Origin of the sequence: Pontibacillus salipaludis (genome assembly GCF_014642405.1) — a bacterium.
In the GTDB taxonomy this organism is placed as follows: domain Bacteria; phylum Bacillota; class Bacilli; order Bacillales; family BH030062; genus Pontibacillus; species Pontibacillus salipaludis.
On the sequence record NZ_BMIN01000003.1, the window covers coordinates 115,344 to 321,351 of the forward strand.

At 39.9% G+C, this 206,008-nt stretch carries 224 protein-coding genes, 7 tRNA genes, 1 other RNA gene, 2 pseudogenes, 2 riboswitches and 1 other annotated feature (1 of these 237 running past the window's edge); of the genes and pseudogenes, 185 read left to right on the top strand and 49 right to left on the bottom strand.

Going from position 1 to position 206,008, the window contains the following annotated elements; genetic code table 11:
• The 5 genes in view from ruvB to yajC are tightly spaced (at most 37 nt apart) and all read left to right on the top strand, a layout consistent with a single transcriptional unit that may run on beyond the window.
• On the top strand, nt 1-812 hold the 3' portion of the coding sequence (gene ruvB, locus IEW76_RS04505) for a Holliday junction branch migration DNA helicase RuvB (RefSeq protein WP_188651330.1). Its footprint begins 193 nt before the window's first position; the window shows 812 of its 1,005 coding nt (coding positions 194-1,005); its start codon lies beyond the left edge, outside the window; its stop codon occupies nt 810-812.
• The gene (locus IEW76_RS04510; RefSeq protein ID WP_188651332.1) at nt 805-1,005 is read left to right on the top strand and encodes a DUF2905 domain-containing protein; all 201 of its coding nucleotides are present in this window, start codon (nt 805-807) and stop codon (nt 1,003-1,005) included. Before ruvB ends, IEW76_RS04510 begins: the two co-directional genes overlap by 8 nt.
• A gap of 21 nt (nt 1,006-1,026) precedes the next feature.
• On the top strand, nt 1,027-2,052 hold the full coding sequence (gene queA / locus IEW76_RS04515) for a tRNA preQ1(34) S-adenosylmethionine ribosyltransferase-isomerase QueA (RefSeq protein ID WP_188651334.1): 1,026 nt from the start codon (nt 1,027-1,029) through the stop codon (nt 2,050-2,052).
• 21 nt (nt 2,053-2,073) lie between these two features.
• Complete coding sequence (gene tgt, locus IEW76_RS04520) at nt 2,074-3,213, top strand: tRNA guanosine(34) transglycosylase Tgt (protein ID WP_036785533.1); 1,140 nt, start codon at nt 2,074-2,076, stop codon at nt 3,211-3,213.
• 37 nt (nt 3,214-3,250) lie between these two features.
• Nucleotides 3,251-3,520 (top strand): preprotein translocase subunit YajC, encoded by a 270-nt coding sequence (gene yajC / locus IEW76_RS04525; protein WP_036785536.1) that lies wholly within the window; start codon nt 3,251-3,253, stop codon nt 3,518-3,520.
• 42 nt (nt 3,521-3,562) lie between these two features.
• Here the strand turns inward: yajC and IEW76_RS04530 are convergent, their stop codons facing one another.
• A complete protein-coding gene (locus IEW76_RS04530) occupies nt 3,563-3,940 on the bottom strand; it encodes a TIGR04086 family membrane protein (protein ID WP_188651335.1) in 378 nt (125 codons plus the stop codon).
• A 128-nt stretch (nt 3,941-4,068) separates the two neighbouring features.
• On the opposite strand from IEW76_RS04530, the gene IEW76_RS04535 reads away from it, so the two are divergent.
• From IEW76_RS04535 to IEW76_RS04550, 4 genes are all read left to right on the top strand, one after another.
• Nucleotides 4,069-5,373, top strand: a complete 1,305-nt coding sequence (locus tag IEW76_RS04535; protein WP_188651336.1) for an ArsB/NhaD family transporter — start codon at nt 4,069-4,071, stop codon at nt 5,371-5,373.
• A gap of 66 nt (nt 5,374-5,439) precedes the next feature.
• Nucleotides 5,440-6,108: a DUF421 domain-containing protein gene (locus tag IEW76_RS04540; protein ID WP_229721120.1), complete on the top strand. Its 669-nt coding sequence runs from the start codon at nt 5,440-5,442 to the stop codon at nt 6,106-6,108.
• A gap of 67 nt (nt 6,109-6,175) precedes the next feature.
• Nucleotides 6,176-6,859 (top strand): class I SAM-dependent methyltransferase, encoded by a 684-nt coding sequence (locus IEW76_RS04545; RefSeq protein WP_188651337.1) that lies wholly within the window; start codon nt 6,176-6,178, stop codon nt 6,857-6,859.
• A gap of 505 nt (nt 6,860-7,364) precedes the next feature.
• The gene (locus tag IEW76_RS04550) at nt 7,365-8,219 is read left to right on the top strand and encodes a C40 family peptidase (RefSeq protein ID WP_188651338.1); all 855 of its coding nucleotides are present in this window, start codon (nt 7,365-7,367) and stop codon (nt 8,217-8,219) included.
• Between the two features lie 94 nt (nt 8,220-8,313).
• On the opposite strand, the gene spoVB is transcribed toward IEW76_RS04550, so the two are convergent.
• Nucleotides 8,314-9,864, bottom strand: coding sequence for a stage V sporulation protein B (gene spoVB / locus IEW76_RS04555; RefSeq protein WP_188651339.1), 1,551 nt, complete (start codon nt 9,862-9,864; stop codon nt 8,314-8,316).
• Between the two features lie 143 nt (nt 9,865-10,007).
• Here spoVB and IEW76_RS04560 point away from each other — a divergent pair, with 143 nt between their 5' ends.
• The 7 genes from IEW76_RS04560 to dtd all read left to right on the top strand — a co-directional run bounded on the left by IEW76_RS04560 (nt 10,008) and on the right by dtd (nt 19,854).
• On the top strand, nt 10,008-10,325 hold the full coding sequence (locus IEW76_RS04560; RefSeq protein WP_188651340.1) for a post-transcriptional regulator: 318 nt from the start codon (nt 10,008-10,010) through the stop codon (nt 10,323-10,325).
• A gap of 196 nt (nt 10,326-10,521) precedes the next feature.
• The gene (gene secD / locus IEW76_RS04565) at nt 10,522-12,879 is read left to right on the top strand and encodes a protein translocase subunit SecD (protein ID WP_188651341.1); all 2,358 of its coding nucleotides are present in this window, start codon (nt 10,522-10,524) and stop codon (nt 12,877-12,879) included.
• A gap of 488 nt (nt 12,880-13,367) precedes the next feature.
• Nucleotides 13,368-13,691 (top strand): LapA family protein, encoded by a 324-nt coding sequence (locus IEW76_RS04570; protein ID WP_036785560.1) that lies wholly within the window; start codon nt 13,368-13,370, stop codon nt 13,689-13,691.
• A 420-nt stretch (nt 13,692-14,111) separates the two neighbouring features.
• Complete coding sequence (recJ, locus tag IEW76_RS04575) at nt 14,112-16,463, top strand: single-stranded-DNA-specific exonuclease RecJ (RefSeq protein WP_188651342.1); 2,352 nt, start codon at nt 14,112-14,114, stop codon at nt 16,461-16,463.
• Nucleotides 16,463-16,975, top strand: a complete 513-nt coding sequence (locus IEW76_RS04580; protein WP_036785567.1) for an adenine phosphoribosyltransferase — start codon at nt 16,463-16,465, stop codon at nt 16,973-16,975. The genes recJ and IEW76_RS04580 overlap by 1 nt, the downstream gene beginning before the upstream one ends.
• 210 nt (nt 16,976-17,185) lie before the next feature.
• On the top strand, nt 17,186-19,396 hold the full coding sequence (locus IEW76_RS04585) for a RelA/SpoT family protein (protein WP_188651344.1): 2,211 nt from the start codon (nt 17,186-17,188) through the stop codon (nt 19,394-19,396).
• A gap of 11 nt (nt 19,397-19,407) precedes the next feature.
• Nucleotides 19,408-19,854 (top strand): D-aminoacyl-tRNA deacylase, encoded by a 447-nt coding sequence (dtd, locus tag IEW76_RS04590; protein WP_188651346.1) that lies wholly within the window; start codon nt 19,408-19,410, stop codon nt 19,852-19,854.
• 127 nt (nt 19,855-19,981) lie between these two features.
• Here the strand turns inward: dtd and IEW76_RS04595 are convergent, their stop codons facing one another.
• Nucleotides 19,982-21,499: an N-acetylmuramoyl-L-alanine amidase family protein gene (locus IEW76_RS04595; protein ID WP_188651348.1), complete on the bottom strand. Its 1,518-nt coding sequence runs from the start codon at nt 21,497-21,499 to the stop codon at nt 19,982-19,984.
• Between the two features lie 141 nt (nt 21,500-21,640).
• On the opposite strand from IEW76_RS04595, the gene IEW76_RS04600 reads away from it, so the two are divergent.
• From IEW76_RS04600 to IEW76_RS04620, 5 genes are all read left to right on the top strand, one after another.
• Nucleotides 21,641-21,817 (top strand): helix-turn-helix domain-containing protein, encoded by a 177-nt coding sequence (locus IEW76_RS04600; RefSeq protein ID WP_036785579.1) that lies wholly within the window; start codon nt 21,641-21,643, stop codon nt 21,815-21,817.
• Nucleotides 21,818-21,955: 138 nt separating this feature from the next.
• Nucleotides 21,956-22,185, top strand: a binding site (T-box leader).
• A 103-nt stretch (nt 22,186-22,288) separates the two neighbouring features.
• Nucleotides 22,289-23,572 carry a histidine--tRNA ligase gene (gene hisS / locus IEW76_RS04605; RefSeq protein ID WP_188651351.1) on the top strand — a complete coding sequence of 428 codons (1,284 nt, stop codon included), beginning with the start codon at nt 22,289-22,291 and terminating at the stop codon, nt 23,570-23,572.
• The gene (aspS, locus tag IEW76_RS04610; RefSeq protein WP_188651353.1) at nt 23,569-25,362 is read left to right on the top strand and encodes an aspartate--tRNA ligase; all 1,794 of its coding nucleotides are present in this window, start codon (nt 23,569-23,571) and stop codon (nt 25,360-25,362) included. Before hisS ends, aspS begins: the two co-directional genes overlap by 4 nt.
• Before the next feature lie 81 nt (nt 25,363-25,443).
• Nucleotides 25,444-25,635: non-coding RNA, 6S RNA (gene ssrS / locus IEW76_RS04615), on the top strand.
• Nucleotides 25,636-25,775: 140 nt separating this feature from the next.
• A complete protein-coding gene (locus IEW76_RS04620; protein ID WP_188651356.1) occupies nt 25,776-26,531 on the top strand; it encodes a tRNA threonylcarbamoyladenosine dehydratase in 756 nt (251 codons plus the stop codon).
• A 33-nt stretch (nt 26,532-26,564) separates the two neighbouring features.
• On the opposite strand, the gene IEW76_RS04625 is transcribed toward IEW76_RS04620, so the two are convergent.
• Both IEW76_RS04625 and IEW76_RS04630 read right to left on the bottom strand, forming a co-directional pair.
• Nucleotides 26,565-27,284: an RsfA family transcriptional regulator gene (locus IEW76_RS04625; RefSeq protein ID WP_188651357.1), complete on the bottom strand. Its 720-nt coding sequence runs from the start codon at nt 27,282-27,284 to the stop codon at nt 26,565-26,567.
• 112 nt (nt 27,285-27,396) lie between these two features.
• A complete protein-coding gene (locus tag IEW76_RS04630) occupies nt 27,397-28,674 on the bottom strand; it encodes a replication-associated recombination protein A (protein WP_188651360.1) in 1,278 nt (425 codons plus the stop codon).
• A 285-nt stretch (nt 28,675-28,959) separates the two neighbouring features.
• Here IEW76_RS04630 and IEW76_RS04635 point away from each other — a divergent pair, with 285 nt between their 5' ends.
• The 18 genes from IEW76_RS04635 to IEW76_RS04720 all read left to right on the top strand — a co-directional run bounded on the left by IEW76_RS04635 (nt 28,960) and on the right by IEW76_RS04720 (nt 48,038).
• Nucleotides 28,960-29,703 carry a YczE/YyaS/YitT family protein gene (locus IEW76_RS04635; RefSeq protein WP_229721121.1) on the top strand — a complete coding sequence of 248 codons (744 nt, stop codon included), beginning with the start codon at nt 28,960-28,962 and terminating at the stop codon, nt 29,701-29,703.
• Nucleotides 29,636-30,055: a cysteine metabolism transcriptional regulator CymR gene (cymR, locus tag IEW76_RS04640; protein ID WP_188651362.1), complete on the top strand. Its 420-nt coding sequence runs from the start codon at nt 29,636-29,638 to the stop codon at nt 30,053-30,055. The genes IEW76_RS04635 and cymR overlap by 68 nt, the downstream gene beginning before the upstream one ends.
• A 21-nt stretch (nt 30,056-30,076) precedes the next feature.
• Complete coding sequence (locus IEW76_RS04645) at nt 30,077-31,222, top strand: cysteine desulfurase family protein (protein ID WP_188651364.1); 1,146 nt, start codon at nt 30,077-30,079, stop codon at nt 31,220-31,222.
• A gap of 13 nt (nt 31,223-31,235) precedes the next feature.
• Nucleotides 31,236-32,348 carry a tRNA 2-thiouridine(34) synthase MnmA gene (gene mnmA / locus IEW76_RS04650; RefSeq protein WP_188651366.1) on the top strand — a complete coding sequence of 371 codons (1,113 nt, stop codon included), beginning with the start codon at nt 31,236-31,238 and terminating at the stop codon, nt 32,346-32,348.
• A gap of 257 nt (nt 32,349-32,605) precedes the next feature.
• Nucleotides 32,606-33,277 (top strand): tetratricopeptide repeat protein, encoded by a 672-nt coding sequence (locus IEW76_RS04655; RefSeq protein ID WP_188651368.1) that lies wholly within the window; start codon nt 32,606-32,608, stop codon nt 33,275-33,277.
• Nucleotides 33,278-33,292: 15 nt separating this feature from the next.
• A complete protein-coding gene (gene recD2 / locus IEW76_RS04660) occupies nt 33,293-35,629 on the top strand; it encodes an SF1B family DNA helicase RecD2 (RefSeq protein WP_308422041.1) in 2,337 nt (778 codons plus the stop codon).
• Nucleotides 35,630-35,774: 145 nt separating this feature from the next.
• The gene (locus tag IEW76_RS04665; protein ID WP_036785611.1) at nt 35,775-35,963 is read left to right on the top strand and encodes a YrzR-like zinc ribbon domain; all 189 of its coding nucleotides are present in this window, start codon (nt 35,775-35,777) and stop codon (nt 35,961-35,963) included.
• Between the two features lie 24 nt (nt 35,964-35,987).
• The gene (locus IEW76_RS04670) at nt 35,988-36,143 is read left to right on the top strand and encodes a DUF3918 family protein (RefSeq protein ID WP_188651370.1); all 156 of its coding nucleotides are present in this window, start codon (nt 35,988-35,990) and stop codon (nt 36,141-36,143) included.
• Nucleotides 36,144-36,713: 570 nt separating this feature from the next.
• The gene (locus tag IEW76_RS04675; protein WP_188651373.1) at nt 36,714-37,781 is read left to right on the top strand and encodes an AI-2E family transporter; all 1,068 of its coding nucleotides are present in this window, start codon (nt 36,714-36,716) and stop codon (nt 37,779-37,781) included.
• 380 nt (nt 37,782-38,161) lie between these two features.
• A complete protein-coding gene (alaS, locus tag IEW76_RS04680; protein WP_188651374.1) occupies nt 38,162-40,807 on the top strand; it encodes an alanine--tRNA ligase in 2,646 nt (881 codons plus the stop codon).
• Nucleotides 40,808-40,897: 90 nt separating this feature from the next.
• A complete protein-coding gene (locus tag IEW76_RS04685) occupies nt 40,898-41,164 on the top strand; it encodes an IreB family regulatory phosphoprotein (protein WP_036785619.1) in 267 nt (88 codons plus the stop codon).
• A gap of 1 nt (nt 41,165) precedes the next feature.
• A complete protein-coding gene (gene ruvX, locus IEW76_RS04690; RefSeq protein ID WP_188651375.1) occupies nt 41,166-41,585 on the top strand; it encodes a Holliday junction resolvase RuvX in 420 nt (139 codons plus the stop codon).
• 9 nt (nt 41,586-41,594) lie between these two features.
• Complete coding sequence (locus IEW76_RS04695; protein ID WP_188651377.1) at nt 41,595-41,879, top strand: DUF1292 domain-containing protein; 285 nt, start codon at nt 41,595-41,597, stop codon at nt 41,877-41,879.
• A 505-nt stretch (nt 41,880-42,384) separates the two neighbouring features.
• Complete coding sequence (gene mltG / locus IEW76_RS04700; RefSeq protein ID WP_188651379.1) at nt 42,385-43,503, top strand: endolytic transglycosylase MltG; 1,119 nt, start codon at nt 42,385-42,387, stop codon at nt 43,501-43,503.
• Nucleotides 43,504-43,623: 120 nt separating this feature from the next.
• Entirely contained in the window at nt 43,624-44,262 is a 639-nt protein-coding gene (locus IEW76_RS04705; protein ID WP_188651381.1) for an O-methyltransferase, read from the top strand.
• A 147-nt stretch (nt 44,263-44,409) separates the two neighbouring features.
• Nucleotides 44,410-45,042, top strand: coding sequence for a uridine kinase (udk, locus tag IEW76_RS04710; RefSeq protein WP_188651383.1), 633 nt, complete (start codon nt 44,410-44,412; stop codon nt 45,040-45,042).
• A gap of 185 nt (nt 45,043-45,227) precedes the next feature.
• The gene (gene greA / locus IEW76_RS04715) at nt 45,228-45,704 is read left to right on the top strand and encodes a transcription elongation factor GreA (RefSeq protein WP_188651385.1); all 477 of its coding nucleotides are present in this window, start codon (nt 45,228-45,230) and stop codon (nt 45,702-45,704) included.
• Between the two features lie 621 nt (nt 45,705-46,325).
• The gene (locus IEW76_RS04720) at nt 46,326-48,038 is read left to right on the top strand and encodes a peptidoglycan D,D-transpeptidase FtsI family protein (protein WP_188651387.1); all 1,713 of its coding nucleotides are present in this window, start codon (nt 46,326-46,328) and stop codon (nt 48,036-48,038) included.
• A gap of 7 nt (nt 48,039-48,045) precedes the next feature.
• Here IEW76_RS04720 and IEW76_RS04725 read toward each other — a convergent pair whose 3' ends face one another.
• Complete coding sequence (locus IEW76_RS04725) at nt 48,046-48,288, bottom strand: hypothetical protein (protein WP_188651389.1); 243 nt, start codon at nt 48,286-48,288, stop codon at nt 48,046-48,048.
• A gap of 171 nt (nt 48,289-48,459) precedes the next feature.
• On the opposite strand from IEW76_RS04725, the gene IEW76_RS04730 reads away from it, so the two are divergent.
• The 3 genes from IEW76_RS04730 (at nt 48,460) to IEW76_RS04740 (ending at nt 50,286) form a co-directional block, all read left to right on the top strand.
• Entirely contained in the window at nt 48,460-49,233 is a 774-nt protein-coding gene (locus IEW76_RS04730) for a YrrS family protein (RefSeq protein WP_188651391.1), read from the top strand.
• Nucleotides 49,234-49,288: 55 nt separating this feature from the next.
• The gene (gene mtnN, locus IEW76_RS04735) at nt 49,289-49,981 is read left to right on the top strand and encodes a 5'-methylthioadenosine/S-adenosylhomocysteine nucleosidase (RefSeq protein ID WP_188651393.1); all 693 of its coding nucleotides are present in this window, start codon (nt 49,289-49,291) and stop codon (nt 49,979-49,981) included.
• Nucleotides 49,982-50,052: 71 nt separating this feature from the next.
• Nucleotides 50,053-50,286, top strand: coding sequence for a YrhC family protein (locus tag IEW76_RS04740; RefSeq protein WP_188651395.1), 234 nt, complete (start codon nt 50,053-50,055; stop codon nt 50,284-50,286).
• Nucleotides 50,287-50,552: 266 nt separating this feature from the next.
• Here IEW76_RS04740 and sigK read toward each other — a convergent pair whose 3' ends face one another.
• The 8 genes from sigK to IEW76_RS04780 all read right to left on the bottom strand — a co-directional run bounded on the left by sigK (nt 50,553) and on the right by IEW76_RS04780 (nt 57,100).
• A complete protein-coding gene (gene sigK, locus IEW76_RS04745; RefSeq protein ID WP_188651397.1) occupies nt 50,553-51,272 on the bottom strand; it encodes an RNA polymerase sporulation sigma factor SigK in 720 nt (239 codons plus the stop codon).
• A gap of 209 nt (nt 51,273-51,481) precedes the next feature.
• The gene (gene mnhG, locus IEW76_RS04750) at nt 51,482-51,850 is read right to left on the bottom strand and encodes a monovalent cation/H(+) antiporter subunit G (RefSeq protein WP_188651399.1); all 369 of its coding nucleotides are present in this window, start codon (nt 51,848-51,850) and stop codon (nt 51,482-51,484) included.
• Complete coding sequence (locus tag IEW76_RS04755) at nt 51,831-52,124, bottom strand: Na(+)/H(+) antiporter subunit F1 (protein ID WP_188651701.1); 294 nt, start codon at nt 52,122-52,124, stop codon at nt 51,831-51,833. Before IEW76_RS04755 ends, mnhG begins: the two co-directional genes overlap by 20 nt.
• Nucleotides 52,125-52,140: 16 nt before the next feature.
• The gene (locus IEW76_RS04760) at nt 52,141-52,617 is read right to left on the bottom strand and encodes a Na+/H+ antiporter subunit E (RefSeq protein ID WP_188651401.1); all 477 of its coding nucleotides are present in this window, start codon (nt 52,615-52,617) and stop codon (nt 52,141-52,143) included.
• 6 nt (nt 52,618-52,623) lie between these two features.
• The gene (locus IEW76_RS04765; RefSeq protein WP_188651403.1) at nt 52,624-54,105 is read right to left on the bottom strand and encodes a Na+/H+ antiporter subunit D; all 1,482 of its coding nucleotides are present in this window, start codon (nt 54,103-54,105) and stop codon (nt 52,624-52,626) included.
• The gene (locus tag IEW76_RS04770; RefSeq protein WP_188651405.1) at nt 54,098-54,436 is read right to left on the bottom strand and encodes a Na(+)/H(+) antiporter subunit C; all 339 of its coding nucleotides are present in this window, start codon (nt 54,434-54,436) and stop codon (nt 54,098-54,100) included. Before IEW76_RS04770 ends, IEW76_RS04765 begins: the two co-directional genes overlap by 8 nt.
• Nucleotide 54,437: 1 nt before the next feature.
• Nucleotides 54,438-56,771 (bottom strand): Na+/H+ antiporter subunit A, encoded by a 2,334-nt coding sequence (locus IEW76_RS04775; protein ID WP_188651407.1) that lies wholly within the window; start codon nt 56,769-56,771, stop codon nt 54,438-54,440.
• Nucleotides 56,772-56,959: 188 nt separating this feature from the next.
• Nucleotides 56,960-57,100 (bottom strand): sporulation histidine kinase inhibitor Sda, encoded by a 141-nt coding sequence (locus IEW76_RS04780; protein WP_084599643.1) that lies wholly within the window; start codon nt 57,098-57,100, stop codon nt 56,960-56,962.
• 421 nt (nt 57,101-57,521) lie between these two features.
• Here IEW76_RS04780 and IEW76_RS04785 point away from each other — a divergent pair, with 421 nt between their 5' ends.
• From IEW76_RS04785 to IEW76_RS04820, 8 genes are read left to right on the top strand one after another with little or no spacing between them, the layout of a single operon-like run.
• Nucleotides 57,522-58,052, top strand: a complete 531-nt coding sequence (locus IEW76_RS04785; RefSeq protein WP_188651409.1) for a YqeG family HAD IIIA-type phosphatase — start codon at nt 57,522-57,524, stop codon at nt 58,050-58,052.
• Nucleotides 58,040-59,140 (top strand): ribosome biogenesis GTPase YqeH, encoded by a 1,101-nt coding sequence (yqeH, locus tag IEW76_RS04790; protein WP_188651411.1) that lies wholly within the window; start codon nt 58,040-58,042, stop codon nt 59,138-59,140. Before IEW76_RS04785 ends, yqeH begins: the two co-directional genes overlap by 13 nt.
• Before the next feature lie 18 nt (nt 59,141-59,158).
• Nucleotides 59,159-60,007, top strand: a complete 849-nt coding sequence (gene aroE / locus IEW76_RS04795; RefSeq protein WP_188651413.1) for a shikimate dehydrogenase — start codon at nt 59,159-59,161, stop codon at nt 60,005-60,007.
• On the top strand, nt 60,001-60,291 hold the full coding sequence (gene yhbY, locus IEW76_RS04800; RefSeq protein ID WP_188651415.1) for a ribosome assembly RNA-binding protein YhbY: 291 nt from the start codon (nt 60,001-60,003) through the stop codon (nt 60,289-60,291). Before aroE ends, yhbY begins: the two co-directional genes overlap by 7 nt.
• 14 nt (nt 60,292-60,305) lie before the next feature.
• Nucleotides 60,306-60,875 (top strand): nicotinate-nucleotide adenylyltransferase, encoded by a 570-nt coding sequence (locus IEW76_RS04805; protein ID WP_188651417.1) that lies wholly within the window; start codon nt 60,306-60,308, stop codon nt 60,873-60,875.
• The gene (gene yqeK / locus IEW76_RS04810) at nt 60,862-61,443 is read left to right on the top strand and encodes a bis(5'-nucleosyl)-tetraphosphatase (symmetrical) YqeK (protein ID WP_188651419.1); all 582 of its coding nucleotides are present in this window, start codon (nt 60,862-60,864) and stop codon (nt 61,441-61,443) included. The genes IEW76_RS04805 and yqeK overlap by 14 nt, the downstream gene beginning before the upstream one ends.
• Before the next feature lie 3 nt (nt 61,444-61,446).
• The gene (gene rsfS, locus IEW76_RS04815; protein WP_188651421.1) at nt 61,447-61,815 is read left to right on the top strand and encodes a ribosome silencing factor; all 369 of its coding nucleotides are present in this window, start codon (nt 61,447-61,449) and stop codon (nt 61,813-61,815) included.
• A 1-nt stretch (nt 61,816) separates the two neighbouring features.
• Nucleotides 61,817-62,560, top strand: a complete 744-nt coding sequence (locus tag IEW76_RS04820) for a class I SAM-dependent DNA methyltransferase (RefSeq protein ID WP_188651423.1) — start codon at nt 61,817-61,819, stop codon at nt 62,558-62,560.
• Between the two features lie 77 nt (nt 62,561-62,637).
• Here IEW76_RS04820 and comER read toward each other — a convergent pair whose 3' ends face one another.
• On the bottom strand, nt 62,638-63,459 hold the full coding sequence (comER, locus tag IEW76_RS04825; protein ID WP_188651425.1) for a late competence protein ComER: 822 nt from the start codon (nt 63,457-63,459) through the stop codon (nt 62,638-62,640).
• A gap of 82 nt (nt 63,460-63,541) precedes the next feature.
• Here comER and IEW76_RS04830 point away from each other — a divergent pair, with 82 nt between their 5' ends.
• From IEW76_RS04830 to IEW76_RS04840, 3 genes are all read left to right on the top strand, one after another.
• The gene (locus IEW76_RS04830; protein WP_188651427.1) at nt 63,542-64,120 is read left to right on the top strand and encodes a helix-hairpin-helix domain-containing protein; all 579 of its coding nucleotides are present in this window, start codon (nt 63,542-63,544) and stop codon (nt 64,118-64,120) included.
• A gap of 66 nt (nt 64,121-64,186) precedes the next feature.
• Nucleotides 64,187-64,765 carry a ComE operon protein 2 gene (locus tag IEW76_RS04835; RefSeq protein ID WP_188651430.1) on the top strand — a complete coding sequence of 193 codons (579 nt, stop codon included), beginning with the start codon at nt 64,187-64,189 and terminating at the stop codon, nt 64,763-64,765.
• A gap of 15 nt (nt 64,766-64,780) precedes the next feature.
• Nucleotides 64,781-67,006, top strand: coding sequence for a DNA internalization-related competence protein ComEC/Rec2 (locus IEW76_RS04840; RefSeq protein WP_188651432.1), 2,226 nt, complete (start codon nt 64,781-64,783; stop codon nt 67,004-67,006).
• 95 nt (nt 67,007-67,101) lie between these two features.
• Here the strand turns inward: IEW76_RS04840 and IEW76_RS04845 are convergent, their stop codons facing one another.
• Entirely contained in the window at nt 67,102-67,236 is a 135-nt protein-coding gene (locus tag IEW76_RS04845; RefSeq protein WP_036785709.1) for a YqzM family protein, read from the bottom strand.
• Nucleotides 67,237-67,577: 341 nt separating this feature from the next.
• On the opposite strand from IEW76_RS04845, the gene holA reads away from it, so the two are divergent.
• Nucleotides 67,578-68,615, top strand: a complete 1,038-nt coding sequence (gene holA, locus IEW76_RS04850; protein ID WP_188651434.1) for a DNA polymerase III subunit delta — start codon at nt 67,578-67,580, stop codon at nt 68,613-68,615.
• A gap of 704 nt (nt 68,616-69,319) precedes the next feature.
• Here the strand turns inward: holA and rpsT are convergent.
• Entirely contained in the window at nt 69,320-69,586 is a 267-nt protein-coding gene (rpsT, locus tag IEW76_RS04855; protein ID WP_036785716.1) for a 30S ribosomal protein S20, read from the bottom strand.
• Nucleotides 69,587-69,761: 175 nt separating this feature from the next.
• Here rpsT and gpr point away from each other — a divergent pair, with 175 nt between their 5' ends.
• The 13 genes from gpr (at nt 69,762) to deoC (ending at nt 85,060) form a co-directional block, all read left to right on the top strand.
• Nucleotides 69,762-70,865 carry a GPR endopeptidase gene (gpr, locus tag IEW76_RS04860; RefSeq protein WP_188651436.1) on the top strand — a complete coding sequence of 368 codons (1,104 nt, stop codon included), beginning with the start codon at nt 69,762-69,764 and terminating at the stop codon, nt 70,863-70,865.
• 176 nt (nt 70,866-71,041) lie between these two features.
• Nucleotides 71,042-72,115, top strand: coding sequence for a stage II sporulation protein P (gene spoIIP / locus IEW76_RS04865; RefSeq protein WP_229721122.1), 1,074 nt, complete (start codon nt 71,042-71,044; stop codon nt 72,113-72,115).
• A gap of 14 nt (nt 72,116-72,129) precedes the next feature.
• Nucleotides 72,130-72,486: a DUF3679 domain-containing protein gene (locus tag IEW76_RS04870; RefSeq protein WP_188651440.1), complete on the top strand. Its 357-nt coding sequence runs from the start codon at nt 72,130-72,132 to the stop codon at nt 72,484-72,486.
• 487 nt (nt 72,487-72,973) lie between these two features.
• Nucleotides 72,974-74,797, top strand: a complete 1,824-nt coding sequence (gene lepA, locus IEW76_RS04875) for a translation elongation factor 4 (protein ID WP_373285945.1) — start codon at nt 72,974-72,976, stop codon at nt 74,795-74,797.
• Nucleotides 74,798-74,958: 161 nt separating this feature from the next.
• Nucleotides 74,959-76,107, top strand: a complete 1,149-nt coding sequence (gene hemW, locus IEW76_RS04880; protein ID WP_188651444.1) for a radical SAM family heme chaperone HemW — start codon at nt 74,959-74,961, stop codon at nt 76,105-76,107.
• 87 nt (nt 76,108-76,194) lie between these two features.
• A complete protein-coding gene (gene hrcA / locus IEW76_RS04885; RefSeq protein ID WP_188651446.1) occupies nt 76,195-77,238 on the top strand; it encodes a heat-inducible transcriptional repressor HrcA in 1,044 nt (347 codons plus the stop codon).
• A 123-nt stretch (nt 77,239-77,361) separates the two neighbouring features.
• Complete coding sequence (grpE, locus tag IEW76_RS04890; RefSeq protein ID WP_308422049.1) at nt 77,362-77,943, top strand: nucleotide exchange factor GrpE; 582 nt, start codon at nt 77,362-77,364, stop codon at nt 77,941-77,943.
• A gap of 38 nt (nt 77,944-77,981) precedes the next feature.
• Nucleotides 77,982-79,808 carry a molecular chaperone DnaK gene (gene dnaK, locus IEW76_RS04895; RefSeq protein ID WP_036785737.1) on the top strand — a complete coding sequence of 609 codons (1,827 nt, stop codon included), beginning with the start codon at nt 77,982-77,984 and terminating at the stop codon, nt 79,806-79,808.
• A 187-nt stretch (nt 79,809-79,995) separates the two neighbouring features.
• Nucleotides 79,996-81,120, top strand: coding sequence for a molecular chaperone DnaJ (gene dnaJ, locus IEW76_RS04900; protein WP_188651450.1), 1,125 nt, complete (start codon nt 79,996-79,998; stop codon nt 81,118-81,120).
• A gap of 29 nt (nt 81,121-81,149) precedes the next feature.
• Nucleotides 81,150-82,088, top strand: coding sequence for a 50S ribosomal protein L11 methyltransferase (prmA, locus tag IEW76_RS04905; protein WP_188651451.1), 939 nt, complete (start codon nt 81,150-81,152; stop codon nt 82,086-82,088).
• A gap of 18 nt (nt 82,089-82,106) precedes the next feature.
• On the top strand, nt 82,107-82,859 hold the full coding sequence (locus IEW76_RS04910) for a 16S rRNA (uracil(1498)-N(3))-methyltransferase (protein WP_188651453.1): 753 nt from the start codon (nt 82,107-82,109) through the stop codon (nt 82,857-82,859).
• Nucleotides 82,860-82,863: 4 nt separating this feature from the next.
• Nucleotides 82,864-84,225, top strand: a complete 1,362-nt coding sequence (mtaB, locus tag IEW76_RS04915) for a tRNA (N(6)-L-threonylcarbamoyladenosine(37)-C(2))-methylthiotransferase MtaB (RefSeq protein WP_188651455.1) — start codon at nt 82,864-82,866, stop codon at nt 84,223-84,225.
• A 163-nt stretch (nt 84,226-84,388) separates the two neighbouring features.
• Complete coding sequence (deoC, locus tag IEW76_RS04920; RefSeq protein WP_188651457.1) at nt 84,389-85,060, top strand: deoxyribose-phosphate aldolase; 672 nt, start codon at nt 84,389-84,391, stop codon at nt 85,058-85,060.
• 734 nt (nt 85,061-85,794) lie between these two features.
• Here the strand turns inward: deoC and IEW76_RS04925 are convergent.
• Nucleotides 85,795-86,724, bottom strand: a complete 930-nt coding sequence (locus IEW76_RS04925) for a Na/Pi symporter (protein WP_188651459.1) — start codon at nt 86,722-86,724, stop codon at nt 85,795-85,797.
• Between the two features lie 390 nt (nt 86,725-87,114).
• On the opposite strand from IEW76_RS04925, the gene rpsU reads away from it, so the two are divergent.
• From rpsU to IEW76_RS05040, 23 genes are all read left to right on the top strand, one after another.
• Nucleotides 87,115-87,288 (top strand): 30S ribosomal protein S21, encoded by a 174-nt coding sequence (gene rpsU, locus IEW76_RS04930; protein WP_036785757.1) that lies wholly within the window; start codon nt 87,115-87,117, stop codon nt 87,286-87,288.
• A gap of 15 nt (nt 87,289-87,303) precedes the next feature.
• Nucleotides 87,304-87,750, top strand: a complete 447-nt coding sequence (locus IEW76_RS04935) for a GatB/YqeY domain-containing protein (RefSeq protein WP_188651461.1) — start codon at nt 87,304-87,306, stop codon at nt 87,748-87,750.
• Nucleotides 87,751-87,897: 147 nt separating this feature from the next.
• Nucleotides 87,898-89,232, top strand: coding sequence for an NfeD family protein (locus IEW76_RS04940; RefSeq protein WP_188651463.1), 1,335 nt, complete (start codon nt 87,898-87,900; stop codon nt 89,230-89,232).
• A gap of 12 nt (nt 89,233-89,244) precedes the next feature.
• Complete coding sequence (floA, locus tag IEW76_RS04945) at nt 89,245-90,234, top strand: flotillin-like protein FloA (RefSeq protein ID WP_036785767.1); 990 nt, start codon at nt 89,245-89,247, stop codon at nt 90,232-90,234.
• Nucleotides 90,235-90,268: 34 nt separating this feature from the next.
• On the top strand, nt 90,269-90,808 hold the full coding sequence (locus tag IEW76_RS04950) for a YqfB family membrane protein (RefSeq protein WP_188651465.1): 540 nt from the start codon (nt 90,269-90,271) through the stop codon (nt 90,806-90,808).
• A gap of 80 nt (nt 90,809-90,888) precedes the next feature.
• Complete coding sequence (gene yqfC, locus IEW76_RS04955; protein WP_188651467.1) at nt 90,889-91,176, top strand: sporulation protein YqfC; 288 nt, start codon at nt 90,889-90,891, stop codon at nt 91,174-91,176.
• A 16-nt stretch (nt 91,177-91,192) separates the two neighbouring features.
• On the top strand, nt 91,193-92,380 hold the full coding sequence (yqfD, locus tag IEW76_RS04960; protein WP_188651468.1) for a sporulation protein YqfD: 1,188 nt from the start codon (nt 91,193-91,195) through the stop codon (nt 92,378-92,380).
• A gap of 3 nt (nt 92,381-92,383) precedes the next feature.
• Nucleotides 92,384-93,343: a PhoH family protein gene (locus tag IEW76_RS04965; protein WP_188651469.1), complete on the top strand. Its 960-nt coding sequence runs from the start codon at nt 92,384-92,386 to the stop codon at nt 93,341-93,343.
• 60 nt (nt 93,344-93,403) lie between these two features.
• Nucleotides 93,404-95,548 carry an HD family phosphohydrolase gene (locus IEW76_RS04970; RefSeq protein ID WP_229721123.1) on the top strand — a complete coding sequence of 715 codons (2,145 nt, stop codon included), beginning with the start codon at nt 93,404-93,406 and terminating at the stop codon, nt 95,546-95,548.
• Nucleotides 95,549-95,550: 2 nt separating this feature from the next.
• Complete coding sequence (gene ybeY, locus IEW76_RS04975; protein WP_188651470.1) at nt 95,551-96,018, top strand: rRNA maturation RNase YbeY; 468 nt, start codon at nt 95,551-95,553, stop codon at nt 96,016-96,018.
• Nucleotides 95,993-96,364, top strand: coding sequence for a diacylglycerol kinase family protein (locus IEW76_RS04980; protein WP_188651471.1), 372 nt, complete (start codon nt 95,993-95,995; stop codon nt 96,362-96,364). The genes ybeY and IEW76_RS04980 overlap by 26 nt, the downstream gene beginning before the upstream one ends.
• 807 nt (nt 96,365-97,171) lie before the next feature.
• Nucleotides 97,172-98,074: a GTPase Era gene (gene era, locus IEW76_RS04985; RefSeq protein WP_188651472.1), complete on the top strand. Its 903-nt coding sequence runs from the start codon at nt 97,172-97,174 to the stop codon at nt 98,072-98,074.
• Nucleotides 98,075-98,169: 95 nt separating this feature from the next.
• Nucleotides 98,170-98,316 (top strand): YqzL family protein, encoded by a 147-nt coding sequence (locus IEW76_RS04990; RefSeq protein WP_188651473.1) that lies wholly within the window; start codon nt 98,170-98,172, stop codon nt 98,314-98,316.
• 26 nt (nt 98,317-98,342) lie between these two features.
• Nucleotides 98,343-99,086 (top strand): DNA repair protein RecO, encoded by a 744-nt coding sequence (gene recO / locus IEW76_RS04995; protein ID WP_308422042.1) that lies wholly within the window; start codon nt 98,343-98,345, stop codon nt 99,084-99,086.
• A gap of 261 nt (nt 99,087-99,347) precedes the next feature.
• Nucleotides 99,348-99,977, top strand: coding sequence for a transcriptional regulator CcpN (gene ccpN, locus IEW76_RS05000; RefSeq protein ID WP_188651477.1), 630 nt, complete (start codon nt 99,348-99,350; stop codon nt 99,975-99,977).
• 19 nt (nt 99,978-99,996) lie between these two features.
• Entirely contained in the window at nt 99,997-100,803 is an 807-nt protein-coding gene (locus IEW76_RS05005) for a pyruvate, water dikinase regulatory protein (RefSeq protein WP_188651479.1), read from the top strand.
• 503 nt (nt 100,804-101,306) lie between these two features.
• Nucleotides 101,307-103,130: a DNA primase gene (gene dnaG / locus IEW76_RS05010; protein ID WP_188651481.1), complete on the top strand. Its 1,824-nt coding sequence runs from the start codon at nt 101,307-101,309 to the stop codon at nt 103,128-103,130.
• A 36-nt stretch (nt 103,131-103,166) separates the two neighbouring features.
• Nucleotides 103,167-104,291, top strand: coding sequence for an RNA polymerase sigma factor RpoD (gene rpoD, locus IEW76_RS05015; protein ID WP_188651484.1), 1,125 nt, complete (start codon nt 103,167-103,169; stop codon nt 104,289-104,291).
• A gap of 101 nt (nt 104,292-104,392) precedes the next feature.
• Nucleotides 104,393-104,929 carry a hypothetical protein gene (locus IEW76_RS05020; RefSeq protein WP_188651486.1) on the top strand — a complete coding sequence of 179 codons (537 nt, stop codon included), beginning with the start codon at nt 104,393-104,395 and terminating at the stop codon, nt 104,927-104,929.
• 101 nt (nt 104,930-105,030) lie between these two features.
• A complete protein-coding gene (gene cccA, locus IEW76_RS05025; RefSeq protein ID WP_188651488.1) occupies nt 105,031-105,414 on the top strand; it encodes a cytochrome c550 in 384 nt (127 codons plus the stop codon).
• Nucleotides 105,415-106,237: 823 nt separating this feature from the next.
• Nucleotides 106,238-106,948 (top strand): tRNA (adenine(22)-N(1))-methyltransferase, encoded by a 711-nt coding sequence (locus tag IEW76_RS05030; RefSeq protein ID WP_188651490.1) that lies wholly within the window; start codon nt 106,238-106,240, stop codon nt 106,946-106,948.
• Nucleotides 106,941-108,062 carry a Nif3-like dinuclear metal center hexameric protein gene (locus IEW76_RS05035; RefSeq protein ID WP_188651492.1) on the top strand — a complete coding sequence of 374 codons (1,122 nt, stop codon included), beginning with the start codon at nt 106,941-106,943 and terminating at the stop codon, nt 108,060-108,062. Before IEW76_RS05030 ends, IEW76_RS05035 begins: the two co-directional genes overlap by 8 nt.
• Before the next feature lie 17 nt (nt 108,063-108,079).
• A complete protein-coding gene (locus IEW76_RS05040; protein WP_188651494.1) occupies nt 108,080-108,577 on the top strand; it encodes a carboxymuconolactone decarboxylase family protein in 498 nt (165 codons plus the stop codon).
• A gap of 37 nt (nt 108,578-108,614) precedes the next feature.
• On the opposite strand, the gene IEW76_RS05045 is transcribed toward IEW76_RS05040, so the two are convergent.
• Nucleotides 108,615-109,562 carry a 4-hydroxy-3-methylbut-2-enyl diphosphate reductase gene (locus tag IEW76_RS05045; RefSeq protein ID WP_188651496.1) on the bottom strand — a complete coding sequence of 316 codons (948 nt, stop codon included), beginning with the start codon at nt 109,560-109,562 and terminating at the stop codon, nt 108,615-108,617.
• 206 nt (nt 109,563-109,768) lie between these two features.
• Here IEW76_RS05045 and IEW76_RS05050 point away from each other — a divergent pair, with 206 nt between their 5' ends.
• Nucleotides 109,769-111,097, top strand: a complete 1,329-nt coding sequence (locus IEW76_RS05050; RefSeq protein ID WP_188651498.1) for a DEAD/DEAH box helicase — start codon at nt 109,769-109,771, stop codon at nt 111,095-111,097.
• Nucleotides 111,098-111,323: 226 nt separating this feature from the next.
• Here the strand turns inward: IEW76_RS05050 and IEW76_RS05055 are convergent, their stop codons facing one another.
• Both IEW76_RS05055 and IEW76_RS05060 read right to left on the bottom strand, forming a co-directional pair.
• Nucleotides 111,324-112,223 carry a deoxyribonuclease IV gene (locus IEW76_RS05055; RefSeq protein ID WP_188651500.1) on the bottom strand — a complete coding sequence of 300 codons (900 nt, stop codon included), beginning with the start codon at nt 112,221-112,223 and terminating at the stop codon, nt 111,324-111,326.
• Nucleotides 112,224-112,343: 120 nt separating this feature from the next.
• Nucleotides 112,344-112,616, bottom strand: coding sequence for a DUF2624 domain-containing protein (locus tag IEW76_RS05060; protein WP_229721135.1), 273 nt, complete (start codon nt 112,614-112,616; stop codon nt 112,344-112,346).
• A 197-nt stretch (nt 112,617-112,813) separates the two neighbouring features.
• Here IEW76_RS05060 and IEW76_RS05065 point away from each other — a divergent pair, with 197 nt between their 5' ends.
• Together IEW76_RS05065 and IEW76_RS05070 are read left to right on the top strand one after the other, a co-directional pair.
• Nucleotides 112,814-113,521, top strand: a complete 708-nt coding sequence (locus tag IEW76_RS05065) for a transglycosylase SLT domain-containing protein (protein WP_229721124.1) — start codon at nt 112,814-112,816, stop codon at nt 113,519-113,521.
• A 192-nt stretch (nt 113,522-113,713) separates the two neighbouring features.
• Nucleotides 113,714-114,181 (top strand): DUF4190 domain-containing protein, encoded by a 468-nt coding sequence (locus IEW76_RS05070; protein WP_188651504.1) that lies wholly within the window; start codon nt 113,714-113,716, stop codon nt 114,179-114,181.
• 37 nt (nt 114,182-114,218) lie between these two features.
• On the opposite strand, the gene ispG is transcribed toward IEW76_RS05070, so the two are convergent.
• Nucleotides 114,219-115,331, bottom strand: coding sequence for a flavodoxin-dependent (E)-4-hydroxy-3-methylbut-2-enyl-diphosphate synthase (gene ispG / locus IEW76_RS05075; RefSeq protein WP_036785833.1), 1,113 nt, complete (start codon nt 115,329-115,331; stop codon nt 114,219-114,221).
• A 101-nt stretch (nt 115,332-115,432) separates the two neighbouring features.
• Nucleotides 115,433-115,819 carry a protein YqfZ gene (gene yqfZ / locus IEW76_RS05080; RefSeq protein ID WP_188651506.1) on the bottom strand — a complete coding sequence of 129 codons (387 nt, stop codon included), beginning with the start codon at nt 115,817-115,819 and terminating at the stop codon, nt 115,433-115,435.
• Between the two features lie 127 nt (nt 115,820-115,946).
• Here yqfZ and IEW76_RS05085 point away from each other — a divergent pair, with 127 nt between their 5' ends.
• Both IEW76_RS05085 and IEW76_RS05090 read left to right on the top strand, forming a co-directional pair.
• Nucleotides 115,947-116,573 carry an NfeD family protein gene (locus tag IEW76_RS05085; RefSeq protein ID WP_229721125.1) on the top strand — a complete coding sequence of 209 codons (627 nt, stop codon included), beginning with the start codon at nt 115,947-115,949 and terminating at the stop codon, nt 116,571-116,573.
• Between the two features lie 357 nt (nt 116,574-116,930).
• On the top strand, nt 116,931-118,421 hold the full coding sequence (locus IEW76_RS05090; RefSeq protein WP_188651508.1) for a methyl-accepting chemotaxis protein: 1,491 nt from the start codon (nt 116,931-116,933) through the stop codon (nt 118,419-118,421).
• A 32-nt stretch (nt 118,422-118,453) separates the two neighbouring features.
• Here IEW76_RS05090 and IEW76_RS05095 read toward each other — a convergent pair whose 3' ends face one another.
• Nucleotides 118,454-118,933 carry a DUF1189 family protein gene (locus IEW76_RS05095; protein ID WP_188651511.1) on the bottom strand — a complete coding sequence of 160 codons (480 nt, stop codon included), beginning with the start codon at nt 118,931-118,933 and terminating at the stop codon, nt 118,454-118,456.
• Nucleotides 118,934-119,161: 228 nt separating this feature from the next.
• Here IEW76_RS05095 and IEW76_RS05100 point away from each other — a divergent pair, with 228 nt between their 5' ends.
• The 17 genes from IEW76_RS05100 (at nt 119,162) to IEW76_RS05180 (ending at nt 132,345) form a co-directional block, all read left to right on the top strand.
• A complete protein-coding gene (locus tag IEW76_RS05100; RefSeq protein WP_188651513.1) occupies nt 119,162-120,817 on the top strand; it encodes a Na/Pi cotransporter family protein in 1,656 nt (551 codons plus the stop codon).
• A gap of 205 nt (nt 120,818-121,022) precedes the next feature.
• Nucleotides 121,023-121,181: a hypothetical protein gene (locus tag IEW76_RS05105; protein WP_188651515.1), complete on the top strand. Its 159-nt coding sequence runs from the start codon at nt 121,023-121,025 to the stop codon at nt 121,179-121,181.
• 190 nt (nt 121,182-121,371) lie between these two features.
• Nucleotides 121,372-121,446 (top strand) — tRNA-Asn (locus tag IEW76_RS05110).
• A 2-nt stretch (nt 121,447-121,448) separates the two neighbouring features.
• Nucleotides 121,449-121,525 (top strand) — tRNA-Met (locus tag IEW76_RS05115).
• Between the two features lie 86 nt (nt 121,526-121,611).
• Nucleotides 121,612-121,687: transfer RNA gene (locus IEW76_RS05120), tRNA-His, on the top strand.
• A 7-nt stretch (nt 121,688-121,694) separates the two neighbouring features.
• Nucleotides 121,695-121,771: transfer RNA gene (locus tag IEW76_RS05125), tRNA-Ile, on the top strand.
• Between the two features lie 21 nt (nt 121,772-121,792).
• A tRNA-Ser gene (locus IEW76_RS05130) sits at nt 121,793-121,885 on the top strand.
• 107 nt (nt 121,886-121,992) lie between these two features.
• Nucleotides 121,993-122,068: transfer RNA gene (locus IEW76_RS05135), tRNA-Phe, on the top strand.
• A 251-nt stretch (nt 122,069-122,319) separates the two neighbouring features.
• Entirely contained in the window at nt 122,320-122,931 is a 612-nt protein-coding gene (locus IEW76_RS05140; RefSeq protein WP_188651517.1) for a superoxide dismutase, read from the top strand.
• Between the two features lie 191 nt (nt 122,932-123,122).
• The gene (locus IEW76_RS05145) at nt 123,123-124,397 is read left to right on the top strand and encodes an MFS transporter (RefSeq protein WP_188651519.1); all 1,275 of its coding nucleotides are present in this window, start codon (nt 123,123-123,125) and stop codon (nt 124,395-124,397) included.
• A gap of 80 nt (nt 124,398-124,477) precedes the next feature.
• Complete coding sequence (locus tag IEW76_RS05150) at nt 124,478-126,661, top strand: peptidoglycan D,D-transpeptidase FtsI family protein (protein WP_188651521.1); 2,184 nt, start codon at nt 124,478-124,480, stop codon at nt 126,659-126,661.
• A gap of 255 nt (nt 126,662-126,916) precedes the next feature.
• On the top strand, nt 126,917-127,915 hold the full coding sequence (locus tag IEW76_RS05155) for a PstS family phosphate ABC transporter substrate-binding protein (protein ID WP_188651523.1): 999 nt from the start codon (nt 126,917-126,919) through the stop codon (nt 127,913-127,915).
• A gap of 105 nt (nt 127,916-128,020) precedes the next feature.
• Entirely contained in the window at nt 128,021-128,965 is a 945-nt protein-coding gene (pstC, locus tag IEW76_RS05160) for a phosphate ABC transporter permease subunit PstC (protein ID WP_188651525.1), read from the top strand.
• Nucleotide 128,966: 1 nt separating this feature from the next.
• Nucleotides 128,967-129,845 carry a phosphate ABC transporter permease PstA gene (gene pstA / locus IEW76_RS05165; protein ID WP_188651527.1) on the top strand — a complete coding sequence of 293 codons (879 nt, stop codon included), beginning with the start codon at nt 128,967-128,969 and terminating at the stop codon, nt 129,843-129,845.
• A gap of 43 nt (nt 129,846-129,888) precedes the next feature.
• Entirely contained in the window at nt 129,889-130,656 is a 768-nt protein-coding gene (gene pstB / locus IEW76_RS05170) for a phosphate ABC transporter ATP-binding protein PstB (protein ID WP_188651529.1), read from the top strand.
• A 39-nt stretch (nt 130,657-130,695) separates the two neighbouring features.
• Entirely contained in the window at nt 130,696-131,352 is a 657-nt protein-coding gene (gene phoU / locus IEW76_RS05175; protein WP_188651531.1) for a phosphate signaling complex protein PhoU, read from the top strand.
• A gap of 201 nt (nt 131,353-131,553) precedes the next feature.
• Entirely contained in the window at nt 131,554-132,345 is a 792-nt protein-coding gene (locus IEW76_RS05180) for a DUF817 domain-containing protein (RefSeq protein WP_188651533.1), read from the top strand.
• Nucleotides 132,346-132,809: 464 nt separating this feature from the next.
• On the opposite strand, the gene IEW76_RS20780 is transcribed toward IEW76_RS05180, so the two are convergent.
• Complete coding sequence (locus IEW76_RS20780) at nt 132,810-133,301, bottom strand: endolytic transglycosylase MltG (RefSeq protein ID WP_229721126.1); 492 nt, start codon at nt 133,299-133,301, stop codon at nt 132,810-132,812.
• Nucleotides 133,298-133,687, bottom strand: coding sequence for a hypothetical protein (locus IEW76_RS05190; RefSeq protein ID WP_188651535.1), 390 nt, complete (start codon nt 133,685-133,687; stop codon nt 133,298-133,300). Before IEW76_RS05190 ends, IEW76_RS20780 begins: the two co-directional genes overlap by 4 nt.
• A 253-nt stretch (nt 133,688-133,940) precedes the next feature.
• Between IEW76_RS05190 and rpmG the strand changes: the two genes are divergently transcribed.
• The 5 genes from rpmG (at nt 133,941) to IEW76_RS05215 (ending at nt 138,069) form a co-directional block, all read left to right on the top strand.
• Nucleotides 133,941-134,090, top strand: coding sequence for a 50S ribosomal protein L33 (gene rpmG / locus IEW76_RS05195; RefSeq protein ID WP_036782142.1), 150 nt, complete (start codon nt 133,941-133,943; stop codon nt 134,088-134,090).
• Nucleotides 134,091-134,560: 470 nt separating this feature from the next.
• On the top strand, nt 134,561-135,121 hold the full coding sequence (locus IEW76_RS05200; RefSeq protein ID WP_188651537.1) for a 5-formyltetrahydrofolate cyclo-ligase: 561 nt from the start codon (nt 134,561-134,563) through the stop codon (nt 135,119-135,121).
• 120 nt (nt 135,122-135,241) lie between these two features.
• Nucleotides 135,242-136,204, top strand: coding sequence for an L-lactate dehydrogenase (locus IEW76_RS05205; RefSeq protein ID WP_188651539.1), 963 nt, complete (start codon nt 135,242-135,244; stop codon nt 136,202-136,204).
• Nucleotides 136,205-136,257: 53 nt separating this feature from the next.
• Nucleotides 136,258-136,446: a protein YqgO gene (gene yqgO, locus IEW76_RS05210; protein WP_188651541.1), complete on the top strand. Its 189-nt coding sequence runs from the start codon at nt 136,258-136,260 to the stop codon at nt 136,444-136,446.
• A gap of 87 nt (nt 136,447-136,533) precedes the next feature.
• Complete coding sequence (locus tag IEW76_RS05215) at nt 136,534-138,069, top strand: rhomboid family intramembrane serine protease (protein ID WP_188651543.1); 1,536 nt, start codon at nt 136,534-136,536, stop codon at nt 138,067-138,069.
• On the opposite strand, the gene IEW76_RS05220 is transcribed toward IEW76_RS05215, so the two are convergent.
• Nucleotides 138,033-138,920 carry a hypothetical protein gene (locus IEW76_RS05220; protein WP_188651545.1) on the bottom strand — a complete coding sequence of 296 codons (888 nt, stop codon included), beginning with the start codon at nt 138,918-138,920 and terminating at the stop codon, nt 138,033-138,035. The two genes, IEW76_RS05215 and IEW76_RS05220, sit on opposite strands and share 37 nt — an antisense overlap.
• A 91-nt stretch (nt 138,921-139,011) precedes the next feature.
• Between IEW76_RS05220 and IEW76_RS05225 the strand changes: the two genes are divergently transcribed.
• The 8 genes from IEW76_RS05225 (at nt 139,012) to IEW76_RS05260 (ending at nt 147,994) form a co-directional block, all read left to right on the top strand.
• On the top strand, nt 139,012-140,055 hold the full coding sequence (locus IEW76_RS05225; protein ID WP_188651546.1) for a M42 family metallopeptidase: 1,044 nt from the start codon (nt 139,012-139,014) through the stop codon (nt 140,053-140,055).
• Nucleotides 140,056-140,122: 67 nt separating this feature from the next.
• The gene (locus IEW76_RS05230; RefSeq protein ID WP_188651547.1) at nt 140,123-141,577 is read left to right on the top strand and encodes a spore germination protein; all 1,455 of its coding nucleotides are present in this window, start codon (nt 140,123-140,125) and stop codon (nt 141,575-141,577) included.
• 89 nt (nt 141,578-141,666) lie between these two features.
• The gene (locus tag IEW76_RS05235; RefSeq protein WP_373285948.1) at nt 141,667-141,876 is read left to right on the top strand and encodes a YqgQ family protein; all 210 of its coding nucleotides are present in this window, start codon (nt 141,667-141,669) and stop codon (nt 141,874-141,876) included.
• 5 nt (nt 141,877-141,881) lie between these two features.
• Nucleotides 141,882-142,841 (top strand): ROK family glucokinase, encoded by a 960-nt coding sequence (locus IEW76_RS05240; protein ID WP_188651548.1) that lies wholly within the window; start codon nt 141,882-141,884, stop codon nt 142,839-142,841.
• Nucleotides 142,842-143,172: 331 nt separating this feature from the next.
• On the top strand, nt 143,173-145,035 hold the full coding sequence (locus tag IEW76_RS05245; protein ID WP_188651549.1) for an LTA synthase family protein: 1,863 nt from the start codon (nt 143,173-143,175) through the stop codon (nt 145,033-145,035).
• A gap of 239 nt (nt 145,036-145,274) precedes the next feature.
• Complete coding sequence (locus tag IEW76_RS05250) at nt 145,275-146,162, top strand: M14 family metallopeptidase (RefSeq protein ID WP_188651550.1); 888 nt, start codon at nt 145,275-145,277, stop codon at nt 146,160-146,162.
• Nucleotides 146,163-146,502: 340 nt separating this feature from the next.
• A complete protein-coding gene (locus IEW76_RS05255; RefSeq protein WP_229721127.1) occupies nt 146,503-147,201 on the top strand; it encodes an ABC transporter ATP-binding protein in 699 nt (232 codons plus the stop codon).
• 19 nt (nt 147,202-147,220) lie between these two features.
• Nucleotides 147,221-147,994 carry an ABC transporter permease gene (locus tag IEW76_RS05260; RefSeq protein WP_188651551.1) on the top strand — a complete coding sequence of 258 codons (774 nt, stop codon included), beginning with the start codon at nt 147,221-147,223 and terminating at the stop codon, nt 147,992-147,994.
• 45 nt (nt 147,995-148,039) lie between these two features.
• On the opposite strand, the gene IEW76_RS05265 is transcribed toward IEW76_RS05260, so the two are convergent.
• Nucleotides 148,040-148,222: a DUF2759 domain-containing protein gene (locus IEW76_RS05265; RefSeq protein WP_036782120.1), complete on the bottom strand. Its 183-nt coding sequence runs from the start codon at nt 148,220-148,222 to the stop codon at nt 148,040-148,042.
• Between the two features lie 165 nt (nt 148,223-148,387).
• On the opposite strand from IEW76_RS05265, the gene IEW76_RS05270 reads away from it, so the two are divergent.
• A complete protein-coding gene (locus IEW76_RS05270; protein WP_188651553.1) occupies nt 148,388-149,011 on the top strand; it encodes an MBL fold metallo-hydrolase in 624 nt (207 codons plus the stop codon).
• A 36-nt stretch (nt 149,012-149,047) separates the two neighbouring features.
• On the opposite strand, the gene IEW76_RS05275 is transcribed toward IEW76_RS05270, so the two are convergent.
• Nucleotides 149,048-149,290, bottom strand: coding sequence for a DUF2626 domain-containing protein (locus tag IEW76_RS05275; protein ID WP_036782116.1), 243 nt, complete (start codon nt 149,288-149,290; stop codon nt 149,048-149,050).
• A 92-nt stretch (nt 149,291-149,382) separates the two neighbouring features.
• Entirely contained in the window at nt 149,383-150,072 is a 690-nt protein-coding gene (locus tag IEW76_RS05280) for a helix-turn-helix transcriptional regulator (protein WP_188651554.1), read from the bottom strand.
• 193 nt (nt 150,073-150,265) lie between these two features.
• Here IEW76_RS05280 and IEW76_RS05285 point away from each other — a divergent pair, with 193 nt between their 5' ends.
• Nucleotides 150,266-150,652, top strand: a complete 387-nt coding sequence (locus IEW76_RS05285; RefSeq protein ID WP_188651557.1) for a Spx/MgsR family RNA polymerase-binding regulatory protein — start codon at nt 150,266-150,268, stop codon at nt 150,650-150,652.
• Between the two features lie 41 nt (nt 150,653-150,693).
• On the opposite strand, the gene IEW76_RS05290 is transcribed toward IEW76_RS05285, so the two are convergent.
• The 12 genes from IEW76_RS05290 to IEW76_RS05345 all read right to left on the bottom strand — a co-directional run bounded on the left by IEW76_RS05290 (nt 150,694) and on the right by IEW76_RS05345 (nt 159,008).
• Nucleotides 150,694-150,765: transfer RNA gene (locus tag IEW76_RS05290), tRNA-Gln, on the bottom strand.
• Nucleotides 150,766-151,060: 295 nt separating this feature from the next.
• Nucleotides 151,061-151,630, bottom strand: a complete 570-nt coding sequence (locus IEW76_RS05295) for a ComGF family competence protein (protein WP_188651559.1) — start codon at nt 151,628-151,630, stop codon at nt 151,061-151,063.
• A complete protein-coding gene (locus IEW76_RS05300; RefSeq protein ID WP_188651561.1) occupies nt 151,590-151,931 on the bottom strand; it encodes a hypothetical protein in 342 nt (113 codons plus the stop codon). Before IEW76_RS05300 ends, IEW76_RS05295 begins: the two co-directional genes overlap by 41 nt.
• Nucleotides 151,915-152,385 carry a competence type IV pilus minor pilin ComGD gene (gene comGD, locus IEW76_RS05305; RefSeq protein ID WP_188651563.1) on the bottom strand — a complete coding sequence of 157 codons (471 nt, stop codon included), beginning with the start codon at nt 152,383-152,385 and terminating at the stop codon, nt 151,915-151,917. Before comGD ends, IEW76_RS05300 begins: the two co-directional genes overlap by 17 nt.
• Nucleotides 152,348-152,653, bottom strand: coding sequence for a competence type IV pilus major pilin ComGC (comGC, locus tag IEW76_RS05310; protein WP_188651565.1), 306 nt, complete (start codon nt 152,651-152,653; stop codon nt 152,348-152,350). The genes comGD and comGC overlap by 38 nt, the downstream gene beginning before the upstream one ends.
• A 14-nt stretch (nt 152,654-152,667) precedes the next feature.
• Entirely contained in the window at nt 152,668-153,735 is a 1,068-nt protein-coding gene (gene comGB, locus IEW76_RS05315) for a competence type IV pilus assembly protein ComGB (protein ID WP_188651566.1), read from the bottom strand.
• Nucleotides 153,713-154,003 (bottom strand): ATPase, T2SS/T4P/T4SS family, encoded by a 291-nt coding sequence (locus IEW76_RS05320; protein ID WP_229721128.1) that lies wholly within the window; start codon nt 154,001-154,003, stop codon nt 153,713-153,715. Before IEW76_RS05320 ends, comGB begins: the two co-directional genes overlap by 23 nt.
• Nucleotides 154,004-154,038: 35 nt before the next feature.
• A complete protein-coding gene (locus tag IEW76_RS05325) occupies nt 154,039-155,511 on the bottom strand; it encodes a recombinase family protein (protein ID WP_188651571.1) in 1,473 nt (490 codons plus the stop codon).
• Between the two features lie 31 nt (nt 155,512-155,542).
• Nucleotides 155,543-156,055, bottom strand: a complete 513-nt coding sequence (locus IEW76_RS05330) for an ImmA/IrrE family metallo-endopeptidase (RefSeq protein WP_188651573.1) — start codon at nt 156,053-156,055, stop codon at nt 155,543-155,545.
• A gap of 787 nt (nt 156,056-156,842) precedes the next feature.
• Nucleotides 156,843-157,772 carry a hypothetical protein gene (locus IEW76_RS05335; RefSeq protein WP_188651575.1) on the bottom strand — a complete coding sequence of 310 codons (930 nt, stop codon included), beginning with the start codon at nt 157,770-157,772 and terminating at the stop codon, nt 156,843-156,845.
• Between the two features lie 32 nt (nt 157,773-157,804).
• Complete coding sequence (locus tag IEW76_RS05340; protein WP_188651577.1) at nt 157,805-158,491, bottom strand: hypothetical protein; 687 nt, start codon at nt 158,489-158,491, stop codon at nt 157,805-157,807.
• A gap of 109 nt (nt 158,492-158,600) precedes the next feature.
• Complete coding sequence (locus tag IEW76_RS05345; RefSeq protein WP_188651579.1) at nt 158,601-159,008, bottom strand: helix-turn-helix domain-containing protein; 408 nt, start codon at nt 159,006-159,008, stop codon at nt 158,601-158,603.
• A gap of 146 nt (nt 159,009-159,154) precedes the next feature.
• On the opposite strand from IEW76_RS05345, the gene IEW76_RS05350 reads away from it, so the two are divergent.
• The 26 genes from IEW76_RS05350 (at nt 159,155) to IEW76_RS05470 (ending at nt 170,204) form a co-directional block, all read left to right on the top strand.
• The gene (locus tag IEW76_RS05350) at nt 159,155-159,406 is read left to right on the top strand and encodes a helix-turn-helix transcriptional regulator (RefSeq protein WP_188651581.1); all 252 of its coding nucleotides are present in this window, start codon (nt 159,155-159,157) and stop codon (nt 159,404-159,406) included.
• Nucleotides 159,407-159,444: 38 nt separating this feature from the next.
• Entirely contained in the window at nt 159,445-160,236 is a 792-nt protein-coding gene (locus IEW76_RS05355) for a phage antirepressor KilAC domain-containing protein (RefSeq protein ID WP_188651583.1), read from the top strand.
• Between the two features lie 37 nt (nt 160,237-160,273).
• Nucleotides 160,274-160,408: a hypothetical protein gene (locus tag IEW76_RS20935; protein WP_268235041.1), complete on the top strand. Its 135-nt coding sequence runs from the start codon at nt 160,274-160,276 to the stop codon at nt 160,406-160,408.
• A gap of 53 nt (nt 160,409-160,461) precedes the next feature.
• A complete protein-coding gene (locus tag IEW76_RS05360; protein ID WP_188651584.1) occupies nt 160,462-160,983 on the top strand; it encodes an XRE family transcriptional regulator in 522 nt (173 codons plus the stop codon).
• A 17-nt stretch (nt 160,984-161,000) separates the two neighbouring features.
• Nucleotides 161,001-161,276 carry a hypothetical protein gene (locus IEW76_RS05365; protein WP_188651585.1) on the top strand — a complete coding sequence of 92 codons (276 nt, stop codon included), beginning with the start codon at nt 161,001-161,003 and terminating at the stop codon, nt 161,274-161,276.
• The gene (locus IEW76_RS05370; protein WP_188651586.1) at nt 161,246-161,419 is read left to right on the top strand and encodes a hypothetical protein; all 174 of its coding nucleotides are present in this window, start codon (nt 161,246-161,248) and stop codon (nt 161,417-161,419) included. The genes IEW76_RS05365 and IEW76_RS05370 overlap by 31 nt, the downstream gene beginning before the upstream one ends.
• A gap of 396 nt (nt 161,420-161,815) precedes the next feature.
• Nucleotides 161,816-162,682 carry a Lin1244/Lin1753 domain-containing protein gene (locus IEW76_RS05375; protein WP_188651587.1) on the top strand — a complete coding sequence of 289 codons (867 nt, stop codon included), beginning with the start codon at nt 161,816-161,818 and terminating at the stop codon, nt 162,680-162,682.
• 11 nt (nt 162,683-162,693) lie between these two features.
• Entirely contained in the window at nt 162,694-163,518 is an 825-nt protein-coding gene (locus tag IEW76_RS05380; RefSeq protein ID WP_188651589.1) for an ATP-binding protein, read from the top strand.
• Nucleotides 163,519-163,530: 12 nt separating this feature from the next.
• Nucleotides 163,531-163,710, top strand: coding sequence for a hypothetical protein (locus tag IEW76_RS05385; RefSeq protein ID WP_188651591.1), 180 nt, complete (start codon nt 163,531-163,533; stop codon nt 163,708-163,710).
• Nucleotides 163,707-163,949 carry a helix-turn-helix domain containing protein gene (locus IEW76_RS05390; RefSeq protein WP_229721129.1) on the top strand — a complete coding sequence of 81 codons (243 nt, stop codon included), beginning with the start codon at nt 163,707-163,709 and terminating at the stop codon, nt 163,947-163,949. Before IEW76_RS05385 ends, IEW76_RS05390 begins: the two co-directional genes overlap by 4 nt.
• A complete protein-coding gene (locus IEW76_RS05395) occupies nt 163,909-164,157 on the top strand; it encodes a hypothetical protein (protein WP_188651593.1) in 249 nt (82 codons plus the stop codon). Before IEW76_RS05390 ends, IEW76_RS05395 begins: the two co-directional genes overlap by 41 nt.
• Nucleotides 164,154-164,315: a hypothetical protein gene (locus tag IEW76_RS05400; protein ID WP_188651595.1), complete on the top strand. Its 162-nt coding sequence runs from the start codon at nt 164,154-164,156 to the stop codon at nt 164,313-164,315. The genes IEW76_RS05395 and IEW76_RS05400 overlap by 4 nt, the downstream gene beginning before the upstream one ends.
• Before the next feature lie 126 nt (nt 164,316-164,441).
• On the top strand, nt 164,442-164,786 hold the full coding sequence (locus tag IEW76_RS05405; RefSeq protein ID WP_188651597.1) for a hypothetical protein: 345 nt from the start codon (nt 164,442-164,444) through the stop codon (nt 164,784-164,786).
• 44 nt (nt 164,787-164,830) lie between these two features.
• Complete coding sequence (locus IEW76_RS05410) at nt 164,831-165,091, top strand: hypothetical protein (RefSeq protein ID WP_188651599.1); 261 nt, start codon at nt 164,831-164,833, stop codon at nt 165,089-165,091.
• Nucleotides 165,081-165,623 carry a hypothetical protein gene (locus tag IEW76_RS05415; protein WP_188651601.1) on the top strand — a complete coding sequence of 181 codons (543 nt, stop codon included), beginning with the start codon at nt 165,081-165,083 and terminating at the stop codon, nt 165,621-165,623. Before IEW76_RS05410 ends, IEW76_RS05415 begins: the two co-directional genes overlap by 11 nt.
• A 161-nt stretch (nt 165,624-165,784) precedes the next feature.
• Nucleotides 165,785-166,090 carry a hypothetical protein gene (locus IEW76_RS05420; RefSeq protein ID WP_188651603.1) on the top strand — a complete coding sequence of 102 codons (306 nt, stop codon included), beginning with the start codon at nt 165,785-165,787 and terminating at the stop codon, nt 166,088-166,090.
• A 33-nt stretch (nt 166,091-166,123) separates the two neighbouring features.
• The gene (locus tag IEW76_RS20785; RefSeq protein WP_229721130.1) at nt 166,124-166,591 is read left to right on the top strand and encodes a hypothetical protein; all 468 of its coding nucleotides are present in this window, start codon (nt 166,124-166,126) and stop codon (nt 166,589-166,591) included.
• A gap of 49 nt (nt 166,592-166,640) precedes the next feature.
• Entirely contained in the window at nt 166,641-166,862 is a 222-nt protein-coding gene (locus IEW76_RS05430) for a hypothetical protein (RefSeq protein WP_188651605.1), read from the top strand.
• A gap of 33 nt (nt 166,863-166,895) precedes the next feature.
• Nucleotides 166,896-167,183 (top strand): hypothetical protein, encoded by a 288-nt coding sequence (locus IEW76_RS05435; protein ID WP_188651607.1) that lies wholly within the window; start codon nt 166,896-166,898, stop codon nt 167,181-167,183.
• 2 nt (nt 167,184-167,185) lie between these two features.
• Nucleotides 167,186-167,356, top strand: coding sequence for a hypothetical protein (locus IEW76_RS05440; protein ID WP_188651608.1), 171 nt, complete (start codon nt 167,186-167,188; stop codon nt 167,354-167,356).
• Nucleotides 167,357-167,668: 312 nt separating this feature from the next.
• Nucleotides 167,669-167,839: a hypothetical protein gene (locus IEW76_RS05445; RefSeq protein WP_188651609.1), complete on the top strand. Its 171-nt coding sequence runs from the start codon at nt 167,669-167,671 to the stop codon at nt 167,837-167,839.
• Between the two features lie 203 nt (nt 167,840-168,042).
• Nucleotides 168,043-168,231: a DUF3954 domain-containing protein gene (locus tag IEW76_RS05450; protein ID WP_229721131.1), complete on the top strand. Its 189-nt coding sequence runs from the start codon at nt 168,043-168,045 to the stop codon at nt 168,229-168,231.
• A gap of 97 nt (nt 168,232-168,328) precedes the next feature.
• A complete protein-coding gene (locus IEW76_RS05455; RefSeq protein ID WP_188651724.1) occupies nt 168,329-168,526 on the top strand; it encodes a hypothetical protein in 198 nt (65 codons plus the stop codon).
• Between the two features lie 12 nt (nt 168,527-168,538).
• The gene (locus IEW76_RS05460; RefSeq protein ID WP_188651610.1) at nt 168,539-168,994 is read left to right on the top strand and encodes an ArpU family phage packaging/lysis transcriptional regulator; all 456 of its coding nucleotides are present in this window, start codon (nt 168,539-168,541) and stop codon (nt 168,992-168,994) included.
• Nucleotides 168,991-169,533 (top strand): site-specific integrase, encoded by a 543-nt coding sequence (locus IEW76_RS05465; protein ID WP_188651611.1) that lies wholly within the window; start codon nt 168,991-168,993, stop codon nt 169,531-169,533. The genes IEW76_RS05460 and IEW76_RS05465 overlap by 4 nt, the downstream gene beginning before the upstream one ends.
• A 266-nt stretch (nt 169,534-169,799) precedes the next feature.
• Nucleotides 169,800-170,204 carry a hypothetical protein gene (locus tag IEW76_RS05470; RefSeq protein ID WP_188651612.1) on the top strand — a complete coding sequence of 135 codons (405 nt, stop codon included), beginning with the start codon at nt 169,800-169,802 and terminating at the stop codon, nt 170,202-170,204.
• 454 nt (nt 170,205-170,658) lie between these two features.
• Here the strand turns inward: IEW76_RS05470 and IEW76_RS05475 are convergent, their stop codons facing one another.
• Nucleotides 170,659-171,309 (bottom strand): hypothetical protein, encoded by a 651-nt coding sequence (locus IEW76_RS05475; protein ID WP_188651614.1) that lies wholly within the window; start codon nt 171,307-171,309, stop codon nt 170,659-170,661.
• Nucleotides 171,310-171,488: 179 nt separating this feature from the next.
• On the opposite strand from IEW76_RS05475, the gene IEW76_RS05480 reads away from it, so the two are divergent.
• The 23 genes from IEW76_RS05480 (at nt 171,489) to IEW76_RS05585 (ending at nt 191,389) form a co-directional block, all read left to right on the top strand.
• Nucleotides 171,489-171,803, top strand: a complete 315-nt coding sequence (locus IEW76_RS05480; protein WP_188651616.1) for an HNH endonuclease signature motif containing protein — start codon at nt 171,489-171,491, stop codon at nt 171,801-171,803.
• A gap of 2 nt (nt 171,804-171,805) precedes the next feature.
• The gene (locus IEW76_RS05485) at nt 171,806-172,030 is read left to right on the top strand and encodes a hypothetical protein (protein ID WP_188651618.1); all 225 of its coding nucleotides are present in this window, start codon (nt 171,806-171,808) and stop codon (nt 172,028-172,030) included.
• A gap of 109 nt (nt 172,031-172,139) precedes the next feature.
• Nucleotides 172,140-172,487 carry a hypothetical protein gene (locus IEW76_RS05490; RefSeq protein ID WP_188651620.1) on the top strand — a complete coding sequence of 116 codons (348 nt, stop codon included), beginning with the start codon at nt 172,140-172,142 and terminating at the stop codon, nt 172,485-172,487.
• The gene (locus tag IEW76_RS05495; RefSeq protein WP_373285950.1) at nt 172,459-174,117 is read left to right on the top strand and encodes a terminase TerL endonuclease subunit; all 1,659 of its coding nucleotides are present in this window, start codon (nt 172,459-172,461) and stop codon (nt 174,115-174,117) included. The genes IEW76_RS05490 and IEW76_RS05495 overlap by 29 nt, the downstream gene beginning before the upstream one ends.
• A gap of 15 nt (nt 174,118-174,132) precedes the next feature.
• The gene (locus IEW76_RS05500) at nt 174,133-175,314 is read left to right on the top strand and encodes a phage portal protein (protein ID WP_188651624.1); all 1,182 of its coding nucleotides are present in this window, start codon (nt 174,133-174,135) and stop codon (nt 175,312-175,314) included.
• Nucleotides 175,315-175,374: 60 nt separating this feature from the next.
• Complete coding sequence (locus IEW76_RS05505) at nt 175,375-176,184, top strand: head maturation protease, ClpP-related (protein ID WP_188651625.1); 810 nt, start codon at nt 175,375-175,377, stop codon at nt 176,182-176,184.
• Nucleotides 176,174-177,352 (top strand): phage major capsid protein, encoded by a 1,179-nt coding sequence (locus IEW76_RS05510; RefSeq protein WP_229721132.1) that lies wholly within the window; start codon nt 176,174-176,176, stop codon nt 177,350-177,352. Before IEW76_RS05505 ends, IEW76_RS05510 begins: the two co-directional genes overlap by 11 nt.
• Nucleotides 177,333-177,617, top strand: coding sequence for a fibronectin type III domain-containing protein (locus tag IEW76_RS05515; protein ID WP_188651627.1), 285 nt, complete (start codon nt 177,333-177,335; stop codon nt 177,615-177,617). Before IEW76_RS05510 ends, IEW76_RS05515 begins: the two co-directional genes overlap by 20 nt.
• 13 nt (nt 177,618-177,630) lie before the next feature.
• Nucleotides 177,631-177,843, top strand: a complete 213-nt coding sequence (locus IEW76_RS05520; RefSeq protein ID WP_188651629.1) for a hypothetical protein — start codon at nt 177,631-177,633, stop codon at nt 177,841-177,843.
• Nucleotides 177,844-178,155, top strand: a complete 312-nt coding sequence (locus IEW76_RS05525; RefSeq protein WP_188651632.1) for a head-tail connector protein — start codon at nt 177,844-177,846, stop codon at nt 178,153-178,155.
• Nucleotides 178,115-178,489, top strand: a complete 375-nt coding sequence (locus IEW76_RS05530; RefSeq protein ID WP_188651634.1) for a phage head closure protein — start codon at nt 178,115-178,117, stop codon at nt 178,487-178,489. Before IEW76_RS05525 ends, IEW76_RS05530 begins: the two co-directional genes overlap by 41 nt.
• Nucleotides 178,473-178,865, top strand: a complete 393-nt coding sequence (locus IEW76_RS05535; protein WP_188651636.1) for a hypothetical protein — start codon at nt 178,473-178,475, stop codon at nt 178,863-178,865. Before IEW76_RS05530 ends, IEW76_RS05535 begins: the two co-directional genes overlap by 17 nt.
• Nucleotides 178,849-179,247, top strand: a complete 399-nt coding sequence (locus IEW76_RS05540) for a hypothetical protein (RefSeq protein ID WP_188651638.1) — start codon at nt 178,849-178,851, stop codon at nt 179,245-179,247. The genes IEW76_RS05535 and IEW76_RS05540 overlap by 17 nt, the downstream gene beginning before the upstream one ends.
• A complete protein-coding gene (locus IEW76_RS05545; protein ID WP_188651640.1) occupies nt 179,247-179,831 on the top strand; it encodes a phage tail protein in 585 nt (194 codons plus the stop codon). Before IEW76_RS05540 ends, IEW76_RS05545 begins: the two co-directional genes overlap by 1 nt.
• A 45-nt stretch (nt 179,832-179,876) precedes the next feature.
• Nucleotides 179,877-180,341, top strand: coding sequence for a hypothetical protein (locus IEW76_RS05550; protein ID WP_188651642.1), 465 nt, complete (start codon nt 179,877-179,879; stop codon nt 180,339-180,341).
• Between the two features lie 196 nt (nt 180,342-180,537).
• Complete coding sequence (locus IEW76_RS05555; protein WP_188651644.1) at nt 180,538-183,885, top strand: phage tail tape measure protein; 3,348 nt, start codon at nt 180,538-180,540, stop codon at nt 183,883-183,885.
• Nucleotides 183,882-185,390 (top strand): phage tail domain-containing protein, encoded by a 1,509-nt coding sequence (locus IEW76_RS05560; protein ID WP_188651646.1) that lies wholly within the window; start codon nt 183,882-183,884, stop codon nt 185,388-185,390. Before IEW76_RS05555 ends, IEW76_RS05560 begins: the two co-directional genes overlap by 4 nt.
• A gap of 14 nt (nt 185,391-185,404) precedes the next feature.
• A complete protein-coding gene (locus IEW76_RS05565; RefSeq protein WP_188651648.1) occupies nt 185,405-185,893 on the top strand; it encodes a hypothetical protein in 489 nt (162 codons plus the stop codon).
• A 12-nt stretch (nt 185,894-185,905) separates the two neighbouring features.
• Complete coding sequence (locus tag IEW76_RS05570) at nt 185,906-186,466, top strand: hypothetical protein (RefSeq protein WP_188651650.1); 561 nt, start codon at nt 185,906-185,908, stop codon at nt 186,464-186,466.
• The gene (locus IEW76_RS20940) at nt 186,463-186,585 is read left to right on the top strand and encodes a hypothetical protein (RefSeq protein WP_268235044.1); all 123 of its coding nucleotides are present in this window, start codon (nt 186,463-186,465) and stop codon (nt 186,583-186,585) included. Before IEW76_RS05570 ends, IEW76_RS20940 begins: the two co-directional genes overlap by 4 nt.
• Before the next feature lie 68 nt (nt 186,586-186,653).
• On the top strand, nt 186,654-190,013 hold the full coding sequence (locus IEW76_RS05575; RefSeq protein ID WP_188651652.1) for a phage tail spike protein: 3,360 nt from the start codon (nt 186,654-186,656) through the stop codon (nt 190,011-190,013).
• A 39-nt stretch (nt 190,014-190,052) separates the two neighbouring features.
• A complete protein-coding gene (locus IEW76_RS05580; RefSeq protein WP_188651654.1) occupies nt 190,053-190,505 on the top strand; it encodes a phage holin family protein in 453 nt (150 codons plus the stop codon).
• 2 nt (nt 190,506-190,507) lie between these two features.
• Entirely contained in the window at nt 190,508-191,389 is an 882-nt protein-coding gene (locus IEW76_RS05585; RefSeq protein WP_229721133.1) for a peptidoglycan-binding protein, read from the top strand.
• A gap of 52 nt (nt 191,390-191,441) precedes the next feature.
• Here IEW76_RS05585 and IEW76_RS05590 read toward each other — a convergent pair whose 3' ends face one another.
• The gene (locus IEW76_RS05590) at nt 191,442-191,645 is read right to left on the bottom strand and encodes a hypothetical protein (RefSeq protein ID WP_188651655.1); all 204 of its coding nucleotides are present in this window, start codon (nt 191,643-191,645) and stop codon (nt 191,442-191,444) included.
• Nucleotides 191,646-191,854: 209 nt separating this feature from the next.
• Between IEW76_RS05590 and IEW76_RS05595 the strand changes: the two genes are divergently transcribed.
• Nucleotides 191,855-192,517 (top strand): hypothetical protein, encoded by a 663-nt coding sequence (locus tag IEW76_RS05595; protein WP_188651657.1) that lies wholly within the window; start codon nt 191,855-191,857, stop codon nt 192,515-192,517.
• A 31-nt stretch (nt 192,518-192,548) separates the two neighbouring features.
• On the opposite strand, the gene IEW76_RS05600 is transcribed toward IEW76_RS05595, so the two are convergent.
• Nucleotides 192,549-193,316: an ATPase, T2SS/T4P/T4SS family gene (locus IEW76_RS05600; protein WP_188651659.1), complete on the bottom strand. Its 768-nt coding sequence runs from the start codon at nt 193,314-193,316 to the stop codon at nt 192,549-192,551.
• 292 nt (nt 193,317-193,608) lie between these two features.
• Between IEW76_RS05600 and IEW76_RS05605 the strand changes: the two genes are divergently transcribed.
• From IEW76_RS05605 to IEW76_RS05615, 3 genes are read left to right on the top strand one after another with little or no spacing between them, the layout of a single operon-like run.
• The gene (locus IEW76_RS05605) at nt 193,609-193,815 is read left to right on the top strand and encodes a hypothetical protein (RefSeq protein ID WP_036782098.1); all 207 of its coding nucleotides are present in this window, start codon (nt 193,609-193,611) and stop codon (nt 193,813-193,815) included.
• 12 nt (nt 193,816-193,827) lie between these two features.
• Nucleotides 193,828-194,322 (top strand): shikimate kinase, encoded by a 495-nt coding sequence (locus IEW76_RS05610; RefSeq protein ID WP_188651661.1) that lies wholly within the window; start codon nt 193,828-193,830, stop codon nt 194,320-194,322.
• 49 nt (nt 194,323-194,371) lie between these two features.
• The gene (locus tag IEW76_RS05615) at nt 194,372-194,551 is read left to right on the top strand and encodes a YqzE family protein (RefSeq protein ID WP_188651663.1); all 180 of its coding nucleotides are present in this window, start codon (nt 194,372-194,374) and stop codon (nt 194,549-194,551) included.
• Nucleotides 194,552-194,669: 118 nt separating this feature from the next.
• Here the strand turns inward: IEW76_RS05615 and IEW76_RS05620 are convergent, their stop codons facing one another.
• Nucleotides 194,670-195,524, bottom strand: a complete 855-nt coding sequence (locus tag IEW76_RS05620) for a YqhG family protein (RefSeq protein WP_188651665.1) — start codon at nt 195,522-195,524, stop codon at nt 194,670-194,672.
• Nucleotides 195,502-197,175, bottom strand: coding sequence for a DEAD/DEAH box helicase (locus tag IEW76_RS05625; protein ID WP_188651667.1), 1,674 nt, complete (start codon nt 197,173-197,175; stop codon nt 195,502-195,504). Before IEW76_RS05625 ends, IEW76_RS05620 begins: the two co-directional genes overlap by 23 nt.
• Nucleotides 197,176-197,323: 148 nt before the next feature.
• A riboswitch (glycine riboswitch) is annotated at nt 197,324-197,416 on the top strand.
• Nucleotides 197,417-197,419: 3 nt separating this feature from the next.
• A riboswitch (glycine riboswitch) is annotated at nt 197,420-197,500 on the top strand.
• Between the two features lie 97 nt (nt 197,501-197,597).
• On the opposite strand from IEW76_RS05625, the gene gcvT reads away from it, so the two are divergent.
• Genes gcvT through gcvPB form a run of 3 tightly spaced genes read left to right on the top strand, consistent with a single transcriptional unit; the run spans nt 197,598 to nt 201,514 of the window.
• On the top strand, nt 197,598-198,698 hold the full coding sequence (gene gcvT, locus IEW76_RS05630; protein WP_188651669.1) for a glycine cleavage system aminomethyltransferase GcvT: 1,101 nt from the start codon (nt 197,598-197,600) through the stop codon (nt 198,696-198,698).
• A gap of 25 nt (nt 198,699-198,723) precedes the next feature.
• A complete protein-coding gene (gcvPA, locus tag IEW76_RS05635; RefSeq protein ID WP_188651671.1) occupies nt 198,724-200,070 on the top strand; it encodes an aminomethyl-transferring glycine dehydrogenase subunit GcvPA in 1,347 nt (448 codons plus the stop codon).
• The gene (gcvPB, locus tag IEW76_RS05640) at nt 200,063-201,514 is read left to right on the top strand and encodes an aminomethyl-transferring glycine dehydrogenase subunit GcvPB (RefSeq protein WP_188651673.1); all 1,452 of its coding nucleotides are present in this window, start codon (nt 200,063-200,065) and stop codon (nt 201,512-201,514) included. The genes gcvPA and gcvPB overlap by 8 nt, the downstream gene beginning before the upstream one ends.
• Nucleotides 201,515-201,585: 71 nt before the next feature.
• Here gcvPB and IEW76_RS05645 read toward each other — a convergent pair whose 3' ends face one another.
• The gene (locus IEW76_RS05645; RefSeq protein ID WP_188651675.1) at nt 201,586-201,966 is read right to left on the bottom strand and encodes a rhodanese-like domain-containing protein; all 381 of its coding nucleotides are present in this window, start codon (nt 201,964-201,966) and stop codon (nt 201,586-201,588) included.
• A 678-nt stretch (nt 201,967-202,644) separates the two neighbouring features.
• On the opposite strand from IEW76_RS05645, the pseudogene IEW76_RS05650 reads away from it, so the two are divergent.
• Both IEW76_RS05650 and IEW76_RS05655 read left to right on the top strand, forming a co-directional pair.
• A pseudogene (locus IEW76_RS05650) lies at nt 202,645-204,081 on the top strand (vitamin B12-dependent ribonucleotide reductase); the annotation flags it as partial.
• A gap of 250 nt (nt 204,082-204,331) precedes the next feature.
• Nucleotides 204,332-205,447 (top strand): annotated as a pseudogene (locus IEW76_RS05655) (ribonucleotide reductase barrel domain-containing protein); the annotation flags it as partial.
• Between the two features lie 467 nt (nt 205,448-205,914).
• On the opposite strand, the gene IEW76_RS05660 reads toward IEW76_RS05655, so the two are convergent.
• Complete coding sequence (locus IEW76_RS05660; protein ID WP_373285995.1) at nt 205,915-206,004, bottom strand: IS3 family transposase; 90 nt, start codon at nt 206,002-206,004, stop codon at nt 205,915-205,917.
• Nucleotides 206,005-206,008 lie beyond the last annotated feature (4 nt).

Sequence of the window (206,008 nt, forward strand, 5' to 3'; positions counted from 1 at the left end):
GTAAGACGACATTAGCCTCGATTATAGCAAGTGAGATGGGCGGTCAATTTAGGACGACGGCAGGTCCTGCAATTGAACGGGCCGGTGATTTGGCTGCTATTCTGTCCTCTCTTGAAGCAGGGGATGTTTTGTTTATAGACGAAATTCACCGCTTGCCAAGGTCGGTTGAGGAAGTACTCTATCCTGCTATGGAAGATTTTTGCCTTGATATTGTCATTGGCTCAGGTTCAGAAGCAAGATCTATACGACTAGATCTTCCTCCATTCACACTCGTTGGTGCTACCACGCGGGCTGGTTTACTTTCTGCTCCCCTTCGAGATAGGTTTGGCGTGTTAAGTCGTTTGGATTACTACACTACAGATGACCTTTGTGAAATTGTGAAGAGAACCTCTGAAATCTTTGATGTGGAAATTGATGATCAAGCGGCTGTGGAAATAGCCCGTCGTTCTAGGGGAACCCCGCGTATCGCCAACCGTCTTCTGAAGCGGGTGCGTGATATTGCGCAAGTAAAAGGGGAAGGTGTTATATCTCGTGAAACAACAGACCAAGCTTTAAACATGCTTCAAGTCGATCAGGCTGGTCTTGATCACGTTGACCATAAGTTGTTACTTGGTATAATGGATCATTTCAGAGGTGGACCAGTTGGGCTTGATACGATATCGGCTACGATTGGTGAAGAGTCGCAAACGATTGAGGATGTGTACGAGCCATTTCTGTTACAAAAAGGGTTTATTCAACGTACACCAAGGGGCAGACTAGTAACACATTTAGCCTATGAACACTTTAACCGGGAGGTGCCTGGTAGTGAATGAATTTCCTAAGCTGTTTATCGTATTAGGAGTTCTCTTCATTGTTATAGGCCTCATTTGGAGTATTTTCGGGAAGCTTCCTGGAGACTTTCTCTTTAAAAAAGGAAATACAACCTTTTATTTTCCGATCATGACGTCTATTATAGTGAGTGTTGTCGCAAGCGTTGTACTATATATTATTGGGAAATTTCGATAAGAACTAGATAGGGAGAGACATATGAACATAAACGACTTCGACTTTGATTTACCAGAAGAGTTGATTGCACAAACTCCACTGGAAGATCGAACGTCTTCCCGGTTACTTGTGATGGACCGTGAGAAGGAAACTATAGATCATAAACACTTTTATAACATCACCTCATACTTAAAGCCTGGCGATTGTTTAGTCTTGAACAATACTAGAGTGCTTCCTGCGCGCTTATATGGCGTTAAAGAAGACACAGGTGCAAAAGTAGAAGTATTGCTTCTTCATCAACGTCAAGGCGATGAATGGGAAGTTCTTGTGAAACCAGCTAAAAAGATTAAGTTAGGTACGAAAATTTCGTTTGGAGATGGAAAACTCGTGGCTGAATGTACAGAGTTGCAAGACCACGGTGGTCGTATCCTGACATTTTCGTATGAAGGAATCTTTCTTGAAGTATTAGAATCTCTAGGTGAGATGCCGCTTCCTCCTTATATTAAGGAACAGGTATCTGATCGGGAGCGTTATCAAACCGTTTACTCTAAAGAGGAAGGTTCTGCAGCAGCGCCTACAGCAGGTCTTCACTTCACGAAAGAACTTCTACAAGAGATTCAGGACAAAGGTGTAGAAATTGCTTATATTACACTTCACGTTGGCCTTGGCACATTCCGTCCTGTAAGTGTTGATTCTGTAGAGGAGCATGATATGCATGCTGAATTTTATCAGATGTCCAAGGAAACAGCAGATCAATTAAATCGCGTTAAAGAGAGTGGTGGTCGCGTTATTCCAGTTGGAACGACTTCTACTAGAACTCTTGAAACGATTGCAAGAGATTATGGATCCTTTAAAGAAGCATCTGGTTGGACAGATATTTTCATATACCCACCATATACCTTTAAAGCGATTGATGGGTTGATTACAAACTTCCACTTGCCAAAGTCTACGTTAATTATGCTTGTGAGTGCGCTTGCTGGTAAGGAATTTGTTATGCGAGCATACAAGGAAGCTGTAGATGAACAGTATCGTTTCTTTAGTTTCGGCGATGCGATGCTAATTTTATAATGAGAGATAGAAAGGGTATGAATGATGCCAATTAGGTACGAACACATAAAAACATGTAAACAAACAGGAGCTCGTTTAGGTCGAGTTCATACACCCCATGGTTCTTTTGAGACACCTATGTTTATGCCGGTAGGAACGCTTGCTACGGTTAAAACGATGGCACCAGAAGAGCTAAAGCAGATGGGAGCGGAGATCATCCTCTCTAATACGTATCACTTATGGTTAAGGCCAGGAGAAGATATCGTAGAAGAAGCAGGTGGCCTTCACAAGTTCATGAACTGGGACGGTTCTATTTTAACGGACTCCGGTGGCTTTCAGGTCTTTAGCCTAAGTAAGCTACGTGACATCAAAGAAGAAGGAGTTCATTTCCGTAATCATATTAGCGGTGAGAAGCTATTCCTTTCACCTGAGAAAGCTATGCATATTGAAAACGCTCTTGGTGCTGATATTATGATGGCGTTTGACGAGTGCCCTCCATATCCAGCGAGTCACGAATATATGAAGAAGTCCGTCGAACGAACAAGTAGATGGGCGGAGCGTTGTTTAGAGGCTCACAAACGTCCGCACGACCAAGGCCTATTCGGCATTGTTCAAGGTGGAGAGTACGAAGATCTTCGTCGTCAAAGTATTAACGACCTAGTCTCTATGGACTTTCCTGGTTACGCGGTTGGAGGTCTATCCGTAGGGGAGCCAAAAGACGTTATGAACCGAGTGCTAGATTTCACAACACCATATCTTCCGACTGACAAGCCTCGCTACTTAATGGGAGTAGGTTCTCCTGACTCTCTTATCGATGGTGCAATGCGCGGTATTGATATGTTTGATTGTGTATTACCTACACGAATTGCTCGTAATGGAACATGTATGACTTCACAAGGTCGTTTAGTTGTACGTAACGCTAAGTTTGCTCGTGACTTCGGTCCAATTGATCCTGAATGTGATTGCCATACATGTCGAAATTACTCCAGAGCTTATATTCGTCACCTAATTAAGTGTAACGAAACGTTTGGTTTCCGACTTACAACTTATCATAATCTTTATTTTCTGTTAAAATTAATGAAGCAAGTCCGAGAAGCGATTCGCGAAGACCGTCTTGGTGACTTCCGTGAAGAGTTCTTTGAACAATATGGTTTCAATAAACCAGATGCTAAAAACTTCTAAATGATAGAAGCTTCTTATTGAAAGGAGGGAAAAATCCATGGCAGGTTCTGCAGGTTCATTAATTATGCTAGCCTTAATGTTTGTACTGTTTTACTTCTTGCTTATCCGACCACAGCAAAAGCGTCAAAAGCAAGTCAAACAAATGCAATCTGATCTTCAAAAAGGAGATCATATCATTACGATTGGCGGCATGCACGCAACCATTCATGCGCTAGATGAAAACACGCTTATTTTACAGGTAGAGGATGGAACGAAACTTACATACGATCGTTCAGCTATCCGTGAAGTTGTGAATCAGAAGGCATAGTGAAAAAACGCGCTCATCTCTAGCTAGAGATAAGCGCGTTTTTTATTTGGATTTTCCTCCTACATTGACCCCCATCATTCCCCCTAAGAGAGCCATGACCACATAACCGCCCAGATAAAGAAGTTGCGATGTCGACATGCCTTGTTGATACCCTAGGTATTGAAACAAGAGAACAAATACAAGGAATCCTAAACCTGTAAATAATCCAAGCAACCAGCCCTGTTCTTTTCCTTTTGCTCCTGCTATAAATCCTCCGATAAATAGTGTAATTAATCCTATTACAAGTGTTGCCCATTGTAGAGTTGGTTGTGACATTTCCGAGAATTTAAGGAATAAGGCCAGTGTAAAGCTACTCAATACCATAATAATAAGAATGGTGCCCCATCCATAGGCAAGTGCCATCATTCTTTCTTTTACCATATTTATTCTCCTCCCTGTTCGTCCATCTTTTTACCACTTTATTCATAAAAAAATAAAATAGAATAAAATATTTTCCTAAGGTACGTGAATATAGTAGTAAAAATGGACAAGAAAAAAGGGGGGTACTAATGGAAACGACCCTGGCGGTTGCTGTGTTTATCGTTAGCTATGTGTTTATTATGTCAGAGAAGATAAATCGTGCATTGGTGGCTTTAGCGGGCGGAGTTCTTATGTTACTAAGTGGCATATATAGCTGGGAAGAGGCGTTCACTAGCTTCATTGATTGGTCTACTATTACGCTTTTATTCTCTATGATGGTGCTCGTTTCAATTACCAAGAAGACAGGCTTATTTGAATACATAGCTATTCTTTTAGCTCAGCGGGTCAAAGGTGCTCCAATCCCGCTTCTTATTGTGACGGGTGTGTTAACAGCTATAGGTTCGGCATTACTAGACAATGTAACAACAGTCCTTTTGTTTGTTCCGATATTATTAACTCTGACTTCCAAGTTAAACTTACCGGTATTCCCCTATTTATTAACGGTCATTTTATGTGCGAATATTGGAGGAACAGCTACTTTAATAGGCGATCCTCCAAACATTATGATTGGGCAAGCTGTCGATCATTTTACGTTTATGTCTTTTCTGGTTCACCTTGGCCCGGTTGTTTTGATCATTTTTACAGCTACTTTATTTGGACTAGTCCTCTTGTTTAGAAAAACCCTTGTGAAGGGAGAGGGGGACCATGTCCGCACATTAATGGAACTAGATCCTTCTTCATACTTAAAGAAAACTCCGATGCTTTATCAGTCAGTTACGGTACTCTCTATGACCATTCTTGGTTTTCTTCTGCATGCATTTGTGCATGTTGATTTAACCACTGTCGCTGTTTGCGGAGCCATTCTGTTACTTTTACTTACAGAAAAAGAATCAAACACAGAAAAAGTCTTTGAAGAGGTTGAATGGGTTACCTTGTTTTTCTTTATGGGACTATTTATGCTCGTTGGCGGGCTTGAACAAGTTGGTGTGATTGATGAGTTGGCCAGGGGGATGATTTGGTTAACAGAAGGTGATCTGCCATCAACAGCGCTTATGATTTTATGGATATCAGGTCTTTTCTCAGGAATCGTTGATAACATACCGTTTGTGGCAGCTATGATTCCAGTTATCAAAGAATTTCAGTCATATGGCATGACGAATTTAGACCCTTTGTGGTGGTCTCTTGCTCTTGGGGCCTGTCTGGGGGGGAATGGAACGCTAATAGGAGCATCAGCTAATGTGGTCGTTGCAGGATTGGCTTCTAGTGCCAGACACCCAATTGGATTTTTAAAGTTTATGCTATATGGGATGCCTGTTGTGCTCTTTTCCCTTGCCGTATGTACGATTTATGTTTGGTTTCGGTACCTTGTTCCATTTATGCAAGCTGGCATGTAAGCATAGTAAGAGTCAAATCGGTTCACACTAGGAACATTAGGGACAATAGAAAGAAGTGAACCTGGTGTGAATTTAGAAGAAACATGGATTATTATTTGGAGAACGTTTGCCACTTATTTTGTGATATTAGTGATCTTTCGTGTAATGGGAAAAAGAGAGATAGGTGAGCTATCCATACTCGACTTAGTGGTCTTTATCATGCTTGCTGAGATCGGAGTCTTTTCAATTGAAGAGCCTAAGGATGAATTTATCCACGCAGTAATCCCAATGCTTGTTCTTTTGCTGATTCAAAGGTTGAGTGCATGGTTCTCTTTAAAAAGTCAATGGTTTAGAGAAAAGGTTGATGGGAAAGCTTCTGTTATTATTCAGAACGGAAAGATTGACGAAAATGAAATGAGGAAACAGAGGTACAATTTTAATGATTTACTACAACAATTAAGAGAAAATGGTACCTCGTCTGTTGATGAAGTAGCTTTTGCTTTATTGGAGCCTTCTGGTAAGCTTTCCATTATAGAAAAACAAGACAATTCCTCTCAAGATATGAATGGATTTCTTATGCCGTTTATTACAGACGGCAAGATCCAAGAGGAGAACTTAAAGCGTAATGGAAAAGATGAGAAGTGGCTGTTAACGGAAATTCGTAAGCGGGGTTATGAGCACCCTGAACAAATTTCCTTACTAACCATAGATCATAAAAATAAATGGTACATCGACGAATACGATGAAAAACAGTAAGATGAAAAGGAGGTGTCTCGGGTACAGAGGGCATCTTCTTTTTTATACCTAAGGAGGGGGAAGCAAGATGAGTGATTCATTTAATTGGCACGAAGCAGCCACGAAAAAGTGGGATCAAAACGTTACATTTTGGAGTGAAAAAAGTCGGTCTATGTGGAGCCAGGGGTCCCGTGCTGGAATCATTCCTTTTATTAAGAACTATATACCAGATGGGAGCAAGATGGCTGATATTGGATGTGGAGACGGTCATGGAGCATTTTTATTAAGTGAAGCGGGTTACACTGTAACTGGTGTTGATCTCTCTCCTAAAATGATTGAGCACGCCAATCAAATGAGGGGAGACCGACTAACGTTCACACAAGGGGATTTAGCAGACCTCCCTTTTGCTGAAGATACATATGACGGGTTGATGGCCATCAACTCACTTGAATGGACAGAGGATCCTAAAGGGGCCTTAGAAGAACTGAGAAGAGTCTTAAAGCCTGGAGGCCGTTTATGTGTAGCGATTCTTGGTCCAACTGCAGGCCCTCGTCAAAATAGTTACAGAAGATTATATGGGGAAGATGTCATTTGTAATACGATGATGCCCTGGGAATTTGAACAGCTTGCGAAGGAAGGTGGGTGGGGCGCCATATCGTATGGTTATGGGGTATTTAAAGATGGGGTGAAAGAAGATGTTGTTAGATCTTTCCCAAATCAGTTACAACAAGCTTTGGCTTTTTTGTGGGTGTTTATGCTTGAGAAACAATAGGAGCTGGGGGAGAATTTAAGTTAAAGGGCTTCCAATATATTTTCTGGGTAAACAATATTGCTTTTCATTTTAGTGTTATAAGGAAGGAATTTGTCGGAGAAATGAAGGCATAGTCTTATGACTTATGTTTTGTTTTTTATATGCTTATAGTTCTAATAGCATCTTCGTTTAAAACTATCAGTTTTGAGAACTAAGAGGATTAGCTGAGTTAGCTTGACATGCTAGCTAAAAAGAATTTTTTAGTGAATTTAGTTAATGTGAAAAAAGTATGAAAATTCACCGGAATATCATTAACATAAATAATAATATTAGTATATTGACCCTATATTTATCCAAAAAGGCGTGAAATTGTAAAAATTACACGCCTTTTTTTACTTTATTCTAGTAATTTATGTTCATTGTTACAAAGTTGTAATGAAATGTAATGTTCTTGTTATTAATTTCTAGTTATATTTTCATTATAATCGGGTATATAATAAATTTTCTTTTGAAAGGAATGTCAGCAATGAAGCGCAAAACCCTATCCGTTGTCGCAGCCACTTGTCTAGTTGGTTCCCTTGCTTTCCCTAGTATTTCTAAAGCGCAAGATTATCAAGTAAAATCCGGAGATACACTTTGGGGTATTTCACGTCAACATGATACTACAGTCTCTAATATACAAGAGTGGAATAACTTATCTTCTACAACAATTTATGTAGGTGATACATTAGTTGTATCAAATTCAACATCATCTCAAACAGTTTCCGCTCAACCATCACCTGAACCGCAATCAACTTCATACATAGTAAAAACCGGAGATACACTTTGGGGCATTTCTAGGCAATTCGGCGTAACGGTTTCAAATTTAAAACAGTGGAACAGCCTTCATTCTGATATTATTCACGTGAATCAGAAATTGTCTGTGGATGGATCTGGGAGTACTTCAACATCAACATCAACATCAACATCAACATCAACATCAACATCAACTAATACTTCTACCAACACGGAATCATCTAACGTAAATGATTTAATTTCTACAGCAAAATCTCAGCTTGGAACACCTTACCAATGGGGTGGGACAAGCCCTAGTGGATTTGATTGCAGTGGATTCTTAAATTATGTTTTCGGACAAGAAGGTATATCTATCCCTCGTACTGTTTCTAGTATTTATAGTAGCGATAAATTTGTTAGCGTAGGACAACCTCAGGTGGGCGATTTAGTATTCTACGAAACATACAAGAGTGGCCCTTCCCACGCCGGGATTTATTTAGGAAATGGGCAGTTTATTCATAGTGGATCATCCAATGGTGTTACGATATCATCCATGAGCATTTCATATTGGGAAAACCGCTATATCGGAGCGAAAAGCTTAAGATAACTAAAAAGTTAATCTTAAAAAAAGAGTGTGAAGTCTTAAGACTTCACACTCTTTCTTTTTTCTTTTTAAGTTTCATAAAGTATTTTTTGTACAACTATCGTTTCTTTTGAAAAAACGGTAGTTGTTGAAGTTCTTCTTTTGTAATAAAACGGAACGCGAATAGGAAGATGATGTATATTGTAGTAAAGCCAGTAATTAGTATGAGGAATGGAATGGGAGTCAATGTTGCCACAGAGAAAAAGGAATTTATTTCATAGCCAACAAACCATGTGCAACCCATTAATAAAATCATCTTTCCAATATCAACAAGTGGAATTCGGAACTGGATCGCTTTCATTAGTGTTGCTAGGTGTAAGAATGTAACGAGAATAACACCTACTACAATGGCAAGGGCTACACCCATAATGCCGAATTCAGGCTGAGTGGCTAACGATAGTAATACTGCAAACTTCACAACAGCTCCTATCAGGCTGTTCCACATGGCAGCTTTCGCTAAGTCAAGAGCTTGTAGAGCGGCTTGTAATGGTGCCTGGAAGTAGAGCATTAAGAAGAATGGTGCCATTACAAGCAAGAATCTAGACGCATTTCCGTGGCCATACATAAACGTTAAGATGGGGGTAGCAAAAATCGTTAATATAACGGTCGCAATTGCCCCTGATGCAAAAGATAAACGAATGGCTTGATGAATACGGTAGTGTATTAACGTTTGATCCCCTTTAGCTCCAGCTTCACTGATATTTGGAACAAGAGCAACGGAAAGAGATTGTGTAATAAATGTTGGAAGCAATAGAAGAGGGAGAGCGTATCCCGTTAGTTCTCCATACTGCTTAGTAGCCATAGCGGTTTGGATACCTGCAATGGCTAGACTTTGTGCAACTAAAATAGGTTCTAAGAAAAAGGAAATGGACCCTACCATACGACTTCCGGTAGTGGGAAGAGCAATTGACATCAGTTCATTGAATGTTTCTTTACCGTTTTTAATATAAGTCATGAACTTTCTTCTGACTTTCACACGCTTTTTCAATTTAAACATATGAAGCATGTACAACAATGAACAAAACTCTCCTAATACGACTGAAATCATTGCACCTGCTGCAGCATATTCGACTCCGTATGGGGCGAGTGCCTTAGTGAATAAAGCTACAAAACTAATGCGCACAATTTGTTCAATCACCTGTGAGTAAGCTTGAGGCTTCATATTTTGGCGACCTTGGAAATACCCTCGTATCACAGAGGAGATGGCGACTATAGGAACGATAGGACTAATTGCAAGAAGGGGATATAGGGTCCTTTCATCTGTTAACAAGGTTTGAGATAACAAAGGAGCTAATAGGATCATTCCTGTTGTAAAGATGATGCTCAATACACCTGTGATGGTGAGTGAGATCACTAGAATTTTTTTTACTTTCTTCAAGTCTCCTATAGCTTCAGCCTCTGCTACCCGTTTCGATATAGCTACAGGTAATCCGAATTGGGTGAGGGTGATCACTAAGATGAGGGTTGGAATGGCCATCATATAAAGGCCTACACCTTCCTCTCCCATAATTCGTGCTACGACGATTCGATTGACAAACCCTAGGAAGCGAGTAATCATGCCTGCTGCAATTAAAATCAAAGTACCTTGTAAAAAGGTTTGTTTGGTCATTCATTACGACCTACCTTCTCAAAGAATTGAAATTCGTATACAATGAATATATGCAGAAAAGGTGGGCAAGCATGACAAGCATTCGTAATTGATTCAAACATTTGCTGTGTGATTTGTAGAGTTGAATGAGAGGGGTATTATATATGGAAGAAGGAAAGCCTGTATTACAGTGGAAAAAGACGATTTACCCTGTATTACAAAGCAAGAAAGAAGAGTTTCATTTGCTTGGTTATAGTAGAGCACATGAGGAAGATATTTGGAAATGCCTCGAGAAGAAAGTTTGGAAGGGTAATCCAACGTTACGTTTACATACGGTAGTACAGGATGTGTTTCACTTGAGTGTTGGTACATATATGAGTTACTTAACCATACAAGCCTATCAAAGTGATGATCTACTTGCTCAGGTAGAAGCTTTAAGGAACCATGATCCAAATAAACAAGAAAATGAAGCGTCGTATTGACAGTGCTTCCCAAAGATTTCTATAATTACAATATTGGCGTGTGGCATTATAGTCACGATAATCATGTCTTCTATACATACAAAAGGCTCACGTAGTTGTAGGGTGGTAGTATTTGAGACCACTCTTTTATGCGTAAGGATGTAATACTATTTTATAAAACGGTTGTTGGAGAAGTCAGAAGGAGGCACTCATACTCATGGTAAAACGCGGTCGTATCGTTGCGTTTTTTCTACTCCTGCTTATCTTTGCAGGTACGATAGGGACAACGATACAAGGAATTACAAAGGATATTCGCCTTGGCCTTGATCTGCAGGGTGGATTTGAAATTTTGTACCAGGTTACACCAATCGATGAAGATCAAGAGATTGACAGGGATGCTTTAGAAGCAACTGTTGAAACGATTTATAGACGTGTAGATTCACTAGGTATTAGTGAAACAAGCGTCAATATTGAAGGAGAGGACCGCATCCGGGTTCAGCTTGCTGGTATTGAAGACCAGAACAAAGCGAGGGAGCTTATTGGTACCTCGGCTCGTCTGTCATTTAGAACCGTTGATGATGATGAAATACGCATAAATGATGAATCTCTCTCACTGGAAATGGATGAAATTGACGATAATAATGAGCCAGACACAGAAACAGGAGAAATCTTCAACGGATCAAATCTTGTGGAAGGCAGTGCCCAACAAGAATTTCATCCTGATACGAAAGCTCCAATTGTTACGTTAAAAGTAAAAGATGCGAAAGAGTTCCAAAGTGTAACCAAAAAAGTTTCTCAATTAGGTAATGATCCATCAACACCTTACAATGAGAATTCTATGGTCATCTGGATGGACTTTGGGGAAGAAGATTCCTTCATAGCTGATTTTAACAATCCAGAAGAGCAAGGGTATATATCAGCTCCACGCGTAAGTGAACCATTACTTACAAAAGAAGTAATGATTACAGGTGACTTTACGGTAGATAGCGCTCAAGAGCTTGCCAACATTTTAAATGCTGGTTCATTGCCAGTTGATATGAAAGAGCTTTACTCTACGTCAGTAGGAGCGCAGTTTGGTGAACAAGCATTAAACAAAACGATCTTAGCTGGTGCTATAGGGATCGCTTTGATCTTTGTATATATGATGTTCTACTACCGCCTTCCTGGTGTAGTGGCCGTCATTACTCTTTCAACCTACATCTTCTTAATTCTACTTGTCTTTGAATTAATGAACGGAGTCCTGACATTACCAGGGATTGCCGCGCTTGTGCTCGGTGTTGGTATGGCTGTAGACGCCAATATCATCACGTACGAACGCATCAAAGAGGAGATGAAAGCAGGGAAGTCGACCTTATCTGCCTTTAAAGCGGGTAATAGTCGATCTTTAGCAACCATTCTTGATGCGAATATCACAACAATTTTGGCTGCCATTGTCCTATTTATCTTTGGTACGAGCTCTGTAAAAGGGTTTGCGACCATGTTGATTATCAGTATACTGGTTAGTTTCTTAACGGCTGTTTATGGATCTCGCTTAATGCTTGGTCTACTAGTGAAGAGCCGTGCATTAAACAAAAAGCCAGGATTCTTTGGTATTAAACCAAGTCAGGTGAAAGACATTGAAAAAGGGGAAGAAGTCGAAGCGAAAGTCTTCGGTCGTTCTTTTGACTTTGTTAAACACCGTAAGAAGTTCTTTGGAATCTCCATTGCCCTCATCCTTTCTGGTGCTATTGCCCTTGGTGCGATGGGACTGAACTTAGGCATTGACTTTACAAGTGGTTCTCGTGTTCAAGTACTAGCGGATGAGCCGATTACAGAAGAAACATTAAAAGAAGAATTTGATGAAATTGGATATACACCGAAGAAAGTCGTAATCTCAGGTGACGATGACGAAGTTGGTGTAGCCCGTTTTACTAGCGTCCTATCTAAATCTGAAATTGCAGACATTAAAGGTCACTTCAATGAACTTTACGGAAGCAATCCAAGTGTGAGCACTGTATCATCCATTGTGGGTGAAGAACTTGTGAAGAATGCGGTCTACGCTGTTGCGATTGCATCAATTGGGATTATCATTTATGTGACGATTCGATTCGAAATTTATTTCGCATTAACAGCTATTGTGGCCTTACTCCATGATGCGTTCTTTATCATTGCGCTGTTTAGCTTAACGCAGCTTGAATTTGATATTACGATTATTGCAGCTATTCTTACGATTGTGGGTTATTCCGTAAACGATACTATCGTTACGTTTGACCGTATCCGTGAGAATCTGAAGCTGAAGAAGAAAGTGAAAACATTCTCTGAACTAGCAGAAGTCGTGAATAAGAGTTTAATGGAAACATTGGCTCGTAGTCTTAACACCGTCCTAACGGTTGTATTTGCTGCCTTAATGCTTCTACTATTCGGAGCAACAGCCATCACAAACTTCTCATTTGGTCTAGTAGTCGGCCTTATTGCAGGTACGTACTCATCCCTATTCATCGCAGCTCAGCTGTGGTTAGTATGGAGAGGGAGTATGCTTAAGCGTAAACCGATTGAGTACAAAGAGAAGAAACAAAACAGCGGACCACAAGTATAAGTGTAAGAGCTCTCCCATTCGGAGAGCTCTTTTTCTACTTTTATGGGGATTTATGTGTTTTGGTATATTCTACATTGAGACTCTATGCTAAAAAGGTCCGTTCCTTGAAGTAGTGGTTGGGGATGCTCCCTTAGAACGCGCTTTTCTTTAACCCCTCACGAGACAAGGTATCCGAGGTTGTGAGCTAAGCAATCTCCCTACCATGACGCGTTTCCGTTCATCTCATTATAGGAAAGGAGGGCCTGGAAACTGCGAGACTCCCGTGGGCAGAAGAGCCTAGGTGAGACCCCGGAAGCCGGCGTGCCGGCTGAGGAGGCTCACCAGCTCCCCACAGGAAAGCGAGTGGTTTCCAGGCCCTCCTTACTCCTAGCCAAAGGTAACGGAAACAGCTTATATCTACGATAAGTTTTCAAGACAGCTCCACTTGGGAATAGAAGAAGAAAGGAAGAGTAAAATAATTGAAGGTTATGAGAAAGGAGATGGGCTCTTTGAAGGGGCAGAAGAATTTTATATTAGCGTTAGTATTTGCTCTTATTGTAGCTATTTTCGCGGTGTTTAATGTCGACGCTGTAGAAGTGAATTACTTATTCGGAACAGGTCAGGCTCCGTTGATTCTTATTATTTTAGGCTCAGTATTAATGGGCGGTTTGATTGCAGGGATTTTTGGAACCGTTCGTAATTATCAGCTTCAACGGGATAATCGTGCTCTAAAAGAAAAACTGAGACAATTAGGAGAGGACCCTGAGCGTGTGACTGCACGTAAGGCAGAAGAAGATAAGAATCAGCCAATCGAAGAAGAACGTGCTAAATAGCTGAACAATGTACTGGCAGGATGAAATCATATGATTTCATCCTGATTTTTTGTGATAAAGTCCAATAGGAATTTAGGTTGGGGGTGTGATTTTGAGTCTTATCCTTAAGCTGGTCCATTTGGCCAGGTAGGGATGTAAGGCGTCCGGGGAATAAGGAGTAGGCTTGTTCTGGCGTGGAGGACCTAGCGCGATAAGCGAGCTTTTTTACAAAGGCTAATCGCCTTTTCCGAAAAGCTGGCTTATCAGCCCCTCACACGATGTGGGGGCGTTCGATGTTGGCTATTGATGTGACGATCCTAGTCGAACTTCCTTTTATCCCTAAGTACCACGCCTGCACTTTTCATGACTACCTTTTCCACCTGAAATTCATTTGCTCCCCTTACCTCGCTCTTGTATAATGGGTCTGTTAGGGGTGAATCTATGTTACGGAGTAAAGCAAAATGGAATTTAACCCAAGAAGAGGAGCCAACTCTTCCTATTGATCCATCATTATCTTTGACTTCTTTAACACAAGAATTGTTAAAGAAAAGAGGGATTGAAACGAAAGAAGCGGCAAAGCTATTTTTATCTCCTCAACTGGAACAATTACATGATCCAATGTTAATGAATGATATGAACAAAGCTGTTGATCGTGTAAAGAGAGCGATTGAACAGGAAGAATATATATGGGTGTTTGGTGATTATGATGCGGATGGGGTCAGCTCAACGGCATTAATGGTCGAAGTCCTTCGTGAAATGGGGGCTTATGTAGACTATTACATTCCGAACCGGTTCACAGAAGGTTACGGTCCTAATGAAGAAGCATTCCGAAATGCACATGCAGAAGGTATAACGTTAATTATCACTGTTGATACAGGGATAGCGGCCAATCATGAAGCGACTGTAGCGAAAGAGTTAGGTATAGACTTAATCATTACGGATCACCATGAGGCGCAAACAGAACTACCAGATGCATTTGCAATCGTACATCCAAAGTTATCTGGCACGTACCCATTTCAAGAACTAGCAGGTGTAGGTGTAGCGTTTAAATTTGCACATGCCTTACTAGGAGATTTTCCGAAACACTTATTAGATTTGGTCGTTATTGGTACAATAGCGGACCTAGTCCCGTTGCATGATGAAAACCGTATATTAGCCGCACATGGCCTTAAAGCTATTTCAAGGTCTATTCGACCTGGTGTACAAGCTTTAAAGAAAGTATGTAGCATAGAAGGTGACATCACAGAAGAAGACATTGGTTTTGCTATAGGGCCTCGTATTAACGCTGTAGGTCGATTGCAAGATGCATTTCCTGCTGTTGATTTATTATTAACGGAGAGTGATTCAGAAGCAGAGGCGTTAGCTAATCAAATTCACGCACTTAATCAGGAACGACAGAAGATTGTTGCTGAGATTGCGGAAGAAGCTGAGACAATGCTTGATGCTCAAGCAGATGAACTTCCTTCTGTCATTGTTGTGGCTAAAGAAGGATGGAATCAGGGCGTTCTTGGAATTGTAGCTTCTCGTCTTGTGAATAAGTATGATCGACCTACGATTGTTTTAACGATCGATTCTGATGCTCAAACAGCTAAAGGGTCTGCTAGGAGCATTGATGCTTTTGATATGTTTACAAATTGTATGGAAGTTCGTGATCAGTTCACTCATTTTGGTGGTCACGCTCAAGCAGCTGGAATGACCTTACCGCTCGAGAATGTAGCAACTCTTCGAGAATCGTTAAATCGTCTGGCAGAACAAAAGCTAGCACCTGAAGACTTTAAGCAACTCTTAACGATTGATCGAACAGTAAAACTAGAAGATATAACGATTTCAACAATTGAAGAGATATCGAAGCTAGCACCGTTTGGAATGGGGAATCCTAAGCCGCTTTTCCGTATAGAAGAAGCAATCCCTGCTGAACTAAGGCAAATCGGGAGTAAATTAAACCATTTAAAGATGCGTTTTAAAGCAAATGGAGCAGATATTGATACCATAGGCTTTGGAATGGGAGACTTATATCCCCGTATCGCTCCTCAATCGCCAGTATCGATCGTAGGTGAACTTTCTGTCAATGAATGGAACGGTAAGCGTAAACCTCAAGTTATGATGAAAGACCTTCGCGTTGATAACTGGCAGCTTTTTGACCTAAGAGGAAATCGTCACCTTGAAAAAGCCATGCCGAAGTTGCCATTTGATCATACGGTTGCCATATTCTTTGGAGAGGCAACTGAAAACATGGCGTGGGTTTTTGATTATTATCCGGTGATAGAGTTAAACCATGACCCTGAACTCATTGATGACCTGCCACTAGATGAAGTTGAACATTTAGTTCTAATGGATTTGCCACTATCTATGGAACAAATTAGTGCCGTCACTCAAAAAATGACACCTCACAATATCTATGCGTGTTACCGGACAGATGATGCGGCCTTTTTAAAAACCTTACCGACTCGTGATCATTTCAAATGGTTCTATGGCATGTTGATGAAACGGAAGAAATTCCACCTAGAAACAGAAGGACCAAAACTAGCAGATTATAAAGGTTGGTCAAAAGATTCGGTTGAATTTATATCACACGTGTTTTTTGAGCTAGAATTTGTTAGAATAGATAATGGACTTTTAACGCTGAATCCGAATCCTTCTAAGAAAGATTTGACTGAATCAGCTCTATATCAACAAAAACACGAACAATTAAAAGTGGAACAAACGTTATATTTCTCATCCTATCCTCAATTAAAAGCTTGGTTTACCGAGCAAATGGATCGAGTTTCGGACGTTAAGGAGGAAATTAGTTAATGGATTTAAAACAATATATTACGGTTGTGGAAGACTGGCCGACAGAGGGCATTAAATTTAAAGATATCACAACTTTGATGGATAACGGACCTGCATTTAAATCAGCAATTGACGAAATTGTAGAATATGCAAATACAAGAGAAATCGATATTATTGTTGGACCTGAAGCACGTGGTTTCATTATTGGTTGCCCAGTTTCATACGCAATGGAAGTAGGATTTGCTCCTGTGCGTAAAGAAGGTAAGCTTCCTCGTGAAACGATTAAAGTTGACTACGGTTTGGAATATGGCAAAGATGTATTAACGATTCATAAGGATGCCATTAAACCTGGTCAACGCGTTTTAATCACAGATGACCTTCTTGCAACAGGCGGTACGATTGAGGCTACAATCAACTTGGTTGAACAACTAGGCGGAATTGTAGTAGGTTGTGCTTTCCTTGTAGAATTAACCTATTTAGATGGCCGTGAGAAACTAGACGGTTATGATGTTCTAACATTAATGCAATACTAAAAGGAAGAAAGAGTGCTCTCAAAGTTATGGGAGTACTCTTTTATCATACGAACGTAATAACGATTGAAACACGTCCAATAGGTAAGAGTAGAGGTTTTCGACATAAATTGAGTCTTTCCTCTTTACATTATCATTAGAATTTTCGATAATTAAACACATATATATGCTACGTCTATACCTATGACGAATTTCTAATAATCAGGTGATAGGATGTCTAAAGATAAAATTTTGACAGCTGATGAAGTGGTAGAACAAGCGAGCCAGTATTTGTCTGAAGAAGATACAGGTTTTGTTCGACGTGCCTATGAATTTGCTCAAGAGGCGCATAAGGAACAGTACCGTAAATCTGGTGAGCCGTATATTATTCATCCTGTCCAAGTGGCGAGTATCCTCGTTGAACTAGAAATGGATCCTGTAACGATTGCTGGTGGCTTCTTGCATGACGTTGTGGAAGATACAAACGTTACCGTAGAAGAGCTAAAGAATCAGTTTAACGAAGAAGTGGCAATGCTCGTTGATGGTGTGTCAAAGTTAGGGAAAATTAAATATAAGTCAAAAGAAGCTCAACAAGCAGAGAATCATCGTAAAATGTTTGTCGCTATGGCGAAGGATATTCGTGTAATTCTTATTAAATTAGCAGACCGCTTGCACAACATGAGAACCCTAAAGCATTTACCTCCTGAGAAGCAGCGCAGAATTTCTAACGAGACGCTCGAGATTTTTGCACCGTTAGCTCATCGTTTAGGTATATCTACAATTAAATGGGAATTAGAGGATACGGCACTTCGTTACTTAAACCCTCAACAGTACTATCGCATTGTTCACCTTATGAAACAAAAGCGTAATGAAAGAGAGTACTATATTGGGGAAGTTATGGACGAGATTAATAACCAACTTGATGAGGTGGATATTACAGCGGAGATCTCCGGACGTCCAAAACACTTGTATAGCATTTACCGAAAAATGGTGCTGCAAAACAAACAGTTCAACGAAATTTATGACCTTCTGGCTGTTCGTGTATTAGTGAACAGCATTAAAGATTGCTATGCAGTACTTGGAATTATTCATACGTGCTGGAAGCCAATGCCTGGAAGGTTCAAAGATTATATTGCGATGCCGAAGCCTAACCTGTACCAATCCCTTCACACAACGGTTATAGGACCTAAGGGTGATCCTTTAGAGGTTCAAATTCGGACACATGAAATGCATGACATTGCTGAATACGGAATCGCGGCCCACTGGGCTTATAAAGAAGGGTTAAATGTAGAGTCAAATACGCAATCCTTTGATGAACGTTTAACATGGTTTAGAGAAATCTTGGAGTGGCAGAACGAAACCCATGATGCTGAAGAATTCATGGAGTCCCTTAAAGTAGACCTATTCTCTGACATGGTGTACGTCTTTACTCCAAAGGGAGATGTAATAGAGCTTCCTTCTGGTTCTGTTCCAATCGATTTTTCCTATAAAATTCATACAGAAGTTGGGAACCAAACGATTGGAGCTAAGGTAAACGGTAAGATGGAACCTCTGGATTATAAATTAAAGACAGGGGACATTGTTGAAGTCATGACGTCGAAGCATTCTTACGGTCCATCAAAGGACTGGATTAAGATTAGTCAGACGTCACAGGCTAAGAACAAGATAAAGCAATTCTTCAAGAAGCAACGTCGTGATGAAAACATCGCTAAAGGTAAAGAGCTTGTCGAGAAAGAAATCCGGTCGATGGACCTTGAGCCGAAAGAAGTGCTAACTGCTGATAATTTGGATCGGGTTGCAGAGAAGTTTAACTTCACAAACGATGATGATATGTATGCTGCTGTTGGGTACCAGGGAATAACTGCTGCTCAGATTGCAACTCGTCTAACGGAGAAAATTCGTCGTAAGCAGAATAAAGAAAAAGACCTTGAAGAAACGCTTGAAGGTGTTCAAAACGATATTAAACGTCCGTCACACTCCAATAAAAAGAAGAAGGATTCAGGCGTCCGAGTTAAAGGTGTAGATAATTTACTCGTAAGACTTTCTCGCTGTTGCAATCCTGTACCTGGTGATGACATTGTAGGTTATATCACTAAAGGGCGCGGCGTTTCTGTCCATCGTTCTGATTGTCCAAATGTCAAAACGGATGATGTCAGAAACAGACTTCTACCAGTGGAATGGGAGAATACTGGAGAAGATAGTAAGCAGTACAGCCTTGATTTAGAGATTTCAGGATATGATCGAAGAGGACTCTTAAATGAGGTTCTTCAGGCTGTTAATGAAACCAAAACGAATATTACGGCTGTAACAGGAAGATCAGATCGTAATAAAATGGCAACGATTCACATGACCATAATGATTCAAAACATTAGTCATTTACGAAAAGTTGTTGATCGAATTAAACAGATTCCAGATGTATACACAGTTCGTCGTGTACTGCAGTAAGGAGAGTTCGTATGAAGGCAGTTATTCAGCGTGGCCGCAATGCTAGCGTAACGGTTGAAAACAAAGTGACAGGTGAAATAGATAATGGCCTTGTTGTCCTTCTAGGGGTAACGCATGAGGATACAGAAGAAGATGCAAAATATCTTGCAGACAAAATAGTGAATCTCCGAATCTTTGAGGACGAAGAAGGTAAAATGAACTTATCCTTAAAAGATATCGGGGGGCAAATGCTCTCTATTTCTCAGTTCACATTGTACGGAGATACTCGTAAAGGGAGACGTCCGAACTTTATGAACGCTGCAAAACCAGGACCTGCTAACGAATTATATGAATCGTTCAATTCCTTCGTCAAAGACCAAGAAATTTCTGTTGAAACCGGTGCTTTTGGTGAGATGATGGATGTCCAGCTTACAAACGTAGGACCTGTCACCTTAATATTAGAAAGTAAAGATCGTTAAAGTAGATCCATTAAGAGGAGATATATGTTGTTTCACTAGTAAATAAACTCCTCATATAGTAAAAGCGCTCCAAGTCTTAATAAGACTTGGAGCGCTTTTTTGCGATTAGAAGGTAATAATCATTAAATTATTCGCCTAAATAATCAATAATGCCTTGGACAATACCATTCGTTACTTTATCTTGGAAACCTTTCGTGTGCACAAATGCTTCTTCTTGTGGGTTGGATAAGAATCCTAATTCTAATAGTAAGGCAGGTTGGCGATTTTCTCGAATGACGTGAAAGTCTCCAAACTTGGCTTTCCTATCTCTGAGTCCAGTTGCTTTTACCATTCCATTTTGAACAGCTTCAGCAAAAGCTCTATGCTGATTATGATAGTAATAAGTTCCGATACCAGATACGCTTGGGGATTGTGGGAAACTATTGTAATGAAGAGACAAGAAAGCGTCTGCTCCTAATACGTTCGACTTAATGGCTCTAGAGCTAAGAGCAATATAGGAATCATTCGGGCGAGTGAGGATAACCTTTGCTCCGGCTAGCTCCAAACGTTCCGCTAAACGTTTTGCAGTCGTTAAGGTAAGATTCTTCTCATAATTCCCATCATGGCCAATTGTCCCTACATCTCGTCCGCCATGACCAGCGTCGATCACAATTGTTTTTCCGGCGATGCTTTGTTCTTCCTTAGATAGCTCTTCAACATTTGAGGAGCGACTTGTAACGATCCAGTCAGCAACGTAAGCTGATCCGCCGTTATATTCTATTTCATACCATTTGTTTCCATGACTAATGACGTTAAATTGTTGTCCCTTAGATCCTCTTCCGACAATACTCGTGTTGGTTGATGGACCTTTTCGAATGTTTGTACCATTATACAATAAGGTAACAGATTGAGTTTCTTCAGGTTTTGAAGGGACTTTCTTTACAAGCCAGTTTGCTACCCACCCTGTTTTACCTGAAGTGTATTTAATTTCAAACCAAGAACCTTTTTCTTGTATGTACGCATACTGTTCCCCTTCTTTAACCTGACTAACTACTTTGCCTCCTAAATTACCTTCACTTCTTACGTTTAAAACGGGCGTCTTAATGGTGATTTCTCCCTTTTCGGTCTTAGCTTGAGACTGAGATTGTGAAGAATTTAAGACGGCTGTTTCGTTCGTTGTTTCAACTGATTGTTCTGTCGTAACAAATTGTTTCCAAACCCATCCACTCTCGTTGTTGTAGGATAGTTGTACCCAATTTCCAGATGTACTCTTAAGTGGGTAGGTGTCACCTTGATCCATAGAACCAATCACGCTGTAAGATGTACCAGCTCCGCTCCTTACTCGTAAGTCATCAACGTTAGATGTGACGACTGAAGTAGAAGAGGAACGATTCTCTTCCTTTAAATCGATGAGCCACTTGGCAACCCAACCCTTTTTATCATGGAGTTGGATTTGAACCCATTTGTCTTTCTGTTGAAGAACAGTAAATGATTCCGCTTTATGCACTTGGTCCACTTTATTATAAGTTAACCCAGGTCCACTTCTTACGTTTAGAGGCTCTACATTAATGATGGCTTTCTGTGCTGCATTGATTTCCGTGCTCAAGAAGAATAATGAACTAATCATTACCAAAAAGAGCATGGCGGTGCTGCGTCGTATAAACAAGGTGAATATGCCTCCTTTTTATTTTTATTACACGAGTATTAATCTTTCTTTCGACATCCTTATAAAAAAACCTTTCCTATTGTGAAATTTTTTATGCCGCTTTGGAGAAAATAGATAAAAAGCCACAAAGAGGTGTTAATTATGAGGCAAAGCCGTAAGCATTCGAACTCATCACAAGCAAGTAAAAGCGTATTTGGGGTTCAGTTTCATGACTTTTTAGAGAAGGAACCGCATCTAACACGCATGGAAATGGCTGAGGAATTTGGGGTTTCTTTAAAAGATGTTAAGAAATTGAAAGAAAGCATGGATCGAGCTTGACATTCCATGACGTCAACATTATGATAATAAACAATTCCTTTCATACATGTAAGCAGGAAAAAAGTGTTGAAATTATATGAAAGCCGTATTAAAATTCTTATCAGGCTAGAAAAAGTACTTTTTCACATACATCTATATTGAGTACCGTTGATGGAAAGAGTAGCTAAGAAACGTTTGGACAAGAGAGGAGATACCATTAGGCTGAAAGTATCTCTCTAAATCGTCTTAGTGAAAGACATTCCTTAGGTTCCGCATCGAAAGCAAATGGTTAGTAGGTGTCGGACGTGACAGGCGTTAACTGTTAAAGCGGAAGTATTGTAAATACTTCAACTAGGGTGGCAACGCGGGTAATATCTCCCGTCCCTATTCGATATCTTTGTGTATCGAATATGGGGCGGGAGTTTTTATATGCCTATAGAATCGTGTCACAATTATAAACAATAAGATTTATATCATTTAGGAGGAGTGTACATGAGTCTAAAAGGACCTCGTGGTACCCAGGATATATTACCTGGAGAAGTTGAGAAGTGGCAGTTTGTAGAATCTGTATTATCAGACGTATGTCGTCGCTATAATTATAAAGAAGTTCGTACCCCAATTTTTGAGCATACAGAGTTATTTCAACGTGGTGTAGGTGACACTACAGACATCGTTCAAAAAGAAATGTATACATTTGAGGATCGCGGAGGTCGTAGTCTTACCCTTCGTCCTGAAGGGACGGCTTCAGTCGTACGTTCTTTCGTTCAGAATAAGGTGTATGGCTTACCTAACCAACCAACTAAATATTACTATTTTGGACCAATGTTCCGTTATGAACGACCTCAACAAGGACGCATGCGACAATTTGTTCAATTTGGAATTGAAGCCTTGGGCAGTGATGACCCTGCTATTGATGCTGAAGTAATTGCTCTTGCAATGAATAGCTACCAGGAGCTTGGCTTACAGTCCCTTAAGCTTGTATTAAACAGCTTAGGTGATCAAGAAAGCCGTGAAGAACACCGTAAAGCACTCATATCCCACTTTGATCCTTATCGAGAGGAATTGTGCGAAGATTGCCAGGTACGACTTGATCAAAATCCAATGCGCGTATTGGATTGTAAGAAGGATAAGGATCATCCTGCAATGTCAACAGCACCGTCAATCCTTGAATACTTAAATGATTATTCTCGCACGTATTTCGAGAACGTAAAGAGCTATCTCGATAAAATGGGAATTCCTTATACGATTGATCCTAATCTCGTTCGTGGTCTTGATTACTACAATCATACTGCGTTTGAAATTATGAGTGAATCTGAAGGCTTTGGAGCTATTACAACGCTGTCTGGTGGCGGTCGCTACAACGGCTTAGTAGAAGAAATAGGCGGTCCTGAAACGTCTGGTATTGGCTTTGCTATGAGTATTGAACGCCTATTAATGGCATTAGAGGCAGAAGGTGTGACCCTGCCACTAGAAGAGAAGCTCGATTGTTACATTGTAGCTCTTGGAGAAGAAGCAGAGAAAGAGGCTGCAGGGGTTGTATATCAGCTTCGAAAAGCAGGAATTCAAGTAGATAAAGATTATGCTGGTAAAAAAGTTAAAGCTCAATTTAAATCAGCAGATCGACTTCAGGCTAAATATGTGTTGGTTCTTGGTGAGAATGAGCTTGCTAACGGGCAAATTAATGTAAAGCGTATGGCGACTGGAGATCAGGAAACGATTGCGCTAGCCGATGTTGTTGAGTACATGAAGAAGGAATTTAAGGGGGAGCAATCATGAGTGAACATCGTCAATTAAGTGGTGAAATCAGAGAAGGTCATATAGGAGAAACGGTTCTATTAAAAGGATGGGTTCAAAAGAGACGTGACCTTGGTGGGTTAATCTTCATTGACCTTCGTGACCGTTCTGGATTAGTACAAGTTGTATTTAATCCTGAAGATTCTACCGAAGCAATTGAGACAGCAGATAAAGTTCGTACGGAGTATGTTGTTGAAATTTCAGGTAAGGTTGTTGCTCGTGATGAAGCAACGATTAACCCTCAGTTAGCTACAGGTAAAGTGGAAGTCTTAGCAACTGATATTACCATTTTAAATAAGTCCAAAACCCCACCATTTCAATTGCATGACGAAACAGATGTGGCAGAGGATCTTCGTCTTAAGTATCGTTATATGGATTTACGCCGTAACCCGTTACAAGAGACGTTTAAGCTTCGACATAAAACAACGCAAGCCATTCGTAATTTCTTAAATAACGAAGAGTTTTTAGAGATGGAAACGCCAATGTTAACGAAGAGTACTCCTGAAGGTGCTCGCGACTATTTAGTTCCAAGTCGTGTGCATGAAGGAGAGTTTTATGCATTGCCTCAATCACCGCAGTTGTTTAAACAGCTCATTATGATGTCAGGCTTTGAAAAGTATTATCAAATTGCACGCTGTTTCCGTGACGAAGACTTACGTGCGGATCGTCAGCCAGAATTTACACAAGTTGATATTGAGACATCCTTTATGTCCCAAGAAGAAATTCAAAGCATGACAGAACGTATGATGAAAAGAGTGCTTAAAGAAACAAAAGGTGTAGAAATTGAAACACCATTTAAGCACATGAGTTATGATGAAGCTATGGATCGTTATGGCTCGGACAAGCCAGATACTCGTTTTGGTCTAGAGTTAGTTAACATGTCTGAAATTGTGAAGGATTCAGGCTTTAAAGTATTCAAAACTGCTGTAGAAATAGGCGGTACTGTTAGCGGGATTAATGTCAAAGGGAAAGCAAATGACTTCTCCCGTAAGGACATTGATAAGTTAACGGAATTTGTTAAGATTTATGATGCAAAAGGACTGGCTTGGCTGAAGGTAGAAGAGGGAGAATTAAAAGGACCTATCGCTAAATTCTTTGGTGAAGAGGAAGCTGCTAACCTTACTGCTGCTCTTGCAGCTGAAGATGGTGATCTACTTCTATTTGTAGCAGATAAAACTTCTGTTGTGCATGATAGCCTTGGGGCTCTTCGTCAAAAGCTAGGAAGAGAACTTGATCTGATTGATCAAACGCAGTTTAACTTCCTATGGGTAACAGACTGGCCATTATTTGAATATGACGAAGATCTAGGTCGATATTTCGCAGCTCACCATCCGTTTACAATGCCTGAGCGAGAGGATATCGATAAACTTGAAACTGAGCCACAAGAGGTGCGCGCTCAAGCTTATGACTTGGTATTAAACGGGTATGAGTTAGGCGGAGGAAGTCTTCGTATATACGAGAAGGAAGTTCAGGACCAAATGCTTAAAGTATTAGGGTTCTCAGAAGAGGAAGCTCAAAGTCAATTTGGTTTCTTATTAGAGGCTTTAGAATATGGTGCCCCTCCACACGGTGGAATCGCACTTGGATTAGACCGTCTTGTTATGATTCTAGCGGACCGATCTAACTTAAGGGATACGATTTTGTTCCCGAAAACAGCTTCTGCTTCAGACTTAATGACTCAAGCTCCAGGACCTGTGAGCCAAGAGCAATTAACAGAATTGCATCTTGAACTTAATGAGAAGGCTAAGCAAGAACAATCAGACAAGCAGTAAGAATTGTAATCATACTGTAACGTCCCTTTTTGTTGCCAACATTCATTAGTTATGCTATGATTTGATTACAAAGTAAACAAGCCGATCCTGATGTGTACGTCATCCAACAATCGTTTTGACCGAACATTTTGAACTACGGGAGCTTGAAGTTTCTGTAAGGCATGCAAGCCTTGTTTCACTTACTTAGAGGACGCATAAATTACAGAACAAAGCACCCACTTGCCAAGAGCGGGGTTCAAAACATTGGACTGTGACGGCACGATTGGGATTGGCTTTCTTTTACATACGTTACTAAACATCCTTAAGGGTAGCCTTAAGGTTATTTTTATGTTTCCGTTTTCTTTGGTCGTGTTTATAGAACTATAGGAAAAGGAATACTAAGTCATAGATCATGTTAAAGAGGAGTGAGCCAAGTGCTTCATCAATTTTCGAGAAATCAGCTAGCCATTGGTCAACAAGGGTTAGACTTAATGAAAGACGCCACTGTTGCCGTTCTTGGGATAGGAGGAGTCGGCTCTTTCAGCGTTGAGGCATTAGCAAGAAGTGGAGTCGGCAAATTAATCCTTATTGATAAAGATGATGTGGATATAACAAATATAAATCGCCAAATTCACTCTTTAATGTCTACTATTGGTCAATCTAAGGTGGATTTAATGGCAGACCGGGTTAAGGATATTAACCCTGATTGTGAAGTGGTACGTTTACATATGTTTTATACCGACGAAACGTATGAGCGCTTATTTGAACACGACTTGGATTTTGTAGTCGATGCAAGTGATACGATCTCATACAAAATTCATCTCATTAAGCAATGTATTGACCGTGATATTCAAATTATTTCATCTATGGGTGCTGCAAATAAGATGGATCCCACTAAATTTGAAATTGCCAATATTTTTGACACAAGTTATGATCCGATTGCACGGGTCATTCGCACAAAACTGCGTAAAGAGGGCTACAAAAAAGGGATTCCAGTTGTCTTCTCTAAGGAACAGCCTATAAAAATACGAGAAGATGTTCGTCAAGAAATTACTCCAGAAAACCCGAACACTCGGAAAGCGGAGCAGCCCCCGTCTTCTAATGCCTTTGTTCCTTCAGTAGCAGGATTAATTATGGCTAGTCATGTTGTACAAGAGATCTTAAAACCCATAAATATTGAACGCTACTAAAAAACCCGGCAAAAGCCGGGTTTTTGTTTGCTCTTAGCGAGCTACTTGTTCAAGATTTCCGTTCTTCTCCATACGAAAAGCGGGCTTAGAGGAGAACTGTTCGTCTTCATCAAATGCAATCATTTTTCGAGCTCGATCCATAACTTGCATTAATACTTGATAGTCTTCTTGAATCATAAGGTATTGTTTCTCCATTTTACGGAGTTTATTTTGTAGTTGATTGTTTTCGTTTTGTAACTGCTTGTTTTCTTCTTCAATTTGCTTCATGTGAGATTTTGATTGGTTCGTAGTTTGTGTTTGGCGTTTTAGTTCTTTTAATGAACGAATGATGTGATCAAACGAAACAATCGGTGTTTCTTCCTGATAGACGGCGGTGGCTGCGTAGTCTTTTGATTCCATAGCCACAGTCTCTAACTCTTCTTCTTCCACAACTAGAGAAGAAGCAGGTGCCGGAAGTTGGTGTTCTTCCCTTGTATATGTTGGTGTAGATGTTGTAGCAACTTTTTGTTGTTTAGCAAGAGCACGTTTCTTTTCTTTGCGCTGACGCTTAGCTAAATCAATAGCTTGATCATACTTTTTACGGATCTCGGCATTCCAACGAAATCCACAAGCTGCGGATGTACGATTTAAATGGTCACCCACTTCATCGAAAGCTCTCAATTGTGTACTGCCTTCACGGATGTGACGCAGAACAGTTTCTGCTAATAGTAAATCATCTTCATGAGACCAGGCATCTTGTCTTACTTTTACCATAATCATTCTCTCCTTTTCTAATAAACCAATGAAATTACTAGAACTAGTTTGTTAATGTTGTTCCTATTATGGGGAGAGAAGAATGAAAATATACCTGGGATTATACAAATATTTACTTCTTTTTTTGTTTTTGGATCGTTTCGTACACTTGAGCAAGCCCTTTTTCAAACTTACCTGTCTTCTTAGGTGAATAGTAGAGGGCGTTTTTAATAGAGTCAGGAAGGTATTGCTGATCAACCCAGCTATTCTCATAATTGTGTGGATATTGATACTCAATTCCTCTTCCTAACTTTTCTGCCCCTTTATAATGAGCGTCCTTAAGATGGGCTGGTACTTCACCACTTTTCCCTTTACGTATATCTGACAAGGCAGAATCTAGTGCTTTGTATGCTGAGTTTGATTTAGGTGACAAACAAAGTTCTACAATTGCATTGGCTAAAGGTATGCGGGCCTCGGGGAACCCGAGTCTCTCGGCTGCTTCAACCGCTGCCATTGCTCTTGGACCTGCTTGCGGATTAGCTAATCCTATATCCTCATAAGCGGTCACAACCATTCTACGCGCAATGCTATCAAGATCCCCTGCTTCAATGAGTCTGCCTAAGTAATGTAGAGCAGCATTAACATCGCTACCACGGATCGATTTTTGGAAAGCTGAGAGCACGTCATAGTGAGCGTCTCCGTCTTTATCATGGGAGAAACTCTTCTTTTGCATGCACTGTTCAGCTGTATCAAGGTCAATTTCTATTTGTCCAAATTCATTCTCAGGCGTTGAAAAAGCTGCCAGTTCTAGCCCGTTCAATGCAGCTCGCAAGTCACCATTTGCAGAATGAGCGAAGTGATCCATGGCTGTGTTCGATACATGGATATCCAAGTGGCCTAGCCCTTCGTCTTCATCAGCAATGGCTCGGTTAATGGCACCTTTCACATCTTCAATATCTAACCGTTCTACTTCAAATAAGTGACAACGACTACGGATAGCTGGGTTAATGGAATGATATGGATTACTCGTTGTGCAGCCAATAAGCGTAATTAAATTGCTTTCCACATGTGGAAGAAGGAAATCTTGTTTCCCTTTATCCAGTCGGTGCACTTCATCCAGAATCAGGACCAGTTGACCGGACATCTTGGCCTCTTCTACAGCGATCTCCATGTCTTTCTTCTTATCTACGACAGCATTTAAGGTTTTAAAGCGCAAGTTTAAGCTTTTTGCAAGTGCCATCGCCATGGAAGTCTTGCCTGTACCTGGAGGCCCAAAAAGAATCATAGAGGCTAAACGTTTGGCATCTACCATTCTACGAATCATTTTCCCTTCTCCTACAAGGTGTTTCTGTCCAATAATATCGTCAATATGTTTCGGTCGCATACGAAATGCTAAAGGTTGTTGGCTCAAAGGGACACACTCCTTTACAATCTGATTTTATTCATCTATCAGTATGGGGCCGTTACTTATGATGAGTGCTTGGGCTTGCTCAGGGACAACTTGGTTGCTGGGGCCGCTTTATACTCAACTAAAGCTAACGGAAACATTTTCTTAAACTTTGCAATCTATGGATTATTCTTAAAGGGTAAAGATATAGGCGATAAAATGCAAGAAGGTTGCTATTCGTGCTATAATATCTATTGGTGTTAAAATAGGAGTGATTAAGCTCTCTAGAAAACAGAAAGGATCATGAATATGACTACAGAGAATAAACGTGTTCATTCAAAAGATCCGGTGAAGAAGCAAACATTTACTCAACGTGCAACATTTATACGTTGGTCTTTTTTTGTTGTAGGGCTTATTATTCTAGCGTTAGGGATATCTCTAACGATTAAAGCAGACCGTTTTGGAATTGGGCCTTGGGATGTGTTTCATGTAGGTCTTCATGAACAATTCGGATTAACCGTTGGGTCCTGGTCCATTATTGCTGGTTTAGTGGTTGTCGGTTTTACATCGATTGTCACAAAATCATGGCCCCAAATTGGTACAATATTAAATATGCTTCTTATTGGTGTCTTCATTGATATTTTTAACTACGTGCTACCGTCCCCGGAAACTTTATGGAGTAACATGGCTGTCTTCTTATTGGGGATTACGGTATTGGCATATGGAATTGGGATTTACGTCGCTCCAGGGCTAGGAGCTGGTCCACGAGATGGTTTAATGTTAGTAATCCGTGACCTAACTGGCTGGAAAGTCCAATGGGTACGAAATGGTATTGAAGTGACAGTATTCCTTTTAGGTTGGCTTTTAGGGGGACCAGTTGGTGTCGGCACGGTCGTCATCGCACTAGGTCTTGGAACGATTGTTGGGTATTCTTTACCCCAAACTAAGAAATTATTAGACTATATGATACGAAGAGGTGAAGCTCATGAAAATCTCTACCAAGGGACGTTACGGTCTGACCATCATGATCGCGCTAGCCAAGAAATACGGTGATGGTCCGATATCTTTAAAATCCATTGCACGAGAAAACAATTTATCCGAACACTATCTGGAGCAGCTTATTGCTCCTCTTAGAAATGCAGGTTTAGTACGAAGCGTTCGTGGCGCATATGGCGGCTATATGTTAACAAGAAACCCAGATCAAATTACTTCTGGTGATGTTATACGGGTACTAGAAGGACCAATCAGTCCAGTTGAGGGTATCGAAGACGAAGAGCCGGCGAAACAAGCGCTTTGGATGCGGATCCGTGATGCTGTGAAAGATGTTCTAGATACGACAACGTTGCACGACCTTGCTCAACATGACGATTCTGATGAGCAAGAAGCGTACATGTTCTATATTTAAAGAAATGAGAGGGTCTCTTATATGAATACAATTTACTTTGACCATGCGGCAACAACTCCTATGAGGAAGGAAGTCATTGAGGCAATGGTTCCTGTGATGGAAGAGACGTTTGGGAATCCATCAAGTGTTCATGTCTATGGGCGCAAAGCGCGTAAGATATTAGATGACGCTCGCCGATCGGTGTCTTCCTTTTTAAATGCGAATGAAAAAGATATTATTTTCACAAGTGGTGGTACTGAAGCGGATAATCTTGCTCTAATAGGAGGAGCAAAGGCGAACCAGCACAATGGTAAGCATATTATTACAACTTCTATCGAACATCATGCTATATTACATGCAGCTGAATATCTTGAATCTGAAGGTTTTGATGTAACGTATTTACCGGTTACTGAATCAGGCCGGATTTCAATTGATGACTTTAAACGTGAACTGAGAGAGGATACAATACTTGTTTCTGTTATGTATGTTAATAACGAAACAGGTGTGATCCAACCTGTAGCAGAAATGGGAGCTCTTCTTGAAGATCATCAGGCGCTATTCCATACAGATGCGGTTCAGGCGTTTGGAACAATGCCTATTGACGTGAGTGCTTTAAATGTAGACATGCTCACCTTCTCTGGTCATAAAATTAATGGACCAAAAGGTGTAGGGTGTTTATATGCCAAGGAAGGGATCCTCCTTGAAGCAAGACAACATGGTGGCGAGCAAGAGAGAAAACGTCGTCCTGGTACTGAGAATACAGCAGCAGTAGCTGGTCTTGCTAAAGCTGTGGAGCTTGTTGAAGAAGAGCAAAGAGCTCGTCTTACGCAATACAAGCTGTATAAGAAGATTTTTATGGATACACTGAAAGAACAAGATGTTTCTTTTGAAGTGAACGGGGACCGCATTAACCTTCCAACTATTGTAAACGTTAGTTTCCCTGGTGCGAACGTAGAGACGCTTCTTACTAACTTTGATCTCTCGGGTATTGCCGCATCAAGTGGTTCTGCTTGTACTGCGGGTTCCATTGAGCCTTCTCATGTATTAAGTGCAATGTTTGGCGAAGGAAATGAGCGTACACGAAACTCGATTCGATTTAGCTTTGGCCTTCAGAACACAGAAGATAATGTTCGTGAAGGAGCAGAAAAAGTTGCTTCTATCGTGAAGCGAGTAACAAAGACAACCTAGGGTGGTGACAACAATGAAAGATCCGAAAGATACAAGGGTAGTCGTCGGCATGTCAGGTGGTGTTGACTCATCTGTTGCTGCACTTCTCTTGAAAGAACAAGGATATGATGTAGTAGGGATCTTTATGAAAAACTGGGATGATACAGATGAAAATGGAGTCTGTACAGCTACAGAAGATTACGATGATGTTATTCGTGTTTGTAATCAATTAGATATCCCTTACTATGCAGTGAATTTCGAGAAACAATACTGGGATAAAGTTTTCACTTATTTCCTGGATGAATATAAAAAAGGGCGTACTCCAAACCCAGATGTAATGTGTAACAAAGAGATCAAGTTCAAAGCCTTTATGGATCACGCTATGTCTCTTGGTGCCGATTATTTAGCTACAGGACACTATGCGCAAGTTCAGCATAATGGAGAGCGCTATGAAATGCTACGAGGTATTGATGAGAATAAAGATCAAACTTATTTCTTAAATCAACTCTCTCAAGATGTCCTTTCTAAAGTTATGTTCCCGCTTGGGCATATTGATAAATCACGAGTTCGTGAAATTGCGAAAGAACATGATTTGGCAACAGCCACTAAGAAAGATTCAACAGGCATTTGCTTTATCGGAGAGCGTAATTTCAAAGAATTCCTTAGTCAATATCTTCCTGCTCAACCAGGGAATATGGAGACGATGGACGGAGAAGTAAAAGGTAAGCACGATGGGTTAATGTATTATACATTGGGCCAACGTCAAGGTCTGGGAATTGGAGGTCCGGGTGGTCCTTGGTTTGTAATTGGTAAAGATGTAAAAGAGAATATCCTTTACGTCGGAGAAGGTTACCATAACGATCATTTATATTCAGATGGTCTTGAAGCCTCTGAATTGAACTGGGCTACTGGTGTCGTACCAACCGAAACGTTCACGTGTACTGCAAAATTCCGTTATCGCCAAAAAGATAGTGGAGTTACCGTTACCCCACTTGAAGATGGACGAGTTAAAGTTGTATTCGATGAGCCAGAACGAGCAGTGACTCCGGGGCAGGCAGTTGTATTTTACGACGGCGAAGTTTGTCTTGGCGGCGGAACAATTGATCAAATTGAGAAAAATGGCGAATATCTAACATATGTAGGATAATATAAGAGGATGTCCCTAATCGAGTATACCCCCCATGACGTATAGTAGGTCATGAAAGGGGCGCCGTTATGGGGCACCTCTTTTTTTAAAGGTGCTTTGTTTGGATTGAAATCATTTGCTCTTTCTTATGCGACCAAGTCCATAAATAAAATATCTGATACAATGTTGAGAGAGGAAGAGCTTTTTTCTTTAGCGTTTTTAAACCATTAATTCATTAGAAGATAATAAATAGGATTTTGATGTAGGAGGAATTACAAATGGATTACTTAACACAAGGTATTCAATATATGCAGGAGCAACAATATGAAGAAGCAGCGCAGGCATTTACGCAAGCTATTGAGGAGAACCCAAATGAACCATTAGGTTATGTGAACTTTGGAAATCTCTTGTTACACATGAATGATCGGGAGCGAGCTGAGCGATTCTTCAAAAAAGCGATTGAGTTGAATGAAGACGTTGCAACGGCTCATTACGGACTAGGTAATGTCTATTATGAACAAGAAAAATACGAAGAAGCTGTAGAACCGTTTCAAAAAGCTATTCAAAAAGGCTTGGAAGAGAGCGATGCCTATTATATGCTTGGACTAAGTTTATTGTATCAGGAGCAATTCAAATTTGCTCTTGCCTATTTACAACGTGCTACAGAGCTCTCACCTGATGATGCAGAAGTGCATTTTCAATACGGCCTTTGTCTTGCGCAAGTAGGTATGATAGATGAAGCAATCCAAACGTTCACGAAAGTTCTAACGCTAAACGCTGAACACAGTGATGCTCATTATAACTTAGGCGTATCCTATCTTTATAAAGAAGACCCGGAACAAGCTTTGAAACATTTTGGACTGGCTATTGATATTCAGCCGGATCACATGCTGGCAGCCAATGCAAAAGCTAAAGTAGAAGAGCTGCTAGAGCAAAATCAGGGAGAATAAAAGGAGTAGAACCCTATGGCAATGGAGAAGCAATTAGAAGAGAATTTTGAACCGGAGAAAGGCTTCATCAAAGGGGAACCTCTGCGGATGATTTACCATAATGATGAAGAACACTTTTCCATTGCACTGGTTAAAATCATCGATACAAATGAATCCTTTGATGAAAAGGAAATCGTATTAAAAGGACACTTCTCACCATTAGATGAAGGAGAGCAATATACGTTTTACGGGCGTGTGACAAACCATCCGAAATTTGGCGAGCAGTACCAAGTGGATCATTATCAAAAGGAAGTTCCTACATCTAAAGAGGGCATAGTGGGATACCTCTCAAGTGATTTATTTTATGGAATAGGAAAACGAACCGCAGAAAACATCGTCGCTATACTTGGAGAACAAACCATTAGTCGCATCCTTCAAGATCCTTCTGTGTTGAAGGATGTACCTGGGCTGAAACAAGATAAAGCTGACAGGCTTGTTGCTGATTTGAAACAGCATCAGGGCTTTGAGCATATTGTTATTGGATTATCCGAATATGGGTTTGGCTTACAAATGGCTCAGAAAATATATGAAGCGTATCAAGATCAAGCGCTTGAAATTCTACAGGAAGACCCTTATCAATTTGTGTTTGATATTCAGGGGTTTGGGTTTAAACGAGCAGACGAAGTAGCTTCTCAGAACAATATTGCATTTGATCACCCTACTAGGATTCAAGCAGCTTGTATGTATGCCTTAAATCAAGGCAGCAGTCATGGGCATGTTTATATGACGTTTGAAGCTTTGCAAGATGAAGTATTAAGCATTTTACAAGGCTCATCTGGTGTTATTACACACGAGATTATTTCCCGAGAAATAGCACAACTTGTCGAAGATGAGAAAGTGTTAGTGGAGCAAGAGAAGGTTTATTTGCCATCTCTTTTCTTTGCGGAAGCAGGATTTGCTAAGCAACTTCACAGAGTTATGCTCTCAGAACTTGAAGAAGAATTTACACAAGCAGAGTTAATGAAAGTAGTTGGAGAAATTGAAGAAGAAGAGAGCATAAGTTACGGGAAAGAGCAGTTCGATGCGATTGAGAAAGCTCTCCATTCTAAAATGATGATCTTAACAGGTGGACCGGGTACAGGAAAGACCACGGTCATTAAAGGAATTGTAAATGCTTATGCTAAATTGAAGCGAAAGTCTTTAAAACCTGCTGATTATGGCAAAGATGAACCGTTCCCATTCCTTCTGACGGCCCCAACGGGAAGAGCCGCTAAACGTATGAATGAGTCAACAGGCTTACCAGCTGTAACGATTCACCGTTTGCTTGGGTGGACAGGTGGGGAATCTTTTGACAAAGACCAGAATAACCAACTGAGTGGGAAGATCTTAATTATAGACGAATTTTCTATGGTTGATATTTGGCTTGCGAACCAACTATTTCGCGCGATTCCTTCTGATATGCAGGTGTTATTGGTTGGGGATGAAGATCAATTGCCATCTGTCGGTCCAGGACAAGTATTATCTGACTTATTGTCGACAGATTACATACCAGCCACACAGCTTCAAGAAGTATATCGTCAAAAAGAAGGGTCACAAATCATTCGATTGGCACACGACATGAAAAAAGGGAAATGTGACGAAGGGTCTTTAGCTAAGTCTCATGACTTTTCATTTATCACTTGTCATGAGCCGCAAGTGCTACCAGTCATTCAGCAAGTTTATCAAAAGGCAATGGCAAGAGGACACACATTGAAGGATATTCAAATCCTTGCACCTATGTATCGAACAAAAAATGGCATTCATCAGCTGAATCAGGAAATTCAAGCATTAGCTAATCCACCTTCTAGACAGCGTAGGGAAATAAAAATGAAAGATGATCTGACCTATCGTTCCGGTGATAAAGTCATCCAGCTTGTGAACCAACCTGAGTCTGGTGTATATAACGGGGATATTGGTGAGATCGTCGCGATTTACAGAGCTGATGAAACGAAAGAACAAAAAGAAAAACTTGTTGTTTCATTTGAAGGGAAAGAAGTGGAATACCTTCGAAAGGATCTTAATCAACTCATGCATGCTTACTGTACCTCTATTCATAAGTCACAAGGGAGCGAGTTTCCCATTGTCATCTTACCTGTAGTGAGAGGTTATAGCCGTATGCTTAAGAGAAATCTTCTATACACCGCTGTAACAAGAAGTAAACAATCACTTATTATTTGCGGAGACCAGGAAGCTTTTAAGCGAGGAGTAGATACGGTGGACACGAATCGCCGTTTCACGGATTTACCTGATAAAATTAAAGTTTATATGGAAGCAGAAGTGAAAGATGAAGAAGATCTGGATGAGGAAGAACTTTCCCCTTATGACTTCATGTAAACCGCACATACTATAACTGTTCCACGAATGATTTAATGTGGAACATACCATTGGGTGCCAGTAAATTCATCTGAAAAAGTGTATGACTGATCTTTTTCTGGGCAATAATGGCAACTAGAACTTACACAAGTAAGGAGTTGCCGACATGCATTGTCCAAACTGTAAGCGAAAAGATATCGGGAAAATTGGGAATAACCAATATTACTGTTGGACCTGCTTTATAGAGCTTTCAACTACTAAAGGCAAGGTTCACGTACACCAAGTTGAAGAAGATGGCTCCCTAAGCTCTCTAGATGACTTGTTTGGAGACGAAGAGCAAACAGCCCAATGGTAAATCCATTTACGGGTGGTGAAGCGAATGAACAGAACGTTCTCTTCTCTTGCAGCACTTGGAGTGGGCGCAGCCGCACTTTACTCCAGGTCGAAAAGAGGTCGCAAGAAAGACTTCTCCGATATGTTCTCAAAACGGTCAATGAAGCGTATGCGTAAGAGAGTAAGTAAAGCTTTCCGCTAAGCTAAATAAAGAAACAGGCCCCGCCACCGCGGGGCCTGTTTTTATTTTCAAATATGCTTATTCCTAGGAAGTTGAGAGAAGTTTCCGTTAGCTTTATTGAGTGGAAGGTGGGCCTGGAAACCACTCGCTTTCCTGTGGGGAGCTGGTGAGCCTCCTCACCCGGCAGGGCCGGGATCCGGGGTCTCACCTAGGCTCTTCTTCCCACGGGAGTCTCGCAGTTTCCAGGCCCACCTTTTCCAGATTAGGGTGAACGAAAACAAGCAATTTGAGGGGGGTTAGGGTCATCAGGTGTGACAGCGGGTCCGTTAACCTAATTAAACGTAAGGGCTTGCTCGGGGAATGCGAGACTCCCGCGGGGAAAGGAGCCTAGGGGAGACCCCACAGAGAGCGTCAGCGAACGAGGAGGCTTCCCAGCTCCCCGCAGGAAAGCGAGTTGTCCCCGAGCAAGCCCAATCACTCATCAAACGTAACGGTCCTTAAAAGCTCTGCTAGAAAATCTGTAAGCGATAGGTATAAAAGCTTCATAAACCATTCAACCTAATATAAATAGGAGAGTGGGGTGAAAAATGTATGGGGAAAGGATCTTTAACGCTTCAATGGATCTATAGGTCTGTATTAGTGTTGTTAGTGTTATTAATCGTATATTTAATTGTAAAACTTTTTCCTTTTTATGAGGCGTTTTTACAAATTTTATTTCGTCTTTTTATCCCATTCATCGTGTCCTTGTGTATTGCTTATTTGCTGCATCCTGTAGTAGAGGGGTTATATCATCGTAATGTTCCGCGTTGGCTTGCAATAACGATTATATATATCTTCTTCTTTGGTGGAATTGGATATGTGGTATATAAAGCTTATCCGTTATTTTTAAAGCAGATTAAAGGCTTAAGTGAAAGCTTGCCTGGGTTTGTCGAAACGTATAGACAGTGGATTTATGAGGTGTATGAACGTACGTCGTTCCTGCCAGAGACTGTTCATGACCGCATGGATGTCATGTTAACCAATGTAGAACAACTGGGTGAGGATTTCATTCTTTCTATTGGAAACCGTTTAACAGGTATGTTTGATGTATTCATTATTCTTGCGGTCATTCCTGTTCTCGTTTTTTACATGTTGAAAGATTATCCAATTATGTCTACAACGCTTTATAAATTAACCCCAAAGCGGTATCGGGAAGAGGGGAAAGAAGTCTTACGTGATATAGATAAAAGCTTAGGAAGTTACATTCGTGGACAGCTTCTTGTGTGTTTATTTGTTGGCTTGATTTCAATGTTGGCGTTGTGGTTGATTGGAATGAAGTTCCCTTTAATACTTGGAGGGGTTATGGGGATTACGAACATTATTCCTTATTTTGGGCCGATTATTGGGGCAGTGCCAGCGGTGGTGATTGCATTTACGATGTCGACGAAAATGGTGCTTTTCGTCGTTATTGCTGTATTTATCGTTCAACTTATAGAAAGTAACTTATTGTCACCATTTATTGTGGGAAAGAGTCTTCACATGCACCCAGTCCTTATTATCTTTGCTCTGTTAATTGGAGGAGAGATCGGTGGCATTATCGGTATGATTATAGCTGTTCCAGTTCTCACCATTATTCGAGTCCTTATTCATCATACAAAGATGTTTCGGCAAGAACGTTGACATTTCGCATTTTGTTTTCTATAATTTTGGCATAAACAAATGACTAGAATCGGATAAACAATACGTAGAAGGATCGAGTACATAGCAGACCATCTGACTAGAGAGAAACTCCCTTGGCTGGAAGGAGTTTTAGGTGAAGGGCTATGGAACGCTAATTCCTGAGTGCAGGTAAACACTGCCGGGTTTCGCTCCGTTATAGTGAAGGTAGAGGATCAATATTCTCTACATGAAGTGATGAATTCCTTTATGAATTCATAATCAGGGTGGTACCGCGATAACTCTCGTCCCTGCATATAATGCAGGACGGGAGTTTTTTATGTTCAATTGTACATACTCGATCTATACGTGATTGTATTCGAAATAATAAGGAGGCCCCTTCCATGAAAACATTAACCTCTGCACAAGTGCGCCAAATGTACCTTGATTTCTTTAAAGAGAAAGGACACAGCGTTGAGCCTAGTGCATCTCTTGTTCCATACGAAGACCCAACACTACTTTGGATTAATAGTGGGGTAGCAACTTTAAAGAAATATTTTGACGGTAGCGTGATCCCTGACAATCCTCGCATTGTAAACGCGCAAAAGTCCATCCGTACGAATGACATTGAAAATGTAGGTAAGACAGCGCGTCACCATACATTCTTTGAAATGCTAGGGAACTTCTCAATCGGCGATTACTTCAAGAAAGAAGCCATTGAATATGCTTGGGAATTCTTAACGAGCCCTGATTGGATTGGTTTTGATCCAGAGAAGTTATCCGTAACGGTTCACCCAGAAGATGATGAAGCCTTCAACATGTGGAAAGATGACGTAGGTGTACCGGAAGAGCGCATCATTCGTCTTGAAGAGAATTTCTGGGATATTGGTGAAGGCCCAAGTGGTCCGAACACAGAAATTTTCTATGATCGTGGTGAAAAATACGGAAACGATCCAAAAGACCCTGAGCTATACCCAGGTGGGGAAAATGAGCGTTACCTTGAGATTTGGAACTTGGTGTTTTCCCAGTTTAACCACAATCCAGATGACACGTATACACCACTTCCTAAGAAAAACATTGATACAGGGATGGGGCTAGAACGTATCGTCTCTGTTATTCAAGATACTCCAACAAACTTTGAAACAGATTTATTCAAATCAGTTATTGAGCATACTGAAAAGCTAGCTGATACAACATATGGTAAAGACGAGGAGAAAGATGTTTCTTTTAAAGTTATTGCAGACCACGTTCGTACCGTGACGTTTGCTGTTGGAGATGGAGCGCTTCCTTCCAATGAAGGTCGTGGATATGTGCTTCGTCGTTTGCTTCGTCGCGCAGTTCGCTATGCTAAACAAATTGGTATTCATGAACCATTTATGTTTAAGTTAGTTGAACATGTCTCAGACATCATGGAAGATTTCTATCCAGAAGTGAAGAAAAAACAAGACTTTATTGAGACGGTTGTCAAAAATGAAGAAGAGCGCTTCCATGAAACGTTAAACGATGGTTTATCCATTTTGACAGAAATTATTAAAGAAGAAACAGCCAAAGGGAAGAGTGTATTTCCTGGAACAGAAGTGTTCCGCTTATATGACACATACGGGTTCCCTAAAGAGTTGACGGAGGAATATGTGCACGAAGCAGGATTCACTCTTGATGAAGAAGGCTTCCGTCAAGAAATGGAACGTCAAAGAGAACGCGCTCGTAATGCTCGTCAGAAAGTAGACTCTATGTCTGTACAAGAAGGTGTGCTGGGAGAAGTAACAGTAGCTAGTGAATTTGTTGGCTATGACAATCTTGAAACATATACCACCATTACAGAGCTTGTGAAGAATAAAGATTTCGCATCTGAGGCACAAGCTGGTGAAGAGGTTTATATCTTCCTAGAGAAGACTCCTTTCTATGCAGAAAGTGGTGGACAGATTGCCGATAAAGGATATATCCAAACGGAATCTGCAACACTAGAAGTCCAAGATGTTCAAAAAGCGCCAAACGGTCAAAACCTACATCGGGCGATCGTTCAAGAAGGAACGATTCAAAAAGATGAACAAGTAAGAGCGACAGTAGAACGTGGTAATCGTTCTCACGTTGTTAAAAACCATACAGCGACCCACTTGTTGCACCAAGCTCTTAAAGATGTTCTAGGTGAACATGTTAATCAGGCTGGTTCACTTGTAACGGGTGATCGTTTGCGTTTTGACTTCTCTCACTTTGGATCCGTTTCTGAAAAAGAGATCGAGCAGATTGAAACAGCTGTGAATGAAAAAGTATGGGAGTCCATACCCGTTGCAATCGATAACCATACCTTGCAAGAAGCGAAAGACATGGGCGCGATGGCTCTGTTTGGAGAGAAATACGGAGATGAAGTGCGTGTTGTTAAAGTTGGCGATTACTCTGTAGAACTATGCGGGGGTTGCCACGTATACAATACAGCGGAAATTGGTTTGTTTAAGATTATTGCGGAATCTGGCATAGGCGCTGGTACTCGTCGTATAGAAGCTGTTACCGGAAAAGGTGCCTTTGAGTTTATGAACGGAAAAGAAGTTCTATTAAACCAAGCAGCTGACCTATTAAAAACGAAACCAGACACTGTTCCAGACCGTATTGAAGGATTATATCAAGAAATGAAAGAAGTACAAAGAGAGAAAGAATCTCTTTCTGCTAAATTATCTAACCTTGAAGCATCTTCTATTTTAGACCAATTTGAAGAAGTAGAAGGCGTTTCCCTATTAGCTAAGCAAGTCGACGTATCCGACATGAATGCACTAAGGAATATGTTAGATGATTTAAAACAAAAAGTATCTTCAGGCATTATTCTTCTTGCATCTGTTAACAATGGTAAAGTACAGTTAGTATCAGGTGTAACAAAAGATCTAATCGATCAAGGATATCACGCAGGGAATCTAATCAAAGAAGTAGCGACCAGGTGTGGAGGCGGCGGAGGCGGCCGTCCAGACATGGCACAAGCTGGTGGTAAAAATCCTGATCAAGTAGAAGAAGCGGTAAACTATGCAAAAACATATGTTCAAACCGTTGCAAATCAAGGATAATAGGAAATAGATAGTAAAAAACTAGCTGTATTCTCAAAATGAAGCTTACACGTAAGCGATATGTGGGTACATCTATAGAGAGGTGATTGTATGAGTTCCATGGATAAAACAATGAAATTCAATTTTCCAGAAGAACCGTTTGATGAAAATGTGAAAGAGGTTTTGCTTTCGGTTCATGAAGCTCTAAGGGAAAAAGGGTATAACCCGATCAATCAGATCGTGGGATATTTATTATCCGGGGATCCTGCTTACATTCCTCGTCACAAAGATGCTCGGAATTTAATTCGCAAGATGGAACGCGATGAATTGATCGAAGAACTAGTGAAATTCTATCTAGAACAACAACAAGAGGGTTAACATGAAAACAATTGCTTTAGATGTAGGAGAAAAAACAATAGGACTCGCAGTAAGTGATGCTTTTGGCTGGACAGCGCAAGGGTTAACAACCCTTCGCTGGACAGAAGGTGAGTATGAAGATGCCTTTAAAAAACTAGAACCATACATGAAAGAACATGAAGTGAGTAAACTAGTTATTGGACTTCCGAAAAACATGAATGGTACGATTGGGCCAAGAGGTGAAGCTTCTCAAGTCTTCGCAGAAAAGTCAGAAGCTTACTTCAACGTTCCAGCGGTTTTATGGGACGAGCGACTAACTACAATGGCAGCAGAACGCGTGTTGCTAGATGCAGATGTTAGTCGTAGTAAACGAAAAAAAGTCATTGATAAAATGGCTGCTGTAATGATTTTACAAAGTTATTTAGATGCTAATTCAAATTGAGGTGTTACGATGAGTTTAGAAGAAAAAGAGCGAATTATTATTCCAGATGAAAACGGTGAAGAACATTTATTTGAAGTACTATTCAGCTTCGATGTAGACCAAACAGGTCACTCTTATATCGCCGTGGTTCCAGCAGAGCAACAAGAATCAGACGATGAAGTTGAAGTATTTGCTTTCCGTTACCAAGAAAAAGAAAACGACGACGATGACCTAGCTCTATACCAGATCGAATCTGACGAAGAGTGGGAAATGGTTGAAGAAGTACTAAACACACTAGTAGACGAACAAGAATAACAAAAAAGAGGCCCCCACAAGGGCCTCTTTTTTATGTCCAATATGAGGCCGGGATATTTTAGTAAGGATAGGACCGTTACTTTTATTAAATGTTAGGTGTCTAGGGAACGACTCGCTTTTCGGGGCTGCACACGACGTGGGCGTTCGAAGTTGTCACAGGGTGGGCGGCTTTGGTGGAAATCTCACTTTCTTTTCGTCCGTTCATCTAATTAACGTCAGGGCAGGCTTGGGGACTGCGAGACTCCCGCGGGAGAAGGAGCCTAGGGGAGACCCCGCAGAGAGCGTAGCGATTGAGGAGGCTTCCCAGCTCCCCGCAGGAAAGCGAGTTGTCCCCAAGCCTGCCCTTGCTCTTATAAACGTAACGGCCTCAAACACTATAAAATGTCTCAACTTCAAGTTTTCTGAATACGACAAAATAAATATCAAAAGATGTAAATTTTCAGCAAATGATAGAAACATAAAGGGGAATTATAGTATAATATAGCGGATGGAAGGAGGAAATGTCATGTCTTCGTCGAATCATGATGATCCAATGAAAGATAACCAAACCAAGCGTAGTGCGGAAGCGAAAACTGTTCGTAAAATCGTAGCCATCGTACTCGCTGTAGTTATAACGGTAATAGCTGTTGTTGGGATTACGGGGTATGTCTACATAAGCTCCGCTTTAGAACCGGTAGACCCAGATGACACGACAAAAGAAAAGGTAGAAATTCCAATAGGTTCTTCCGTGTCACAAATTGCTTCCATTTTAGAAGAACAAAATGTGATTAAGGATAGCCGTGTGTTTCGATTCTATGTGAAGTTTAAAAACGAATCAGGATTCCAAGCAGGTGAATATTCCTTCACCCAAGCTATGACGCTTGAGGATCTCATTGAAGCATTAAAGACAGGTAAAGTGGTAAAAGATCCTTTATTAACGGTAACCATTCCAGAAGGAAAAACGGTTGAACAAATTGCTGATATTTATTCCAAAAAGACGAGTATAAAAAAAGAAGAATTTATGAAGCAAGTGAATGATCCTGAGTATATTGAATCGTTAATTGATAAACATCCATCTATTCTAACGGAAGCGATTCTAGATCCTGAGATCAGAACGCCTCTGGAAGGATATTTATTTGCAGCAACCTATGATTTCTATGAAGAAGATCCTTCGGTAAAGGCAATAGTAGAGAAAATGATTAATAAAACAGAAAAGGTTCTCGAACCTTATATCGCTAATATGAAAGAACGTGAATTAACCGTTCATGAAGGGGTTACAATGGCTTCCTTGGTAGAAAATGAAGCCAAGACCAAAAAAGATCGCCAAAAAATTGCGGAAGTGTTCTATAACCGTTTAGAAGAAGGGATGCCTCTTCAAACAGATCCAACGGTGTTGTATGCATTAGGCGAACATAAAGATCGAGTATTGTACGAAGATTTAGAAGTGGAATCACCTTATAACACCTATCACGTAAAAGACTTGCCAATTGGGCCGATTTCGAACTTTGCAGAAAATGCAGTTGAAGCCACCGTAAACCCATTGGATTCAAACAATTTATATTTCTTAGCATCTTCAGATGGTACGATTTACTATTCTGAAACGTTAGAAGAGCATAACAAAAAGAAAAATAAATACATTAATTAAGATTTGTAGGAATGTGAGGGGAAAACCTCTCGCATTTCCTACTTTTTTTATGCTAAAATAAGAGGGTTGTGACAAACCAGGAATATATGATTTAATTCTATGTTAAGGGGGGAAAGAGGTATGATCGATCCAAAATTAGAACACTATTTGATGCAAACTATTGACCAAAGAGAAGAAGACATTGTGGCAATAGAATCTTATGCAACCGAGAATCATGTACCGATTATGGAACCCTTAGGTATAGAATTTTTGCAGCAAATGATTCGAATTAAACAACCTAAACGAATATTAGAGATCGGTGCAGCAATTGGATATTCTGCTATTCAAATGGCGAAGAGTTATCCAGATTGTGAAGTTGTATCTATTGAGAGAGATGAACAAAGATATAACGAAGCTGTTCGCAATATAAATAAACTAGGTTTAGAAAATCGTGTCCATGTATTATTTGGAGATGCTTTTGATTTAGCAGATAGTTTGAAAGCAAAAGGGCCATTTGATGTATTGTTTATCGATGCAGCTAAAGGGCAATATCAAAGGTTCTTCGAGTTATTTACGACTGAACTAGAACCAAACGGTATGGTAATTTCTGACAATGTACTATTTAAAGGCTTTGTTGCAGATGATCCAGATGATGGTTCTAATATTGCAAAAATTGCTCGTAAAATACGAACCTATAATGAATGGCTCGTCCAGCATCCAGATTATCAAACCACAATAGTTCCAGTTGGAGATGGAGTAGCTATTAGTGTAAAGAAATAGAGATAGAGAAATAAGAGGTACTTCTAGTGATATAAATATTGAGCATAATGATGAACAGTTAATGAGCTCAGTATGAAAGGTGATAGGAACTAGATCATTCTATTGCCTCGAAACATAATCGTACGAACAATCGAAAGGAGAAGCAGCATGAGTGATAAGCCCGTAGTCATAGGTGTTGCTGGTGGAACTGGATCAGGGAAGACAACCGTTACCCGTTCTATTATTCAGCAGTTCACCGACAAAACAATCTTGATGATGGAACAAGATTATTATTATAAAGATCAAAGCCATTTACCGTTTGAGGAACGTCTGAAAACCAATTACGACCATCCACTCGCTTTCGATAACGATTTATTAATCGAGCATGTAAAAAAGCTCATTCAAAAAGAATCTGTAGAAAAGCCGGTGTATGATTACAAAATCCATACACGTTCAGACGAAGTTATTCCAGTTGATTCTAAAGATGTTATCATCTTAGAGGGAATTATGGTTCTTGAGGATCCACGTCTTCGTGATTTAATGGATATAAAAGTTTTTGTTGATACAGATGCAGATGTGCGTATTGTTCGCCGTCTTTTGCGTGATATTAAAGAGAGAGGCAGAACAATTGACTCGGTTATTGAGCAGTACATTAACGTTGTACGACCTATGCATCTTCAATTTGTAGAGCCAACGAAACGGTATGCAGATATCATCATCCCCGAGGGTGGACAAAACCATGTTGCAATCGACTTAATGGCCTCTAAAATCAAGACCATTATCCAAGAAAAGGGAAATTAGAGCATAAATAGATAAAATTGTTGAAAACGGATTAAAAATCTGCCATGATATGTGGTAGTAGTTCTAGAACGCCAATTTCTTTTATAAAATAATAACGTTTAGTTTGAGCGCACAGCTATTGTGCCGCTCATTTTTATATAAGGATTTGGGTATTTCTTTTGTATTGTATGAAGGAGTGATTGAAGATGTCTGAAGAAAAAAGCTATTATATGACCGAAGAAGGATTGCAGAAGTTAGAGGACGAACTGAAGTATTTGAAAACAGAAAAGCGTCAAGAAGTTGTGGAACGAATCAAGATTGCTCGTGGATTCGGGGACCTTTCCGAAAACTCAGAGTATGACGCTGCTAAAGATGAGCAAGCATTTGTGGAATCTCGTATTTCCCAAGTGGAAAATATGATACGTAATGCAGAAATCATCGAAAGCGATGCTGGAAATAGTGACGAGGTTTCACTTGGTAAATCTGTCACATTCCAAGAACTTCCTGACGGTGATGAAGAAACATATACGATTGTCGGAAGTGCAGAAGCTGACCCGTTTGAAGGAAAAATCTCAAACGACTCCCCGATGGCTAAGAGTCTTTTAGGACATACCATTGGAGAAAAAGTTACAGTCGCTACACCTGGTGGCGAAATCAACGTTAAGATTATTAGTGTTGAATAGTAAATAAAGACAGACAAGCCCATCGGAGTCCCTCTCCAATGGGCTTTTTTATGTTGTTATTCTTTAATCGTGTACAAGATAGAGGAGGATTGTTAAACACTCAAAACTGAGGCATTTTATTGTGTGTGGGGCCGTTACGTTTATTGAGTGTTAGGGGTGTCTAGGGAACGACTCGCTTTCCGCGGGCGAGCTGTCGAGCCTCCTCGTTCGCTTGCGCTCTCTGTGGGGTCTCGTCGACCTCTTTCTCCCGCAGGAGTCTCCCCGTTCCCCAGACACCCCTAATCAGAAGTTGTATAACGTCCCCTCAGCTGGATCATAGTGGTGCTTCAACAATCTGCCCCCTTATCCTTATGTAGCATGCTTCCGTTCCCTCAATATATGGCAAAGGTGGTTCGGGAAATTGCGAGACTCCTGCGGCAGTAGGAGCCTAGGGAAGACCCCACAGAGAGCGAAAGCGAACGAGGAGGCTTCCCAGCTCGCCGCGGAAAGCGAGTGATTTACCGTACCACCTTATTCTCAATTTGAGCAAACGGAAGCATTCTCTCAACTTCAAATCTTCCTTATAAGGGGAGGTTTAGTGCGTCATTAGACTGGAGATAATGATGCGTGAGGTGACGCGTTGTGAAGGTGAAGCGAACGATAGTTGTAGCCATAAGTTTAATTATTTTATTTAGCGTACTTTTATATAGATTAGCTGACATACAATTACTCTCAACAGAGCAGTTCGGTAAGAAAGATGTAAATTTATTAGAAGCAAGTGTAGAACAACGTACGCAGTCTGTTCTTCTCCATAATGGGAGGGGAAGCTTCCTGGATCATAATGGAGTTTCAGTGACGAATCCTCCTCAATTAGACGTTGTATTTTTTCCGTTTCTTAAGGATATAGATGTTCCGATTGAAGAGGTAGCGGCACTAGTGAATGAACCTTCTTGGAAATTGGAGCAATGGATTACTCAGAGTGAAGAGCCTTTTTATGTGTCAGATCAACTAGGTCGCACATTAACTGAAAAGGAATATGAAGGCTTTCAAGATCTTAATTTTCCGGGAATGATTTCAGTGAATAGGGCGAGGCCAGGAGACCCTGAAGTGGCAACACACTTTTTAGGGGTTGTAAGAGGTAAAGGGGCGTCGGGGTTAGAGGAGACATTTGAAGAATTCTTGTCGTCTAAAGATGAAGAAAAGTTATTATATCATGTAGATGGAAAAGGGGATCCTTTGTTTGGACTAAATGTAAACTATTTAGGACAACAAGATCCGTATTATCCTGTTCAGGTTAAAACGACCCTTGATCTTGGTCTCCAGCAAAAAGCTGAAGCATTAATTGATGCTTCAGGAATGGAGGAGGGGGGATTAGTGTTAATGGATATAGAATCAAGAAATGTTCTCACTATGGTTAGCCGTCCCCAATTGGATTCAAATGACCCGAATAGATATGAAAATCATATGATAAAAAGTTATTCTCCTGGTTCTGTATTTAAAACAGTAGTCGCTGCTGCTGCCATTGAGCACCCTAACGTAAACATACGAGAGACATATAATTGTAATTTAAGTATAAACGAAGGGAAAGAGCCAAGTCGTTCACTCGGTTTTTTAACATTTGAAGAAAGCTTTGCGCAAAGTTGTAATTACACGTTTGCTAAGATTGCCAATGAAATGATGTCTCAAGATGAAGATGTGCTTGAGAATTATGCCACTAAGCTTGGTATAACAGATTTTGTGGGTTGGAAGGGAGACCTATTCCGCCTCAAGGATTTTAAGCAATTTGGGCGTGAAGATCGCAATCAAATATGGGGAGCTGACCCACAGAAAAGGGTACCACTAGCTATTTCACAAACGGCTATTGGTCAATTAGATGTTAAGATGAGTCCTTTATCTATGACGAATATGATGGCGACGATTGCATCTGATGGGATTAAGAAGGAAGTACGTGGCGTGACGGATATTCTGTATAAGAACGGGTCAGAGTTTATCGAATTTCCTGAACATAAGGATTTGGATAATCGTCTTTCCTCATATAGTGCTCTAAAGCTACAAGAATTGTTGCAACAAGTGCCTACTGCACAAGGAACAGCCAGTAGTTTACAAGGGTTGAACATAGCAGGAAAATCAGGTACCGCCGAAGTGGAAAATGAGGATGGCATGAAGAAACAGATTTTTCATCATTGGTTTGCAGGGTATTTTCCTTACGATCAACCAAAGTACGCCATGGTTGTGGTTACACTGAATTCCAAAAAAGCAGAGCCTACCTATTCAGTATATAAAGACATGGTTTCCTATATATATGAGCAAGAAAATAAGGAAGAAATGAAAAGAAGGGACCCAGCTTTTGAGTAGGGTCCCTTCAGGCGTGCAATGGGGTTGCATAGAAAGAGATGCAATAGTGTGATACCAAGATATTTCGTATAAATGCTTCTTTCTCTAAACTGATAATAAATTCAAACACAACCTTTTCTTCCACATCGTATACTTCCATCGTAAACCCGTTAAGGAAGTAGATGCATAAACGTTTCTCTTCTTTACAGTATCCGATTTTGCTGAAATGAGATAAATTCCAAGCTTTCTTGTTAAAGTTAGTCACGTTCATTTGGTCCACCACCTTATTATCTATTCTTTTAATCATTATATTAGACAAAAGACCATCTATTCCTCCAATTCATCAAAATTAGTAAACAATCGACAAAAAACACAAAACCTTTCTTAGGAATCTTGGTTCTATCCATTTTGCATAGTATAATGAATCAAAGGGGGAAGAAGAATGAGTCGAGTGAATCTTTATGAAAAGAAACGTAAGAATACGAAGTTAGTGACAGGCTTTAGTACTTTGGCCTTGGTATTTGTAGTCTTATTGATTGGGATAATTGTGTGGCCATTTGGAGGCAATGAGGCAAAGGAAGATGGCAAGCAGGTAAATATGAATTCTGCTAGTCCAAATGATGAAGCGGGTCAAACGGATTCTGATAAGGAAGACAAAGAGCAGGAAGGCAACAAAGAAGAGGCTACTCAAACAACTCAGGATTCACCTTCTGACAAAGAAGAAACTTCAAAAGATGAGCAACCATCAGATGTGGAAGAAGATCGTTCAGATTCAGATTCAGATTCAGATTCAGAATCAGGCTCAGAAGAGGAATCTGAAGAACAAGAAGGAACAGAGAAACAAACCGTAGATTCTGACGAGTACATAGATATTCCTTCGGTTACTAAAGAAGATAATGTTATTGAAGTGTATCAAGATAAATGGAAAGCGATTCAGACGGAACAAGAAGGTAAACATGTAGCTACCTTTGATGATACGACTCAAGACTGGAATGAAATGGTGGAGTCAATTTACCTGGGTTCTGGGCTTTCAAAGGATAATTCTACTCTATGGAGGGTACACAATGGTGGAGATAATCAAACAGCTGTAGCCACGATCTCTGATAAAGCTGATAAAAAGACTTACCGAGTGTATACAGCATGGGTAGAAGGAAAAGGATGGAAACCCATGAAGGTAGAAGTCATAAAAGAAAATAAATATAAGTCTCAGTCTTAGAACGAGTAGAAAGTATCGAAAAAAGACGGTTTAGGATATAAAGGGAGAGATAGAATTGACAATTGGTATTATTGGAGCAATGGATGAAGAAGTAGAATTATTAAAGAGTAACATGACGATTGAACACGAAGAAACGGTAGCCAGTTGTACGTTTTATAAGGGTCAATTAGAAGGAAAAGACATCGTTCTTACGAAATCTAATATCGGAAAAGTAAACGCAGGGATGGCTACAACGATCTTGCATGAGCGTTATCAACCTACTCATATTATTAATACGGGATCAGCAGGTGGGTTTGCTAAGGAGTTGAAAGTAGGGGATTTAGTTATTTCTTCTGAGGTACGCCACCATGATGTGGATGTGACTGCTTTCAACTATGAGTACGGACAAGTACCTGATATGCCTGCCTTTTATGAGCCTAGTGAAGAACTTGTACAAGTTGCTGAAAAAGCTGCTGAGGAGTTATCTGATCTTCATACAGTAAGAGGGTTAATTGCAACTGGTGATTCGTTTATGCAAGAAGCTGAGCGCGTTGAATTTGTAAGAGGTAAGTTCCCACAATTACAAGCTGCTGAAATGGAAGCAGCTGCGATTGCCCAAGTAAGCCATCATTATGGGACGCCTTTTGTCATCATTCGTTCTTTGTCTGACATCGCAGGGAAAGAATCTAATGTGTCATTTGATCAGTATTTAGAGACAGCCGGAAAAAATGCGGCAACTCTTATTCAAGGTATGCTTCGTCAATTATAATTCCAATATTTCACTAATCACCTCTCTCTGTATCCGTGTTATTATAATGGACACAGGGGGAGGTTTTTTACTTGAATACAAATCACTTGAAAGCAAGAATGGAAGACTATTCTCGTTTTATTATAACGTTGCTGATATTAAGTGTGTATTTTTATCTTGGAACAATTATTACCACTTATTTAACTGAATCTGATTACGGGGCACTTATGATGGGCCTTACTACAGTAAGTATGGGAGCGGCTTTTTTCTTCACTTTACGCTGGAAGAAGTGTAGCCAAGTATTACAAGATCAGGAGTCCCAATAAAAAACAGATTCAATGTTCATTGAATCTGTTTTTTTGTTGTTTAAGCAAACCTGTAATAATAATACCCTCCGCCTAGAACTAGCAATAAGATAAGCAACACCACTGCTAACCCTAAGCCATAACCTCCATAAGGTGGATATGGGTATGGTAAGGGATAGGGGGTGTAAGGGTATCCTGCATAGCCACAATACCCCATAGGTATTCACCTCTCTTATAGGTATTTGTATACCATATGAAGGAGAGGGGACTTTTGTGATAGACATTTCCTAACCGTTATGAGAAGTGTTTTGGTGTTCCTTTCTGTAAAACTCATGGAAAATTTTCATTAAAGCCCTTTTTTCAATTCGGGACACGTAGCTTCTCGAAATTCCTAATGTTTTAGCGATTTCTCTTTGAGTCATTTCTTCTTTTAATCCTAACCCATATCGACCGATAATAACTTCTTTCTCCCTTTTATCTAAGATTTGTAAGTATTCTTGGATTTTCTCCACTTCCATATTCAATTGAATCAATTCTACAACATCTGCGTTCTCAGCTTTTAATATATCAATTAAGCTAATTTCATTACCTTCTTTATCTTGACCGATAGGATCTTGTAAGGAAACATCTTTTTTTGTTTTCTTCAAAGCTCTTAAGTGCATCAGAATCTCATTTTCAATACAACGAGCCGCATAGGTTGCCAGTTTGGTCCCCTTACCAGAAGAAAAGCTTTCAATCCCTTTGATTAATCCAATTGTTCCAATTGAAATCAGGTCCTCGTTATCTTCTCCTGTGTTCTCAAACTTCTTCACAATATGTGCGACTAGCCTCAAGTTGTGTTCAATGAGTCGATTCCTGGCTTCCTCATCCCCTTCTTGCATCTTTTGCAGGCATTTGGCTTCTTCTTCTGGTGGAAGGGGTTGCGGAAAGGCATGGTTTTTTACGTAAGATACGAAGAATAGGGTGTCTTTAATAAAAAGGGCGAGTGCAGACAATAAACTAGACAAGCGCATACACCTCCACATAAACATTTAGGCAATGGCCTATATAGTCACCTTATGCGCTTATATGGAGAAAAGTGTCTGTCCTGCATGAAATACAACCCAGGGGGAAATTGTTTCACCCCCGTATAAGCCCTCCGGACCCTAGTCATCTAAGCTGATAATCTTCATAACCAAAAAAGCGTTCAGCTGAGTCAGCTGAACGCTTTTCTTAGTTAGTTATCGTCTGATTCAACGACCTTTTTGTAATCATCTTTAATACTGTGATCCCATAACTGAACTCCACTGCGATAAGCAGCTCTTGAGATCATATGACCGGATACAGGGGCAGTTAATAGAACGAAGATAATCCCTAATATTAATTTCCCGCTAATCATTCCGTGTTCAATATAAAGAAACAGAAAAGCGCCGATCATAATTCCAGATACCCCAAGAGTGGCACCCTTTGTAGCAGCGTGAAGTCTTGTGTAGACGTCCGGGAACCTAATGATTCCGATCGAGCAGGAAATGATGAAGAAGGTACCTGCTAGTAAGAACACCATAATGATGAGGTCCCAAACGATTTCAATCCATGTCCCGCTCAATAATAACACCCTTTTCTAAGAATTTTGCTATGGCTACAGTACCGATAAACAGCAAAATTCCAATTAGTAATATAACATCGTTTAATTGTGTCGTAACAAGATAGATGGCAATCAATCCAGCAAGGGCCATAAGGTTAATCCCAATCGTATCTAATGCAACGGCACGATCTGGGTTTGTAGGGCCTACAACAGCTCTGTATAACAAAAGGATAATAGAGATCGATGTTATTACGATGCAGAACTCCGTGACCACATGCAACATATCTTTTGTCATTTCAACAGTTAACATCTTATCTTGTCACCTCCTTGATCGCTCGTTCGAATGATTCTTTAATGGAGTTGATCTCGCTTTCTACGTCTTCGATATTCATAGCGTGAACATAAATATAAGAATGATCGTTTGAGATTGCGATAGATAGTGTACCTGGAGTTAACGTAATCAAGTTCGCTAACAATGTGATCTCCCAATTGCTTTTAAGGTCAACAGGTACGGCGAATATCCCTGGCTCCATATCTAATTTTGGTTTGTAAACCCATTTTAATATGGTCACATTTGATAAAAGGAGTTCTTTTATAAATAGTAAGATAAGGCTAACAATTTTTAAAAATCGCTTCATATAAAACTCATCTGGGATAAAACGCTGCAGTGTAAATAGCAGCAGAATCCCAAATAAATATCCACTGAAGAAGCTACCAAATGTGTACGATTCCTGAAGGAACGTCCACATAATAGCGATAATAATATTTAATACGATCTGAAAAGGCATATTGGTTTACTCCTTTAACACGGACTCAATGTATTGAGTAGGATCTAATAAGGACTTCGAGATCTCCTCAACAATTGGATAAACGGTTTCTGCTCCGGCTCCTAGATAAATTGAGAAGAAGACAAGAAATGCGATAGGCCATGTAAAGCCTCGCGCTCCTTTTTTATTAGGAGTAAATGTTTCGTCTTTCTCTCCCCAGAAGCCTTGAATGAAGATGCGAATCATAGAGAAAAGGATGAGTAAACTTGTTAAAAGTCCAATAATCACGACTGCATATTGGTCCTCTTCTAAACCGCCTTGCATTAATAGGATCTTTCCAATAAATCCACTAAACGGAGGGATCCCCGCTAATGTAATACTTGCTATAAAGAATAGCCACCCAATGACGGGGTAGTGATGAATGAGTCCATTCATCTTCCGTAAATCACTTGTTCCAGCTAATATGGCAATGGCACCAACGAGAAGGAAGAGAGCTCCCTTTACGATCATGTCGTGAATTAAATAATACACGGTTCCTGCTACTGAAGTTTCTGTAAACAGGGCAATTCCCATTAACATAAAACCGACAGCTGGAATGATGTTATAAGCAACAATGAGCTTAATGTTATGAGTAGAAAGTGCACCGATTACTCCAAACAGCATGGTTAAAGCAGCTAACCAGAGGAAGAGCTGGTGCGTAATATCCACTTCGTGATGGAAGATAATCGTAAATGTTCTCAGGATCGAATAAATTCCGACCTTGGTGAGTAATGCTCCGAATAGGGCAGAAACAACTGGGTTCGGTACAATATATGATTTTGGTAACCAATAATACAATGGGAATACTGCTGCTTTCGTAGCAAAAACAAAGAACAATAGAATTCCAATAGTAGTTAAGATTCCCTTTTGCTCAACTTCTTGTACGCGTTCAGCAACTTGCGCCATATTAACCGTGCCGACTACTGAGTATAAGAACGATATTACAGTTACAAAAAGCATAGAAGAGAAGAGGTTTAAGAGCACGTATTTCAGTGACTCTCTTAATTGAACCTTTTCTCCTCCTAATACTATGAGACCATATGAAGCCATTAGAAGAACTTCAAAGAATACGAATAGGTTGAATAGGTCTCCTGTTAAAAACGCACCAGAGACCCCTGTAATAAGTAAGAAGAAAAACGTGTAAAAGTAATACGATTCTTTCTTATCACTTAAAGATTTAGAGGCAAAGAATACGCATGCAACAGCAATAATGTTTGTTGTGATCACAAGGAGCATGGCTAACATGTCACCCACTAATACGATTCCATAAGGTGCTTTCCATCCACCCGTCTCAAGAATGATTGTACCGTTCTGATAGACATCCCAACCGATATAAGAAACAACAATAAGGTTAAGAATGGCCACAACTCTTGAGAACAAACGGACCGCAGTCAGTTTTGTGTTGAAAAACGCAACGATAATACCTGCTAATAGTGGTAGTAAGATTGGTAAAACAGCTAAATTACTCATTTTCGTTACCCCTTAACTCGTCCATATTGTCGGTGTCATTCGTTTTGGCTGCGCGGTAGGCCAGAACAAGTAGGAAGCTTGTGACACCAAAGCTAATAACAATAGACGTTAAGATTAATGCTTGTGGTAACGGGTCGACGTAATTCTCGACCCCTTCCACAATAATAGGAGGATTTCCTCGCTTTAACTTCCCCATTGTCAGAATGAATAGGTGAGCTCCGTGAGATATAAGAGCCGTACCAATGACAATGCGTAGTAACTGCTTTTGCAGTAAGTTGTAAATTCCTGTTGCGAAAAGGATACCCGCTAACAGGGACGTAATCATTTCCATCTTATTCTTTCGCCCCCTTCTTACGGCGAAGCTTAATCATGTTAAAGATCGCAAGTGCTGCAATCCCTAATACCGTAATTTCAAACAATGTATCTAATCCACGCATGTCAACAAGGATTACGTTAACCACGTTGTGGCCACCACCAAGTTTTACAGACGTTTCAAGGAAATAATCTGAAATGGGTTCAAACCATTTACTGTTATAAGAAGAAATGCCGACGATCGTCATCATTGCACCAAACAGGATTGCAATAGAAGCGTTGATCAGTATTGTGCCTGCTGACTCATGTCGCTTTCGAAGTTCTGGTAGGTGCATAAAGACTAGCAAGAATAAGGCAACCGTAACCGTTTCAATGATAAGTTGTGTTAATGCTAAGTCTGGAGCTCTGTAAAGAACGAACAGGATGGCCAGACCATAGCCCACAACACCAAGTATTAAGATAGCTGCGATACGGTTATTAGTAAAGATTGTAGCGAGTGCTGCAAGCACCATCATAATAACAACTAGCATTTCAGGGAAGGTAACGTCTTCTACATCTGTTGGGTTTAAAGCTAATCCATTCGTAAGAAGCATTGTACCGATTGTTCCAAGAAGGATAGCGATCAACAAGAGGCGTACATAACGTCTTAAAGATCCGTTCATATATCCGTTAGTAATCGTGCTTGAATACTTCTCAGTACGATCTACTAACCAGTCGTAAGCTTTGTTTAGGCTTAATGCACCTGGAACTGCTTTATATACACCAGACCAATAAGATCGGAAACTAACAAGCAGTGCGCCGAGTGCGACAACTATTAGTGACATATGAAGAGGTGTGCCGTCCCAGCCATGCCAGAACTTAATGTGTTTCTCCATCGGTTCCCCTTTTACTGCTTCTGCTACATGATCAATTAACGCACTGTTAAACAACTCAGGAATTAACCCAATTGTAATGACCAAGAGCACAAGGATAATAGGGGAGATAAGCATTCCGATCGGTGCCTCGTGTGGCTTTTGAGGCAATTCTTTCTCTTTGTATTCTCCTCTGAATGTCCCAAAGAACAAGTACATGGAGTATACAAATGTAAAGATACTACCAAATACAGCTAGGTAAGGGATAATGGCAGCAAGCGTTTGTGCAAGACCTTCTCCTTTAAGATGCAGGGAAGCATCAAAGAAAAGCTCCTTACTGTAGAACCCATTTAGGAATGGTAAAGGAACGCCAGCCATAGAGAAAGTACCAAACACCGCTAGGGTGGCTGTAATAGGCATGAGCGTCATGAGACCGCCTAATTTGCGTATATCTCGTGTACCTGTTTCATGGTCAATAATCCCTGCGACCATGAACAAGCTTCCTTTAAATGTAGCGTGGTTTAAGATATGAAATACGGCTGCAAATACAGCAATCTTCGTTCCAAACCCGAGCATAGCCATAATCATACCTAGTTGACTTATAGTGGAGAAGGCTAATATGCCTTTTAAGTCTGTTTGGCGAACAGCCATATAAGAACCCCAACATAAGGTAACTATTCCTACTGTGCTAACAATAATAAAGAACCATTCGCTCAGTGAGAAGATCGGTAAGAAGCGGGCGATTAAGAATATTCCTGCTTTAACCATTGTGGCTGAGTGAAGGTAAGCACTAACTGGAGTAGGAGCTTCCATCGCATCTGGTAACCAAATGTGGAATGGAAATTGTGCGGATTTTGTAAAAGCACCTAAGAATATAAATCCTAATATCCAACCAAATTGTGGGCTGTTAATAATTGTTTCTTTCTGATCCATCATAGCCTGAATACTTGTGGTGTCTGTAACGATTGTTAAGAGTAATAGTCCACCCAGTAAACTAAGGCCTCCAAATACGGTAATCAGCATTGATTTCAATGCTCCATACCTTGAGCCCTTTCTGTGATTCCAGTATCCGATTAGAAGAAAGGAAGAAAGGGAAGTTAGTTCCCAAAACGTATAAAGTGCAAATACGTTATCAGAGAATACGACTCCGAACATGGCAGCCATAAACATAAGTAAATACACGTAGAAATGGCCTAACTGTTCACTCTTATGTAAGTAATAAACAGAATAGAGCACAACTAGTGAGCCAATACCACTAATGAGCAGTCCAAACAATAAACTTAGTCCATCTAGGTACAGGTCAAAGTTAATTTGTAAGGATGGGATCCAAGAATAAGATCGCTCAAAAGGAGAAAATTGTGTACCTACCTGTGTGATAAGGTAAACAAATATACTGAAGGGAATAGGTAGCACGAACCAACCTGTGTGAATGGAATCTTTCCATTTACTTAGGAATGGTATAAAACATGCTAAAATCAGTGGTAAAAAAATAGCGGTTAACATTCAGTCTAAGTCCTCCCTCGATATGAATAAAAGAATATGCCCTTTTAACATACGGTTTTCAAGATGCTAATATCCACTCCATTGTAATAAAAAAAAGAGGTAAGAAGCAACTTTATACTATTTAAAATGAGTTTGACGATTTTGTGACAATAAAAAAAGCCTACTGCAAGTAGCAATAGGCGGAAGGTTTAGCTTGTTCTCTTAATATTCTGAATGATTGATCTCCGTTGTAGTTCTTCTTCAATAAGCTTAATAAACTCTGCGCTGAGGTTAAGTTCTGTGGCTTTATAGTATGATTCTATGAGCAATTCATCTGATAAATGTTCCATAGCATTCACCAACAATGTGTTGGCTTACACCTCCCGCAATTAATTTTACTTGACTATGTAGATTCATCTTTATATGTGATAAGATTATGTTTTGTTTTAGTGTGAACTAAATGTATCACGAATCATATTGGCCTACAACACCATGCATATCCACAACCAGCTGTATATAAGTTGTGGGTAAACTGGTAAATTTGTACACAAATGGGGTGGTTACCTTGTGTGTTTTGTGTATAGAGTTATCCACAACTTGAATGTTGTAGGAATTTGTCGAACGGTTTTTCTTCTGAATGAGAAGTTTGCACATAAAATATGCTTTTTTTCTATTTGAAAGTAAACTTTCTTTTGAAAGGGAATGATAAATTTTATATCATGGATAGGTAGTCCATTTGTACGGTAATAGGCATAAAACGAGGTGATAAAGGTGTTAAAGAAGTTTCTTCCAGATGAACATGTTCAATCTGTCTTTGAAATTAGACCTTCCGAATTGAAGGAACGTGGAATTAAAGGAATCATAACAGATTTAGATAATACGCTTGTTGCTTGGGATCAAGCAGATGCAACACCAGAAATTGTGCAATGGTTTAAATTAATGAAAGAAAACGATATTCAAGTAACAGTCGTTTCAAATAACAACGAAAGTCGCGTCACTTTCTTCTCTGAACCGTTAAATATTCCCTTTATACACAGTGCAAGAAAGCCGCTTGGGAAAGCTTTTCGCAAAGCTAGAAAAGAGATGAATTTAAATAAGGAAGAAATCGTTGTTGTCGGAGACCAACTTTTGACTGACGTTTTAGGAGGCAATCGCGCAGAGTTCCATACGGTTCTAGTTGTACCCATTGTTCAGACTGATGGTTTATGGACAAGGGTCAATCGAAAAATTGAACGCCAGATCTTAGGTTGGATGAAAAGTCGAGGAATGCTTAATTGGGAGGATAAAGAATGGAAAAAGTAATTTGCTATGGTTGTGGAGCCGAGATTCAGACACAAGACCCAAAAGCTCCTGGATATGCTCCTGCTTCTGCTCTAGAGCGAGAAGAAGTTATTTGTAAACGTTGCTTTCGATTGAAACATTATAATGAAGTGCAAGATGTTGATTTAACAGATGACGATTTCCTTCGTATGTTGAACCAAATCCGTGATACGGATGGGATGATTGTGAAAGTGATGGATATCTTTGATTTTAATGGAAGCTTTATTCAAGGGCTACCACGTTTCACAGGGAATAAGCCCATTATTCTAGTTGGCAATAAAGTCGATTTATTACCGAAGTCTGTTAACCATAATAAAGTTAAACAGTGGATGAGACGTCTTGCTAAAGAACAAGGGCTTAAAGTGAATGATGTATTCCTAGTGTCAGCAAAGACGGGCGAAGGTATGGAAGAAGTCGCCGGCTCCATTGAACAACAACGCCGCGGAAAAGATGTATATGTTGTTGGGTGTACAAACGTAGGGAAATCAACGTTTATTAATCATCTAATTCAAGATTCTACAGGGGAGAAAGAAGCGATTACTACTTCTTATTTCCCTGGGACAACATTAGGATTTATTGATATTCCACTTGATGAAAAGGCGTCTCTATTTGATACACCAGGTGTTATTAACAGGCACCAAATGGCGCACTATGTATCAGAGAAGGATTTAAAAGTTATAACGCCTCAGAAAGAAATTAAGCCACGGGTTTACCAGTTGAATGAGGATCAAACCCTTTATTTTGGCGGGCTGGCAAGGCTTGACTTTACGAAAGGTGAGAAGCATTCTTTTGTTTGTTACTTTTCAAACCAACTAAACATTCATCGAACAAAGTTAGAAAAAGCAGATGAGCTATACGAGACTCATTTAGGGGAATTACTCTCTCCTCCTGATGAGGATACAAAGTCACAGTTGCCACCTCTAAAGGCACAAAGCCTTCAAGTTCTAGAAGATAAAACTGATATTGTATTCTCTGGACTTGGCTGGATTACAGTTCCACATGGTGGAGTTACTGTGACGGCCCATTTACCAGAAGGTGTGCGCGTTTCCCTTCGATCTTCATTAATCTAAAACAGGGAGGGTTTAACTGTGGGCTATTTATTTGGACTAGTCGGCTATCCAGCTAGAGATTCCAAGTCTCCCTGGATTCATGAACAATTTCTTAAAAAGCAAGGTGAACAGGGAGCCTACCGTATATTTGAAACGAGTCCTGATGCATTGCAAGATAAACTTCAAGCATTGAAAATGGTCGAAGTAGATGGATTTAACGTCACTGTGCCATATAAAGAAGAGATTATTCCTTATCTTGATGAAGTAGACTCTTATGCGTCCTCTGTTGGTGCAGTAAATACTGTTCACGTCCAAGATGGAAAGTGGATTGGATATAACACAGATGGCAAAGGATATGTTCGCTCCCTTCTTGAGGAATATTCTGATACAAACTTAAAGAAAACTCAGGTGTTAATTCTTGGAGCAGGGGGAGCAGCGAGAGGAATTTACAGAGCGTTGGCGGAGGCCGGTGCCCCTGTCATAGATATCGCTAACCGTACAGCCTCGCGCGGAGAAGCACTGCGTAAATTACGTTGTGGAAGCACAGATTCTTCTGTTCTTTCACTTGAAGAAGCTGAAGAGGACCTTTCACATTACGATCTTATTGTGCAGACGACCTCGGTAGGTATGACTCCTAATGAAAGTGGTCAAATTATTTCTTTACGTAATGTGAAGCCTAATGCCATAGTTAGTGATATTGTGTATAAACCATTTGAGACCTCTCTTTTGAAAGAAGCCAAAAACAGAGGAGCTCGGGTGTTAAATGGTCATGGTATGCTTATTTATCAGGCGGCATTAGCCTTTGAACAATGGACAGAAACGTTTGTAGAAGCAAACGATATTGTAACTAAATTTGAACAGCAATTGAAAGGTGATACAACATGTTAACAGGAAAACAAAAACGATTTTTACGATCAAAAGCCCATCATCTGAACCCGATTTTCCAAGTGGGAAAAACAGGTGTAAATGAGAATATGATTGATCAAATTTCTGATGTACTTGAGAAACGAGAACTTATTAAGATCAGCATTTTGCAAAATTGCTTCGAAGATAAAGACGAAGTTGCCAAGGACATTGCTGATGGAGCAGACGCACAAATTGTTCAAATCATCGGAAATACAATCGTTCTTTACAAAGAATCAGATGAGAATAAGCAGATTAAACTACCGTAAAAAAGGAGTTTAGTATGAAGAAAATTGGATTGTTAGGTGGTACATTTGATCCTCCTCATATGGGACATTTACTCATAGCAGAAGAAGTGTACCAGGAACTTGGGCTAGATGAGGTATGGTTTATTCCTTCGAATGATCCTCCTCATAAAACAGCAACCAATACAAAAGTGAATGATCGCTTAGAGATGACACAATTAGCGATAAATTCTAATCCCCATTTTAAAATAAATACAATTGAAATCGAACGATCGGGAACTTCTTATACGTTTGATACGGTTAAGACACTAATAGATGAGTTTGAGGATATCCAATTTTACTTTATAATGGGAGGAGACATGGTTGAATACTTGCCAAAGTGGAACAGAATAGATGAATTAGTCGAAATGATTACCTTTGTGGGGGTCAAGCGTAAAGGACACGAACTGTCGTCTCCATACCCTATTCAAACCATTGATATACCAGTATTCGAGGTGTCTTCTACGTTTATTCGAGAACGAATTATGCAGGGACGCTCAGCGCGGTATTTGTTACCTCAATCTGTAGAATCTTATATAAAGGAGCGAGGATTGTATGGATCAGAATGAAGCATTAGCTATACTAAAACCTCACCTAAAGCAGGAGCGCTATGATCACACAGTGAGGGTAATGGAAACTGCTATTCAATTAGCAGGTGTGTATGGAGTAGATGAAAAGAAGGCAGAAATTGCAGCAATCTTTCATGACTATGCGAAATACAGACCGACAGAAGAAATGAAGAAATGGATTACGTCAACCTATTTACCAAAGGACTTATTGCACTACCATCATGAGTTGTGGCATGGTCCTGTAGGAGCTTTACTAGTAGAGAGAGAAGTAGGGATTACAGATGTGGAAGTATTAGATTCCATTCATTATCACACAACAGGCCGTACGCATATGACACCCTTGGATAAAGTGATTTTCTTGGCTGATTATATTGAGCCTGGACGTAAGTTCCCTGGTATTGACGATGTCAGAGAAGCCGCTCAGGTGAGCTTAGATTATGGATGTTGGATGGCAACGAAAAATACCATTGCTTTTTTAATGAGTAAAAATCAACCTATTTATCCTGATACATTTTATGCGTATAACGCTTTAACCAAGCGTAAGAATAACAAACAAGAAGGGAAGTAAAAAATGGAAAGTAAGGAACTTATGAAAATTGCCGCGCAGGCATGTGAAGATAAACGAGCAGAAGATATTGTTGCAATGGACATGCAAAATGTGTCTTTAATTGCAGATTATTTCATTATTTGTCATGGAACAAACGAACGACAAGTACAAGCAATTGCAAGAGGGATTAAGGAAGCAGCAGAAGAGCAGGGCATGATTGTTAAACGCATGGAAGGCTTTGAAGAATCTCGTTGGATTCTTGTGGATTTAGACGACGTGGTTTGTCATATATTCCACAAAGACGAGCGTAACTATTACAACCTAGAACGTCTATGGGGAGATGCGCCATCCTATAGCATGCAAGAAATCACACCAAATCAAGACCAGGTGTAATATGAGCTATGGTCGTTTTGCTGAGATCTATGACCAATTGATGGAAGAAGTTCCTTATCAGGATTGGGTATCCTTTACCCAATCCTCGATTCGGTCCACTGGGGCAAAGGTAAATCGTATCTTAGACCTTGGAGCAGGAACTGGTGAGATTTCGATACGTTTAGCTAAAGAAGGATACAGCGTTACAGGTGTGGACCTATCAGAAGACATGTTAGCTGTAGCAAATCGGAAGTCAACAGAACAAAAAGCTTCTGTGGAATGGATCAAGCAAGATATAACATCATTAGATATACCTATCCGATATGACATGGTTATTAGTTACTGCGATGTAATAAACTATATTACAGACGAACAACAAATCCAGAAAACATTTCAGCTTGCCTATGACACGGTTAAACCAGGGGGCTTGTTCTTATTTGATGTTCATTCAACGGGTTATATTGATGGGTACCTTAGCGGTCAAACGTTTGGTACCGTTACAGATGATATAAGCTACATTTGGTTCTGTGATGAGAACGAAGAAGATCATTCTGTTACACATGATTTAACGTTCTTTGTAAAAAAAGACGATCTATATGAACGATTTGATGAATATCACAACCAAAGAACCTTTCCTGTTTCAACTTACGTAGCATGGCTGCAAGACTGTGGCTTTGATGTGCTAGGGATCCATAGTGATTTCTCACAAGAAGCGGGATATGATGAACAAGAAAATGATCGGATTTTTTTCGTATGTAAAAAATAAGACCGGAGCAGAGTAAATACTCTTCTCCGGTTTTTATTTTAGTTGAAGGGTTTTGTTGAATAATGAAGAATAAAGTATTAATCCAGCTTTTGTTCTTCTAACTCCCATTTATCTTGGTTGTACTTCCGATGAGTCCTCTGAAAAACATGATGAAACATTTTCCCTATTTCTGCCTCAAGTACTTCTATTCCTTCACCCGTAACCCCTCCCTTTACACAAACTTTTTCTTGCAAAGTAGGTAATGAATAATGTCCTTCCTCTAGAAGCTTTCCAAAGCCAATTAGCATCTCTGTAACCATAGTTGTGGCCTCATGTTCAGAAATCTTCGTTTCTTCACAAGCCGCATCCACAAAACGTTGAAGTAAGTAACTAAAAAATGCTGGACCACATGATACAATATCTGAGGAAACACGAGTGACGTTTTCTTTAATTTGGACAGGCTTAGAGTATGTTTTACAACACTGTTCCACATAGGCTTTCATTAAAGGAGATACACGTTCTCCGAATGTTAACAGGGTTACACCTGATTGAGCGCGGTTTGTAATACTTGGGATCCACCGAACAACCTGGCAAGGCACTTCATGTTCAAGATCCTCTACACTATAAGGACTTGTAATAGAAACTAAGCACTGCTGCTCAGTTAGATAAGGTTGTATTTTATTGAGAAGGGGGTAAATATCCAATGGCTTGACGCAAATGAAAAGCATGTCGGCTTCTTTTGCTACTGCATCAGCTCCTTCGCAAACCGTAATACCTGGGTAGTTTTTTTGTAATAATTTTGCTTTTGAAAGGGTTCGATTTGTTACATAAAGCTGCTCTGGTTCGATCATTCCAGAATCAATCCAAGCCTCTGTCAAGATTTTGCCCATATTCCCCGTACCAATAATGCCCCACTTCATGTTAGGTCCCCTCCTTTACATGGTAATCTCTTCATGCAAATACTGTTCCGTTAACAAATATATGAAAGAAGGTAGTTCGTTTATGAGTCGAATCTACAAGTATTTTCTATCTATAGCTGTTTTGGCAGGGTTTATCCTTTGGATGCTTTGGCCAAATTCGCCTCCTGATGAGGAGTTCGTAATAAACCATAAAGAAAAGGAGGAAGAAAAAACAACTGAGGTAAATGCATCAGTTGAAAAAACAATTATGTATGTTGATGTTAAGGGGGAGGTTGAACGTCCTGGCGTATACCATCTGGATGAGGGAAGTAGGGTGGAGGACGCCATTGAACTGGCGGGAGGTCTTACATCATCAGGAGATCCCTTATCCGTTAATTTAGCCATGCGTGTCCAAGATGAGATGGTTGTAATCGTTCTTGCCAAAGGGGGAGGGACAGCCCCTGCTGAAGGTGGAGGGAATATGTCTGACAAGGTTTTCGTTAATCAAGCTACATTAGAAGAGTTAAAGACCTTATCTGGTGTTGGTGAAGCCAAGGCAAAAGCTATTATTGAATATCGGGAGAAAAATGGTCCTTTTCAAGATGTTAATGACCTGCTTCAAGTCAGTGGTATTGGAGAGAAGACATTAGAAGGATTTTTAGAAGATATTCAGGTTCCTTAGTCGATTGACGTAAAACTGGACAAGCAGTACACTGAATGGAAATGAAAATAGAGAAGGTGATCGATAATGAACCGTATTTCTTGGGACCAGTATTTCATGGCTCAAAGTCATTTATTAGCTCTTAGAAGTACTTGTGAAAAGCTTGCTGTAGGTGCCACAGTCGTACGAGACAAAAGAATGATTGCAGGAGGGTATAATGGAAGCGTTTCAGGGAGCGTCCATTGTATAGATGAAGGGTGTTATGTCATTGATGGCCATTGTGTAAGAACGATTCATGCGGAGATGAACGCATTACTTCAGTGTGCCAAATTTGGCGTCGCCACAGAAGGTGCTGAAATTTATGTTACCCACTTCCCGTGCCTTCACTGCTGCAAAGCGTTAATTCAAGCAGGGATCCAAACGGTTTACTACGCACAAGATTATAAAAATCATCCTTATGCTATTGAGCTGTTTAAGGAAGCTGGTGTACGAACAGTTCATGTAGAAGTACAAGAAACTGGAGTCGATCCCAAAGCTCTTGAAAAGCTTGAATATATTAATGGGTTAATCGAACGTTTATCTCATGCAGGCGCACCTAAAGAAGAAATAGAAAGCTTAAAAGAAGAGGCTATGAACTTATTCTCCTCTCGCCACATAACAACGTAATGGGGGAGGAAGACTGTGAAAGGAAATGGCTATTGGCTTGCTATAGCTTCAGCTCTAGGCGTTTACCTCGCGCCTATTTCTTATAGTTGGTTGGGCGGATTTTTAGTGCTGGGCGGTGTAATCTTATTCCGTCCGGCTAAACGCTCGCTATTACTTGCATCTGGTGTTCTCTTTATTGTATGTTCCACTACTGATTCATTTAAACCTCTTTCTTCTCCTACCTTATCCACCTCTGTGGTTCAAATGAATGGTATTGTTAAGGAAAATCCTACATTTACATCAGACTATACTTCCTTTATTTTTGAGGATGATCAAACTAAACAGAAATGGAATACGTTCCTATTTGCGTCTCTGGACCATAGATCCGTTCAAATTGGATCAAAGTGCTCCCTGTCTGGTGAAGTAGAACGTCATCCGTTTGCCCGGAACCCTGGAGAATTTGATTATGAAGCATTCATGCTTCATAAAGGCGTACGTGGGACGATCATTGTGGATCCTTCTCAGTTACATTGCCAGGGAGGTAGCTGGTATAAAGAGTTGTTCTCTAAACGAAAAGAAGCATTAGATAACTTAGATCAAAATCTTTCCCCTTTCACATCATCATGGGTAAAAGCCTTAGTATTTGGAGAAGATCGTGATTTATCGGAAGAGACTATCGAGCTTTTTCAACGTTGGGGGCTTTCTCATTTACTGGCTATATCTGGCCTTCATGTCGGGTTATGTATTGCACTCTTCTCTTATCTCACCCTTCGTTTTTCTCTTTTAACTAAGCGTAAGTTAATCATTTGCCTCTTGTTTCTTCTTCCCATTTATATTTTGTTTGCAGGAGGCGCTCCGTCTGTAATCAGAGCTGTTTGTATGGCCGAAGCAGCTATGCTCTTATCACTTATGAAACAGAGATGGCCAATGACAGACATCATTAGTTATCTTTTTTGTAGTATTCTTATTTTTAAACCTTCGCTTATTCATCAATTGGGCTTTCAATTTTCATTTATAGTCACTTTTGGAATTCTTGTATCAAAGAAATGGATCAGCTTAAGCGTTCATCCAATTGATTCTCTTCTTAGGATTTCCCTCTTATGCCAATTAATTGTCCTCCCTTTACAACTTCAATCTTTTTACTTCTTTAATCCACTGTCTCTTTTAGCTAACCTCCTGTTTGTCCCGTTAATGTCTATATTTGTGCTTCCCGTTTGTTTCATTATTCTAGCAGGCGTAAATATCCTTCCTCCTTCCTTGCTTCAACCATTAGATGCTGTTTTTCAGAAGTCATTAGAGATATGCTTCCTTACGCTTAGAGGAATGGATGAGTTTGATGTAGAGTGGGTAACTGGTCAGATGTCCATTGTTAGTATCTTTTTATTTGTAATCGCGTTTGTGTGGATGATGAAGAGATGGGAAGTAGGAAAGCAAAGGCAATCTTTTTTATGGGGCGTTGGTTTGTCGATTATTTTAATAGCAGAGGCGAGTGTCCCGTTTTTGTTTTCGCCAGGACGAGTCACGATGCTTGATATAGGGCAGGGGGACTGTTTCATTATCGAGTGGCCCAATCGGCAGCATGTCATGATGATCGATGCTGCAGGTGTGTTAGAAGAAGGAGAAGATGATACGTTTACAAGAATCATCGAGCCTTACCTTCATGAAAGGGGGATAAAAAAAGTTAACACGTTGCTTTTGACTCATGCTGATCAGGATCATATTGGTGCAGCTGAGGAAGTGCTCACTTCATTCAGTGTCGATACATTAATAACAAGTCCTTTTTTTAAAGGGGATCTTCCAATAAAAGAAGAGAAGTGGAAGAAAGTTAGTGGCGGTGATCGCTTCGTTATTGAAGAGACCGTTTTTGATATTCTTTATCCAATTCAGGAGTCAGAAGACAAAAATGATAACTCTTTAGTCATGAGCTTCACGCTTGGTGGAATGGCTTGGATGTTTACTGGAGATGTAGGAAAAGAAGGGGAAGAAGATATCAGTTCCTTAGCAGATGAGCTTGATGTAGATGTGCTTAAAGTTGCCCATCATGGAAGTGACACTTCTACAGGCGCACAATGGTTGGATACTGTAACTCCAAAGGTGGCTCTTATATCGGCTGGGCTTAACAATCGTTATGGACATCCTCACGAACAGGTTATAGAGCGTTTGAACAAAGAAGGGGTGAAGATTATACGTACAGATCAGAAAGGAGCGGTGATCTATCAATTTTCTGGTGGGACAGGTACATTTTATAGTCATTTGCCATAGGATATTCTGTACTAAATGCTCCCTTATTTCTTCTTTTATACAAACATAAAAAAGAGACTGTTTGACAGCCTCTTTCATACTGTGTTGCTTAAGTACTAGTTGCCGATTAATCGTATACCCACGCCAATCGCGAAAATGACAAAGAAAAAGATGAACGAAAACGCGAATCCTTTGGCAGAGTCTACAACGTCGTTCGTTGGTGATTGAACTTCTTTTTTGAACTCGTTCACGTTTAACCCCTCCTATACCAGTTATTAGTATAAACGGTTTCATAAAAAAAATCTACAATGCATGAAGATTTCGTTATTATACGGTTCCCTTTGTTGACAAGAGTTAACACCCATAGTTTTTTTCGTTTTGGCTAGGCTATAAGTATCGGTCAAAACATCGTTATCGCCTGGGCTTACCTAGGGGTTCAGGTGATGCGTTTATATAGATGACTTGGGGGGGAATGGGAACCATTTCCCTCTTCTGCATAATAAGCCTTGCTAAAACTTATATATAATTCTACACTTGAAAGCCTTCCGATTTCCATATACCATACTGTTAGAACCGAATGGAGGAAGGTACGATGGTATATTTTGATGCCCTTAAAGAAATAAAGAAGAAACAATTTGATCCAGTATACTTACTATATGGAACAGAAACCTACCTCATCCAGGATATTCAGCAAGCTCTTGTAAAAAATGCTGTTCCAGATGAGGAGCAAGATGTAAACTTGTCTGTATATGATTTAGAAGAAGTTCCTATACAAGAAGTAATGATGGATGCTGAAACCTTTCCTTTCCTCGGAGAAAGAAAGCTATTGCTATGCAAAAATCCAAGTTTTTTAAAGGCCAAACCTGATAAATTGCAAATTGAACATGACGTCTCGGTGTTGCAACGTTACTTAGAACAACCTGCCGAGTATTCCATTGTAGTTTTTATAGCACCTTATGAGAAAATTGATGAACGTAAGAAAATCGTTAAGCAAATGAAAAAATCAGGGAAAGTCATTCCTTGTCAATCCCTTAAAGAGCACGAAATGGCTAGCTGGGTGCAAAGCTTAGCGAAAGATTTACATATAGACATAGAATCCCCGGCCATTGATGTTTTCATTCAAGAAAACGGGACAAACCTTATGTCTATTCAAAACGAGTTAGAAAAAATGGCGTTATATGTAGGAGAAGGTGGAACAATCACAAAGGAAGTTGCAGATTTGTTAGCTGCACACAACTCCCAGTCTTCAGCTCTTAAGTTGGTAGATGCCGTGATGAATCAAAACGTTGAGAAAGCCATATTGATCTATAAAGACCTTGAGAAACAGAATGAAGAACCTATTGCCTTGCTTGCTCTATTGGCATCTCAATTTAGACTGATTTATCAGTCAAAACTCCTTCAACAAAAAGGATATACACAAAATCAGATGACGCAACAAATTAAAGCCCACCCATTTGCAATAAAAATGGCATTAGGACGAGCCCGCGGCTTTAACGAACAACAACTAGGAACCATCATGCAACTCCTTACCGACACGGATGCATCGATGAAACAAGGTCGAATGGAAAAGAACTTAGCCTTTGAACTTCTCCTGTATCAACTTGTTCATGTTAAAAAGAAAAGAGCATAACTCCAAAAAGCAACCTAATTTAGGTTGCTTTTTTAGTTGGCTTTGAAAGCGAGAGAATGTTTCCGTATGCGTTATTGGGGCGTAAGGTGGTTCGGGAAATCACTCCCTTTCCGCGGCGAGCTGGGGAGCCTCCTCAATCGCTCCACGCTTTCCGGGGTCTCCCCTAGGCTCCTACTGCCGCAGGAGTCTCGCAATTTCCCGAACCACCTTTGCCAAGTATGGTGTAACGGAAACATGTGATATAAGAAAATCTGCAATCTTCACTGGCAGGAAAGAGAGGTATAGTCGTTGAGGAGATTGCCCATGAGATAATTAGGGGTGGTTTCTCGAAGAGGCTGCGAAAGTTCGACAAAAATCCTCACGTCCTGGGACAACGTGGAATGAGCCTGCATGGTGTGGGGCCGTTCACTAATTTAAAGCCAGGGCTTGCTCGGGGACTGCGAGACTCCCGCGGGATATGGAGCCTAGGGAAGACCCCGCAAAGAGCGAAAGCGAATGAGGAGGCTTCCCAGCTCCCCGCAGGAAAGCGAGTTGTCCCCGAGCAAGCCCAAGCACTTATAAACGTAAGGGCCCTTTCAGCTGATGTATCTTAACGTCGACAAAAAAGAGGATGCTACTCATAGTAGCATCCTCTTTTTTGCATAAAAAAACGACCCTCTTAGTAGGATCGTTTGTTGGTTGGTCATAAAAACGGAATGACTTATTTACGCTGTAACGGATTTAACGCGACGAGAAAGACGAGCTTTCTGACGGTTACCTTTGTTGCGGTGCATAAGACCTTTGCCTACAGCCTTATCAATCTTTTGTACAGCATCTTTGAAAGCTTCTTTAGCTTCTTCAGTTTTGTTGTTATCAACTAGGTTGTCAACACGCTTCATTGCAGAACGAACGTCAGATTTGAAAGAGTTGTTCTGTGCGCGCTGGTTGTTTTGTGTAATAACACGTTTTCTAGCTTGTTTGATATTAGCCATCTATTTTCACCTCCTGGAGAAATTGAACCTGCTTTATAGAGCATTTATTCGAACAAGAGACATTTTATCAGAGCACACAGCAGTTTTCAACATAAATATAATACCGCGTGATTTTCTATTATGTATGAAAGCCAAAATGGACGTGCATCCTAGTAAAAAAACGGAGGGTTTTCGCATGTCAATGAATCTAGATCAGTTTCAAATTCGTACAGATTTAGCTGTTGAAGCAAAAGACATGGTTTCAGATCAAAAGGATCAAGGTTCTGGTAACAGAGAGGGAGTACGCGTTCAAGAGAAAAAGGAAGCTGAGGACATAAAGGTCACTTATGTAGAAGTTGATGAAAATGGGGCAGAACAAATCGGTAAGAAACCGGGTTCTTATATTACCATTGAATCTCAAGGTATACGAAAACATGATACTAGCCTTATGCATCATACGGCTTCTGTAGTAGCGAGAGAATTAGAAGAGTTACTTGTTAAATGTAATGTAGCTGCTGACGCAACATGTCTGGTGGTAGGTTTAGGAAATGACAATGTTACACCTGACGCATTAGGTCCTATGGTAGTTGATAAATTGCTTGTGACAAACCATATGTTTGAACTTCAGCCTGAGACTGTTGATGAAGGTTTTCGTCCTGTGTCCGCCCTTACCCCAGGTGTAATGGGGGTAACAGGTATAGAGACGAGCGATATTATAGTTGGTGTAATTGAAAAAGTGAAACCTGACTTTGTCATTGCGGTTGATGCTTTAGCTTCTCGATCAATTGACCGGGTGAATAGCACGATTCAGATTTCCAATACAGGGATTCATCCAGGATCTGGCGTCGGTAACAAACGTAAAGAATTAAGTGAAGAAACCTTAGGGATTCCAGTCATTTCTTTAGGTATCCCTACTGTTGTCGATGCTGTAACCATTACAAGTGACACGATTGATTATATGCTAAAACATTTTGGGCGTGAGTGGGATGAGAGAGAGAAACCATCTAAGTCTTTAACTCCTGCTGGTATGGATTTCGGTGAGAGAAAAGAATTAACTGAGGAAGATTTGCCAAGTGAAGAACAACGCAAAGCTGTAATGGGAATGATCGGTGGATTGTCAGCTCAAGAGAAGAGAGCACTTATTCAAGAGGTCCTAACCCCTATTGGTCACAATTTAATGGTGACACCTAAAGAAGTGGACGGGTTCATGAAAGATATGGCTCATGTTGTCGCAAGTGGGTTGAATGCTGCCTTACACCAAGATGTGGAGCCAGACACAGAAGATTCTTTTACAAGATAAGGTAGAAGGAGGTTCTACTCTTTCTCTAGTTTTCATAGAGTTTACTAGAGTTAGGAAACATGAGAGAAAGGGTGACCTCATTGCATTCTAAAGGCTTAACGCTTGCTCATAGAGAATTGAAAAAATGGTATAAACGAAGTGGAATTTACCTACTAGGCTTAATAGGAGTCTTTTTATTGATCGGTTTACTGACGTCTATACAGCCAGCTTATCGGCTGTCCTCATCAACATTGCATACGTGGACAAGTCAGATAGATGGTTCCTCTTTTCTACATTTAATGAGCATGGAGAATCGCGTATTTCAGGGGGCATACCCGGAGGGCTATGAAGATCCACGCATCTCTGAAATGATCTTTCAAACTGCTACAAGTATACAGCCTGATGATCCGCGTTCTTTTTTAGGTAGGGAGTTGCCAGGATTTTCAGCATTTGATGGTCAAATTGTGGTAGCAGGTGAGGGGACGAACTACACGACGATGGCAGTCGAATCAGCTCCTCCTATGGAGATTTTCGATAAAAAGGAAAAGGAAATCGTTACAGAAGAGCAACCAGATGAACAAGAAGATCAACCTTCTTCTGATCAAGCATTACCCACTACTGGTGATAGGGATGTTGTGTTGATCTACCATACTCATAACCGAGAGTCATATTTCCCTCTCCTTCCAGAAGACGCAACAGATGCATTTCATTCTAAAGCGAATATTACACTTGTAGGTGACCGTTTGGCTCAGAGCTTAGAGGATAATGGCATTGGCGCTAAAGTAGACAAAACAGATATAACAAAGAAACTGAAAGACAAAGGTATGGAGTATTACGAGTCGTATGAAATGTCCAGGACTGTTGTGCAAGAAGCAATGAGTACAGAAGGGGATTTACAATATTATTTTGACCTTCACAGAGACTCCATTGATAAACAATACACGACTACTGATATAAACGATCAGTCATTTGCGAGAATCTTCTTCGTAATTGGTGGAGAATATGCTCATTATGAACAAAATTTAAAACTAGCGAATGACCTTCATAAGAAAATGGAAGAGGCATATCCCGGTCTAAGCCGAGGGGTCATGACGAAAAAGGGTTCAGGTACGAATGGGAAGTTTAATCAGGACTTATCTCAAAATGCTATTCTTATTGAGTTTGGTGGAGTGGAAAATACGTTAGAAGAACTTTATCGAAGTGCGGATGCCGTTGCAGATGTGTTTAGTGATTTTTATTGGCAAGCGGAAAAAGTGAGTGGAGATCAGTAAGGAGAAATAAGGAGATGACCGATATGGTGCGCTTCACGATAACCTTTCTAATTATGATTGTTTTATTCCTTGGCGGCGTTTTGGTCGGTATGAATCAAGCCAGCATTGGGATGATTCAGATGCGAGGCTTCTCAAGTGGTACATTTCAAGAAGCAGTCCAAACGGAAAAATTGGAAACAGGGGATTATGAAGTGCAAGTGCTAGGTAAAGACTTCGGACAAGTATCGGTTCAGGAAAAACAACAGCAATACGAGGATCATAACGAAGCCCGTGGTCTTCAAAGACTAGCTGTCACCTTAGAAAGCGTAGTGAACTGGGTTTACAATACAATCATCTACACGATCTACCACATATTCTCTGCTTTCTTTTAGCTGCATTTCCGGCCCCACATGAGGTGGGGGGCGTTCGACGTTGGCAAAGGGCGTGGTGGTTTTAGTTGAACTTCCGATTTTACTATGGTCAGACCGCCTGCGCTTTTCGCTAGATCCAGCTCCGGGGGCTAGAGGCTAGCGAGATAAGCAAACTACCTGCAGTGGCTAGCGCCACTTCCGGCATTTTGCTTATCCGTACGCCTCTGAACAAGCCCCCTGCGCTTTTCGATTTAGATCTAGCTCCGGCGGGGAGGGCCTAGCGCGATAAGCAATATGACTACAATAAGCTACGCTTATTTTCGCCATCTTGCTTATCCGGCCCCACACGATGTGGGGTCGCTCGACGTTGTCACAGGACGTGACGGTTTTAGTCGAGCTTCCTTTTCCACTGGTCACCCCGCCTGCGCTTTTCGTTATTGAAGTATTTCCTCTACATTGCTATAATCTAAGCTAGCTATGGTTTCGGATTAAAGTAGGAGTGATGAATGTGAGTAGCGACAAGATTAAACAGGAGAATGTGCGTAATTTTTCAATTATCGCTCATATCGACCACGGCAAATCGACATTAGCCGATCGTATTTTAGAGAAAACGAAAGCTTTAACGCAACGAGAGATGAAAGAGCAGTTTCTTGATGCGATGGATTTAGAGCGTGAGCGTGGTATTACAATAAAATTAAACGCAGTTCAATTGCGATATAGCTCTCCTAATAAAGGAGAAGATTACTTATTCCACCTGATTGATACACCAGGACACGTCGACTTTACATATGAGGTATCCCGTAGTTTAGCAGCGTGTGAAGGGGTTATCTTGGTAGTAGATGCGGCGCAGGGAATTGAGGCTCAAACGTTAGCGAATCTTTACCTTGCCTTAGATAACGATTTAGAAATTATTCCAGTTATTAATAAAGTAGATCTTCCAGCGGCTGATCCAGAGCGTGTGACGAAAGAGCTTGAGGATCTTCTTGGTGTAACCAAAGATGAGGTTATCTTAGCTTCAGCTAAAGCGGGTAAAGGAATCGAAGAGATATTAGAAGCCATTGTAGAACGTATTCCTTCCCCTATTGGTGAGCCAGAAGATCCATTGAAAGCTTTAATCTTTGACTCTTTATATGATCCTTATCGTGGGGTAATCGCGTCGATTGCCGTGAAGGAAGGTTCTGTAAAAGTTGGTCAAAAAATTCGTATGATGCAGACTGGAAAAGAGTTCGAAGTAAACGAAATTGGTGTGTTTAATCCAAAGCCAACTCCTAAAAATGAATTAACTGTAGGGGATGTCGGATATTTAACAGCATCAATTAAAAACGTAAGTGACTCCCGTGTAGGTGACACGATTACCCGAGTAGACAATCCAGCGCCAGAACCATTACCAGGTTATAAACGCTTGAATCCGATGGTGTTCTGCGGATTGTTCCCGGTAGATGCGAACAATTACAATGATTTACGTGAAGCACTAGAGCGCCTAGAGCTTAACGATTCTTCCCTTCAGTATGAAGCTGAGACATCTCAGGCATTGGGCTTTGGTTTCCGTTGCGGATTCTTAGGGCTTCTTCACATGGAGATTATACAAGAACGTATCGAACGTGAATTTAATATTCAACTTATTACAACTGCGCCAAGTGTAATCTACGAAGTAGAACTTGCTGATGGGGAAACGGTTACGGTTGATAATCCATCCTTAATGCCAGATCCGCAGTCAATTAGTGAAGTTCGTGAGCCGTTTGTAAATGCAACCGTGATGGTCCCGAACGACTATGTAGGATCTGTGATGGAAATTTGTCAAAAGAAGCGCGGTTCTTTCGTAGATATGCAATATCTTGACGACAACCGTGTAAATATCACGTATGATATCCCGCTGTCTGAGATTGTGTATGATTTCTTTGATCAGCTTAAGTCTCAAACAAAAGGCTATGCTTCCTTCGACTATGACTTAGCCGGATATCGTGCGTCGAATCTCGTGAAAATGGATATCTGGTTAAATGGGGACACCATTGATGCCCTATCCTTCATTGTACACAGAGATTTCGCGTTCGACCGCGGAAAAGCGATCACTAGCAAGCTTGTTGAACTCATTCCACGTCAACAATTCGAAGTTCCTGTTCAAGCAGCAATCGGGAATAAAATTGTGGCACGTTCTACCATTAAAGCGATGCGTAAAAACGTACTTGCAAAATGTTATGGCGGGGATATTTCTCGTAAGCGTAAGTTGTTAGAGAAACAAAAAGAAGGTAAAAAACGAATGAAGATGGTTGGATCTGTTGAAGTACCGCAAGAAGCCTTTATGGCCGTGCTTGAAATGGATTCTGACGATTAATAAGGATTAATGAGTAAAAACCGCAGGAGACTTCTTGCGGTTTTTATGCTTTCAACTTTGCTACCTTTTGTGTTTTACTGCAAGGGTGACGCATGTAGAACTGATATAGTTAATTTTAAATGCGTTAACAAAGCTACTTTATTTAAAGGAACGTGACGAACATGATTACATCAGCATATATTCACATACCGTTTTGCCACAAGATCTGTCATTATTGCGATTTTACAAAGTTCTTCTATAATCCTGAACTTGCAGATCAATATTTGGATGCATTAGAGAATGAGATTGTAACTGCAGTTGGTACAGAAAAGCGAAAAATGAAAACAATCTTTGTTGGGGGAGGCACTCCAACGGCACTATCGCACGATCAACTTGAGAGATTGCTCAAAATGATTGCAAAGTCTTTCGATGTTGAGGGACCGCTAGAGTATACGTTTGAAGCGAATCCTGGTGAATTTGATGAGAAGAAACTAGCGTTACTCAAAGAATACGGGGTAAATCGAATTTCGTTTGGTGTGCAAGTATTTGATGACGAACTTCTTGAGAAGCTGGGCCGGAATCATCGTGTGAAAGACGTCTATGATAGTCTTCGCCTGTTTGAGAAACAACAATTTGAAAATGTATCAGTCGATTTAATGTACGGACTTCCGGGGCAAACGTATGATCAATTTAAGAAAACAATTGATGAAGCTCTAGCGTTAGATCTTCCTCATTATTCTTCTTACTCGTTACAAATTGAACCTAAGACCATCTTTTATCTTCGTCATAAAAAAGGGAAGTTGCATAAACCTGTTGAAGAAGAAGAAGCACGAATGTATGAGCTGTTAATGAGTGAGATGAACCAAAAGGGTGTTTATCAATATGAAATTAGTAATTTTGCAAAGCCAGGGTTTGAAAGCAAGCATAACCTAACGTATTGGAACAATGATTATTATTATGGGTTTGGTGCTGGTGCACATGGGTATTTACCTGGAGAGCGAACAGTTAATATCAAGCCTTTAAATCAGTATACAAAGAAGGGCAAGGAAACAGGCCTTCCACGACTGCATGTTGAACCAGTGCACTATAAAGAAGAGATGGAAGAGCAAATGTTCCTCGGGTTGCGTAAAACAAGTGGAGTATCTATGAGTGAATTTGAGAATCGCTTCGGACGTTCTATTCATTCTCTTTATTCGAGTGAATTAGATTATTTAAAGAGGAAAAACTGGATAACAGAATCACAAGACCATGTTGCGCTCACAACACAAGGCCGCCTTTTTGGAAATGAAGTATTTGCTCAATTCTTAATTGAAGATGAAAAGCTTCAGTGAAATATCGTTGACAAGGAGCGAGGCATTTGATAATTTATTATTAGATTTAGCACTCGCAATTAAAGAGTGCTAACAGAGGTGATCATCATGTTAACAGAGAGACAATTGTTGATATTACAAGTAATTATTGATGACTTCATCCAGTCTGCGCAACCTGTAGGATCAAGGACGATTTCAAAGAAAGATAACGTATCCTATAGTTCAGCTACGATTCGTAACGAAATGGCTGATTTAGAAGAACTTGGTTTCCTGGAGAAGACACATTCTTCATCAGGAAGGGTTCCTTCGGAGAAAGGGTATCGCTTTTATGTCGACCATTTGATGTCACCATTTAATTTGTCTGGGCAAGAGAAAACATTTGTGAAACAGGCGTTTAATCATCAAATGGTAGAATTTGAACAAGTCGTTCAGCAGTCTGCGCGGGTGTTATCCGAGTTGACGAATTATACGTCAATTATCCTTGGACCCGAAGTATACGAGACAAAATTAAAGCAATTACAAATCATCCCCTTATCCCAAATATCTGCTGTTGCGATTCTTGTAACGGATACAGGTCATGTTGAGCATAGGTCGTTCACGATCCCTGTAGAAATTAAACCAGCTGACTTAGAGAAGATGGTTAACATCTTAAATGAGCGGTTAAATGGTGTGCCGATTATTTACTTGCATCATAAGTTGAATACCGAGATAGCCGAACTTCTTAAAAAGCATACAAGCGAATTTGAAAAGGCCTATCAGTATTTACGAGCTGCTCTATTTGACGAACAGCCTGCCAAGCTTTATGTTGGCGGCAAGACCAACATTCTTATGCAGCCGGAATTTCGGGATATTGATAAAGTGAGGACGCTGTATTCGATGATAGAAGAAGAAACAGAGATCGCTCACTTACTTCGTCACAATTCCACTGATATTAAAGTATCGATTGGTACCGAAAACGAAGTAAACGCTATGAAGGATTTAAGTATTATTACAGGATCTTACTCAATAGGGGATACTCAGCTAGGGACGATTGCTTTACTAGGGCCTACTCGGATGGAATACTCAAAAGTCATTTCTTTATTGAGTTTACTTTCAGATCGTATGACCGAAACATTCCATTCCTGGTATCAAAAAGGTTCAACTGGGGAATAGATGATAAAGGCATTTAAGGATGTCTGTTCTCTCTTTACTATTGTTTAGTTGGTTAAATTGACTTTTTATAAAAAATAACCAAAATTGAAGGGTTATCGGTTTAGTTTAGATTCAATTTCTGATATATTCTTAACCGGTGTAAATGAACGAGCTTTAGAGGAGGTGACAAACATGGACGAAAATAAACAACAAACAGAAGAAGTCGAACAAGAAGAGGTCGTTGAAAATCCTGAACAAGAAGTTGTTGAAGAAGAGGCTAACGAAATGGATGAGGTAGCTAAACTTCAGCAAGAGAAGGATGAAACGTACCAACGTTTGTTACGCTTACAAGCAGATTATGATAATTTCCGTCGTCGCACGCAGAAAGATCGTGAGAACGACCGTAAATATAAATCTCAATCACTTATTGAGGAGTTATTACCTGCCCTTGATAACTTCGAACGAGCGCTTCAAGTTGAAGCTCAAGACGAGAAGTATGCAGAAGGTATGAACATGGTTTATAAACAGCTTAAGAGTGCATTAGAGAAAGAAGGCCTTGAAGAGATTCCGGCTGTAGGGGAAGAATTTGACCCTCACATGCATCAGGCTGTTATGCAAGTTGAAGATGAAAACTATGAATCAAATGTTGTCGTAGAGGAGCTTCAAAAAGGCTATAAGCTAAACGACCGCGTTATTCGCCCGTCAATGGTGAAGGTAAATCAATAAGCTCACTCTACATATGAAGATAAAGGAGGAAATTTGTCATGAGTAAAATCATTGGTATTGACTTAGGTACAACAAACTCTTGTGTCGCTGTAATGGAAGGCGGAGAGTCTAAAGTAATTCCAAACCCAGAAGGTAGTCGCACAACTCCATCAGTTGTTGCATTCAAGAATGGTGAACGTCAGGTTGGTGAGGTTGCGAAACGTCAGGCAATCACAAACCCTAACACAATTCAGTCTATCAAGAGACATATGGGTACAGACTATAAAGTAGAAATTGAAGGAAAAGAGCACACTCCACAAGAGATTTCTGCTATCATCCTTCAGTATATCAAGTCTTACGCAGAAGACTATCTTGGTGAAACAGTTGAAAAAGCTGTAATCACAGTTCCAGCTTACTTCAACGATGCTGAGCGTCAAGCTACTAAAGATGCTGGTAAAATTGCAGGTCTTGAAGTAGAGCGTATTATTAACGAGCCTACAGCAGCAGCTCTTGCATACGGTATTGATCAAGAACAAGATCAAACGCTTCTTGTTTACGACCTTGGTGGCGGTACGTTTGACGTATCAATCCTAGACATCGGTGACGGTACATTCGAAGTTGTATCAACTGCTGGTGACAACAAACTAGGTGGGGATGACTTCGACCAAGTAATCATCGATCACATGGTAGCAGAATTCAAGAAAGAAAATGGCATTGATCTTTCTAAAGATAAAATGGCACTACAACGTCTTAAAGACGCTGCAGAAAAAGCGAAGAAAGACCTTTCTGGTGTAGCTCAAACACAGATTTCTCTTCCATTTATTACAGCAGGAGAAGCAGGTCCACTTCACTTAGAAATGAACCTTACTCGTGCTAAATTCGAAGAGCTTTCTTCTAGTTTAGTAGAACGTACTATGGAACCAACTCGTCGTGCGCTTAAAGACGCAAACATGTCTTCTAGTGACATTGATAAAGTACTTCTAGTAGGTGGTTCTACGCGTATTCCTGCAGTTGTAGACGCACTTAAGAAAGAAGTAGGCAAAGATCCTTCTAAAGGCGTTAACCCTGATGAAGTAGTAGCACTTGGTGCAGCTGTACAAGGTGGCGTACTTCAAGGTGACGTTAAAGACGTTGTTCTACTAGACGTTACTCCACTTTCTCTAGGTATTGAAACAATGGGTGGCGTGACTACGAAGCTAATCGAGCGTAACACTACAATTCCTACAAGCCAGAAGCAAACGTTCTCTACTGCTGCTGATAACCAAACAGCTGTAGATATCCACGTACTTCAAGGTGAGCGTGAAATGGCACAAGATAACAAGACACTTGGTCGTTTCCAGTTAACTGATATCCCGCCAGCACCACGCGGTGTACCTCAAATCGAAGTATCCTTCGATATTGATGCGAACGGTATCGTTAACGTAGGAGCAAAAGACTTAGGTACCAACAAAGAACAATCCATTACTATTAAATCTTCTTCTGGTCTTTCTGAAGACGAAGTAGAGCAAATGGTTAAAGAAGCTGAAGAAAATGCTGAAGCGGACAAACAGCGCCGTGAAGAAGTAGAGCTTCGTAACGAAGCAGATCAACTGATCTTCACTACAGATAAAACAATCAAAGACCTTGGTGAATCTGTAACAGAAGAAGACAAGCAAAACGCTGAGACTGCTAAATCTGAACTTCAAACGGCACTTGAAGGTGAAGACCTTGAGCAAATCCGTGAGAAGAAAGATGCTCTTCAAGAGCAAGTGCAACAGCTTTCTGTAAAAATGTATGAGCAAGCACAACAAGCTCAACAAGCCCAAGAAGGTGCTGAAGGCCAAGGGTCAGAAGAAGACGTTGTGGACGCAGACTTTGAAGAAGTAAACGAAGACGAGAAGAAGTAAGCAACCAAATTAGGTTAGTCAGATAAAAAAAGTCAAAGTCAGGGGGTATCTTGGCTTTGACTTTTTTACTGCATGAATGTTGTTCCCCTTTTAAAGGGAAGAATGATACTGATTTAACTTTGAATCGAATATGAAACCATGTTAATATAAACTTTATGTGAGTAGAGAGTCGGGAGAGTGATCTTCAGTGAGTAAACGCGACTATTATGAGATTTTAGGTGTATCTAAGGATGCTTCTAAAGATGAAATTAAGAAAGCGTATCGTAAATTAGCTAAAAAATATCACCCAGATGTCAGCCAAGAAGACAATGCTGAGGATAAGTTTAAAGAAGCTCAGGAAGCTTGGGATGTACTAGGTGATGATCAGAAACGCCAACAATATGATCAATTTGGTCATGCAGGTCCTAACCAGGGTGGTTTCGGAGGCTTTGGTGGAGCCGAAGACTTCGGAGGCTTTGGAGACATCTTTGACATGTTCTTCGGTGGCGGAGGACGCCGTCGTGATCCGAATGCTCCTCGTAGAGGTGCAGACCTTCAATATACAATGACGTTAAATTTTGAAGAAGCTATCTTCGGTAAAGAAACGGATGTCCAAATTCCAAAAGAAGAAGAATGTGAAACATGTGACGGATCTGGTGCAAAACCAGGGACAAAACCGGAAACTTGCTCTCACTGTCAAGGTGCAGGCCAGTTAAACCAAGAACAAAATACACCATTTGGACGGGTAGTAAACCGCCGCGTATGTCATTACTGTGAAGGAACTGGGCAAATCATTAAAGATAAGTGTAATACGTGCGGAGGAGCTGGAAGAGTTACGAAACGTAAAAATATTCACATCTCTATTCCAGCTGGTATTGATGAAGGTCAGCGTATTCGCGTATCTGGTCAAGGTGAGCCGGGCGAAAACGGTGGTCCTACAGGCGACTTGTATGTAGTTGTTCAAATTCGTCCACACGAATTTTACAAACGTGAAGGAGACCATATCTTCTGCGAGATGCCACTGACATTTACCCAAGCTGCACTTGGAGACGAAATTGAAGTCCCAACTGTACATGGGAATGTGAAGCTTAAGATCCCATCAGGTACGCAGAATGGGAAGACGTTCCGCTTGAAAGAAAAGGGTGCTCCAAACGTTCGTGGATATGGTCATGGAGATCAACACGTGAAGATCCGTGTTGTTACACCAACGAATATGACGGATCGTCAGAAAGAATTACTTCGTGAGTTCCATGATATTAGTGGCAACCAACCTACAGAAGAGCAACACGACAACATTTTCCAACGTGTGAAGCGTGCCTTTAAAGGGGAATAAGGAATCCAGAGTAAAGAGAGTTGATCCCATTGAAATGGTCTGAAATATGTATTCATACAACAAATGAAGCAATCGAACCCATATCGAACATTCTTCATGAGGCAGGGGCTAGTGGAGTAGTGATTGAAGACCCACAAGACCTTGTCAAAGAACGAGATACGTTTATGGGTGAGATTTATGAATTAAATCCTGAAGACTATCCGGCAGAAGGTGTGTATGTAAAAGCATACCTTCCCGTGAATAGTTTCTTAGGAGAAACAGTAGAAGAAATTAAACATGCGATTACCAATCTAATTGAATTCGATATTAATATCGGTCATAACCATGTCACAATAAGCGAGCTGAATGAGGAAGATTGGGCAACAGCTTGGAAGAAGTACTATAAGCCCGTCAAGATTTCAGAAAAGGTAACAATCATCCCTACTTGGGAAGAGTATGAGCCTGTTTCAAGCGATGAAATTATTATAGAATTAGATCCAGGTATGGCGTTTGGTACTGGGACGCATCCCACTACTGTTTTAAGTATCCAAGCGATTGAGCAGTATATAGAGGAAAATGATTTAGTTATGGACGTAGGAGCTGGCTCTGGAGTCTTAAGCATTGCTTCAGTACTTCTGGGTGCAAAGCATGTACATGCTTTTGACTTAGACGATATCGCCGTTAAGAGTACTACGATTAATGCTAAATTAAACAATGTGGAAAGCCAAATTGAGTCAAAGCAAAACAACCTACTTCAAGGTGTTGATGTTGAAGCCGATTTAATTGTTTCCAACATTTTAGCTGAAATCATTGTCCAATTTACAGATGATGCTTTCGCTAAACTGAAGTCTGGTGGTTACTTTATAACGTCTGGAATTATTAAGAACAAGCGTCAGTTAGTGAAGGATCAACTTATTGAATCTGGTTTTGAAATTGTTGAAGTTAATGTAATGGAAGACTGGACATCGATTATCGCACGTAAACCATAAAGAAAGCAGGTGCCCATTGTGCAACGTTATTTTGTTCCTTCGTCAGGATGGAATGACTCTCAAGTCGTTATTACCGGAGAAGATGTACATCACATTGGAAAGGTAATGCGAATGAAGCCTGAACATCATATTTTATGTTGTACACCGGAGGGTGACCTAGCTGAATGTGAAATTACTGATATTACGACAGAAACTGTCACATGTCAGATTGTAGAGTGGCTGGAAGAGGAAAAAGAACTTCCAGCCTCTGTTACAATTGCACAAGGGTTACCTAAAGGAGATAAAATGGAGCATGTGATTCAAAAGGGAACAGAACTCGGAGCATCTCAATTTATCCCTTTTGAAGCAGAGCGCTCCATTGTAAAATGGGATCAAAAGAAATCACAAAAGAAAATAACACGCTATCAAAAAATTGCAAAAGAAGCGAGCGAACAATCTCATCGAACGATGATCCCCTCTGTTTCTGAGTTGCATTCCTTAGGAGATTTAATAGCCCTTCAGCCTAACTATGATTGGGTTGTATTTGCTTATGAGGATGAGGCGAAAAGTCAATCATATCGATCATTAAAAGAAGTTCTTACGCAATTTCAGCAAGGTCAGCGCATTCTCGTCATTATTGGACCAGAAGGCGGATTCAGTGAACAAGAAGTGCAGACGCTGAAGGAAGCGGGGGCGCTAGCGGTACGTTTGGGACCAAGAATATTAAGAACAGAAACCGCTGCTACATATTTTCTTTCAGCTCTGTCCTATCAATTAGAGGAATTGGGGTGATCCTATGCCATCAGTAGCCTTTCATACACTAGGTTGTAAAGTAAACCATTATGAAACGGAAGCCATTTGGCAATTGTTCAAAGAAGAAGGATATGAGCGCACGGACTTTGATCGCTCATCTGATGTATACGTGATTAACACATGTACAGTAACGAACACAGGGGATAAGAAGAGTCGTCAAGTGATTAGACGTGCTATCCGTAAAAATCCTGATGCTGTTATTTGTGTAACGGGGTGTTATGCACAAACATCTCCGGCTGAGATTATGGACATTCCTGGTGTAGATATTGTGGTAGGGACACAAGATCGACGTAAAATGCTAGACTACATCAAACAATACCAGGAAGAACGTCAACCTATTAATGGTGTTACAAATATTATGAAAACACGAACATATGAAGAGCTTGATGTCCCTGCTTTCACTGACCGTACACGAGCTTCCTTGAAGATTCAAGAAGGTTGTAACAACTTTTGTACGTTCTGCATTATTCCTTGGGCTCGTGGCTTAATGCGTTCACGTGACCCAGAAGAAGTTATTCAACAAGCTCAACAGCTTGTTGATGCAGGGTATAAAGAAATTGTATTGACAGGAATTCATACAGGCGGTTACGGCGAGGACATGAAAGATTATAATCTTGCTATGTTATTACGTGAATTAGACAAAAGGGTAAATGGTTTAAAACGAATTCGTATTTCCTCCATTGAAGGGAGCCAAATCACAGACGACGTGATCGATGTTCTGCGTGAGTCTGATAAGATCGTTCGTCACCTTCATATCCCTCTTCAATCAGGATCAAATACGGTACTTAAGCGTATGCGTCGTAAATACACCACTGAGTTTTACAAAGAACGAGTGGACCGTATTAAAGAGGCGCTACCAGGTCTTGCGATTACCTCAGATGTTATCGTTGGATTTCCAGGTGAGACTGAAGAAGAATTTAATGAAACGTATCGCTTCATTCAAGAGATCGGTTATTCTGAACTTCACGTATTTCCATACTCGAAGCGTACAGGAACACCTGCTGCTCGTATGGATGACCAGGTAGATGAAGAAGTTAAGAACGATCGTGTTCATCAACTTATCGAATTGTCAAACCAACAAGCTAAAGAATATGCATCACAGTATGACGGAGAAGTGCTTGAAGTTATACCAGAAGAGAAGTTTAAAGACGATGAAAATGACAATCGGTATGTTGGTTATACCGATAATTATTTAAAAGTAGTGTTTGAAGGAAAAGAAGATATGGTAGGAGAAATTGTCCGTGTTAAGCTTACTCAAGCTGGATACCCTTATAATGCAGGTCAATTTGTCCGGGTGATGGACCGACCAAGTCTAACAGACGATTCTATCGAGTTATCTTCCTAAAAAAAGACCTTGCTGAGTGTTCAGCAAGGTCTTTTTATGTATGACATATACACTTATAGAGACAATAAAGTAAGCGATTTAATAGAGGAGGAGTAGCATTTTTAAAGACATAATGCTAAGATGAAAGAGGTACGGACAACCTAAGTAAGAAAGGAAGATTAAAATGGATGCTAAATTAGCTAAAATGATTGATCATACACAGTTAAAACCAGATACAGCACAAGAAAAAATTGAACAGATTTGCCAAGAAGCTAAAGAATATGGCTTTGCTTCTGTATGCGTAAACCCTTACTGGGTACCTTTCTGTTACGAACGTCTTCAAGATACAGACGTAAAAGTTTGTACGGTTATTGGTTTCCCTCTAGGAGCTAATACTAAAGAATTAAAAGCTTATGAAACAAAACAAGCCATTGAAAACGGAGCTACAGAAGTAGACATGGTAATTAACATCGGCGCTCTAAAGAGTGGAGATAAAGAAACAGTGCAAGCTGACATTGAAGCCGTTGTTCGCGCGACAGAAGGCAATGCTTTAACAAAGGTGATCATTGAGACGTCTCTTCTTACAGACGAAGAAAAAGTAACAGCTTGCGAATTAGCTAAAGCTGCTGGAGCAGATTACGTTAAGACGTCTACAGGCTTCTCAGGTGGAGGCGCTACAGTTGAAGATATTAAACTAATGCGTAACACAGTAGGACCAGACATGGGAGTAAAAGCCTCTGGAGGCGTTCGCGACCGTGAAGGAGCAGACGCTGTCATCGAAGCAGGCGCTACTCGCATTGGTGCTAGTGCAGGTGTATCCATCGTATCAGGTGGACAAGGAACTTCAGATTATTAATAACTAAAAAAAGGTGTCCTCCTAGGAGGACACCTTTTTTTTCTAGTATTTAATCTTGATCTTTATAATGTGTATTATAAAAAGGCTCTGGTTAAGTTTGTTGTTGTTAATCTTATAATAGATTTGTTCAACATTAGGGCAGGATTGTTGAAAACTCGAAGCTGACACCGCGTCGTGTATGTGGCCGTTACGCTTTTAAGTGCTAGGGCAGGATCGCGGGGACCACTCGCTTTCCTGCGGGGAGCTGGGAAGCCTCCTCAATCGCTACGCGGAGTCTCGCAGTCACTAAGCCTGCCCTGAAGCTAATTAGGCGAACGGACCTGCTTATTATAGTTGCTCTTAAGCCACCTACCTCACAAATATGGCGCGTTTTCGTCTCTCTCCATTTAGCAAAGGTGGGCCTGGAAATTGCGAGACTCCTGCGGGAGAAAGAGGTCGACGAGACCCCGCAGGGTGGTTTTCCCGAGGAGGCTAAAAGAGAAAGAGGAAGTTCGACTAAGATCGTCACGTCCTGTGACAACGTCGAACGACCCCACGTCGTGTGGGGCCGCGGAAAGCGAGTGATTTCCAGGCACACCTTTCGCTCCATTATAGCTGACGAAAACCTCTCTACATCTATCGCAAGACATCTCTACCTCAGTTTCAAGCCTTCCGTATAAGGGGGCTTATATGAAACAAATAAATCAACAATGAACATTAACAGCGCCTAAAAAAGATTATATGTTCACTAAACATCATTCTTTATATTTATGAACGAACATAACAAATTTAGTGAAGTGTTGGACAAAAGGTAAAACAATTAGTGAAGACAAAACATTAAACACAACAGAGATGTGAGCAAGTTGCTGGGCTGGGTCGTTTGATAGCCATTGGGATAAAGCAGCAAGTTCATCTATGAATGGTGCAAACAGTAATACGCCTAAGACATTAAGCCAGATGTGAGCCATGGCAACAAGCCGAGCTTCATAATTGCTTCCGAGTGAAGCCACCCAGGCAGTGATACAAGTTCCAATATTAGCACCTAGCATTATTCCAATAGCTGATGTGAGACTAAAAATACCTTCGTTTAAAAAGCTCATTGATATTCCTGTGGCTGCAGTAGATGATTGTATAATGGCTGTCATGGCTGTTCCGATTAATATGCTGGCATTAGGAAAGTCGTTTGTATAGGCCAGGCTATCTTGAATGATTGGGAATTGCTTCAAAGGTTCTGCTAAGGATTCGAATCCGTTTAAAGCAACAAAGATACATCCTAAGCCAAATAAGATTCCACCAGCTCCAAACCATGTTTGTTTAGGGATGATTAGTAGTACTGCTCCAATGATTAAGAGTGGCCAAAGGGGGATGGAGTTTGAGAATGTAAGTAATTCAGCTGTAACAGTCGTTCCAATATTAGCTCCTAGAATAATTCCAATAGATTGTTTGAAATTGAGCACCCCTACAGCGACTAGCCCAATTGCAATTACCATGGTAGCTGAGCTGCTTTGTAACACACTTGTTACAACAATACCAGCAAGCATTCCTTTGAATGGATTATTCGCAAACCGTTGAAGCAACACTTTCATATTTCGATAAGATAGTTGATACAAACCAACTCGTAGTACAGTCATACCAAATAAAAAAATGGTTAAGAAAACAGTAAAAAGTGTAATTAAATCAGCCACGGTTCTTCACCTCTATACCATACTATGGACAAGACTTAAATTCATGACAGAAAAGGACTTTCTAACAGGATAAAAGTAGTCATGGTATACATTGGAAAGTGTAGTGGTATCAACAATTGGTGATTTACACACTTCGATCCGAGTGTCAAACAAGAAGGATGACCCAATTTATCGAAATTAAGCATTACCCTCTATCTTGCTTGCTCAACTTATGTTAAAGTGGATGATATGACAGAGCAACGACAATATAATTCTCCGAATGATCCGATCCTTAATAAAAATAGTTGAATCTGTCTGGAGAATGGTTTATAATTGTCAAAGGCATGTGAGGAAAAGATACTCACGTGTTCATTGAAACTGTCTTTTTTGCTTTGGAGGGAGGGTAATAGCATGTCAAACAACACTCGCGTGCGTAAAAACGAGTCTCTTGAAGATGCTCTTCGTCGCTTCAAGCGCAGCGTATCTAAGAATGGTACACTAGCTGAGTATCGTAAGCGTGAACATTACGAGAAGCCTAGCGTCCGTCGTAAGAAGAAATCAGAAGCCGCTAGAAAGCGTAAGTAAGAGGGTGTAAGGTAGATGTCATTACTTGAGCGTCTAAACCAAGATATGAAAGAGGCTTTACGTAACAAAGAGAAAGAAAGACTATCCGTCATACGTATGGTGAAGTCTTCTTTACAAAATGAAGCTTTAAAACTTGGAAAAGATGAATTGACTGAGGAAGAAGAATTAACTGTTTTGTCTCGAGAGATAAAGCAACGAAAAGATTCCCTCCAAGAGTACAAAAGTGCAGGTCGTGACGATCTTGCGCAAAAAGATGAGAGAGATATTGAAATCATTCAATCATATATGCCCCAACAGCTTTCTGAAGATGAATTAGATGCTATCGTTCAAGAAACGATTGCAGAAGTCGGTGCATCTTCTAAGCAGGATATGGGCAAAGTGATGAGTGCCATTATGCCTAAAGTAAAAGGCAAAGCGGATGGCTCTCTAGTTAATAAATTTGTACAAAAACATTTATCTTAAACACGAACCGCCTTTTTAATAAGGCGGTTTTTTTCGTATGATTGGCTTTTTTCATGGATGTAGGATAAAATGCATATAAAAATTTTTTATCATGAAACGTTTAGTTCTTCTAACTCGTATATAATAAGAGAGAAAGGGGGGGGAAGTATGAGGAGGATACTAAGGTATGCTATGGTTTTCTCGCTGTTGATGTTAGTGTTGGTGTCATTTCTTAGTCCCGCGAGCTCCGCAGATGGAAAAGGAGAAACGGTATATGTTGTTCCTATTACAGAAACGGTGGAGAAAGGACTTGCTTCTTTTTTAAAGAGAAGTGTAAATGAAGCAAGAGAACGGGATGCGGACCACATCATTTTCGAAGTAAACACCCCTGGTGGCAGGGTGGATGCAGCGGCTGAAATAGCAAATTTGTTTCAGTCCATTGAAATCCCGAATACCGCCTATGTTGTTCAGGAAGCCTTATCTGCAGGCTCATACATATCACTAAATGCTGATCAAATATATATGAAGCCAAATACAACCATGGGCTCAGCAGGTGTTATCACGTCAGATGGGAATGCAGCTAGTAAGAAAGCGCAATCTGATTGGGTAAAGAAAATGCGTACAGCAGCCGAATTGAATAATAGAGATCCGTTATATGCAGAAGCGATGGCTAACCCAGATGTTGATTTGCCGAAATATAAAGCAGGAAAAGGGAAATACCTGACCCTAAGTGCAGCGGAAGCTCTAGAAGTAGGGTATGCAGAAGGGGTGGTTGATTCAAGAGAACAATTGTTATCAGAACTTGGATTATCGGACTCTGAAATCATTACGACTAATCCTACGTTTACTGAGCGTCTGGCTCGTTTGATTACTCATCCTGTTGTCGTTCCTATATTGCTTTCTGTAGCTAGCTTGGGGTTTGTTGCAGAACTTTATTCCCCTGGATTTGGTATCGCTGGATCCATGGGTCTACTCGCTTTAGGGTTGTTCTTCTATGGACATATGATTGCAGGACTTGCAGGTTATGAAGCGATCATCTTATTTGGTTTAGGAGTTGTGTGTATCGTTCTAGAGTTCTTTGTCCCGGGTGGAATTCTCGGGATTATTGGAACAGGTGGAGTGGTAGGTTCCTTGTTTATGTCTACGGATGACATAGGTCATATGACGATGAGTCTCCTCATTGCTATTATTGTGGCGATTATAGGCTCTGTTATCTTATTTAAGACGATAGGATTTGATAAAGGGTTCTTGAGAAACATCGTTTTAAGTGACTCTACTTCCTCAGAGAAAGGCTACCTCTCATCTAATAATAGAGAGGATCTCATAGGAAATATAGGTAAAGCTGTTACGCCACTAAGACCATCTGGTACTGGGATATTCAACGATGAAAGAGTTGATGTTGTAACAGAAGGTAGTTTCATCTCTACAGGAGCAAGTATCAAAATTGTAAGAGTAGAAGGATCTCGGATTGTTGTTCGAGAAGTAAAACAAGAAAAAGAATAAGGGGGAATACTTATGTTATCAGAAGGTTTAGTACCAATTATATTTATTGCAGTGATTATTATAGCGCTTGCTGTATTGTTCACGTTTATTCCAATCATGCTATGGATTAGTGCTTTGGCAGCGGGCGTTAGAATCAGCATCTTTACACTCATTGGAATGAGATTACGTCGAGTCGTTCCAAGTCGCGTTATTAATCCGTTGATTAAAGCGCATAAAGCTGGTGTGGATGTAGATACAAATCAGCTTGAAAGTCACTACCTTGCAGGCGGGAATGTTGACCGCGTGGTAAATGCACTTATTGCAGCTCAACGCGCTAATATTGAATTAAGTTTTGAGCGTTGTGCGGCCATTGACTTAGCTGGTCGTGATGTATTAGAAGCTGTTCAGATGAGCGTTAACCCGAAAGTGATTGAAACACCATTTATTGCTGGTGTAGCAATGGATGGAATCGAAGTGAAAGCAAAAGCTCGTATTACCGTTCGAGCGAATATTGATCGTCTTGTCGGGGGCGCTGGTGAGGATACCGTTATTGCTCGAGTAGGTGAAGGTATTGTTAGTACTATTGGTAGCTCTAAGGACCATAACCAGGTATTAGAGAATCCGGATCGTATTTCTCAAAACGTATTAAGTAAAGGTCTTGATGCTGGAACTGCTTTTGAGATCTTGTCCATTGATATTGCTGATATTGATATCGGAAAGAACATTGGTGCAATCCTTCAAACGGACCAGGCTGAAGCCGATAAGAATATCGCTCAGGCTAAAGCAGAGGAACGTCGTGCCATGGCGGTTGCGCAAGAACAAGAAATGCGCGCACGTGTTCAAGAAATGCAAGCGAAAGTTGTGGAAGCCGAAGCAGAAGTTCCGCTTGCTATGGCCGAAGCGTTGCGCTCAGGTAATATAGGTGTTATGGATTACTACAATTTGAAGAATATCCAAGCAGATACCGATATGCGTGATGTGATTGGAAAGATGAATAATGAAAATGAAGAAGAGGACAAATAGAGCTTGAAGTCCTATTTAGGAGGACTGATTACGAATGGGAGATATTTTTGATCTCATCTTTAGCAACATAGGAATTTTGCTACCGATTATTTTCGGTGTTTTTGCCTTCCTCACTAATTTAGGTAAGGATGATGAGCAAAAGGAGCAAAAAAAGAAACCTGTGCAAAATCGTCCAGCTCAAGAAGGGGGAACCCCTCCGTCTTCCCCTCAACCTTCTGGAGATCGAGAAAAGGTGAAAGATTTAAAAACGTACGCAGAAGAGCAAAGAGAGCGTTACAGGAGCCTTCAACGTGAACAAAAGGCTGAAGGGTCAGGAGCGAAGAAACGAGACGAGAAAGCCTTTAAAGGCGAAATCGGAGGAGAACATGACGCGATCCCAGATCAACCAACTCAACCAAGCTATCAGAGGGATGAAAAAGTACCTTATCGTAAGGATAGTAAACCACAACCCTCTGTAAAAGTAAGTGGTTTGCAAAACGTATCAAAAAAGAAGCTTGCTGAAAGTATTGTTATGGCTGAAGTGTTAGGAAAACCCCGTTCAATGAATCCTTACCGATCCCATTTAAAAAAATAAAGCCTTAGTGAAAGCACGAAATGTAGTGATACATTTCGTGCTTTTTTCATAGATATGTATGTGAGAGGGGGCACACTCGAATGAAAAAATGGCAACAACGTATAGGGAATTGGCTATCGCAACAACTTGATTTACCAACTGATGTCATCCTCGAACTACCAAGAATAACAACCATTGGACAAATACATGCATATGTGGAAAATCATAAGGGATTAATCTCTTTCTCTGATGAGGAACTACGCTTGAAATTGAAGCAAGGGCAGTTGTTAATCAAAGGGAAAGGGTTTGTGCTTCGCATGATGCTCCCAGAAGAGATCTTGCTTGAGGGGACCATTCATGAAGTGACCTTTATAGATCAAAATGGCTAACGGTTAGGAGGTAAGTATGAAAATTACGCAAGGGGTTTTCTTCACAGGGTACACGACGCTTAGGATTGAAGGTAAATTTCCGGAGTTCTTTCTCAACCGTTGCGTTGAGAATGGAATTTCAGTTTGGAATGTGAAAAAGATAGACGAGTTTACATGTGAAGCCAATGTGCGTTTGGAAGATGTACCGGTACTAAAAAAGTTGCGAAGTCAATTAGATTATAAAATCCGCTTCAGGAAGAGGCATGGTCTTCCTTTCTTGCTTCGTTCTCTTTTAAAAAGAAGATCGCTTGTAGCGGGTTTTGTGCTTGGGATGATTGCCATTTTCCTTCTTTCGAACATGGTGTGGGGCATTAAGATCGAAGGGGTTACACCAGAGGTTGAGTATAAAATTAAAGAGAATTTAAAAGACTATGGAATTAAACGAGGGGCGTGGAAATTTACGATTGAAACCCCTGGCCAAATGCAACAAAAACTTTTAGCTGATGTACCTGAACTTTTGTGGATCGGCGTCACTGAAAAGGGTACGACCTATCACTTAGAAGGTGTAGAAAAAACGATTGTTACAGAACCAGAGGAAGGTGGTCCACAAAGCCTTTATGCCCGTAAAAAAGGAATTATTGTAGATATGTATGTTGAAAAGGGAGAACCGGCGGTTGAACTGAATGATTACGTAGAATCTGGAGATTTACTGGTTTCGGGAGCGATAGGACGAGAAGAAGAGCCGACACTTGTCCATGCTGAAGGTGAAGTTATTGCAGAGACATGGTACAAAAGTGAAGTTGTTGTTCCTCTGAATGTGCAATATGAAGTCATTACGGGTGAGAAAGAAACGCACTATGGTGTGCAGCTAGGGGGCGTAAGAGTGCCGCTCTGGGGATTCAAAGAACCTGAGTTTAAGCGTATGCATGAAGAGGAATATAATAAACCATTCTATTTATTTAAATGGGAATTACCAATTAAATTCTCTTCTAAAGAGATCTCTGAAGCGGAATTGTATAAAGAATCCCGAACAGATGAAGAAGCCCTGCAAATAGGGGTAAAACAAGCTGAGATGGAATTAAAACAGAAGATCCCACAAAATTCCAAAATTATTACCCAAAAAGTTTTGCACCGTCAGAAAGAGAATGGTAAAGTAAAATTAATCCTATATTTTAAAGTTCATGAAGATATTTCTAAACCTCAACCTATCACTCAAGGAGACTGAAGCATGCAGGAAGATTTACGTACAATCGACATTCAATTAGATAATCCGAATGAAGCGTTAGCCTTATTTGGGACAGGCGATCGTAATTTGAAACAAATGGAATCTCAATTAAGTGTATCCATTGTTACGAGAGGCGAACATGTAAGTGTATCAGGGAACAAAGAACATGTCATGTTGGTAGAGAAAGTGTTTCATGCGTTGCTTACGATCATTCGTAAAGGATTAACGATCTCTGAGCGTGATGTGATCTATGCCATTGACTTGGCTAAGAAAAACGAACTTCAACAGTTTGAAACGTTATTTGAAGATGAGATCATCCGAAACGCAAAAGGAAAACCTGTTCGAGTTAAAACACTTGGTCAACGAAATTACGTTTCTGGAATGAAAACTCATGATCTAGTGTTTGGGATAGGGCCTGCTGGAACCGGTAAAACCTATCTTGCTGTCGTTATGGCTGTACAGGCACTAAAGAATAATGAAGTCAAACGTATTATATTAACAAGACCAGCCGTTGAGGCTGGCGAAAGTCTGGGCTTCTTACCAGGAGATCTTAAAGAAAAGGTAGATCCTTACTTAAGACCTTTATACGACGCCCTGCATGATTTGTTTGGGACGGAGCATACTGCTCGATTAATGGAGCGTGGAACGATTGAGATTGCTCCTCTAGCTTATATGCGAGGTCGAACATTGGATGATGCATTTGTAATCTTAGACGAAGCTCAGAATACCACACCAGAACAAATGAAAATGTTTATTACAAGGCTTGGTTTTGGTTCTAAAATGGTTATCACTGGGGATATCACCCAAGTAGATTTACCAAAAGGCGTTACTTCAGGGCTAAAAGCTTCAGAAAAGCGCTTATCTGGTATTAAAGGTATAGCCTTTTCCTATTTAGAACAATCAGATGTAGTTCGTCACCCACTTGTTCAGCGAGTTATTGATGCATATGAAGATGAACAGTAAGTAGAAAGACCCTTTTTTAAGGGTCTTCTTTCTATGTATAAGATAATGGAGGGGAATTCGGTGAGAAACTGGTGGAATCAGTTCATCAAGGGGAATGTTTTTCAGAATGTGTGGATCACCATTGGAGTATCTATGACCATCCTGGCGCTGGTCATTTTTTTACTTGCCTTTTCAAATGTTCAAACGAAAACCTACGATGTTGATAGATTGGATACGGCTAAAGATACGATTCTCTCTCCGATTAATGTAGAAGATAAAGATAGAACGCAGGAAAAACGAGATGAAGCTATGGAATCTGTCGAAGACGTGTACACCATTAGAAATTTCATCACGAATACCCGCATTAATTACATGGAAGAAATATTTAACGCAGTTGAAGTGATTGATAAACAAGAGGAATCAGAAAACCAATCAGTAGATGTCACTGAATCCGATAAAGTAGAAAATGATGTTGAAAAACTTCAATCTATGCTATCTGAAGACATAACAAATCAGGTTAACCCCGAGGTTCTTGAGCGCCTGCTAGATGCACCAGCTGATCAGCGGAACGTGGCAGAGGAAATGCTTTCTAATGCGCTTAAAGACGTGTTACATTCTGGTGTGAGAGAAGAGGATGTTGGCTCATCTATTGAAACGGTAAAGAATGAGTTACAGTACAAGAGTTTTGATCCTGACCTCAAAGAGGCTGTGCAATCGCTAATAGAATTTTTGATTGTTCGTAATTCATTTATCGATGAAGATAAAAAAATCCAGGCTCAAAACGAAGCAGCTAATGATGTTGCCCCGGTTATGATAAGGCAAGGGCAGGTGTTGGTTTTTCAAGGGGAAACGATTTCCAATGATATATATGAACGGTTAAAATTAGTCGGGTTATTAGATGGGAAAAGCAACTGGTATCCTTATTCAGGTCTAATTTTATTAATCATTCTTTCTGTTGGAGTCCTCCTCTATGAATTAAAAAGAATGACCCAGACTGAAGGTTTGGATAATGGTAAAGTGATAGCCATTCTTTTTATTAGTATCTTAGTCTTTCTTATGATGAAGCTTGGGAGTGTTTTTCAATCTTCAATTGATGATTTGTATTATGTTGTACCCGTTGCTGCTGGAGCGATACTGTTAACGCTTCTCATACATGAACGAATGGCTATATTTTTAAGTGTTATTTATGCGATTTTTGGTACAATCTTTTTTAATCAGCAAATACCCGGGACATTAAATGTTGAAGCAGGCATATATTTTATGTTCTCACAACTAGCCGCGATTATATTTCTTCATAATGTAAAAGATAAGACCTCTATACTTAAAGCCGGTTTCGGGGTTACGGTTGTGAATATTGTTCTTGTTATGGTTTTCGTATTACTGACCTATGAGCCAATTTCACTTTCTGGGACTACGATAACGGTTGGCTATGCGGTTCTATCCGCTTTTTTGTCTTCTGTTCTCACATTTGGATTATTGCCATTCTTTGAAGCGGGATTGGGCATGCTATCAGATACACTGTTGATCACGTTGTCTAACCCTAATCATCCTCTGCTTCGAAAAATATTGACGCAAACCCCTGGGACGTATCATCATAGTGTGATGGTAGCGAATTTAAGTGAATCAGCTTGTGAGGCCATAGGAGCGAACGGTTTATTGGCTCGAGTTGGGGCTTATTATCATGATCTGGGTAAGACGAAAGAGCCGCAGTACTTTATTGAAAATCAAATGGGGATGAAGAACCCTCATGATTTGCTTGAGCCTCAGAAAAGTGCGGAAATTATTATTGCACATCCTTATACTGGGGCTGAAATGCTACGAAAACATAAGATGCCAACAGAAATTATTGACATTGCAGAACAACACCATGGTACAACGCTTTTAAAGTATTTCTACCACAAAGCAAAACAAGAAAACGACAATGTCGAAGAAGTTAACTATCGCTATCCAGGGCCTAAACCACAGTCAAGCGAAGCAGCAATTGTGTGTATATGTGATTCGGTAGAAGCGGCTGTCCGCTCTCTTAAAACACCTTCACCAGAAGACATTGAAAACCTGGTTCATTCGATTATCATTGACCGTCTTTTAGATGGACAATTGTCGAATAGTCCTTTAACATTAAAAGACCTAGAACGTATACAAACAGCGATTTGTGAGACGTTACAAGGTATATTTCATTCAAGAATTCAATATCCAGAAACTAAAGCGGCCGTAAAGGAGGCATAAACATGTACATTGATTTTCACGATGAAACGAACTCTGTAGAAGAGGATTACATTGATTTAATTCAACGCATCTTAGATTTCGCCTCAAACCAGGAGAATGTAACAGATGAAGCCGAGCTATCGGTATCTTTTGTTGATAACAATGAAATTCAAATCATTAACCGAAACTACCGTCAAAAGGACGAACCAACTGACGTGATCTCTTTTGCTATGCAAGAAGAAGGAGATGGGGAAATGAAGATCATGGGAGCGGAAATGCCACTTCTCCTCGGAGATATTGTCATTTCTGTTGACCGAGCAAAGGAACAGGCTGAAGAATATAACCATACTTATGAGCGTGAACTTGGCTTTTTAGCTCTTCATGGTTTCCTACACTTGCTTGGGTATGACCATTTGAACGAAGAGGACGAAAAGAAAATGTTCTCACGCCAAGAGGAAATCTTACATGAGTTCGGGCTCAAACGAAACTAAAAAAAAGAAGTTGATTGGCTTTTCCTTTGCTTTTCAAGGTCTGTGGGAAGTTCTGAAGACAGAAAGAAACTTTAGGATTCATTTATCTGTATCGGCCATTGTCGTTCTTGCTGGTTTGTTTTTTGACTTAGCTGCCTGGGAATGGGTAGCGGTCATTACAATTATGGCAATGGTAATCATATTAGAAATGATTAATTCGGTAATTGAACGAATTATGGATTTCTTATCGCCAGAACAACACCCCCTTGTAGGGGAAATTAAAGATATATCAGCTGGAGCGGTACTCGTTGCCGCGCTGGCCTCTGTTATTATTGCGTGTATTATATTTCTTCCTAAACTATTCTAAGAAGACCTGGGAACTCTTTTTCCAGGTCTTTTTTTATTTGGTGGAGGTCTTGAAGATTCTAAACTGAGAGAATGTTTCCGTAAGCGTTATTGGAGCGTAAGGTGATTCGGGAAATCACTCGCTTTCCGCGGCGAGCTGGGGAGCCTCCTCAATCGCTCCGCGATTTCCGGGGTCTCCCCTAGATTGAAAAGTGCAGGCGTGGTGCCTAGGACCGTACGGATAAGACAGCTTTTTGGAAAAGGCGTTTAGCCTTTGGAAAAAAGGTGACTTATCACGCTAGGTCCTCCACGCCGGAACTAGACTGGCTCCTGCTGCCGCAGGAGTCTCGCAATTTCCCGAACCACCTTTGCTCTATATGGTGTAACGGAAACATGCGATATAGCAATATCTTCAACCTTCACTCGCGGGGCCGTTCGCAAAATAATAGCCAGGGGTGTCTGGGGAACGGGGAGACTCCTGCGGGAGAAAGAGGTCGACGAGACCCCGCAGGGTGCTTTCCCCGAGGAGGCTCGACAGCTCGCCCGCGGAAAGCGAGTCGTTCCCCAGACACCCCAAGCACTCAACAAACGTAACGACCCGATCTACACTAAGAAGGTATAATGAAACGATAGCGTTATAGTGAATGCAAAAAAAGGGGTGTGGGGGATCGAAATTTCGCATAATTTGTAGTGCGATGAATCCCTTTTGTTTTCTTGTAATTTCGTAACTGCTTTTGTCGATTGCATGAAATGAAGGTGAATTTGTAGTAAAATAGAAAAAAATCAAAGTTGATTTAAGGAATAATCATCAAAGCATGGAGGATACAACATGGAATCAGAATTCAAATCAGGATTTATATCCATTATCGGACGACCTAACGTAGGTAAATCCACATTTATGAATCGAGTAATTGGTGAGAAGATTGCCATTATGAGCGACAAGGCACAAACGACTCGAAATAAGATACAAGGGGTCTATACACAAGACGATGCCCAATTGGTATTTATAGATACGCCAGGAATTCACAAACCAAAACATAAACTAGGAAACTTCATGGTTAATGTAGCTGAGCAAAGCCTGAACGAAGTAGATCTTGTATTGTTTATGGTTAATGCTAAAGAAGGTTTTGGGCGTGGGGATGAGTTTATTATTAACATGCTTCAGAAAGTAAAACAGCCTGTCTTTCTCATTGTAAATAAACTAGATCAAGTTCATCCAGATGAGTTAATTAAGATCATTGATGAGTATCGTACAAAATACGACTTTGCAGAAATTGTACCCATTTCTGCGTTAGAGGGAAACAATGTAGATAACTTACTCAAACTCATGGTTGAGAAGATGCCAGAGGGGCCACAGTTTTACCCTGAAGACATGATTACTGACCACCCTGAACGCTTTGTTATCAGTGAATTAATCCGTGAGAAAGCATTACATCTAACAAGGGAAGAAGTCCCTCATTCGATTGCCGTTGTGATTGAAGGTATTGAAGAACGGGAGAATGAAAAGGTGAATGTGCAAGCTTCCATCATTGTCGAACGTTCTAGTCAAAAAGGCATTATCATTGGAAAACAAGGCTCTATGTTGAAAGAAATTGGTCAGAGAGCTCGTAAAGATATTGAATCTTTACTAGGTACGAAAATTTATTTAGAACTGTTTGTAAAAGTTCAAAAGGACTGGCGTAATCGCTCTAATCATCTACAAGAGTATGGATATCGACAAGACGAATATTAATTTGGAAAATATTAAGGTACATGAGTGTCATGCTTTACGGTCAATCTAAGATCAATCATACATTTTCTTAATCCAATAGAAAGGTGGGGTTTCTTGTGCTCGACTTTACATGGAAGGTTTTTAGTCAAACAGGAAACATTGAAACCTATTTATTATTGAAGGAACTAGAAACGACTGATAGTGAAGGTTCACAAGCTCGAGAACACAATGAAGATTACGCGGAATTTGATCCACAGTTGTAGAGAAAGAAGTTAGGTGAGTTAAATTGTTGGAAAAGGTAGAGGGGATTGTCATTCGAACAGGTGATTATGGGGAAACGAATAAAATTGTCACCTTGTTCACGCGAGAAAAGGGCAAAATTGCAGTAATGGCTAGAGGAGCAAAAAAACCTAAAAGCCGGTTAACTGCAATAACCCAACCGTTCGTGTATGCATCTTTTCTTGTACAAATGGGCTCAAATATGGGTACTTTGCAACAAGGAGAGGTGCTGTATTCCTTACGTTCCATTAGAGAAGATATCGTAAAAACGGCGTATGCTTCTTATATGGCAGAGCTAACTGATAAGCTGCAGGAGCAAAATAAGCCTGATCCATTTTTGTTTCAGCAGCTCTTACAAACATTTATTTGGATTACAGAAGATAAAGATCTAGATATTCTGCTGTTCATGTATGAAATGAAGATGTTTCGTAAAGGCGGCTTTGCACCTGAAGTTCACCGATGCGTGAATTGTGGGTCTGAAGAAGAGCCTTTTTCATTTTCTGTGCAAGAAGGAGGTATCTTGTGTACAAGGTGCCGTCATTTAGATTCTTACTCTTACGGACTTGCCCCGAATCTTTTGAAACTACTCCGCATTTGTCTAGAGGTCGACGTGACAAGAGTGGGGAACATATCCGTCAAACAAGAGAATAAGGACCGACTTAAACAAATGATATCAGAATACTATGATCGTTATGGTGGTTACTATCTAAAATCGAAAAAGTTCTTAAATCAGTTGGACTGGTTGAAAGATTAGCGTAATGTTTGACATTTGACGTACCGTTCAGTATTCTAGCTAAGCGCATAATGGATAACCATGAAAATAACTCGTCTTTATCCCTCGACGTTAGAGGTATAGAGACGAGGTTTTTCACTTTTTAGGGTTATAATTTGATAAGGTGTAAAAAGAACCTTTCGCTCTTCTCTAGGTTGATATGGGGGACAGTTCTTCCCACTCGATCTAAAATGAGATATAATATTTAAAATAGTATGACACATAGTAAGAGGTGGTGAAAAGGTGGATTTAACACAGCGGCAAGAACACATTATTGAGATTGTGAAAGAGAACGGTCCTATTACGGGTGAAAATATAGCGGAGCGTCTTAGCTTAACAAGAGCAACACTCCGCCCTGATTTAGCTATACTCACAATGGCGGGTTATTTAGATGCAAGACCAAGGGTTGGTTACTTTTATACAGGTAAGACTGGCTCTGAGCTTCTTACTGAGAAATTAAAAAAGTTTAAGGTTCAAGATTTTCAATCTATTCCCGTTGTCGTGCACGAGAATGTTTCTGTTTATGATGCGATATGTACCATGTTTTTAGAGGATGTTGGAACGCTTTTCGTGGTCAATGATCATGCCAAGTTAGTAGGTGTTTTATCTCGTAAAGATTTACTACGCGCAAGTATAGGAAATCAGGATTTACGGGAGATTCCCGTTCATATTATAATGACAAGGATGCCTAATGTAACGATTTGTTATAAAGAGGATTTACTTTTAGAAGCGGGACAAATGCTAATCGATAAGCAAATTGATGCACTACCTGTGGTGAAAAATGATGAAGATGGTTATGAAGTAATTGGACGACTAACAAAAACGAATTTAACGAAAGCATTAGTAGAACTAGGTCGTGATGAACGGATCTAAGATGTGAGGAGGGGAAAGAATGGGCAAACCAATTGTATATGTTGTGTCAGATTCAGTAGGAGAGACAGCAGAACTAGTTGTAAAAGCTTCTATAAGTCAGTTTAATAACAGTAATTTTGAAATCCAACGCATTCCGTATATTGAAGATAAAGCTACATTGAAAGAAGCGGTACTTCAAGCGAGAGATCACGAGGCAATGATTGGTTTTACACTAGTCATTCCTGAGTTCCGAGAATACTTATTGCAAGAAGCTAAAGCACATGGTGTAACAGCGATTGATATCATAGGTCCATTTATTGACCAAATCGAAAAACAGTACGGAAAGAAGCCTCGTTTAGAACCTGGTTTAGTGCATAAGTTAGATGAAGATTATTTTAAACGTGTCGAAGCCATTGAATTTGCGGTCAAATATGACGATGGTAGAGACCCAAGAGGAATCTTGAAAGCAGACGTTGTCTTGATAGGTGTCTCAAGAACATCTAAGACTCCATTGTCTCAGTACTTGGCTCATAAACGATTAAAGGTAGCCAACGTTCCAATCGTTCCTGAAGTCGATCCTCCTGAAGAGCTTTTTAAAGTAAATCCTTCAAAGTGTATTGGTTTAAAAATCAGCGCTGAGAAGTTAAATGATATTCGAAAAGAGCGCTTGAAAGCTTTAGGATTGGACGACCAAGCTACTTATGCTAATATGGAACGCATTCATCATGAGTTAGAACACTTTAATTCTGTGGTTGACCGTATAAATTGTGATGTAATTGATGTTTCAAATAAAGCTGTAGAAGAGACTGCTAATACAATTCTTAATCGTATCCATTCAAAATCGTAAAACAAAACACAGGTTGTGCGCCTGTGTTTTCTCTTGCATTTATGACGATATAGTGTAAAATTATCCGCTCTTTTAACAAAAAAATCGTGGTAATTGAATCTTTGTTGTATTATAATTGTATTTTGTGAAAAAATGTTTCTATGGTTTGCGTAAGGAAATAGTGGGGAATGGATGCTATGTCCCGTAATTTGAGTAGAAGGAATGACTTTTCAGAAAGTTAAAACTTATATTCTTAGAGAAGGAATCCTGACAGGAATGTAGAATACATGACTATAGCCGGCATCCTTCTAGGAATTGTCGAAAGATACCTATTTGGGAGTCTCTTAGTTCTAAAGTAACGGGGAGGTCATCAACATCTCACGTTTCTTACGGATTGAAGGGACAACAAAGTAATCATATGACCTAAGGACTAGTGAGGATTTTGTGCAAGACTTGAAAAATCTTGTCGAATATTGAAGGGATTTTATGTTCCTTCTAGAATAAAAAGTAAACATGGTGATTGTATGTCTAACCGCATTCCAGAAAATATCATCGAGGAGATTAGAAACTCCAACGACATTGTAGATGTTGTCGGTGAATACGTTCAACTTACAAAGAAAAGTCGGAATTATTTCGGCCTTTGTCCTTTTCATAATGAGAAAACTCCTTCTTTTTCCGTTTCTTCCGATAAGCAAATCTTTCATTGCTTTGGATGCGGAAAGGGTGGGAATGTTCTCACCTTTATTCGCGAGATCGAAGGCGTTTCCTTTCAGGAAGCGATCCGTATTCTTGCCGATAAAAGTGGCCATCATGTACCAGAACAGGACGCTGGTGATCAGGATCAATCTGATCCAAAGCATCAGGAAAATCAAACACTCCTTGAGGCGCATGGCTGGTTAACTAAATTGTACCATCATTTGTTGCGACATACAAAAGAAGGTAAAGATGGATATGAGCATCTGAAAGAAAGAGGCCTATCTGATGAAGTGATTGATGCTTTTCAGTTAGGGTTCGCTCCAAACTCTAAAGAATTTACAATGAAATTCCTAGAGAATAAAGGATTCCATCCTCAAACGATGGTTAAAGGAGGCTTGCTCTCATATCGAGAAGATGGTCATTACGGTGACCGTTTTAGAGGTAGAGTCATTTTTCCCATTCGAAACCATCAAGGGAAGACGGTTGCATTTAGTGGACGTAGCGTAAATGGTGGCGAGCCTAAATACTTGAATAGCCCAGAGACGGATTTATTCCAAAAAGGGAAGTTACTTTATAATTTCGATTTAGCTCGTTCAGAGATACGAAAACAAAATGAAGTCGTCTTATTTGAAGGACAAATGGATGTTATATCTGCTTACCAAGGTGGTATTAAACATGGTATAGCCACATTAGGTACAGCTATCTCAGAACCGCAGGCCAAGTTAATACGTAGGTATGTGGAACGGGTAGTTGTGTGCTATGATGCTGACAGAGCAGGCCAAGATGCATCGTATAAAGCTGCTAACCTACTGAAAAAAGTAGGGTGTGATGTACGAGTTGCACAAATGAAAGAGGGGTCAGATCCTGATGAATATATACGGTCACACGGAAGTGAAAGCTTTCGAAAACATGTACTAGATGCAGCAGTGACGTATATGGGATTTATGATAAACCACTTGAAGCAAGGGTTTAACTTAAAAAATGAAGGAGATCGGATTCAATACATCGAACGTGTGTTAGATGAGGTCTCTAAAATCAGTAAACCACTAGAGAGGGATCATTATCTTCGGGAACTAGCAGGCGAATATGATCTTTCAATTGATGTTTTAGAACAAGAAATCATAAATCGCCGAAAAAAGCAAGGGCTTGATAAGGATAAGAATCCTGAGACTAGCTATACTAATAATTACAAAGAAACTTCTAGAAAGAAACAGAAATTGCTTCCAGCATTTCATAATGCTGAACGGCAATTGATCTATTATATGATGCATGATGCTTCTGTGTCTTATAAGGTACAGGAACAATTGGGCGGAGCTTTTAATTTAAATGAGCATCAAGTCATTGTGACATATCTTTACGCTTACTATGAGGAAGGTTATGAAGCCAACCCTGGACAATTTATTGAACAATTACCAGATGCTTCATTACAAAGTTTAGTAAGTGAAATTGCTATGTTAAAGCTTCAACCTGACCTTAGTGATGCGGAAGTCAATGATTATATACGTGTCATTTCTAACAAAAGAAGTGAACAAGAGAGCATTTCATCGCTTGAACTGGAACAGAAAGAAGCTGAACGTCAAAATGATCCAGTGAGAGCAGCGCAAATCGCAATGAGGATCATTGAGTTGAAGAAGCAGTTAAAATCTCAATAGTTTGGTATAGAAGGAAGTTTGGAAGGAGGGGGACTCATGGCAGAGCAAAAGCAGCCATCAAGTTCAAAATCAACAGAGAATGAGCTAACCCTAGAACAGGCGAAGGAACAGGTGCTTGAATTAGGGAAAAAGCGTGGTATTTTAGCTTATGAAGAAGTAGCTGAACGCTTATCCAGTTATGAGCTAGATTCAGAAGCCATGGATGAGTTTTATGAATATCTAAGTGATCAGGGTGTCGAAATTATCGGTGACTCTGAAGCAGACCCAAGCATGAAACAACTGGATAAAGAAGAAGAGTTTGATTTAAATGATTTAAGCGTCCCGCCTGGGGTGAAGATCAATGACCCTGTACGTATGTATTTAAAAGAGATTGGTCGTGTGGACCTATTATCTGCTGAAGAAGAGATCAACCTTGCACAACGTATAGAAAATGGCGACGAAGAGGCTAAACGACGTTTAGCTGAAGCCAACCTTCGTCTTGTAGTAAGTATTGCGAAACGTTATGTTGGTAGAGGTATGTTGTTCCTTGATTTAATTCAAGAAGGGAACATGGGTCTGATCAAAGCTGTTGAAAAATTCGATTACCGTAAAGGTTACAAATTCAGTACGTATGCAACATGGTGGATTCGTCAGGCAATTACACGTGCTATTGCAGACCAGGCCCGTACAATTCGTATTCCGGTTCACATGGTTGAGACCATTAACAAATTAATTCGTGTGCAGCGTCAATTGCTACAAGATCTTGGTCGTGAGCCAATTCCTGAAGAAATCGCAGAAGAAATGGAACTCACACCGGATAAGGTAAGAGAAATCTTGAAAATTGCTCAAGAACCTGTGTCATTAGAAACTCCAATTGGTGAAGAAGATGACTCTCACTTAGGAGATTTCATTGAAGACCAGGAAGCTACCTCCCCATCTGATCATGCAGCTTATGAGTTGTTAAAGGAACAACTAGAAGATGTTCTTGACACATTAACGGATCGTGAAGAAAACGTTCTTCGCTTGCGCTTTGGCTTGGACGATGGCCGTACACGAACACTTGAAGAAGTGGGGAAAGTGTTTGGTGTTACACGTGAACGAATCCGTCAAATTGAAGCAAAAGCACTTCGTAAATTACGTCACCCTAGTCGTAGCAAACGATTAAAGGATTTCTTGGAATAGAGTAAATTGATAATGCCATAAACAACTCAGTCATTGTGTACCTAAACAGGTGCACAGTGGCTGTGTATTTTTTATCCTTGATTCTCAAGGGGTGTAGCGTATTGGAAGACACACGGAAACGAGTTATTGTAAAGGAAATTCAGTACTGGAAAAACCATCAGTTGCTTCCTAAGGAATATTGCGATTTCTTGCTTGCTTTATATACTGAAGGAGAGGAAGATATATCGTCAGATAAGAAAGCGTTTCCGCGTAGATCGTGGTTCACTTTCATCTGTGTTATGATTCTGTTATCGCTTCTTCCGAGTTCGTTTCTTGTCATTTATTTTACTGAAATATCCATGCTAATGCAAACCGGTTTACATTTGATTTTTTTCACCTTTACTGCATTTGGATATTGGTATTTTAAGAAGGCAAACTCCATTTATGTACATATCGCAATCATTGTTTTCTTATTAATTCTATTCATATTTTCTGTTTATCTAGTGCAACTAAGTGTTCAGCAAATGATTCTCCTTCATATAACTATTTTATTTAATTGTATATTATGGATATTTGCAGGAGTTTGGAAGAAAGTATTTTACCTTATTGCATCAGGTATTATAGGCATTGTAATGTGGCTATTATTTATCTTTTTTTAGAATTAACATCTTTTTCCCTTTTCTATAGTAGCGTTTTCAAGTAAAATATATGTAGTTTGTCCTAACCGTGGAAATGGGGATTACATAAGGAGGAAATAAGCATGAAACGAAACCCAGTTATGCCTTATGCTTTAATTGCTGTACTTGGTATAACCCTTATGATTATTATTGGTTTTGTAGGATTAAACCAAATGGATCAAGCGGAAGAAGGTAAAGAAGGCGAAGGGGAGAAAACAGCTCAAGAAGGTGGAAGTGGCGATGCAGGCGCTGCTAATCCTGAAGAAATTTACTCTCAGACGTGTGCAGGATGTCACGGGCAAGATCTATCAGGTCAAGTTGGACCTAACCTTCAAACCATCGGAAGTAAGCTTTCCAAAGAAGATATCAAAGGGATTATTCAAAATGGTCAAGGCGGAATGCCTGCTCAGAACTTGAATGCTGAAAAGACAGAAGCTGTAGCGAAGTGGCTATCTGAAAAGAAATAATGAATGAAGAAAAGCTTTCCGCTTTAGCGGAAGGCTTTTCTTTTTTATAGATGATAAACAGTCGGATGCACGCAACCTACTTTTAGTCCTTGCTAATGATTTGGGTATTAATTTTGAATACTCGAAGCTGAGACAATTTATTGTGTGTGGGGCCGTTATGTTTAATGAGAGTTTGGGGTGTCTGGGGAACGACTCGCTTTCCACGGGCGAGCTGTCGAGCCTCCTCATTCGCTTTGCTCATTCCGGGGTCTCGTCGACCTCTTTCTCCCATAGGAGTCTCCCCGTTCCCCAGACACCCCTTATCAAAAGTGGTAGAACGGCCCCGCTGCTTGAGTGTTGCTGTTGCTGCATTGAATCTACATTTGGCTTGTTTCCGTATCTCCTAATATAGAAAAGGAGGGCCTGGAAACTGCGAGACTCCCGTGGACGGCAGAAGAGTCAATCTAGTTCCGGCACCACACGATGTGGGGTCGTTCGATGTTGTCACAGGATGTGACGATCCTAGTCGAACTTTCTTTTATCCCTAGGCCCACGCCTGCACTTTTTTAATCTAGGTGAGACCCCGGAGTCCGGCTTTGCTGGGTGAGGAGGCTCACCAGCTCCCCGCATAAAAGCGAGTGGTTTCCGAGACCCACCTTACGCTCAATTAAAATAAACGGAAACATTCTCTCAACTTCGAGTCTTCTGCATAAGTGGGCTCATATGGAACACCTTGACTGGAGTCGTTTTATGTTGGAAAAGATGCTAACCTAGAAAATGTCTTGTACTTTTTATGCGTGGTGTGGTAAGACTATTAATAGATTTCAGTAAAGTGGTGAGATAATTGAAACAAACAGAACTTTCGAGAAGATTAAAAGCGGTAGCCTCATTTGTCTACAAAGGGGCTACATTTGCAGATATTGGTTCAGACCATGCTTATTTGCCTGCTTATGTGTGTGAGCGTGACCCTGATGCTCGAGCTATTGCCGGAGAGGTGAATGATGGTCCATTTCAGTCTGCTCAGTCCCATATCAACAAGCAACAGTTAAATGATAGGGTAACGGTCAGAAAAGGAAATGGTCTTGCTGTATTAAATGAGAATGAAGTTGAACTTGTAACAATCGCTGGAATGGGCGGAAAATTGATTAAGACCATTTTAGAGGAAGGCAAAGAAAAGCTAGGGAAGGTGCAAAGGATTATCGCCCAGCCCAATTTAGATGCTCAAGTCGTCCGTTTATGGTTCTTACATAATGGATATGAGCTTATTGAAGAGACAATTATTGAAGAAGATGGACATATCTATGAAGTCTTGATAGGGGATCGTAGTGAGGCTCCATGGAAGCCTTACGGGGTAGACCGTGAAAAAGAGCTTCTATTCGGTCCTTTTTTGCGAAAAGAACAGTCGGAACCGTTTATTTCTAAATGGCAAGGGGAAGCTGACAAATTACAGTTTGTCTTAAATCAAATGAAGCAGGCGAAGCAACCAGATCTCGATAAAGTGAAAGAATTCGAAACCCAATATAATTGGATACAGGAGGAGATCACGAATGAGTAAAGTAGCAACAGGTCAAGATATTATCAAATGGTTTGAAGAGTGGAGTCCTAAGCAGCTAGCTTTTGATGGAGATCCTGTGGGCCTTCATGTCGGGACATTGAATAAGAAGGTAAACAAGGTGATGGTAACGCTAGACGTATTAGAGAACGTGGTTGATGAAGCTATAGAGAACAATGTAGATTTAATCATAGCGCACCATCCATTGCTTTTTAAACCTCTAAAACAAGTGAGTCCAGATAATGAAAAAGGTAGGATTGTTCAAAAACTTATCAAACATGATATTACAGTTTACGCTGCTCATACGAACTTGGATGTAGCTTGGGGTGGCGTTAACGATGCTATGTGTGAAGCGTTAGGTGTAAGTGTTAAAGATGTGTTGATTGAAACAGAGAGAGAACGTCTTTATAAAGTTGTAGTATTTGTTCCACAAACTCATGAGAATGAAGTGAGAGAAGCTCTTGGAAATGCTGGAGCTGGACATATCGGAAACTACAGCCACTGTACTTTCCAAACACCTGGGGTTGGAGCATTTAAACCGGAAGTAGATACTGATCCTTACATAGGTACTCAAGGAGAGATAGAAAAAGTAGATGAAGTGCGCATGGAAACTATCGTACCCCAATCTGGATTGAAAACAGTCCTAAAAGCAATGGAAGAAGCCCATCCTTATGAAGAGGTAGCTTACGATGTGTATCCTTTAGAGCTTCAGGGTGAAAAGAAAGGGTTAGGTCGTTTGGCAGAATTAGATGAACCTATGACGCTTGAATCATTTGCCGAACGCGTAAAAGAAGCCTTTGACGTACCAGCTTTACGTTTAGTCGGGGATAAGAAAAAAATGATAAAGAATGTGGCCGTATTGGGGGGAGATGGAAATAAGTATATCTCTGCTGCTAAACGTAAGGGAGCAGATGTATTTGTAACTGGCGATTTATACTTCCATGTAGCACATGATGCTCTTGGGATGGGGTTAAATGTAATAGACCCGGGACACCATGTAGAAAAGGTTATGAAGAAAGTTGTGCATGATTTTCTTAAGGAGAAATTTGAACAAAAACAAATTTCAACAGACGTAATGATTTCAGAAGCTCATACAGAACCATTTCAGTTTATGTAAAAGGAGGCATGTGTACTATGCCATGGATTAAACCAGCTAAACAAAGTGAGATTAAACAAATGGAAGCTCTAAGTCATTTAGAACAACCGCTGCCTTTATTCAACAGACTTATTGCGAAAAGTCCTTCACTATTAGAAGCGTTTGCACCTGTTCAACAAGCTGTCAAAGAAACGTTTCTAACAGAAGTTCAACGCGAAACGCTTATCACTTTTGTTTCTATGCATAATGGTTGTGAATTTTGTAAGGAAAGCCATAGTCAGTTGTTGATCGAGCTTACAGGAGATAAAGATATACTTTCAAAGCTTTCTTCTTTTGAAGAAGGTTATTTCGATCAACCATTAACTTTGATGCTACGATATGCTCAGAAATTAATAGCTAAGCCAGTTCAAGTGGAAAAGAAAGATGTGGAAGCGTTAAAAAATGTAGGGTTATCTGATAAAGAGATTGTAGAACTGAATCACGTAATTGCCTATACAAGCTACACGAATCAAATATCAATAGGTCTTGGCTTATAAGATTAAAAAAGGATGCCACAATGGGCATCCTTTTTTGTTAGGCTTTTTTCGTTTTTACTTTAGGGAGAATCTTACGTTGTTCCACTTTGGAAGATCGCTCCCATGTATCTTCATTTGACGGGTCGAAGTTCTCAATAAACCGGATCACTTCTTTTACTAGCGGAGTTGGTGTAGAAGCACCAGCCGTAACCGCGACGGTTTCAACGCCTTCTAACCAATCAAGTTCAATTTCACTAACATCGGCTATTCTGTAAGCTGTGGTTCCTGCTTTCTCTTCCGATACTTGTTGAAGACGGCAAGAGTTGTTACTTCTTGGATCACCAACGACAAGAGTGAGGTCAGCCTCTCCTGCTTGTTCTGCTACTGCTTCCTGGCGAACCTGGGTAGCCATACAGATTTCTTGATGGATTTCGGTTTGGGGATACTTCTCTTTTACTTTCTCCATAATGTCGTAGACGTCCCATTGACTCATAGTCGTCTGATTCGTGACAAGGATCTTCTCGCTCGTTAATGATAGGTCTTCAATATCCTCCTCATGTTGAATGAGGTGCACGTGACCAGGGGCAACTCCTAGAGCACCTTCAGGCTCAGGGTGGCCTCGTTTGCCTATATAAACAATTTCATAATTTTCAGCTACCATCTCACGAATTAAATCATGTGTCCTCGTCACATCGGGACACGTAGCATCAAGGACGGTTAGTCCTTTTTCTTCGGCCCGCTTTTTCACTTCAGGTGATACACCATGAGCAGTGAAAATGACAGTTCCCTCATGAATATCTTCTAATAAATCTAAACGATTTTTACCATCTAACGTTACAACGCCTTCGTTCTCAAATGCATCAGTTACGTGCTGATTGTGAACAATCATACCTAAAATATATAAAGGACGAGGTAAGTTTGGATCCTTAGAGGCATTACGAGCTATGACCATAGCGTCAACTACTCCATAACAATAGCCTCTTGGAGCTATTTTAATGACTTCCATCTTTGTTCCCCCTCTTACTCCTCTTGAGTTCGAAAATATCATATCTCCCTCATATTATAAAGGTAAATGGGGCAGAATACAAAGTTAGACCATTCTTTGAGAGAGGAGACACTAAAAATCCTTAAGTGTAGCAGGAGTAAAGATGGTATAATAGAGAGAACTCTACTATAATGAAAAAGCAACAGTGATCGAAAAGGAGTACGAATATGACAGTACAAACATTTAAATCAATGGCTCTTACCAAAGAGATGATTGATATGGTGGATCAGTTAGGTTTCCATGAGCCTACACCGATTCAAAAGAAAGTAATCCCTTCTGTTTTAAGAGGAGAAAGTTTAATTGGACAATCACATACAGGTTCAGGGAAGACTCATTCTTATCTCATCCCTTTACTAAATGGAATAGATGTTTCGCGTAAAGAAGTTCAGACCGTGATTACAGCTCCTACAAGGGAGCTAGCGACTCAAATTTATGATGAAGTGCGTAAAATGGTGCAGCTATCTGAACATCGAGATGCTCTAAAGGCGAAGCTTCTAATAGGTGGCACTGACAAACAGAAAACGATAGACAAATTAAAAGAACAGCCTCAAATCATAGTCGGTACACCAGGGCGTATCCTTGATATGGTGCAGGAAGAAGCTCTCGATGTATATACAGCCTCTTCTTTTGTTATCGATGAAACTGATTTGATGTTCGATTTAGGTTTTATTGAAGATGTGGATCAAGTGCTTGTTCGTATGCAAGCTGATTTACAGCTACTCGTCTTTTCTGCGACGATTCCTGTAAAACTAAAGCCATTCTTGAAAAAGTACTTGGAGAATCCAACTTATATTCAAGCTGATGAAGAGAAGCCTTCTCCGGAGAAGATGGAGCATCGTCTCATACCACTTCGCCATAGAGATAAAGCAGATATGATTATAAGTATTACAAAGCTCATCCATCCTTATTTGGCTATTATATTTGCAAATAAGAAAGAACGGGCAAATGAATTAGCACAAGAACTGATGGATAAAGGTTTAGAAGTTGGGGTTATTCACGGTGGTTTAACACCGCGTGAGAGAAAGCGTGTAGTCAAAGATATTAAAAACTTGCGCTATCAGTATATTGTGGCAACCGATCTTGCTGCTCGTGGTATCGATATCCAGGGTGTTAGTCACGTCATCAATGCTGATCTACCGAAAGAAGAAGAATTTTATATTCACCGTGTAGGACGTACCGCGCGAGCTGGTCTTGAAGGTACAGCGATTAACCTGTACACGGAAACAGATGAACCTCTTATTAAGAAACTAGAGAATTCAGGCTTAACGTTTGATAGTTATGATATTAAGAAAGGTGAATTTGTCCCTGTTAAAGACCGAAATCAGCGTTCAACGCGTAAGATTGATGAGAACGATACAGAAAAAGAAGCATGGACACGCGTAAAGCGACCGAAAAAAGTGAAGCCTGGTTATAAGAAAAAAATGAAATATCAGCAAGAACAGATTAAAAAGAAATTAAATAAACAAAAAGCTAAGCAACGAAATAAGAAAAGATAATTTTTTATGTTTGCTAAAAAAAGCACCAAATTGCTAATGCAATTTGGTGCTTTTGCTTATTCACCTTAAATCAAACCTGGTTTGAAAGTGGTGATTTACTACAATGCAATATAAAAATATCGCGAAATAGGTTTAAAGTCACATCATAAAGGATAGTTAGTATAAAAGCATGGGTAAATTTAAAAACCATCACTTTGCGCAAATAGCAAAGTAATGGTTTTGTTTATTATGACTGTAGTAGTTCAGATCGCCAATCTGTAAAGGTTTGATTGCGCAAGCTCTCAATTTCATATTGATAAGGAGGTTTCTTATTCTTTTTATCTTCACCTACATAAGGAGTTTCAAGGATTTTAGGTCGATCAGAGAGTTGTGGATGATGAACAATATAATTTAAGGCGTCAAATCCGATATGTCCATAACCGATATTCTCGTGACGGTCTTTTCCTGCCCCGCGCTCGTTTTTACTGTCATTAATGTGAAGAACTTTTAGGCGATCTAACCCTATTGTTTTATCGAAATGGTTTAAAACGCCGTCAAAATCGTTGACGATATCGTAACCAGCATCATGTGTGTGACAAGTGTCAAAACACACGGACAAGTGTTCATTGTGCTTAACCCCGTCAATGATTTTAGCGATTTGCTCAAAGTTACGACCAATTTCGCTCCCTTTTCCAGCCATGGTTTCAAGTGCGATTTGACATGTTGTATTAGGGTGGTTCTCAAATACTTCATTTAAGCCTTTGATAATTTGATTGAGTCCTACTTCTTCACCTTGGCTGACGTGAGATCCTGGGTGTAATACGATTTGAGAAGCTTTTTGCAGGGCTTCTACTCGTTCAATCTCATTCGATAGGAAGTCAACGCCAAGCTCATATACGTGTGGTTTAACCGTATTACCTATATTGATAATATAAGCGGCGTGAACGACTAGCTCGTCGATGTTATGTTGGCTCATATGTTCAAGGCCTGCGTCTATATTCAATTCTTCAATGGCTTTTCTTTTTGTGTTTTGAGGGGCACCAGTGTACACCATAAATGTATTGGCACCATAAGATGCAGCCTCTTCACTTGCGCCTTGAAGCATTTTCTTTCCACTCATAGAAACGTGGGATCCTAGCTTTAGCATGCTTTGTCAGCTCCTTAGTAAACGTATAAGAATACAATATTTGCAACTTATACTACTATAAATAACTTGGCGCAGTTGGTCAAATAGAACACAAAAAGAAAAACGCCTTTATACAAGGCGTTAAAACCAGTGTGAAAGTCCGTTTTCTTTAATCATTTCCTGGAAGATCTTATTTACCTTTTGAGCCGTTTTAGGGTCCGTAATTTGGGCTAGTTTTTTCAGTGCTTTCATTCGATCTTTTTCGTCTAATGGATTGAGATTTGAATTTTTTAAAAAGGCTACAATCTCAGTAGCTTGGCTTTTCGTTAGGGGAACATTGAATTGACGGCTTTGCTCTAAGAGATCATGAACAGATAGATCTCTAATTTTTTGTTTTACTACTTGTGAGATCACTTTTTTCAAAACATCACCTCATTTGCGCAGTGCTATACATAATAGCCTATGAGCAGTGAATAGGAAATGTGTTAAAAAAATGGATGTATATGGATTTGAAGTGTTTTTATTGCATTTCAATATAAGTGTCGTTAATATAGTTTAGGTCCTTTCAACTCAACACTTATATAGAAAAATTTTAAAGAGGAGGGGATTTTGTGGATCGTGCAAGACCTTATGTGCAGCTACTTTTAGTTTGTTTATATATTACTTTGTTCTTTATTGTTGTTATGTATTTTTACGGAGAACAAACAAAAGAGCTTCAAGCAGAAAATGAAAACTTGCAAGCGCAGGTTAAAGATTTAGAATCCCAAAATCAGTACTTAAACGCTATGCCTACTGAGTTTAAAGAAAAAAACGGATATGACATGTGGCCCGGACTTGAAAAAACTGCCGATCGTATGGTTTCAGAAAGTGAGGGTGAATTTAACAAATCCTGGGCTCTATACTTAGCAAGAGAATCAAAACGCTATGATATCAATCCTTATCTTGTATATGAATTGCTAAAAGTCGAAACAGGTGGCACGTTTGATCCGACCCTTGTAGGGCCGGAAACTAAATATGGACATGCTTATGGTATGGCTCAATTTATGACCAATACAGCACCATGGATAGCGGATATGGGGGATCTACCTTATAAGAAAGAACTTCTATTTGATCCATATTATGCTATGCAATTATCGCTTATATATCTTGATTACCTTCACCATGAGTATGGCAATTGGGATGAAGCCCTAACTGCCTACCACCGAGGCATGGGAGGATTAGAAAAATATAAAGAAGAGAATGGACATGCCGAAAGTTGGTATGCTGTTGAAATACAGCAAAAAGCAAAAACACATGATGCAGTTGCTGTAGCGCCTTAATGTAGTTAGAAAGAGTCCTTTAGAGGGCTCTTTTTTTATGAAAGAGAAAGAGCTTTGTTGGTGGTGAATGGTAAAGATAGGGAACTTTCGGCTTTTTAGTTAGGTACCTGATTCATGAAAAATGTACCATCATAGTTCTTCTTAATTTCTCACAAGCTAAGTGTGCACCTCTACAGAAAGCGAGGGATGTATATGGAATATGAAGATAAGCATAAAAAAGAAAACCACGATCATAAAGAACACGTTGAAGAAGGACCTCACTATGGTGATGAAAAAGAGAGTGAGATGAAAAGGATTGATGATGGTCAATCTTACGATGAAGCTTATAATGAGGTAGAGGTAGCTGAAGGTGGAGTTTACGCCGGAACTGGTGACGTAGAATTCGCTCAAGAAGCAGCCATTGATGCTAATACGGTTCGTGAACCGATTAAATCTGACGAGAAAGAATCTGATATGGACAATGATGTTCATGCAGGAATGGGATGGTTAGCGGTAGTTCTTTCAGTTGTCTCTTTCTTTATCTTACCAGTAATTCTTGGGGCTGCAGGAATTATTGTTGGATTTATGGCAAGGCGCAGAGGTGCAGAGACGCTCGGGAACACTGCGATTGTAGCTGGGGCTATATCTGTAGTTCTCTCTCTTGTATTTGCTCCATTTTAAAAAAAAGCTGGCCAAATGGCCAGCTTTTTTGAATGAATTATTTTGCTTCTGCTTCAGCAGCTTCTTTCGCCTTCTCAGCAAAGTACTCTTCAGCAATACGATCGACTTCTTTTTTAAGTTCATCGACCATGGTTTCCTCAGGAACTTTACGGATGATTTCTCCGTGTCGGAATAACAATCCTTCTCCTCGTGCACCAGCGATACCAATATCGGCTTCGCGTGCTTCCCCTGGACCGTTAACAGCACATCCTAGTACGGCTACTTTAATAGGAGCTTTAATTGTGGAGATGTACTCTTCAACTTCATTCGCAATTGAAATTAAATCAATTTCAATACGGCCGCAAGTTGGGCACGAAATTAAAGTGGCTGCATTATCAGCGAGTGCGAACGATTTTAATAGTTCGCGACCTACTTTAACTTCTTCAACTGGATCTGCACTTAGTGAAATACGCATTGTGCTTCCTATCCCTTTATTAAGGATAGCGCCTAAACCAGCAGAACTTTTAACAGTTCCGGCAAATTGTGTACCAGATTCTGTAATTCCTAGGTGTAATGGATAAGAAATCTGTTCAGCTGCTTTCTCATAAGCATCGATAGCCAAGCGTACATCAGATGCTTTCAACGATACAATAATATCGTGGAAGTCTAATTCTTCTAAGATTTGAATGTGGTGTAAAGCACTTTCCACCATGCCCTCAGCTGTTGGGAAACCGTATTTCTGCAAGATACGTTTCTCAAGTGAACCTGCGTTAACCCCAATTCGGATCGGCACGCCTTTAGCTTTAGCTGCATTTACAACAGCTTCAACTTTCCAGCGTTTTCCGATGTTACCTGGGTTAATACGGATCTTGTCTGCTCCACCTTCAATTGCTTTCAATGCTAATTTATAGTCAAAGTGAATATCGACTACGAGTGGAATGTTAATTCGTTTTTTTATCTCAGAAATAGCGTCAGCAGCTCGCTCATCTGGGCAAGCAACGCGGACGACCTGACAACCAGCTTCTTCTAGTCTTTCGATTTCAGCAACAGTTGCTTCTACATCATGTGTCTTTGTTGTGGTCATTGACTGAATGACAACTTTATTGCTTCCACCAATCACAAGGTCGCCTACGCGTACAGGACGCGTATCTTTTCTGTGTGTTATAGGCATATAATCGCTCCTTTTTACAAATGCGATGTTTCATGATTATAAAGATACCACACTCATTATAAGGGCAAACGAAAAAAATATGAAGTCACGAGTCTTCAAATTTACGAATGTTTTTCGTTTTTGTGGTAATAAGGGAACAAGTAGATCTGATTCATTTTTATGGTGTTGGGATCTTGTCCTTTGTTAATGGATTCAAAATCAGCAAGCATTTGATCAATTGTAACAGGTGGACCATCCTGGTTTAACTTCTCCATGATAGATAAAACAGTGTCCCCTGCTTTGACACGGTGTTCAATAACGCGGAAACGCTCCTGTTCAGAACTAGTGTCTGAGCTCTTTGGTGATTCTTGATTTTCACTTGCTTCTTGATCTTCGGCTTTGGAGACAAGTTCCTTAGGAAAAGTACCGGTAGTCAGATCATGTCCAATACTAACAAAAAACAGAACCATTGTAACAATGAAAAGCATTCTTTTCAGAATTGGATTCACTTTGCTCACTCCCTTTTGGCCTGTAGTAATAGTTCTACAAATAAATGAATTTCCATTCTTTTTTTGAAACAAAATCATGAAATCAAACGTATATTTATATAAATATGACAAAAAGGGGTGAACGGCTGTGATTGCAATAGATGCTGCCTGGATTGCTTTAGTAATAACGGGACTTGGCACTTTATTTTTATTTGGAGAATTGTTAGTCAACATGAGGGGCATTTTTGGTGTCGTTGGCATTGCTTTTATCACGTTTTACTTTCTAACGCACTTAGACCCGAGCATGTTCGTCATTATGATGATTGTATATGTCATTAGTCTTGCTCTGATTATTTTGGATGCTAAGGTCATCAATGATGGTACTCTTACAACTGTGGGGAGTATCAGTATGCTGCTCGTAGTTGGTATGAGTGCTCCTGACTGGGTAACAGGAGCTTATGGAGTGTGCGGTGTCCTTATTGGTGCCATCAGCTCTTTGTTATTTCTGAGAGTATTTCCAAAAAGGGATTTATGGACAAAGATTACGCTCGTTGACAAGCTCTCCTCAGAAGCGGGTTACAATTCGATGAATGAAAGCTACACGAACTTAAGTGGGCAGAAAGGGATCACCCTTACGCAGTTAAGGCCTGTAGGGACAATTAAAATCGGGGAGCAGGAATATAGCGCTGTTTCAAATGGACATTGGATTGAAAAGGATGAAGAAATTGTAGTTGAACAAGTAGATGGGACTAGAATCCTGGTCAAAAAGACATAAAATTTACGTTAATTTAAGTGCATTTTTACACTCCGTTAATAGTTAACATTCATACTCTTCGGTGTATAAGAAATATTTTCTAACGGGGTGTTAGGAGTGCCATTATTTAGACGTTTTTCATTTTTTAAAAGAATACAACCTAACAAGCTTAAGGAGCGCCTTAAAAAAGTTCCTCGACCACATTTTATGACGCTTTCTTTTCAAGCTAGGGTTTCCTTAGTTATATGTGTACTTTTTTTAGGTTCTATCTCTCTGGTTAGTTGGCTATCTTATTCTAAAGCCAAAGAAAGCCAGCTTGAATTAGTTAGAGATCGCCTAGAACGTGAGGTTGATGTAACGAGGGAGAATGCTGAAAATATGATGTTTGCGTTAGTAGGTGAAGAACAAGTCTTCAAAGAGCGTATGAGGGAGTATATATCTTCTCAGCAATTTGAATTGGTGCAAGATGGTTTTTCAGCGTCTACAAACTTAATTACTCAAGATGGGGTAGACTCATATCCATTGAAACAATCAAATCAAGCTTCATTCGATGGATCGCTAATCAAAGAAATTAGAGCTGAGGAAAACGGTTCTTGTATTGCGTCGTGGAAAGGTGAGGACTACATATTTGCCTACGGTTCAGTACAAGAACTTAAAGGAATATTCCTGATCGGTGTACCTGTAGCGGACTACATGTATTCCGTTCATCAATTAGCAAAATACTCGTTAACAGCGGGAGTCATTTCTTTGATCGGTGTATTCATATTTGTTTTTTATTTTATGCGTAAGATGTTTAAACCACTATTAACTCTCCAAGATGTCATGCGTAAAGCTAGAGAAGGGATATTTACTCAACCTTATACTGTCCATTCAAGTATTCCAGAGATACGGTCATTATCGAAAAGCTATCAGGAACTCATGCATACAATTACTGAGATGCTTGATAACATACAAACTGCTGTCTATTCTCTTGGGGGAACAAATGATGAGTTATCAGCTTCTTCTGAGCAGTTAGCTTTGTCTCAGTCTGATATGAAAGAAGAGTTACATAAGGTAATTAAAGGTACAGAGAGCACTGAAGGAGCATTTGAAGAACAGACGGATGTATTTGAGAAACTAAAACATTCATTACATATCCTCTTACAATCTTTCAATGAAATGTATCAGGATCAGCAGGAAATGAATAAGTCAGTTCAAGAAGGGAATAAAGGCGTTTCTTCAATAATGGATACACTAGATACGTATCATGAAGGGTTCAAGCAGATGACTTCAAAAATTAATGAGTTTGAAGCATATACCGTTACTATTGGAGAAGCTGGTAAGGTGATTCAGGAAATCGCTGAACGTACAAAGCTCTTAGCCTTAAACGCCACAATTGAAGCAGCGCGAGCAGGTGAAGAGGGGAAAGGGTTTGCCGTAGTGGCTGGTGAGGTAAGAAAACTTGCTGATAATTCAAAAGAAGCGGCTCTTGAAATCAATGATAAGATGAATCAGACACTCAGCATCAGTCATTATTTAGCTTCAGAATTCCATGAGATGTATGAGCAACTTACAATGCATTTAGACTACGCGCACCATTCGAAAGAATCATTTGATCAAATTTCTTCTTATATTGAATCATTTAATCGGAAGCTAGATCATTCAAAGGTGCAGGTTACACAAGCAGAAGAAATGTTGCCGAAAATGGAGGCGATCTTTACTGAATTTCATCAAACAACGCATGAAACCCTTCTATCTGCGAAGCAATTAGTGGATGCTGCTAACATGCAAGAAGCTCAAATGAATGAAACCAATGAAGTGAGAAATCAATTGGTATCTGTATCACAAGAACTTGGAGCCATTGCGGAAAATAAAAATAAAGCAATTTAAAAAAATCTGAAGTCATATGACTTCAGATTTTTTTATGTAGTCCTGTGTTTAGGCTTAGGTATCGATTGTAAAATAACATATAGGATGATTGTGGATATGGCCATATAGATGACATAGTCTCCTGCTAAAATGAAACCAAAATTTTCGACGATAGCTAATAATAAGGTCGGAATTGTTATTGCATAGGCGGATAATGCCCATGTGTGTCTATACTGAATATTGCGTTTTAAATAGGCGTTAATACCAAGTCCAATAAATGCAAGGATTGATACGTCAAAGAACTTGATGCTCGTACTTATAACATACAAAATGATGAGCTCAACTGGTAAAGGGAGTGCTCCGATAGAAGCGGTAGAGCGTGTGCCAAATATAACCCCTAGCAGGACAGGAATCATGGTTAGAAGGGTGAGGAAAAATAGATAACCGATTGGCTTTCCAACCTTTAACATCCTAAAGGCTGACACCCTTTTAAACGAATAAAGGCTATATAAAAATTGCTGTGATAATTTCATATTTCTACCACCTACTCTTTGTTTATCAATTCTATAATAGCGAACCTTTTTTGCACTAAGCAATAGAAAAAGGAGAGAAAGCTATAAAAAACATCAGTTTTTTTACCCGAATGTTAAGCTTATGTAAATTTTCGATAGATTAGGGTGAATTCCCTTTACAAAACGTTTACCTTTAATTAATAATGGTTGAGGGTTTTAAAAAACTACACAAATAGACAAAAATCTTGGATGAGGGGAGCATTATTTGTGGAAGGTATTAATGTTCAAGAGATGATCTTTCAATTTGTTGGTGGTTTAGGAATTTTCCTATTCGGACTTAAATACATGGGGGACGGTCTTCAGAAATCTGCTGGTGATCGCCTTCGAGATATTCTAGACAAATTCACCACGAATCCGTTTATGGGTGTCCTAGCTGGTATGCTTGTGACAATGTTAATTCAAAGTAGTTCCGGTACAACAGTATTAACCGTTGGACTTGTGAACGCTGGATTTATGACCTTGCGTCAGGCCATCGGAGTAATTATGGGTGCCAATATTGGTACCACGGTAACAGCTTTCATAATTGGTATCGAAATAAAAGAATACGGGTTACCAATTTTGGCAGTAGGTGCATTACTACTATTCTTCTTTAAGAGCAAAAAAGTTACGTACTTGGGTCAAACGCTATTTGGTTTTGGTGCATTGTTCTATGGACTAAAGCTAATGGGAAATGGTATGAAACCATTACGTAGCCTTGAAGCGTTCCAAGACTTAACGGTTAGCATGAGTGAGCAGCCGATCTTAGGTGTTGTAATTGGTACGTTGTTTACTGTTGTCGTACAGAGTTCAAGTGCAACGATCGGTGTACTACAAGGGCTATTTGAACAAGGTGCTATAGATATATACGCGGCAATTCCTGTTCTATTTGGTGATAACATTGGTACAACCATTACAGCAGTTCTAGCGTCAATTGGAGCTAGTGTAGCAGCAAAACGTGCGGCATTTACGCACGTGATATTTAACGTAATAGGTACCACTGTTTTCTTATTGTTATTAAAAGTTTATATTCCGTTTATCGAATATCTACGAGACTTAGTGGGTCTTAACGAAGCGATGACAATTGCGTTTGCCCATGGTATCTTTAACTTCTCCAATATGCTTGTACAGTTCCCGTTCATTGGTGCATTAGCATACATTGTGACGAAGCTAATCCCTGGAGAGGACACAGCTGTGGATCAAAAGCCTAAGCATTTGGATCCGATCTTCATCGAGCAGTCTCCATCTCTTGCCTTAGACCAGGCAAAAGAAGAAGTTATGAGAATGGGTGACTTTGCCTATAGAGGTTTAGAAGAGACGAGCCACTATTTAAATAACCATCAGCGTAAGCACGCTGATATGGCGTTGCAATATGAAGAGGCGCTTAATAATTTAGATCGCAACATTACAGAGTATTTAGTTAGCTTATCAAGCTATTCACTAACTGAATTAGAAAGTCATAAACACTCTGCCCTTATAGATTCCGTACGTGATATCGAACGTATTGGAGATCACTTCGAGAACCTTATTGAACTTGTTGACTATAAGATCTCTAATAAAGTGCATCTTACAGAACAAGCTCAAGAAGACTTAAATGATATGATTAACCTAACTCTAATTACTGTAAAACAAGCTATGAAAGCTTTAGAAACAATGGATCGTGAAGAAGCACTTGCCGTTGTTCAAAAAGAAAACCAGATTGACCAATATGAACGATCTTATCGTAAGAAGCATATTCTTCGTATGAATGAGGGAGTATGTACAGGCCCTGCTGGTATCGTATTTGTTGATATTATTAGTAACCTAGAGCGTATTGGTGATCACGCTGTAAACATTGCAGAAGAAGTGTTAGGCGGAAAACAGAGTTAATTCCTTTTACAAAAGCCCAAAGCATTTGCTTTGGGCTTTTCTTTGTTAATTGGGAACTACTCGATTGGCGTGGAGAAATACTTATGAGGAGTGTGGGGACGGGGGCTAGCCGTGAAAGAGTCTGGACGTGCAGCTGGAGTGAGCGTCGGGACGAGCGTCTGTAGTGGCGGAACGAGCCGCAAAAGAGTAGAGAAGAGGTGTTGTAGTGTCAGAACGACCGACAAAAGAGTCGAGACGAGCGCCAGTAGTGTCAGGACGACCAGCAAAAGAGTCAAGACAAGCGCCAGTAGTGTCGCAACTAGAGTCAAAAGTGTCCGGACGCACCGTAGCCCTTCTCAAAGAGATTCGTTCCCAGCACGTATAAAACCGAACTACAGATTCCACAAAGGACAAGTAAAGAAAAAAATTAAAGTTTTTATTAAAAAACCCTTGTACTAAGAGGGCATACCATGCTATATTATTCGTGTTGCTTCATTTGGGAGCAAAAAAGTTGTTGACACTCTCAGCAATGCATGATACATTATATTGTGTCGTTAAAGAGACGTTTTAATTATTCCAACGTAGCTCAGTGGTAGAGCTATCGGCTGTTAACCGATCGGTCGCAGGTTCGAATCCTGCCGTTGGAGCCAATGGCGGTGTAGCTCAGCTGGCGAGAGCGTACGGTTCATACCCGTGAGGTCGGGGGTTCGATCCCCTCCGCCGCTACCATACATAAATTGTTTTTCTTACTAAATAACATAAACACAGTTCATGTTATAAAGAACAATCATGAAATAGACAACTTAAGAATTATGGCGGTTGTGGCGAAGTGGTTAACGCACCGGATTGTGGCTCCGGCACTCGTGGGTTCGATCCCCATCAATCGCCCCATAAGATTGGACCCTTAGCTCAGCTGGTTAGAGCTATCGGCTCATAACCGATCGGTCGCAGGTTCGAGTCCTGCAGGGTCCACCAATCTTAGTCATATTTTAGCTCGGAGGAGTACCCAAGTTCGGCTGAAGGGAGCGGTCTTGAAAACCGCCAGGGGGTTAACGCCCCGCGGGGGTTCGAATCCCTCCTCCTCCGCCATTATTATTTTCTTCTTAAGAACGGAAGTCAGATCACGTTCTTTTTTATTTTCTAAATGACTTATCATTTAGTTGATATAATCATATTTCGATAAGCGGAATAAAAATGGCTCGGTAGCTCAGTCGGTAGAGCAACGGACTGAAAATCCGTGTGTCGGCGGTTCGATTCCGTCCCGAGCCACCATTTACATAAGTGTCATTCAAAAACAAGCATAAATGCTTGTCTTTTTTTTGCTCAATTTGAGCAATATGAAACATTCATTTTATGTTTTAAATTTTGGAGAAAAGGTTATTATATCTATGTGCGCGTTGAAGCCTATTTGTGATGCATAACATTTGCAGATGGCTTGGACCTTTGATACGCTTACAATGTAACCTTCATGACCGGCTTGGTACTAGGAAGGATCTACATACTATTTAAGGAGGAGATTCAAAATGGCTAAATTTGAATTACCAGAATTACCTTACGCATATGATGCGCTTGAACCTCATATTGACAAGGAAACAATGAACATTCACCACACTAAACACCACGCAGGTTACGTTAATAAGCTTAACAATGCTTTAGAAGGTCATGCTGATCTTCAAGATAAATCACTTGATGCACTAATTGCTGACCTAAACGCAGTACCAGAAGACATCCGTACAGCGGTTCGTCGTAACGGTGGCGGTCACTCTAACCACTCTCTATTCTGGACAATCATGTCCCCAAATGGTGGCGGTGAGCCAACAGGCGAATTAGCTGACGCGATTAACAGCAAATTCGGAAGCTACGATGAATTCAAAGAAAAATTCGCAGCTACAGCAGCTGGACGCTTCGGTTCTGGTTGGGCTTGGTTAGTAGTTAATAACGGTGAAATTGAATTAATGGACACATTAAACCAAGATTCACCAATTATGGAAGGCAAAACGCCGATCCTTGGTCTTGATGTTTGGGAGCACGCTTATTACCTGAACTATCAAAACCGTCGTCCTGACTATATTGCAGCATTCTGGAATGTAGTAAACTGGGACGAAGTTGCAAAGCGTTACGCTGCAGCTAAATAATATATCCTAATTAAAACAAGTAAAATCCTGAACTTCTATTATAGAGGTTCAGGATTTTTTTGTTGGGAAAGTTTATTCACTTGTTCATTCTCTTTGTGGTGTACGTTACCCGTTTCTTGTTACTTGGGTGTATTAAGGTATAAGTGCCTCCTATTTGAAAACACTAAAGACAGAGTAGGAGGCGTTTAGAAATGAAGAAAGGATTAAACGCAATTTTAGGTGAAGTCGAAGTAACCCGAGATTTAATTCTTTTGCTATCAATTGGAGGACTCTATGCGTTAGGGATCTTCTTGTCCAATACATTTGTGAATATTTACTTATGGAAGCAATCAGGGGAATATGTGGCGATTGCGCTCTACAATTTATCCATTTACATTATGCAGCCTTTAACGTTTATATTAGCGGGGCGGTGGGCCAAACGAATGGATCGTGTAATCGTATTGCGACTTGGCGTTATATTCCTCTCTTTATTTTTCTTAACTGTATTATTCTTCGGGGAGCAGGCAGCGAATTATAAAATCGTACTAGGCTCCGTCTTGGGAATAGGTTATGGATTCTACTGGTTGGCTTTTAATGTGTTAACGTTTGAAATTACAGAGCCGGATACAAGAGACTTTTTCAACGGCTTTTTAGGTTTGTTGCAATCTTTTGGAGGAATGATTGGCCCGATTTTAGCGGGTTTTATTATCTCCAGATTAACAGCGAACACGGGATATACGGTAATCTTTACAATATCCCTTAGCTTGTTCGTGCTTGCTGTAGTATGTAGTTTCTTCCTTAAAAGAAGATCTGCTGAAGGCAATTTCTCTTTTAAAAGGATCATACATGAACGAAAAAGGGATCGTAACTGGAACAAAATATTGTATGCTCATACTTTCCAAGGACTCCGAGAAGGAACGTTCCTTTTTGTAATATCCATTTGGGTATTCATCACAACCCAAAGTGAACTAGCGCTAGGAACCTTTAACCTCGTATTTTCTGGTTTTGCATTCTTGTTTTATTACCTAGCTACTCGGTTTATAAAACCTAAACGACGGAAGTGGTCCATATTTGTTGGGGGATTAACGTTGTATTTGTCACTTTATTTAATTTTAATTCACTTAAGCTATCCCACACTTTTGATATATGCGGCTATTATAGGAATTGCGTATCCAATTCTGTTCGTCCCGTATATTTCGCTAACATATGATGTGATCGGAAAAGCTTGGCATGCCGGTGAAATGAGAATTGAATACATTGTTGTGAGGGAATTATTCCTAAACTTAGGTCGAGTTATTTCTATTGCGATATTTTTAACCGGAATTACTTTCTTTTCACCAGAAACTATTATTCCGTACATTTTAATGATTGTCGGCTCAGGGCATTTCATTATTTACTTTTTTATAAAGGATGTTCATTTTCCGGTTGATACGAAAGAGGAGTCGATTTTTGTAAAAAATAAGCTTGCTGACAATGATAATCGATAAACAGTCCTTCTGTTTTATAGTGAAATTTAGCCAAAAATGCTATAATAGCCTCAAAGTGTTTATTAGAGGAGGAGAGACTTATGGGGAAAAAGAACAAGAAAAAGAAGTCTCATCTTCCCTTTCGATTAAATGTGTTATTCTTTATTATCTTTCTCATGTTCTCAGGAGTCGTGTTAAAGCTCGGGATGGTACAAATCCTACACGGTGCTGAAGCACAAGAAGAGATTGATCGAACAACAAATGACACGACAAAGACACCAGTACCGAGAGGGAAGATGTATGATCGCTATGGGAATGTAATTGTGGATAATACACCACTTTACGCCATTACATACACACCACCGAAATCCACCAATCAGGCGAAGCATTTGGAGATTGCCAAAAAGTTAGCGCCTATGATTGAAAAAGATACAAAGAAAGTGACGCTTCGTGATAAGAAGGACTATTGGATCTTAGTGAATAACGAAGATAATAAGGCAATAAAAGAGAGATTATCTGAAGAGGAACAAACGTACACGGAAGAAGAGCAAGAGACAGATGCGGATACACCCTATGAAATTCTGTTAGATCGCATTGATCCAGAGCAAGACCTTCAATTTTCAGATGAAGAAATGGAAATTATTGCGATTAAGCGTGAATTAGATAGTGCTTATTCCCTTTCTCCTCACATCGTTAAGAATGAAGGCGTTACGCTAGAGGAGTACGCGACGGTTGCAGAAAACCTTGATAAACTCCCGGGTATTAATGTCAGTACGGATTGGCAAAGGGAATATCCATATGGTGACACGTTCCGTAACTATTTAGGCAGTGTAAGTATGTCTGGAGTTCCTAAGGATGAAAAAGAATACTTTATGTCTCTAGGCTATAGCCTTAATGATCGAGTAGGTACCAGTGGTTTAGAAGAACGTTATGAAATGGTACTTAAAGGTCAAAAGGAAAAAATTAAGCATACGGTTAACAGTGATCAAGAGGTTATTAACTCTGAAGTTGTTCAGGAAGGTACTCGCGGGAAAGATCTGAAATTGACTGTTGATATGGAACTTCAAAAACGGCTGGATGAAATTGTCCAGAAGCACTTAGAAAAAGCTATTACTCGTTATCCATACCAAAATCAGCATATGAGCGAGGCAATGGTTGTTATGATAGACCCAGACACGGGAGAAGTTCTGGCTGTTTCTGGTCAGAAATACAATCGTGGTGGAGATGGCGAAGAACCATATTTCCAAGATTTCTCTTTAGGGGCAATCACACAACAATATGCTCCCGGTTCAGCGGTTAAGGGAGCCACGGTGTTAGCGGGGTATAATTCTGGCGTTATCAGTTATGGTGAGTTTATAAACGACAATATTTCTATTAAATTTAAAGATTCTCCTGAAAAAGAATCCTATAAAGACCTAGGTACAATTAATGACATTCAGGCTCTAGAAAAATCTTCCAACGTATATATGTACAATATTGCAATTAGAATTGCTGGACACAGAAATTATGTACGAAATGAGACTATGAACTATACACCTGGGAGCTTTCAAGTTATGAGGGATTACTATAGTCAATTTGGTCTTGGGGTAAAGACTGGACTTGATATGCCGGCTGAAACTGAATCGGCAGGTTTGCAAGGGAAAGATTTTCAACCAGGTAACATTATGGACTTGGCAATCGGCCAGTACGATACCTATACGACAATGCAACTTGCTCAGTATGTATCGACAATCGCGAACGACGGCTACCGCATTCAGCCTCGCCTTGTAAGTGAAGTGCATGAACCTGATGTACAGGCGGAGGGAATAGGGCCAGTAGTTGAATCATATAGTCCAAACGTTTTAAACAAAATTTCTATGACGCAGAATGACATAGATCGAGTTAAATGGGGATTTGAAAGTGTGTTTCAATCTGGGGGTACCGCTTATAGCAATTTCGGTGAAGAAGTAGATTATTCAGTTGCAGGTAAAACCGGTACGGCAGAAGCCAAAGTTTATGACATTATACGAGATGATTACGGAAATGCCATCGGTGTGGGGGACTCGACAGATGTAGAGCACTTAACGCTTGTTGGATACTCTCCTGCAGAAGATCCTGAAGTAGCCTTTGCTGTTGTAGTTCCAAATACGGGGGTCATCGATGGATCTCCCCAATACCCAATCAACAAACACATCGGTCGCGATGCTATGGATGCGTATTATGATCTAAAAGAAAATCGAGCTGAAGCTATGGAAGAAAAAGAGCAATCTAATAAAGAATCTGAGGACGATTCAGCAGATCAATAATGAATAGAGAAAGTAGAGAGGGTTATGCAAATGCATAACCCTCTCTTTTTTTGTAGAAACTAATCGAAACTTCAAGCGGTATAAAACGGATGTGATAGGAGGGATAGAGGTTTTTTATACATCGAATTGATCAATTTACACAACCTTAACATTTCATTCATATGCCGTTAAAACTCTATCTGTAATATAAGCATTGTGAGTTGATCAAGCCCACTTGAACAACAAAATTCAACATTTATTTAGGGGGAAAAAGAAATGAAAAGTTTCAAGCATTTAGCACTTATCTTCACTCTTATCCTTGCTCTTGGAGCTCTTGCAGCTTGCGGAAGCAGCGAAGGTGAGAATGAAGAAGATACTTCAAATGGTGATACACAATCTGAAACAGACGGTGGAGAAGCACTTTCAGGTGATGTGAAAGTAGCAGGTTCTTCTACTGTTTACCCTATGGCCCTTTACGTTCAAGAGCGTTACGCAGCTAAAGAAGGCGACGTTAACGTAACACTACAATCTATCGGTTCTGGTGGTGGATTTGAAAAGTCCACTAAAGGTGAGATCGACCTATCTAATGCTTCTCGTCCGATTAAAGAAGAAGAAAAGAAAAAAGCTGAAGAAAACGATATTAACTTACATGAACTTACACTTGCATATGACGGACTTACTGTAGCAGTAAGTTCTGAAAATGACTTTGTTGAAAACTTAACAGTTGAACAACTAAGAAAAATCTTCCTTGACAGCTCTGACGCAAAGAAATGGTCTGACATTAATCCAGACTGGCCAGATGAAACAATCAAGATCTTCGCACCTGGTCATCAGTCAGGTACTTTCGATTACTTCAACGAAGTAATTCTTGAAGATAATGCAATGCGTGAAGATGGAGATGTACAAACATCTGAAGATGACAACACACTTGTTCGCGGTATTAAAAACAGTGAGTATGCAATCGGGTTCTTCGGTTATGCATATTACCTTCAAAACGAAGATTCTCTAAAAGCTCTAGGAATTCAAAATGGCGAAGACGCTGAGCCAGTGAAGCCATCTTCTGAATCCATTCAAAGTGGAGAATATGAGCCACTTTCTCGTCCACTATTCACATATGTTGTTGAAAGTGCACTAGAAAAGCCTCAAGTTTATGATTACACAATGTATATGCTTGAAAACGCAGGAGAAGCTGCTAAAGAAGTTGGATATGTTGCTCTTCCAGAAGAAAAATATCAAGAGCAAATTGATAAAGTTAAAGAGCTAGCTGGTAAATAAACATTAGCAAACTTCTTGGATAATTGGTTCTGTGTAAGGTGAGGGGACGGGTTGAAAGATGTTCCCCTCACTTTGCTATGTTCCAGATGAAAGGGGATTTCATAAATGGTTTCATCTAAAAATAAACAGGATGGGCTCTCAGTAAGTGAGAGGATTGAGAAAAATAAACAATCGAATAGCTCAACCGCGTTTGTAGAAAAATTAGTACCTAAACTTTTATTGCTGTGTGCCACACTATCGGTACTTGTAACATTAGGAATACTATATACGTTATTATCTGAAACATTTACTTTCTTTAATGAGGTAAGTGTTATTGAATTCTTTACATCTACTCACTGGAATCCATGGCGTGATTCATACGGCATTTTATCCTTAATTAGTGGAACGTTGCTAATTACCGTAACTGCTATGATCATTGCAATTCCACTAGGAGTAGCCTCAGCTATATTCTTGAGTGAATATGCATCTGATAAAGTTAGAAGAATGCTTAAGCCTATTCTAGAAGTACTTGCTGGAATTCCAACAGTTGTTTATGGTTTCTTTGCTTTAACCTTTGTAACGCCAATGTTGGATAAAATTATTCCAGGCCTTTCTTTCTTTAACGCATTAAGTGCAGGAATTGTTGTCGGTATCATGATTGTTCCAATGGTAGCTTCTTTAACGGAGGATGCGATGGGAGCTGTTCCAAATGTATTACGTGAAGGGGCAATGGCTCTTGGAGCAACAAGACTTGAAACAACAGTAAAAGTTGTTATACCAGCTGCATTATCTGGTATTGTAGCCTCATTCGCTCTTGCGATGTCTCGTGCGATTGGGGAAACCATGATTGTTGCTATTGCGGCAGGTGCAACTCCGAAGTTTTCATTTGACCCGACCCAATCCATTCAAACGATGACGGGGTACATTGTTCAAGTCTCAACAGGAGATGTTTCCTATGGTTCAACGATCTACTACAGCATTTACGCAGTAGGAACAACTCTATTCGTATTCACGTTAATCATGAACCTTCTTGCACAATATATTAGTCGAAGATTTAGAGAGGAGTACTAATATGGCTTTGATAAATAAAGATACAGTGTCTAATAAGATGAGTGGTCGTATCTTGAAGAACAAGATTGCAAAAGTGATCTTCTTTATTGCTACGATTATTGGTTTATTATTCTTAGGCGCTCTAGCATATCGGATATTGACTCAAGGACTCGGTAGCTTAGATATGGATTTCTTAACAGGATTCACTTCACAAAGTCCAGACCGCGCTGGTATTAAAGCGGGTGTTATTGGCTCTCTTTGGCTTATGTCTGTTACAGCGCCTGTGACGTTGATTATCGGTGTAGCCACTGCAATTTATTTGGAGGAATACGCTAAAAGAGGGAAATTTACACGTTTCATCCAAATCAATTTGCAAAACCTTGCCGGTGTACCGTCAATTGTGTTCGGTTTATTAGGTCTTACTATTTTCGTTTATATTTTCAACACAGGTGAAATTGTTCTAGCTGGTGGTCTTACATTAGGTCTGCTAGTACTTCCGGTTATTGTAGTAGCCGCGCAAGAATCAATCCGTTCTGTTCCGAATGAATTGCGTGAAGCTTCATACGGTATGGGAGCTACGAAATGGCAAACGGTAAGACGAATTGTTCTTCCTGCAGCGATTCCTGGTATTTTAACTGGTGGTATCCTTGCACTTTCTCGTGCTATTGGTGAAACAGCTCCGTTATTACTTGTAGGAGCAGCTACGGCGATCTTCACACTTCCAAGCGGAATTTTCGATCCTTATACAGCGATGCCAATTCAAATTTATAGCTGGACAAAAGCTCCGCAGCCTGAATTTGAATATGTGGCTTCAGCAGGAATTATCGTCTTACTTGTGATATTATTACTTCTAAACTCAATTGCTGTATTTATTCGAAATAAGTTCTCGAAACGTTTATAAACCTTTATAGAGTCAACGGATTATTGAAGGAGGATTTGTCATTATGGCAGATACAAAAAGTTCAGTATTTAATGTGAAAGATTTAAACTTATGGTATGGGGATAACCAAGCCCTTTATGATATAAATATGGATATTAAAGAAAATGATGTTACGGCTATTATCGGGCCTTCAGGTTGTGGTAAATCCACATACGTTAAAACACTAAACCGTATGGTAGAGACGGTTCCTGTCGTGAAAACCTCAGGTGAAATTGAATACCGAGGTAAGAATATCTTTGATAAAAACTATTTAGTTGAAGACTTACGCACAAAAGTAGGGATGGTTTTCCAAAAGCCTAATCCATTCCCTAAATCGATTTATGAAAATATTGTATACGGACCAAAAATTCACGGAATTAAAGATAAAAAGACGTTAGATCAAATCGTTGAAAAAAGTTTAAAAGGTGCAGCGCTTTGGGATGAGGTTAAAGATCGACTTCATGAAAACGCGTATGGACTATCTGGTGGACAGCAGCAACGTGTATGTATTGCTCGTTGTCTAGCTATTGAACCAGATGTCATTCTTATGGACGAACCTACATCTGCCCTTGACCCAATCTCAACACTGAAAGTAGAAGAGTTAATTCAAGAGCTGAAGAAGGACTATAGTATCGTTATTGTTACACACAACATGCAACAAGCGGCTCGTATTTCTGATAAAACGGCTTTCTTCTTAAGTGGAGAACTTGTAGAATATACAGATACAAACACGCTATTCTCTAATCCAACTGATAAGCGTACAGAAGATTATATTACTGGTCGATTCGGTTAAGACAAAGGTTCTATTTCAGGGTAGAAAGGGGTATTGGGAATGATTAGAGGTCAATTTCATGAAGATATGGATCAGCTTAAATTTAGTATTAAGAAATTAGCTGTAGAAACCGTCAATGCATTCGAAGAAGCGTTAGATGCTTTATACACTCAAGATATCGATAAAGCGAAAAAGATTATTGAACAGGATGATCAGCTTGATCGAAAAGAGCTCGAAATTAATGAGCAGGCCATTCTATTAATTGCGAAGCAGCAACCTGTCGCTACGGATCTTCGCAGAATGATTGTGGCAATCAAGATTTCAGCTGATCTTGAGCGTATGGCAGATCATGCGGTAAACGTTAGTAAAAGTGCAATCCATTTAGGGGAGGCACACGATATTTCTATTCCCCCGGCTTTAAATGACATGTTTGGCGTGGCTAAGGAAATGGTCGATACTGCTACGAAAGCTTTTGAAAGTGAAGACATTTCACTAGCTCGAGTGCTAGCTGAGATGGATGATAAAGTGGATGAAATGTACGGACAAATTACACGTGAAATGCTTGAACTTACAGCTACCAATCCACAAAAGATCCAGCATATTATGCAAATGGCGTATGTAGCACGATATATTGAACGCTTTGCTGACCATATTACAAATATTGGGGAGTATATTTTCTATCTGGTCAAAGGACAAACGTTCGACTTAAATGAATAAGATTAAAAAGAGGCGGAATCTAATTTAGATTCCGCCTCTTTTTATGTTAGAAATGATAGGGTAGCCTGCCAAGATGGCTATATCCTAGAAGATGTTAGGGTGTAAAGAGGAATGGGAGGAGTTGTTTTGCGTTAATTTTTTATTGTAATACAATAAACACTGGCATATAATTAAGGAAGAAAATCGTTGGGGGGACAAAATATGAGAGTTTTAAAGCAATTTATTCGCTTTGGGTGGGAACAAGCTTTATCATGTTTGTTCCCAGTCGTTATTTTTGCTTCTTTGGCCATTACACAAGTGGTATCGTTACCTTTCTTGCCAAGGTATGATTGGCTGCTTATTATATTCTTATTCATGCAGTGGTGGATGGTTCGCTCTGGACTTGAAACGTCAGATGAATTAAAGGTCATTACATTATTTCACCTTATCGGGCTAACTCTTGAACTTTTTAAAGTGCATATGGGTTCTTGGTCGTATCCGGAAGTGGGCTATACTAAGGTGCTGGGCGTTCCTCTATATAGCGGGTTTATGTATGCAAGTGTAGCCAGTTATCTTTGTCAGGCATGGAGGAGATTAAACGTCCATTTGGTTAAATGGCCACCGATGTGGCTGGTTGTCCCTCTAGCAAGTGGAATCTATTTAAATTTCTTTACCCACCATTATTGGGTTGATCTCCGTTGGTGGCTATCTGGACTTGTGATCATTATATTTTGGCCATCATGGGTTACATACGCTATTAATGGAAGTCGCTATAAAATGCCAATAGTATTTTCCTTTATACTCATCGGTTTTTTCATATGGATAGCTGAAAATATCGCGACATTCTTTGGGGCTTGGGAGTACCCTAATCAAACAGAAGCATGGAGTTTAGTCCATCTAGGTAAAGTAAGCTCGTGGCTATTACTAGTAATTGTGAGTTTTCTTATAGTAGCTACCTTGAAGCAAGTAAAAGGAAATAGCTCGACTAGTATAAGTAAGAGCCAAGCTCTCTAAATCCATAAGTGTTAGGTGAACGGACCTGCTTATTATAGTTGCTCTTAAGCCACCTACCTCACAAATATGGCGCGTTTTCGTCTCTCTACATTTAGCAAAGGTGGGCCTGGAAATTGCGAGACTCCTGCGGGAGAAAGAGGTCGACGAGACCCCGCAGGGTGGTTTTTTCGAGGAGGCTAAAAGAGAAAGAGGAAGTTCGACTAAGATCGTCACGTCAATAGCCAACGTCGAACGACCCCACGTCGTGTGGGGCCGCGGAAAGCGAGTGATTTCCAGGCACACCTTTCGCTCCATTATAGCTGACGAAAACCTCTCTACATCTATCGCCAGACATCTCTACCTCAGTTTCAAGTCGGGGGCACAAAATCAACACTAACCATTAACAGATCCAATCAAAAAAGTGCACATAACAAAAATGAGCATCAAATTGCTATGCAATTCGATGCTCAATTCACAACCACTTCTTAGCGAGTGATAATCTTTGCGATTTCTAAAAATGACATTTGGTCAACAACAGTATACTCACCAATCTGTATGTAACGACTAAATTCATTTTCTGTTAAGTATTGTCTAAATGCTTCCGCATCCTCAATAATATTATTTTCTGCTAATGCTTGACTAATGTCCTCAGGGACCATGCCTTCTTGAATAGACAATTTGTAAGCATTCACTTTGGATGATTCGGAGGTATCATCTTGGGTTGCTTTTTGATCCGTTTCTTCTTTGTCTTGTGTGTTTGTATTCGTTTCTTTTACAGAAGAAGCTTCTTCTGTTAATTTAGTCCATTTATTCTCCGTTAAAACCACATACCCTTTTTCTTTTAGGAGGGCTTTTGCGTCTTCTTTTGAAAGTTCTGTAGCTTTTGCTTCATTTAAATCCTGTTGGGAATAGGCGAAGGCAAGTAAAGACGTAGCTGTTAACAGGCCAAGCGCAAAAGCTCTTAGTGTGTGTTTCATGAATTCACACCTCGCTGTTTCTCGCTTGAATACTGACGCAACGTAACAAAAATATCATGTTCTTTCATAGACGTCTTCTCAGCGATTTCCTTAGTTGTGTGTCCTTCTTGATAAAGTGTTAACACTTTATGACCGATTGAGCCTCCATCAGACTCATTAGACGCTCTAGAAACGCTTTCCTTGTAAAATGGACCTGCATCTTCTTCTATAAGAAGTTCTTCTTCAAGAACCTTCATTTTCTTCTTAAGTTGATAGGTTTCCTGAATTGTATTTAAGGAAATCTCTTCTATTTGCTCTTCTAAATCTTGTATTCGACTCTTTGTAAAGAAAGAGAGGATGTAAAGAACAAGTGCTACAGAAAATAGCGTTAAAAACATGTAAATCATTTCTTCACCTCATTTCATTTCTTTACTAGTTATATCATACAAAGACACTACAGAAAACCGACCTTATGCTCGTTTTACAATATTTTTAGGCTCACTTTATCTGTGGGTACAATAGATAAAAAAATGCACCCTAACCGAATAAAAGAGTAAAACAACCTTGAAAGAATAAGTATGATTTGATACTATTAATAAGTCTGATAAAGTATGTAAATACATTAAACAGAGTAAAGAATGGTATTTGGAGGGATAAACGATGCGTGTAAACATTACACTTGCTTGCACTGAAACTGGTGACCGCAACTATATTAGCACAAAAAACAAGCGTACAAACCCTGAACGCTTAGAACTTAAGAAATATTGCCCACGTTTGAAGAAACACACTCTTCATCGTGAAACGAAGTAAACAGTAGGATTAGCTCCTACTGTTTTTTTTATCGTTTTTTATTTAGGCTTTGTTAGTGTTTATTTACTTGTTTCATATATGCCCCCTTATCCGGAAGACTTAAGGTTGAGACATTATTGTCCCGAACCACCTCTGCCATATATTAAAGGAACGGAAGCATGCCAAAGGGAGGCAGATGGTTGAATCACCCTCATGCTCGAGTTGAGGGGGACGTTATACAAATTCTGATAAGGGGTGTCTGGGGAATGGGGAGACTCCTGCGGGAGAAAGAGGCTCGACAGCTCGCCCGCGTAAAGCGAGTCATTCCCCAGACACCCCTAGCACTAAATAAACGTAACGGCCCCACACTCTTAACTTCAAGTATTCAACAATCCTAACGTTTGTTGTCGGTTTTAATCTATTCCAAATAAGCACTCTTAAATCAATTAATGACAATAATGATCATAAATAGTAACGAAAGAGGTGTACAGATGAAAACAAAGTTAGAATTGCGTACATATGGAAAAGAAGTGTTAAAGAAAATGAGTGAGGAAGAGAAAAAGCAAAAAGAACAAGAAATCTATTTGGCTCTCCTAAATAGTCAATTATGGGAAGAGGCTTCTACAATTGGCTGTACGATTGCTCAAGCACATGAGGTTGAGACGGCACCTATTATTGAGTTAGCTTGGCAAGAAGGGAAAAAGGTTGTTGTTCCAAAGTGTACACCAAAAGAAAGCCATCTAGATTTTCACGAGCTTTCTTCATTTGATCAATTAGAGACAGTCTATTTTGGTCTGCAAGAACCTGTGCCTACTCTCTGCCCGGTCTATGAACCTAACTCCATCGATCTCATGCTTGTCCCTGGGTTAATCTTTGATTATAACGGATATCGCATTGGGTATGGAGGAGGTTATTATGATCGCTACTTGGCAACATATGCGAATCAAACAGTAGCTTTAGCGACAGAAGCGCAGCTAGTAGAAAGGGTACCGTTTGAGGACTATGATGTTCCGGTAAATCATATTGTCACTGAAAAAGGATTTCGGTTATAAAGATTTGTAACAATATCTTAACAATGAAAGCGCTATCTATAGTTTCTGGAGTTTTACCAGTCATGTACAATGTAAATAGGGAAAAGGAAAACATTTCATTTGAAGAAGGGATGATGGAGAGTGGAAAGAGTTAATCGTATTGCGTTAATAGGTACAGGTTTTGTGGGATCGAGTTATGCCTTTGCTCTATTGAACCAAGGTGTGGGGGACGAGCTCGTCTTAATTGATGTGAATAAAGAGAAATCAGAAGGCGACGCAATGGACCTAAATCATGGTCTTGCTTTTGCTCCATCCTATACGAAGATCTGGTATGGCGATTATAGTGACTGTGCTTCTGCTGACCTCGTTGTCATAACAGCAGGCGCAAACCAAAAGCCTGGAGAAACTCGGTTAGATCTTGTCGAGAAAAACTCTGCTATTTTCAAGTCGATCGTAGACCAAGTGATGGAGTCAGGATTTGACGGAATTTTCCTTGTAGCAACAAATCCTGTTGATATTTTAACTTATATGACTTGGAAGTTCTCTGGCTTACCTAAACATCGAGTGATTGGGTCTGGAACGATTTTAGATACAGCTCGCCTTCGTTATTCTTTAGGAGAGTACTTTAACGTTGATTCCCGTAATGTTCATGCCTATATAATGGGAGAGCATGGAGACTCTGAACTTCCTGCATGGAGTCATGCGAACATCGGTGGGCGCTCTATATATGATCGAATTAAGGACAATCCAGAGAAATATAGTGAGCGTGACTTAGCTCCACTCTTTGAAGGGGTTCGTGATGCCGCTTACCATATTATTCAACGAAAAGGTGCTACCTATTACGGCATTGCGATGGGATTAGTGAGACTTACTAAAGCTATTCTTCATAATGAAAATTCAATACTGACAGTATCAGCCTATATAAGTGGTGAATATGGTGAGAAAGACGTTTATATTGGTGTACCAGCTATCGTGAATCGTTCTGGAATAAGAGAAATACTTCAGATTGATTTAGATGAAATAGAAGAAGCTCAATTTGCCAATTCTGCAAGCGTGTTACGGGAAACGTTAAACCCAGTGCTAGAGAAATATAACGAAGAATAAAATTTTCCTCTATTCACATACTAAGCCTATCAAATAGGGATAGGTGGGTTAAGATGAGAGTGATCATGTGGTTATTCTTCTTAATAGTAGGAGCATATGCGTTGAATCGATACAAATATCGCATATTAAATGGCGTTTTAGCGTATGATTTATTAAGGAAAGTTGTCGTTCGTGTGAGTATGCGGATGCCTTATCTAAGAGAAAAGATCTTACCACAAGTCTTAGGACGGTCCATCCTTTAAAAAAACGTTCAGTCGTAGATACGGCTGAACGTTTTTTTGGTATCTAGGACTATGGATTTGGTAAGATGAAGGAAAGGGGAGAGGCTCATGTATTTAGAGGATATTTATTACTTTTGGAAAATGACCTACAACTTCATATCTAGTCATGATTTTGAAGTGATTCATATTGATCGAGACCGTCGTGAAGTGTGGCTTGAGAAGAATAAAGGTAAGAGTACAGATGTTATACGACTTAAGCAACAAACATTTGATTGGTCAAACCACCTAAAGCGTGATCAGGATGTAGTAGCTGAGAAAGTAAAAAGGCTTACGAAAACATTAATAGGGCGAGAAGTTCATGTCCATTCGATCTATATTTCTCAATTCCCACCTGTTGATGACTGGGAAAGAGATCCGGTACATATAAAAGCAAAAAAGCCTGTGCGCATGTATACGTATTTCGTTGTGCAGCGAGAGAGGGAGCAGAGTTTAGAAAATATTTATGAATCCTTACACCTTCAAGAGAATTCTTTCTCTCCTAAAGATGAAGAAGAGATGGAGAGTCAGGTGCCAAAACTAAGAAAAGCTGTTGACCAAGCAATTGAGGCTAACATCAAAAATCAGCAGGCTATTTTAAGCCGTGGCAAACCTATACTCACTTATCTATTTATTGCCATTAACATTTTAATGTTTGTTGTATTAGAGCTTAATGGTGGGAGTCAGAATACGACTACCCTTATTGAATATGGTGCTAAATTTAACCCACTAATTGTAGAGGGGGAATGGTGGCGTATTGTTAGCTCCATGTTTCTCCATATTGGTATCGCTCATATTTTACTGAACATGTTAGCTCTTTATTACCTGGGGAATGCTGTTGAGAGAATGTTTGGGAGTGTCCGTTTTCTCGCGATTTACTTTATAAGTGGTATTGTTGGCGGACTTGCAAGCTTTGCCCTCTCTCAGAATGTTGCAGCTGGTGCTTCCGGAGCCATTTATGGTCTTTTTGGAGCCCTGTTGTTCTTTGGGTTGATTTACAAGAAATTATTCTTTAGAACAATGGGGAGTAGTATTATTGGGATATTGATTATTAACATTGTCTTTAGTTTCGCGATCCCTCAAGTTGATATTGGTGCACACTTAGGTGGTTTAGTTGGGGGCTTTTTAGCCTCTTCGTTTGTGCATTTTCCTAAGAAGAGAAATGGGCTCTCACAAGCGTTGAGCTTTGTGGCTGTTTTAGCTGTAGCTGGGTCCCTCATATGGGCTGGCCTCGCGGCAAACGAGGATTCCTCTCTTCATACCCAAACTGTTCTTGCTTCCTATTATCAGGAAAATGGTCAGTTTGAACAGGCTTTCGATGTAGCTAATCAAGCGATAGAAGAACAGAACAACGAGAATAGTGTCCTATACTTCATTCGCTCCTATGGATACATCCAACAAGATCAAGTGAAGCAAGCCATTACAGATTTAAAGCGTTCAGTGGAGTTAGATCCACAGAATGATTCAGCTCATTATAACCTGGGAGTGCTGTATGCCAGACAAGGGAAAAGAGAACTTGCGATCGATGCCGTTCAAAAAGCAATAGAAATCAACCCTGAAGCCGAAGATTATCAAGAACTTTTGGGCGAGCTAGAAGGTTCAGGATAATATTGAAGTAATTTTTCTTTCTTCCCACGTGCGTTCTCATATAATACGAGTAAGTGCTTCCCGTCCTTATCAGCTAAGATAAGAGGCACATAGCTTGTTTGGTTGGTAGGGTTAGATGAAGCCGTGAAATCAAGAATATAGTTTTTATAAAGTCCTTCCCACAATTGTCCGATGACTTGTTGAGTTTGTTCAATGTCTAAACCAGGGAGGGGCTTTGTTTTGTATTCGGGTAAAGTGGTAAGTGGGATCCGTTCATATTGTTCTAAAGGGATAGAGAAATGAGTAACGAGTTGGTTCCATCTATACGCTAACTGTTGCTGAGTAGCTCGGTCGAGTGTTTCTTTCCAATCGATCTGTTGCTGATTCTCCGGTTCTGTGAATGACTCTAGTGGAGTTAATGGCGAGTCAATGACGTAAAGCTCACTTTGAGTCATATCTTGAATACTTTTAATACGGTCATCAGGGTAATGAATCTCTCCATGATGGTACGTAATGGCTTGATAATGACCGCTATCTTCTCCTTGAACTTTCTCTTCTTGAACTAGATCCTGGCTATTTTCCTTCCATTTTCCTAGCACACCTTTTAATCGTCCATCTTCATAAAGTAGTGAAATATCCTGTCGTAGATATACGGGTTCCTTTAGTTTAGAATTTGTGGTCCAGTTAATTTCGTATTCATCCTGGTCACTTTCAGAGAGCATTTTTAAAGATGTGCTTGTCTCTTCGAAAGAAACCGTCTCATCAAGCGGAAAGTATTTCACTACATTTTGAGCATCATTCTGGAGCCATTGGAACACAACAAAAAAGCCGACTGCGTGGCCAATAAGTATAATCCAAATGATCTTTTTCATTATGCAAGTCCCCTTTTCTTTTGGACATCCTGTGTCATTCATATGTATGATAGTAGATAGAAAGTTATGAAAATGAAAAGGGGAGATTGTTATGAAACAAACGCAAGCGATAACTGGTATATTGGAACAACTTGTTAACATTCCTAGTCCTTCTGGATACACAGAAGCATGCATCGATCACTGTGCAACGTATTTCGAAGACCTTGAGGTGCCTGCTTATAAAACGAAGAAGGGCGCTCTCATTGCAACGCTCGAAGGAGAAGACAATACACAGCAGCGTTTATTAACGGCTCATGTGGATACGCTCGGTGCTATGGTGAAAGAAATAAAGTCTGATGGAACTTTGAAGTTGTCTATGATTGGTGGGTTTCGTTGGAATAGCGTTGAAGGAGAATATTGTGAGATTCATACGGCTAGTGGGGCAACGTACTCAGGTACAATTTTGATGCACCAAACTTCTGTTCACGTATATAAAGATGGTGGAGAAGCTAAACGAAACCAAGAGAATATTGAAGTTCGTGTAGACGCTGAAGTACATAATGCGCAAGATACAAAAGACCTTGGCGTTCAAGTGGGTGACTTTGTTTCGTTTGATCCACGTTTTCAAGTAACAGATAACGGGTTTGTAAAGTCACGTCACCTAGATGATAAAGCGAGTGTTGCGATTTTAATGCATCTTGTTGACACCCTAAAGGAGGAAGGTGTGGTTCTGCCATATACAACCCACTTCTATATATCAAATAACGAAGAGATTGGTTACGGAGGAAATGCCAGTATTCCAGAAGAGACTGTAGAGTATTTGGCTGTTGATATGGGAGCTATAGGAGACGGACAAACAACGACCGAATACATCGCTTCTATTTGTGCGAAAGATTCTTCGGGTCCGTATCATTATGGACTTCGCCAACACCTGGTTCAGCTTGCAGAACATAATGATATAGGATATGAGATTGATATTTATCCTTATTATGGGTCAGATGCTTCTGCTGCAATTCGCGCTGGAGCGGATGTGAAACACGGTTTAATAGGTCCGGGAATCGATGCTTCTCATGCGGTTGAGAGAACACATGTAACGTCGTTAGAACACACGTTTAATTTACTCTTTGCCTATGTTCAATCAGAGCTCGTAGAGTAATTGTATGTATGCTTATAAAGGTTTGTGCAAACAATGAGGTTAGACCTTTATAAAGCAGGGTGATGAAATGGAAAAGCAGCCAATGTTCAACAATTATGATGAAAATGTCCAATACATGAAGGATAGGCTTGGCGTTGGTAAGAGTTTTGATGTCATTCAACTTGACTTAGAGTACGCAGGACGAAGAATGGCCCTCTTTATGATAGACGGCTTTGTTAAAGATGAGATTCTTCATTATTTAATGAAGCTCTTATCTGAGCTTGAACCAGAACAATTAGAGCCAAATCCATTTGAGAAGTTACTCCGTACCCATCTTCCTTATGTAGAGCTTGATCATAAAACAGACTTAAACGAAGCGACCGACTGGGTTCTTGCTGGTCCTACTGCTCTTCTTGTAGAAGGCATAGATGATAAAATTATTATGATTGATGCCAGAACGTACCCGGTACGTGGACCGCAAGAACCTGACATCGAGAAAGTTGTGAGAGGTTCACGAGATGGTTATGTTGAGACAATTGTATTCAATACTGCCTTAACAAGAAGACGAGTACGTGATCGTTCGTTGAGAATGGAGTATTTACAAATTGGTCGCCGCTCCAAGACAGACGTTTGTATATGTTATCTAGAAGATGTAGCAGATTTGGATAAGGTAAAGCATTTAAAGGAGACGCTTCAATTAATTGATACCGATGCATTGCCCATGGCTGAAAAAACAGTAGAAGAATTTTTAAGTGGACAGCATTGGAGTCCTTACCCGACAATTCGCTATACTGAAAGGCCAGACACGGCAGCAGCCCATATTTATGAGGGGCATATTTTGTTAATGATTGATGGATCACCTAGTGTAATGATTACCCCGGCCACATTTTGGCATCATTTGCAACATGCGGAGGAATATAGACAAAAGCCATCTGTAGGAGCTTATTTACGTTTTGTGCGCTTTTTCGCTGTATTTGCATCTATATTTGTATTGCCGCTGTATTACTTGTTTTCTATTGATTCTTCATTACTGCCTGAACAACTTAAATATATAGGACCTACTGAACTCGGCGTTTTACCTCTGATCGTTCAATTTCTAATTGCTGAGATTGGAATTGACACGTTGAGGATGGCGGCCATTCATACTCCATCGGCCCTGGCTACCGCTTTAGGATTAGTGGCAGCAATTCTAATTGGCCAAGTAGCTATTGAGGTGGGATTATTCTCGAATGAGGTTGTTCTCTACCTGGCTGCAGCCGTCATTGGTACTTATTGTACCCCGAGCTATGAACTTAGTTTAGCTAACCGTTTGACGAGGCTAGGTTTGTTGATCGTAACAGCCCTATTTGAAGTGAAGGGATTTGTAATCGGTACTACGATATGGATTTTATATTTGACGAGTTTAAACACATTTAAGACTGCCTATTTATGGCCATTTCTACCATTTTCCTACCGAGCTTTTCGCGACGTTATTTTACGCTCACCTATGCCACTTAAAAACAGACGACCTGCCTTTTTGCACCCTCAAGACCCTGATCGATAAGATTGGGGTTTTTTTGTGTTCGATTATTCATAAAGGATTCATTATTTCTTTTAATGGGAACGCTTGCTATAATATATAATGGTGATGATATGAAATCGATTTATGATATTCAACAATTATTAATGAAATTTGGAACTGTCATTTATATTGGGGATCGAATAGCTGACTTAGAATTAATGGAAATGGAGATACGAGAATTATACAAATCACAGTTTGTATCAGACCAAGATTTTCAAATGGCTATTCTCCTTCTTCGTCAAGAAATTTCAAAAGTTCAAAAAGCCAGAGGTGAAGGGTGAAGGACATGGAACAAAAACACGTAATTGGAATTGATATCGGGGGCACTACAGTCAAACTAGCTTTCGTTACATATAATGGCGAGATTATTCATAAGTGGGAAATTCCTACTGTCTCAGAAGGCGGACCAGAAAAAATGGTGCAAGATATTTCCACATCAATTGCGAATGAGCAACGAAAGCTAGAGCTATCTTTTGATGATTTTAGAGGAATTGGTGTAGGAGCACCTGGTTATATTAGTTTGGAAGAAGGAATCGTCTATGAAGCTGTAAATATTGGTGGCTGGAGAGATGTTCCTTTAAGCGAGTTATTAGGAGAGGCTACCGGATATAATGTTCGAATAGAAAATGATGCAAATCTCGCAGCATTAGGAGAGTACTGGAAAGGTGCAGGAGATAAGGCAGATAATTTACTAGCTTATACACTAGGCACAGGTGTTGGAGGCGGCATTATAGCTAATGGTGAACTCCTTCACGGTGCAAATGGAACGGTAGCAGAACTCGGTCATATGACGGTAATCGCTGAAGGCGGAAGAAACTGTAATTGTGGAAGAACGGGGTGTCTCGAAACAGAAGCTTCTGCTACAGGCATTGTACGATCAGCTATTGATGGCATTGAACAAGGACGCTCTACTTCATTAAAAGAAATTTATAATGAAACAGGGAAAGTGTCAGCTAGAGACGTATTTGAAGCAGCAGCGGAAGGGGATAAGTTAGCAGAAGATGTGTTAGATCATGTAACCACTGTACTAGGATTAGCGATATCTAATATGGCTATAGCGATTAATCCTTCTAAGATTGTTATCGGTGGCGGTGTATCAAAAGCGGGGGATCAGCTCTTAGATCCTTTACGCACAAAATTTGACACATTTACTTTACAGCGCACAGGAGAAGCGGTAGAATTCGTTATAGCTTCTCTCGGCAACGATGCTGGAGTCATTGGGGCGGCTTATTTAGCACTTCAATAAAAAGTAGGTAAAGGTAGAAGTAAGTTATGGGATCCTGTAACAATTTGTTACAGGATTTTACTGTGTTTACAAAGAATTGTTCGTGTGAGAAGAAATTTTGTTAGTGGTGTAGGGTTTTATGATGCATACACGTCTACTGTTATGAATATCGTTTAAATTGTATGTAAAAAATTAGTTGAAAATAGTTGAAACTTTTATGTTATCATAACCGTCATATAGACTAGTGGTTGTTTAGAATACTTTAGAAAGTGGAAATTAGTTATATTAGTTAATATTTCGAATGAAATGTGAAACCAACAATAGAATATTTTATAGAACGGAGGAACGGAACATGCTGCAAAGAAAGTCACTTCCATTGTATTTGGTCGCTGCTTTGCTTTTTGGTGTTAAAACGTATTTTGTTTATCGTTTTATCTTTGATCTTTCCATTGAGAATTTCTTGCAAGAAATTATCTTAGCAATCAATCCATTTGCGACAGCTGTATTATTCTTTACATTTGTTGTTCTACTGAAACCAGTTAGACAAATTAAGTATACCAAGCACTTATCATTAGTTATGACACTAATATTGTACTTTAATGTCATATATTATCGTTCTTTTACTGATTTCTTAACGATTCCAGTATTATTCCAAACGAATAATGTAGGAGATTTAGGCTCAAGTATTCTGGGGTTAATTTATGTAACCGATCTGCTATTATTTGTGGATGTAGCGATTGTCTATTATTTGAGTAAACGAGTAGCAGTAGATGCTCAACCTCAATTTAAAGGGATGAAATTCAGAGCAGCAGGCATTGCCATTGCTCTTGTAATGGCGAACTTTGTGCTTGCAGAGATCGAACGTCCCATGCTATTTCAACGCACATTTGACCGCGAATATTTAGTTAAAAATATTGGAGTATTTAACTATCATATTTACGATGTAGCTCTTCACTCCAAGACCAAAGCCCAGCGTGTATTGGCGGATGGAAGCGAAATGAGTGATATTCGTGAATATGTTAGTGAGGAAGTGAAAAGTAATCAAGAATCCGATCTTGAAGGGATTGCAGAAGGGAAAAATGTAATCTACATTTCCGCCGAATCCTTACAAAGCTTTGTTATAAATAAAAAAATTAACGGTAAGGAAATTACGCCATTTCTGAATGACCTTATAGATGATAGTTATTATTTTGAAAACTTCTATCATCAAACAGAGCAAGGGAAAACATCAGACTCAGAGTTCGTTGTAGAAAATTCTCTATATCCTCTTGGTCGTGGTGCCGTGTTCTTTACTCATTCTCAAAATGAGTATAATGCAGTACCAGAGATCATTGGTGAAAATGGATATTCGTCAGCTGTTTTCCATGCTAACAACAAGAGTTTCTGGAACCGCGACGTTATGTACGATTCCTTAGGGTATGATCAGTTCATTGGTGAGCAAAGTTACAACCAGACCCCTGAAAATACGATTGGATGGGGCTTGAACGATAAGGCGTTCTTTGACCAGTCTGTGGATATGTTGAAGGATTTAGAAGAACCTTATTATGCTAAGTTCATTACCCTAACAAACCACTTCCCGTTTGAGTTACCTGAGGAAGACCAACACATTGATAAGTATGATTCTAGTTCTAAAACTCTAAACCAATACTTCACTACGGTACGTTATATGGACGAATCAATTGAACAGTTTTTCCAGAAGCTAAAGGATGAAGGTGAGTATGAAGATAGTATCATCGTGATCTATGGTGACCACTATGGCATTAGTGAATACCACAACAACGCGATGGCTCAATTCCTAGGTAAAGAGATTACACCATACGAGCACACGCAACTACAACGTGTACCTTTCTTCATTCATATCCCAGGTCATGAAGGCAACAAAGTCATTTCCAAGCCTAGTGGTCAAATGGATGTAAAACCAACGATTCTAAGCATGCTAGGTATTGATTCTGGTGGCGATATTGAATTTGGTACAGATCTCTTTACAGACGATGTAGATCCATTTGTCGTATTAAGAGATGGTAGCTTTATCTCAGAAGACTATTTATATGCTAATGGCCATTGCTATGATCGAGAATCTGGTGAAAAACTTGAAGGCGACCAATGTCAACCATTACAGAAAAAAGCTCAACAAGAGCTTGATTATTCAGACCAAATTGTTTATGGTGACCTATTCCGCTTTTATGACTTCCAAAACGGAACAGTAGCGGATTAAAAAATCATGTATCAAAAAAGGTACTTCTGTTATCAGAAGTACCTTTTTTATTAGCTATTACAAGTAATAATACCAATCTCTTGTGATTGAACGAGGAAGATAGGGTTGTTCTCCGGTTGATAGCGAGTGTTTTCCCTGGCTCTTATCCTTAGTAAACAAAAACGTTATTCTTAATGCTGGTTCATTCATGCTAATGGATCCATCGAATAAAGTAATAGTAGAAGAAGGAGGAGTGCAGGATGGTTCAGTTTCCTTATGATTCTAAGGTTTTAGCAGCTGATATTAAACAGTTGGCCGATCAATACCACACCATTAAATGCAGTAGTATAGGATACTCGGTACTAGGCAAGCCGTTGTATGAATTGAAGATAGGAGAAGGACTTCAATCCATTCATTGGAATGGATCATTTCATGCAAATGAATGGATGACAACTGCCCTTTTAATGAGTGTCGTGAGATCATATGCTAAGGCTTTAGAAGAGGATGAGTATTTTGGATCGGTTAAAGCGAGAGATTTGTATGCAAACACAACGTTGTCTCTTGTTCCTATGGTGAACCCAGACGGTGTCGACTTATTTATGCATGGACTTGATGCTTCCCATGCTAATCACAATAGCTTAGTGATGATGAATGGGGCCAACAAGACCTTTGCTTCATGGAAGGCTAATATTAGAGGGGTAGACTTGAATAATCAGTTTCCCGCCAATTGGGAAATTGAGAAAGAAAGGAAGCCGACAGCTCCTAGTTTTAGGGATTACCCGGGAGAACAACCCTTAACAGAACCAGAAGCTATTGCTATGGCTGAACTAACAAAACGTTGCAACTTTGATCGAGTATTAGCGTTTCATTCTCAAGGTGAGGTAATCTACTGGGGATATCAAGGTCTGGAACCAGAACGTTCATTTCATATGGTAGAAGCCTTCTATAAAGGAAGTGGTTATGAGCCTGTCCGTACGATTGATAGTTATGCAGGGTATAAGGACTGGTTTATCCAAGATTATCAAAAAGAGGGATATACGATCGAAGTGGGTAAGGGTATTAACCCACTCCCATTGTCTACTTTTCCGTACCATTATGGACGTGTCAAAGAGATTTGTGCACTCAGTTTATCGACACCTTTAAGGTAGAATGCGACTGATTCTTATACGTTGCTTTCCGTATGTGTAGATGTCATAATTTTTATGATGTATAAACTGGAGGGGGAGCGGTTGAATCAGGTTAGCGAATGCTTACAGTGTGTTTAGTTCCCCCCATATTGGTGACTATATTGAAGGGTGCACAAACGACTTGCTTTTAATCTTATAAAGACTCAACAAGAGGTTATACTAAAATATAGGCCTTAATCTTCTATTAAATGTTCAGCAGATGGGGTGTTTTGTTTGATTGGTCCTCGTCTGAAGCGAGATTGTTATTATGGAAACAAAGCGAGTATACAACTTGGTAAATGGAGCAGGAGGATGAACGCTTTTGGAACACAATGAGCTTTTTACGTTTGATAATGTGAAAAAATCTCCTTTACATAGTTTGAACTTTTCAATTAAAAGAGGGGACAATGTTATGTTATTCGGTCCTTCAGGTGCTGGTAAAAGTACTCTTTTACACCTTTTTAATCGATTGAGCGACCCCGACAAGGGAAGTATTTATTACTTAGGTAAAGACCTTCAAAGCTATTCCATAACCGAGCTTCGCAAGGAAGTTGGACTAGTTATGCAGGCCCCGAATCTTTTTCCGGGAACGGTACTGGATAATCTGAAATATGGACCCTCTCTACATGGTGAATGGAACAGTGAAAAAGCCGAAGCCTTATTAGAAGCTGTGCAACTTCCGGCTGACTACTTAGATCGATCAGTCGATCAACTATCAGGAGGGGAGCAACAACGTGTTTCATTAGCTCGTACCTTGGCTAATAATCCTTCTGTCTTGTTGTTGGATGAACCGACTAGTGCATTGGATCAACATACGACAGAAGAAATTGAACAAGTGTTAGAAGGGTTAGCAATTGAACAAGGGGTAACGTTAATCATGGTTACCCACCATTTGGATCAAGCTAAGCGCTTAGGGAGTCGTGGGATTTTCCTATCAGACGGAGAGATCATAGAAGAAGGCAATTTGGCAGACCTCTTATCAAATCCGAAAACAGAAGAACTACAAGCTTTCATGACTTAAAACAAGGAAGGAATCTTTAATGTCACCAGAGATATCTAATCAATCATTACTTTTTCTAGTTGTATTTGTACTTGTTCCTTTGACGTTATCTTATTACTATCAACTAGGTCTTAGTAAAGGAATTATGTGGTCTTCTATTCGCGGCACGATTCAACTATTCGCTATCGGTTATTTACTTACGTATTTGTTTGATTTACCTGCTTATATAGGCATTCCTTTTATGCTCACTATCATGATTACAGTTGCTAGCTTTCATGCCAGGAAGAAGGGGAAGGGACTGCCCTCTGTTCTTGGTATCATTTTTATAGGGTTGATTGTGATTGAAGGCAGTGTTCTTGGCCTTTGGCTACTGTTTGACATGATTGAGTTCACACCTAATGAAGTGATCCCTATGAGTGGTATGGTAATTGGAAACAGTATGATCGCAATGGGATTAGCTCTTGAGAGGTTAAAAAGTGAATTCAAAGAGAATGAGGGGAGACTCACTGCCGCCTTGTCCCTTGGTGCGGAACCAAAGCAAGCGTCTCAGATCATCATACAGAGGACGCTTGGTGCTTCTCTGATCCCAAATGTTGATAAGTTAAAGACAATCGGACTCGTTCAATTGCCAGGGATGATGACTGGGTTAATTTTGGGTGGGGTGAGTCCGATTATGGCTATTAAGTATCAGCTTGTAATCTCTTTAAGTATTTTCTCCGCCGTGTCGTTAAGCGCGATATACATTACGCTTATGATGTATAAGTACTTCTATAATAATAAAATGCAGCTGAAGCATATGGAATTTGACCAATAAAAAAAAACCCTGCAAGAAGCAGGGTTTTTGTTTAGGTCCTTTAGCTTAATGACCTCCGCCACCGGAAGAGGTGAACTGAGAAATAATCGTCATAATGGAAAAGAATCCAAAAACCAAAGTAGAAATACCAGCAAAAGCTACAGCAAATAGATTGTTTGTTTTTAATTCGCGGAATACTGCAAGAGCACATAGAATTGTTACGACAAGCAACATAATAGCTAATACCATATTCCCTAACCCCCTTTGATCGAATCGATCGTCTTAGACGACGCGCTTGTTTAATACTATAATAGTATGTAACGTAGCTTATCTCCTCATACATTCTAAACGACTTTAAGGTGTTTGTCGAGATGTTACATGCAGTTTATGAAAACTTTTTCAGGAGGAATGAACATGAACGTTGAACAGTTGCCACTAGGGCCTTTAGGGACTAATTGCTATATTATTGAACAAGAAAAGAAAGCGCTTATCATAGATCCTGGAAGTGAAGGGGATAAGCTCATTCGAATGATAGAGAGACGAGAGATTTCACCGATCGCTATATTATTAACACATGCCCATTTTGATCATATTGGAGCCCTGGATGAAGTGAGGGATCACTTTGATATCCCGGTGTATGTACATAAAGAGGAAAAAGATTGGTTAGGAAAACCTGAATTAAATGGATCGAAGTTTTTCCAAATGGCTACGCCACTTATTACGGCCCGTGAAGCGGATCATGAAATTGAAATCGGAAAGATGGAGATTGACGGATTTACATTTGATGTACGTTATACACCTGGGCATTCACCAGGGAGCGTATCGTTTGTATTTCCAAACGATTCTTTCGTCATTGCTGGAGATACGTTATTCCAAGGAGGAATAGGGCGTACCGATTTGCCAGGAGGCGATCTTGATACTCTTAAACAAAGTATAGAAGAACAGCTATTGACCCTTGATGACGATACGACAGTTTATCCTGGACACGGAGGAGCTACAACAGTAGGTGAAGAAAAGGTTATGAACCCATTCTTATAAGCATTAAAAAAACGGCATCGTAACGATGCCGTTTTTTTAGTGTCTGAAACCTGGTTCTAATAAGAACGAAGAATAATAAGTGAAACCGATAAAGAAAATGGTTAAATAAGCGCCAAATATGTACATATACATGCGCTCTGAAAGTTTTAAATAACTCAATGTGACGAAAAAGACTGTTTGCACCAAGAACAGAACTGTAGCATCGTACATCTCACCTACATAGAACATAACCGTAAAGATTCCTGTCCAAAAACCGAGAACGCGAAACATCCGATCCATATTGAATCCCCCTCCTTTATCCCAAAGGTGACTTATCATGGTAATTATAAACGACTCTTGCTGCATTGTAAATAAATGAAATGAAACCCTTATCATAACGCAGCTTTATAAGAACAAGTAGCGCATCCTTCCATCATATTATGCACTTCCTTAAGCTGAATATTCGTAAACAGAGCTCTCATCATTCCCTCTAAAAAGAATCCGTGTAACGTACAGACGATATGTGGATTTTCTTTTGCTAAGTCCTTGAACGGGCAATTAGACAGTGAAAAAAAGATTGTCTCTTCATGTTTAACGTACTCGAAATTCGGGAACATTCCTATGATAAATGCTGATTCTTGTAACCATTTTATTTTCTCTTGAATGGAAAAGTTTTCAGGATTCTGGTTTCCAAAACTTTGTTTAAACATAGCTTTCCCGTATTTGAAACCAGTTGAATAGAGTGTCCTTTCTCCTTCCATCCCTAACTCCATAAGAGATTCCAAAGCAATCCGTGCTAGCAGGTGGTAGTCTCTGTAAGGGAACTGTAGATGAACATCTTGTTCAGATAAATGATATAAACGACTTGGTCTTCCTCCTTTACCTGTTTTCCTCGTTTTCGAAACCAATAGTTGCACATCCTCAAGTTTTGACAGATGCAATCTCGCCACGTTCGGGTGGATGCTAAAGTTTTGTGCAATATCTGTAACCGAAACAGGTTGGTTAAGTTTTGTAACGTATTGATAGATCGAGTAACGTGTTGAGTCAGCCAATACATTTGTGATTTTTAATGTATGATCCATACAAATCGCCTCCAATTAGTAAGCTATCTACGTTCATTATAGAACAAAGGGCTTTAGGCCGGGGCTTAAACCATCATTTGTAAATAAATGTACAAATTTTTTTAAAAAAATTAAGTCAAATAAGTGTACAATTGTTATACAACGGTTATACAATAGGTATAACGAAAGAATAGAAAAAGGGAGAGGTTAACAAATGAGTGATTTGAAATTTTACACATACCCAAGTTGCACGTCATGCCGTAGGACAAAAGCCTGGTTGAAAGATCAAGAAGTCCCTTTTAGTGAGCGTCATATTTTTAGAGAAACCCCTACTTACGAAGAACTTTTACAAATCTTAAGCCTAACGACAGAAGGTATAGATGAAATTCTGGCTACAAGAGGGAAAACATACAAGTCCCTTAATGTGGATGTAGAAGATTTAAGTGTTTCTGAGTTTATTTCTCTAGTCATGAATGAGCCAAAATTATTACGCCGTCCAATCCTGACAGATGGGAAGAAATTAGTAGTAGGATATAATGAAGACGGGTTAAAGAGTATTACAAAAGTTAAGCAAATGCCTCCATTAACGAAAATTTCATAGAAAAAAGCCGTTCCATTTACATGAAACAGCTTAAACATAGACTGGGCTAGCTGGATTCGAACCAGCGCGTAACGGTACCAAAAACCGCTGCCTTACCGCTTGGCTATAGCCCAACGACTTTACACACATTATCATGCCACATTTTAAAGTGATTATACATGAAACCCCTATTAATTTTAATAGGGGTCTTTTTGAGCTTTGTAAAACCGTTGTTTGATTGTTTTCTGGTATCCCTCATTCGTTAAAATGTTATATTCAACGTGTGTTTCACCCTCAGTAATAGGGGTGTACAAGACATTTACTTCTCCATCAGTATATTTGTATAACCTTTGTGTTACCTCTTCCTCCCATAAAGGTGTCCAGCTTTCATTCACGTTATGTTGGGCTCGTTCGAACAGCGTTTCCATTTTAAGCTGTTCTATATGGTTTTCTGTCATTTGAACGCGGTTCGTATAAGATAAGAGGGAAGAGCTTATGAGAAGAAGTGTGAGAAGGGTGATGGACAGTAAAAGAGGAAAGGTAAAGCCGTTCTGATTGTTTAAGGAGACGGAAATGTTTCTCAATATATTCACCCCCTAAAAGCTCTACCTCTAAAGTGATGTAACCATTGAATTGTTTAGCAGAGAATTTTTTTACATCAAAAAGAAGGCGCTCTTGACCTGTATGATTTACTTGTCTAATGATGTTCGAACCGCTTTGTTCAATCGTAATCTCTTTCCCGTCATGTTGAACAAGTTGTATGCCTAGTTGAGTTAGGTGAGTCTCTTCTGTATGGTATAACTCATCTTGGACAAATAAGAAAAATTGATGGATCTTAGCATCCTCAATAAAGCTCATTGAATGAGTACTTGAGAGTATTTGCATAATGATAGGAAGCATGAAGGAAATACTTAGCGCTATCATTAAAGCAAATAGCGCCTCGATCATCGTAAACCCTTTATTCCCTCTTAGGAGGTAGATAAAAGCAAATATGTTCATCCCCTCCTTTCTCACTCAAATTCCAAGTAACGCATCCCTTCACTTGGTTTTGCTCTGTTTCAAGTAGTAATGACCCGTGAACGCCGTTAACGTTAACCTCTACTTCTTCACTAGGAAAAACCCCGTCACGCTGCACCAATTCTTTATGCAAGTGAACGGCCATTTTACGTCTTGTTTCTAATTCATATTGCTTTGTAAACACAATTTGTAGAACCGGAAACAAAGATAAAGTAATGAACAACATTAAACTAAGGCTGTACAATGCATCTAAAAGAGCAAATCCTTTATTGTTTCGTAACATAAAAACGTGCCTTTCCAAATGGGAATGTAACCACAAAAGTGTTGTGAGGAGAGAGGAATGCAATCTTTCCTGGGTGAACGGTTTGTCCATCCATTTGAAATTCCACAGGTTTGTTTAATGTTCTTAACTGAATGGACCACCTGGGGGGGATGGATCGAGTGAGAACAACCTCACTATTCCCATTTGTATATAGTTTATATTCTCCGTTAGAAGTAAAGAAGACGAGCTTATACCTTTGTTGTTTGGTCATTGTTTCTTGCTGCATAAAAAGGACATCTTCATGGAATTGCTTCAAGAAAAGGTCTTCTTGGGCTTGTACAAACAACCGGTCAGACAATATGATCGTTAAACTAATGATGATTCCGAAAATACATAAGGAGACCATCATTTCAATCAGCGTAAAGCCTTGCTCGTTCTTATTCATTAAAAGTTGGGGTAACAGTCCCGTCTTCATTTAAAGTAAGTGCTTCTCCTCCAGGGCAAGTTTCTTGCTCTAGATACCCTTCTGTAACTAGCGTAGCGAGGTCGGCTGGCATGCTTTTCTTTTCGATTTTATAAGCTTGTACTTGTGTTTCTGCTAGCTTGACCATAGCCTCACATCCCTTAGCTTCAACCATGGAGTTATTTGAAGCTAGGTTCGGTATAGTGACAAGGAGAAGAGTGGCAATGATCATAAGTACAATTAGCATTTCAATTAAGGTAAATCCTTTTTGGTTGTTCATAGAGTACATCCTTTCTACATGTTTTTCATCCATTCAAAGATTGGCATCATAATGGATGAGTAAATAAACAAAATGCTAAAGCCAAGCAACAGGAACATGACTGGCTGAATGAAGGATAAGAATTTACCTGCTTTTTGTTCAATTTCATCAATTGTCCATTCCGAATAGACGAGTAAATCATCTGAAAGCTTTCCTTCGTTTTGACTTTGGTGTACTAATGTAGCGAGATCTTCTTTTAAAAAAGTACACGTTCTTATGCTAGATGCTAAGGAAGTACCAGATTCTAGTTCTTCATAAAGGGCTTTAGCTTGTAAGTGGAGGATCGGAAAGTGGTGAGAAGTAGATAAAAGAGAGAGACTTTTTTGAACAGATACACCTGATTGTAGCAAGCATCCGAAGTGGTAAGTAAACAAAAACGTTGTTTGCATTGTGACGAAACCTCTTATTAAAGGGATTCGTTCATATAGAGAGGCTAATTGTTGAGAGGTGAGACGGTTCTTCGCAGAAAACCATAATACAATCACGGCTCCTGCTGTAGGTACAGACCAGAGTAGAATTGCAGATGCAATATCTAATCCTTTAATGAGTTGAGTCACCTTTACAGATTCATAATTCATAGAAGCATACAGTTGTAAAAAAGTGGGCAGAAGAAACTGCTTGGTGAACATGATGATTCCGACAAATAAGCAAAATAGAACAAGTGGATAGCGGATAAGGGTAACGAACTTTTTTTGATACGTTTGTTGTTTATGAAGGAGGTTACTCCCTTTGATTAAGGCGTCTTCAATTCGATTATCCATTTTAGAAACATGTAAGAAAGAAACAACATACTTAGAGAATCCTAACGCCTCAAGTGTGTCTTCAAGGGATTCTCCATCTAATAAATGATACTTTAACTGCTTAATAGTTGGTTTTAAGTTTGAATCGAAGGATAAAATTTCGAGAGCGTTTTGAAGGGAATATCCTCTTGTAAGAAGATGGGAGAGACGTTGTAAAAATCGAACTTGTATCTTGGTAGGAATGGACGAAGCGCGATATACAAAGAATGGCTTAGGAAAGTTACGTAATGAACCCAAGGGCATAGGCTTTCCTCCTCAAATTAGCAAATGAAGGGTACGATGGTGATTTGTAAGGGGAATTCCCGGCAAGTGCTGCTTGTAATTCATGTCCTTCCAGCATTTCAAGAATAGCGGTTCGCTTTTGTTTGAGGGGATTCGGGCACACAATGGGAAGTAGCTGTTGAGAGGCAATCGCGATTAACGTTTGTTCGAGATCCGTTTTAGATATCCCCATCTCGAGTAGCCGATAAATCGTTCCATATGCATTTTTGGCGTGAAGGGTCGATAGCACCAAATGACTTGTATGGGTAGTAGGATGTTAAATTACTAATGCAATTTAACATCCCTGATGCGTATACAGTCAGAACTTCTTTTGTTATTTACTCGATCTACAGTAAATTCTTTAAAGAACATTTGCATAAATGATTTTCTTTCGTCTACGCTCATGGCATACCAGTTAGAACTTAAATCTGTTAGTGCTTCCGTTATGGCAGCATTGTCTACTATAGGTTTTTGAGATTGCGCCTGTAACGATTTCAATTCTTCAGTTATGGACTCCTCACGCGTGTTTTCTTCATTCATACGACTTGTGAAATCTTCATCAGTTATAGCATCATTAGCCCAAGCATATTGCCACTTCTTCCTTCTGTCTTCAATTTTTTTAAGCTCACGTTTAAGTTTGGAGACTTGTTCCTCTGTATCATCTGTATGGTCTTGAGGATTAGACTCCTCAATAGCTTCTTTAGTTATATCCCAAGAACTAAGTACGTTCAGGAACTGTCCTTCAACATATTTTTCAGAGACTCCTTTAGAGTCACAAAGCCCTTGCTGCTTCTTTGTGCATTGATAGTTCCTTTTTTTCTTATTCTTGGTTCCATCAGCATTTGTTCCACTTCCATACTTGCCCATTAATGTGGAGCCACATTCTCCACATCTTGCGATTCCAGAAAAGACGAAGGGACTTGTTGCTCTCCTTGGGTGGACCTTACTACGATTTTTCCTCATACTCTTAACTTTTTCATATAGTTCCTCGCTTATAATTGCGGGTGCCATATCCTCAATCTCAAAATAATTTTCTTTATGGGTTCTGTAATGCCAACGTCCTGTTCCAATATATATAGGATTATCTAAAATGTAGGAGATGCCAGTATCTTGCCAATATTTTGATTTCCTTGGTGTTATACCACCTTCCTCAATGATTTTTTTATTTAATTCTTTTGCGATTGATTTAGCACCTTTTGTTAAATATGACTCATAAATGTATTTGACTAGCTCTGCTTCTTCCGGGATAACTTCTAGGCCGTAGTTATCATTCACTTTGTAACCAAAAGGGGGTCTGTGGGTAGACCATTTACCCTGACGAGCTTTTTCACTCATGCCCATACTAACCCTTTCAGCAAGGTTTTCGCGTTCGAATTGTGCTAATGCTGCTACTAGGGTGATAAACATCCTTCCCATAGCGCTAGTAGTGTCGTAGACCTCTGTAGCTGATTTGAATTTGCAGTTATACTTATCAAATACTTTAAGCATCTCATAAAGGTCCAGCACAGAACGAGTTAATCTGTCTAATTTATAGACGAGAACTGTATCAATAGTACCCTGTTTTATGAACTCCATCATACGTAGGAGCTCAGGTCTTTGTACATTTTTTGCGCTGATCCCTTCATCTACAAAATAACCGACTATATCCCAGTTTTGGGACTCACAGTATGCTTGCAAACGTTGCTTTTGAGCTGCTATAGAAAATCCTTCTTTAGCTTGCTCTACTGTGGATACCCGCACATAAATCGCTACTTTCATTATATAACCCCCCATTGTTTTTTCTTACTTTTTAATAGAATAACTCACCATTAATTATTTGTTTGGTAGCATATTCTTTACTTTTGCGTTCAACTTGTAGCAACCTCTGGGTGCATAACGATTCCGTTACTTTAAAATCCTCTGATAGAGTTTCTATAATGTTAGGATCAGAATAATCGTACTTGCTTATCATATGAAGGGGGAGGGAGGCATATAAAGTGAAATGCTGGGCGTCCCATTCCTGAAGTTCTCTAAAAGCTTCAGGCATCATGGATTGATGGCCAACATGACGAAGCAAATGCCCTAACTCATGAAAAAAGTGCTCGCGTCTTTTTTCGATAGGCAAGCGGTCATCTATTAAGATAGCTTTATAGCGACCGAAGACATCGTAACGAGAGGGGAGGGGAGCAAGTTTAATGAAAACTCCTAAGGATCTTGCTATTTGACTGGGTTTTATTTGACTTGAGAAATTAATATTGTATTTTTTATACAGATTAGTGACCCAATCCTCTAAGAATGTTGTCGTATATTGTGGAAAATTCAAGAATATCACCGCCTTGGAAATAATTATAAGAACATTTGTTCGTTTTTGCAATAAAAAAAGCAGCTCTTGGTAGAGCTGCAAATTAATCGTTATTTTGATTTTGACTCTGATGCCCTAGATGTAAGATGTACCTATACAATAATATTACATTCCTTACCGTAATAAACAATGAATGTAGAATTAATGAGGCCCAAATAAATCCTATAAGAGCTAGAACCACTCTAATAACGTAGCTGTTAAAAAAGTCAAAGTAAGCATGAATGTCCTCAAAAGAACTCCCCACAAGAGAAAATACTAATCCAATTATAAGAATAAATGTATTAGTTATTATTGCGTAGCAGAAAAAAGTGATGGTGACTTTTAAGATGTTTTCATCTGAATAACTGGATTTAATATAATGGAAAAGTCTCTTAATAAACCGTTCTCTTTCAATGTTACCAAAGGAAGTGTTCGAATTATCGGTTCTAAATAAATTTTTTAGGGTATCTTTGTTTGATGATGCGAATACAGTTAAGCTAGCCGTATTAAAACCTGCCAGGATAGCCATGACATTTATGGCAACTCCATTAAAATTAAGTATAATACTTAAAAGCTCAGTATTAGAATTTATAAATACTCCGAGAATTACAAATAGAAACATAGACAAAAAGGCAGGGAAAAGCCAGTCAGTTTTTGTTTCCTTTGGAGAAGAATATTTAAAATAATTTAATATTACCTCTTTCAAAGTGCTGTTAGCGGTTCCTCGTCTATTAGTACTAACCGTAACTCTCATTATTTCACCACTTTCCTAAAGAGGGTTGTCTTCTCGAGCTATCTTAACCATATTAGAGATTAACTGAGGCCTGTTTGGTAACCCATTAGGATTTTTGGAGTATCGAACTTCAAAAAATTTAGCCTGAGTTCCAATGTGTACTGTCCTGTGACGGCTGTGATGAGTATACCCTTCAATTTGAAATCTATCATATTTCTCAAGTTGAATTAGGTTTTCAAATAATTTCTTAATATGGCGAATGCCTGTTCCTCTTTTGCTGTTAACTAATGATATCGCAACTTGATCGTACCCGTCTACCCCCATCTCATTAGCCATGTTTCTATAGTGTGATTCAGCCGCATTTTGCTCATTTGATTCAACATCTACAAAGACTTTAGCTTCTTTAATTCTTGCTAGATCGTTCAACTTTTCAAAAAAGTCGTCTGTTAATATTGTATGTATTGTGTAATACATAGAATCAACTATAAGGCTGCTAGGGTTTAATGAATTGTGATCAGCGATAAAATCTTCCATAATACCTTGCATTTTCCCGAGATATTTATCGATGTTGGTTCTGGTAACAATTCTATGACTATCGCTCTCTAAAAGGAATAATCCAGACCTTTTACAAAGTACAAAGACTATTTCACTGATCACGCTATCGTTCTTTTTCTTGGTTCCAGAATGAATTAACTGTTCCACGTCGTATATGTCTTGTTCTTCTCCATATCGGCCTGCCTTAAATGTACCTGTAAGAAAGTTTGAATCTTCCGTATCAGACACTTCTTCTAGCCACACTAGTTTACCATCAAACTTTTTTGCTTTTTCACTTAATGTTTTGTTATTAATCTCCCTAAGAAATCGCTCGAAGCGATTGTTTACATATTCTTCTCTATAAGATGATGAAGCATTATTAATCAGAGTAGGGGTATTGACTTTATAAGCATATACATTTTTTACTGCCATATTTACCATCCTTTCATTAATTTGGAGTATGATTAAAATTTAATATACTGTTCAGTAGGTTCAGCGATAGATTCCATATCCTTGTTATAAACATATCCGAATACTAGCCTTAATTTTTGTATGTCTTTACTATCTACGATAAACCCATCAACATATTCTCTCTTCACATTTCCGAGAAAGTCAGTTTGTCCATCTGCTTCGGTAAGCATAATATCTGAAGCGATCGCATCTATTTGTTGCTTCTGATCTGTAACCACATCTGTTAGACCATTCCAAGTGATATCTGATGCTTCAGTATTTTCAACATCATACACTAACTGAATCAGGTAGTGCTCCTCTCCTATATCTTTATTTGAATAGAATTGCAAATCTTGACGGTACTGGCTGCTCATATCAAAAATTCTCAAGAGCTTAGCGCTTGTTATTTCTATTTTTAACGATGACTGGTTTAGTTTATGGTTTTCACTGTTGATAGCTAACAGTTCGGCTTTATGGTTTCCGTAGTCACTAATATTACCTACTTCTTTAAGAGGGCCTTCTTGAGTTTCCGAAGCGCTGTCAGATGGATTGTCTGCACTCGAATCTGTAGTAGTTTCTGCGTCATCACTTTGCTTATTTGGATTATCCTCTTGCTTAGATTCAGTTGTTTCGGAGTTACTACAAGCAGCAGCTCCCATGAATAGTAAACAGGTGAAAATTAATACGGCGAATCTTTTCATACATATCCTCCTAGTAGTGTTGAACTAATTACAATTAAGTGCATTAAATGAAAAATAAGGTAATTAGTGGTTAAAATAATACACGCCCTCAGTTACGAGTGACGTGTTATTAGTCTTGCTTGTCTTTACCTCTTCGCTTAGCTTCCTCAGTTATGAACTTGAAGTAGCTCTCTAGTTGTTTGACTTCATCAGGACCCATTGCCTTCCAGCTTTCAATATCAAAGAAGCCAGAATGTTCTATTCCGTACTCTTTAAGGAGACGGTTAATTTCATCCATGGGATCGAAGGCATCTTCTTTTTCTTTCTTATCAGGTGAATCAGATCGCCCTAATAAATAATCAGCGGTGACATTATATCTATCAGCAAGTTTATTTATCATGTCTATAGAGGGTTCGTTTCTGCCTTGTTCATAATATCCATAACCACTTTCTGAAATTCCGAGTATTTGGCTAACATCTTTTTGACTCAATTTATGCTCTTTTCTCAGCAATTTTAATCGTTCGCTCACACTAGCCATAAGTACCACCTTCGACATTTTATATTACCCATATTACAACAAATTGTTGGCTTTTTGGGTTAAAACAACAAAAAGTTGTCTTTTTATATTGACAACAACATTTTGTTGGGTTATTCTGAATACAACAAAACGTTGGGGGTGAGTTCTTGAAGAGGAACAAGTTAATCAGTTATAGAAAAAATAAGAATTGGTCTCAGAAACAAGTTGTTCGTGAATTAGAGACTAAATATGGCGTGAATATAACGGTTAGCTACTACGGAATGATAGAGCAAGGAGTACGGAGTCCAGGTTTTAAAGTTGCGGTAGCTATAGCTAAGCTGTTTAAAGTTCGTCCTGAGAATATTTTTTTAGACAAAAACACAACAAAAAGTTGTGATAATAATTCCAAGGTTATTTGAATTTGAAAGATTAACTGATCGTTGTTAGGAGGTCTTAGATGAATGAATTAAGCGAAGTATTCAATGGTCAGCAACTAAGAATAGTTCAAAAAGAAAATGAACCTTGGTTCCTGTTAAATGATGTTGTAAAAATCCTTGATCTCAGTAATAGCCGAATGGTGAAAGACCGGTTGGGAGATGAGGTAAGTTCAACTTACCCCATCCAAGATTCGCTCGGAAGAACCCAGCAAGCTACTTTTGTTAATGAAGATGGGTTATACGATGTGATCTTAGATAGTAGGAAGCCTGAAGCTAGAAAGTTTCGTAAATGGATTACTTCCGAGGTCATTCCTTCTGTTAGAAAGCATGGAGCTTATGCTACTGATCAGACCATTGAAAATATCATGAATGATCCTGAATTCGGTATTCAGCTACTCACAGACTTGAAAGAAGAAAGAAACAAACGCAAGGAAGCAGAAACACAAAGGGATAAAGTCTTACAGCAACAACAGATCGACCAGCCTTACACGAACTTTGGGAAAGTTGTTTCAAACTCTAATAGCTCAATCAACGTAGGAGCTTTTGCAAAGATGATGTATGAAGAGCATGGCATCAAGGTCGGTCGAAACAAAATGTTTAAATGGCTGCGTGATAAGGGCTACTTAATCCGATCCGGCCGAGAAAGGAACAATCCAAAGCAAAAGTACATCGAACAAGGATTGTTTGAAACAACCGTTACTGTTGTTAGTCGAACACAGGGGGATATCGAAAGCTTAACTACACTTATCACTGGAAAAGGACAAGTGAAACTAGCTCAAAAGCTCTTAAATGATTATCCAGTAGCGCTCTGATAATTCCAAAAATAGTCTCAGATTGGAGGTATGAGGAATGAAATATCCAGAACCCACATCAGAACAAAAGCGTGCCATAGTCCAGTTCTTTAAGAGAGTTTCTTTAGATCGAGTACTTAAACAAAAGCAAGAAGAAAAGAAAAACAAAGAAAACTCTGAAAATGTTGTCTAATTACAGATTATCAGACTAGCTATCTATCTATGGTAGGAAAGGGGAGGGCAAAAATGAATAAAGGTAGGGCAGCAAAGGCTGCTAAAAGTGCACGAAAGGACAGTGGGTTAACACAGCTTCAGTTATCGATGGATATTGATTACTCGAGGGAAGCCGTAAGTAAGCAGGAGCACGGCGAGTACAGAGTCCAGCCTGAATTAGCTAAGCATTATACTACAAGACATCAAAACCCTTGGGTCGCAATGGAGGCGGCTCATGAGTACACAGGATGGGGGCCGGTAAAGTTAGATGGGGATTTAGTAGACTTACATCGAAGTTCCGTTAAAGCAAAGGCCATTGAGGAGCTCCAGGAAGCTATCGACGCAATTGAAAACATCGACGTTGTTAATCATCCAAATTCATTAGCCTCATTTGAGCGAAAAAACGTAGAGGATGCTTTGGAAGAAGTAGTCGAAGCCATCACAGCTTCTAATCATTTGGTCGCGGTTTTATGTGCCGAATATGCATTTAAGTGGGACAAGGTATGGTCAGATCATACCAGGCAATTAAAAGCGAAAGGTTACGTTAAATCATAATTTAGGAGGGACATTCTATGACAGAAGAAGAGCTTCAAAATCCATTAGAAGACATCTCAAACAGGGTGGATGTTGATCAGTTTGAGGACACTGAAGATTATCAATATTGCAAAGCAATAAGAGATACTCATTTTCAAATCTGTTGTGAATATCTAGTGAAAGATTCCCTAACTGATGGAAATCTAATTACTCCAGAAAAAATCTTAAAAGCTATGGAAGAAGCAGTTGAATTTGCTCTAGAAGAGAAAGCGAGGCTCGAATCATGCAGTACGTCCAATACGCAAGCGGAATAATGAAGGCTGGGGAAGCGAATACAATGATTAAACTAGCTTTGGCTAATAAAAACATCGTTGATCGTGCCGATCATTTTATAAAATCTTTACATCAAACACAAAAAAAGGCAGCCAGCAAATTTGCTGACCACCACAACGTCTAGATTCATCATATCACTAATAGAACGATAGGGCAAGTAGTCTTGCCCTCATGAACAGGGGCATTATTTCCTCTCATTTTGTCTATTGCTCGTCTCCTGTTCATGAGGGTGTGACTATACACCTTCGAGCATAAAAAAGACCGCATACCAGTGCGGTCCCTTGAAAACATTTATTAATCCTATTATAGCACAAAAGGGGTGAGATTACTTCTGGACAAACGTGAATTCCCTATTCCACATTGCTTTTTATGGATGACCAAAGATGCTCCTAACAGACGTGATTTATTCGTTAGCTACGTTATAGGTTACCTAAGAAGCGTGGAGCCTGAATGGCAATTAACTGAGATCAGGGGCATGAAAGCTGTATGTGTAAGAAGAAAAAAGGAGGGTGGAGATTAAATGGCTAGACCATACAAAGAAGGGATTGACTACTTCCCACTCGATGTAGATATGGACCAGGACGATAAGGTAGCCATCATCGAAGCTAAACATGGGATAGAAGGTTTTGCAGTTTTAATGAAGCTCTTAATGAAAGTGTACAAAGAAGGTTACTACTACGAATGGAATGAGCGCGAACAATTACTATTCTCTAGAAGAGTTAATGTTGACATTAACTCGGTCAAAGAGATTGTTAGTGATTGCATCGAGGAAAAGCTGTTCAACAAAGAGGTATTCGAACAATACGCAATCCTTACCAGTAAAGGGATTCAAAGCCGTTATTTAGAGGCTGTGAAGCGAAGAAAAGAGGTTCGTTTTAAAGAGGAATACTTCCTTTTACAGGACTTTGACCACATTATCGGCAACTCTAAGACAGCAATAATACTAACTAAACCTAGCGGTAAAGAAGTTAATGTTAACAATAACTCTCGAAATGACAACAGTAATTCACAAAGTAAAGTAAAGGAGAGTAAAGGAAAGGAAAGTAAAGGAAAGGAGAGTACAGCAGAAGGAGAAAAAGAATCGCGGACGCAAAATCCATTCACGTTCTTCCAGGACAACTTCGGAGTTCTCAATGCAAGAACAGGTGAACAAATTACTCAATGGTGCGAAGACCTGAATGATGAGTTAGTTATTAAAGCTATGGAGAAAGCAGCTCTATCTAACAAAGCATTCTCTTATGCCAATGCCATTTTGAAAAACTGGTATCAAAACAACGTTCGTACTCTAGCAGATGCTGAAGCAGAAGAAAAACAGTTTTCTAGAAAGAGAGAAGGTCCATCCTCCAACGTAACGCAAATGCCAAGCCGTTATCAAAATGCATTTTAGGAGGGTGAGCGATGAACGGAACTTTTAACGGATTAAAACAAAATATGGAGCGCTTGAATATCGGACGAATACAGCAAGTTGGGACTAGAACCTGTGAATCTTGCCAGGGACAAGTGCCGGTCATGGAACGAACAGACCGAGACGGTGTCGTTCATGAAGAATCACTCTGCATAGCTTGCGATACTCAGAAGCTCAAATCCAAAGCTCCAAAGGCCGAAGATGTCAAGTTCGAAAAGATAAAACGATTTGGTGAAAAGCATCAGAAGGTACCGGGGAAGTTGATCGGCAAGACCGTTGCAAAGTATGTACCAGAAAATGATTCAGAAAAGGCGATGAAGGAAGCGATCGTTGATTATGTTCGCAATTTTGGGAATACAGCTCATCATTCGCTTGTCCTAAAAGGCCCAATGGGTTTAGGCAAAAGTCATTTAGCTTATGCTGCTTCATCGGAAATCAGAAGACGTGGTTATAGTGTTATGTATATTGCAGCAGATGACTTTTTATCACTCATAAAGTCCACATTTGATAAAAAATCTGAGCTCACGGAGAGCAAGATTTTCGAAATGATAGAGCAACTAGATCTAGTTGTTTTTGACGAAATCGGGGCTGAGTACTTGAACAAAAAAGATGAATTCGAGTCATGGGCTTCTGAGAAAATCCTTAAAGTAACGGACCTCAGGGAAGACAAGCCCACGATCTACACGACTAACTACTCTGCGCCGGAAATGGAGAAGAAGTACGGATCAATACAGGGTGGTCGCATTACATCGAGAATGATGGCTGGAGCTAAACGGATATTGGTAGAAGGGCGAGATCGGCGCGAAGAATTATTTTAGGGAGGTAAGGTTATGTGCACAATTTGCGGAGGAGGTTATGTGGTTCATACTCCAGTAGAACACGGCTACTTTTTTGAACCATGTCCACAATGCGGGGAACAACCTCAAGAGGAGCATGACAAGGAGTTTGCTGAACTTTACAAGCGCCTGGACGAAGCAGAAGCCAGGAGTAAAGAGAAGCATTCGGCATGAGTATTTACATCGCTCATGAAGAGGCAGGGTTTGATTGGAATAATGAAGATGTTAAACGGTTTCAGGAGTATTGGAACCAAGGTTACAGCATTGTGGCTATAGCTAAAATGTTAAGGCGTACTCAACTAGATGTAGCGCTATTGGGGCTTGATCAAACAGTGAAAGGCCTTGTTTCGAAAAGATACGGAGGTGCTCTAGGTGACGAATGGGGACGGCAACCGGCTAAGAGAAGCGGTTAAGTATTATGAACAAAAGGGCGAAGGAAAGCTCTTGAGAAAAGCTTTTCACATTTATGCTCGCCAGCAATTTTTAATCGATGCGCTGCTAGACATGGATGTAGAAACGTCAGCTGATGGAAGGTCTATTAAAGATTTATCGCTTTTCGAATTGGAAGATCTGCATGCTAGTAAGAAATATCGCTTTGCTAATAGTGGGGTGAACTCATGAGAAAGCACAGGGAAGAAGTTACAACCTATGTACTAAGCCCTCAGGAGTTGGAACAAAGGCGAATTGGAGCTAAATGTGATTTAGAAGATCGAAAACAAGCAAGAGATGCAAATTATTCTTTCGCCAGAATAAAAAGGGCTAAAAGAAAAAATGGCTAAGCTTAAAGAGCAACGTAAATGGTACTTGTTGTCCAGGCGCGAAAATTTTCAAATTGTACACCGTTACGAACCTTTGTTTAGCCACGAGCTCCGAAGTCGAAGGAAGAACGGATGGAGGGTTATCAAATGAGTCAGCTCACATTAGAAGATCTAATCTATCAATTTGATGAATCTAAAATAAACGTAAAACAAAGCTACCTTGATCGGATGGAGTACTTTGAAGTGAAAGCTTACATTCCTGAAAACGTAAAAGGCCCATTGGAGCTGGGAATGCGTCCAGAAGGTGAAGAGTTTCAAAGAAAACTAGATTTATGGTGTAAATACGCTGTGGCTATTTGGGACTTTGATGATCTCACTTGGCAGCAAGCAACTCAGCAGTTAAGGAATTTCCGGGATGCCGACCAGCCTGTAGGGATGAAGATTTGGTTACATTCGGATTTTAGACCTGAGAGTGTAACGGAATATTTGTAAGCAACACAGTAAGCGTTGTGTGTGATTCGGGGAGGAGGCATAGCATGATTCAAAGTGCTGTAGTCAAAGCGACTGTACGATGGGGGATTAGTTACTGGGAAGTTCACGGCTATGATCAGCAGGGTTCTTTAATTAAGATCATCAATTTCCCTCTGGCGATGGCAAAAAGATTAGGCGTAACCAAAACATTAAGAGGCACAAAGAAAATGAATAACTGGTTGAACTCTGAAAAAGGCTTACAAATGCTTAATCAAACTAAGGGAGAATGGTTCACAGAAGTAGAGGAGGATAATCATGAACAATAGCTGGCCAAGAGTTACTGATGAAATGAAACGACTTTGGGCTCCAAGCGAACAAGTGGAACCAGCTTTTAACGGAACAGTTCTTGAAGGCCGTAAGAGACGTTATACGGTTATTAAAGAAGAGGACCTTCAAATGTATATTGGTATGGATAAAAAAGAAGAACTTTTTAACGTTTTAGGTGAAATACAGTCTCATATTCAGGACTGCAGAACTTCGGAAGGCAAAAAGCCATATAACAGCTATATTGTGATTAATACCGATGAACCTTATATAAACGATGTGCTTAGAGTTATGAAGCATAACGGCCATTGGGAAGGAGAAATTCCTGTTGATGAAGAGGAAGATAACCTGCTGGACCATTTCAGCGGACCACTGGTAATTCATCAGAACGAAGACGGATCAGTTCAGCTAAGAGACTCAATATCACGTTTCTGGTGTGCGTGCGGTAATGCTGCTGTTAAATACAATCCTGGCAACATTGGCCATTTTAAATTTCGTTGTATTAAATGCTCTCAAAAAGACAGGGAGGTATAAAAGATGCCAAACAAAAATAATCGCCCTGATCTAAGCAGTGTGAAATTGGAAGAGGTGATTCATTCGCAAAAGTCTAAACGCAAGTGTCCGTGCTGTGGCAAGTAAAGAAAATGCGAATTCTACTAAATAAGCATTGTGTGTAATTCAAAAGGAGGATTCATGTGGAGGAGAACAGCTTCAGAGTTACTGGTGGAAAACGTAAGCATGACAAAATGACAAAAGAACTTTTTGAGAACAACCGAACCGTCTATGAAGGCGCAAAGTTGAAGATATGGGTTTACATGTTGAAGCAAGGCGAAAAGCCAACGAAATGGTATAAGCCCAATAAACAGGGCACGAAAGTTGCTTTTGAGTTTATGGAAAATCAGCAAGAGGCTGATAAGTCGGTGGAAGAGCTGAAGAATCATATCACTCGCCTAAACGAAGAGATTGGTACTGACTTCAATTTAATTCCACAGAACAAATAACCAATGCGCGTTATCCAGGAAGGAGGGACCTGAATGAGTGATGTTATGAAGAGGTTTGAAGAGATTCAGGCACACGTTAATTACATGAAGAAAATAACTCCGATCTGCGAAGGTGTTTTATATATCGGTGATGCGTTATGGCTTATTGATACAGTCAAACAGCAGCAGGAGCTGCTCAATAATGCAGCTAGAACCATTAATGAATTAACCGACTTAAGCGTTCAATATAAGGAGGTTATTGAACAAAAAGACCAACGCATAGAGGAAATGGCTACCTGGTTAAGCGAGGATTGTATGCATTGGTCAATAGAAGGGATTGTCACATTTAAAGAAGTAGAAGAAGACGGTGAAATTTACGCTTCAACTCAAGACGGTCTATACGAAAAGACAGACGATTATTACGTAGTTCAAAGTGCAGGAATGTTGGGTGACGATTATCAAGGCACAATCATTTATCCAATAGGGGAAAACAAGGCTTTTAAAATATTTTTTGAGTGTTAACGAATTCAACTAAGTAGCGATTGTGAGTAATTCGAAAGGAGGAGTTATTTTGCACAATAGGATTCTTAGTTTGATTAAAGAGCAGCACCAAACAGAATTAAATTTTAAGGAAGACGTTTACTATCTGATTTTGAAGGATGGGGTTGCGACGGTTTTTGTTGAAGAAGAAACAAAAACATTAAAGATTGAAATTGAAGAAACGCCTGAGGAAAAAACATATGTGTATTTCAATCAGGATACATCTTTAATGGATTTATTTGATGCGGAGTAGACACACGGAGCGTCACAATTAAGGGGTGATCAAATGTCTAAATCCTCAACTAAATATCAGCTATTAAAATCAGATTTTGAACAGGCGTGCCGAGACTTAAAACAACGCAAAGAAATGATTGAGAAACTTAAAAAAGAAAAGGAACAAGCTTACTACAATGGATACATGCAAGGCAGGTTTGATGAAAAGATGAGCTGCACTAATGAATTAGGAATGAATCCTCAAAATTTAACGAGTATGTGTTTGAAGTGCGGAGTCGATTTACGAAATTGCATTTGTTATCAAGACACTCACGATGATTATGCGAAACAAGGAGGTTAATCATGAAGCCTGGTAGCTTTCGGATCACTGGATTCACAATGAAATTCAAAGATGGAAGTGGATCCATTACTGTTTCAGAAAAGAGAAAGCCTAAGCCAAAAAAAGACAAGCAGGTTGAAAAACATGAAGGACCTGTTGGCCAGATAAATATCTTTGATTTATTGGAGGGTTAGTATGAGCAGAATGATGATTAATTGCTACTGCCCCAAATGCAAAAGCAGAAACCATAATTACATCAGGAAAGGGGCTAAAGCAACCAGGAGTATGATCTGCATTGAATGTGGCATTAAGTACAAAGTCAATATTAAAGATTTCATGAACGAAACAAAATGATAGTTGAGTTGAATTTTGAAGGGGTGTAATTATGAGCAAGTGTGTTGAGTGCAAAACAAAGGAAGCAATTCATTGGTCCGGCCATCTTTGTGAAAAGTGCTATAAAGAAATACTTGCTGAGAAAATTAGAAATAGTTAAGGGGGAAAGGTTGATGAAAGTAGCGTTCATAGATGAATTTGTGACTCTGGAAGAACCAGACGAGCTCCAAGCTTGGAAAAGTGATGTTGTTCAACGCAATCAGTTGGTAGCTGTGCAACTTAAACGTTACAACTATAAGTATCAGCCTGAGAAGCGAATGAGCCGTGGGAAAACACGACAGTAATGAAAGGGAGCATAAGTGATGATCAAGTATTACTGCAATTGTTGCGGACAGGAATGGTGGTCACTAAAGGTTGAGGTCATGCTATGTTGTGGTTTCTATGTATCTCACGAAGAATTTGAATAAATAAAAAAAGCCAGGGCGGGCCCTGACTCTTTGGTACTTGTACTTGGTAACTACTATTCTACCATATGGGGGTCTGCTTTGTGGCTGCAGCAGAGAATAAAATAGACATGAAAGCTGAAATTGATTTATGTGAAAATGCGGTTTATATAGTTAAAGATGGAGCTCTACAAGAATTACCTAAGCCTGAAACTGGGCACGGTACACACACAATAAGCTGGCAAGGCGGAAAGCCTTGTCATGGCAAGATGGAACATAGCCTCAAGTTTTAATTGAATAAGCTTATCGGAAAAACCGAGAGCACTAATTACAAGTTGCAATTGAGCAGCTGTAATTAGTGCTCTTTTTATTTGCTAAGGGGGCATGGGGATGTCAGATCAATTCAGGGCGCAACTCAAGAAGTACAAAAAGAAACATGGCATTAAGACGCCAACGACTAAAACACCTAACAAACAACAAGTTCGGAAAAGAACGGAGGACTTTTCTCACGGAGATATAGAGGAGCTTATGGGAATTAATCGGACCACATATAAAAGAGGTCCAGGTGGAGCTATTAGAAGAAAATAAGGGGGAAACCAAATGGGTATCAGTCAGATGAGTTTTGAGTTGCCAGAAATCAATCGGAAAGAAACAAGAAATAAGGTGGAAGCAGCACTAGAGAAGTACCAGATGTTTAAACTCATGGAACCGATTGAAGCTCCGATTAACATTACAGCTTCTTATAGTGATACTCCTACATCTGGTACAGGTGCTACACATTCAAAAACGGAGTCAGCTGCTCTTAATAAGATTAGCCAGGAAGAAGAAAGGAAGTCATACATCCGAAAGATTGACACAGCTCTCAAGCGTTTGAACCGAAAAGAGAGTGCCATTATCAAGAAGCGATATATAGAAGATGACGATAACACGGATTACCTTGTCTATAATGAACTTGGATTTAGTGAAACTACGTATTACCGAATCAAAGCAGATGCTTTCTATAAGTTGGCATTCATCCTCAAAATTGCTGTATATAAGGAGGAGAGTGAATCATGAATTTAGTGCAACCGATCCGGGACCCTTTGATGATAAAGAAGATTAAAGATTACTTCCTTGCTGACAACGAAAGGAACTACATGTTGTTTGTGATGGGAATCAATACAGGGCTTCGTATTTCGGATATTCTACAGCTGCAGGTAAAAGACGTCACAGGCATGCACATTAATCTTAGAGAGCAGAAGACACGAAAGAGAAAGAAGATCAGGATTACTCCTCAGCTTCGTAGAGAAATCAAATGGTATGTAGAGGATAAGCAATCAGATGATTATCTTTTTAAGAGCAGGAAAGGTGACAACCAGCCTATTGGCCGTAGCATGGCTTATAAGATACTGAGGAAGGCTGCAGATAAGTTCAAGCTACAAGAGATCGGTACACATACGCTGAGAAAGACATTTGGTTATCACTTCTATCTACAGACCAAGAACACAGCTATGCTTCAGGAGCTCTTCAATCATTCCAGTGAGAAGATCACATTGATCTACATTGGTATTAACCAGGACACATTAGATAAAGCCATGAGCGACTTTAAAATCTAAGCACCTAATCGGTGCTTTTTTATTTTGTCTTTTGGAAGGAGATGTTAAAAGGTTGTCGAAATGTGGAAAGAACACATATGTATTACCCATAAAATTCGAGATGTGTAATTCATTTACGGAGGTGGATTGAAAACAGTGATAGCAAGGCTTTCAGCCTTCACATGAATGAATCAAACTATAAGATATGGGTAATTCACGATGCATAAATGACAAAATGAAAAAGGTTATACCAAACTATAATAGTAGGAACAGGATGGTGATATTAGATGTCTACAAGGGACATGACTGCTTCATTAGGGCTAGGTTTTATAGCTCTTGCAATATTGGGGATGAAATTTGAAATTCAAAGTCCAGCATATTTGGGGGTTGGTATACTCGCAACCCATTTAGTAATGATAGAAATTGCAGCTCATATAACTAATTTTTATGATGCAATAATAAAAATCGGTAAGTTTAATTTAATTGATAATATTGGAATCAAAATAGTTTACAGGCTGAACAAGTTTGTGACTCAAACTAGCCAGTTTTCAATTCCTATAGCTATAACAATTCCTATTTATCTTGCTAATAACTTTTCCAAAACTTTAGTTGGCAAGGTAACTGATCTTACGACTTTATTCTCAATGGGACTGACAATTATTTATATAGCGTTACTTAATAGAAAGAATTAATTAAGAAGCGGCTGATCAATAGACCAATTTGTTACATAACTACAATTAGCTATTGTTTCAACTGTTCCTAGCCATTAATAAATGAAGTGCTCGTGGTTACAGGGATGAGTCATTAGTATGTACATAATGAATAATTGATTCATAAAGCCTAATTGGGAGTTTTGTGAAAGAATAATGAAAGAATGTTGGGTGAGCATTAAGGATGATAGCTTGTATATTAGTAATATAGCCTATTAAATTAAAAGACTTCATATAAATAGGGGGGAGAAATATTAATTTAATAATTGTTTTAAACGAAGAACATGAGGTAGTAAGTCATGAATTTGTGGAGAATGAACAGGTTGCAGAATATAAACTTACACGGTGCCAATCACATGGCTGGCACACGGTTCTTATTAAAAATACAACTTATCTAGTTAACGCAATAAATAGGGGGGCGTAAAGGCTTAGCTAATTAGTATTTATAAGTTACGAAAAAGTCAGGGTCTACTTGTCTGTAGAACGTTACCAAACTGCGGTTATTTTGTGTTTTAAATGCTTTTTCTGTGATCTCTTGGCCATCTGCGGTAATACCCTTTGTTTCTTTAGGGTCAAACGTAACATCCTCTGGGAGAATAATTATTAACTCCAGCTCCATTCGACCAGACTCTTCAAAACCACTGAATGGTAAAGATGTCATAAATTCAAATTCCTTTGCTTCGTTTGGGTACAAAGGAAATTCATATTCAAAGTGATAGTGCGAGCTAGTACCTTCAATTGGTTCGGGATTAATTTGATCAAGGAAAGTTAGAAGGTATCCCAGTAAAGAATCTTGTCGACTTTCCTCTCTTCTTTCTGGATCGAGAACTTGCTCTGGGTAATCTTTTAATTTAGCATTAATATCTTTAGCTAAACGTGGCCCGAAGTCAAATCCTTTTTCATTCAAGAAATTTCTTACACTTCTATCTACTTTTTCGGTCTTACTTGGCACGAATAGAACTTCTTCTTTTGGGAGAGGCTCATCCAATTGCATGGTGCTTTGGATCTTAACGCGGTCATGATCTAAACCGTATTTTGTAGATGGAATAACGTACACGACTGTTTCTTGCTTTAATACTTTGTACATAGTTTCCTCCTATTTAGTCTAAAACCTTTACGCCCTTGTTTTACATTTTTCAACACAAATTAACAAATACCTTCAATTTGTGTAAAAAATATACAAAAGGCTTTGTGATGATATAAATCGCATCGCCTTTTTTTTATGTCTACAAAGTTATCTTAGAAGTAAATGGGAGTGTTGTAGCAATGGATTTGCAACGTATTAAAGAATTAATAGCCCGAAATAAGTTGGTTAAGTTCTATCAATCTAAAGTGTGGAGAGCATTACGATTGAAAGTATTAGAGCGTGACAACTATGAATGCCAAGCATGTAAAAGGAAAGGTAAGGTTGGACCAGGGCAGAACGTTCACCACTTGAAAGAAGTAAAACAGTTTCCTTCTCTAGCTTTGGTGAAGAGTAACTGCGAAGCCATATGCATCCCTTGTCACAATGAAGAACATGATCGGCTCAAAAAGTTTAAGAAGCCTCAACCTAAATTCGTAAACGAGGAGAGATGGTAAAGATGAATGTCAAAACAACCAAAATTAATATAGACAGATCAGAAAGAAACGAAGAACCAGGATACTTAGACCGTCTTGTTATGAAACGATTAAGGAAATTAGAAAAAGCCAAGATGGATGTGCGAGTTGTTATCGAAAATGAAGAACAGGAGTTAAGAGAAAAGAGGCGAGAGTTATTAGATATAGATAAAGAAATGAAAGAAATGCAAGATTTCTTAAGCAAATAATCCCCCCCGGTAAAAACTTTTGCCCCTTTTCTGGGAACCCACGAAACGAGGGAGGGGAAAGCGGAAAAAACATTTTTGCGTTTACGCGCGTGAAGGGGGGGAGGGGGTAGTGGCTAAGCCTAGCAGAAAAGAACAAGATGAAAGAATCGAAAAGGAAATTACCCGTATTAACAATGTCTTTTTGGATTTGCCTGACTCAAAGCGTGAGCTTGCAAGCGAATTAATTGAGCGAATTGCTTTTATGACCATCCAGTTAGAGGTGCTCGAAGATACGATTAAGCGGAAAGGGCCCACTTATCTTTACCAAAATGGTTCGCAAAAAATGCTTATAGAAAACCCGGCCCAGAAGTCATATAACACCACCATGCAACGCTATACAGCTGCTTACGATAAGCTATTCACATTGCTCAGCTTTTTAAAAGAAGATGATGAAGATGAAGAATACGAAGACGTATAATTATCATCCCTATATCAATGAGTACATGCGGATGGTGGAGCAAGGAGAAATAGAATCATGTAAAGAGCAAAAGCAGCTGATGAAGTATGTGCGATCTGTCCTTGATCGAGATGATGTAGTGATTAATGACGAGGACATCGAAAAGTCTGTAAATGTCCCTGGCAAGTATTTTGACATAACATTATTTGATTGGCAGAAGTTCTTAAACGCCTTGATGTATGGTGTCCGATATGATGATGGTCGTTTAGTATGGGACGAGATTCTGATCTTAATGGGGCGTGGTGGTGGTAAAACAGGTTACATGGCCTATGATTCTTTCTATATGTCATCTGGCCATCATGGAGTTAAGAACTATGATATTGAAATCGTCGCAACATCAGAAGAACAAGCTGAGCGAACTTTCACGGATGTACACGAAGTATTAGAAGATATCCGTTATACAAACAAGTTGAAGAAAGCTTTTAAGTGGACAAAGACGAAAATTCAGCATAAGAAAACACGATCGATAATTAAGTACAATACATCAAATGCTAGAACAAAAGATGGTAAACGTGCTGGTTGTGCCATATTCGATGAAGTGCATGAGTATGAGGATTATAAAAACATCAATATTTACACCTCTTCTCAGGGTAAAGTAAAAGATTCACGTCTTATTTACACTACAACAGATGGTTATGTTAGGGGCGGCCCCCTTGATGACCTTAAAGAAAAGGCAAGAATGGTACTTAACTTTGAAATGAAAGACTTAGGTTTTTTGCCTTTCATATGTCGTTTAGATTCTGATGCAGAGGTAGACGATGAGAGCAAATGGGAAAAGGCTAATCCTTCCTATCGTCAATCAAAAGATATCCAGATCCAAATGAGGAAAGAATACAATAATGCAAAGCTGAACTCTTCTCTTTGGCTGGAACTTATGACAAAGCGTATGAACAGACCTCAAGAAGACATACGGAAAGAAGTGGCTACCTATGAAGATCGTCTGGCAACCGATCAGCCTATGCCAGAAGAGTATGAAGGTGTTGATGCTGTTGGTGGTGTTGACTTTGCCGATGTTCGAGACTTCTGTTCGGTGGGCCTCTTATTTAAACATGAAGGCAAGCGTTACTGGGTTCAGCATACGTTTATTCATCACCAAGCACTTAAGCTGCAGGACATTAACATGGATATTATCAATCTAGCTTTAGAAAAAGGGCTTTGTACTATCGATTATGGTAAGTCAATTGATCCGGATCGAGTAGTGAACTGGTACCTGGAACAAGCCCAAAAATATAACATATTAAAAATATCAATGGATGGCTTTAGAGCTGCTATTTTGAAACCAAAGCTTGAAGCGGCTGGCTTTGAAGTCCATGTTTGCCGAAGGGGTCCTGTTACCCATGCTAAATTAGCCCCCCTAATAGATGACATGTTTATTAATCATACAGTCGTATTCTCGGATGATCCCATGATGCGTTGGTATGTAGGTAATGTTTTCATTGATGAGAAGGGGAATGGCAACAAAGAATATTGCAAGATTGATAAGGAGAAGCGGAAAACGGATGGGTTTTTCGGATTTACGCATGCCCTCACCTTGGATGAGGAGCTGGTAGAATATCAAGAACTAGAGCCTATGGCTCCGTTTATTTTCTAATGAGGGGGTGAATGAGTGGGATTACGCGATATACTAAGCAGTTTACTTCCGGGTTATAACGAATTCGATCTGCGCGCTGTAAACATTGATTTAGGTACAGAAGTCCATTACAAACGATTGGCTATTAATACTTGTATTAATCTGATTGCGAGTACATTGGTCAGAGCTCATTTCCGTACTTTCGAAAAGGGTAAGGAAGTGAAGAAACAAAACCACTATTTATTTAACGTCCAGCCAAATCAAAACCAAAACAGCAGCGCTTTTTTTCATGAATTAGTATCTAAATTGGTATACGAAAATGAGTGCCTAGTTGTACAGCAAGATGGCTACCTATATATAGCGGATACGTTTAATGTAAATCCATTTGCGTTTAAGGAAAACATATACACGGATATCACAATTAATGAATTTCCAATGTGGAAAACTTTTAAGGAATCGGAAGTTTTTTATTTTAGGCTAAACAACGAAAGTATTGAAAGTGTAATTAATAGTTTATATGCCGATTACGGAAAGTTAATCTCCTCTTCAATTAACCATTACAAACGCTCCAATGCTATGAGAGCGAAAGTTAAACTAAAAGGTAGATCTTCTCAAACGAACAAAGACCAGAAAAATCGTGAAGAGATGTTCAATAAACAATTGAAAGATTTCATGACAGCTGAGGGTGCAGCCGTTTACCCTTATCAAGAGGGACAGGAGTTAGAGGAGTTTAATAATCTATCTAACTCTGGGAGGACCAGCAGGGATATTCGAGCCATTATTGATGATGTGTTTGATTTTGTTAGCATGGGCTTTCATATCCCCAAAGGGTTACTTAAAGGTGACCTGGCTGATGTCGAAGGACAAACAGATAACTTAATTATGTTCTGCGTAGCACCTATAGCAGAACTTATCCAAGATGAAGTTAATCGTAAATATTATGGAGAAGAAGATTATCTCAACCGAACATATTTGAAAGTAGACACCACGCTCATTAAGTATACAGATCCAGTAAAGATTGCGGATGCTTTAGACAAATTCTTATCTTCTGGTACTCATTCTGTAAATGACAATAAACGTATGATCAACGAAGAGCCAATAGAAGAAGAATGGGCAGACGAACATTTCGTAACGAAGAACTATCAAGAAGTACAGGAATACATGGAAGAGAATAAAACCAAACAGAAAAAGGGTCGTTCCGTTAGCGACACTAAATAAGTAATGGCTCCTGAACATGAGTAGAAAAGGTTTATTTTTTATGCGAAAAGGGGTGAAGGAATGGATCTAACGGATATCAGGAATTTTTGGAACATCCGTCCATCTAGCAAGATTCAAAACGTGTCAAACGAGGATGAAAACAGTAAAACGATTTATATTTATGGGGCTATTGGTGGGATGTTCAGCAATAATAGTTCTGAATCGGTTCGTAGGCAGTTAAATCAAACTAATGCTGAAACCATCCATGTTCGTATTAACTCGGGTGGTGGTTCTGTTTTTGAAGGAGTTGCAATCTGTAATTTACTTAGGAGCCATCAAGCTAAAATCATCGGTTACATTGATGGTTTGGCAGGAAGTGCTGCGTCAATTGTAGCAATGGGATGCGACGAGCTTAATATGCCGAGCAATACTATGATGATGGTTCATCAAGCTACAACTATAGAGATGGGGACTGCAGATGCCTTTCGTAAAACAGCGGGGGCACTAGATAAAATTAATAAGGCAGTTACTAACTCCTACACTAAACGATTTGTAGGCTCTGAAGGAGAATTGAAGGAACTTATTGATGATGAAACCTGGCTAAATGCAGACGAAGCAAAATCTTTTGGTTTTATAGATAATATTACTGATGAAATTGACATTGAAGAAACCATCGATAGTGAGGAAGAAGGAGCACAGAACAATGGTCAGGGTTCTAAAGATTATAAAACACAACTTCTGACTAAGTATGCTGCTTCTTCTCAAACACCTCCGAAGCCAGAAGGTAATCAACAAGAACCACCAACTGAAAATAAAGTGAACGCAGTGGATATGTTCACTATGTTTATGAATTCTTTTAATAACAAGGAGGAACAACGTAATGACCTATAAAAAATTAAAGCCATTAAAGCTCAACATTCAACACTTCGCACCAAAGATGCAAAATCTAGATAAAGAGCAGGAGAAGCAAAACGAACTGAAACAGAAGATTTCTGACGCTGTAAATAGTGGTGATCAAGACGCGGTTAATGCAGCTCTTTTAGCTATGGCTGAAAATGTTCAGCAGAACGTGCTCCAAGAAGCTCAAAGCTATATCAATCAAGACATGACTGACGCGAAGATCATGGAGCAACGTGGTGTACATGCTTTAACAAACGAAGAAAAGAAATACTATAACGAGGTCATTGATGGTCAAGGTTTTTCTGGTGTAGAGACACTTGTTCCTGCAACTGTTATTGATCGGGTGTTTGAAGATTTGAAGCAGAACCATCCATTACTTAATTCCATTGACTTTGTTAATACAACAGGTATTACGGAGTGGGTAATGCGTAAAGGTGACGTTAACCCTGCATTCTGGGGTAAGCTCACTAGCGCAATTCGTGAACTCTTGGATGAAGGTTTCGAGAAGACCAAGATGGATCTCTACAAGCTATCTGCTTTTATTCCAGTTGCGAAAGCGATGCTAGATTTAGGTCCGCAATGGCTAGATCGTTATGTGCGTACTGTTTTAGCCGAAGCTATGTCTATTGCACTTGAAGAAGCAATTGTTAAAGGTACAGGAAAAGAACAACCAATCGGTATGATCAAAGATCTGAATGGCGCTGTTACAGATGGTGTTTACCCTAATAAGACAGCAACAACTTTATCCGATCTCACAGCAAAGGCGCTTGGCCAAAAAGTAATGGCTCCTTTAACTAAAAATGGCAAGCGAGCGGTTGGTAACGTAATTATGGTCGTTAACCCTCTCGATTATTGGAACAAAATCTTTGGTGAGCAAGTCATCCTGAATCAAAACGGAACATATGTGAATACAGGCTTACCGATCCCGGGTACTATTATTCAATCTGTTGCAATGCCTCAGGGGAAAATGTCTGTAGGTTTGGCAAAAGATTATTTCATGGGTGCTGGTTCCAGTCGTCAAGTTGAAACATCAAGTGAATATCGTTTCCTTGAAGACGAAAAAGTGTACATGACGAAGATGTATGCCAATGGACGTCCAAAAGACAATGATTCCTTCTTGCTATTTGATATCTCAGGCATTGGGGCGGCAACTCCCTAATGCCCCCTCAGGTCTAACTGAATCCAATTTAACGGATACCAGTCTTTCATTAACATGGTCAGAAGTTAGTTATGATGAGGGCATCCAACATTACGAAGTATACAGAGACGGAACATTCATGGATATCCGAGTTGGAACCAGCTTCGCAGATAGCGGTTTAACACCTGAAACTCCGTATAGTTATCAGGTTGTAGCGGTAGGTGAAAATGGGGTTAAATCGGCAATGAGTGAACCGTTAGAAGTTACCACATTAGCTAGTGCGTAAGGGGGCGTTGTAATTGAAAGAGTACGTTGTAGTAGAACCTTTTCAAGATAAAGAACAAAAGCATCACAATTATCGCGTTGGCGACAAGTACCCTTATGGGAACTGGGAGCCAACTCAAGAACGAGTAAATGAGTTGCTTGATAATAAAGAGCACAAAAAAACTTTTATTAAAGAAGTTGAACGAGATGAAAGCAAAAAGAAGCCCAAGCAGCAAGAGGACAAGTAGATGGACATCACAACCTTACTCCCAGAAGTGAAGAGGTACCTGAAGATAACCTGGAATGAGGAAGATGAAGAACTAAAGGATCTTCTGCAAGGTGGCAAGTACTATCTAGAAGGGAAAACAGGAGTGCAGTTAGACTTCTCGACAAATTTCAAAGCAAAGCAGCTGCTAAAAGATTATTGTCGCTATGTTTATAATCACACTTTCGAATTGTTCGAAATAAACTTTGGGCATGAGCTTACAACCCTTGCTATAGAAGAGGGGGTTAAACAGCATGTTGCGGAAAGTGCAGAAACCGATACATCAAGTATTTAACGATGGATATCTTTATTACGGACGAGATGTTACTCAACGTTCAGGTGTTGGTAAACGAATTGGCGAAGAGTTTGTTCAAGAAGGGAAATTAGCCTATCAGCTTATGGATGGTCGTGAGCAAGACTATGAAATGGCAAATACTATGGGAAGTAGCCTGGACTTAAAGGTGAAAACCCCCTATCCTCCCTCTTTTATAAATGTTCGTAAAAGCAACTTGAAAGTTCGAATTAATCAAATTGAATACAGTGTTATTTACGTCGATTTTGATCATAGTCGGCGTCTTTTGTATTTCTATTTGCAAGAAGTGGGTGCGGTAAATGAACCAGAGATCTAAAGACATGATTAACAAACAAAACGCTGCCATCTACACCAAACTAAAAGATACGTTTAACCTCCCTGTGTTCCAAGATGAAGTCGCAGAAGACGAGCGTCCTGAACGCTTGAACTTATTTTTAATTAAATATGGAAAGTGGGCGCTCGGTGAAGATAAACGTCATCTTGAGCAAGATGTTTTTGTAACGTATTTAGTTGAAGCTAGCAACACAATTGAGACTGATGTTTTAGACATTATATACGCTGTATCCAGTATCACGCTTATACAGTTCGTGGATTCGCAACGTGATCGAGGACAGAAGAGAGATACAGAAGAATTTGTAGACCAAATCAACTTCATATTCAAAAGGAGCATAAAGTATGAGTGCCCGGTTTGAAGTTGATTATTCGGAAGTCGAACGACTGCAACGTAAATTTTCACAGCTACCTGGTGATGTGGAACGCGTTTTGAATGACGTGCTCCATTCTTATGGCGTGGAAAACGTAAAAGATAACATTAAGATCATTATGCCTGTATCGAAAAAAGAGAAGAAACACGCAAAAAACTATAAGTCCTTACGTCACGAAGAATTTAACTTGGGTTTTATCATTCACCCAAAGCCTAAATATAACTATCTCGTCTTTCCGGATAAGGCTCTAGGAACATCGGTAGATAAGGATCCAGATGAGTTTATGCAAACTGGATTAGATGCAAGTATTGAACATATTTTTGAGCAGATCAACGAGGAAGTTGAACGCTTATTAAGGGAGGAATTTTAATGCCAACGACAGTAGAAACGTTTGATGCAGTCTCGGTTAAAAATACAAGTCAGCAGTTCTTTGCTACTGATGGTACACAAGAAGATGGTACGCCTATTGGCTGTGTCGGTACTGTAGGTGGAGAAACGGAAATAAAAGAAATTGTTAAACGTTGTGAAGGTGTAGAAACGAAGAAAAAGACAAAACCAATTAAAATGAATTTGACTTTATCGGCTCACGTGAAAGTGGAAGTGCTACGTAAATTGTTTGGCTTAACAAACGAAGGGTTGAAGCCAGGAGTTTATAGTTACAATGCCAATGCAAAAGCTGAAAAGTTCGTACTTACTGCAGATGTGGTCGATGACTTTGAGGAGAGAACAAAACTAATTGCTTTCCCAAATTGCGTGAGTGCAACTGGGATGAAGTTCAATGTGGAAAATGGAGCTGATGAAGTTGCTCTAACGGAACTAGAATTCACAGCTTATCCTGACTCTAAAGGAAAGCTCTACTACGAAGCATTGGTGTCAGAACTTGATGATCCAAGCATGGCTGACACATGGCATACGAATTTTGATACAACATTGGTTGAAACAACAGTAGTTTAGAGCAGGGGTAACATCCCTGTTCTTTTTTTTATGAGGAGGTATAACATGACTAAATTTGAGAAGATCACGTTGAAAGATAGCGAAATAAGAGAAGTAGATGGTGAATATGAAGAACGATTTGTTAACAAGAAAACTTATCCCGCAGCTTTAACGAATCATGCTTTGAACATTGGTGAAAAGATGGGCATGTTGGAAGGAACTAACCTTAGTGATGTCTTAAAAATGTGTAACTTTGAAACACTCATTAACGATTTGAAAAGAGGTAAGATATCTGAAGAAAACATAGATGCCACCGGAGAAATCGATACACTCAAGTATCTAAAGGTGATATACATTTCTTTGGTTGGAGTAAACAAAGAACTAGATCTTTCGTTTGACGAGTTCACTGAGAAATATCATGAAAACACCTTTCAAATTATGAAAACATACGCAAGTTTGGTAATGGCGAGTACAAGTAACAGTTTTAATAACTTTGCTAAAGGGTTAGAGGATAGCACTAAAAAAAAGTAGGTGACGGAGATAAGAAAGTCAAGCCTCCTAAACTTAACGTAGAGAACGTGCAAGATAGATATGTACTTTACTGCCTTGTGTATGGCATTGACAGTGATATCTTTTGGTACCATCCAATCCCTGACGTAGAACGTATTTACCAAGGAAAGCAGGCTTATGACGCTTGGGCAAATAACCCGATAGAAGGGTAGGTGAGATGATGGCAAGGACTCCAGAGACTAAAGTAAAGTTTAGTGTTTTTAATAAAGAGTTTAACGAGGCGCTCAGGGAAATGGGCGATGAAAGCAAACAGTTAAAAAAGGAATTCCAGCTCCAAGCTGAACAGATGAGAGACACAGCTTCCGAGACAGAAAAGCTGGAAGCGAAGGTTAGATACTTAGGGAAGCAACAAGAGATAGCCAATCGTAAAATAAGAGCTACTGAAGAGCAACTTGAAAAAGCTAAACGCATGTATGGAGAGAACTCCAACGAAGCAAATAAACTAGCAAATCAGTTGCTTGATTTACGTATCTCTGAGCAACGCATGCGAAACTCTATATCAGATACGAACAGACAATTAGCTGAGCAAGCTCAGGAAATGGATGGAACCAGAAGAAGGGCGGAACGGTTGCGTTCTGCTATGAGAGAGCTAGCGGAAGATGCGGAAGACGCTGGAGAAAAGATGACGTCAGGCGTAACTGTGCCTATGGCTGGAGCTGGGATTGCAGCTGGAGCCAGCGCAATGAATGTAAAAGACGCTGCACGATTGATGATTGGTTCGTTAGGGGCAACAGGCAAAGAAGCTGAACAGTTAGAAAAGGATATGCGAACCGTATGGTCTGACGGCTTCGGAGAAGGACCTGAAGATGTAGCGAGATCCATTATGATGGTTAAGCAAAATATTCGTGGCATTAACGATGGGGCTGAGCTCCAAGATGTAACGAAGAAAATGTTAATGCTTGCTAACGCGACTGAATCAGACTTAGGTGAGGCTACTCGTGGCGTCAATCAAATCATGCACAACTTTGGAAAAACAGCTGGCGAAGCTATGGATCTTTTCAAGAAAGGCCAGGAAGCTGGGCTTAATTTCTCCGACGAGATGTTTGATAACATTTCCGAATACGCACCAAAATTTAAAGCCATGGGATACTCTGCTGAAGAATACTTTGAACTACTAGTGCAAGGTGCAAAAAATGGAGCATATAACTTAGATTATGTAAATGATGCGGTAAAGACTTTTGATGATAACTTGAACTCAGGATCTGACTCAGTATCTGATGCCTTTGATAACTTAAGCGATGAATCACAATCTCTCTTCAAAGAATTCGAAAAAGGCGGTTCCAGTACAAAAGAAGTATTGAAATCTGTGCTAAAAGACTTGGAAGGCATGGAGAATCAAACGAAAGCAAATGAAATCGGAGCTGAATTGATCGGTTCCAAGTTTGAGGATATGGGATCAGAAGCAGTTTACGCTCTTAAAGACGTAAACAATTCTATGGATGATGTAGAAGGGTCAATGGATCGTTTTGTAGATTCACAGGAAGAAGCATTCGGACGTGATTTAAGGAGCACTCTTAGGAAATTGCAAGAAGCTATTATCCCGATTGGTGAAGAATTACTTGAAATAGCAGAAGATGTTATTCCTCATATTCAAGATCTTGCTGAGCGTTTTGCGGATATGGATGAGGAAACTCAAAAGTTTATTTTGACTCTAGGAGGGATGGCGGCTGCAGCTGGCCCTGCTATAACAATATTCAGTAAGTTAAATGGATTGGTTGGAGGATTGGCTACAGGATTCGGATCAGCAGGAGCTGCAGCAGGAGCTAGAGGGTTTGGCGGAACTCTAATGAAAGTGGTGAGTAAAGCAGGACCTATAGGATTAGGCATTGCAGCTTTTGGCGGGCTAGGATTTGCAGTTAGTCAGCTCATTGATAAGGAAAAGGAACTCAACGATGTTTCTTTAGAAAAAGCCAATACAATGATGAAAGAGTATGAAAGTACAGAAAAAATGATTACTCAATTCGATCAACTGCGTGGGAAATCTAAATTGACTAACAAAGAATTTGCACGCTACGTTGATCTCCAAGCTGAATTGGATACGGCTTCAAGTACTGGAGAAGTTGAAGCAATTAAAAAGGAAATGGCCAAATTACAGGGTAAGTCACACCTTAGTAATAAAGAACTTAAAACTATGGTGGGGTTAAATACCGAATTAGCCGAGAATATACCGGGGGCTACAGAAAAAATTACAGACCAAGGGCAGAAACTTGTAGGTACAACCTCAGAATTAAGAAGGTATAACCAAGAAGCTAGAGAAGCTGCCATGCTTGAGATGAAAGAGGAATTTTATGAAGCTGCTGAAAATTATAATCAGTTGTTAAAAGATCGAAAATTACAGCAACAAGCCCTTAATGGATTTAAAATACGCGAACAAGAAATCAATAATTACCTGCAAAATTACACTCAGTCAGAGCTCGAATCATTAGCGCAAAAAGTCAAAAAAGAGAAAGACTCTTTACAAGCCAGGGCTGCCAGTGCTGAATTAGGAAGTGAAGAGAGAGCTAACTTGACTGATCAGGCGCATAAAAGAAGACAGCTGTATTTGCTCATTAAAGATGGGAAACAGGGGCTTACTGAACAGCTTAATACAGTTAACCAACAGATTGTTGAACAAGAGAAAAAAATCAACAATACCGATGTTGAGATATCGAAGATGAATCAAGTTTATAAGAAACTTCAACTGCAACACCTAATTGGTGCAGGAATTGAAGATCAGGCTGCTCGAAAAGCAATCCAAGAGGAAAACACCATTGGTCTATTAGATCAACAGTTAGGTAAGTTAGAACAACAACGAAGAAAGCTTAATGAACAATACCCGCCTAATCAACGGAACTCTGAAGAGTATCAAGAACAAATTAATAAAATTGATGGGCAAATTGGGCGAATGAGGGAAGCTAAGGGCAAAATTCAGGACCTTGGAAGAGAAGCCTACAACTACACGCAAGAGCTTGGTAAAGATGTCTACAAAAACGTTAATGCTAAGCTCACACCTTCAGCTGCTTCCATCAATTCATCCCTTTCAGCTACAGTTAACAAAACTGTCCGAGCAAATATGGTGCCTGGTACATCCAATTTCCACGCGCCGATGTATGCTGACGGAACTGATTATCACCCAGGAGGTCCGGCGATTGTGGGAGAGGAAGGTGTTGAGTTAGCGCGCGAAGGAAACAAATGGTCACTATATGGATATGGGTATGTACCAAACCTAGCCCGAGGCGCTGATGTATTCACTCATGACGAAACTATGAAAATACTTAGTGGTTTAAATAGCATGCCGGCATATGCTGGAGGCGCAGGAGATCATATAAACATCTCTAAAAGGCTAACTCAAATGAGTTCTAACATGGCCACGAAGCAACAGGGAATTATTAATAATCAGTTGCGATTAAGTATCGAGTCTACTGATATTTTGATGGATGGGGTTGCTGTTGGTAAAGCAACATGGAAAACTGTACAAGAGCAAACCAGGAGAGCAGAAGAAACAACCGGAAGATTCGGGGGGTGATACAGATTGAGAAAAGTGAATTGAACTTTCTTATTGAATACAAGGATGGATCGACTCTCGATATTGCTGATTTAGGTTTATGGGTAGAGTATTTTCACATTTATTCTCCAAACGCTATTAGAGAAAAGGTGGAAGCTCCAGGCAAAGATGGTGCTTATGTAGCGTCCACCAAAATTGGCGAGCGAACTGTTAGCATTGGATTTCAAATAGAAACGAATAGTCTTGTAGATTTTGACGCGCTTAAGCATCAGGTTTACAAGACTTTTTACGCTGAAGAAGCCTATAAGATAATTCGAGATATTACACCTGACAAATACATTTACATCTACCAAGAAGGCGATTATGACATTGAACAAATTACTCCTGAAGATGGCGAATTCGGTCTTGATCTTTCTATGTTTGATCCATACACTTACGGAACAGAAGAAGCTCAAATTTTAAATGATCCATTAAATCCAGAAGAAGCTAACTCAGTCATTGATTTAAAAGGAGATAAAGCAGTACTACCAAAGTACAGAGTTACTTTCTTAGAACCTAGTACTTTCCTATCCATTGCTACGCCAAATGATTTGTTTATGCTAGGAGCTCCTTACGACATAGACGAGACTAGCTATAACCCTTACCCAATTGTTTTAGATGACAACATGGGTGATCTAACGGAGTGGGGCGAAAATGGATTGGTACCCTTAGATAATGGTGTCGTTGCTAGCAACTTTAATACAGATGGCCAACGCTTTTTTGTTACATCTTTCGGGAGTGGCTCCAATTGGCATGGACCTGCAGCAAGAAAAGATCTAACCCGATCCTTGGATAAGTGGCTGGTTGATGTGAGTTTTCAAATGAAGTTTGACTCAGCTGATAATGTAGGGCGCATTGAATTGTACCTTATAGCTGATGACGGCTCTACTCTCGGTAAGCTATCGATTAAAGATACCTACGAAAAGGCGAATAATACAAAAGCTGAAATTCGAATAGGAGACAATTCAGGGGAAGTTATTGCGTCCAGCACTGGATACAGACCAGGAAGTTATAACAATAACGTTATACGTCTAGTTATGGCCAAGCGGGATGAAAATGTATCCGTTCACTTCGGGGAGATAACAAGTGGAGGCAGATACCTAAATGGTGTAGCAGAGCAATATGTGGACGATGATCAACTTTATAATAAAAGGTTAGCAGCTGTTCAAATACATGCAGGGGCGAAGGGGAGTCGACAACCTCCTCAACAAGCTTCCATTCTTGATTTAACCGTAAAGGAGCTAGCTGAAAAGAAAACCTTTGAAGCCCCTTACATTGCAACAGCTGGCGATGTCATTTGGATAGATTGCCAAAAGCAACTTCTTTTATTTAATGGGCGTGAACAATTACTCAATGGCGACTCAGCTATGAGTCTAAGAAATATGTATACGGACTTCTTCCCATTAACGCCAGGCATGAATTCACTGGGGATATTACCAAGTGAATCCGTAAAGGTTGAGGCTGTGTATCAACCTAAGTATTTATAGAGAGGAGGTGGATCGTGACTAGGATATCAGATGAGGATAATCAGTTATTAGTTGAACAGAATCCTAGAACCATTAATGGGATTAAAATGCCTGCCATTGAGCCACAACACAACAAACATGGCACAAATAGATTCGAACGAACAGAGGGTTCCGATGGAGCACTCCACACCAAAATTGTGGACTCCAACGGAAACCCTCTTTTTTCTGCAAATCTACCAGGTACAGTAGAGGCTGTTGGAAAAGTAAGAGAAGGGGTTAACACATCTGCTCTTTCTGTTGGTAGTGCCCCAACTAAATTAGGAGGAGTGTCAGGGAGGAGGTTACTTAAGATCACGCCAATAGGAGAGGAAATCTTTATTGGTGATGCAAGTGTATCCATATCAAATGGGTTTCCAGTATTGCCTGGTGAAACTCAGGTTATAACGTTTGATCCAACCAACCCTGTTGACCTATATGGAATAGCTAGTCAAAGCACTCAAGTCAAAATTTTAGAAACTTATTAAGGAGGTCATGAAATGCCAGATATAAATAATTATCCGTTCCGAAGTGGAAGATTGATTAATGAGAATAACGAGATCGTAAATCCGGCTGATGGGATTAACTCAGATGGCTCTCAGAATGTGAAACTAACGGGGAGTAATATTTCATTAAAAGATGTTAACGCTGATTCAGGGGCGCAGGTAATTGCGGGAGGTAACAAGTCAATCGAAATCGCACCACCAGAAGGGACTATTTGGCGCACTCCTTTAATTTGGGTTTACTCTTTACCGCCTTCTGGAGCTACTAGTGGATCTCATAAAATCGAATTAACGCACGGGATTAATCATTATAGGTATTTGGTATTAAGGGCTGAATCCTCACGAGATAAAGGGTGCAGAATTATGACTAACGTTGCAGAAACCGCGGATATATCAGCGTTGCCTAACGACCAAGCTATCCAACACAGCGCTATACAGAATTTAGTTATATCCAAAGACTATCCCCTATATGTTAATTACTACAATTTCACAGATGTAGAGCAAGCAAGGCTCCTTGAAATAAGATTAATAGTGACAGAAGAGAGGGTTTCGGAATGAACATAGGAGATACTTGGTTTGATATTGATGGCAATGAGTATGAAGTAATTGATGTTAATATAGTAGAGAGAGAAGATGGAAGTACTGTCCGAAATGTAATATCTAAAAGGATTAATTAATCTAACGGATGTCTTTTGTTTAACAAAGAATAAATAAGAAATCAGGTATATGATAGGAGTTCTCCGCAATGGAGGCTCCTATTTTTATTGGAGATGAGTTTATGCCATTAACGCAACATGCCGGAATGTATTTAGGTTGGTCAGATCAATCTATTAAAGACAGGTCAGAGTATCGTGGTCCTAAAAGCCTTTTTATTTTCGGACGTGATGAGGTACTTCAAGCGGAGATTGCAATTACTGAACTAATGGAAGATGAACATAATGAGAAGATCGAGAACGGACAGAGCACTTACAAGTTTGCTATTAGTTCCAGAAACGAAAAGGCTGCTTATATTGAAAAAGAAGGCATGGTTGTTTTTAAAGATTTAGATGGTTATTTCATGGAATTTCGTATTAAAGAAGTAGAAACGATTGATAACGTAACAACGGTCTATACAGAGGGATCACACATTGAACTGCTTAATGACTACGTTAGACCTGTGCATTACGACAAGTATACTGCAAAACAACTGTTAGATGCTTTGCTAGCTGGCCAACGTTGGCAAAGCGGAATTGTTGAATCAACGAATTATAGGACAAAGGATATTAAAGATTATCCAACGGTTTTGAACTCCATCCATACTACACGTAAAGAATTCGATTTAGAAGTAAGATTCAGAGTAGAACTGAATGAAAGAGGCTCCAAAGTGGCTGCTCGCTATGTCGATTGGGTTGAAAGAAGAGGAAGCAGAACAGGGCGTTCTTTTGAATATGGAAAAGACATATTGGGCTTTAAAAGGGTTAGCGACACAAGGGACATGGTGACAGCTCTTATCGGCCTTGGGTCTACTGATGAAAACGAAGAACACATGACATTCAAAAACGTTGAGTGGTCCACATTAGATGGTGATCCCGTGGACAAGCCATTAGGTCAAGATTGGGTGGGAGACCCCAAGGCTTTGCTTGAATGGGGTTTACGACAAAGTGACGGCACAAGGAAGCACATATTTGGCAAGCATGAATCACAAGCTGATACACCTGAATCGATGTTACAGCACACATGGGAAGCCCTTAGAAGAAAAATAGGCGGATCGCTCACTTATGAAATCGATGTGCTACTTTTGGAGAGGTTATGTGGCTACTCTCATGAGAAGGTTAGGCTAGGGGACTATAACGGGATTAAAAACCTTGACTTTGTACCTCAGATATTAATGGAAGTCCGGATCATCGATATTACTAGGTCCTATGTACATCCCACAAGAGATAAGGCGGTTTTAGGTGATTACAGGGAGATACAACAGCCTACTTATAAAATGATTCAAGACCTGCAGTCTGAACTATTTCGTAAAGAGGGGTTAATCAACAGTAAGTCGAGAATAGTGCGAAGCGATAACTCTCCAGAAGATCATAGCTTGACTTGGATTGATACTTCAGCAACACCTAACATCGTAAAGTCATGGGATGAAAGTACATCTCAATGGATTAAGGCAACCCCTACAACTGCGTTGGAAGTGGGTGCTGAGACAGAAGTACATCGATCGGTACTACCTCCTGAAGACAATAGCAAGCTTTGGTTAGACGTTACAGATGTACCTAATGTGTTAAAGCGTTGGGATGATGAAAACACAAAATGGGTTAAGGTTACACCAACGGATGGCAGCGAGATTAAGTATGCTGATGGAGTTACGCTCGAAGATTTAAAGCCATCTGTAAGAGGTGCAGATGTCACAAGTCAAAATACAGCTGCAGATACCAATAAAGTTGGGGGTACCGATGCCAATACCGTCCGAGATAATGCAGCAGCTGGTAAAACTGCAAACAATACGGTCCAGATTAATAAAGCATTGTGGGATCGTGGGGGCTATATAAACGAAGATGGTACTTTTGATACCGACAAGCTAGCTGGGGACATTGATACTGCTGTTAACTCAATAGGGGATAGCTCTTATTTTTATTGGTCAAATGGTACGCTTAATGCGATTGATCCAGAAGACGGTAATAACATGCTACAAATAAACTCTAAGGGTATTCGGATATCTACAGATGGTGGTGTGAATTGGGATACTGCTGTAACGGGAGCTGCTGGTATAAACGCAGATCTTATCAAGGTTGGGTTTATGCTATTCGATCGATTAAAAGGTGGAACGCTAACTCTTGGTGGCAGCAATAACGTAAATGGAAAATTACTCATCTTGAATGCAAAAGGGGAAGCAGTAGGAGATCTGGGACACGGAACAAACGGTTTTGGTCATCTAATCGTAGGTCGTTTGGAAGCCGAAAACGTTATTGCTAAATCAACTAAGTCTCTATATTTCTATATAAGTAGTGCTAGCAAGGCCTCTGACGGGAATACAGGGAGTGGTTTTGATAATCCGATTCGTTCGTTTGCTGAAGCGATTAGGAGGATGCCAAAGCATTTAGATCACAATTGTTACATTTATGTAGAAGATGGTTCAGAAATTCGAGAGGATATTTCCTTTAGAGGCTATTCAGGCTCTGGGAAAATATTCATTGAATTTAACTCTTCTTCTTTATACGGGACAATTGGTTTTTATAGCTGTACAACTCCTGGTTTTATTAACTTAAATAGTCCGCAAACAATTATCATAACGAACGGACAATTTCCTCTTGTTTGTTCAAATTCAGTAGTAGATGCACGAAGCATAGTTTCCAAAGGGAGCAACATCGACGCTAATTTTTTCGCAATTGAGGGAGGTGCGTTGTATTTAAGAGATTGCGAAGGGTATGACTCAAACGCGGAAGTCATACGTGTACACAAGTTAGCTCATGTATTTGCGCGTGATGTTGTGGGGTTAGGTGGCCGTTACGGCACTCTAATTTATGACGGGGGCCGCGCAACCATCACAGGGAAAGGCCCGAGAGGAAATAGTTTAGATACGAGATCTTGGGATGGTACGAGCGTTGAAGGTGATCCTACGTTTGATGCGGGAGATGCCACACCACCTCCCCCACCTGAGACAACAGAGAAGTGGTCTGCTTTATCAGCTGATAACTGGTCTACACGTAATTATTGGAGTGGCGACGGTGTAAAGCAAGGGAACTGGGGATATGGCCGAAGAACAGGTTACTGGTACTTCGGATCGGCTCCTTCTAACACACTTGCCGGTAAAAATATAAAAGACATGAAGGTTACTATAAAACGATCAGAAGATGGTGGTGCATCTGTCCCTGTTACGATTTATCTGAGATGGCATACCTACACAAGTAAGCCAGGGGGACAACCTTCTGATCTTAACCTATCTTCTGAATACACTACCGTCGATTTAAAGCGTAACCAGGAAGCAACAGTCACACTCCCATCTAGCTTTTTCAGTCACTTCGAAAACGGCACAGCTAAAGGGGTTGGTGTATATGTAGCTTCTGACAGCACATCAAATTATGCAGTATTGGATTCAGATTGCGAGCTCATCGTGACATATGAGGGCTAAGCGATCTTTTTTTATGCTTTAAAAAAGAGGAGGACAAGAATGGATATGATGATTAACTCTGCAAAAGGGGTGACGGCAACGTTATCTATAGTCTTATCTTATCTTTATGGAGAATGGAGCGTCCTTTTAGGGGCGCTTATTTGTTTTGTCACGTTTGATTATGTAAGTGGAATTATGGCTGCATGGCACCAAGGTAAACTGAATGCCCAAGTTGGTTTCTGGGGGATCCCGAAAAAAGTAATGATCTTCGGGATGGTAGCCATTGCTCATGTAATTGACAAGGTTTATCTAGACCAGATTGGCGAACCTTTGGCTCTTGGTGAATTTAAGGTAAGCGTTATGGCTGCAACAGTTTTGTATTACTTGGTAAATGAATTTGTGAGCATTACTGAGAACCTAGGAAAAATGGGTATGCCAGTACCTTTGCCGTTAAAGAAGGCAATAGAAGCCTTTAAGGACAGTAGTTATTCAGATAAAAATAAGGGGGCATAAAAATGAGGGTATCATTACAAACACTAATAGATCGGTCAGTTAGAAATATGGGTGATGTGCATCCGACTGTAAGGCAAAAGGCAATCTATCTTATCCAGCAAGCATACGCAGAAGGAATTAATGTGCAAATTAGTTCTGGTCATCGTTCTCGCGAACATCAGCAAAGGTTATTTGAGCAAGGACGCACAACATCCGGTAATATTGTAACTAATGCTAAAGCAGGTCAATCAGTCCACAATTATGGATTAGCGATTGATTACTTCTTAACATCAGAAGATGGCGAAGAATCAGTATGGACTATCAATAGCGATTGGAAGCGCGTGGCTGCTATCGCTAAGTCGATGGGTTTCTCCTGGGGAGGGGATTGGTCCTCTTTCAAAGACTACCCTCATCTAGAGTTAACAGACGGATTAACGTGGAAAGATCTATCCCAAGGAAAACGACCTACTCATTTGCTCACTAGTTATCTTGAAAAGGGTAATAGTGGTGCAGAGGTTAAAGCCCTCCAAGAACGGTTGAATGAGTTAGGATATGATATCGGAGATTTTGGCGCAGATGGGGCTTTTGGAGAAGATACTGAACGAGCCCTTAAAGAATTCCAACAGGATCACGATCTAGAGGTAGACGGAATCTATGGAGATAACACCAAGGAACAGATAGACAAGGCACACTCTAAAACCGTTCGGATCAAGACGGGTGGGTTAGGTGACAAAGCTTTAAACGAGGTGTCCGAGTATTTCAAGGCAAAAGGCTGGTGGGCTCAAGTTAAATTCTCAGGCAAGAAAAACCCTACAGCAACCACGGGTGGTTTAAGCTATAAACGTCGTATTGATTTTGAGAAGTGGCTGATTGATCGAGACTGGTGGTATAAAGTAATCAAGTAGTTTATAGGGCCTCAACCAAATTAGGGTTGAGGCCCTATTTTATTTATGTTCGTTAATTCGCTTCAAATAAGTCACATAGATATTTTAAATCGCTCTTTTCATCAAGCTCTGTGTAACCATCTACATGCTTAGACCTACGTAGTATTTCATCCATCCCATATTTAAGCACAGGGTTGCCCATCGGTTCATAAAAATATTTTTGATTATCCTTCACAAAGTTAATGTATTCTCTAAATGATACTGCTGGTGATTTCATATGTAATAGCACCTCCTTTTGTAAGATAAATTCTTCAACGAAAACTTTTCCCCTCTTTATATTGGGAGATTTTACAGTTTTTAAATTTCTGCACGCATATCCGTATTTTTACATAATTAATATAAGCCATCTTACGAGGAAAAAGTTTACACATTTATAATACCTTAGTTATACTTTTAGTAATAAAGCTAATGGGGAGGAAGTTATTAGTGCAATTAGAAAATTTAAAAGAGAAGAAATGGGTTATTCCTACTGTCTTAATTACAGGGTTTTTATTTGCTTTAATTGTTGGGGGCTACATAGGGCAATCTGCACTAGAGGTTGAAGCTAATGATGAGGTTATAAAATATGAAAAATTAACTTCAGAAATTAGTGATCTTGAGAAAAAGAGGAATGAACTAACGTCTGTAAAAGGTGAGCTTATAGAGGCGGATAAAGACTTAAAAGAAAAACAATCTGAATGGGAAGAGTATGAAGAGAAGTATAAAGAACTCAGGGATTTAGAACTAAAAAAAGATCAAATGATAAGTAAGAAGAATTCAGCGGAAGAAGAGCTGCGATCAATATCGAAAAATATTGAGGCAAGAAGTAAAGAGTTGGAAAAGATAGAAACTGGTATTGTCAAAGCAGAAAGTGAGCCCATCGTTTTAGGAGCCGGTCACTATTCCATTGGTAAGGATCTACCACCAGGAAGGTACGAAGCATCTTCAGTAAGTGGATCAGGTAATATGTTTGTCGACTCTGAAGTTTATGAAAGAGACATTGGGGTTACACTCGGCGGAAGCTATGGCGAGCCCTCCTATGTATTTCAAGCTGTAAGTGGTGATTCATTAAGGTTAGGAACGAGTGTGAAATTTACTCCAATACAATAAAGATTCCATCTTCGGGACAGGGTGTTATTAATCATCCTGCCCCTTTTATATTGTTAGGAAAGATTAAGAATTTATTTAAACTACCTATTAAGATAACCGGATGACCTGTGTGCGCAGCGTGAAAGGCAAATTGAGCCGTCTTCTCATCCCTGATCTCGCCGAGCATTAAGATATCTGGGTCATGCCGAAGGGCAGCCTTAAGACCGGCGTAGTAATCCATACCTGCTTTCTCGTTTACTTGTACTTGGAGAATATCGTGAAGCCTTTGTTCAATAGGATCTTCTAGTGTGATGGTCTGGTACGACTGTTCTTTTAATAATGTTTGCAGTAACGCATAGAGGGTTGTCGTTTTTCCGCTTCCCGTCGGGCCTGTAAATAGGATGATTCCTGTATGTCGGCCGATCCATTTCCTTAGTTGATTTGTTTGAGTTGGAAATAAAAAAAGGGATTCAAGTGGAAGATCTTCCTTCTGAGGAAGAATGCGAATGGCGAGGCTTTCGGTTTCTTCAAGAGGCAAGGTTGAAAGGCGCAAATCATACGAGTGGGTCCCGCTCACATACTGAGATTTCCCGTCTTGTGGCGTGAGGGTTTCTCCAATGTCCATACCTGATGTGAACTTAAAGTAAGAAAGAAGCGGTGTGTACTGCTGTCGGGTGAGGGATGAGGAAAAGGTGCGGTAGCCATCGATTCGAAAATAAATATGAACCGAATCACCTTCTGGACAAAAGTGAATATCAGAGGAACGCTGTGTGGTGGCTTTAGTTAAAATGTCTTCAGACTGCTGGGTGACAAAATTCAATCCATGAAACACCTCCTATTGTGGTTTGGTTAAGGTTTCGACAAGTTAAGAGGAATTCCTTCTTTTTTCTAATTATTTTTTTAAGATCTGTTAATATCAACATTTAATGGTGATATGAATTGCAAGGTTGCCACATACTGCATGTTTTTGTTTTACCACCTTACGCTCGATTTAAGCAAACGGAAACATTCTCTCAATTTCAAGACACGATGGGACGATGAACCTGTCCCCCGTGGCTCTCATGGCTCTTGCTGTGATAAGATGAATAAAACGGCAAAAGGAGTGGATGATTTTGGATCGAGAAGTTTTGCATGAACGAGTGTATGCTTTGAAGTTTGCATTAGAGCAAGGTGGCGTTGATCTTGGGGATGCTCAACATGAAATTTTAAAAGACCTTATGCAAGTGAAAACAGAGAAAGACGGCATGGTTGACCCTGATTCTGTGTCTCCTAGACTCATGACATTGATTCAGGCTACATTAGACCAGCCTCTACACTAAGGAGGTAAGGGATTGAAAAACATCTATTTGATTGGATTTATGGGGAGCGGTAAATCCAGTGTTGGAAAACGACTGGCTGAACGACTTCAGATGCCTTTTATTGATTTAGATCAGTTCATTGAGGAAAGGAATGAAAAAAGCATACCAGATATTTTTGCTGAAGGTGGGGAAGCTTCTTTCCGTAAGTATGAAGCAGAAGCTTTAAGCGCAGTGAAAAATAAAGATGCTGTTATAGCTACTGGTGGGGGAATTATTGAAACCAATGATAATCAGACTGTGATGGAAAACTCCGGTAGTATTGTATATTTACATACTGATTTCGATTCGATTATAGAACGTCTTCAAGATGATCCGAATCGACCGCTTTGGAATCAAGATCATAAAAAAAGGCATGCTTTGTTTGAAAAGCGACTGCCTACTTATAAAGAATGGGCTGATGTGACGGTTAACACAACTGATCGGACTGTGGATGAAATAGTTGTTCAAGTAGTGGACGTTATAAAATAAGAGGTTTTTGGACATACTACTCATGTACACCTAATGTGAGGTGAGGACTATGTCTGGAAATGACTATGTGAAATTTATGACGCAAGAAATTGTGAAGTATATGGATCTACCTGAAGATGAACGAAAGAAACGAAAAGAACAAAAGAAGCAGCAAGAAGCTATAAGTTCTAAATGGTTTGGAATGTTGCCTTTTGCTTTGAAGTTTATGTTTAAAAAGCATGTTAAATAATATCCATTCCATAGTAGTATAAGTCGCGTGTTCTTCATTAGATCATGCGACTTTTTTGTGTTTTGAAGCACCAGAATATATTGGTAAAAGCAGCGTCTAAATACTTTAGACGCTACTTTTAGTTATTTAGGTGGTCTGTAATCAGTTTTGAAGAGGTGGACTGACTAATATAAATCATTCCTGCATTAATTACGTCCAATTCAATTTTAGGTTCATATCGTTTTTGCAGAGCACTTTGCTCTCGCTCGAGCCTCTCGAGTGCTTCGGCTTTATGCTCGAAAGCTTCCTCTTCATCATCTTCAGATTGAACATCATTTTTATAAAAGTGCTCTAATAATTGTTTTTCTTCTTCTAACAACCGTAATGCATCTTCGCCCCAAGAAAGGTCCTGTTTCGTAACGTTCCCATGTATATAGGCTTCAATCCGTTTTAATGCACTTGGTAGCTTAATAATGGGTGTTAACGTAAAGCAGTAGTCTGTAATCTTAGGGGAAAGGGAGATCGAGCCTAAACGGTCCATGAAATGCGGTATAATACTTCCGTTGATCAACTGAAGACCTAATGAGACGATTTCCTGTCGTTTTTGAGTCCCTTTATAATTGATCGATGCATTCAGGATAAGCCATGGAGTGAGGCTTGTTTGTTGGTTCGTCTCTACTTGTTCATATTGCCTTGTGAGTTGTCCTTTTTTTCGAAGCATCTGAAACATCTGGTGAACACGAGGGGAGCCAAAGTGAAGCCATTCCCCTTTTTCTTCACGGCGGTTTGGGTTCGTAATAAAAGTGACTTGCATAGGGATCCCTCTTCCATTCACCCTCTTTACATAATTCCAGTAAAACGGTCGGTTCATCAGCACCTCATCTTGCTCTTCTGTTAACTGAACTTTCATAACGCCATCACGGTCTTCTAGAATCGAGCATTCATTGGCGGTGAAATAGCGGTGTAAGAAACTATGAAGCGCCTGTTGTTCCATCCATTTCCACCTCCTGATCTTCTTCTTCCATTGCGTACGCAATAACGGAAGATAAGTTATTGAGCTTAACTTTCATTTCCCCGTCTGAAGCAGACTCCGTAAAAATCGATTGAATTTCATCTTCTAAATTATCAAGCTCTAGCTTTTGCAAGATGGCATCTAAATTCCCGACGACTCTTTGGAAGAGATGGATTTTCTCATAAAGAAGAGAAAGAACGTGTTCTTCAATTGTGTCTCGAATCGCAAAGTTGTAAATATTAACGTCTTCTTTCTGTCCAAACCGATGGATTCGTCCGATTCGTTGTTCGAGGCGCATCGGATTCCAAGGTAAGTCGTAGTTAATCATATTGTTACAGAACTGCAAGTTAATTCCTTCGCCTCCAGCTTCTGTAGCTATTAGAACCTGAGCGTGGTTTTGGAAGAGGTGTTTCATCCAATCCTTTTTACTTCTCTTGAAGCCACCCCTAAATGGAACGGATGTAATGCCGTGCTGTTGCAAATACCACTGAAGATAGTACTGAGAAGCTCTATACTCCGTGAAAATAATGAATTTTTGATCCGTCTTCGAGATTAAGTCAACGACTTTTTGAGCTTTCGCGTGATGAGGCATTTTCTCGATGTAGCCAATCATCTCTTGTAGTTGTTCGGCTCTTGAAGGATGGATCTCTTCATTCTTCAACATACTCTGAATAGAAAGGAAACACGCTTCACGGCTTGAGCATAATTCTCTCAAAAGAACGATGTTGGAAAAAGCCATCCCTCCACTTGTAACTTCAGACAGCTTTTTATAAGCGTTCTTTTCTTCTTCTGTGAAATCAATGTAGACGGTTTCTACGTTACGCTTTGTCCAGTCCACACCTGTTTCATCTCGGCGGTTACGGACCATGACTTTCTTGACTAATTCTTTTAGGTGTTCATCATTTGAGAGCTGGTTTCGATTTCTTCCAAAGCGTTTTGTGAAGTCTTCATAGTTCCCTAAGTGACCTGGTTTTAAAATAGACACTAAATTAAAAATATCAACCAAGTGGTTCTGCACCGGAGTGGCCGTAAGAAGAAGGCAGTATTTCTTTTTTAGTGATCGGACGAAGGCGTAGTTTTTCGTTTTATGGTTTTTTAATTTATGAGCCTCATCGATGATAATGAGGTCATATTCTGTTTCTAAGATTTTCTCCCGGTGTGGAGGTCGTTTAGCTGTATCAATAGAAGATACGACAACATCATAGTCCCAGATCGCGGACTTCCTTTGAGCTGCTGCAGGGATATAGAACTTCTGGTTCATTTCTTGTACCCACTGATTGACGAGAGAGGCTGGGGCTAGTATGAGTACTTTTTTTACAAGTCCACGAATCATGTATTCTTTTAAAATTAATCCTGCTTCTATCGTTTTACCAAGACCTACTTCGTCTGCTAGGATTGCACGTCCGCTCATTTCTTCCACCACTTGTTCAGCACAATTTAATTGGTGAGGAAGAAAGTCGACGTGAGGTAAGTATTTAGGTGATTGTAGCCCTTTAAATTCAGGTGTTGCAACATGCTTTGATGTTTCATAAGCCATCTGGAACAATTCCCATGAAGCAAAAGGGCCTTCTGACTGTAAGTTTGTTGCGACTATTGGATCAATAGATGTATTGATCTGTATAGATGGATTCATGCGTAACCCTACCTTTAAAAGCAATAAATTTTTGTGCACAGTGCAAAAACCGTGTGATATAATGACAGTGAATTTGTAAACTAGTGTTTACTATTCCGTAACGTTTATGAATTAGTATGAACCATTTATGAAAATATTATGATCGCGAATGATTACAAGAGGAGAGACCGCAGTAACTTGGCGGCGCCGAAGGAGCAAACAGTGATGTGAATCTCTCAGGCAAAAAGACTCTTGTAGGACGCACCTCTGGAGAGTGCCTACGTAAGGCCACCCAAGAAGAAAGCAGCCAAGATCTACTGCGAAACTTTCTGGTTAACGGACAGGGAATGACACAAGAAATGTGGATTCTCTGTTTTTTTATGTTTAATTTTCAGAAAAATAGCGCAAGTTCGAACGATTATGTACATAGGGGGATATTTAAAATGGCTGATTTAAAACGTACACCACTCCACCCTCATTATGGGGATTGGGGAGCAAAAACAGTAGACTTTGGAGGATGGGACCTGCCTGTTCAATTTACATCTATTAAAGAAGAACATCATGCAACACGAAATAGCGCAGGGTTATTTGATGTCTCTCATATGGGAGAAATTTTAGTAGAGGGACCAGAAAGTGAAGCTTATCTGCAAAAGATGCTCACGAATGATGTGACTAAATTAACACCTAACCGGGCGCAATATACGTTTCTTTGCTATGAAAACGGAGGGACGGTTGATGATCTGATTGTCTATAAGTTGAAGGAGCAATCCTATTTGCTTGTAGTGAATGCAGCGAATACAGACAAGGATTTCAATTGGCTAAAGGAAAATTTAACAGAAAATGCTACCCTCGATAACGTCTCCGACCAGTATGTCCAACTTGCTATTCAAGGACCGAAGGCTGAAGCGGTTTTACAACGTTTAACGGATCAAGATCTTTCTGAAATCAAATTCTTCCGATTCTTGCAAGATGTCTCCTTTAGTGGTGTTGAACATGCAGCGCTTGTTTCTCGTACGGGTTATACAGGAGAAGATGGATTTGAGATTTATATTCATCCAGATGCTGGGGGAGCGCTTTGGAGAGCCATTCTTACTGAAGGCGAGAAGGATGGTGTACTTCCTGTTGGTCTTGGAGCAAGGGACACGCTTCGTTTTGAAGCAAAGCTTCCTTTATATGGGCAGGAACTAAGTGCAGATATTACGCCAATTGAAGCTGGACTTGGATTTGCTGTCAAAGTGGATAAAGAAGGTGACTTTATTGGTAAGCCTGTTCTTAAGAAACAAAAAGAAGAAGGAACAGAGCGCAAACTGGTAGGTCTTGAAATGATCGATAAAGGGATTCCGCGCCACGGTTATAAAGTACTTGATGGCGATAAGGAAATTGGTTTTGTTACCACGGGTACACAGTCTCCGACATTAGAGAAAAATATAGGCCTTGCCGTTGTTCCTAATCAATATACGGACCCTGATACCGAACTTCTCGTTCAGGTTCGTAAAAGATTGTTGAAAGCTAAAGTAATACCAACACCATTTTATAAGCGGTAAGGATAAGGAAGAGGGAGGTTTTACAATGACATTTCGATATTTACCTATGACCGATCATGATAAACGATCTATGTTAAACAGTATTGGCGTTGAATCAACAGATGTTTTATTTAGTGATATCCCTGAGAAGGTTCGTTTCAAAGGAGATTTAAACATAAAGCCTAGCGCAAGTGAGCCAGAGTTAATGAAAGAATTGGCTCAACTAGCTGGAGAAAACATTAACACGAAAGACTATACATCTTTTCTAGGGGCAGGGGTTTATGATCATTACATTCCTTCCATTGTAGATCATGTACTGTCTCGTTCAGAATTCTATACAGCTTACACTCCTTATCAGCCAGAAATTTCTCAAGGAGAGCTACAAGCAATCTTTGAATTCCAGACGATGATATCTGAGCTAACAGGGATGGAAGTATCTAACTCTTCTATGTACGACGGGGGCACCTCACTTGCAGAGGCGGTGACGCTAAGCGCTGGGCAAACAAGAAAGAAAAAAGTTCTTGTATCTAAAGCCATTCACCCTCACTCTTTAGAAGTTATTCATTCTTATGCAATGGGACAAAACATTGAAGTGGTTGAGATCGAAGCAAGAGAGGGTTTGACAAACCTATCTATGTTAGCAGATGAGTTAGATGAAGAAACTGCTGGCGTCGTCATTCAATATCCGAACTTCTTCGGACAAATTGAGCCTTTAGAAGATGTACAAGAGATCTTAAAAGATTCAAAAGCAATGTTTATTGTTTCAAGTAATCCTCTAGCTCTCGGGTATCTCACACCACCTGGTGAATTTGGAGCGGATATTGTTGTAGGCGATACTCAAGTGTTCGGTATTCCTGCACAGTTTGGTGGACCGCACTGTGGTTACTTCGCTACGACCAAGAAACTAATGAGAAAAGTTCCAGGGCGTCTTGTAGGCCAAACACAAGATGAAGAAGGGCGAAGAGGCTTTGTGTTAACGTTGCAAGCTCGTGAACAACACATCAGAAGGGATAAAGCCACATCTAACATTTGTTCTAACCAAGCCTTGAATGCACTAGGTACATCTGTTGCCCTTAGTGCGCTTGGAAAGAACGGCATTAAAGAAATGGCCTATCAAAACATGCAAAAAGCCCGCTATGCGAAGAAAAAGTTCGAAGATGCTGGCTTCCAAGTGTTGTATTCAAATGCTTTCTTTAATGAATTTGTTCTGCAAGTTCAAGGTTCTGTAACGACACTTAATGAAAAGCTTCAAGAAAAAGGGATGATTGGTGGTCTTGACCTAGAAAGGGTTCATTCTGATTTAGGTGGCCATATGCTTGTAGCCGTGACCGAAATGCGTACAAAGGAAGAGATCGATCGATTTGTGAAGGAATTGGGGGATGTATATGCGTAACGAAGATTTTCCGCTCATCTTTGAACATAGTCAAGAAGGACGCGTAGGATTTAGTTTGCCTGATTTAGATGTACCAGAGGTAGACTTAGACATTGAAGTCCCATACGTCAGAAGCACGGATGCTGATTTGCCTGAAGTAAGTGAACTGCAGATTATGCGTCACTACACGGCTCTCTCCAAACGGAATCACGGTGTGGACTCAGGATTTTATCCACTAGGGTCTTGTACGATGAAGTACAACCCTAAAATGAATGAAGATGTAGCTCGTATGCCTGGATTTAGTCACATTCATCCTTTGCAAGCTCCTGAATCGGTTCAAGGGGCACTAGGTTTAATGTATGATCTTCAGACATCTCTTGAAGCCATTACAGGTATGGATCAAGTTACGCTGCAACCTGCTGCTGGAGCTCATGGTGAGTGGACAGGACTTATGATGATTCGTGCCTACCACGAAGCGAATGGGGACTATAATCGTACGAAAGTAATTGTACCTGACTCTGCGCATGGAACGAATCCTGCCTCTGCAACGGTAGCTGGTTTTGAAGCGGTAACGGTTAAATCGAATGAAAAAGGGCTTGTCGATTTAGATGACTTAAAACGTGTGGTTGATGAGAACACAGCTGCTCTTATGCTTACAAACCCAAATACACTCGGTTTATTTGAAGAAGAGATCTTAGAAATGGCCGAGATCATCCATGAAGCAGGCGGTAAACTTTATTATGACGGTGCCAACTTAAATGCTATCCTTGGATACGCTCGTCCAGGAGATATGGGATTTGATGTTGTCCACTTGAACTTACACAAAACATTTACTGGTCCTCATGGTGGGGGTGGTCCTGGTTCTGGTCCTGTCGGTGTAAAAAGTGACTTAGCTCCTTATCTGCCTAAGCCAATCGTAACAAAGGTTCAAGAACGTTATGTCTTTGATGATAACCGCCCCGATTCAATCGGACGTGTTAAGCCTTACTTTGGGAACTTCGGAATTAATGTTCGGGCTTATACGTACATCCGGACAATGGGGGCTAAAGGCTTAAAACAAGTAAGTGAATACGCTGTTTTAAATGCGAACTATATGATGAGAGAACTTGAAAAAGATTTTGATCTACCGTTTTCTCAGCATTGTAAACACGAATTCGTGCTATCAGGGAAGCGTCAGAAAAAGCTTGGCGTTAGAACACTTGATATGGCCAAACGTCTCCTTGATTTCGGCTATCATCCACCTACAATTTACTTCCCGTTAAACGTAGAAGAAGCAATGATGGTTGAACCAACGGAAACAGAAGCGAAGGAGACGCTAGATGAGTTTATTGAAGCAATGAGACAAATTCATCAGGAAGCTAAAGATAATCCTGAGATTGTTCAAGAAGCTCCACATACGACGATTGTAGGACGTATGGATGAAACAACTGCTGCTCGTAAGCCAGTTTTACGTTATCTGAAATAAATGCACAAAGAAAAGACTCCTCAATGTTGAGGAGTCTTTTTGAATAAGGAACCATTAAATCGCTCTTACTCTTAACTTGATTTAACTTTTCCATCCCATTTCTTAAATCCGCCCTGCAGCTGATTTAAGTCATTGTAGCCCTTCTTGTGAAGGAGAGAAGCGGCACGTGCAGCGCGTGATCCGTTCTGGCAGTATAAATAAACGGGTTTGTCAGGGCGAACTTCTTGTAAGCGTTGCTTCAATTGAGTAACGGGTATATTACGGGCCCCTAAAATGTGGCCTGATTTAAATTCGTTTGGTTCGCGTACATCAATTAATTGAGCTTTACGGTAACCTTGTCTGAATTCTTCAGAGGTTAATGTTTTCAAATAACGACGTTGAGCCATATACTTAATGACGCCATAGCCGATAATGACAACAAGTAAGCCAAGTAGTATCCATAATCCGGTCATTAATCTTCCCCCTATAGTCTATCTTCTTTCTCTATTATAGTTTGCTTTATAATAAGATTCAAAGTTTTTTTCTAAAGCTAGATTAGGTAGTGCTTTTAAAATTTCACATTGTCAGTATAACGTGTATGTCAAGCCTCCTGGATGATGGAGATCTCCTGCATATAAAATAAGCGAATGGAGTCATAGATCTATATCTAAGGGAAGAATAATGTCCATAAATAGATGAACAATTTTTTATTTAGATTTATTAAGAGGAGAAACTTATTGTTTTATTCATCGTAGAGATAGTAGTTGAAAGGGTTTGAAGATGAAGGGAAGTCTTGTTAAATAAATGAGGGATTATTTTTGTGAGAAATTATCCCGTGTGTGGGAAGGATCTAGACAGGTTAAGAAGGGCAATCTTGAAAAAAATACGTTCCATCCAAAAATGCATCTTTTCTCTTTATATTTCTTCTATTTGCTTCAAATCTTGGCGAATTTTGCGATTGACAATTTTTCTATCCATTGTTCAAAACACAATATATGGGTGTATCGAAAATGTCGAACACAATATATTGTTTGCTCACTCATTTTTGTGGTATGTTATATGTATTAGTTGAACGACGGGCTTTTAAGAGTTATCATCTAGATTATGTCGAGTTCAACCGACACTTTTTATGGTAGAGGAGAGGTATGCTCATGCAAACCGCAAATGAAACAATGAATCAAATCAACATAGAACAACTTAATAAAGATATCGGTTTATTTCCTCAAGTACATCCGGTAACCGAGGATATGAACATCACACATGCTGGTGTATCCCGTTTGGTGATGCTAGACCGTTATGCTTTTAAAGATACTGAGAAAGTTACGCTTACTAAAGGGGACTTTGTCGTACTTACTGTTAAAGACGACCCTAAATTCCCAGCTAGAGGATTAGGTTACATTGTCTCGATCGATTGGCAGCAGGCTAAAGCTGAAGTGAAAGTAGAGCCAGAATTCAGAAGCGTACTTGATAAACCAGAAGAAGTGGAAACAGGCATTATCAATCGTAAACTAGACGTTATTGATAAGCCTCTTGAGGTCTTCTATGAGCAGATCGCTAAGCGTAACGCAACTGGACTAGCTGCTGTTGAAACTGATGAAGCGAAAAGACAAGAATCGTTCCAACAGTTTTACAATGAGTTGTCTAACCTTAACTTCATTCCAGCAGGCCGTGTTTTATACGGAGCCGGTTCTGAAACGGATGTAACGTACTTCAACTGTTACGTCATGCCATTTATTCAAGACTCCCGTGAGGGCATTTCCGATCACCGCAAGCAGGTTATGGAGATTATGAGTCGCGGTGGCGGTGTTGGAACAAACGGTTCAACACTACGTCCTCGTAACGCACTTGCAAGAGGCGTAAACGGAAAATCATCAGGCTCTGTTTCTTGGTTAGATGATATTGCAAAACTGACCCACCTTGTCGAACAGGGCGGATCAAGACGTGGTGCTCAAATGATTATGTTAGCAGACTGGCACCCAGATATCGTGGAGTTCATCATCTCGAAGATGCAAAACCCACGTATCCTTCGCTTCTTGATTGAGAATGTAGATGATGAAGTCATCAAACAACAAGCGAAAGCCAAATTGAAATTTACTCCTCTATCCGCAACAGAGCGTGACATGTATCAAAGCATCGTCAATTATAAGAACGTAGAAGGAAGAGGTGGCTTTACAGATGCAGCCATCGCTGATGCACAAGAAAAACTAGATCTCGGTGGAAATTATGATGTACACAACTCTGAGTTCCTGACAGGTGCGAATATTTCTGTTTGTTTAACAAACGACTTTATGGACGCTGTTGAGAATGATGAAATGTATGATCTTCGTTTCCCGGATGTTGAAAGTTATACAAAAGAAGAAATGAAAGCGTACAATGAAGAATGGCACGAATCTGGTGACGTTCGCGAATGGGCGGATAAGGGATATAAAGTTCGCACGTATCGCCGTATGAAAGCAAAAGACCTGTGGAACTTAATCAATATCTGCGCTACCTATTCAGCGGAGCCAGGCATCTTCTTTATTGATAACGCCAACGATAAAACAAATGCAACAAGTTATGGACATAAGGTAGTGGCGACGAATCCATGTGGTAAAGTAGCATAGTTTGCCTCATGTAAATCATTGCGGGATAAAGCGGGAAGGCTGAGATGCTAATCCGAACCGAAGGCTAAAAGTAAAAATTTAGTCAGGGGCAACGCATAGGCGGTGAAACTGTTTATAGAATATAATCCGCCCACGAGACCGCAACATCACATAAAGCTGATGAAAATGTATGCTGAACTTACAGGAATTAAACTGTAAGAACTATTGGATAAAAAGCCGATAGGATAACAAATTGGAACAACCTCTTGCACCATATTCTGTCTGTAACCTTGCAGCCGTTAACCTTGCCTCTGTAGCGGATAAAGAAGCGAAAGTTGTAGACTTTGAAAAGTTAAAAAACACGGTTCAAACAGGCGTGCGTATGCAAGACAACGTGATCGATGCTACTCCGTATTTCCTTGAAGAAAACAAGAAGCAAGCTCTAGGTGAGCGCCGTATTGGCCTTGGAGTAATGGGACTGCACGATTTACTCATCTATACGGAAACGGCCTATGGCTCTGAAGAAGGGAATAAAGTAGTGGACGAGATCTTTGAAACGATCGCCACAACTGCTTACCGCACTTCCATTGAACTCGCAAAAGAAAAAGGAAGTTTCCCGTTCTTAGAAGGGCAAACAGAAGAAGAAACAAAAGAGCTTCGTATGAAGTTCATTAATACCGGATACATGCAAGGCATGCCTGAAGATATTCGCCAAGGTATACTAGACTACGGAATCCGTAACTCACACCTCTTAACTGTAGCTCCAACAGGATCTACGGGTACAATGGTAGGCGTATCTACAGGGCTTGAGCCATACTTCTCCTTCTCTTATTTCCGAAGCGGTCGCCTTGGTAAGTTTATTGAAGTGAAGGCTGAGATTTTAGAGGAGTATCTACGTGAACACCCTGAGCAAGATCCAAACAACTTGCCTGATTGGTTCGTAACGGCAATGGAACTTGAACCAGAATCTCATGCGGATGTGCAGTGTGTGATTCAACGCTGGGTGGATAGCTCTATTTCTAAAACGGTGAACGCTCCAAAAGGGTACTCGGTTGAACAAGTGGAACAAGTGTATCAGCGTCTGTACCGAGGAGGAGCAAAAGGTGGAACGGTCTATGTAGACGGAAGCCGTGACGCTCAAGTTCTTACCCTTAAAGCAGAGGACAACTCATTCGAAGAACAGCAAGAATTATTTGAAGAAGACCGTAAAGTCGTTCTAATGGATACAGTTCATGAACTAGATAAGACTGATGTAACCATCGGCTCTGAAGTCGGCAACACATGCCCAGTCTGTCGCGAAGGTAAAATCCAAGACGCCGGTGGCTGTAACACATGTACAAACTGTGGCGCTCAGCTGAAGTGTGGACTATAAGTAAGGGACATCATAAAGCGCGTGAGAGTATAAACTCTCAACGCGCTTTTTATATAGGTCTCTCTTTAATGATGGTAGTTGAGTGTTCCATATAAGTCACCTTTTTGGAAGGAAGGCTCAAATCTGAGAGAATGCTTCCGTTTCCAGGTTTGATCGTAAGGTGGTCTGAGAAATCACTCGCTTTCCACGGCGAGCTAGGTCCTCCACGCCAAAACTAGATGGGCTCTTACTGCCGCAAAAGGGCTCACAACTTCTCGGACAACCTTTGCCTTATTTAGAATGAACGGAAGCATAATGTATGTAGAAGCGTGGTTGTTTAATTACTCACCCCAATTGAGCTTCGGGGGCCGTTTTAAAATTTCGGTAAGGGGTGGCTTGGGAATGGGGAGACTCCTGCAGGAGAAAGAGGTCGACGAGACCCCGGAGCGAACGTAGTGCACTGAACCCACAATTTTGGTCATATGTATTTAAGCTGCAGTCTGGCCTTGTTCTCTATAGGTAACAGGGCTCTTTCCGCCAAGCTTCATTTTAATTCGCTTATGATTGTAATAATAGATATAC

Excerpts from the sequence above, each read along its gene's own strand:
- IEW76_RS20940 (WP_268235044.1), top strand. The coding sequence starts at position 186,463 with ATGAACATAGGAGATACTTGGTTTGATATTGATGGCAATGAGTATGAA.
- IEW76_RS05475 (WP_188651614.1), bottom strand. The coding sequence starts at position 171,309 with ATGTACAAAGTATTAAAGCAAGAAACAGTCGTGTACGTTATTCCATCT.
- IEW76_RS04830 (WP_188651427.1), top strand. The coding sequence starts at position 63,542 with ATGAGTCGAATCTACAAGTATTTTCTATCTATAGCTGTTTTGGCAGGG.
- phoU (WP_188651531.1), top strand. The coding sequence starts at position 130,696 with ATGATTAGAGGTCAATTTCATGAAGATATGGATCAGCTTAAATTTAGT.
- IEW76_RS05095 (WP_188651511.1), bottom strand. The coding sequence starts at position 118,933 with ATGAAATTATCACAGCAATTTTTATATAGCCTTTATTCGTTTAAAAGG.
- IEW76_RS05440 (WP_188651608.1), top strand. The coding sequence starts at position 167,186 with ATGAAGCCTGGTAGCTTTCGGATCACTGGATTCACAATGAAATTCAAA.
- gpr (WP_188651436.1), top strand. The coding sequence starts at position 69,762 with ATGTCAATGAATCTAGATCAGTTTCAAATTCGTACAGATTTAGCTGTT.
- IEW76_RS05180 (WP_188651533.1), top strand. The coding sequence starts at position 131,554 with ATGAGAGTTTTAAAGCAATTTATTCGCTTTGGGTGGGAACAAGCTTTA.
- comER (WP_188651425.1), bottom strand. The coding sequence starts at position 63,459 with ATGAAGTGGGGCATTATTGGTACGGGGAATATGGGCAAAATCTTGACA.
- IEW76_RS04695 (WP_188651377.1), top strand. The coding sequence starts at position 41,595 with ATGAGTTTAGAAGAAAAAGAGCGAATTATTATTCCAGATGAAAACGGT.
- yqgO (WP_188651541.1), top strand. The coding sequence starts at position 136,258 with ATGAGAGTGATCATGTGGTTATTCTTCTTAATAGTAGGAGCATATGCG.
- IEW76_RS20780 (WP_229721126.1), bottom strand. The coding sequence starts at position 133,301 with ATGAAACACACACTAAGAGCTTTTGCGCTTGGCCTGTTAACAGCTACG.
- IEW76_RS05200 (WP_188651537.1), top strand. The coding sequence starts at position 134,561 with ATGAAAACAAAGTTAGAATTGCGTACATATGGAAAAGAAGTGTTAAAG.
- pstA (WP_188651527.1), top strand. The coding sequence starts at position 128,967 with ATGGCTTTGATAAATAAAGATACAGTGTCTAATAAGATGAGTGGTCGT.
- IEW76_RS05265 (WP_036782120.1), bottom strand. The coding sequence starts at position 148,222 with ATGGTATTAGCTATTATGTTGCTTGTCGTAACAATTCTATGTGCTCTT.
- IEW76_RS04645 (WP_188651364.1), top strand. The coding sequence starts at position 30,077 with ATGAATACAATTTACTTTGACCATGCGGCAACAACTCCTATGAGGAAG.
- ruvX (WP_188651375.1), top strand. The coding sequence starts at position 41,166 with ATGAAAACAATTGCTTTAGATGTAGGAGAAAAAACAATAGGACTCGCA.
- tgt (WP_036785533.1), top strand. The coding sequence starts at position 2,074 with ATGATGCCAATTAGGTACGAACACATAAAAACATGTAAACAAACAGGA.
- IEW76_RS05260 (WP_188651551.1), top strand. The coding sequence starts at position 147,221 with ATGTCACCAGAGATATCTAATCAATCATTACTTTTTCTAGTTGTATTT.
- IEW76_RS04775 (WP_188651407.1), bottom strand. The coding sequence starts at position 56,771 with ATGTTAACCGCTATTTTTTTACCACTGATTTTAGCATGTTTTATACCA.
- ispG (WP_036785833.1), bottom strand. The coding sequence starts at position 115,331 with ATGCCTATAACACACAGAAAAGATACGCGTCCTGTACGCGTAGGCGAC.
- IEW76_RS20935 (WP_268235041.1), top strand. The coding sequence starts at position 160,274 with ATGAAATATCCAGAACCCACATCAGAACAAAAGCGTGCCATAGTCCAG.
- IEW76_RS05215 (WP_188651543.1), top strand. The coding sequence starts at position 136,534 with ATGTATTTAGAGGATATTTATTACTTTTGGAAAATGACCTACAACTTC.
- IEW76_RS20785 (WP_229721130.1), top strand. The coding sequence starts at position 166,124 with ATGAGTGATGTTATGAAGAGGTTTGAAGAGATTCAGGCACACGTTAAT.
- IEW76_RS05295 (WP_188651559.1), bottom strand. The coding sequence starts at position 151,630 with ATGAACATATTTGCTTTTATCTACCTCCTAAGAGGGAATAAAGGGTTT.
- IEW76_RS05390 (WP_229721129.1), top strand. The coding sequence starts at position 163,707 with ATGAGTATTTACATCGCTCATGAAGAGGCAGGGTTTGATTGGAATAAT.
- IEW76_RS05555 (WP_188651644.1), top strand. The coding sequence starts at position 180,538 with ATGATGGCAAGGACTCCAGAGACTAAAGTAAAGTTTAGTGTTTTTAAT.
- IEW76_RS05445 (WP_188651609.1), top strand. The coding sequence starts at position 167,669 with ATGAAAGTAGCGTTCATAGATGAATTTGTGACTCTGGAAGAACCAGAC.
- holA (WP_188651434.1), top strand. The coding sequence starts at position 67,578 with ATGGTATATTTTGATGCCCTTAAAGAAATAAAGAAGAAACAATTTGAT.
- secD (WP_188651341.1), top strand. The coding sequence starts at position 10,522 with ATGGTAAAACGCGGTCGTATCGTTGCGTTTTTTCTACTCCTGCTTATC.
- IEW76_RS05190 (WP_188651535.1), bottom strand. The coding sequence starts at position 133,687 with ATGATTTACATGTTTTTAACGCTATTTTCTGTAGCACTTGTTCTTTAC.
- recJ (WP_188651342.1), top strand. The coding sequence starts at position 14,112 with ATGTTACGGAGTAAAGCAAAATGGAATTTAACCCAAGAAGAGGAGCCA.
- ybeY (WP_188651470.1), top strand. The coding sequence starts at position 95,551 with ATGTACATTGATTTTCACGATGAAACGAACTCTGTAGAAGAGGATTAC.
- IEW76_RS05285 (WP_188651557.1), top strand. The coding sequence starts at position 150,266 with ATGAGTGATTTGAAATTTTACACATACCCAAGTTGCACGTCATGCCGT.
- IEW76_RS05150 (WP_188651521.1), top strand. The coding sequence starts at position 124,478 with ATGGGGAAAAAGAACAAGAAAAAGAAGTCTCATCTTCCCTTTCGATTA.
- IEW76_RS05245 (WP_188651549.1), top strand. The coding sequence starts at position 143,173 with ATGCTGCAAAGAAAGTCACTTCCATTGTATTTGGTCGCTGCTTTGCTT.
- rpsU (WP_036785757.1), top strand. The coding sequence starts at position 87,115 with ATGTCAAACAACACTCGCGTGCGTAAAAACGAGTCTCTTGAAGATGCT.
- rsfS (WP_188651421.1), top strand. The coding sequence starts at position 61,447 with ATGGAAAGTAAGGAACTTATGAAAATTGCCGCGCAGGCATGTGAAGAT.
- IEW76_RS05545 (WP_188651640.1), top strand. The coding sequence starts at position 179,247 with ATGCCAACGACAGTAGAAACGTTTGATGCAGTCTCGGTTAAAAATACA.
- cymR (WP_188651362.1), top strand. The coding sequence starts at position 29,636 with ATGAAAATCTCTACCAAGGGACGTTACGGTCTGACCATCATGATCGCG.
- IEW76_RS04685 (WP_036785619.1), top strand. The coding sequence starts at position 40,898 with ATGAGTTCCATGGATAAAACAATGAAATTCAATTTTCCAGAAGAACCG.
- yqeH (WP_188651411.1), top strand. The coding sequence starts at position 58,040 with ATGGAAAAAGTAATTTGCTATGGTTGTGGAGCCGAGATTCAGACACAA.
- IEW76_RS04560 (WP_188651340.1), top strand. The coding sequence starts at position 10,008 with ATGGAAGAAGGAAAGCCTGTATTACAGTGGAAAAAGACGATTTACCCT.
- IEW76_RS05145 (WP_188651519.1), top strand. The coding sequence starts at position 123,123 with ATGAAGAAAGGATTAAACGCAATTTTAGGTGAAGTCGAAGTAACCCGA.
- IEW76_RS05250 (WP_188651550.1), top strand. The coding sequence starts at position 145,275 with ATGGTTCAGTTTCCTTATGATTCTAAGGTTTTAGCAGCTGATATTAAA.
- IEW76_RS04770 (WP_188651405.1), bottom strand. The coding sequence starts at position 54,436 with ATGGAAATGATTACGTCCCTGTTAGCGGGTATCCTTTTCGCAACAGGA.
- IEW76_RS05355 (WP_188651583.1), top strand. The coding sequence starts at position 159,445 with ATGAATGAATTAAGCGAAGTATTCAATGGTCAGCAACTAAGAATAGTT.
- cccA (WP_188651488.1), top strand. The coding sequence starts at position 105,031 with ATGAAACGAAACCCAGTTATGCCTTATGCTTTAATTGCTGTACTTGGT.
- yqfC (WP_188651467.1), top strand. The coding sequence starts at position 90,889 with ATGAAAAAATGGCAACAACGTATAGGGAATTGGCTATCGCAACAACTT.
- IEW76_RS05235 (WP_373285948.1), top strand. The coding sequence starts at position 141,667 with ATGAAATCGATTTATGATATTCAACAATTATTAATGAAATTTGGAACT.
- IEW76_RS04655 (WP_188651368.1), top strand. The coding sequence starts at position 32,606 with ATGGATTACTTAACACAAGGTATTCAATATATGCAGGAGCAACAATAT.
- queA (WP_188651334.1), top strand. The coding sequence starts at position 1,027 with ATGAACATAAACGACTTCGACTTTGATTTACCAGAAGAGTTGATTGCA.
- IEW76_RS04940 (WP_188651463.1), top strand. The coding sequence starts at position 87,898 with ATGAGGAGGATACTAAGGTATGCTATGGTTTTCTCGCTGTTGATGTTA.
- pstB (WP_188651529.1), top strand. The coding sequence starts at position 129,889 with ATGGCAGATACAAAAAGTTCAGTATTTAATGTGAAAGATTTAAACTTA.
- pstC (WP_188651525.1), top strand. The coding sequence starts at position 128,021 with ATGGTTTCATCTAAAAATAAACAGGATGGGCTCTCAGTAAGTGAGAGG.
- dnaK (WP_036785737.1), top strand. The coding sequence starts at position 77,982 with ATGAGTAAAATCATTGGTATTGACTTAGGTACAACAAACTCTTGTGTC.
- IEW76_RS05240 (WP_188651548.1), top strand. The coding sequence starts at position 141,882 with ATGGAACAAAAACACGTAATTGGAATTGATATCGGGGGCACTACAGTC.
- IEW76_RS04585 (WP_188651344.1), top strand. The coding sequence starts at position 17,186 with ATGTCTAAAGATAAAATTTTGACAGCTGATGAAGTGGTAGAACAAGCG.
- hisS (WP_188651351.1), top strand. The coding sequence starts at position 22,289 with ATGAGTCTAAAAGGACCTCGTGGTACCCAGGATATATTACCTGGAGAA.
- IEW76_RS05225 (WP_188651546.1), top strand. The coding sequence starts at position 139,012 with ATGAAACAAACGCAAGCGATAACTGGTATATTGGAACAACTTGTTAAC.
- IEW76_RS05575 (WP_188651652.1), top strand. The coding sequence starts at position 186,654 with ATGGAGGCTCCTATTTTTATTGGAGATGAGTTTATGCCATTAACGCAA.
- IEW76_RS05220 (WP_188651545.1), bottom strand. The coding sequence starts at position 138,920 with ATGAAAAAGATCATTTGGATTATACTTATTGGCCACGCAGTCGGCTTT.
- IEW76_RS04550 (WP_188651338.1), top strand. The coding sequence starts at position 7,365 with ATGAAGCGCAAAACCCTATCCGTTGTCGCAGCCACTTGTCTAGTTGGT.
- IEW76_RS04580 (WP_036785567.1), top strand. The coding sequence starts at position 16,463 with ATGGATTTAAAACAATATATTACGGTTGTGGAAGACTGGCCGACAGAG.
- IEW76_RS05615 (WP_188651663.1), top strand. The coding sequence starts at position 194,372 with ATGTCTGGAAATGACTATGTGAAATTTATGACGCAAGAAATTGTGAAG.
- deoC (WP_188651457.1), top strand. The coding sequence starts at position 84,389 with ATGGATGCTAAATTAGCTAAAATGATTGATCATACACAGTTAAAACCA.
- IEW76_RS05090 (WP_188651508.1), top strand. The coding sequence starts at position 116,931 with ATGATGTTTGCGTTAGTAGGTGAAGAACAAGTCTTCAAAGAGCGTATG.
- comGB (WP_188651566.1), bottom strand. The coding sequence starts at position 153,735 with ATGCCCTTGGGTTCATTACGTAACTTTCCTAAGCCATTCTTTGTATAT.
- IEW76_RS05510 (WP_229721132.1), top strand. The coding sequence starts at position 176,174 with ATGACCTATAAAAAATTAAAGCCATTAAAGCTCAACATTCAACACTTC.
- yhbY (WP_188651415.1), top strand. The coding sequence starts at position 60,001 with ATGTTAACAGGAAAACAAAAACGATTTTTACGATCAAAAGCCCATCAT.
- yqeK (WP_188651419.1), top strand. The coding sequence starts at position 60,862 with ATGGATCAGAATGAAGCATTAGCTATACTAAAACCTCACCTAAAGCAG.
- recD2 (WP_308422041.1), top strand. The coding sequence starts at position 33,293 with ATGGCAATGGAGAAGCAATTAGAAGAGAATTTTGAACCGGAGAAAGGC.
- mltG (WP_188651379.1), top strand. The coding sequence starts at position 42,385 with ATGTCTTCGTCGAATCATGATGATCCAATGAAAGATAACCAAACCAAG.
- IEW76_RS05495 (WP_373285950.1), top strand. The coding sequence starts at position 172,459 with ATGAAGATGAAGAATACGAAGACGTATAATTATCATCCCTATATCAAT.
- IEW76_RS05620 (WP_188651665.1), bottom strand. The coding sequence starts at position 195,524 with ATGGAACAACAGGCGCTTCATAGTTTCTTACACCGCTATTTCACCGCC.
- IEW76_RS04755 (WP_188651701.1), bottom strand. The coding sequence starts at position 52,124 with ATGACAAAAGATATGTTGCATGTGGTCACGGAGTTCTGCATCGTAATA.
- rpmG (WP_036782142.1), top strand. The coding sequence starts at position 133,941 with ATGCGTGTAAACATTACACTTGCTTGCACTGAAACTGGTGACCGCAAC.
- IEW76_RS05325 (WP_188651571.1), bottom strand. The coding sequence starts at position 155,511 with ATGAAAGTAGCGATTTATGTGCGGGTATCCACAGTAGAGCAAGCTAAA.
- IEW76_RS04965 (WP_188651469.1), top strand. The coding sequence starts at position 92,384 with ATGCAGGAAGATTTACGTACAATCGACATTCAATTAGATAATCCGAAT.
- rpsT (WP_036785716.1), bottom strand. The coding sequence starts at position 69,586 with ATGGCTAATATCAAACAAGCTAGAAAACGTGTTATTACACAAAACAAC.
- yqfD (WP_188651468.1), top strand. The coding sequence starts at position 91,193 with ATGAAAATTACGCAAGGGGTTTTCTTCACAGGGTACACGACGCTTAGG.
- IEW76_RS04760 (WP_188651401.1), bottom strand. The coding sequence starts at position 52,617 with ATGCCTTTTCAGATCGTATTAAATATTATTATCGCTATTATGTGGACG.
- IEW76_RS05470 (WP_188651612.1), top strand. The coding sequence starts at position 169,800 with ATGTCTACAAGGGACATGACTGCTTCATTAGGGCTAGGTTTTATAGCT.
- IEW76_RS05370 (WP_188651586.1), top strand. The coding sequence starts at position 161,246 with ATGCAGTACGTCCAATACGCAAGCGGAATAATGAAGGCTGGGGAAGCG.
- IEW76_RS05465 (WP_188651611.1), top strand. The coding sequence starts at position 168,991 with ATGAATTTAGTGCAACCGATCCGGGACCCTTTGATGATAAAGAAGATT.
- IEW76_RS05415 (WP_188651601.1), top strand. The coding sequence starts at position 165,081 with ATGAACAATAGCTGGCCAAGAGTTACTGATGAAATGAAACGACTTTGG.
- IEW76_RS05400 (WP_188651595.1), top strand. The coding sequence starts at position 164,154 with ATGAGAAAGCACAGGGAAGAAGTTACAACCTATGTACTAAGCCCTCAG.
- IEW76_RS05380 (WP_188651589.1), top strand. The coding sequence starts at position 162,694 with ATGAACGGAACTTTTAACGGATTAAAACAAAATATGGAGCGCTTGAAT.
- IEW76_RS05525 (WP_188651632.1), top strand. The coding sequence starts at position 177,844 with ATGGACATCACAACCTTACTCCCAGAAGTGAAGAGGTACCTGAAGATA.
- IEW76_RS04635 (WP_229721121.1), top strand. The coding sequence starts at position 28,960 with ATGACTACAGAGAATAAACGTGTTCATTCAAAAGATCCGGTGAAGAAG.
- IEW76_RS04730 (WP_188651391.1), top strand. The coding sequence starts at position 48,460 with ATGAGTCGAGTGAATCTTTATGAAAAGAAACGTAAGAATACGAAGTTA.
- IEW76_RS05300 (WP_188651561.1), bottom strand. The coding sequence starts at position 151,931 with ATGTTACGAAACAATAAAGGATTTGCTCTTTTAGATGCATTGTACAGC.
- IEW76_RS04805 (WP_188651417.1), top strand. The coding sequence starts at position 60,306 with ATGAAGAAAATTGGATTGTTAGGTGGTACATTTGATCCTCCTCATATG.
- yajC (WP_036785536.1), top strand. The coding sequence starts at position 3,251 with ATGGCAGGTTCTGCAGGTTCATTAATTATGCTAGCCTTAATGTTTGTA.
- IEW76_RS05275 (WP_036782116.1), bottom strand. The coding sequence starts at position 149,290 with ATGGATCGGATGTTTCGCGTTCTCGGTTTTTGGACAGGAATCTTTACG.
- IEW76_RS05035 (WP_188651492.1), top strand. The coding sequence starts at position 106,941 with ATGAGTAAAGTAGCAACAGGTCAAGATATTATCAAATGGTTTGAAGAG.
- mnmA (WP_188651366.1), top strand. The coding sequence starts at position 31,236 with ATGAAAGATCCGAAAGATACAAGGGTAGTCGTCGGCATGTCAGGTGGT.
- IEW76_RS05485 (WP_188651618.1), top strand. The coding sequence starts at position 171,806 with ATGAATGTCAAAACAACCAAAATTAATATAGACAGATCAGAAAGAAAC.
- alaS (WP_188651374.1), top strand. The coding sequence starts at position 38,162 with ATGAAAACATTAACCTCTGCACAAGTGCGCCAAATGTACCTTGATTTC.
- IEW76_RS05585 (WP_229721133.1), top strand. The coding sequence starts at position 190,508 with ATGAGGGTATCATTACAAACACTAATAGATCGGTCAGTTAGAAATATG.
- IEW76_RS04780 (WP_084599643.1), bottom strand. The coding sequence starts at position 57,100 with ATGGAACATTTATCAGATGAATTGCTCATAGAATCATACTATAAAGCC.
- IEW76_RS04980 (WP_188651471.1), top strand. The coding sequence starts at position 95,993 with ATGAGTTCGGGCTCAAACGAAACTAAAAAAAAGAAGTTGATTGGCTTT.
- spoVB (WP_188651339.1), bottom strand. The coding sequence starts at position 9,864 with ATGACCAAACAAACCTTTTTACAAGGTACTTTGATTTTAATTGCAGCA.
- comGC (WP_188651565.1), bottom strand. The coding sequence starts at position 152,653 with ATGAACAACCAAAAAGGATTTACCTTAATTGAAATGCTAATTGTACTT.
- IEW76_RS04530 (WP_188651335.1), bottom strand. The coding sequence starts at position 3,940 with ATGGTAAAAGAAAGAATGATGGCACTTGCCTATGGATGGGGCACCATT.
- IEW76_RS04675 (WP_188651373.1), top strand. The coding sequence starts at position 36,714 with ATGGGGAAAGGATCTTTAACGCTTCAATGGATCTATAGGTCTGTATTA.
- floA (WP_036785767.1), top strand. The coding sequence starts at position 89,245 with ATGTTATCAGAAGGTTTAGTACCAATTATATTTATTGCAGTGATTATT.
- IEW76_RS05360 (WP_188651584.1), top strand. The coding sequence starts at position 160,462 with ATGAATAAAGGTAGGGCAGCAAAGGCTGCTAAAAGTGCACGAAAGGAC.
- IEW76_RS05535 (WP_188651636.1), top strand. The coding sequence starts at position 178,473 with ATGAACCAGAGATCTAAAGACATGATTAACAAACAAAACGCTGCCATC.
- IEW76_RS04835 (WP_188651430.1), top strand. The coding sequence starts at position 64,187 with ATGAACCGTATTTCTTGGGACCAGTATTTCATGGCTCAAAGTCATTTA.
- IEW76_RS05480 (WP_188651616.1), top strand. The coding sequence starts at position 171,489 with ATGGATTTGCAACGTATTAAAGAATTAATAGCCCGAAATAAGTTGGTT.
- greA (WP_188651385.1), top strand. The coding sequence starts at position 45,228 with ATGTCTGAAGAAAAAAGCTATTATATGACCGAAGAAGGATTGCAGAAG.
- IEW76_RS04705 (WP_188651381.1), top strand. The coding sequence starts at position 43,624 with ATGATCGATCCAAAATTAGAACACTATTTGATGCAAACTATTGACCAA.
- IEW76_RS05140 (WP_188651517.1), top strand. The coding sequence starts at position 122,320 with ATGGCTAAATTTGAATTACCAGAATTACCTTACGCATATGATGCGCTT.
- IEW76_RS04535 (WP_188651336.1), top strand. The coding sequence starts at position 4,069 with ATGGAAACGACCCTGGCGGTTGCTGTGTTTATCGTTAGCTATGTGTTT.
- IEW76_RS05230 (WP_188651547.1), top strand. The coding sequence starts at position 140,123 with ATGGAAAAGCAGCCAATGTTCAACAATTATGATGAAAATGTCCAATAC.
- IEW76_RS04870 (WP_188651440.1), top strand. The coding sequence starts at position 72,130 with ATGACCGATATGGTGCGCTTCACGATAACCTTTCTAATTATGATTGTT.
- IEW76_RS05270 (WP_188651553.1), top strand. The coding sequence starts at position 148,388 with ATGAACGTTGAACAGTTGCCACTAGGGCCTTTAGGGACTAATTGCTAT.
- gcvPB (WP_188651673.1), top strand. The coding sequence starts at position 200,063 with ATGCGTAACGAAGATTTTCCGCTCATCTTTGAACATAGTCAAGAAGGA.
- dnaG (WP_188651481.1), top strand. The coding sequence starts at position 101,307 with ATGTCTAACCGCATTCCAGAAAATATCATCGAGGAGATTAGAAACTCC.
- IEW76_RS05625 (WP_188651667.1), bottom strand. The coding sequence starts at position 197,175 with ATGAATCCATCTATACAGATCAATACATCTATTGATCCAATAGTCGCA.
- IEW76_RS05645 (WP_188651675.1), bottom strand. The coding sequence starts at position 201,966 with ATGACCGGATTATGGATACTACTTGGCTTACTTGTTGTCATTATCGGC.
- IEW76_RS05570 (WP_188651650.1), top strand. The coding sequence starts at position 185,906 with ATGCCAGATATAAATAATTATCCGTTCCGAAGTGGAAGATTGATTAAT.
- hemW (WP_188651444.1), top strand. The coding sequence starts at position 74,959 with ATGATTACATCAGCATATATTCACATACCGTTTTGCCACAAGATCTGT.
- IEW76_RS05580 (WP_188651654.1), top strand. The coding sequence starts at position 190,053 with ATGGATATGATGATTAACTCTGCAAAAGGGGTGACGGCAACGTTATCT.
- IEW76_RS05540 (WP_188651638.1), top strand. The coding sequence starts at position 178,849 with ATGAGTGCCCGGTTTGAAGTTGATTATTCGGAAGTCGAACGACTGCAA.
- IEW76_RS05040 (WP_188651494.1), top strand. The coding sequence starts at position 108,080 with ATGCCATGGATTAAACCAGCTAAACAAAGTGAGATTAAACAAATGGAA.
- IEW76_RS05385 (WP_188651591.1), top strand. The coding sequence starts at position 163,531 with ATGTGCACAATTTGCGGAGGAGGTTATGTGGTTCATACTCCAGTAGAA.
- gcvPA (WP_188651671.1), top strand. The coding sequence starts at position 198,724 with ATGACATTTCGATATTTACCTATGACCGATCATGATAAACGATCTATG.
- IEW76_RS04670 (WP_188651370.1), top strand. The coding sequence starts at position 35,988 with ATGAACAGAACGTTCTCTTCTCTTGCAGCACTTGGAGTGGGCGCAGCC.
- IEW76_RS05005 (WP_188651479.1), top strand. The coding sequence starts at position 99,997 with ATGGGCAAACCAATTGTATATGTTGTGTCAGATTCAGTAGGAGAGACA.
- era (WP_188651472.1), top strand. The coding sequence starts at position 97,172 with ATGGAATCAGAATTCAAATCAGGATTTATATCCATTATCGGACGACCT.
- comGD (WP_188651563.1), bottom strand. The coding sequence starts at position 152,385 with ATGAAGACGGGACTGTTACCCCAACTTTTAATGAATAAGAACGAGCAA.
- IEW76_RS04765 (WP_188651403.1), bottom strand. The coding sequence starts at position 54,105 with ATGAGTAATTTAGCTGTTTTACCAATCTTACTACCACTATTAGCAGGT.
- IEW76_RS04545 (WP_188651337.1), top strand. The coding sequence starts at position 6,176 with ATGAGTGATTCATTTAATTGGCACGAAGCAGCCACGAAAAAGTGGGAT.
- dtd (WP_188651346.1), top strand. The coding sequence starts at position 19,408 with ATGAAGGCAGTTATTCAGCGTGGCCGCAATGCTAGCGTAACGGTTGAA.
- IEW76_RS04950 (WP_188651465.1), top strand. The coding sequence starts at position 90,269 with ATGGGAGATATTTTTGATCTCATCTTTAGCAACATAGGAATTTTGCTA.
- rpoD (WP_188651484.1), top strand. The coding sequence starts at position 103,167 with ATGGCAGAGCAAAAGCAGCCATCAAGTTCAAAATCAACAGAGAATGAG.
- IEW76_RS05405 (WP_188651597.1), top strand. The coding sequence starts at position 164,442 with ATGAGTCAGCTCACATTAGAAGATCTAATCTATCAATTTGATGAATCT.
- IEW76_RS05335 (WP_188651575.1), bottom strand. The coding sequence starts at position 157,772 with ATGGCAGTAAAAAATGTATATGCTTATAAAGTCAATACCCCTACTCTG.
- IEW76_RS05460 (WP_188651610.1), top strand. The coding sequence starts at position 168,539 with ATGGGTATCAGTCAGATGAGTTTTGAGTTGCCAGAAATCAATCGGAAA.
- IEW76_RS05155 (WP_188651523.1), top strand. The coding sequence starts at position 126,917 with ATGAAAAGTTTCAAGCATTTAGCACTTATCTTCACTCTTATCCTTGCT.
- hrcA (WP_188651446.1), top strand. The coding sequence starts at position 76,195 with ATGTTAACAGAGAGACAATTGTTGATATTACAAGTAATTATTGATGAC.
- gcvT (WP_188651669.1), top strand. The coding sequence starts at position 197,598 with ATGGCTGATTTAAAACGTACACCACTCCACCCTCATTATGGGGATTGG.
- IEW76_RS05435 (WP_188651607.1), top strand. The coding sequence starts at position 166,896 with ATGTCTAAATCCTCAACTAAATATCAGCTATTAAAATCAGATTTTGAA.
- IEW76_RS05070 (WP_188651504.1), top strand. The coding sequence starts at position 113,714 with ATGGAATATGAAGATAAGCATAAAAAAGAAAACCACGATCATAAAGAA.
- IEW76_RS05550 (WP_188651642.1), top strand. The coding sequence starts at position 179,877 with ATGACTAAATTTGAGAAGATCACGTTGAAAGATAGCGAAATAAGAGAA.
- IEW76_RS05345 (WP_188651579.1), bottom strand. The coding sequence starts at position 159,008 with ATGGCTAGTGTGAGCGAACGATTAAAATTGCTGAGAAAAGAGCATAAA.
- IEW76_RS05410 (WP_188651599.1), top strand. The coding sequence starts at position 164,831 with ATGATTCAAAGTGCTGTAGTCAAAGCGACTGTACGATGGGGGATTAGT.
- IEW76_RS05055 (WP_188651500.1), bottom strand. The coding sequence starts at position 112,223 with ATGCTAAAGCTAGGATCCCACGTTTCTATGAGTGGAAAGAAAATGCTT.
- IEW76_RS04725 (WP_188651389.1), bottom strand. The coding sequence starts at position 48,288 with ATGAACGTGACTAACTTTAACAAGAAAGCTTGGAATTTATCTCATTTC.
- IEW76_RS05530 (WP_188651634.1), top strand. The coding sequence starts at position 178,115 with ATGTTGCGGAAAGTGCAGAAACCGATACATCAAGTATTTAACGATGGA.
- udk (WP_188651383.1), top strand. The coding sequence starts at position 44,410 with ATGAGTGATAAGCCCGTAGTCATAGGTGTTGCTGGTGGAACTGGATCA.
- IEW76_RS05050 (WP_188651498.1), top strand. The coding sequence starts at position 109,769 with ATGACAGTACAAACATTTAAATCAATGGCTCTTACCAAAGAGATGATT.
- IEW76_RS04665 (WP_036785611.1), top strand. The coding sequence starts at position 35,775 with ATGCATTGTCCAAACTGTAAGCGAAAAGATATCGGGAAAATTGGGAAT.
- IEW76_RS04935 (WP_188651461.1), top strand. The coding sequence starts at position 87,304 with ATGTCATTACTTGAGCGTCTAAACCAAGATATGAAAGAGGCTTTACGT.
- IEW76_RS05280 (WP_188651554.1), bottom strand. The coding sequence starts at position 150,072 with ATGGATCATACATTAAAAATCACAAATGTATTGGCTGACTCAACACGT.
- IEW76_RS04820 (WP_188651423.1), top strand. The coding sequence starts at position 61,817 with ATGAGCTATGGTCGTTTTGCTGAGATCTATGACCAATTGATGGAAGAA.
- IEW76_RS05455 (WP_188651724.1), top strand. The coding sequence starts at position 168,329 with ATGTCAGATCAATTCAGGGCGCAACTCAAGAAGTACAAAAAGAAACAT.
- IEW76_RS05590 (WP_188651655.1), bottom strand. The coding sequence starts at position 191,645 with ATGAAATCACCAGCAGTATCATTTAGAGAATACATTAACTTTGTGAAG.
- IEW76_RS05505 (WP_188651625.1), top strand. The coding sequence starts at position 175,375 with ATGGATCTAACGGATATCAGGAATTTTTGGAACATCCGTCCATCTAGC.
- aspS (WP_188651353.1), top strand. The coding sequence starts at position 23,569 with ATGAGTGAACATCGTCAATTAAGTGGTGAAATCAGAGAAGGTCATATA.
- IEW76_RS05100 (WP_188651513.1), top strand. The coding sequence starts at position 119,162 with ATGAGGGGAGCATTATTTGTGGAAGGTATTAATGTTCAAGAGATGATC.
- IEW76_RS04625 (WP_188651357.1), bottom strand. The coding sequence starts at position 27,284 with ATGGTAAAAGTAAGACAAGATGCCTGGTCTCATGAAGATGATTTACTA.
- mtaB (WP_188651455.1), top strand. The coding sequence starts at position 82,864 with ATGCCATCAGTAGCCTTTCATACACTAGGTTGTAAAGTAAACCATTAT.
- IEW76_RS05375 (WP_188651587.1), top strand. The coding sequence starts at position 161,816 with ATGGCTAGACCATACAAAGAAGGGATTGACTACTTCCCACTCGATGTA.
- IEW76_RS05045 (WP_188651496.1), bottom strand. The coding sequence starts at position 109,562 with ATGGAAGTCATTAAAATAGCTCCAAGAGGCTATTGTTATGGAGTAGTT.
- IEW76_RS05365 (WP_188651585.1), top strand. The coding sequence starts at position 161,001 with ATGACAGAAGAAGAGCTTCAAAATCCATTAGAAGACATCTCAAACAGG.
- IEW76_RS04600 (WP_036785579.1), top strand. The coding sequence starts at position 21,641 with ATGAGGCAAAGCCGTAAGCATTCGAACTCATCACAAGCAAGTAAAAGC.
- IEW76_RS05340 (WP_188651577.1), bottom strand. The coding sequence starts at position 158,491 with ATGAAAAGATTCGCCGTATTAATTTTCACCTGTTTACTATTCATGGGA.